This is a genomic window from Mucilaginibacter sp. NFR10 (assembly GCF_900100445.1).
Lineage (GTDB): Bacteria > Bacteroidota > Bacteroidia > Sphingobacteriales > Sphingobacteriaceae > Mucilaginibacter > Mucilaginibacter rubeus.
This window is the reverse complement of record NZ_FMTV01000004.1, coordinates 115,343-346,028: the sequence shown is the minus strand read 5'-3', so window position 1 is coordinate 346,028 and position 230,686 is coordinate 115,343. Positions and strand designations below refer to the sequence as shown.

General features: G+C 42.5%; 218 protein-coding genes and 1 tRNA gene (2 of these 219 cut by a window edge). 100 read left to right on the top strand and 119 right to left on the bottom strand.

Going from position 1 to position 230,686, the window contains the following annotated elements:
- Nucleotides 1-105, top strand: the final stretch of a protein-coding gene (locus BLP33_RS15950; protein ID WP_090530569.1) for an SDR family oxidoreductase. The gene continues 792 nt to the left of window position 1, outside the view; 105 of the gene's 897 nt are visible here — the last part of the coding sequence; the start codon falls outside the window, past its left edge; it ends in the stop codon at nucleotides 103-105.
- Nucleotides 106-279: 174 nt separating this feature from the next.
- On the opposite strand, the gene BLP33_RS27180 is transcribed toward BLP33_RS15950, so the two are convergent.
- The 3 genes from BLP33_RS27180 to BLP33_RS15940 form a co-directional block, all read right to left on the bottom strand.
- On the bottom strand, nucleotides 280-438 hold the full coding sequence (locus tag BLP33_RS27180; RefSeq protein WP_139160006.1) for a hypothetical protein: 159 nt from the start codon (nucleotides 436-438) through the stop codon (nucleotides 280-282).
- Between the two features lie 364 nt (nucleotides 439-802).
- Nucleotides 803-1,309 carry an anti-sigma factor gene (locus BLP33_RS15945; RefSeq protein WP_090530565.1) on the bottom strand — a complete coding sequence of 169 codons (507 nt, stop codon included), beginning with the start codon at nucleotides 1,307-1,309 and terminating at the stop codon, nucleotides 803-805.
- Nucleotides 1,306-1,887, bottom strand: coding sequence for an RNA polymerase sigma factor (locus BLP33_RS15940; RefSeq protein ID WP_090530560.1), 582 nt, complete (start codon nucleotides 1,885-1,887; stop codon nucleotides 1,306-1,308). Before BLP33_RS15940 ends, BLP33_RS15945 begins: the two co-directional genes overlap by 4 nt.
- Before the next feature lie 554 nt (nucleotides 1,888-2,441).
- Between BLP33_RS15940 and BLP33_RS15935 the strand changes: the two genes are divergently transcribed.
- From BLP33_RS15935 to BLP33_RS15925, 3 genes are all read left to right on the top strand, one after another.
- Nucleotides 2,442-3,404 (top strand): hypothetical protein, encoded by a 963-nt coding sequence (locus BLP33_RS15935; protein WP_090530557.1) that lies wholly within the window; start codon nucleotides 2,442-2,444, stop codon nucleotides 3,402-3,404.
- Between the two features lie 3 nt (nucleotides 3,405-3,407).
- On the top strand, nucleotides 3,408-4,229 hold the full coding sequence (locus BLP33_RS15930) for a TerC family protein (protein WP_090530554.1): 822 nt from the start codon (nucleotides 3,408-3,410) through the stop codon (nucleotides 4,227-4,229).
- A 184-nt stretch (nucleotides 4,230-4,413) separates the two neighbouring features.
- Nucleotides 4,414-4,881 carry a phosphatidylglycerophosphatase A family protein gene (locus tag BLP33_RS15925; protein ID WP_090530552.1) on the top strand — a complete coding sequence of 156 codons (468 nt, stop codon included), beginning with the start codon at nucleotides 4,414-4,416 and terminating at the stop codon, nucleotides 4,879-4,881.
- 144 nt (nucleotides 4,882-5,025) lie between these two features.
- On the opposite strand, the gene BLP33_RS15920 is transcribed toward BLP33_RS15925, so the two are convergent.
- The 3 genes from BLP33_RS15920 to BLP33_RS15910 all read right to left on the bottom strand — a co-directional run bounded on the left by BLP33_RS15920 (nucleotide 5,026) and on the right by BLP33_RS15910 (nucleotide 8,231).
- Nucleotides 5,026-5,718, bottom strand: coding sequence for a response regulator transcription factor (locus BLP33_RS15920; protein ID WP_090531325.1), 693 nt, complete (start codon nucleotides 5,716-5,718; stop codon nucleotides 5,026-5,028).
- Between the two features lie 110 nt (nucleotides 5,719-5,828).
- Nucleotides 5,829-7,640 (bottom strand): sensor histidine kinase, encoded by a 1,812-nt coding sequence (locus BLP33_RS15915; protein ID WP_090530549.1) that lies wholly within the window; start codon nucleotides 7,638-7,640, stop codon nucleotides 5,829-5,831.
- Nucleotides 7,641-7,862: 222 nt separating this feature from the next.
- On the bottom strand, nucleotides 7,863-8,231 hold the full coding sequence (locus BLP33_RS15910) for a DUF3127 domain-containing protein (RefSeq protein WP_090530546.1): 369 nt from the start codon (nucleotides 8,229-8,231) through the stop codon (nucleotides 7,863-7,865).
- 87 nt (nucleotides 8,232-8,318) lie between these two features.
- Between BLP33_RS15910 and BLP33_RS15905 the strand changes: the two genes are divergently transcribed.
- The 5 genes from BLP33_RS15905 to BLP33_RS15885 all read left to right on the top strand — a co-directional run bounded on the left by BLP33_RS15905 (nucleotide 8,319) and on the right by BLP33_RS15885 (nucleotide 12,530).
- Nucleotides 8,319-9,494 carry a THUMP domain-containing class I SAM-dependent RNA methyltransferase gene (locus tag BLP33_RS15905; protein WP_090530542.1) on the top strand — a complete coding sequence of 392 codons (1,176 nt, stop codon included), beginning with the start codon at nucleotides 8,319-8,321 and terminating at the stop codon, nucleotides 9,492-9,494.
- The gene (locus BLP33_RS15900) at nucleotides 9,495-9,992 is read left to right on the top strand and encodes a hypothetical protein (RefSeq protein ID WP_090530539.1); all 498 of its coding nucleotides are present in this window, start codon (nucleotides 9,495-9,497) and stop codon (nucleotides 9,990-9,992) included.
- A 250-nt stretch (nucleotides 9,993-10,242) separates the two neighbouring features.
- On the top strand, nucleotides 10,243-10,482 hold the full coding sequence (locus tag BLP33_RS15895) for a helix-turn-helix domain-containing protein (protein ID WP_090530535.1): 240 nt from the start codon (nucleotides 10,243-10,245) through the stop codon (nucleotides 10,480-10,482).
- A gap of 53 nt (nucleotides 10,483-10,535) precedes the next feature.
- Entirely contained in the window at nucleotides 10,536-11,186 is a 651-nt protein-coding gene (locus tag BLP33_RS15890; RefSeq protein WP_090530533.1) for an HD domain-containing protein, read from the top strand.
- A gap of 36 nt (nucleotides 11,187-11,222) precedes the next feature.
- Nucleotides 11,223-12,530, top strand: a complete 1,308-nt coding sequence (locus BLP33_RS15885; protein WP_090530530.1) for a carbohydrate porin — start codon at nucleotides 11,223-11,225, stop codon at nucleotides 12,528-12,530.
- A gap of 110 nt (nucleotides 12,531-12,640) precedes the next feature.
- Here the strand turns inward: BLP33_RS15885 and BLP33_RS15880 are convergent, their stop codons facing one another.
- The 3 genes from BLP33_RS15880 to BLP33_RS15870 form a co-directional block, all read right to left on the bottom strand.
- Complete coding sequence (locus tag BLP33_RS15880; protein ID WP_090530527.1) at nucleotides 12,641-13,033, bottom strand: HIT family protein; 393 nt, start codon at nucleotides 13,031-13,033, stop codon at nucleotides 12,641-12,643.
- A 138-nt stretch (nucleotides 13,034-13,171) separates the two neighbouring features.
- Entirely contained in the window at nucleotides 13,172-13,645 is a 474-nt protein-coding gene (greA, locus tag BLP33_RS15875; protein ID WP_090530524.1) for a transcription elongation factor GreA, read from the bottom strand.
- Nucleotides 13,646-13,994: 349 nt separating this feature from the next.
- Nucleotides 13,995-15,530, bottom strand: a complete 1,536-nt coding sequence (locus tag BLP33_RS15870) for a carboxylesterase/lipase family protein (protein WP_090530521.1) — start codon at nucleotides 15,528-15,530, stop codon at nucleotides 13,995-13,997.
- A 224-nt stretch (nucleotides 15,531-15,754) separates the two neighbouring features.
- On the opposite strand from BLP33_RS15870, the gene pafA reads away from it, so the two are divergent.
- Both pafA and BLP33_RS15860 read left to right on the top strand, forming a co-directional pair.
- On the top strand, nucleotides 15,755-17,437 hold the full coding sequence (pafA, locus tag BLP33_RS15865) for an alkaline phosphatase PafA (protein ID WP_090530518.1): 1,683 nt from the start codon (nucleotides 15,755-15,757) through the stop codon (nucleotides 17,435-17,437).
- Nucleotides 17,438-17,546: 109 nt separating this feature from the next.
- Nucleotides 17,547-18,173 carry a thiamine phosphate synthase gene (locus tag BLP33_RS15860; protein WP_090530515.1) on the top strand — a complete coding sequence of 209 codons (627 nt, stop codon included), beginning with the start codon at nucleotides 17,547-17,549 and terminating at the stop codon, nucleotides 18,171-18,173.
- 74 nt (nucleotides 18,174-18,247) lie between these two features.
- Here the strand turns inward: BLP33_RS15860 and BLP33_RS15855 are convergent, their stop codons facing one another.
- Entirely contained in the window at nucleotides 18,248-19,132 is an 885-nt protein-coding gene (locus BLP33_RS15855) for an IS110 family transposase (RefSeq protein WP_090530512.1), read from the bottom strand.
- Between the two features lie 302 nt (nucleotides 19,133-19,434).
- On the opposite strand from BLP33_RS15855, the gene BLP33_RS15850 reads away from it, so the two are divergent.
- The 6 genes from BLP33_RS15850 (at nucleotide 19,435) to BLP33_RS15820 (ending at nucleotide 25,692) form a co-directional block, all read left to right on the top strand.
- Nucleotides 19,435-20,007, top strand: a complete 573-nt coding sequence (locus BLP33_RS15850) for a hypothetical protein (protein ID WP_090530509.1) — start codon at nucleotides 19,435-19,437, stop codon at nucleotides 20,005-20,007.
- 150 nt (nucleotides 20,008-20,157) lie between these two features.
- The gene (locus tag BLP33_RS27470; RefSeq protein WP_175490031.1) at nucleotides 20,158-21,276 is read left to right on the top strand and encodes a DUF6515 family protein; all 1,119 of its coding nucleotides are present in this window, start codon (nucleotides 20,158-20,160) and stop codon (nucleotides 21,274-21,276) included.
- 154 nt (nucleotides 21,277-21,430) lie between these two features.
- Complete coding sequence (locus BLP33_RS15835; protein WP_090530499.1) at nucleotides 21,431-21,775, top strand: four-helix bundle copper-binding protein; 345 nt, start codon at nucleotides 21,431-21,433, stop codon at nucleotides 21,773-21,775.
- Nucleotides 21,776-22,023: 248 nt separating this feature from the next.
- Complete coding sequence (locus tag BLP33_RS15830; RefSeq protein WP_090530496.1) at nucleotides 22,024-23,304, top strand: replication-associated recombination protein A; 1,281 nt, start codon at nucleotides 22,024-22,026, stop codon at nucleotides 23,302-23,304.
- A gap of 193 nt (nucleotides 23,305-23,497) precedes the next feature.
- The gene (locus BLP33_RS15825; protein ID WP_090530492.1) at nucleotides 23,498-24,973 is read left to right on the top strand and encodes a DUF5687 family protein; all 1,476 of its coding nucleotides are present in this window, start codon (nucleotides 23,498-23,500) and stop codon (nucleotides 24,971-24,973) included.
- Nucleotides 24,974-24,975: 2 nt separating this feature from the next.
- Complete coding sequence (locus BLP33_RS15820; protein WP_090530489.1) at nucleotides 24,976-25,692, top strand: ABC transporter ATP-binding protein; 717 nt, start codon at nucleotides 24,976-24,978, stop codon at nucleotides 25,690-25,692.
- 119 nt (nucleotides 25,693-25,811) lie between these two features.
- On the opposite strand, the gene BLP33_RS15815 is transcribed toward BLP33_RS15820, so the two are convergent.
- Nucleotides 25,812-27,053, bottom strand: a complete 1,242-nt coding sequence (locus BLP33_RS15815; RefSeq protein WP_090530486.1) for a peroxiredoxin family protein — start codon at nucleotides 27,051-27,053, stop codon at nucleotides 25,812-25,814.
- A 57-nt stretch (nucleotides 27,054-27,110) separates the two neighbouring features.
- Nucleotides 27,111-28,250, bottom strand: coding sequence for an acyl-CoA dehydrogenase (locus BLP33_RS15810; protein WP_090530484.1), 1,140 nt, complete (start codon nucleotides 28,248-28,250; stop codon nucleotides 27,111-27,113).
- A gap of 407 nt (nucleotides 28,251-28,657) precedes the next feature.
- Between BLP33_RS15810 and BLP33_RS15805 the strand changes: the two genes are divergently transcribed.
- Nucleotides 28,658-28,897, top strand: coding sequence for a helix-turn-helix domain-containing protein (locus BLP33_RS15805; protein ID WP_090530481.1), 240 nt, complete (start codon nucleotides 28,658-28,660; stop codon nucleotides 28,895-28,897).
- A gap of 88 nt (nucleotides 28,898-28,985) precedes the next feature.
- On the top strand, nucleotides 28,986-31,040 hold the full coding sequence (locus tag BLP33_RS15800) for a M13 family metallopeptidase (protein WP_090530478.1): 2,055 nt from the start codon (nucleotides 28,986-28,988) through the stop codon (nucleotides 31,038-31,040).
- A gap of 219 nt (nucleotides 31,041-31,259) precedes the next feature.
- Here BLP33_RS15800 and BLP33_RS15795 read toward each other — a convergent pair whose 3' ends face one another.
- From BLP33_RS15795 to BLP33_RS15765, 7 genes are all read right to left on the bottom strand, one after another.
- Entirely contained in the window at nucleotides 31,260-32,885 is a 1,626-nt protein-coding gene (locus BLP33_RS15795; RefSeq protein WP_090530475.1) for an NADP-dependent glyceraldehyde-3-phosphate dehydrogenase, read from the bottom strand.
- Between the two features lie 177 nt (nucleotides 32,886-33,062).
- On the bottom strand, nucleotides 33,063-33,854 hold the full coding sequence (locus tag BLP33_RS15790; protein WP_090530472.1) for a mechanosensitive ion channel family protein: 792 nt from the start codon (nucleotides 33,852-33,854) through the stop codon (nucleotides 33,063-33,065).
- Between the two features lie 363 nt (nucleotides 33,855-34,217).
- A complete protein-coding gene (gene groL, locus BLP33_RS15785) occupies nucleotides 34,218-35,849 on the bottom strand; it encodes a chaperonin GroEL (RefSeq protein ID WP_090530469.1) in 1,632 nt (543 codons plus the stop codon).
- Between the two features lie 150 nt (nucleotides 35,850-35,999).
- Nucleotides 36,000-36,275 (bottom strand): co-chaperone GroES, encoded by a 276-nt coding sequence (groES, locus tag BLP33_RS15780; protein ID WP_090530466.1) that lies wholly within the window; start codon nucleotides 36,273-36,275, stop codon nucleotides 36,000-36,002.
- Between the two features lie 424 nt (nucleotides 36,276-36,699).
- The gene (locus BLP33_RS15775; RefSeq protein ID WP_090530463.1) at nucleotides 36,700-36,912 is read right to left on the bottom strand and encodes a hypothetical protein; all 213 of its coding nucleotides are present in this window, start codon (nucleotides 36,910-36,912) and stop codon (nucleotides 36,700-36,702) included.
- Between the two features lie 145 nt (nucleotides 36,913-37,057).
- On the bottom strand, nucleotides 37,058-37,462 hold the full coding sequence (locus tag BLP33_RS15770) for a hypothetical protein (RefSeq protein WP_090530460.1): 405 nt from the start codon (nucleotides 37,460-37,462) through the stop codon (nucleotides 37,058-37,060).
- Nucleotides 37,463-37,636: 174 nt separating this feature from the next.
- On the bottom strand, nucleotides 37,637-40,375 hold the full coding sequence (locus tag BLP33_RS15765; RefSeq protein WP_090530457.1) for a DNA gyrase/topoisomerase IV subunit A: 2,739 nt from the start codon (nucleotides 40,373-40,375) through the stop codon (nucleotides 37,637-37,639).
- 296 nt (nucleotides 40,376-40,671) lie between these two features.
- Between BLP33_RS15765 and BLP33_RS15760 the strand changes: the two genes are divergently transcribed.
- Nucleotides 40,672-41,376, top strand: a complete 705-nt coding sequence (locus tag BLP33_RS15760) for a hypothetical protein (protein WP_090530455.1) — start codon at nucleotides 40,672-40,674, stop codon at nucleotides 41,374-41,376.
- A gap of 272 nt (nucleotides 41,377-41,648) precedes the next feature.
- Nucleotides 41,649-43,547 carry a DNA topoisomerase IV subunit B gene (locus BLP33_RS15755; RefSeq protein ID WP_090530453.1) on the top strand — a complete coding sequence of 633 codons (1,899 nt, stop codon included), beginning with the start codon at nucleotides 41,649-41,651 and terminating at the stop codon, nucleotides 43,545-43,547.
- Nucleotides 43,548-43,763: 216 nt separating this feature from the next.
- On the opposite strand, the gene BLP33_RS15750 is transcribed toward BLP33_RS15755, so the two are convergent.
- Nucleotides 43,764-44,225: a DUF4019 domain-containing protein gene (locus tag BLP33_RS15750; protein ID WP_090530450.1), complete on the bottom strand. Its 462-nt coding sequence runs from the start codon at nucleotides 44,223-44,225 to the stop codon at nucleotides 43,764-43,766.
- A gap of 116 nt (nucleotides 44,226-44,341) precedes the next feature.
- On the opposite strand from BLP33_RS15750, the gene BLP33_RS15745 reads away from it, so the two are divergent.
- Both BLP33_RS15745 and BLP33_RS15740 read left to right on the top strand, forming a co-directional pair.
- Entirely contained in the window at nucleotides 44,342-44,833 is a 492-nt protein-coding gene (locus tag BLP33_RS15745) for a cytidine deaminase (RefSeq protein WP_090530447.1), read from the top strand.
- The gene (locus BLP33_RS15740) at nucleotides 44,833-45,492 is read left to right on the top strand and encodes a GDSL-type esterase/lipase family protein (RefSeq protein WP_090530444.1); all 660 of its coding nucleotides are present in this window, start codon (nucleotides 44,833-44,835) and stop codon (nucleotides 45,490-45,492) included. Before BLP33_RS15745 ends, BLP33_RS15740 begins: the two co-directional genes overlap by 1 nt.
- Nucleotides 45,493-45,560: 68 nt before the next feature.
- Here BLP33_RS15740 and BLP33_RS15735 read toward each other — a convergent pair whose 3' ends face one another.
- The gene (locus BLP33_RS15735; protein ID WP_175490030.1) at nucleotides 45,561-45,989 is read right to left on the bottom strand and encodes a nuclear transport factor 2 family protein; all 429 of its coding nucleotides are present in this window, start codon (nucleotides 45,987-45,989) and stop codon (nucleotides 45,561-45,563) included.
- A 173-nt stretch (nucleotides 45,990-46,162) separates the two neighbouring features.
- Here BLP33_RS15735 and BLP33_RS15730 point away from each other — a divergent pair, with 173 nt between their 5' ends.
- The 4 genes from BLP33_RS15730 (at nucleotide 46,163) to BLP33_RS15715 (ending at nucleotide 48,395) form a co-directional block, all read left to right on the top strand.
- Nucleotides 46,163-46,675, top strand: coding sequence for a YdeI/OmpD-associated family protein (locus BLP33_RS15730; protein WP_090530439.1), 513 nt, complete (start codon nucleotides 46,163-46,165; stop codon nucleotides 46,673-46,675).
- 48 nt (nucleotides 46,676-46,723) lie between these two features.
- Entirely contained in the window at nucleotides 46,724-47,059 is a 336-nt protein-coding gene (locus BLP33_RS15725; protein ID WP_090530436.1) for a winged helix-turn-helix domain-containing protein, read from the top strand.
- 170 nt (nucleotides 47,060-47,229) lie between these two features.
- Nucleotides 47,230-47,724 (top strand): molybdopterin-dependent oxidoreductase, encoded by a 495-nt coding sequence (locus tag BLP33_RS15720; RefSeq protein WP_090530433.1) that lies wholly within the window; start codon nucleotides 47,230-47,232, stop codon nucleotides 47,722-47,724.
- Between the two features lie 221 nt (nucleotides 47,725-47,945).
- Nucleotides 47,946-48,395: a hypothetical protein gene (locus tag BLP33_RS15715; protein ID WP_090530430.1), complete on the top strand. Its 450-nt coding sequence runs from the start codon at nucleotides 47,946-47,948 to the stop codon at nucleotides 48,393-48,395.
- Between the two features lie 178 nt (nucleotides 48,396-48,573).
- Here the strand turns inward: BLP33_RS15715 and BLP33_RS15710 are convergent, their stop codons facing one another.
- Together BLP33_RS15710 and BLP33_RS15705 are read right to left on the bottom strand one after the other, a co-directional pair.
- On the bottom strand, nucleotides 48,574-48,876 hold the full coding sequence (locus BLP33_RS15710; RefSeq protein ID WP_090530427.1) for a DUF4286 family protein: 303 nt from the start codon (nucleotides 48,874-48,876) through the stop codon (nucleotides 48,574-48,576).
- A gap of 122 nt (nucleotides 48,877-48,998) precedes the next feature.
- Entirely contained in the window at nucleotides 48,999-50,807 is a 1,809-nt protein-coding gene (locus BLP33_RS15705) for a tetratricopeptide repeat protein (RefSeq protein ID WP_090530424.1), read from the bottom strand.
- Nucleotides 50,808-50,991: 184 nt separating this feature from the next.
- On the opposite strand from BLP33_RS15705, the gene BLP33_RS15700 reads away from it, so the two are divergent.
- From BLP33_RS15700 to BLP33_RS15690, 3 genes are read left to right on the top strand one after another with little or no spacing between them, the layout of a single operon-like run.
- Nucleotides 50,992-52,854 (top strand): S9 family peptidase, encoded by a 1,863-nt coding sequence (locus tag BLP33_RS15700; RefSeq protein ID WP_175490029.1) that lies wholly within the window; start codon nucleotides 50,992-50,994, stop codon nucleotides 52,852-52,854.
- A gap of 6 nt (nucleotides 52,855-52,860) precedes the next feature.
- A complete protein-coding gene (locus BLP33_RS15695) occupies nucleotides 52,861-54,507 on the top strand; it encodes a sensor histidine kinase (RefSeq protein WP_090530419.1) in 1,647 nt (548 codons plus the stop codon).
- Between the two features lie 3 nt (nucleotides 54,508-54,510).
- On the top strand, nucleotides 54,511-55,203 hold the full coding sequence (locus tag BLP33_RS15690; protein ID WP_090530416.1) for a response regulator transcription factor: 693 nt from the start codon (nucleotides 54,511-54,513) through the stop codon (nucleotides 55,201-55,203).
- Nucleotides 55,204-55,383: 180 nt separating this feature from the next.
- On the opposite strand, the gene BLP33_RS15685 is transcribed toward BLP33_RS15690, so the two are convergent.
- The 6 genes from BLP33_RS15685 to BLP33_RS15660 form a co-directional block, all read right to left on the bottom strand.
- Nucleotides 55,384-56,007: a class I SAM-dependent methyltransferase gene (locus BLP33_RS15685; protein WP_090530413.1), complete on the bottom strand. Its 624-nt coding sequence runs from the start codon at nucleotides 56,005-56,007 to the stop codon at nucleotides 55,384-55,386.
- A gap of 3 nt (nucleotides 56,008-56,010) precedes the next feature.
- Entirely contained in the window at nucleotides 56,011-56,901 is an 891-nt protein-coding gene (locus BLP33_RS15680; protein ID WP_229701758.1) for a UbiA prenyltransferase family protein, read from the bottom strand.
- Nucleotides 56,902-56,934: 33 nt separating this feature from the next.
- Complete coding sequence (locus BLP33_RS15675; RefSeq protein WP_254780162.1) at nucleotides 56,935-58,203, bottom strand: metallophosphoesterase; 1,269 nt, start codon at nucleotides 58,201-58,203, stop codon at nucleotides 56,935-56,937.
- 39 nt (nucleotides 58,204-58,242) lie between these two features.
- On the bottom strand, nucleotides 58,243-59,748 hold the full coding sequence (locus tag BLP33_RS15670; RefSeq protein WP_090530404.1) for a sigma 54-interacting transcriptional regulator: 1,506 nt from the start codon (nucleotides 59,746-59,748) through the stop codon (nucleotides 58,243-58,245).
- 117 nt (nucleotides 59,749-59,865) lie between these two features.
- Nucleotides 59,866-60,963, bottom strand: a complete 1,098-nt coding sequence (locus BLP33_RS15665; RefSeq protein WP_090531322.1) for a vWA domain-containing protein — start codon at nucleotides 60,961-60,963, stop codon at nucleotides 59,866-59,868.
- Nucleotides 60,964-61,151: 188 nt separating this feature from the next.
- Complete coding sequence (locus BLP33_RS15660) at nucleotides 61,152-62,030, bottom strand: carbohydrate kinase family protein (RefSeq protein WP_090530401.1); 879 nt, start codon at nucleotides 62,028-62,030, stop codon at nucleotides 61,152-61,154.
- Between the two features lie 163 nt (nucleotides 62,031-62,193).
- Between BLP33_RS15660 and BLP33_RS15655 the strand changes: the two genes are divergently transcribed.
- Both BLP33_RS15655 and BLP33_RS15650 read left to right on the top strand, forming a co-directional pair.
- On the top strand, nucleotides 62,194-62,613 hold the full coding sequence (locus BLP33_RS15655; RefSeq protein WP_090530398.1) for a YybH family protein: 420 nt from the start codon (nucleotides 62,194-62,196) through the stop codon (nucleotides 62,611-62,613).
- 124 nt (nucleotides 62,614-62,737) lie between these two features.
- Nucleotides 62,738-63,220, top strand: a complete 483-nt coding sequence (locus tag BLP33_RS15650; RefSeq protein WP_090530395.1) for an adenylyltransferase/cytidyltransferase family protein — start codon at nucleotides 62,738-62,740, stop codon at nucleotides 63,218-63,220.
- A gap of 39 nt (nucleotides 63,221-63,259) precedes the next feature.
- On the opposite strand, the gene BLP33_RS15645 is transcribed toward BLP33_RS15650, so the two are convergent.
- The gene (locus BLP33_RS15645; protein ID WP_090530392.1) at nucleotides 63,260-64,111 is read right to left on the bottom strand and encodes a helix-turn-helix domain-containing protein; all 852 of its coding nucleotides are present in this window, start codon (nucleotides 64,109-64,111) and stop codon (nucleotides 63,260-63,262) included.
- 124 nt (nucleotides 64,112-64,235) lie between these two features.
- On the opposite strand from BLP33_RS15645, the gene BLP33_RS15640 reads away from it, so the two are divergent.
- Nucleotides 64,236-65,213, top strand: a complete 978-nt coding sequence (locus tag BLP33_RS15640; RefSeq protein ID WP_223266092.1) for a phytanoyl-CoA dioxygenase family protein — start codon at nucleotides 64,236-64,238, stop codon at nucleotides 65,211-65,213.
- A 148-nt stretch (nucleotides 65,214-65,361) separates the two neighbouring features.
- On the opposite strand, the gene BLP33_RS15635 is transcribed toward BLP33_RS15640, so the two are convergent.
- The 5 genes from BLP33_RS15635 to BLP33_RS15615 form a co-directional block, all read right to left on the bottom strand.
- Nucleotides 65,362-66,243 (bottom strand): cupin-like domain-containing protein, encoded by an 882-nt coding sequence (locus BLP33_RS15635; protein WP_090530386.1) that lies wholly within the window; start codon nucleotides 66,241-66,243, stop codon nucleotides 65,362-65,364.
- Nucleotides 66,244-66,368: 125 nt separating this feature from the next.
- A complete protein-coding gene (locus tag BLP33_RS15630) occupies nucleotides 66,369-67,247 on the bottom strand; it encodes a cupin-like domain-containing protein (RefSeq protein WP_090530383.1) in 879 nt (292 codons plus the stop codon).
- A gap of 195 nt (nucleotides 67,248-67,442) precedes the next feature.
- A complete protein-coding gene (locus BLP33_RS15625) occupies nucleotides 67,443-67,988 on the bottom strand; it encodes a fasciclin domain-containing protein (protein WP_090530380.1) in 546 nt (181 codons plus the stop codon).
- Nucleotides 67,989-68,086: 98 nt separating this feature from the next.
- Entirely contained in the window at nucleotides 68,087-69,208 is a 1,122-nt protein-coding gene (hemW, locus tag BLP33_RS15620; protein WP_090530377.1) for a radical SAM family heme chaperone HemW, read from the bottom strand.
- A gap of 418 nt (nucleotides 69,209-69,626) precedes the next feature.
- Entirely contained in the window at nucleotides 69,627-71,504 is a 1,878-nt protein-coding gene (locus BLP33_RS15615) for a glycoside hydrolase family 97 protein (protein WP_090530374.1), read from the bottom strand.
- Between the two features lie 384 nt (nucleotides 71,505-71,888).
- Between BLP33_RS15615 and BLP33_RS15610 the strand changes: the two genes are divergently transcribed.
- The 7 genes from BLP33_RS15610 (at nucleotide 71,889) to BLP33_RS15580 (ending at nucleotide 79,433) form a co-directional block, all read left to right on the top strand.
- Nucleotides 71,889-72,875 carry a DUF4271 domain-containing protein gene (locus BLP33_RS15610; RefSeq protein ID WP_090530371.1) on the top strand — a complete coding sequence of 329 codons (987 nt, stop codon included), beginning with the start codon at nucleotides 71,889-71,891 and terminating at the stop codon, nucleotides 72,873-72,875.
- Between the two features lie 18 nt (nucleotides 72,876-72,893).
- Entirely contained in the window at nucleotides 72,894-73,652 is a 759-nt protein-coding gene (locus tag BLP33_RS15605) for a uroporphyrinogen-III synthase (RefSeq protein ID WP_090530369.1), read from the top strand.
- 252 nt (nucleotides 73,653-73,904) lie between these two features.
- Nucleotides 73,905-75,221, top strand: coding sequence for a T9SS ring complex lipoprotein PorK/GldK (locus tag BLP33_RS15600; RefSeq protein WP_090530366.1), 1,317 nt, complete (start codon nucleotides 73,905-73,907; stop codon nucleotides 75,219-75,221).
- Between the two features lie 59 nt (nucleotides 75,222-75,280).
- Nucleotides 75,281-76,081 (top strand): type IX secretion system motor protein PorL/GldL, encoded by an 801-nt coding sequence (gene gldL, locus BLP33_RS15595; RefSeq protein WP_090530363.1) that lies wholly within the window; start codon nucleotides 75,281-75,283, stop codon nucleotides 76,079-76,081.
- Nucleotides 76,082-76,121: 40 nt separating this feature from the next.
- Entirely contained in the window at nucleotides 76,122-77,642 is a 1,521-nt protein-coding gene (gldM, locus tag BLP33_RS15590; protein WP_090530358.1) for a type IX secretion system motor protein PorM/GldM, read from the top strand.
- A gap of 6 nt (nucleotides 77,643-77,648) precedes the next feature.
- On the top strand, nucleotides 77,649-78,626 hold the full coding sequence (gene gldN / locus BLP33_RS15585; RefSeq protein WP_090530356.1) for a type IX secretion system ring subunit PorN/GldN: 978 nt from the start codon (nucleotides 77,649-77,651) through the stop codon (nucleotides 78,624-78,626).
- Between the two features lie 411 nt (nucleotides 78,627-79,037).
- Entirely contained in the window at nucleotides 79,038-79,433 is a 396-nt protein-coding gene (locus BLP33_RS15580) for a hypothetical protein (protein WP_090530353.1), read from the top strand.
- 83 nt (nucleotides 79,434-79,516) lie between these two features.
- On the opposite strand, the gene uvrC is transcribed toward BLP33_RS15580, so the two are convergent.
- The 4 genes from uvrC to BLP33_RS15560 form a co-directional block, all read right to left on the bottom strand.
- Nucleotides 79,517-81,337, bottom strand: coding sequence for an excinuclease ABC subunit UvrC (uvrC, locus tag BLP33_RS15575; RefSeq protein ID WP_090530351.1), 1,821 nt, complete (start codon nucleotides 81,335-81,337; stop codon nucleotides 79,517-79,519).
- Nucleotides 81,338-81,406: 69 nt separating this feature from the next.
- A complete protein-coding gene (locus tag BLP33_RS15570; RefSeq protein WP_090530347.1) occupies nucleotides 81,407-81,790 on the bottom strand; it encodes a four helix bundle protein in 384 nt (127 codons plus the stop codon).
- 51 nt (nucleotides 81,791-81,841) lie between these two features.
- Nucleotides 81,842-84,106, bottom strand: a complete 2,265-nt coding sequence (locus BLP33_RS15565; protein ID WP_175490028.1) for a transglycosylase domain-containing protein — start codon at nucleotides 84,104-84,106, stop codon at nucleotides 81,842-81,844.
- A gap of 3 nt (nucleotides 84,107-84,109) precedes the next feature.
- Nucleotides 84,110-87,076, bottom strand: a complete 2,967-nt coding sequence (locus BLP33_RS15560) for a type IX secretion system periplasmic lipoprotein PorW/SprE (RefSeq protein ID WP_139160005.1) — start codon at nucleotides 87,074-87,076, stop codon at nucleotides 84,110-84,112.
- 70 nt (nucleotides 87,077-87,146) lie between these two features.
- Here BLP33_RS15560 and BLP33_RS15555 point away from each other — a divergent pair, with 70 nt between their 5' ends.
- The 10 genes from BLP33_RS15555 to BLP33_RS15510 all read left to right on the top strand — a co-directional run bounded on the left by BLP33_RS15555 (nucleotide 87,147) and on the right by BLP33_RS15510 (nucleotide 94,476).
- On the top strand, nucleotides 87,147-87,377 hold the full coding sequence (locus tag BLP33_RS15555; protein ID WP_090530342.1) for an AtpZ/AtpI family protein: 231 nt from the start codon (nucleotides 87,147-87,149) through the stop codon (nucleotides 87,375-87,377).
- Nucleotides 87,374-87,760 (top strand): hypothetical protein, encoded by a 387-nt coding sequence (locus tag BLP33_RS15550; protein ID WP_090530339.1) that lies wholly within the window; start codon nucleotides 87,374-87,376, stop codon nucleotides 87,758-87,760. The genes BLP33_RS15555 and BLP33_RS15550 overlap by 4 nt, the downstream gene beginning before the upstream one ends.
- A gap of 14 nt (nucleotides 87,761-87,774) precedes the next feature.
- A complete protein-coding gene (atpB, locus tag BLP33_RS15545) occupies nucleotides 87,775-88,854 on the top strand; it encodes a F0F1 ATP synthase subunit A (RefSeq protein WP_090530337.1) in 1,080 nt (359 codons plus the stop codon).
- Between the two features lie 47 nt (nucleotides 88,855-88,901).
- Entirely contained in the window at nucleotides 88,902-89,111 is a 210-nt protein-coding gene (atpE, locus tag BLP33_RS15540) for an ATP synthase F0 subunit C (protein ID WP_090530334.1), read from the top strand.
- A 112-nt stretch (nucleotides 89,112-89,223) separates the two neighbouring features.
- On the top strand, nucleotides 89,224-89,715 hold the full coding sequence (gene atpF, locus BLP33_RS15535; protein WP_090530331.1) for a F0F1 ATP synthase subunit B: 492 nt from the start codon (nucleotides 89,224-89,226) through the stop codon (nucleotides 89,713-89,715).
- A 118-nt stretch (nucleotides 89,716-89,833) separates the two neighbouring features.
- The gene (gene atpH / locus BLP33_RS15530) at nucleotides 89,834-90,376 is read left to right on the top strand and encodes an ATP synthase F1 subunit delta (RefSeq protein ID WP_090530328.1); all 543 of its coding nucleotides are present in this window, start codon (nucleotides 89,834-89,836) and stop codon (nucleotides 90,374-90,376) included.
- A 42-nt stretch (nucleotides 90,377-90,418) separates the two neighbouring features.
- Nucleotides 90,419-91,993 carry a F0F1 ATP synthase subunit alpha gene (gene atpA, locus BLP33_RS15525; RefSeq protein WP_090530323.1) on the top strand — a complete coding sequence of 525 codons (1,575 nt, stop codon included), beginning with the start codon at nucleotides 90,419-90,421 and terminating at the stop codon, nucleotides 91,991-91,993.
- Nucleotides 91,994-92,139: 146 nt separating this feature from the next.
- On the top strand, nucleotides 92,140-93,027 hold the full coding sequence (gene atpG, locus BLP33_RS15520) for an ATP synthase F1 subunit gamma (protein WP_090530320.1): 888 nt from the start codon (nucleotides 92,140-92,142) through the stop codon (nucleotides 93,025-93,027).
- A 299-nt stretch (nucleotides 93,028-93,326) separates the two neighbouring features.
- Nucleotides 93,327-94,217 (top strand): DUF4349 domain-containing protein, encoded by an 891-nt coding sequence (locus tag BLP33_RS15515; RefSeq protein ID WP_090530317.1) that lies wholly within the window; start codon nucleotides 93,327-93,329, stop codon nucleotides 94,215-94,217.
- 61 nt (nucleotides 94,218-94,278) lie between these two features.
- Entirely contained in the window at nucleotides 94,279-94,476 is a 198-nt protein-coding gene (locus BLP33_RS15510; RefSeq protein WP_090530314.1) for a hypothetical protein, read from the top strand.
- 67 nt (nucleotides 94,477-94,543) lie between these two features.
- Here the strand turns inward: BLP33_RS15510 and gldB are convergent, their stop codons facing one another.
- On the bottom strand, nucleotides 94,544-95,581 hold the full coding sequence (gene gldB, locus BLP33_RS15505; protein ID WP_090530312.1) for a gliding motility lipoprotein GldB: 1,038 nt from the start codon (nucleotides 95,579-95,581) through the stop codon (nucleotides 94,544-94,546).
- Nucleotides 95,582-95,726: 145 nt separating this feature from the next.
- Between gldB and BLP33_RS15500 the strand changes: the two genes are divergently transcribed.
- Together BLP33_RS15500 and BLP33_RS15495 are read left to right on the top strand one after the other, a co-directional pair.
- On the top strand, nucleotides 95,727-97,376 hold the full coding sequence (locus BLP33_RS15500) for an NAD+ synthase (RefSeq protein ID WP_090530308.1): 1,650 nt from the start codon (nucleotides 95,727-95,729) through the stop codon (nucleotides 97,374-97,376).
- Between the two features lie 109 nt (nucleotides 97,377-97,485).
- Nucleotides 97,486-101,226 carry a S8 family serine peptidase gene (locus BLP33_RS15495; protein WP_090530305.1) on the top strand — a complete coding sequence of 1,247 codons (3,741 nt, stop codon included), beginning with the start codon at nucleotides 97,486-97,488 and terminating at the stop codon, nucleotides 101,224-101,226.
- Between the two features lie 27 nt (nucleotides 101,227-101,253).
- Here the strand turns inward: BLP33_RS15495 and BLP33_RS15490 are convergent, their stop codons facing one another.
- A complete protein-coding gene (locus BLP33_RS15490; protein ID WP_090530302.1) occupies nucleotides 101,254-101,748 on the bottom strand; it encodes a hypothetical protein in 495 nt (164 codons plus the stop codon).
- Between the two features lie 244 nt (nucleotides 101,749-101,992).
- Here BLP33_RS15490 and ggt point away from each other — a divergent pair, with 244 nt between their 5' ends.
- The 4 genes from ggt (at nucleotide 101,993) to BLP33_RS15465 (ending at nucleotide 106,194) form a co-directional block, all read left to right on the top strand.
- Nucleotides 101,993-103,714 (top strand): gamma-glutamyltransferase, encoded by a 1,722-nt coding sequence (ggt, locus tag BLP33_RS15485; protein WP_090530299.1) that lies wholly within the window; start codon nucleotides 101,993-101,995, stop codon nucleotides 103,712-103,714.
- 216 nt (nucleotides 103,715-103,930) lie between these two features.
- Nucleotides 103,931-104,374: a MarR family winged helix-turn-helix transcriptional regulator gene (locus BLP33_RS15475; RefSeq protein WP_090530294.1), complete on the top strand. Its 444-nt coding sequence runs from the start codon at nucleotides 103,931-103,933 to the stop codon at nucleotides 104,372-104,374.
- A 318-nt stretch (nucleotides 104,375-104,692) separates the two neighbouring features.
- Entirely contained in the window at nucleotides 104,693-105,193 is a 501-nt protein-coding gene (locus tag BLP33_RS15470) for an FKBP-type peptidyl-prolyl cis-trans isomerase (protein ID WP_090531317.1), read from the top strand.
- 74 nt (nucleotides 105,194-105,267) lie between these two features.
- Nucleotides 105,268-106,194 (top strand): FKBP-type peptidyl-prolyl cis-trans isomerase, encoded by a 927-nt coding sequence (locus tag BLP33_RS15465; protein ID WP_090530291.1) that lies wholly within the window; start codon nucleotides 105,268-105,270, stop codon nucleotides 106,192-106,194.
- 5 nt (nucleotides 106,195-106,199) lie between these two features.
- Here BLP33_RS15465 and BLP33_RS15460 read toward each other — a convergent pair whose 3' ends face one another.
- From BLP33_RS15460 to trxA, 8 genes are all read right to left on the bottom strand, one after another.
- Nucleotides 106,200-107,513, bottom strand: a complete 1,314-nt coding sequence (locus BLP33_RS15460; RefSeq protein ID WP_090530288.1) for a cryptochrome/photolyase family protein — start codon at nucleotides 107,511-107,513, stop codon at nucleotides 106,200-106,202.
- The gene (locus BLP33_RS15455) at nucleotides 107,503-108,423 is read right to left on the bottom strand and encodes a TIGR01777 family oxidoreductase (RefSeq protein ID WP_254780160.1); all 921 of its coding nucleotides are present in this window, start codon (nucleotides 108,421-108,423) and stop codon (nucleotides 107,503-107,505) included. The genes BLP33_RS15460 and BLP33_RS15455 overlap by 11 nt, the downstream gene beginning before the upstream one ends.
- A gap of 32 nt (nucleotides 108,424-108,455) precedes the next feature.
- Nucleotides 108,456-109,922: an SDR family oxidoreductase gene (locus BLP33_RS15450; protein WP_090530285.1), complete on the bottom strand. Its 1,467-nt coding sequence runs from the start codon at nucleotides 109,920-109,922 to the stop codon at nucleotides 108,456-108,458.
- 79 nt (nucleotides 109,923-110,001) lie between these two features.
- Nucleotides 110,002-110,316: a Dabb family protein gene (locus BLP33_RS15445; RefSeq protein WP_090530282.1), complete on the bottom strand. Its 315-nt coding sequence runs from the start codon at nucleotides 110,314-110,316 to the stop codon at nucleotides 110,002-110,004.
- Between the two features lie 33 nt (nucleotides 110,317-110,349).
- The gene (locus BLP33_RS15440; RefSeq protein WP_090530280.1) at nucleotides 110,350-110,919 is read right to left on the bottom strand and encodes a hypothetical protein; all 570 of its coding nucleotides are present in this window, start codon (nucleotides 110,917-110,919) and stop codon (nucleotides 110,350-110,352) included.
- A 56-nt stretch (nucleotides 110,920-110,975) separates the two neighbouring features.
- Nucleotides 110,976-112,325: an ABC1 kinase family protein gene (locus tag BLP33_RS15435; RefSeq protein ID WP_090530277.1), complete on the bottom strand. Its 1,350-nt coding sequence runs from the start codon at nucleotides 112,323-112,325 to the stop codon at nucleotides 110,976-110,978.
- Nucleotides 112,315-112,983, bottom strand: coding sequence for a TetR family transcriptional regulator C-terminal domain-containing protein (locus tag BLP33_RS15430; RefSeq protein WP_090530274.1), 669 nt, complete (start codon nucleotides 112,981-112,983; stop codon nucleotides 112,315-112,317). Before BLP33_RS15430 ends, BLP33_RS15435 begins: the two co-directional genes overlap by 11 nt.
- A gap of 127 nt (nucleotides 112,984-113,110) precedes the next feature.
- Entirely contained in the window at nucleotides 113,111-113,407 is a 297-nt protein-coding gene (trxA, locus tag BLP33_RS15425; protein WP_090530271.1) for a thioredoxin, read from the bottom strand.
- Nucleotides 113,408-113,605: 198 nt separating this feature from the next.
- Here trxA and BLP33_RS15420 point away from each other — a divergent pair, with 198 nt between their 5' ends.
- Complete coding sequence (locus tag BLP33_RS15420; protein WP_090530268.1) at nucleotides 113,606-114,487, top strand: alpha/beta hydrolase; 882 nt, start codon at nucleotides 113,606-113,608, stop codon at nucleotides 114,485-114,487.
- A gap of 169 nt (nucleotides 114,488-114,656) precedes the next feature.
- Here BLP33_RS15420 and BLP33_RS15415 read toward each other — a convergent pair whose 3' ends face one another.
- From BLP33_RS15415 to BLP33_RS15395, 3 genes are all read right to left on the bottom strand, one after another.
- Entirely contained in the window at nucleotides 114,657-115,487 is an 831-nt protein-coding gene (locus BLP33_RS15415; protein ID WP_090530265.1) for a DUF6263 family protein, read from the bottom strand.
- A gap of 496 nt (nucleotides 115,488-115,983) precedes the next feature.
- Nucleotides 115,984-116,853 carry a hypothetical protein gene (locus BLP33_RS15405; protein WP_090530263.1) on the bottom strand — a complete coding sequence of 290 codons (870 nt, stop codon included), beginning with the start codon at nucleotides 116,851-116,853 and terminating at the stop codon, nucleotides 115,984-115,986.
- A gap of 422 nt (nucleotides 116,854-117,275) precedes the next feature.
- The gene (locus BLP33_RS15395; protein WP_090530260.1) at nucleotides 117,276-118,520 is read right to left on the bottom strand and encodes an alkaline phosphatase family protein; all 1,245 of its coding nucleotides are present in this window, start codon (nucleotides 118,518-118,520) and stop codon (nucleotides 117,276-117,278) included.
- Nucleotides 118,521-118,671: 151 nt separating this feature from the next.
- On the opposite strand from BLP33_RS15395, the gene BLP33_RS15390 reads away from it, so the two are divergent.
- A complete protein-coding gene (locus tag BLP33_RS15390; protein ID WP_090530258.1) occupies nucleotides 118,672-119,904 on the top strand; it encodes a serpin family protein in 1,233 nt (410 codons plus the stop codon).
- A 171-nt stretch (nucleotides 119,905-120,075) separates the two neighbouring features.
- On the opposite strand, the gene BLP33_RS15385 is transcribed toward BLP33_RS15390, so the two are convergent.
- The 8 genes from BLP33_RS15385 to rpsL form a co-directional block, all read right to left on the bottom strand.
- On the bottom strand, nucleotides 120,076-121,302 hold the full coding sequence (locus BLP33_RS15385; protein WP_090530255.1) for an RNA polymerase sigma factor: 1,227 nt from the start codon (nucleotides 121,300-121,302) through the stop codon (nucleotides 120,076-120,078).
- Nucleotides 121,303-121,465: 163 nt separating this feature from the next.
- The gene (locus tag BLP33_RS15380) at nucleotides 121,466-121,819 is read right to left on the bottom strand and encodes a YciI family protein (RefSeq protein ID WP_090530252.1); all 354 of its coding nucleotides are present in this window, start codon (nucleotides 121,817-121,819) and stop codon (nucleotides 121,466-121,468) included.
- Nucleotides 121,820-122,178: 359 nt separating this feature from the next.
- Nucleotides 122,179-122,406, bottom strand: a complete 228-nt coding sequence (locus tag BLP33_RS15375; RefSeq protein WP_090530249.1) for a hypothetical protein — start codon at nucleotides 122,404-122,406, stop codon at nucleotides 122,179-122,181.
- On the bottom strand, nucleotides 122,403-122,612 hold the full coding sequence (locus tag BLP33_RS15370) for a DUF2683 family protein (RefSeq protein ID WP_090530246.1): 210 nt from the start codon (nucleotides 122,610-122,612) through the stop codon (nucleotides 122,403-122,405). Before BLP33_RS15370 ends, BLP33_RS15375 begins: the two co-directional genes overlap by 4 nt.
- Before the next feature lie 107 nt (nucleotides 122,613-122,719).
- A complete protein-coding gene (rpsJ, locus tag BLP33_RS15365) occupies nucleotides 122,720-123,025 on the bottom strand; it encodes a 30S ribosomal protein S10 (protein ID WP_022830652.1) in 306 nt (101 codons plus the stop codon).
- A gap of 176 nt (nucleotides 123,026-123,201) precedes the next feature.
- A complete protein-coding gene (gene fusA / locus BLP33_RS15360; protein ID WP_090530243.1) occupies nucleotides 123,202-125,313 on the bottom strand; it encodes an elongation factor G in 2,112 nt (703 codons plus the stop codon).
- Between the two features lie 190 nt (nucleotides 125,314-125,503).
- On the bottom strand, nucleotides 125,504-125,971 hold the full coding sequence (gene rpsG / locus BLP33_RS15355; RefSeq protein WP_022830654.1) for a 30S ribosomal protein S7: 468 nt from the start codon (nucleotides 125,969-125,971) through the stop codon (nucleotides 125,504-125,506).
- A gap of 19 nt (nucleotides 125,972-125,990) precedes the next feature.
- Nucleotides 125,991-126,404 (bottom strand): 30S ribosomal protein S12, encoded by a 414-nt coding sequence (rpsL, locus tag BLP33_RS15350; RefSeq protein WP_073405808.1) that lies wholly within the window; start codon nucleotides 126,402-126,404, stop codon nucleotides 125,991-125,993.
- 180 nt (nucleotides 126,405-126,584) lie between these two features.
- Between rpsL and BLP33_RS15345 the strand changes: the two genes are divergently transcribed.
- Nucleotides 126,585-126,854 carry a DUF6881 domain-containing protein gene (locus BLP33_RS15345; protein ID WP_090530240.1) on the top strand — a complete coding sequence of 90 codons (270 nt, stop codon included), beginning with the start codon at nucleotides 126,585-126,587 and terminating at the stop codon, nucleotides 126,852-126,854.
- Nucleotides 126,855-127,092: 238 nt separating this feature from the next.
- Here the strand turns inward: BLP33_RS15345 and BLP33_RS15340 are convergent, their stop codons facing one another.
- The 11 genes from BLP33_RS15340 to BLP33_RS15290 all read right to left on the bottom strand — a co-directional run bounded on the left by BLP33_RS15340 (nucleotide 127,093) and on the right by BLP33_RS15290 (nucleotide 137,007).
- Entirely contained in the window at nucleotides 127,093-127,782 is a 690-nt protein-coding gene (locus BLP33_RS15340) for a hypothetical protein (RefSeq protein WP_090530237.1), read from the bottom strand.
- 249 nt (nucleotides 127,783-128,031) lie between these two features.
- Nucleotides 128,032-128,214: a hypothetical protein gene (locus BLP33_RS15335; RefSeq protein ID WP_090530234.1), complete on the bottom strand. Its 183-nt coding sequence runs from the start codon at nucleotides 128,212-128,214 to the stop codon at nucleotides 128,032-128,034.
- Nucleotides 128,215-128,347: 133 nt separating this feature from the next.
- Nucleotides 128,348-128,554 (bottom strand): cysteine-rich CWC family protein, encoded by a 207-nt coding sequence (locus BLP33_RS15330; RefSeq protein ID WP_090530231.1) that lies wholly within the window; start codon nucleotides 128,552-128,554, stop codon nucleotides 128,348-128,350.
- Between the two features lie 164 nt (nucleotides 128,555-128,718).
- On the bottom strand, nucleotides 128,719-131,091 hold the full coding sequence (locus BLP33_RS15325) for a ribonucleoside-diphosphate reductase subunit alpha (protein WP_090530228.1): 2,373 nt from the start codon (nucleotides 131,089-131,091) through the stop codon (nucleotides 128,719-128,721).
- A 151-nt stretch (nucleotides 131,092-131,242) separates the two neighbouring features.
- Nucleotides 131,243-132,217, bottom strand: a complete 975-nt coding sequence (locus BLP33_RS15320) for a ribonucleoside-diphosphate reductase small subunit (protein WP_090530224.1) — start codon at nucleotides 132,215-132,217, stop codon at nucleotides 131,243-131,245.
- A 560-nt stretch (nucleotides 132,218-132,777) separates the two neighbouring features.
- Nucleotides 132,778-133,149 carry a methionine-R-sulfoxide reductase gene (locus tag BLP33_RS15315; RefSeq protein ID WP_090531310.1) on the bottom strand — a complete coding sequence of 124 codons (372 nt, stop codon included), beginning with the start codon at nucleotides 133,147-133,149 and terminating at the stop codon, nucleotides 132,778-132,780.
- Between the two features lie 210 nt (nucleotides 133,150-133,359).
- Nucleotides 133,360-133,902 carry an RBBP9/YdeN family alpha/beta hydrolase gene (locus tag BLP33_RS15310; RefSeq protein WP_090530221.1) on the bottom strand — a complete coding sequence of 181 codons (543 nt, stop codon included), beginning with the start codon at nucleotides 133,900-133,902 and terminating at the stop codon, nucleotides 133,360-133,362.
- A gap of 85 nt (nucleotides 133,903-133,987) precedes the next feature.
- Nucleotides 133,988-134,464 carry an SRPBCC family protein gene (locus BLP33_RS15305; RefSeq protein WP_090530217.1) on the bottom strand — a complete coding sequence of 159 codons (477 nt, stop codon included), beginning with the start codon at nucleotides 134,462-134,464 and terminating at the stop codon, nucleotides 133,988-133,990.
- Between the two features lie 163 nt (nucleotides 134,465-134,627).
- A complete protein-coding gene (asnS, locus tag BLP33_RS15300) occupies nucleotides 134,628-136,064 on the bottom strand; it encodes an asparagine--tRNA ligase (RefSeq protein ID WP_090530214.1) in 1,437 nt (478 codons plus the stop codon).
- A gap of 182 nt (nucleotides 136,065-136,246) precedes the next feature.
- Complete coding sequence (locus BLP33_RS15295) at nucleotides 136,247-136,456, bottom strand: hypothetical protein (RefSeq protein ID WP_090530211.1); 210 nt, start codon at nucleotides 136,454-136,456, stop codon at nucleotides 136,247-136,249.
- A gap of 59 nt (nucleotides 136,457-136,515) precedes the next feature.
- Nucleotides 136,516-137,007: a DUF6252 family protein gene (locus BLP33_RS15290; protein WP_090530207.1), complete on the bottom strand. Its 492-nt coding sequence runs from the start codon at nucleotides 137,005-137,007 to the stop codon at nucleotides 136,516-136,518.
- 112 nt (nucleotides 137,008-137,119) lie between these two features.
- On the opposite strand from BLP33_RS15290, the gene BLP33_RS15285 reads away from it, so the two are divergent.
- From BLP33_RS15285 to BLP33_RS15270, 4 genes are all read left to right on the top strand, one after another.
- Nucleotides 137,120-137,989, top strand: a complete 870-nt coding sequence (locus BLP33_RS15285) for a DMT family transporter (RefSeq protein ID WP_090530204.1) — start codon at nucleotides 137,120-137,122, stop codon at nucleotides 137,987-137,989.
- A 371-nt stretch (nucleotides 137,990-138,360) separates the two neighbouring features.
- Nucleotides 138,361-140,304: a DNA primase gene (gene dnaG / locus BLP33_RS15280; RefSeq protein WP_090530201.1), complete on the top strand. Its 1,944-nt coding sequence runs from the start codon at nucleotides 138,361-138,363 to the stop codon at nucleotides 140,302-140,304.
- Complete coding sequence (locus tag BLP33_RS15275; RefSeq protein ID WP_090530198.1) at nucleotides 140,304-140,672, top strand: YraN family protein; 369 nt, start codon at nucleotides 140,304-140,306, stop codon at nucleotides 140,670-140,672. The genes dnaG and BLP33_RS15275 overlap by 1 nt, the downstream gene beginning before the upstream one ends.
- A 5-nt stretch (nucleotides 140,673-140,677) precedes the next feature.
- Nucleotides 140,678-141,754 carry a glutaminyl-peptide cyclotransferase gene (locus BLP33_RS15270; protein ID WP_090530196.1) on the top strand — a complete coding sequence of 359 codons (1,077 nt, stop codon included), beginning with the start codon at nucleotides 140,678-140,680 and terminating at the stop codon, nucleotides 141,752-141,754.
- A gap of 234 nt (nucleotides 141,755-141,988) precedes the next feature.
- On the opposite strand, the gene pgi is transcribed toward BLP33_RS15270, so the two are convergent.
- Nucleotides 141,989-143,635 (bottom strand): glucose-6-phosphate isomerase, encoded by a 1,647-nt coding sequence (gene pgi / locus BLP33_RS15265; protein ID WP_090530193.1) that lies wholly within the window; start codon nucleotides 143,633-143,635, stop codon nucleotides 141,989-141,991.
- Nucleotides 143,636-143,888: 253 nt separating this feature from the next.
- On the opposite strand from pgi, the gene BLP33_RS15260 reads away from it, so the two are divergent.
- From BLP33_RS15260 to BLP33_RS15245, 4 genes are all read left to right on the top strand, one after another.
- Nucleotides 143,889-144,326: a hypothetical protein gene (locus BLP33_RS15260; RefSeq protein ID WP_139160004.1), complete on the top strand. Its 438-nt coding sequence runs from the start codon at nucleotides 143,889-143,891 to the stop codon at nucleotides 144,324-144,326.
- Nucleotides 144,327-144,426: 100 nt separating this feature from the next.
- Nucleotides 144,427-145,519 (top strand): peptide chain release factor 2 gene (gene prfB / locus BLP33_RS15255; RefSeq protein ID WP_139160003.1). Its coding sequence is split into 2 segments (ribosomal slippage): nucleotides 144,427-144,486 and nucleotides 144,488-145,519, totalling 1,092 coding nucleotides; the frame shifts between segments, so codons are not numbered across the junction.
- Between the two features lie 179 nt (nucleotides 145,520-145,698).
- Entirely contained in the window at nucleotides 145,699-146,613 is a 915-nt protein-coding gene (locus tag BLP33_RS15250) for an alpha/beta hydrolase (protein WP_090530185.1), read from the top strand.
- Between the two features lie 105 nt (nucleotides 146,614-146,718).
- A complete protein-coding gene (locus BLP33_RS15245) occupies nucleotides 146,719-147,147 on the top strand; it encodes a hypothetical protein (RefSeq protein ID WP_139160002.1) in 429 nt (142 codons plus the stop codon).
- A gap of 37 nt (nucleotides 147,148-147,184) precedes the next feature.
- On the opposite strand, the gene BLP33_RS15240 is transcribed toward BLP33_RS15245, so the two are convergent.
- The 5 genes from BLP33_RS15240 to BLP33_RS15220 all read right to left on the bottom strand — a co-directional run bounded on the left by BLP33_RS15240 (nucleotide 147,185) and on the right by BLP33_RS15220 (nucleotide 151,279).
- Nucleotides 147,185-147,586: a hypothetical protein gene (locus tag BLP33_RS15240; protein WP_090530179.1), complete on the bottom strand. Its 402-nt coding sequence runs from the start codon at nucleotides 147,584-147,586 to the stop codon at nucleotides 147,185-147,187.
- A gap of 18 nt (nucleotides 147,587-147,604) precedes the next feature.
- A complete protein-coding gene (locus BLP33_RS15235) occupies nucleotides 147,605-147,982 on the bottom strand; it encodes a nuclear transport factor 2 family protein (RefSeq protein WP_090530178.1) in 378 nt (125 codons plus the stop codon).
- A 47-nt stretch (nucleotides 147,983-148,029) separates the two neighbouring features.
- A complete protein-coding gene (locus BLP33_RS15230; RefSeq protein WP_223266289.1) occupies nucleotides 148,030-148,707 on the bottom strand; it encodes a LytR/AlgR family response regulator transcription factor in 678 nt (225 codons plus the stop codon).
- A 3-nt stretch (nucleotides 148,708-148,710) separates the two neighbouring features.
- On the bottom strand, nucleotides 148,711-150,246 hold the full coding sequence (locus BLP33_RS15225) for a sensor histidine kinase (RefSeq protein WP_217633167.1): 1,536 nt from the start codon (nucleotides 150,244-150,246) through the stop codon (nucleotides 148,711-148,713).
- Between the two features lie 160 nt (nucleotides 150,247-150,406).
- Entirely contained in the window at nucleotides 150,407-151,279 is an 873-nt protein-coding gene (locus BLP33_RS15220) for a transglutaminase family protein (RefSeq protein ID WP_090530176.1), read from the bottom strand.
- A gap of 44 nt (nucleotides 151,280-151,323) precedes the next feature.
- Here BLP33_RS15220 and BLP33_RS15215 point away from each other — a divergent pair, with 44 nt between their 5' ends.
- Nucleotides 151,324-151,923, top strand: coding sequence for a hypothetical protein (locus tag BLP33_RS15215; protein ID WP_090530173.1), 600 nt, complete (start codon nucleotides 151,324-151,326; stop codon nucleotides 151,921-151,923).
- 115 nt (nucleotides 151,924-152,038) lie between these two features.
- Here BLP33_RS15215 and BLP33_RS15210 read toward each other — a convergent pair whose 3' ends face one another.
- Complete coding sequence (locus tag BLP33_RS15210; RefSeq protein ID WP_090530171.1) at nucleotides 152,039-153,166, bottom strand: BamA/TamA family outer membrane protein; 1,128 nt, start codon at nucleotides 153,164-153,166, stop codon at nucleotides 152,039-152,041.
- A 207-nt stretch (nucleotides 153,167-153,373) separates the two neighbouring features.
- Between BLP33_RS15210 and BLP33_RS15205 the strand changes: the two genes are divergently transcribed.
- The 25 genes from BLP33_RS15205 to ftcD all read left to right on the top strand — a co-directional run bounded on the left by BLP33_RS15205 (nucleotide 153,374) and on the right by ftcD (nucleotide 180,247).
- Nucleotides 153,374-154,354 (top strand): deoxyhypusine synthase family protein, encoded by a 981-nt coding sequence (locus BLP33_RS15205; protein WP_090530168.1) that lies wholly within the window; start codon nucleotides 153,374-153,376, stop codon nucleotides 154,352-154,354.
- 252 nt (nucleotides 154,355-154,606) lie between these two features.
- On the top strand, nucleotides 154,607-155,887 hold the full coding sequence (locus BLP33_RS15200) for a c-type cytochrome (protein ID WP_090530166.1): 1,281 nt from the start codon (nucleotides 154,607-154,609) through the stop codon (nucleotides 155,885-155,887).
- Between the two features lie 36 nt (nucleotides 155,888-155,923).
- A complete protein-coding gene (locus tag BLP33_RS15195) occupies nucleotides 155,924-158,986 on the top strand; it encodes a TAT-variant-translocated molybdopterin oxidoreductase (protein ID WP_090530163.1) in 3,063 nt (1,020 codons plus the stop codon).
- Between the two features lie 26 nt (nucleotides 158,987-159,012).
- The gene (nrfD, locus tag BLP33_RS15190; protein WP_090530160.1) at nucleotides 159,013-160,485 is read left to right on the top strand and encodes an NrfD/PsrC family molybdoenzyme membrane anchor subunit; all 1,473 of its coding nucleotides are present in this window, start codon (nucleotides 159,013-159,015) and stop codon (nucleotides 160,483-160,485) included.
- A 5-nt stretch (nucleotides 160,486-160,490) separates the two neighbouring features.
- Complete coding sequence (locus tag BLP33_RS15185) at nucleotides 160,491-161,027, top strand: DUF3341 domain-containing protein (protein WP_090530157.1); 537 nt, start codon at nucleotides 160,491-160,493, stop codon at nucleotides 161,025-161,027.
- Nucleotides 161,011-161,595, top strand: a complete 585-nt coding sequence (locus BLP33_RS15180; protein ID WP_090530154.1) for a c-type cytochrome — start codon at nucleotides 161,011-161,013, stop codon at nucleotides 161,593-161,595. Before BLP33_RS15185 ends, BLP33_RS15180 begins: the two co-directional genes overlap by 17 nt.
- Before the next feature lie 13 nt (nucleotides 161,596-161,608).
- On the top strand, nucleotides 161,609-162,877 hold the full coding sequence (locus BLP33_RS15175; protein WP_090530151.1) for a quinol:cytochrome C oxidoreductase: 1,269 nt from the start codon (nucleotides 161,609-161,611) through the stop codon (nucleotides 162,875-162,877).
- A gap of 48 nt (nucleotides 162,878-162,925) precedes the next feature.
- On the top strand, nucleotides 162,926-164,113 hold the full coding sequence (locus tag BLP33_RS15170) for a cytochrome c oxidase subunit II (RefSeq protein ID WP_090530148.1): 1,188 nt from the start codon (nucleotides 162,926-162,928) through the stop codon (nucleotides 164,111-164,113).
- 20 nt (nucleotides 164,114-164,133) lie between these two features.
- Complete coding sequence (locus tag BLP33_RS15165; protein WP_175490027.1) at nucleotides 164,134-166,023, top strand: cytochrome c oxidase subunit I; 1,890 nt, start codon at nucleotides 164,134-164,136, stop codon at nucleotides 166,021-166,023.
- 145 nt (nucleotides 166,024-166,168) lie between these two features.
- On the top strand, nucleotides 166,169-167,227 hold the full coding sequence (locus tag BLP33_RS15160; protein WP_090530141.1) for a COX15/CtaA family protein: 1,059 nt from the start codon (nucleotides 166,169-166,171) through the stop codon (nucleotides 167,225-167,227).
- Nucleotides 167,224-168,090 (top strand): heme o synthase, encoded by an 867-nt coding sequence (cyoE, locus tag BLP33_RS15155; protein WP_090530138.1) that lies wholly within the window; start codon nucleotides 167,224-167,226, stop codon nucleotides 168,088-168,090. The genes BLP33_RS15160 and cyoE overlap by 4 nt, the downstream gene beginning before the upstream one ends.
- Before the next feature lie 13 nt (nucleotides 168,091-168,103).
- Complete coding sequence (locus BLP33_RS15150; protein WP_254780158.1) at nucleotides 168,104-168,676, top strand: cytochrome c oxidase subunit 3; 573 nt, start codon at nucleotides 168,104-168,106, stop codon at nucleotides 168,674-168,676.
- Between the two features lie 21 nt (nucleotides 168,677-168,697).
- Nucleotides 168,698-169,417 (top strand): cytochrome c oxidase subunit 3, encoded by a 720-nt coding sequence (locus tag BLP33_RS15145; RefSeq protein WP_090530134.1) that lies wholly within the window; start codon nucleotides 168,698-168,700, stop codon nucleotides 169,415-169,417.
- 13 nt (nucleotides 169,418-169,430) lie between these two features.
- Nucleotides 169,431-169,769 carry a cytochrome C oxidase subunit IV family protein gene (locus BLP33_RS15140; protein WP_090530131.1) on the top strand — a complete coding sequence of 113 codons (339 nt, stop codon included), beginning with the start codon at nucleotides 169,431-169,433 and terminating at the stop codon, nucleotides 169,767-169,769.
- The gene (locus BLP33_RS15135; RefSeq protein ID WP_090530128.1) at nucleotides 169,769-170,467 is read left to right on the top strand and encodes an SCO family protein; all 699 of its coding nucleotides are present in this window, start codon (nucleotides 169,769-169,771) and stop codon (nucleotides 170,465-170,467) included. Before BLP33_RS15140 ends, BLP33_RS15135 begins: the two co-directional genes overlap by 1 nt.
- A gap of 6 nt (nucleotides 170,468-170,473) precedes the next feature.
- Nucleotides 170,474-171,049: a DUF420 domain-containing protein gene (locus BLP33_RS15130; RefSeq protein WP_090530126.1), complete on the top strand. Its 576-nt coding sequence runs from the start codon at nucleotides 170,474-170,476 to the stop codon at nucleotides 171,047-171,049.
- A gap of 25 nt (nucleotides 171,050-171,074) precedes the next feature.
- Nucleotides 171,075-171,353 (top strand): hypothetical protein, encoded by a 279-nt coding sequence (locus BLP33_RS15125; protein WP_090530123.1) that lies wholly within the window; start codon nucleotides 171,075-171,077, stop codon nucleotides 171,351-171,353.
- 53 nt (nucleotides 171,354-171,406) lie between these two features.
- The gene (locus BLP33_RS15120) at nucleotides 171,407-171,811 is read left to right on the top strand and encodes a DUF983 domain-containing protein (RefSeq protein WP_175490026.1); all 405 of its coding nucleotides are present in this window, start codon (nucleotides 171,407-171,409) and stop codon (nucleotides 171,809-171,811) included.
- Nucleotides 171,789-172,451, top strand: a complete 663-nt coding sequence (locus tag BLP33_RS15115) for a DUF2461 domain-containing protein (protein ID WP_090530120.1) — start codon at nucleotides 171,789-171,791, stop codon at nucleotides 172,449-172,451. Before BLP33_RS15120 ends, BLP33_RS15115 begins: the two co-directional genes overlap by 23 nt.
- A 23-nt stretch (nucleotides 172,452-172,474) precedes the next feature.
- Nucleotides 172,475-173,302: an OmpA family protein gene (locus BLP33_RS15110; RefSeq protein WP_254780156.1), complete on the top strand. Its 828-nt coding sequence runs from the start codon at nucleotides 172,475-172,477 to the stop codon at nucleotides 173,300-173,302.
- A gap of 162 nt (nucleotides 173,303-173,464) precedes the next feature.
- Nucleotides 173,465-173,974: a MarR family winged helix-turn-helix transcriptional regulator gene (locus BLP33_RS15105; RefSeq protein ID WP_090530113.1), complete on the top strand. Its 510-nt coding sequence runs from the start codon at nucleotides 173,465-173,467 to the stop codon at nucleotides 173,972-173,974.
- A complete protein-coding gene (gene hutH / locus BLP33_RS15100; RefSeq protein ID WP_090530110.1) occupies nucleotides 173,967-175,526 on the top strand; it encodes a histidine ammonia-lyase in 1,560 nt (519 codons plus the stop codon). Before BLP33_RS15105 ends, hutH begins: the two co-directional genes overlap by 8 nt.
- On the top strand, nucleotides 175,504-177,174 hold the full coding sequence (hutU, locus tag BLP33_RS15095) for a urocanate hydratase (RefSeq protein ID WP_090530107.1): 1,671 nt from the start codon (nucleotides 175,504-175,506) through the stop codon (nucleotides 177,172-177,174). The genes hutH and hutU overlap by 23 nt, the downstream gene beginning before the upstream one ends.
- Before the next feature lie 102 nt (nucleotides 177,175-177,276).
- Complete coding sequence (hutI, locus tag BLP33_RS15090; RefSeq protein WP_090530104.1) at nucleotides 177,277-178,503, top strand: imidazolonepropionase; 1,227 nt, start codon at nucleotides 177,277-177,279, stop codon at nucleotides 178,501-178,503.
- Between the two features lie 52 nt (nucleotides 178,504-178,555).
- Nucleotides 178,556-180,247, top strand: coding sequence for a glutamate formimidoyltransferase (gene ftcD / locus BLP33_RS15085; RefSeq protein ID WP_090530101.1), 1,692 nt, complete (start codon nucleotides 178,556-178,558; stop codon nucleotides 180,245-180,247).
- A 102-nt stretch (nucleotides 180,248-180,349) separates the two neighbouring features.
- Here the strand turns inward: ftcD and ilvA are convergent, their stop codons facing one another.
- From ilvA to ilvD, 12 genes are all read right to left on the bottom strand, one after another.
- The gene (ilvA, locus tag BLP33_RS15080) at nucleotides 180,350-181,600 is read right to left on the bottom strand and encodes a threonine ammonia-lyase IlvA (protein ID WP_090530098.1); all 1,251 of its coding nucleotides are present in this window, start codon (nucleotides 181,598-181,600) and stop codon (nucleotides 180,350-180,352) included.
- 2 nt (nucleotides 181,601-181,602) lie between these two features.
- The gene (locus tag BLP33_RS15075) at nucleotides 181,603-182,769 is read right to left on the bottom strand and encodes a 2-isopropylmalate synthase (RefSeq protein ID WP_090530095.1); all 1,167 of its coding nucleotides are present in this window, start codon (nucleotides 182,767-182,769) and stop codon (nucleotides 181,603-181,605) included.
- Nucleotides 182,770-183,081: 312 nt separating this feature from the next.
- A complete protein-coding gene (locus tag BLP33_RS15070) occupies nucleotides 183,082-183,837 on the bottom strand; it encodes a methyltransferase domain-containing protein (RefSeq protein ID WP_090530092.1) in 756 nt (251 codons plus the stop codon).
- A 109-nt stretch (nucleotides 183,838-183,946) separates the two neighbouring features.
- Entirely contained in the window at nucleotides 183,947-185,017 is a 1,071-nt protein-coding gene (leuB, locus tag BLP33_RS15065) for a 3-isopropylmalate dehydrogenase (RefSeq protein ID WP_090531295.1), read from the bottom strand.
- A 56-nt stretch (nucleotides 185,018-185,073) separates the two neighbouring features.
- Nucleotides 185,074-185,913, bottom strand: coding sequence for a methyltransferase domain-containing protein (locus tag BLP33_RS15060; RefSeq protein ID WP_254780154.1), 840 nt, complete (start codon nucleotides 185,911-185,913; stop codon nucleotides 185,074-185,076).
- 45 nt (nucleotides 185,914-185,958) lie between these two features.
- Nucleotides 185,959-186,549: a 3-isopropylmalate dehydratase small subunit gene (gene leuD / locus BLP33_RS15055; RefSeq protein WP_090530089.1), complete on the bottom strand. Its 591-nt coding sequence runs from the start codon at nucleotides 186,547-186,549 to the stop codon at nucleotides 185,959-185,961.
- 87 nt (nucleotides 186,550-186,636) lie between these two features.
- Complete coding sequence (locus BLP33_RS15050; RefSeq protein ID WP_090530086.1) at nucleotides 186,637-187,023, bottom strand: GxxExxY protein; 387 nt, start codon at nucleotides 187,021-187,023, stop codon at nucleotides 186,637-186,639.
- Between the two features lie 41 nt (nucleotides 187,024-187,064).
- Complete coding sequence (gene leuC, locus BLP33_RS15045; protein ID WP_090531290.1) at nucleotides 187,065-188,492, bottom strand: 3-isopropylmalate dehydratase large subunit; 1,428 nt, start codon at nucleotides 188,490-188,492, stop codon at nucleotides 187,065-187,067.
- Nucleotides 188,493-188,653: 161 nt separating this feature from the next.
- Complete coding sequence (gene ilvC / locus BLP33_RS15040; protein ID WP_090531289.1) at nucleotides 188,654-189,712, bottom strand: ketol-acid reductoisomerase; 1,059 nt, start codon at nucleotides 189,710-189,712, stop codon at nucleotides 188,654-188,656.
- A gap of 249 nt (nucleotides 189,713-189,961) precedes the next feature.
- Nucleotides 189,962-190,564 carry an acetolactate synthase small subunit gene (ilvN, locus tag BLP33_RS15035; RefSeq protein WP_090530083.1) on the bottom strand — a complete coding sequence of 201 codons (603 nt, stop codon included), beginning with the start codon at nucleotides 190,562-190,564 and terminating at the stop codon, nucleotides 189,962-189,964.
- Between the two features lie 20 nt (nucleotides 190,565-190,584).
- Nucleotides 190,585-192,321: a biosynthetic-type acetolactate synthase large subunit gene (gene ilvB / locus BLP33_RS15030; RefSeq protein WP_090530081.1), complete on the bottom strand. Its 1,737-nt coding sequence runs from the start codon at nucleotides 192,319-192,321 to the stop codon at nucleotides 190,585-190,587.
- 137 nt (nucleotides 192,322-192,458) lie between these two features.
- A complete protein-coding gene (gene ilvD, locus BLP33_RS15025; RefSeq protein ID WP_175490025.1) occupies nucleotides 192,459-194,165 on the bottom strand; it encodes a dihydroxy-acid dehydratase in 1,707 nt (568 codons plus the stop codon).
- Nucleotides 194,166-194,554: 389 nt separating this feature from the next.
- Here ilvD and BLP33_RS15020 point away from each other — a divergent pair, with 389 nt between their 5' ends.
- The 3 genes from BLP33_RS15020 to BLP33_RS15010 all read left to right on the top strand — a co-directional run bounded on the left by BLP33_RS15020 (nucleotide 194,555) and on the right by BLP33_RS15010 (nucleotide 197,255).
- Nucleotides 194,555-195,262 (top strand): ankyrin repeat domain-containing protein, encoded by a 708-nt coding sequence (locus BLP33_RS15020; protein WP_090530078.1) that lies wholly within the window; start codon nucleotides 194,555-194,557, stop codon nucleotides 195,260-195,262.
- Nucleotides 195,216-195,605, top strand: coding sequence for a Fic family protein (locus BLP33_RS15015; protein ID WP_229701751.1), 390 nt, complete (start codon nucleotides 195,216-195,218; stop codon nucleotides 195,603-195,605). The genes BLP33_RS15020 and BLP33_RS15015 overlap by 47 nt, the downstream gene beginning before the upstream one ends.
- Before the next feature lie 144 nt (nucleotides 195,606-195,749).
- Entirely contained in the window at nucleotides 195,750-197,255 is a 1,506-nt protein-coding gene (locus BLP33_RS15010) for a TlpA family protein disulfide reductase (RefSeq protein ID WP_090530075.1), read from the top strand.
- 222 nt (nucleotides 197,256-197,477) lie between these two features.
- Here the strand turns inward: BLP33_RS15010 and atpC are convergent, their stop codons facing one another.
- The 4 genes from atpC to BLP33_RS14990 all read right to left on the bottom strand — a co-directional run bounded on the left by atpC (nucleotide 197,478) and on the right by BLP33_RS14990 (nucleotide 203,064).
- On the bottom strand, nucleotides 197,478-197,729 hold the full coding sequence (gene atpC / locus BLP33_RS15005; RefSeq protein ID WP_090530072.1) for an ATP synthase F1 subunit epsilon: 252 nt from the start codon (nucleotides 197,727-197,729) through the stop codon (nucleotides 197,478-197,480).
- A gap of 82 nt (nucleotides 197,730-197,811) precedes the next feature.
- Nucleotides 197,812-199,317: a F0F1 ATP synthase subunit beta gene (gene atpD, locus BLP33_RS15000; protein WP_090530069.1), complete on the bottom strand. Its 1,506-nt coding sequence runs from the start codon at nucleotides 199,315-199,317 to the stop codon at nucleotides 197,812-197,814.
- A 174-nt stretch (nucleotides 199,318-199,491) separates the two neighbouring features.
- On the bottom strand, nucleotides 199,492-200,478 hold the full coding sequence (locus BLP33_RS14995) for an NAD(P)H-quinone oxidoreductase (RefSeq protein ID WP_090530066.1): 987 nt from the start codon (nucleotides 200,476-200,478) through the stop codon (nucleotides 199,492-199,494).
- A gap of 183 nt (nucleotides 200,479-200,661) precedes the next feature.
- The gene (locus tag BLP33_RS14990) at nucleotides 200,662-203,064 is read right to left on the bottom strand and encodes an ABC transporter permease (protein ID WP_090530062.1); all 2,403 of its coding nucleotides are present in this window, start codon (nucleotides 203,062-203,064) and stop codon (nucleotides 200,662-200,664) included.
- Nucleotides 203,065-203,257: 193 nt separating this feature from the next.
- Between BLP33_RS14990 and BLP33_RS14985 the strand changes: the two genes are divergently transcribed.
- The 4 genes from BLP33_RS14985 (at nucleotide 203,258) to obgE (ending at nucleotide 205,649) form a co-directional block, all read left to right on the top strand.
- Nucleotides 203,258-203,719: a redoxin domain-containing protein gene (locus BLP33_RS14985; protein WP_090530060.1), complete on the top strand. Its 462-nt coding sequence runs from the start codon at nucleotides 203,258-203,260 to the stop codon at nucleotides 203,717-203,719.
- A gap of 59 nt (nucleotides 203,720-203,778) precedes the next feature.
- Nucleotides 203,779-203,852, top strand: a tRNA-Arg gene (locus tag BLP33_RS14980).
- A gap of 98 nt (nucleotides 203,853-203,950) precedes the next feature.
- Nucleotides 203,951-204,529, top strand: coding sequence for an adenylate kinase (locus BLP33_RS14975; RefSeq protein ID WP_090530057.1), 579 nt, complete (start codon nucleotides 203,951-203,953; stop codon nucleotides 204,527-204,529).
- Between the two features lie 112 nt (nucleotides 204,530-204,641).
- Nucleotides 204,642-205,649, top strand: a complete 1,008-nt coding sequence (gene obgE / locus BLP33_RS14970; protein ID WP_090530054.1) for a GTPase ObgE — start codon at nucleotides 204,642-204,644, stop codon at nucleotides 205,647-205,649.
- On the opposite strand, the gene BLP33_RS14965 is transcribed toward obgE, so the two are convergent.
- From BLP33_RS14965 to BLP33_RS14845, 25 genes are all read right to left on the bottom strand, one after another.
- Nucleotides 205,642-207,213, bottom strand: a complete 1,572-nt coding sequence (locus BLP33_RS14965; protein ID WP_090530051.1) for a hypothetical protein — start codon at nucleotides 207,211-207,213, stop codon at nucleotides 205,642-205,644. The genes obgE and BLP33_RS14965 overlap by 8 nt on opposite strands.
- Before the next feature lie 31 nt (nucleotides 207,214-207,244).
- Complete coding sequence (locus BLP33_RS14960) at nucleotides 207,245-207,817, bottom strand: putative colanic acid biosynthesis acetyltransferase (RefSeq protein ID WP_229701750.1); 573 nt, start codon at nucleotides 207,815-207,817, stop codon at nucleotides 207,245-207,247.
- A complete protein-coding gene (gene xrtY, locus BLP33_RS14955) occupies nucleotides 207,783-208,349 on the bottom strand; it encodes an exosortase Y (protein ID WP_090530045.1) in 567 nt (188 codons plus the stop codon). Before xrtY ends, BLP33_RS14960 begins: the two co-directional genes overlap by 35 nt.
- Entirely contained in the window at nucleotides 208,346-209,209 is an 864-nt protein-coding gene (locus BLP33_RS14950) for a glycosyltransferase family 2 protein (RefSeq protein ID WP_090530042.1), read from the bottom strand. Before BLP33_RS14950 ends, xrtY begins: the two co-directional genes overlap by 4 nt.
- Complete coding sequence (locus tag BLP33_RS14945; protein WP_090530039.1) at nucleotides 209,206-209,829, bottom strand: class I SAM-dependent methyltransferase; 624 nt, start codon at nucleotides 209,827-209,829, stop codon at nucleotides 209,206-209,208. The genes BLP33_RS14950 and BLP33_RS14945 overlap by 4 nt, the downstream gene beginning before the upstream one ends.
- Nucleotides 209,830-209,910: 81 nt before the next feature.
- Nucleotides 209,911-211,320: an exosortase Y-associated Wzy-like protein gene (locus BLP33_RS14940; RefSeq protein ID WP_090530036.1), complete on the bottom strand. Its 1,410-nt coding sequence runs from the start codon at nucleotides 211,318-211,320 to the stop codon at nucleotides 209,911-209,913.
- A 104-nt stretch (nucleotides 211,321-211,424) separates the two neighbouring features.
- A complete protein-coding gene (locus BLP33_RS14935; protein ID WP_090530033.1) occupies nucleotides 211,425-212,582 on the bottom strand; it encodes a glycosyltransferase family 4 protein in 1,158 nt (385 codons plus the stop codon).
- The gene (locus BLP33_RS14930; RefSeq protein WP_090530030.1) at nucleotides 212,583-213,473 is read right to left on the bottom strand and encodes an FkbM family methyltransferase; all 891 of its coding nucleotides are present in this window, start codon (nucleotides 213,471-213,473) and stop codon (nucleotides 212,583-212,585) included.
- Complete coding sequence (locus BLP33_RS14925; protein WP_254780152.1) at nucleotides 213,460-214,743, bottom strand: glycosyltransferase; 1,284 nt, start codon at nucleotides 214,741-214,743, stop codon at nucleotides 213,460-213,462. The genes BLP33_RS14930 and BLP33_RS14925 overlap by 14 nt, the downstream gene beginning before the upstream one ends.
- Nucleotides 214,744-214,746: 3 nt before the next feature.
- On the bottom strand, nucleotides 214,747-215,964 hold the full coding sequence (locus BLP33_RS14920; protein WP_090530027.1) for a glycosyltransferase family protein: 1,218 nt from the start codon (nucleotides 215,962-215,964) through the stop codon (nucleotides 214,747-214,749).
- Nucleotides 215,961-216,989 (bottom strand): glycosyltransferase family 4 protein, encoded by a 1,029-nt coding sequence (locus BLP33_RS14915; RefSeq protein WP_090530024.1) that lies wholly within the window; start codon nucleotides 216,987-216,989, stop codon nucleotides 215,961-215,963. The genes BLP33_RS14920 and BLP33_RS14915 overlap by 4 nt, the downstream gene beginning before the upstream one ends.
- Nucleotides 216,986-217,984, bottom strand: a complete 999-nt coding sequence (locus BLP33_RS14910; protein WP_090530021.1) for a glycosyltransferase — start codon at nucleotides 217,982-217,984, stop codon at nucleotides 216,986-216,988. The genes BLP33_RS14915 and BLP33_RS14910 overlap by 4 nt, the downstream gene beginning before the upstream one ends.
- Entirely contained in the window at nucleotides 217,984-218,913 is a 930-nt protein-coding gene (locus BLP33_RS14905; protein WP_090530017.1) for a glycosyltransferase family 2 protein, read from the bottom strand. The genes BLP33_RS14910 and BLP33_RS14905 overlap by 1 nt, the downstream gene beginning before the upstream one ends.
- A gap of 11 nt (nucleotides 218,914-218,924) precedes the next feature.
- Nucleotides 218,925-219,740 (bottom strand): hypothetical protein, encoded by an 816-nt coding sequence (locus BLP33_RS14900; protein ID WP_139160001.1) that lies wholly within the window; start codon nucleotides 219,738-219,740, stop codon nucleotides 218,925-218,927.
- A 120-nt stretch (nucleotides 219,741-219,860) separates the two neighbouring features.
- Nucleotides 219,861-220,685 carry a glycosyltransferase family 2 protein gene (locus tag BLP33_RS14895; RefSeq protein ID WP_139160000.1) on the bottom strand — a complete coding sequence of 275 codons (825 nt, stop codon included), beginning with the start codon at nucleotides 220,683-220,685 and terminating at the stop codon, nucleotides 219,861-219,863.
- Nucleotides 220,686-220,787: 102 nt separating this feature from the next.
- Nucleotides 220,788-221,642 carry a hypothetical protein gene (locus tag BLP33_RS14890; RefSeq protein ID WP_090530008.1) on the bottom strand — a complete coding sequence of 285 codons (855 nt, stop codon included), beginning with the start codon at nucleotides 221,640-221,642 and terminating at the stop codon, nucleotides 220,788-220,790.
- Nucleotides 221,632-222,558, bottom strand: coding sequence for a glycosyltransferase (locus tag BLP33_RS14885; RefSeq protein WP_090530005.1), 927 nt, complete (start codon nucleotides 222,556-222,558; stop codon nucleotides 221,632-221,634). The genes BLP33_RS14890 and BLP33_RS14885 overlap by 11 nt, the downstream gene beginning before the upstream one ends.
- Nucleotides 222,551-223,492, bottom strand: a complete 942-nt coding sequence (locus BLP33_RS14880) for a glycosyltransferase family 9 protein (RefSeq protein WP_090530003.1) — start codon at nucleotides 223,490-223,492, stop codon at nucleotides 222,551-222,553. Before BLP33_RS14880 ends, BLP33_RS14885 begins: the two co-directional genes overlap by 8 nt.
- 30 nt (nucleotides 223,493-223,522) lie before the next feature.
- Nucleotides 223,523-224,359: a glycosyltransferase family 2 protein gene (locus BLP33_RS14875; RefSeq protein WP_090530000.1), complete on the bottom strand. Its 837-nt coding sequence runs from the start codon at nucleotides 224,357-224,359 to the stop codon at nucleotides 223,523-223,525.
- Nucleotides 224,360-224,379: 20 nt separating this feature from the next.
- Entirely contained in the window at nucleotides 224,380-225,489 is a 1,110-nt protein-coding gene (locus tag BLP33_RS14870) for an alginate O-acetyltransferase AlgX-related protein (protein ID WP_090529997.1), read from the bottom strand.
- Nucleotides 225,489-226,877, bottom strand: a complete 1,389-nt coding sequence (locus BLP33_RS14865) for an MBOAT family O-acyltransferase (RefSeq protein ID WP_090529994.1) — start codon at nucleotides 226,875-226,877, stop codon at nucleotides 225,489-225,491. Before BLP33_RS14865 ends, BLP33_RS14870 begins: the two co-directional genes overlap by 1 nt.
- Before the next feature lie 55 nt (nucleotides 226,878-226,932).
- Nucleotides 226,933-228,084, bottom strand: a complete 1,152-nt coding sequence (locus BLP33_RS14860; protein WP_090529991.1) for a glycosyltransferase family 9 protein — start codon at nucleotides 228,082-228,084, stop codon at nucleotides 226,933-226,935.
- Nucleotides 228,081-229,013 carry a glycosyltransferase family 2 protein gene (locus BLP33_RS14855; protein WP_090529988.1) on the bottom strand — a complete coding sequence of 311 codons (933 nt, stop codon included), beginning with the start codon at nucleotides 229,011-229,013 and terminating at the stop codon, nucleotides 228,081-228,083. The genes BLP33_RS14860 and BLP33_RS14855 overlap by 4 nt, the downstream gene beginning before the upstream one ends.
- Before the next feature lie 9 nt (nucleotides 229,014-229,022).
- Nucleotides 229,023-230,168 carry a glycosyltransferase gene (locus BLP33_RS14850; RefSeq protein ID WP_090529985.1) on the bottom strand — a complete coding sequence of 382 codons (1,146 nt, stop codon included), beginning with the start codon at nucleotides 230,166-230,168 and terminating at the stop codon, nucleotides 229,023-229,025.
- Nucleotides 230,147-230,686 carry the 3' portion of an NAD-dependent epimerase/dehydratase family protein gene (locus tag BLP33_RS14845; protein ID WP_090529981.1) on the bottom strand. The gene runs 360 nt beyond the window's last position, so the window shows 540 of its 900 coding nt (coding positions 361-900); the start codon falls outside the window, past its right edge; the stop codon is at nucleotides 230,147-230,149. Before BLP33_RS14845 ends, BLP33_RS14850 begins: the two co-directional genes overlap by 22 nt.

Genomic DNA, 230,686 nt, shown 5'->3' with positions numbered 1-230,686 from the left:
GGGTGTCCCTCATCCAGCGAAAAAACACGCGCTGCCCTAAATTGGCAGCCTAAAGCTGTCGGGTTAATTGCTGATATGGGAGCTGCCGGTTATTTCCAGCAATAACATTGACCAAAACTTTAAGTTTACTCAAAGAACAAAAGCCGTCGTATACTTTTGCGATGGCTTCTGTTCTTCGGTTATTGGGTGATGAGTAAAAAACAAGCTTAGGTAACCAAACCAAGGATAACTTCATAGTAAGCACCGCTCACCGACAATTCAATACCTGCTAATTGCACTTTACGATTTTGGAAGGATTTTTTTACCTACCAGAACAATATACCTGTGGTGAATGAGCTGAAATTTTGCAGAAGGCAGCTTTTTCAATACCTCTTTTAATGGCATTAGCGTAAGTATGGGCTTGTCATTGGTTGAATGGGTCCGGATATAATTTTCCATGTTTTCATATACCCGATGGCGCTCAAATCAATTTTTACAACCCGGTATTCCTATTCGGGGAAATTTTAAATGGAATTTGTTATTGGTTTAAGGGAAGGATCGCCTTTAAAAAATAAAAGCCTCCCAACCTTGCGTCGGGAGACTTTCAACCTAAACCTTATCACAATTAAACCGGTAAGTTTACCAGTTCGCTGTTGTTATTACAATCACTGTGCCAAAACCCGAAACTTTTTAAATTTTTTGTTAATGTATCCTTGTTGATACATTAACAATAGGTTAAAAGGGAATTTACTTTACAAAAAGTGTGTAACTAAGTGTCAAAAAGACACCGTGATTTTTATTGGCATACAGAAAAGTGAACACTTTATGCCTCTTTTGCAGCTTTTTTTCTACGCAGATAACTGTCAGTTAAAAATAGCGCCAAAATTACATCAAACACGAAAAAACTTTTCATGAAAGCGCTATTGAAAATGGCGTTGGCTGCAGGCAATTTTAAATCTGCAGGTAGTTTAATGTTTACAACACTGAACGGATTTCCTGAAATTTGGACATTTGAAAGGGTGATTGCCAGCAGGGCCAATATGCTTAGCACAAAAAAGGCCGCAATACTCAGTATAATCTTTTTATTTATAGTTGATTTTAGAGGTGCCAGTGCCTGATCTGCCCTGATAGCCTCCATTACATTATAGGTAAAGGCCATTGATGGTTCATCAAGTTCCAGGCCGGCAAACTCCTGGTTTAGCACAAGCAGCTCTGTGTACTTTTGTTTGTACAACTCGTCTTCCTCAATAAGCCGGGAAATGGCTTCCTGCTCAGCCGGTGTGCAGGTACCATCAATATAGTTCCAAAGTTTTTCTTCGATGGTGTTCATATCAGTTCTTTCACCTCGTGTTTTAAATTGCGCTCCAGCTTCTCTTTCAAACGCTGGCGTGCCCTAAATAGTTTAACTTTAACGGTATTTGTTTCAATACCCATTGTTTGGGCAATTTCTTCTAACGATTGCTCCCCCTTATAAAAAAGGGTAATAATAGTGATATCATCGGGCAGTAATTGCTCAATTGCCTGGTTCAGGTAATATGACCGCGATTTGTTTTCTGCGTTGTTGGTATCATATGCCGATTCATGGTTCTCAACCTGCACAAACGTACTCTCATCATCAATCGAATCAGTATCCACCCGTTTCTTTCTTAAAAATGTCATGGCTGTAGTATAAACTATACTATACAGCCAGGTACTGAATTTTGACTGCCCCTGGAACGAAGCCAGCGAGCGGTACGCTTTCACAAAACAATCCTGCGCAATCTCTTCAGCATCTTCCCGGCCCTTTGCAAAACGCAGGGCCAGCGTAAAAACAAAACGCTGGTGCCGCTTAACCAAATCAGCGTACGCGAACTGGTTACCAGCCAGGGTTTGCTCAATAAGTTCGATATCTGAAAGCTTGCTCTGCATTATATAACCCCTGTGACCACACTTTTACAGATCAGGTTACACCTTTATGTAAATATAATTTATTTTGATGGGAATAGATTGGTATCAGGGATTGTGTGTGTGGCACGTTAGGGATTGCAGTGGAAAGCCCGCAGCGCGTATTAGGATTGCGGGTAGGAAAGGTGAGGACTTGCAACGAAAAGCCCGGGCCGTAGGCAACGCCATTGTCTGAATCAGAATTTACAGAATTTGATAATTGATCGAATGCTAAACCAATAAAAAATCCTTAGTTCATTTAGCTCAGGTATGATATTAAAAGAAATCCGAATTCGAAAACCCCAACTCCGAAATCAATCATAGCGTTGCCTGCGGCCGGGCTTTACGCTCATACGCCTGCAGGCATTACGCTCCAGGCCTGTATCCGCTTCAATCCCTAACGCAAATTGGGGTTCAATTTAGATTCTGTTGTTTAAACTCAATAATCCCAATATGCTCCCTTTATTCGTAACATACGCCCCAACATTCAATCTCATAATTTTGTATTTTTACATTTATAAAAGGGATATTGTACGTTGATGGATGAAAACAGGCTAAATATTTTAAATAGCTCAAACAGGATGCTCAGCAAGCTTCAACTGCTGTCGGTATTTTTTGAAGACGAGCTCATTTACAAGATCTATCTGCGCACACAGGTTATCCACAAGCTTTTTGAAACCAATCCCGAAATCGATATCAACAAGCTGGAACTTTTTCATGTGCAATTTACCACCAGTCTGGTCGACCTGCTCCGCAAGATCAAGAAGAACAATGAGAACAATGTAAGCCTTGTGCTCGACGAGATCCAGCTTACCCGGGAGATGATTGATAAGATGGACGACAATGTGCTCACCGAGCAGGATTTTAAGATTGACAGGCAAAGGCAGGCGCTGAAAGTAAACCTTTCGTTGCGGAAGCTTTACCAGGTACTTTCAGATAACTCAACCGATTATCCTTTCTCCAAAAATATCAATGCCTTCAGCCTGCGCTATGGTTCCGATTTTTTTTATAACATAACTCCCGAGCTGTATAATGAACTTGTGCAACATAACTATAATGATACCTATCATAATAACTACGCTACTATTCAGCGTAAGCTGATGGGAGTATTGTTAAAACGCGAGTTCCGTACAGAGTTTTACTGTGGGTTAAAAGCCGGTAACCTGATACTGGAAGTGTATAAATTTATGGATGAAGACAGGCACTTTTTATTTTCGCCTGCCAATAATTTATTCCTATTTTGCGATGTTACAAAGCTTTCGGGCATCGAGCATAATAACAATCTGTCAAAAAGGGAAAAACTGATGCATGAGCTGCAGGACAAAATTGATAAGCTGCAAAGCGATGTAGTTACCATGAAAGCTTACATGCCGCCCGAAATAAAAAGCCTGTTAGCCGAAAACTACAAAAAAATAGCCGACATCAACTTTTTACAAAGCCTGAGCGATGTGGACGTGCAGGCCAATATTTTAAAAGCAATGCTTAATACCGATATTATATAATTTATGGAGTTTTTACATTACCTGCTTGGCCCCGACCTTAAGGCCGGCCTATTGATTGTCCTAAACCTGATTGTTATTGAGAGCCTCCTCTCCGTTGATAATGCCGCCGTACTGGCTACCATGGTACTTGACCTGCCCCCGCATCAGCGTAAAAAAGCACTACGTTATGGTATTATAGGTGCATATGTTTTACGGGGTGTTTGTTTGTTTTTAGCGGCATGGCTGGTATCTGTTTGGTGGCTGAAACCACTTGGAGGCCTTTATTTGATATACCTGAGCTTCAATTATTTTAAAGGCAAACTGAAAAAGGCCGATGGCGATGCTGAAGAGGAAACGGTTGATAAAAACAAAAACTGGCTTTACCGCTCAACCGTTGGTTTGATAGGTAATTTGTGGGCAACCATAGCTTTAGTGGAGCTAATGGACCTTGCCTTCTCTATTGATAACGTTTTTGCGGCTGTTGCTTTTACCGACCATAAGATGTTAATTTATATTGGCGTGTTTATCGGGATCCTGGCTATGCGATTTGTTGCCCAGGCTTTTGTAAGGCTGATGGAAAAATTCACTTTCCTGGAAACTGTAGCTTTTATCGTGATTGGCGTACTGGGGATTAAACTGGCCTCATCGTTATTTGTCCACCTTTATCCTGAAGCGGGATTTTCAAAATTGATGGAAGGAGAAAGCGCTGATATTTTCACTTCGGTGTTTACTGTGGCCCTATTTATTATCCCGGTATTAACGTCACTGCTGTTCAACTTCCCTAAAAGGCACACCACTGAACCAAAAGTAGCTGAGGCAGCGGAGGATGTGCTGGATAAACAGTAGTTCAGTTGGCAGTGGCAGTTAGCAGCAGGCAGCAGTAAAAAACGCCTTTGGGAGGGTGTAGGGAGGGGTTTCCTGAACTGTGTATGATTTTGCAAAGCGGATAAACCCCTCCCTGCCACAATACCGCCAGCCGCAGCCTCCCCGGGGAGGGAAGAAAACATTAATGACTTGATATATAAATTAAATGTTCTTAAATAAAACAATAGCGTCCATTTTCGGCATCGGCTTTTTAAAAGGTGGGGGTACTTACGCCGCTATAGTTACCTGTGGCTTTATCTGGCTGCTGTGGCAAAGTCCGGCTTTGCAAAATCCCTGGTACCTGTTGGCTATTACCATATTTGTTACCGCACTTGGTGTATTTGTAGGCAATAAGGTTGAATCCGACTGGGGCGAAGACAGCTCGCGTGTGGTAATTGATGAGGTTGCCGGAATGCTGATAGCTATGCTTTTTATCCCCGCTAACTTATATTTCCTTTTAGCCGGCCTGGTACTGTTTCGTTTTTTTGATATTGTGAAACCGCTTGGCGTACGCAAAATGGAAGATCTTGGCGGTGGTTTGGGTGTAATGATGGATGATGTGCTGGCTGGCGTTTACTCCAACATCCTGCTTTGGATAGGATATTTTGTATGGATGAAATTTGGAGCATATTAGTGAAAGGAGCGAATTTGTTCGGTTTCCTCTTCCGGGTTTAAATTAACCTATCAAATCAAATATGTGGCATAGCTAACTTTGGTTAAACTCCCCTTGAGGCTTATATCACACAAATATTCTTTCAAAATAAAATTAACCCTGAGATCAGTTGATCAGCAGCTTATACCCCCGCCCGTGTACGTTGATGATCTCCACATTAGGGTCATCTTTCAGATACTTACGGATCTTGCTCAAAAATACATCCATACTCCGACCGTTAAAGTAATTGTCATCATGCCAGATGTTCAGCAGGGCTTCTTCGCGGGTAAGCACTTCGTTTTTATGCACACACAACAGGCGCAGTAGTTCAGCCTCCTTGGTAGATAGCTTTTGCTGGTTGTCTGCTGTCATGATCATCTGGGTTGTATAATCAAACGTATATTTCCCAATTTTAAAGGAGGTTTGTTTTTCCTCTTCCTTTTTGCCGATATTATCCGTACGTTTTAACAGCGCATTTATACGAAGCAGTAATTCCTCAATGCGGAAAGGCTTGGTGATATAATCATCCCCCCCCAAATTGAAGGCCTGGGTTTTATCTTCAATCATGCCTTTGGCCGTCGCAAAAATAATAGGCACCTGGGCATTGATCTTACGGATATCCTTACCAAGTGTAAAACCGTCCTTTTTAGGCATCATCACATCCAGTATCAGCAAGTCATATGTTTGTTTGGTAAAGGCGCGTAGGCCTTCTTCGCCATCCTTACATAAAACCACGTCAAACTTACCTTTCAATTGCAGGTAGTCTTGCAGTAACAGGCCCAAATTGGCATCATCCTCAACCAGTAGTATTTTCTTCATATGTTTTTTAGTCCGGAAGTCCGAGGTCGGAAAGTCCGGAAGTTCTTTAATCATGTCGGAAGATAGGCTGAGCTTATCTTACGGACTTTCGGACATCCCGACTCGTAGATCTACGCCACCGCAAACTTCAGCTCAAACTCCGAGCCCTTCTCTTTTTCTGATTTCACGCTTATGGTGCCGTTCAGGCGTTTTACTATGGTATTAACATAGCTTAAGCCCAGGCCAAAACCTTTAACGTTGTGCACGTTGCCGGTAGGGATGCGATAAAACTGTTCAAATATTTTTGATTGCTGGTCGCGGCTCATGCCTATACCTTTATCAGCTACTTTAATAACAATTTGTCCGTTTTTAACAAAAGTACTTATAGTTATATCAGGCGCTTCATTGCTGTATTTAATGGCGTTATCAACCAGGTTGTATAATACGTTCGAAAAATGCAGCTCATCGGCAATGATATAGGCTTTTTCGGCATCAAGGTGCAGTGTGGTTTTAGCATTGCATTTTTGCAATTTGAGCGCCATGCTATCAAGCACTATGCTCACCATCTCGTTCACATCAACCGGCTTTTTCTCCAGTTTAAAGTCATTGCGTTCAATACGGGCAATGTTTAATACGCGCTCGATATGGCTGCCTAAACGGGCATTTTCTTCAAAAATGATGTTCGCTAAACGGGCTACCCGGCTTTTATCTTCGGCAATTTCATTATCCCTTAAAGCTTCACTGGCAATCATGATGGTTGACACCGGGGTTTTAAACTCGTGGGTCATGTTGTTGATGAAATCGATCTTCATTTCCGAGATCTTTTTCTGCCTCAATATCGAAAATATGGTATAACCGAAGCAAAGGATCAGCACCATGGTAAGGCCGCCGGTTGTAGCCATAGTAGCGGTCATATTACTTAATATCAATGAGTTTTTTTGCGGAAACGAAAGCCTGATCTTTCCGGGGTCGTTGATCACCTCTTTGGTAAAAATGGGGGTTTGATAAGTATTTGCCGCTACAAACACAGGCAGCTTTTCGCCCTGGCTGTCGCTGGCATTTGAAAATATGAGCGAGTCGCTGTTGGCGGTTGTAACTTCGTAGCTGAAAGGCAGAAAAATGCCTTTATTATGAAGCTCAAAACGCAGTAACGAATCTATCCAGAAAGGGTTGATCCGTTTATTCAACGGTTCGCCCGATTTACGGTATTCTTCGGCCAGGTTCTCAATAACGGTGGGCTTATTGCTCAAACTGTTAGCCTTTTCAAGCGAATCGGTCTCCAGCATTTTTTTTATTTGTTGAACCTGCCGTTCCTTTTGCTTACGGGTTTGTTCCTGTACCCACAACGGATTGATACGCGGTACCGAGATCATTTGTTTACCAAACTGAGGGTCGACGTAGACATACCTCAGGGTATCATACTTATGAAGTTTTTTAGGATGACCTACCCTGCGGGTAATACGGGTATGCACTATCTCGGGTGTAAGTTGCTCATGTACTACACCAAACTCGTCTGTATATTCTTCAACACGTACTTTAAAATCAACCGTACCTTCTGTTTGTAGTAAGCCGTTAAGCTCATCATCCATTTTTTTACGCTGGATCATGCGCTGCAAACTATCGCGCAGTAAAGCAATCCGTTTTTCGCGGGCAGATGAGTGTTTTTTTGTTTTTGGTATTCCCGCTACTTTTATTGTGCTGATGTCCTGTTCTTCATTATCGGTGCTAATGGTAGCTTGCTGGGTTTTGGTTTTCAAAAAGTTATTCGCATCCTGACGGGTAACCTTATCTACCACATTGTTCATAGCCTCCCTCACCTGGCGGTCGAACGAATCGGACTGCATCTGGTAAGATTGCCTCAGAAAATAAAATTGCATAGCCATAACGCCCAGCAACGCAAAGCTCATTAAGCCAATAATTAAACCTATGCTCCTTTTCTTCATTTATTAACAAACAAAATTATCCTAAATCCGCACACAAAAATTGCATTTAACAAAATTTAACAAATGTGCATTCAATTTAAAACTCTGCTGCTTAATATTTTATTGTATCAATTAGTGAGATGTCTGTTTAAGGCTATGGGTTATAACGGGAAGCCTATAAACAACAAAAGGCCCTGTTAAAGGGCCTTTTGAAATATTTTACTCAAGCTTTTCTCTATTTTATTAGAATGGCAGATCGTCATCATCGGCCGATGAGCTGATATCAGCTGACGGTGCTGCGTATTGCGGAGCAGCTGTTGCATTGTTAGCAGCAGCAAGCGGAGTAATTCTCCATAACTGCAATGAGTTAAAATAGGTTTTTTTGCCCATTTTATCTGTCCACGGGCGACCTTTAAGATTAAAAGAAACCTCTACATCATCCCCAATCTTCACGTTATCCAGTAAATTGCAACGATCCTGTATAGCTTCAAACTTTAAATATTCAGGGTATTGAGGGTTCTCAATATATTCAAGTATAAGTTCGCGTTTTTTAAGTGAATCGGTTACTTGCTGAGTGGCCGACACTTCATGTACCTTACCTTTAACTTCCATAATTAGTCTTCAAATAATTTAAAATGTAAAGTTAATAGTAAGAAATTAAAATAGGGGCTTTTTAATTCTTAATTTTGCCGAATTAATATGCAAGTTTTCCACACCGAAAGTAAAATCATAATTACATGTAACAAAAGGCTTTCGCCTTACCTGCAAAGGGAGGTTGAAGCTTTAGGCTATGAGCCGGTCCGCGTTTTCCCTACCGGGGTTGAACTAAAAGGTACCGTTACAGATACCATTCCGCTTAATTTGAACCTGCGCTGCGCAAGCCAGGTACTGTATTCGTTAAAAACTTTTACCGCCCGCGATCCGAAAGAACTTTACGAAGAGCTGGTAACCATTGAGTGGGAAAAGCTGATTGATTTTACCGGTTACTTTTCGGTATCATCAAACGTAAATAACGAACACATCCTTACACCGCTGTTTGCCAACGTAAAGGTAAAGGATGCTATTGCCGACAGGATCAAATCCATTAAAGGTATCAGGCCCGACTCTGGCCCGGAGGTTAATAAAACGCTGGTACATCTTTACTGGCAGGATGACCGCGCCGAAATTTTCCTGGATACATCGGGCGAAACACTGGCCAAGCACAGTTACCGTAAAATACCGGGTAAAGCACCAATGCTCGAAGCTTTGGCAGCATCAACCATTATGGCTACCAAATGGGATATGAAAAGCACATTCATTAACCCTATGTGCGGCTCGGGTACCCTGGCTATTGAAGCAGCATTGCTGGCTACAGATAAGTCGCCGGGTTTGTTTAGGATGAATTATGCTTTTATGCATATTTTAGGATATGACGAAACGGTATTTTTTGCAGAGCGGCGAGCATTGAAAGATAAATCCAAAAAAGAAACCGGCTTTAAAATCATCGCTACGGATATTTCTGAAGACGCGGTTGACATCGCCCGCAAAAATGCCAGGACAGCCGGCGTAGAACATTTGATCGATTTTGCCGTTTGTGATTTTGAAGATACCGAGGTTCCGGCAGAAACTGGTGTTGTAATGTTTAATCCCGAATACGGTGAGCGTTTGGGCGTACACACTAAGCTGGAGATCACCTATAAACGTATGGGCGATTTTATGAAAAAGAAATGCCTTGGGTATAATGGTTACGTTTTTACGGGCAATCCCGACCTGGCCAAAAAGATAGGCCTGAAGGCAGCCCGAAAAATTGAATTTTATAATGGTAAGCTTGATTGCCGCTTGTTTGAGTATGAATTATACCAGGGCAGCAAACGCGAACCGAAAGAAGAAAATTAAATGAAAAAGATCCTGTTATTTATAACATTTATTTTATCATCAGTACTGGTTAAGGCACAAGCACAATTAGCATTTCCGTTTCAGGGCGGTAGTCCTATTATGAACCGCTTTTTTAAAGACAGTCTTGTTGTATCACCCGAAATTATTAAAAAGAAAGCAAGCGGAACAGCGGTGTTTAAATTTACCGCTGATGAAAAAGGTTTGATCAAAAAAATAATTGTTTACTATGCGGATGATGCCATACTGGTAGTACCCATCATTGAAGCGCTAAAAAAATCAAATCATAAATGGGTCATCCCCGATCATGAAAAACTGCATGATTTTATTTTGCCGTTTTCCATTAACTTTAATGCGCCGGCAAATACAAGCAATGCTACTGTAAAAGCGGCATTTGATTATTACAGCAAACGCAAGCCAATCATATCTTATAACCAGGTACCGCTTGAAACGGCTACTTTATTGCCCACGGTAATTGTTAGTTACAATTTAAGCGAGTAGTTTTTTTAATAAAAAGGAAGTTGAAAGCGACAGACTTTGCGGCCTGTCGCTTTTTTTGTTTTTATTATTAATTAATATGGTTGTTAAAACCTATGTATTTATACCGGCTCTTATAAAGGGCTATTAATTTTTAATTAAAAAAGTATAAAATATCAGCTTTTCAATTGGTTAGCCATTAAAAAAATTAAAAATTTTGAAATCCATAACCCCATTATTTTCGTTATTTATAAACGAATTAATATGTAAATGGATGAAAGATATGCTAAATTTAAAGATCAAGGCCATAGCTGCTAACATAAGGCATACCAGGGAAGGACTAAATTACACCCAGGAATACCTTGCAGCCAAGCTGGGTATATCGCAAAACGCGTATAGCAAAATAGAGTTGGGCTATACAAAAATAACCGTGGAAAGGCTTTTTCAGATCGCCGCTATTTTGGAGATTGAAGTTGTCGAACTCATCGATACAGAAAAAATAGCCGCTGCTTAACGTTTTATACACAACCCCATTGTTCTGTCTTTTGCTTAGTATCTTTGCAAAAGATGGAACATAATAAACTCATTGAAGCCACTGCAAATTTTGTGCGCAATACGCTCAGGGACGCCGAAGGTGGTCACGACTGGTGGCATATTCACCGCGTTTGGACAAACGCGAAACTCATCAACCAAACAGAAAAAACCGATCAGCTGGTAGTTGAACTTGCTGCCCTGCTGCATGATATTGCCGATAGTAAGTTTCATAACGGCGATGAAGAGATTGGCCCGCGTACTGCTGGCAATTACCTGCAAAGCATGAATGTTGATACCGGGGTTATTGAGCATGTGCAGCAGATCATCAGGCATATGTCGTTCAAAGCCAGCTTTGATAAACAGTCCTTTCATTCGCCCGAACTGGCTGTAGTACAGGATGCCGACAGGCTGGATGCCATTGGAGCCATCGGCATTGCGCGTGCCTTTACCTATGGAGGTTTTAAAGGCCGGGAATTGTATAATCCCGAGATCTCGCCAAACCTTAACATGACCAGGGAAGAATATAAAAACACTACCGCACCAACTATTAATCACTTTTACGAAAAGCTATTATTACTTAAGGATAAAATGAATACGCCTGCCGGCAAAGCGCTCGCCGCGCAAAGGCACGCTTTTATGGAAGATTATTTAAAACAGTTTTTTGATGAATGTGGTTCAAGTTAACGCGAAAGCTTACTTTTGCGCCAAAATTGACAGCCCATGAAAAAACTTATACTTACTATAATACCCGTATTAATTACCGCCGCCGCTTTGGCGCAGGATACAGTTAAACGTCAGCGGTTCAACTTCCATTTCCAGCAAACGGTAATTACTCAATACAAACCATCGTTTCATGCCGATTATAATGGCGATAACAGTTTACTTACCAAAGAAGAAACACAAAGCTCAATTACCACTACGCTTTTTGGCGGTGCAAGGCTCTGGAAAGGCGCCGAAGCCTATTTTAACCCCGAGCTTTCGGGTGGATCGGGCCTGAGCAAAACGCTGGGTGCGGCAGGTTTCCCTAATGGCGAAACTTTTCGTGTAGGCGGCGCAGAGCCGAAGATCTACATCGCCCGGTTATATTTTACCCAAAACTTTGAATGGGGCAAGGATAAAGACACCATTAGCGATGATGCCAACCAGTTAGCCGGTTTAAAAAGCAAGCGTTACTTTTCGGTTACCGTAGGTAAATTTGGTATGGCCGATTTTTATGACGGCAATGAATTTAGTCATGATCCGCGTACGCAGTTCATGAACTGGAGCTTAATGGATAACGGCGCATGGGATTATCCCGCCAATACCCGCGGGTATGTTATGGGGATCCATACCGAATTAGGGCAACCTAACTGGACTTTGCGTTTCGCCTTTACCATGTCAACCACTACCGCCAACGGCGCCATTTGGGATCAAAAAATTGGTAAAGCAAACACCCAGACCTTAGAATACGAAAAACGCTATACACTTAACGGCCAAAAAGGTACCTTCAGGATCTTAGGTTTCCGTAATAATGGCAAAATGGGAGATTATCGCCTGGCAATCGCGCAAAGCCCTGTTGCCCCCAATGTTGATACCACACAAGCTTATGGCAGGCACAAATATGGCTTCGGCATCAGCGCCGACCAGTATCTGACCAAAGATTTTGGGGTATTTGCCAAAGTGAGTTATAATGATGGTAAAACCCAAACATGGTATTTTACCGAGATTGACCGTTCATTGAGTTTTGGCGGCGTACTTAAAGGAAGTTCATGGAACCGCGGCGATGACGAACTGGGCCTGGCTTTTGTAGCCAACGGCATCTCAAACGCCCATCGTGATTATCTTGCAGCCGGCGGCTACGGTTTCATCATAGGCGATGGCAAGCTTAATTACGGCACCGAATTTATTGCCGAACTTGATTATAAAATAAACGCATATCAAAAAAAGTTCTGGCTTACACCCGGTTACCAGTTTTTGCTAAACCCTGCCTACAATAAGGACAGGGGACCGGTAAATGTCTTTTCGTTAAGGGCACATGTAGAGTTTTAAACATAAAAAGGCCTCGTCACATATATTATGATGGGGCCTTTTTGTTTATATAAGCTAAAAGCAGCATGAGCAAGACTTATAGCTAATAGCTTGATTAATGTTCCCAATTGTTAACCGATTGCCTGTCTGATCTTCTCGGCGGTAGTGTTAAATTGTTCGGGGGTGAATTTTTGTTTGGGGAGCGAAAAGTTAATGCTGCTCATATCATTCATGGGTATAAGATGGATATGCGCATGGGGCACATCAAGGCCCATAACTGCTACTCCAACCCGTGGGCAGGGAACAGCCTTTTTTAAACCGAGGGCTACTTTTTTGGCAAATACCTGTAAGCCTATATAAGTATCATCGTCCAAATCAAAAAGATAATCAACCTCCTTCTTTGGGATCACCAGCAGGTGACCTTCCGTAAGCGGAAAAATATCTAAAAAAGCCAGAAATTCATCGTTCTCGGCCACTTTATAAGCGGGGATCTCGCCTGCAACTATTTTTGAAAAGATGGTCATGGTTGGTGAACGGTTGATTATGTTGATTGGGTGAGTAGTTTGTTATGGTATTAATTAAAAGGGTGAGTAGTTAATAATTGATTACGATATCCGGAAAAACCATTCTCTTAATCAACTATTCACTGCTCACCCAATAAATTACCTGCTTATTTCCAGGATCTCGAATTCAATTTTACCTGCAGGTACGGTGATCTCGGTTTTTTCACCAACCTTTTTGCCAAGCAGGCCTTTAGCTATCGGCGACGCTACCGAGATTTTACCGGTTTTAAGATCGGCTTCACTCTCTGATACCAGCTGATAACTCATGGTAGCTCCGTTTTTCAGGTTCTTGATCTTTACTATCGACAATGCAAGCACCTTCGAAACGTCAAGTTTTGATTCATCAAGCAGGCGCGCATTGGCCAGTGTTTCCTGCATCTGGGCTATTTTGGCCTCATGTAAGCCCTGCGCTTCTTTAGCTGCATCGTATTCGGCATTTTCCGACAGATCGCCTTTGTCACGTGCCTCAGCAATAGCTTTTGATATATCGGCACGGCCGGTTGTTTTTAATCTCTGTAGTTCTTCTTTTAATTTCTCTAAACCATCTTTGGTATAGTATGATACCTCTGCCATAACGCAAAAATTAATTAATATTATTACTGTTAATCAACCAAAAAAAACCGCCCTTCCCTGTTTTAAGAAAGGACGCAATGCTTATAAAAGCAAACAAGACTATGTAAGCCCTCTGCTTACATAGTCTTGCGTTTTGGTAATTAACGAAGATAAGTGATTTAAGTTTTATTATCCAAATTTTTAAGAGGGGAATTTTTTTACATTATTCCGGGTTTATACCTTTTTGTTTTATGGTATCCGCTAACATTTCAAGCCTGGCTGTCTCATCAGTTTCTTAAGCGGGGTGTTTAAGACTTCCCTACCTAAATGTATCTGGCAGCGTTTATTATCCCGGGGTTTTACCTATGCATTACTTTCCGTTGGCCTTCTTCACCATAAAATCCAAAGCGGCTTTATCCGGCAAAGGTTTTGCGCCCGGCTTCTCACCCAATATCATTATTTTATGATCACTTGTTGTATAAGCCGGCCATGCAGGTACGCCTTTCCCGTTCGGGTTACCGGTTTTAACAAAATTAGCCCAGTAAGTGCTCATGGTATTGGCCAGTTGCTGATCGACAGGTTCCCATGGCCGGTTCAGGAATTTGAGGTTGTCATAGGCATAAGCAACCTCGCCGGTATGGAAAGCGCCGTATTTAACAAAATCGGCAGTGGCTGGCAGGCGGCGGGTAAAACGGTAAACATAAATTTTAGATTTCCCTTTTTCATTTTGCACATTGGCCCAGGTATAATTCTGCATCCCGAAGATCTGATCGCGGTTTATCCGTGTTTGGGAGGTCGCGGCTTCCTGGTCTGAACCCGCCGGATATAGTTTTAAAAATGCATCAGCATCGGCACCATATTGGCTTTTTATCATCTTTTTATACTCTTCAGCAGTTTTTGGCGGACCTACAAAAGCGTCGTCTTCGTTCCAGCCGGTAAGTACAGGCACATCGTTTTGTTTATGCTCATTAAAAATATCAGCGATGGTTGCGGGTAAAACATAGCCGTCGATAACCGGGCGGCTTTGGCCTTTGCCAACCAGTTCGGCAGCGGGTTTGCTCCTTAGTTCGGCAATGGTGCTTGCACCCAAGGCAGTCGCTGTTTTTACACCAGCTGCCTCTGCTTCCCGCAACCCGCCTGATCCTTGCTGACTGATAAAACTGGCCCCGCTTTCGGCAATTGCACCACTGAAAAGCCCTTTACTTAAGGGCGATGCCACCAAACAATTTACACTCATGGAACCTGCCGATTGCCCCGCTATGGTAACCTTATGCGGGTCTCCACCAAAAGCCGCGATATTCTTTTTCACCCATATTAATGCAGCCAGCTGATCCATCAAACCATAATTCCCTGATGCATTATGCGGGGACTCCCTGGTTAATTCAGGATGGGCGAAGAAACCAAAAATCCCGACGCGGTAATTAATAACCACAAATATGATCCCCTTTTTAGCCATCGCCTCGCCATCATAAATTGGTACGCCTGCTCCGCCACTTACAAATCCACCGCCATAAATATAAACCAGCACAGGGCGTTTTTCTGACGGTGTTTTTGCGGCAGTCCATACATTAAGGTACAGGCAATCTTCGCTGATGGGCTCATAGGGGATGAGGAACTCGCGCGTGTAAACACCAAAGGGGTTTGGTTTACTCTGCATTGGGCTGGCCGCAAAATCGGTGCATTTTTTAACATCCTCCCAGGGCTTTACCGGTTGCGGTTCCTTCCAGCGTAAATCACCAACCGGTGGCGCTGCAAAGGGAATACCTTTATAAATACGCACATCGCCCGCCTGGTTGGTTAAGCCTGATACTTTACCTGCATCAGTAGCAACAACATCAAGATTTTTATTTTGAGCGATGACAGAACAGCACAGCAGCAAAAGCGGCAATAAAAGGATGCGTTTCATTGATTATAGGTTTAATGATTGGTTTGCTAAACTTACAAAGTTTTGGGCATTTTGTAAACACAGCCCCACCCAAACCCTCCCCGGAAGGGAGGGCTTTAAAGTCTCCCCTTCCGGGGGAGATTTAGAGGGGGCTTCTGTAACAATCCCCTATAATTAACAAAAGCATCACATTGCATTTTAAATGCTTTGTTGATATTTGGCGAAATCAAAAATCTTTTTTCGCGATGAAGTTTAAACATCTGCTGCTTATTTCCCTCTCCTTCGCTACCGTTTCGGTATCGGCACAAAAAAAGAAAACTACGACAGCACCCGCTGCGTCTGCATCAATTCCTCGCCCAAAACTGGTTGTGGGTTTAGTAGTTGACCAAATGCGCTGGGATTACCTGTACCGCTACTATGACCGTTATCAAACCGGTGGCTTTAAGCGCATGCTTAATGAAGGCTTCACCTGCGAAAACACCAATATCGACTATATCCCAACGGTAACCGCTGCCGGCCATACTTGTATCTATACCGGATCTATCCCCGCCATACATGGTATAGTGGGTAATGATTTTATTATCCAGGCCACAGGCAAATCCATGTATTGTACCGACGACAGCACGGTTGTAGCTGTTGGCAGCACTTCAAAAGCAGGGCAAATGTCGCCCCGCAACTTGCTGGTTAGCACAATTACCGATGAATTGAGGCTGGCAACCAATTTTCGCTCAAAAGTTATCGGCATAGCATTAAAAGACCGCGGCGGGATCCTGCCAGCGGGTCACTCGGCTAACGCTGCTTACTGGTTTGATGATGCCAGCGGTAACTGGATCACCAGTACTTATTACATGAATGACCTGCCCGCCTGGGTTAAAACCTTCAACAATCAAAAAATTGCTGAAAAATACCTGAAGCAGGACTGGAACCCGTTATATCCTATTAATACGTATGTACAAAGCGCACCCGATAACAGCGATCGTTATGAAGGTAAATTTGCCGGTGCCGCTACACCAACCTTACCGGTCAAAACATCCGAACTTTATAAGGGCCATATTGGCATGATCCGTTCTACTCCGTTCGGCAACACCATGACGCTCGACCTGGCTAAAGCTGCTATTGAGGGCGAAAAATTGGGCGAAAATACCGTAACCGACTTTTTAGCCGTGAGCCTTTCATCAACAGATTATGTTGGTCATCAGTTTGGCCCTAACTCGGTTGAGGTTGAAGACACTTATTTAAGGCTTGATCAGGACCTGGCCGCGTTTTTTAATTATTTAGATGCAACTGTAGGTAAAGGCAATTATTCGGTTTTCCTGAGTGCTGACCATGGCGCTGCCCACAACCCTAACTTCTTGAAAGATCATAACATCCCGGCAGGTGTTTGGGATGAGGGAAAAGCTGCAAAAGAAATGAACACGATGATCAGCGATAAATACAAAGTGGATAACCTGATCATCAGTATGGATAATTATCAGGTTAATTTTAACAACGCGGCCCTTGCAAAAGCAGGCATTAACGAAGAGGCTATAAAGTTAGACTGTATCGAATACCTGAAGAAACAACCAGGCATTGCCTATGCAATTGACCTGCAAAAAATACAGGAAGCCAATATCCCCGATGAGCTGCGCAGTATGATCATTAACGGTTATAATGCCGAGCATAGCGGTGTTATCCAGATCATACTGAAACCGGCATGGTATACCGGTCATGGCACTAATGATCGCGGCCCAACCGGTACTACACACGGTACCTGGAACCCTTACGATTCGCATATCCCATTGGTATTTATGGGCTGGGGCATTAAGCACGGCAGTTTGACCCGTCAAACACATATGACAGATATTTCGGCTACTGTAGCATCGCTACTGCATATCCAGGCTCCTGATGGCTGTGTAGGTAAAGCTATCGGCGAAGCACTGAAAAACTAAGTCTGAAGTCAGGAAAGTCCGAAAGTTTACAACACAAAACTTTCGGACTTTTCGGTTAATAATTAAAAACTTTCCGATTTTAGGGCTTGACCGAATTCGGACTTATAAAATGAAAAAATACATTTCTAAATTTCATTATCTTACACATGACCTGCCTGATTTTAGCCACGTACAACAAGTGCAGATAGCTTGCGGCGCGGGTGCAAACTGGATACAATACCGTTGCCTTACCAAACCCGAAGATGAACTGATTGATGAGATAAACGAAATAGCCGAAATTTGCGACGAATGGGGCGCGACCCTTATCATCGCTAATCATTACGACTTGCTTGACCGGGTTGATGCGCAGGGTGTGCATATAGATGATAGTGATGCCGATCTGGCTAGTATCCGCAAGATTATCGGCCCGGATAAAACTCTTGGGGTATCAGCAGCAGGTGCTGATGAATTATTGAAAATACAAAGTACCGGAGTGGTTGATTATTATGTTTACGGGCCATTTGCAGCCACTAATACAGAGGAGCCTGTTGGGCATCACCCGCTTGGTTTTAACGGATATCGCCAACTGGAGAAACTGGGCATCAGTATCCCGGTGATAGCAGCAGGTGGCATCCAGCCGGATGATGTTGAGCCCTTGCTTCAAACAGGCATCGACGGTATTGCGATATCATCGGCCATAAATCTTGTAGCTGACCCGGCTGAAAGGGTTAAGGAGTTTTATAAAAGGGTATATTGATAATCACTGGTTCTAAATAAACCTTGTCATTTTTAAATGAGGAGTGAGGAGAAATCTCCTATGATGAAAATCTGCTACAGAAAGGCAAAAAGTCCTAAAAAGCGTGGTAATAGATTATATAAAGTTATAATATATAAATGACTAAGCAAACCGTGAGCATGTTTTCTTAATTTTCCTTTGCAGATCAGAAGAGGAAACAGGCTCTGCTGGGGAGCAACCTGCCAGCAATATGATCTAATCTCGCCCACGCCGGGAATTGTCCTGATCAGGGCTATTCTTTCCTTATAACGCGCCTGCCTGGACAAAATACGCACCTGCCTGGTGGCGGCCAATACCATGCTCCTGGCCTGTAGGTAACCCTGAAGTTTAAGGTCAAGGGCTGTCCTTGCCGAAGGACTCAATGACAGATTTTTAAGCCAGTTGGTAAAATTATTTGACCAATAACGGCCCTCTGATTCACCGAACGTTATCCCCTGGAAGTGAAGCCAACCCTGGATCCTGTTTTTATATCTCGTCTGATCTTTTACCGTTTGATTGTATGTGCGAATAATATCCCGGTCATCCTGTTGTTCAATACAGGGAATAAAAATACCGGTAAGGTCTCCTTTACTTAGTGACTGACTTAATTTCCGGCAATCAACGGTGTCTGATTTACGCTGTTTTTCCTTACCTGTCGTGGGTACATCGGCCGGGTTTACAACGATGCAGTTAATCCCTGCATTACTAAATTCCCGCTGATGACTGAAACCGCAAAATCCGGCTTCATAAACTACGTGGTAGTCCGCTGATGGGTAATTACGCTTAAGATAAGTACTTAATTCTCCCGCCGATGGGTTCTGCGAAAACGTCCTGAGTTCCATTTGTTCACTACGGATGCTTACCTTCCAGGATTTCTTATGGACATCTATCCCCGCAAAAATCTTTTGCCCGCTAAAATCTAATTGTGTAACTTGTTGCATGAGTTCTTGATTTAAAGTGTTTGTTCTTAGTTGTTTACTTTAATCTACAACCTTTTTTTCAAGAACTCTTCTTTAACTGTTTCATGCATACGATCTTATACGACTTGGCGTGCAGTTGTGCATGACGCAGAAGATTTCTCTTTCGCCCCGGCACGCTATCTGTTCTTCCCGCTTTATCGGGATGACATCAGTTCTAAAAATATTATTCTACCGTCATAAAACTTTGATTTGGTTTCAGCAATCAATAAAAACCCCATCTTTATATTTTCATTTAATATTCATCTGTTCCATCTACATTAGCAATGTCATCACATCATATAGTTCGCGAAAAACAGGAACCAGCTTTATTAGTTTTAAGCATGGATACTTTTGATGAGGAAATGCTGGGGCAGTTGCTGGAGTGGAGCCCGACCGTGATCTGCTCTACCGGTACCGCCGAAAAGTTGGATGCATCAGGGATTAAAATCGACTGGATAATAAGTGATGGTGATTCGGGTGATTTACAGTCGGACGTGAAGGTGATGCCTTCGGGAGGTGACAATGCGGCAGGTGCAGCTTTAAAATACCTGATAACGCATAATTACCCGGCGGTTAATGTAATTACCGATGTGCTGGACCTGAAAGATTTTTTGTTTTATGCTGATAAAATAAACCTGGTGATTTTTAGGGAACGGCAAAAGATCTACCCGGTTAATTCGGGCTTCAGTAAGTGGAAACCTGCAGGTGAGTTCATTGAAGTACTTTCGCATCCGTCGGGCTTACAAATAAGCGGGCTTGAAGCCACAAGCACTAATAGGTATAAAACCACCCACGATGGTTTTTTTACCCTGCAGTTTGAGCAACCTTTTTTGTTTATTGCCGAGGATATAGCGTAGCGAAAACAATAACCGGTACGTATAGCTGGTATTGGTTCGCTTTTTGAGTGAAAAATAATTAAAAACGCGTTAAACCGTTTAAACATTTAATAGTCTATATATTTATATCAGCAAAAAATACCATGCTGATCTGTTAAAAAATCTTTCATCATGAAAAGGACATATAAAAATCTATTAACAATTGCATTGGGGGGCTTATTGAGCTTATCCCTGGCATTCAATGCTGATGCACAACGTGGCGGCGGTTCTCGTGGCGGCGGTGGCGGAGGAGGCGGTGGTTCAAGACCGTCAGGCGGTGGTGGCGGAGGCGGTAGTTTTTCCCGTCCTTCCGGTGGTAGTTTTTCCCGCCCCTCAACTTCATTTAATGGTAGCACACGCGGCGCTATCGCGGCTCCACAACGGAGCTATGGAACTGACTCTCGCGGCAGCATAGGTGCTCCTCAACAACGCAGTTATGGTGGTCGTGATTACGCAATAAGGCCAAATGGCACATCCGTAGCACCCCAGCGTAGCTATGGTAGCACCGGTCGTACCGTATACAATGGTAACCGCAGCTATACTACTGTAGACAGGCGCGTTTATAATGGCGGTCGCGGTACTTATTACAGAGGTGGTTCATATGCATACGGTGGTCGCAGGGTTTATCCCGGTACTTACCATTACGGTGGCCGCGGGGGGTATTTTGGCAGTCACTACTATTATCCATACCGTAACTACTATAATTCATTCTATTATCCGCGGTTAGGTTTTAGCATAGGTTTCTTGCCATATGGTTACTATCCTTTCTGGTGGGGCGATTACCAATATTTTTACAGCGATGGCTTGTACTACCGTCAATACAATGACCAGTATACCGTTGTTGAACCACCGATAGGGGCCGAGATTAAAACCCTGCCTTCAGGTGCCGAATCTATCATGATCAATGGCGAACAGTACTATGAGTTAAACGGTGTTTACTACCAGCCATATACCAAAGATGACGGCTCAACTGTTTACGTTATTGCAGGTAAAGATGGCCAATTAAATACCGATCAGGGCAACGGCGATGGCAGCAGTGTTGACCAGGGCCCGCAAATTGGCGACATTGTAACTCAATTGCCACCGGATTGCCGCAAGATCAAGATCAATGGTGAAAAGCTGTTTGTATCCCCTGATGGTTATTACTACCAGGAAACTCAGGATGACGGCAATAAAGCTTACAAAATTGTAGGCACCCCATCTGATGATCCTGAAAATAACGACAGCGATCAAAACCCTAACCAACAGTAATTAATAAAAATTCAATATATATATTAGGGCCGCTTCCATTTTGGAAGCGGCCTTTTTTGATTCTTGCGGAATCTGAACCGAATAATTCAAATTAATTCAAACTTTTTTTAATTACAAAGGGTAGTATATTAAGTAATAATTAAAATCTGCCATTATGCAAAATCATGATCACCGCGTTATAATTCAAAAATTATTGGATTGCGCTTTAGCTTGCGAACATTGTGCTACTGCATGCCTGCACGAAGAGGATGTTAAAATGATGGCCGGCTGCATTAGTCTTGACCGGGACTGCGCTGACATATGTGTCCAGGGAGCCCGCTTATTGCAAAGAGATTCAGTTATTGCTCATCAATACCTGGTTTTATGCGAGGAGATCTGTCGCCTTTGCGCCGCTGAGTGCGGTAAACATCAGCACGACCATTGCCAGGAATGTGCCAAAGCTTGTATTGATTGCGCGGAGGCCTGCCACGCACATCATGAACCTATTACGCAGGATTGAGGTAATTACATTTAGTTCCCGTTTGAGAATAGTCGTCAAAAAGCGGGAGGGTCGTGCGATTCCCCCTCGAGAGGGGGGAGGGGTGTGTCTCTGCGTTAGAGTTAGTCGAAGAAACACACCCCTGCTATCGCTCTGTCCTTCACGCCCCCTCTCAAGAGGGGATTTAAAAATCTCTTTATTATCCGCAATGCTCACTATTTTACTAATTTTTTTAGGATTTAGCGTTTTCTTTTCTGAATTTTACTTTTATGAATAACCTCCCGCCATTAGCCGAACGTATGCGCCCCAAATCGCTTGATGATTATGTTGGGCAAAAACATCTTGTTGGGCCGGGAGCGGTATTACGCAAAGCCATAGAGTCGGGTTCATTGCCGTCGATGATATTTTGGGGCCCGCCGGGAGTAGGTAAAACTACATTGGCTTATATTATTTCGCAGTCATTGTTTCGTCCGTTTTTTGCTTTGAGTGCGATTAACTCGGGCGTAAAAGACGTAAGGGAGGTGATAGAAAAAGCGTCGTTGTTAAAGAAACAAGGCGAGGTGCTACCGATATTATTTATCGATGAGATCCACCGCTTTTCCAAATCGCAGCAAGATTCATTGTTAGGCGCTGTAGAGCGGGGCACTGTTACGTTAATAGGCGCAACGACTGAAAACCCATCTTTCGAAGTGATCTCGGCTTTGCTGTCGCGTTGCCAGGTGTATATTTTACAGCCGCTATCCGAGACTGATCTCATCGATCTGTTGAACAAAGCCATGAAAGAGGATGTGGTTTTGCAGGGTAAAAACATCACCATCAAAGATCATGAGGCTTTGCTGCGCCTTTCGGGAGGCGATGCCCGGAAGCTGCTCAATATTTTCGAGTTGCTGGTAAACGCTTTTGACACGCCTGAGATAGTACTGACCGATGAAGTTGTACTGGAGCATGTACAGCAAAACATGGCCCTCTATGATAAAACCGGCGAACAGCACTATGATATCATTTCGGCCTTTATCAAATCCATGCGGGGCTCTGATCCTAACGGTGCTGTTTACTGGCTGGCGCGCATGATAGTTGGCGGCGAAGACCCGCTTTTCATAGCCCGGCGCATGCTGATCCTGGCGTCCGAAGATATTGGCAACGCCAACCCAAATGCATTACTACTTGCGCAAAGCTGCTTTGAGGCTGTAAATAAAATAGGCATGCCCGAATCGCAACTGATATTATCGCAGACGGCTATTTACCTGGCAACATCGCCCAAAAGTAATTCGGCTACAACAGCTATTGGTGCGGCTATAGCATTGGTGCGCCAAACCGGCGATTTACCGGTGCCGCTGCACTTACGTAACGCACCAACCAAATTCATGAAAAACATAGGCTACGGCAAGGATTACAAATACGCCCATAGCTACGAAGGTAATTTTACCGACCTTGATTTTCTGCCGGATGCTATCCGCGGAACAAAAATTTACGACCCCGGTAACAATGCGCGTGAAAACGAATCAAAAGAAAAGTTAAGAAAACTTTGGGGCGACAGGTATAAATACTAACTTAAGCTTCGCTTTATAAAGCGTGTTAATTAATATCATATAACAAATTGACCAATATTAATTAATTTATAACTTTAGGCTTTGCGCACCGTACCTATAGCTTTTATATAGAACATTTATAGCTTTGGACTTTGTGCAGTCTGCTTTTAGCTTTATATAAAACCTATACCTTAACCTTTAACTGTCTATACTTATGATCACTACCTTTCTCGGGCACGAACTTAAAGCTTTCTGGCGGTCAAAAAACACAGGTAAAAGTATTGCTATCCGTGTGGTGATGGGCTTACTTATCCTTTATCTTTTTGGATGTATTTTGCTTGCCGGTTTGTTTTTGAATGAAATTTTGGGCCAGGTTTTTCCGCATGATGACATAGTGGTTTCTTTTTGCGGTATCATCCTGCTTTATTTTTTGTTTGACCTAATGATGCGCATGCAATTGCAGGAACTGCCAACGTTACGGGTGCAACCATATCTTCATTTACCTATAAAAAGGAATACGGTGGTCGGCTATCTGGCCTTTACGGCCATGCTCTCGGTTTTTAACCTGTGGCCCATTATACTTTTTGTACCTTTTATTTTAAAAGTGATCCTTACCGATTCGGGTGTTTTGCCTGCGCTGGTTTTTATATTGGCTATTATCGGTTTCATGCTTTTCAATAACTACATGGCCTTGTTTATTAAACGCAAAGCCAATCTTAACGGCTGGGTTTTCCTGGTGTTCGCAGCGGCTCTCATCCTTATTATTACCGGCGATTTCAGATTTCACCTGTATTCGGTACGTAATATTTCCTATCTGTATTTTGGCCATTTGCTTAATAAACCGGCGTTGGTATTGCTGCCTGTTGTGCTTGCTGCAACCATGTATTACATCAATTTTGCTTACTTAAAACAAAACCTGTACCTCGAAGAGCTGAGTTCACGCAAGGCATCGGCTTATAAAAGCAGTACGGAGTTTCCGCTGTTAAACAGGTTTGGTAAAGTTGGCGACCTTGTCGCAAACGAGTTGAAGCTGATATTCCGTAATAAACGGCCCCGATCGGCATTGGTTATGGGGTTGTTCTTTATGTTTTACGGGCTCATATTTTATACCAACAGCCATTACGGACAAACCTGGTACATTTTTGTGGGCATGTTCATGACTGGTATTTTTATTATCAGTTATGGGCAGTTCATGTATAGCTGGCAGGGCGCTCATTTTGATGGCCTGTTAGTGAGCAAAATTAATTTCCGCGATTTTTTAAAGGCAAAATACCTGCTGTTTACCATGGTATCAACCGTGGCTTTTATATTGACTACGCCTTATGCTTATTTTGGCTGGCGCATTGTTTTGGTACATTTTGTAATGTACCTGTGGAATATCGGTATCAACACAACCATTGTGCTGTTTTTTGCTAACCGCAATGCCAAACGGATAGATCTGTCAAAAGGCGCGTCGTTTAATTGGGAAGGGGTGGGGGCAACGCAAATGCTTATTTCGTTTCCCTTGATGATCACGCCGTATATTATTTATCTTCCGTTCTCACTGTTCAAACACGCGGACATCGGCCTGGCCATGCTGGCCGGTACCGGGATCATATTTATTTTAACCCGCGATTTTTGGGTTAAAAAACTTGAGGAGGATTTTATACAAAAACGTTATACCGTTGCCGAAGGCTTCAGAAACAAATAACCATGATTGAAGTAAGAAATTTGAAAAAAGTTTATAACGGGATTACCGTTGTGGATGTACCTGCCCTGCAAATTAACAAAGGCGAAAGCGTAGGCCTTGTAGGTAATAACGGCGCAGGCAAAACTACGTTGTTCCGGATGGTGCTCGACCTCATTCGCGCCGAAAGTGGCGAAATCCTTTCAAACGGAGAAATTGTAGCCGGTCATGAGAAGTGGAAAGATTACACCGCTGCTTATCTTGATGAAGGTTTCCTGATAGACTACCTTACACCCGAAGAATATTTTTATTTTATAGGAGGGCTGCATGGTCATAACCGCACATATGTTGATGAGGTGTTAGTTAGCCTGACCGATTTTTTTAATGGCGAGATACTGAAGAAAGGGAAGTACATCCGCGACCTGTCAAAAGGTAACCAATGCAAAGTTGGTGTAGCGGCCTGCCTGTTGCAGGAACCTCAATTGCTCATGCTGGACGAGCCCTTTGCCAATATTGACCCAAGTACCCAGTTCAGGCTTAAAAACCTGCTGAAAGATCTGAACAGGAATAAGGGTGTAACTACCATAGTATCCAGCCATGATCTTAACCACATCACTGATGTGTGCGACCGCATCCTGCTGATGGAAAAAGGTGTGATCATTAAAGATATTGCAACCAGCTCATCAACGTTAAATGAGTTGGAAGCGTATTTTGGCGTTGAGGTCGCCCCTTCCGCCCGTTAAAAGGGTGACTACCTTCAAGCTCCCTTTTTAAGCATAAACAAAAAACGCATTGCCGGCAGCAATGCGTTTTTTGTTTAAAATCTTCTTTTGACAAGCGCGTGTGCATACAAGCACTCGCTTTAGGGGGCGGGTGGGGCCTGGATTAGCTCATCCGTCAATTTCTCAAACTCGTTGATAAACTCGGTATAATGCTCCCCCGTACCGGGGCCGCTAAAACCTGTATGGATCTTTTGTACGTCGCCGTTTTTATCAATAATGATGGTGGTAGGGAAGCCAACCACTTTTGATAACATAGGCAGGCTTTGGGCGGTTTGTTTTTTATCGCTGGTATAGCCGGTCACCAACAATGGATAAGGTACTTTAAACCTGTCTTTTACCTGCTGCAGCGCTTTCTTTGATTTTTCAAAATCGGTGGTGCGTTCATAAGCCAGACCAATTACTTCAACACCTTTATTGTGATATTTGTTATAGTAGTTAACCATATAAGCAGTTTCGTCCATACAGTTAGGGCACCATGAGCCCAATATCTGTACAATTACCACTTTGTTTCTGAACCTGGCATCATCAAGCGAGATAGTTTTGCCATCAAGGTCCTTAAAGCTGAAAGTTATTTTTTTATACCCCGGTTTTAATGAAGTGAGTGAATATGCATCGGGAAGTTTGGCGTTTTCATCCTTTACAGCAGTCCATGCCTGCACAGATGAATAGCCGGCGAAAAATTTACCGTCGGTTAAGGTCTTATCATCGCTAATGGTAGCAGTAAAAGTATAGGCATGACCACCGTCGAAAGTAGAGAGGTAAAGTTTATTACCACTTACCGAGCCTTCTAAATAACGGTAATCACCGGTGGTGGTTAAGAAAGTGCCTGTAAGTTTATTGCCCTCCTGCTTAAACTCGCCAACGGTGGTATCGCGGTCCTCGCCCTCACCAAACACCGCCGACCAGCGGCCTCCGATATTAAATGCCGGGTTTTCAGTATTCTTAAAAAAGCGCCATGAAGTGTTAGGTCGGGCGCTGAATGGAACAAGAAGATCATTATCGGCCAGGTGCCTTACCCAGTTGCCGTTAAGGCTATCTCCGTTAAGTTTCAGCTTAAATTCTGAATTGAACAGCGGCATATGGATAAAAACAGAATCGCCTTTGGTAGCAACATCTGTTACTTTAAAATGCTCGGCACCGTTAATGATAGCTAATTGTTGTTTGCTCCCGCTATTGCTGAACTCGAAATTAAAAGGGATTTCGGTGCCTGATTTAGTTTTAAGCGCACCGCGCCACACACCTGTTTTTAGTTTGGTTTGAGCAAAGCCGGTTTGCAGAAATAGTAATCCGCAAATACCGGCTATAATATTTTTGAAAGTCATACTTAAATATATAGTCTACTTAATCTATATACTTTCAAAGGTATAAAAACAGCGCCGTTATTTCAACAATCCGCGCGAAATGACAATTCTTTGAATTTCAGATGTTCCTTCATAAATCTGGGTTATTTTGGCATCCCGCATCAGGCGTTCAACGTGATACTCTTTCACGTAACCGTACCCGCCATGAATTTGCACCGCTTCTGTGGTGGTGCGCATAGCTACTTCAGATGCATAAAGTTTTGCCATTGATGATGCCTGGGCATAGGGTTTTCCATGATCTTTAAACCATGCCGCTTTAAGGCACATCAAACGTGCTGCCTCAATTTCAGTAGCCATATCGGCCAGCTTAAATTGGATAGCCTGATGGTCGGCAAGCGATTTACCAAAAGTTTTGCGCTCCTTAGTATATTGCTTGGCCAGTTCATAAGCGCCGGATGCAATACCCAAAGCCTGCGACGCAATACCTATACGGCCGCCATCCAGTACGTTCATGGCAAACTTAAACCCAAAGCCGTCTTCGCCAATGCGGTTCTCTTTAGGCACTTTAACGTCGGCAAACATCAGCGAGTGGGTATCCGACCCGCGTATGCCCATCTTGTTCTCTTTAGGACCAACAGTAAAGCCCGGCATTCCTTTTTCAACAATAAAAGCGTTGATACCATGGTGTTTTTTTTCGGCATCAGTTTGTGCAATTACGATATAGGTAGATGCGCTGCCTCCGCTGGTGATCCAGTTCTTAGTACCATTAAGCAGGTAATGATCGACCATATCAATGGCTGTAGTGCTTTGTGATGTAGCATCAGAGCCGGCTTCCGGCTCCGAAAGACAGAACGCGCCAATGCATTCGCCTTTTGCCAGCGGTACCAGATATTTTTGCTTCTGTTCTTCGCTGCCATATTTCTCCAATCCATAGCATACCAGCGAATTATTCACTGAAACAATTACTGATGTGGATGCGTCAATCTTTGAAAGTTCCTCCATCACCAGCACATATGATATGGCATCCATGCCAGCGCCGCCATATTGCGGAGATACCATCATGCCCAGGAAACCCAGTTCACCAAGTTTCTTAACCTGAGCGGCAGGGAATTTTTGCTGTTCGTCGCGTTCAATAACACCTGGCTTCAATTCTGTTTGCGCAAAATCACGCGCAGCCTGGCGAATCATTTTTTGTTCTTCGGTCAGTTCAAAATACATGGCATAATTAAAAGCATAAATATATAAAAATTACTATGCATGCATAGTAATTTTTATAAACAAAAAAAGAGAGCTTTTTTTGAAGCTCCCTTTCCCCTAATTAATTTAAACTATTGATTAAACCCAAAACAAAGAACAAAAAATCTCAACTTGGGCGTCTGAGAATTCAATTTAATTTTTCACAGGTAGATGTTACTAAATCTTTTATTTTTTCACAGATGATACAGGGCGAATATCTATATACAAATCCTTTGCCATAATTATAAAATTGTGGCATTAATATTTCATGTTTAAACGTTAGTTGCTCATTTTTATAAAAGAATAATATCTGTATATAAAATGTAATGGTGTTATTTTATATTTAGCTTGCACAAAAAATACAATGTATCATATTAGCCGATCCAGTCATGCTTTTAACTGATTTTGAATACCTTAACGACACTAATAGCGCATTTAAACGCAAAGTTGCCTTGCAGATTAAAACTTTACGCAAGCAAAATCAGGTTACCCAGGAGAAGTTTTTTAACGAAACGCACATAAATATTGCCCGGCTCGAATCTGGTATTATTGATATCAGGTTGGAAACACTTCGTAAAATTTGTTATTATTTTAACGTTTCCTTAGCAGGTTTTTTCCAGGAGATATAATAAATTATCATATTTTAAAAAATAAGCTGTCCTAAATTCTATTTTACCATACAGTTGTTGTATTTTAATTCATACACACACCTAAAAAATGAACAGAAAAACCCAATCCTTATCCATAGTTGCCGCCGCGCTTGGCACCTTACTTAGTGCCTGTAGCCAAACCGACAAAACAAAAGCTTACGAAGCCGGCGACCCAGTGATCCATAATATGGATACCACCGTAAAACCGGGCGATGACTTCTTTAAATATGCCAACGGAACCTGGCTCCGCAAAAATCCTATTCCAGCGGCGTACGCTGCCTGGGGCATCGGCAATGTTGTGCAGGAAGAGTTGCGTGACAAGATGAAAAAGATCAACGAGGATGCGCTTAAGGCTAATGCTCCTAAAGGCAGCAACACCCAAAAAATAGGTGATTTTTATTTCAGCGAGATGGATACCGTTAATATCGAAAAACAGGGGCTTGCACCACTGAAAGATGAACTGGATAAAATTGACCGGATAACGGATATCAAAAGCCTGGTTGAGGAGTTCGCACACTTACAAAGGATTGGCGTTACCCAGCCTATCGGCGCTTATGTTGGGCAGGATGCTAAGAACAGTGCAAAGATGGCTTTAGGTTTATACCAATCGGGCATTGGTATGCCTAACCGCGATTACTACTTTAATAAAGATGCGCATAGCGTAGCCATCCGTACCGACTATCAAAATAATTACCTGCCCGCCATATTTAAACTGGCAGGCCTGCCTGCTGATAGGGCAACTGCGGCCGCTGAGAAAACTTATTCGCTGGAAACTTTCCTGGCTGATAGCAGCCGGAAACTGGAAGACCTGCGCGATCCTTATCATAACTATAACAAAATGCCACTTGCCGCGCTGAGCAAGCTGGCCCCGGATATTGACTGGAAACCCACTTTTGAAAAGATGGACTACAAAAATGCCGATACCGTAATTGTAGGACAGCCTGAGTATTACAGAGCGCTTAATAAAGCACTAAAAACTTTTACTATAGATGACTGGAAAAATTACCTGCACAAGAACCTGGTCACTGCTTTTGGACCATACCTGAGCAAACCGTTTGATCAGGAGGTATTTCGGTTTTATGATAAGGTGATTTATGGCAGTACGGCCCAACTCCCACGCTGGAAAAGGGTGCTGGATACTGAAAACGGTTTGATGGGCGAGGTATTAGGGCAAATCTTCGTAAAAGAATATTTCCCCGAAAAGACAAAAGAACGCTATGTAAAACTGGTTGAAGAAATGCGCACCAGCTTTAAAGAGCATATTGAAAAGCTGGATTGGATGAGCCCCGAAACCAAGGAGAAAGCTTACTACAAATTATCAAAAGTTGTCCCTAAAGTTGGTTATCCGGATAAATGGAAGGATTTTTCAACTTTGGAAATTAACCGGGGCCCTTACGCCCTCAACGTATTACGGGCAAACGAATGGTGGCATAATTTCAGTGCAGCTAAATTAGGCAAACCTGTCGACCGTACTGAATGGGATATAACGCCTCAAACCTATAATGCTTACTATAACCCGTCAAACAACGAGATTGTATTGCCTGCCGGCATTTTTACCATTCCCGGCTACAAGGATGAAAATATTGATGATGCCGTCATTTACGGCTATGCTGCTGCCTCAACTATTGGCCACGAAATGACCCACGGTTTTGATGACCAGGGCCGCCAGTTTGATGCTGCCGGAAACCTTAAAGCCTGGTGGAAACCGCAGGATTCGGTAAAATTTAGTCAACGTGCCAAAATGCTTATCGACCAGTTTAATGGTTACAGCATTTATGGTTTGCATGTAAATGGCAAAGCCACTCAGGGTGAGAATATTGCTGACCTCGGCGGCATTGTAATAGGCCTTGACGCGTTCAAAAAAACACAGCAATATAAAGAGGGTAAACTCATTAACGGGCTAACACCCTTACAGCGCTATTTTTTAGGATACTCATTAGGCTGGCTTACGCAGGACAGGAAAGAATCACTTTCGAGCCAGATCCTAACCAATGAACATGCACCCGGTTTTATGCGCGTTAACGGGCCGTTTACCGATGTGCCTGAATTTTACGAAGCTTTTCATATTAAGAAAGGTGATAAGATGTGGATAGATCCGGATAAACGAGTGAAGATATGGTAGCGGTAATGATGTAACTGGCCGTTACATGATCACAATGATTGCGTTTAAAACAGACACGAAGCAACTCCAAACCATACAGGGCGACTGTAAATCGGGATTGCTTCGTGTCTTATAGTTGTAGTTGTATAACTGTAAGTTGTTAATTGTCATTCGTAATATGTATTGTAGCCCTTTTTCAGGATTGTCCAGGGCTACTTCTCATGACGTCCTAACGGTTCCCTACAATATAAACTTCGTGCTTAGGAAATTGGAATCATTGTCATTCACAATTTCATTGATGATGTTTTTGTTGGTTTCGGTCATTTTAGTGGTAACTAATGAGCGGATTGAGAACGACCTTAAGGCATCATGTACCGAAAGTGTACCCTCGGCACTGTCCTTACGCCCGGTGAACGGAAATACATCCGGACCGCGCTGACACTGACTGTTAATGTTTACGCGGCTTACTAAATTCACAAAGGGATCGATCAGTGACGAAATTTCCCTGGCATCATTACTGAAAATACTCACCTGCATACCATGTGGCGAGTCTATCTGGTAAGCGATAGGCTCCTCAATATCTTCAAATGGAATTACTGGGATCACCGGTCCAAATTGCTCTTCGCGGTACAGTTTCATGTTTTCATTAACCGGGTAAACTATGGCCGGGAAAAAGAACGAAGCCGATGTTTCACCTCCGTTTTCGTTAATCACTTTTGCGCCGCTAGCTAAGGCGTCATTTACAATATCGGTAAGGTAAGCCGGTTTATGAGGTTCGGGGAGCGGGGTAAGTTTTACATCCTTTTCCCAGGGCAGTCCGAACTTAAGTTTGGCAACCGCCTCGCTTAATAGTTTTAAAAACTCATCAGCAACGGCTTTATGTACAAATATCACTTTAATAGCAGTACAACGCTGGCCGTTAAATGACAGCGAGCCTAAAATACACTCGCTCACAGCCTGCTGCAGGTCGGCATGTTTGGTGACTATGGCTGCGTTCTTGGCGTCCAGACTTAAAACAGCTCTTAAGCGATTAATTTTAGGGTGACGCTTTTTCAAATCATTTGCTACTTTGCTTGAGCCAATGAAAGCCAGCACATTCACCTTGCCCGATGACATCAGCCCGGGTGTTACCACTGCGCCCCTGCCATAAATGGTGTTCACCACTCCTTTAGGGAATGATTCCTGGAAGGCTTTCAGCAATGGATAATGCAGCAGTGTACCGTGTTTAGGCGGTTTAAATAAAATAGTGTTCCCCATGATCAGAGCGGGGATCAGCGTAGTGAAAGTTTCGTTTAACGGGTAATTAAACGGCCCCATGCAAAGCACTACTCCCAGGGGCGAACGACGGATCTGGGCCACCAGCCCCTCGGCCATTTCAAAGCGTGACGACTGGCGGTCAATATCTTTTAACGCGTCGATGGTGGCATTGATGTATTCAATAGTACGGTCAAATTCTTTAGCCGAATCAGCGTATGATTTGCCTATTTCCCACATCAGCAGTTTTACCACCAGCGTACGTTGTTCGCTCATTTTGTAAATAAAGCGCTCCATACATTTAATACGGTCGGCAATGCTCATGGTGGGCCATTCGCCGCGGCCATTGTCATAGGCTTCAAGGGCGGCATCCAGAGCTTCAAAAGCTTCTTTTTCGGTGCAAACCGGGTAGGTACCTATGAGCTTACGGGTAAAAGTACCGTCTTCCGCCCAAAAACCAACAGGTGAGTAAACTTCACTTACTTCGCCGTTCCATAGTTTCATTTCGCCACCGCTCAGGTATTCGCGCTGGTGTACTTCTTCAATTTGGAATTCGGGGGGAATATTATTTTCATCAATAAAAATTGAACTGAGCTGGGTTTTAAAACTCATATTTTTTCAAGGGTTTGATTTCCCTAAGATAAAAAAAGCCTGCTTTAACAAGCAAGCTTTATGTGTTATAATGTTTACTGATTTTTAATAGCCGAAGGCATTATTGATGATCCGATCCGCCTTCGTGGAAGAATTACCCTTTTGAAACGCCTTTGATTCCCGGTTTCCTGCTTCTTATCAAAATCCTGGTTTAGGGAAGTTAACGCCACCCGCGGCAAGCTCTTTAAGCATTTGTTCCTGAAGGTTTATTTTAGCATTGAGGAAATCGGCAGGATCAACCCAAACATTAATGGTAAACCTTACACAATCGTTATCCAGGCTGATAACGCCCACCCGCGCGGCCGGGTCATGAAGGATATCTTTATTGGCATTTACTACGCCTGTCATGATGGCCTTCGCCTTTTCTATATCATTGTTATAACCTACCCGCAATTCAAAATCAAGACGGCGGCGGCCTTCGCGCGTTATGTTTACAATAACTTCATTAAACAGCTTTCCGTTAGGGATAATGACGGTTTTGTTATCGGCAGTAATAAGTACAGTATAAAACATCTGTATAGATACCACCCTGCCATCCTGACCCTGGGCAACAATACTGTCGTCTATTTCAAAAGGTTTTAACAATAGTATCAGTACGCCACCTGCAAAGTTTTGAAAGGTACCCGATAGGGCCAAACCGGCCGCTACTGAAAATGCACCGATGATGGTAGTGAAGATACTCATCTCCAGCCCTATGATGTTCATTACCCAAATAATGAGTAAAACATATAAAGCTGTAATGGTTAGGCTTAAGAAAAATGGCTGTAGTGATGAATGAATGCCACGCTTCATCATACGCATGCGCAGCCTTGCACGCAAAAACTTAATAAACCATAAACCAATAAAAAATATGATTAGTCCACCTACATAATTAGGGCCGCGGTTAATAAGCCAATGGTGGAACTCAGTGTAAAATTCGTCCAGTTTCATAACTGGGCGCAAAGTTAATAATTATCTATTACTGTACAGGGAAACGAAGAGCTCGGGGCCCTTAAACAACACCCACTCAACCAGTGTGCTTTGTATTTGTTTTGTTTTTTGAGATAGACGTTTCATGACCTGCATTATTCAAATCCTGTGCCTGATTAGTGCTGTATCAGATTTGTTATGCAAAACTACGTATTACGACGCCCCGCGAAGTTGAAAATTAATCAAATGATTAATTAATGACCATTGAATTACCTTAGGATGACTATAAAGCCTCTTTTAAAGCACAAAACCCTGTATGCTTTTGCATACAGGGTTTTGAAAGTATATAAGTTTCTATACACCCCTTCAGGGGCTTGGCGACTCTTACATCATGCCGCCCATGCCGCCGCCCATTGGTGGAGCGCCTGCTTTTTCATCTTCAGGATCATCAGCCAATACAACTTCGGTAGTTAATAACATGGAAGCGATTGAAGCTGCATTTTCTAAAGCAACGCGGCTTACTTTAGTTGGGTCGATAACGCCTGCAGCAATCAGGTTTTCGTATTTATCAGTACGTGCGTTGTAACCAAAGTCGGCAGTGCCTTCTTTAACTTTTTGCACAATGATTGAACCTTCGATACCAGCGTTTTCGCAGATCTGACGTAAAGGCTCTTCGATAGCGCGACGGATGATCTGGATACCAGTGTTTTCATCTTCGTTATCACCTTTAAGATCGGCTAAAGCAGCAACAGCACGGATGAAAGCAACACCACCACCAGCTACGATACCTTCTTCAACAGCGGCACGTGTAGCGTGTAAAGCGTCGTCAACACGGTCTTTTTTCTCTTTCATTTCAACTTCGGTAGCAGCACCTACGTAAAGTACAGCAACACCGCCAGATAATTTAGCTAAGCGCTCTTGTAATTTTTCACGGTCGTAATCAGAAGTTGTTGATTCGATCTGAGATTTGATCTGGCTTACGCGGCCTTTGATCTCTTCTGCAGAACCTGAACCATTGATGATAGTAGTATTATCTTTGTCGATAACGATTTTCTCAGCAGTACCTAAGTAGCTAAGGTCAGCGTTTTCTAATTTGTAACCTCTTTCTTCAGAGATCAAAGTACCACCGGTAAGGATAGCGATATCCTCTAACATAGCCTTACGACGGTCGCCGAAGCCCGGAGCTTTAACAGCAGCAACTTTCAGTGAACCACGAATTTTGTTAACTACCAAAGTAGCTAAAGCTTCGCCGTCAAGATCTTCAGCAATGATCAGTAATGGTTTGCCAGTTTGTACTTGTTTTTCAAGGATGGGAAGCAATTCTTTCATTGAAGAGATCTTTTTGTCGTAGATCAGGATGAAAGGGTTTTCTAATTCAGCTTCCATTTTGTCAGCGTTGGTTACGAAGTAAGGAGAAAGGTAACCACGGTCAAACTGCATACCTTCTACAGTTTTAACTTCAGTTTCAGTACCTTTTGCTTCTTCAACAGTGATTACACCATCTTTACCAACTTTTTCCATTGCTTCAGCAATTAATGAACCGATAACCTCGTCGTTATTTGCAGAGATAGAAGCAACTTGTTTGATTTTGTTATTGTCTTCGCCAACAGTTTGTGACTGTGATTTCAGATTTTCAACAACGGAGGCAACAGCTTTGTCGATACCGCGTTTCAAATCCATTGGGTTTGCACCGGCAGCTACGTTTTTAATACCTGCAGTTACGATAGCCTGAGCTAATACAGTAGCGGTAGTAGTACCATCACCTGCAATATCGGCAGTTTTTGAAGCAACTTCTTTTACCATTTGTGCGCCCATGTTTTCAAGGGCGTCTTTTAATTCAATTTCTTTAGCAACAGTAACACCGTCTTTGGTGATGGCCGGTGAGCCAAATTTTTTGTCGATGATTACGTTACGGCCTTTAGGGCCTAAGGTTACTTTTACTGCGTTAGCAAGGATATCAACACCGCGTTTCAGGGCGTCGCGTGCTTCAACATTGTATTTAACTTGTTTTGCCATGATGTTTTAATTATTGAATTATTGAATTAGCGAATGAGTGATTTGATTTCGCTTTCAATAATCTATTTTTTTTAATTTCTTTGATTTTAAACCAGCGGTTTGAATAGGAATAAATTCACTAATTCAATAACTCACTAATTCACTAATTGGTTAAAGAACTGCGTATATGTCTGATTCACGCATAATTAAGTACTCTTTACCTTCATAGGTAATTTCAGTACCTGCATATTTACCATATAAAACCTGGTCACCAACTTGTACGGTTAAAGGCTCATCAACTTTTCCCTGTCCAACAGCAACGATGGTTCCACGTTGAGGTTTTTCTTTGGCAGTATCAGGAATGAAGATACCTGAAGCGGTTTTCTCTTCGGCTGCTGCAGCTTCCACTACAACCCTATCGCCGATCGGTTTAATGTTTAATGACATAGTTATAACTGTTTATTTTATTTAAGTTTTTCAGCCCGATGTGCAACATCAATTATGCCAAGCGGGTATTATGGCAAGTATTGACAGGCTAAACTGTTTTAATGTCAGCAAAAGGTTATTTGCGTTTTGCAGCTTAACAATTTTTTAACCCGATGGTGTCAGGTTGTCAGTATGACTTAGGGATGACGATAGGGGGATGATGCTTTTAAAAAAAATGTCATTTCCTTTAGAGCAGGGGGGAGGGGTGTGCGGTAGGGCGAAAGAGAAATCTTTTACGCTTTGCAGAGCGATAATGTATGATTTATACAGCGCGAATAAGATTTCTCCTCACTCCCAAGCGTATTCCCTCACTTGTTCGTCGAAATGACAATCAGTTTTTATTGGTCGGGAGCGATTAAGAAAGAATGTTGTATCTGAACGAGTCTTACGCCGTTTTCCTCACCGCTGATAACTTCTTTACTTCATCCTTAGCTTTTGCAAACCATACTTTATTGCTTTTTCGCTCAACAGGGCTTAACTGCGATTGCTCGTTGAGCATATCCGTGAAAATTTGCCAGGCATCGTCATCGCGGCCGGCACGGGTAAGGAACATGCCGTATTCATAGCGGGGCTCAAAATAGGAGTAACGCCCTTTCATCAGTTTAAATTCATTTTCGGCCAACTCTTCCTGGTAAGTAAGCTCAAGCGATTTGGCATACAGGATGTGCGCTTTTGAGCGGGCAAATTGTGGTAGCTTATAAAGCTTTTTAGCAATCGGGATAACCTCATTGTACTGGCCTTTTTCAAAATAAGCTACAATGAGCTTGTGCCATCACATGTTCATTTTCGGCAAAGGCGCCCGTGAGGCTGTTTTGATATATTTCGAGTGCTTTATCGGTAAGCCCGGCTTCCAGATAGGCATCTGCCAATTTAACACGGTTGGCAAAGGTATCAGTAAACCTTACTTCATCTTCAAAGCGTTTGATTTTGGCCCCGGGGTTTATAACAGCCTCAACATTTATTTTAGGTGCACGGATGCTGCGATTGGACAGAATTTCACTGTATATATAATACAAACATCCGAATAATGGTATTACTATAAGAATCCAAAGCCACTTTTGCTGGGTGCCGCGCCGCAGGCTATGAATGATACAAAATGCCTCTAATATCAATATAATATAATAATAATTGCCACCGCCGAAGTACATGCCTGTTTATGATATAAGATTTAGTAATAATCAAAAATAATGAAAATGTACCTGTAAACAAGGGTATTTATAGCTGTAAAATGATTTTTTGCTAATTGTTTGAGTATTCATTAAACGGGATTGATCGGCAGGTAAATAAAAAAGCCACCGGTTATTGTTGCCGGTGGCTGTATGTTAAAATAGCCCTAATTGCCCCTGGTCATCCATGTCGATATCGTCGGGGTTAGTGATCTCAAAATCGATCTTTTTAGGTGGCTTTGGCGACTCTTCAGATTGATTGGCTGGTGTTGCCGGCCCGTCTTCCTGAGAAACTACAGGCTCATCTTGATTTGTATCTGTTGATGCAAGAGTAGCTACTTCGTTAATGTCGGTTTCGGTAGTTTCAGTTGCCCGGTTAATGCCATCACTTATCAGCTCAACTGATTTTACCGGATGTTGTGAAAGGCGGTTGCCCATGGCTTTCATTCCTTTTACATCAATAACATCTGCTAAATTCAGTTCGAGGGTTTCAGGTGTTTGATCTTTGCCTTTCAGGTGCGTCATGCTGATTACCGGCGCGGTGTGACCGATCAATACCATTTTTGATCCGGCTTCTTCACTGATCAGGCTTACCTGCTTACCAACGGCTATGTTTTCAAAAGAGAAACGCTTAACGAGATAGTTTTTGGATTTACCCTCGATGTGCACGATCGAGAATACCGCCTGCGGCTCATACTTTTCGATAAGAATCATCTTATCATCAAAGTGGTTGTTAAGATCAAAGCTGCTTAATTCATAAACGCCATTGCTAAGCACGGTGAGAATGCGGTCGTCACCATCAAATTCGCCCAGGTATTTGCCGCGGCCATCTGCGTTCAGGCGCTTCAGGATATCATCATACCAAATCTTACGTCCGGCCAGCGTTGACACACCCTTGCTTTTTAGTATGATTTTTTTAACCGGGTATTTGGTAATGATATTACCCATCGAACCGCGGCCTTTGATAGCTATAGATGCGAAATCCTCATCAAACTGTAGTTTTTTAAGTTTGGAATGAGGTTTAAGCTGTACGTTCACCACTTCGGCCTCGCCGTTAGGGTTGGCGGTAAAGTACAATACTTTTGAGCCTTTGGTGCCTTTGGTAAGGTCGTATTCCTTATCGCGGGTTACACCCACTACCGAGAATCGTTTGATATAACTGATGCCGCTCTCGCCGTCTTTATATATCATATTATAAACGGTGCGTTCGTCATTCTTTTTAAATACGGCAACGTGAATGATGTCCTTACCTACAAAAACCTTGTCCTGCACTTTGGTAATCATACAGCGCCCATCGCCCCTAAAAACAATGATCTCGTCAATGTCTGAGCAATCGCCAACGTATTCAACCGAGTCATCTTTCTTCAGGCCAGATCCAATAAAGCCGTCGGCCCTGTTAACATATAGCTTGATATTAGCCAATGCTACCTGTGCAGCTTCAACCTTATCAAAGGTGCGCAGTTCGGTTTTGCGCTCTCTGTCCTTACCATATTTATCCTTCAGTTTTTCGAACCAGGCAATGGTATACTCGGTAAGGTGTTTCAGGTGATGTTTTACCTGTTTTATCTCATTTTCGAGCGCCTTCATTTGCTCATCCGCTTTTTTAACATCAAAGCGGGTGATGCTGCTCATAGGTTTATCTATCAGCTTTTTATAATCTTCGGGCTGTATGGTGCGGTAAAACTGCGGAAAGAAAGGCTCAAACAAGCGGTTCAACACTTCCAATACCACTTCAAAATTGCCCGAGTTTTCGTACTCAGGATTTTTATACATCCCTTCCTGGATAAAGATCTTGAGTAATGAACTGAAGAAGATCTTCTCCATTAAATCCTTCAGCCTGATCTCCAACTCCTGTTTTAGCAGATCTTTGGTGAAGAATGTGCTTTCGGTAAGCATATCGTTCACGCTCATGAAGCGCGGCTTATCATCCTGGATTACGCAGGTGTTTGGTGATATGGATACCTCGCAATCGGTAAAGGCATAAAGAGCGTCGATGGTTACATCGGGCGAGATGCCCGGAGCTAAGTGAATAATGATCTCTACATCCCTGGCGGTATTATCCTCAATTTTTTTGATCTTGATCTTACCTTTATCGTTGGCCGAGATCACGCTGTCAATTAAACTGCCGGTAGTAGTGGTAAAAGGTATTTCGGTAATGGCAAGCGTTTTTTTATCGCGCTCAACAATTTTAGCCCTTACCCTCACTTTACCTCCACGCTGACCTTCATTATATAGTGAAGCATCGGCCATGCCCCCTGTCGGAAAATCAGGCATGAGGTTAGGGCGTTCACCTTTTAATACGGCTATGGAAGCATCAATTAACTCAATAAAGTTATGAGGTAAGATTTTGGTAGCCAAACCTACCGCAATACCTTCGGCTCCCTGTGCAAGCAGCAAGGGGAACTTTACCGGCAGAGTAATAGGCTCTTTGTTACGGCCGTCATAGCTGGCCTGCCAAACGGTGGTATCCGGGTTAAAAACAACATCAAGTGCAAATTTTGATAAGCGCGCTTCAATATAACGGGGGGCCGCTGCCGAGTCGCCGGTTACCGGGTCGCCCCAGTTTCCCTGGCAATCAATCAACAGGTTTTTCTGACCAATCTGCACCATCGCGTCACCAATAGAAGCATCACCATGAGGGTGATATTTCATGGTGTTACCTATAACATTGGCGGCTTTGTTAAAACGCCCGTCGTCCATTTCCTTCAACGAATGCAGGATGCGGCGTTGTACGGGTTTTAAACCATCGTTGATATGGGGAACAGCCCGGTCGAGAATTACATAGGATGCATAATCAAGAAACCAATTTTCATATAACCCATCGAGTGAGGCAACGGTGTGGAGTTTTTCTTCATTAGGGTTTGGTGTATCGTTTTGATGCAGATCTTCACTCATTATTCAATAAAAACTTTTGGATTGGTAAAGATACGGATTATGTGCTGATGTGCAGATGAAGTGAGCTACATTTTAATGTCTTGTTAATATTGGTTTATAACAAAATTGTTACGTTTGGGTAGGTTTGCAACAATTACCAATTGCGTGCGTAAAAATTATTAATGTAACAAATAATTGATTGATATTGTCGTTAAAGCATAGCGGTTATTTGAATGCGTGAGGGTGTTGATTAATTAATTTGTTTATATATTTACCTATGGTGCTTTAACCAGGTTTTTTTCCTGGCTGCCCCTTAAATGAAAACTATTTTGAAGTTAACCCGGCCCTTATTGCTTATGGCTTTGTTGTTGCTGTGCTTTACAAAAAGCATAGCTCAGATAAGTCTAAGGCCGTTATATGCCCAAAATAATAAGAAACATACAACAGCGAAGGTTAAGCCTGGCTACTCAAAGCTCAAAACAGCAGGTACAGATCAGTTTAAAGAATTTACCAAGCTTTTGGCTCAGGCCAATGTAATTTATACCCCACCCAGGGGGTTTAAAGAGATTCCCGCTCCCAATGATGAGGATTTTTCATTTGATTATGCGTTGCAGTTGCCGGGGCAGGATTTTGAAGTATGGTTCCAGGTAAAATCCCAGAAACAGAATTATACCAGTTATGAGCAGGGGCAATATGATATTGACCGGGAAACCGAAAATCCCGATTCGATATATATAAACATGAGCAGGGCGCACGCCATAGCCTTTACCGGCGAAAGGGATAACTTTATGCGGAGCATACCGGTTAACGTTTTAAAGAGATATAAAGCTGATGCCGGTAAGTCATACTTGTTAAACCTGCTCGATTTACCCGCTACCAAGCATTATAAATACGCACTGCTTATCGCATTACAGCGTAACCATACAGGCACCATTATGGCTGTTTGTTTTACTAATGATAAAGGCCCCGAGTTTTTTAAAAATGTGGACAGGGCAAGTAATTGCTTGAAGTTTAAGCCGTAGTCCTCGGTGTCATACTAAGCAAAGTTCCTCTCTTGAGAGGGGGCGGGATGGAAACGAGTAATGGCAGGGGTGTGTATTCGATTAGTTTATCAAAATAGAAACACACCCCTCCGCCCCTCTCAAGAGGGGATTCGCACAGCCCTCCCTTTTTTAAGGGTTCCCAATCCCCCAATGTTAATAAGTTGATATTTGCTCTCCGTTAATTCAGGCGGGAAGTTTTATTTTTGCAGTTAGGCGTATTTTTACGCTGTTTAATTTTCTACTTTATATACATGGCAGAACCAGTTAATTATAGTGAAGATAGTATCCGCTCCCTTGATTGGAAGGAGCACATCCGTTTACGCCCCGGTATGTATATTGGTAAGCTGGGCGATGGCTCTGCTTATGACGATGGTGTATACGTACTGCTTAAAGAGATCATTGATAACTCGATAGACGAGTTTGTAATGGGATCGGGCCGTACCATTGAGGTGAACATGAGCGACCATAAGGTATCGGTGCGCGATTATGGCCGCGGTATCCCCTTGGGTAAAGTGATCGACTGTGTATCCAAAATAAATACAGGCGGTAAATACGATAGCAAGGCCTTTCAAAAATCGGTAGGTTTAAATGGGGTGGGTACCAAAGCGGTTAACGCGCTTTCCAACTCATTTACAGTGCAATCATATCGTGACGGCCGCACCAAACTGGCCGAGTTTGCCAAAGGTGAACTGATTCGTGATGAGAGTGAAAAAGATACCACCCAGCGGAATGGTACTGCTATCAATTTTATACCCGATGATACCATTTTCAGACATTACCGGTTTATCCCGGAGTTTGTAGAAAGTATGATCTGGAACTACGTGTTCCTGAACGCGGGCCTTACTATCAATTTTAACAATCAAAAGTATTTTTCGGAACGCGGCCTATATGATTTGCTTACCCGTAATACGGATGCTGAAACTTTACGGTATCCAATTATCCACCTTAAGGGCGAAGACATTGAGATAGCCATGACCCACGGTCAGCAATACGGCGAGGAATATTACTCATTTGTTAACGGTCAAAATACTACCCAGGGCGGTACGCACCAGGCCGCCTTCCGCGAGGCGGTAGTAAGAACCGTACGCGAGTTTTATAAAAAAGAGTTTGATGCTTCGGATATCAGGGCTTCAATTGTTGCGGCTATTGCCATAAAAGTTCAGGAGCCGGTTTTTGAATCGCAAACCAAAACCAAGCTGGGCTCACAAAACGTTGGTCCGGATGGTCCGTCTGTGCGTGGCTTTATTAACGATTTTGTTAAAAAAGAGCTTGATAATTATCTGCATAAAAACACAGAAGCTGCTGATGGCTTGCTAAAAAGGATCCTGCAATCAGAACGGGAGCGTAAGGATATTGCAGGTATTAAAAAACTGGCCAACGAGCGTGCAAAAAAAGCATCATTGCATAACCGTAAACTGCGCGATTGCAAAGTGCATTTTGACGATACGCACGAACGTAAACAAGATACAACGTTGTTCATTACCGAAGGTGACTCTGCCAGTGGTTCGATTACTAAATCGCGCGACGTGATGACCCAGGCTGTGTTCAGCTTAAAAGGTAAACCCCTTAACTGCTTTGGCCTAACCAAAAAGGTAGTTTACGAAAACGAAGAATTTAACCTGCTGCAGCACGCGCTGAATATTGAGGACGGCCTTGATGCTTTGCGTTACAATAACATTGTGATAGCTACCGATGCCGATGTGGACGGCATGCACATCCGCCTGTTGTTGATGACCTTTTTCCTGCAGTTTTTTCCTGATCTGGTAAAGGCCGGTCACGTTTCCATATTGCAAACACCGTTATTCCGCGTACGAAATAAAAAGGAAACCATTTATTGTTACAGCGATGAGGAACGCCGCAATGCCATAGCTAAATTGGGTAATAAACCCGAGATCACCCGCTTTAAAGGTTTAGGTGAAATTTCGCCCGAAGAATTTGGTTTGTTTATTGGTAAAGACATGCGGCTTGACCCTGTAATATTAAGGGATGCCAATGTAAAGGCGCTCCTCGAATATTTTATGGGCAAAAATACTCCAGCCCGCCAAATGCATATCGTTAATAACCTGCGGGTTGAAAAGGATGATGAAACCATCAACCCAACAATAGCTAAAGAAACTGAAGCTGAGGAAGAGTTGCCAGTGGCTGTATAAACCTTGATTTGCCTGATTAGGGGATTTTCCTGAGTTGTGTAACTTAAGAAAATCCCCTAATTTATTTCAAGCCAGTGGTCAGTGTTTTCACCATACCGCACGATGTGGGGCACGATTGCAATAATTGAAATAGCCGTAAAAGTGGTGCGGTGATAACATATACCACGAGCCCAATTTTTTGCAACGCCCTAATTTTTTGTTTTGATTAGGTGCTTTTTATTTAAAGAAGCCGTCGGAGTTGATATTATAGGCGAGGATTTTAATCGAACCATCTTTTTCTTTTACAAGCCTGATCGATTCAACCGCTTTATATTTGCTGTGTTTGGTGTTGTATGCAAAAACATATTCTGCAGATGGGTTAGTCCCCACAACCCTGCGTGTTTCCCATTTGTTTACCGTTGTTGAGTCAAGGTCGCCAAGTTTGTTTTCTGTTGCGGTGTATAACTCAAGTAATTTATCCTTTGTTGTAACCGCCCAAAACTGATTACTGTAAAGCTTAAAAGTGTCGTTGTACTTTTTAGCTTTTATAAGCGCAAAAAGTTCATTCGTTACTTTTTCACCGTCCTTTTTATCTTCTTCCCTGTTTATATAAGTATTGTTAAAGCTGCATCCATTTAAAGTAATGACAGTTGTAAATAAAATTAAGTAGCGAAATTTAAGGGATTTAACAAATTGCATGAGCGTGAGTGAGTTTAGATAATGGAATAAATGTAAATAAATCTTTTCAAAATTTTAATCCTGTTAAAATTTCCTTATCTTGTTTCCCCCGATTTTTTAACAAGGGTTGATAATATATGATAAGTCACGAAATTAAAATAGCCTTTGACGAATATGAGTCACTGGCCGATCTCCATAAAGCCGACAGGCAGCTTTGCCTTGAAGCACAAAAAGCGTTAAAAAATTCCCATTCTCCATATTCCAAATTCCGTGTTGGCGCGGCACTTCGTTTGCAAAGCGGTAGAATTATTTATGGCAGTAACCAGGAAAATGTAGCCTATCCATCGGGTTTATGTGCCGAACGGGTGGCATTGTTTAACTGGGGCGCCAATCACCCCGACGATCCTATTGAGGCTATGGCGGTAACCGCACATTCGGATGATTTCCCTATTGTAAAACCAATTACCTCTTGCGGATCATGTTTACAGGTATTAGCCGAATGCGAAAAGCAGCAAAATCAATCAATAAAAATTATATTGCATGCCGAAGATGGACCGGTTTGGATCATCAAAGGCATTGAAAACCAATTGCCGTTTTTATTTTTTGAAGAACGTATAGCTACTCCATAATGAAACTGAAGTTTTTTTTACTCTTCATCGGTATTGCATTCAGCGCCGGTGTATCGGCGCAACAGGGCTTCCCGTTTGATAATGAGATCAGGGCCTTTAAACATCAGGATAGCCTGAGTTTTCCAAAGCCAGGTGGTATTTTATTTATCGGCAGTTCATCTATCCGTATGTGGACTGATCTGGAGCAACGTTTTGCTGGTAAGCCAATCATCAGAAGAGGGGTAGGCGGTTGTGAATTATGGCAGATAGCTGATTATTACACGCCGTATATCCTGTTTCCTTACAAGCCGCGCAAAATTTTTGTTTATGCAGGTGAAAACGATATTTCAGCCGGTAAATCGGCACAGGCTGTAGTAGCTTCATTTGCAAAACTCTGGGAGCTAATCCATCAGAGACTACCGAATGCTGAGGTGTATTTTATGTCGATTAAACCGAGCCCGGTGCGCGCTAAATATTATGATGTGGTTTATGCCGCGAATGAGCTGGTGAAAAGCTATCTGAAAGGTAAACCAAAAAGTTATTATGTCGACCTGGTTCCGGCTATTTACAAGTCGGGTACTACAGCCCCTGATTCAAGTTTGTTTAATAACGATTACCTGCACCTTAATAGCAAAGGTTATGATAAATGGCAAAAGGTACTTGATCCGCTGGTGAAATAAAATAAAAAAGGCCCCGCACCAACGGGGCCTTTACCTACTTACATATTAAACACTAAACTAAAACTTACTTATTTAAAAACGCTGTACACGTTTGTGATTTTCCAGCCGCTGCCGGTGTTGGTAACGGTTACATAGTTGCTACGGGTAAAAGTGCTGTATTTCATATCAACTTTTACTACGGCCAGGTCGTTGTTGCTTTCAACAATTGAGGTGCTGGTAACGCAGTCCTGCTCAGTATTTTTATTGGCTTTTAATAAGTCAACTACTTCGTTTTTGGTAAAACTTAATACTTTAGTACCGCGTAACATGCTGAATTTTGCCGATTGATCTACCACTTCGTTAAAGCCTTGTATTTTGCCGCGGGTCATGGCATCTATATAAGTGTTGATGGCGTAGTTTTTGGTTAAATTATCGCCTTCAATTTTATTTGTTGCTTTTGCTGCAGTGCCTATTACTAATAAGGCTAAGCCAAGCATGATTGATTTTAAGGTTTTCATATTGTTGTTGTTTTTTAGGTTTTTAACTTTTAAATTGTTTTTATACTCATAAGACATCGCTACTATGCATTACGTTACAGCCTCTACAACTAAATATGACGATTTAACAAACATTTAACATTTTCGCATATTTTTTAATGATGATGATAACAATATGCTATTAAATAATACTTATGGTTGATTTTAATACCATTATTTTACAATTTGCCGAACAGGGCGAGAAAACCGGGTGGACCTATATCGAAATCCCAGCCGATGTGGCGCAGGAAATGAAGCCCGGCAATAAAAAATCATTTCGTGTAAAAGGTAAACTGGATGAGTATGAGGTGCGCGGCATGGCCCTAATGCCTATGGGCGAAGGGATTTTTATTATGGCTTTACGCCGCGAGATCTGTAAAGCCATCCACAAGCATCGCGGGGCCATGCTCCGGGTGCGTCTTGAACCCGATAATGATTTCAAATACATCGTTCCGGGTGACTTGCTGGAGTGCTTTGAATATGAACCTGAAGGCGGCGAGTTTTTCAATAGCTTGACCGGAAGCCACCGGGGATATTTTATAAAATGGATTGAGAGTGCCAAAACCGAAGTTACCCGCGCTAACCGTATAGCACAAACCGTTAACGCCATGGTGCGCCGTATGGATTACGGGCAAATGCTGCGGGCCCAAAAAAAAGCAAGGGAGTAACATGTGTAATGTATCAGTTGTAATAAATTTGATGATTAATAATTATTAATGGAAATCCCTTCATTTAAACTTAACGGTCGCATCTGGATAGAAATGGACGAGGAAAAAGTACTTGGCCATGGCCGGGTTGAGTTACTTGAGCGGATCCATGCCTCCGGCTCCATCAGGCAGGCCGCGTTACAAATGAAAATGTCATACAAGCAGGCCTGGGATTTGGTGAACCACATGAACGATGGTTTTAAGCAGCCGCTGGTAATTTCAAAAAGAGGAGGAAAGGGTGGTGGAGTAGCCTTGCTTACACCATTTGGGCTGGAAATTATCGGGGAGTTTAAAGATCTGCAGAAAAAATTCTCTCAATTTTTAGAAAGGAATAGCAAAAAGTAAAAGTTTTTTCTGGGTTTCGTATTGAAAATTAAAAAACGGTATTCGTGGTGGATTGATTTGTCGATCCTATTCTGCATTTTTGCGTTGTGTTTTTTAAAATATAACGAAATCGCTATATGATATAAGCGTTTTGCAGATCTACAGCAATCAACAAATAACTAACATCAGCCATGAAAAAATATACCCTTGTATTGTTTTTACTGATTGCCGGTTTAGCAACCCATGCCCAAACCGAAACTAAAGAGTCAGTAGTAAAAGTAACCGGAGAAGTAACAAATCCACTAACCATTGGCCCTGCCGAGTTGCAGCAATACAAGCAAACCACAGTTACCCGTAAGGACAGGGACGGAAAAGTCCACATCTATTCGGGCGTAATTGTATCCGAAATACTGACTAAAGCAGGTGTTACCCTGGGCGCCGACTTACATGGTAAAAACCTGGCTAAATATCTTTTAGTTGAAGCCAGTGACGGTTACCAGGTACTTTTTGCTCTTGCCGAGCTGGATAAAGCTTTTACCGATCGCATGATCATTCTTGCTGATAAAGTTGATGGACAGCCCTTGGCCCCGGCCGATGGGCCATTCCGAATCATTGTTCAGGATGAAAAGAAACCTGCGCGTTGCATAAAGCAGGTAACGGCGATGAAGGTTATGTTTGCGAAGTAAATCTTGCTTTGTTAATTCATTCTGTTTAGATGGAACATAGGCAGCGTTCAAGTATCGTGAACAAAAATGAATTGGCGCAAATTGTATTCAATCGCAAAACTAAACAGCTTGCAATAGCTAACGGTGAAAGTATTGAAATAGCCTATAATAATTATGCAGGAATGTTACAGATAAATTGCTGCTGAATGCTATCTTAGTTCGTTAATTAATTTAAACCTTTCATGATTCCATATAGCCAGGCTGTAGAGCAACTCGAAGAAGAGAAACCTAAAATATATACCCTTAACTCAATCAGGGTAGCAACATTTATATTCGGGCCATTAGCCGCGGGGTATTTGGTATCTCAGAACTACAAAGCGTTTAACCAGAAAGATAAATCAACCACAACCTGGATAATTGCCGTTGTCGCATTGATCGCAATTATTGGCCTGGCTGTTATTACTTCAAATACAGAGCGGTTTCCAAGATTTATATTTCCATTGGCTTATGCCTGGGGGACTTTCCTGCTTGTACAAAAGTTTCAGGGCGAACAAATGAAGGAACATTTTGCCACTGGAGGTAAAACCTTTACTATTTGGCGTGCTTTGCTTGCCGGGCTAATTTGTTTAGTTGTTACACTGGTAGTAATATTTTTGATCCTTTTAATGATACCCGGCGCTCTTGACGAATAGGAGCATGAGAGTTTCTTAATAGATCATGAACTATCAAACTATATCATAGGATATATATAATCTCTGAACAGCGAGCCAGCACCAGAGGTGCTAAGGGTTTGTAGAAAATGAAATGAACAGATTTTCAGCGTGCCAGAGATACGCGACCTCAACGCCACGCATCGCTGGCACAATTAGTTTATTCCACCTCTTCCATCAGGGTATTGAACATCACAAATTTTTCGTTAAATTTTTCCTGGTGGGTAGCCTGGAATTTATGCAGGTGGTTCATGTAAAACTGCTGAAAATGCTCAATGCTATCAGCATTGTATTGAATACAGTAGGTAACCCCTTCGTTTGGCGAATCAATAACAGTCAGGATGCGGTACGAGCTGAAATGTCCGGTAGCCATGATAGCCGGGATATGGATGGTTTTGATATAGTTAAGCCATTCGTCATGAATGGTTTCGTCAATTATTATGGTATCGTTGTATACAATCATTTTCAAAAATAATCATTTTTGATTAGTCACTAAGTCATTTGGTCATTATGTCATTGGTCAGGCATAAAAGTAAAGTCCGTTTGCTAAGTAATAACCTAATGACGCAATGAAACAATGACCTATCAGGACGCATCCGGTTTATCGCCCCTTAATACTCTGAAACGTTTGCGGGCTTCGTTGATCCAGAGGCTGCCGGGATAATCAGTTATGATTTTTTGGTAGTAGTTCCTGGCAGTGGTTTTATCGTTCAACCTGTTTTCATAAATGTCGCCTAACATAAATACGGCATCATCGGCCCAAAGATCGGCGGGGTGCTCTTCAACAATTTTCTTTAATAAAGGTACCGCTCCGGCATAATCCTTCTGCTGGATCAGAATGCGAGATTTTGACATCATGATATCATCATCTAAAGCATTATTCGGGAACTTTTTGCCAATACTGTCTAATATCATTACTGCCTTTTCGGGATTTTGGGCAAAAATCTGCAAATCGGCTCGGGCGTACACTTTAAGCGCCGACCCGCTGCTATCGGCAGCAAGATTATCTTGGATCAGCAGCAATAGGTTAAGTGCATCATTTGCTATTAATTGCGATGTAGCAACTTTCAGCACATCCAACTGTCCCTTTGCCCAGGTGAAATCTCCGGTATAATAAGCCATTTTCGCGTTTCTGAATAAAGCATCCTGCCCAATGGCAGTAGCCGGGAAATCTTTCTCAACCTGGCTGTAAAGCAGCGTGGCTTCCCAGGGTTGGTTGTTAAGCAGGTAAATATCGCCTAAATCAAGCTTGCAATCGGCTAACAGGTTTGGCCTGATATCATTTAGCCTGGTAGCTTCTTCCAGCAGTTTTTGGGCGTCCTTAAGTTTGTGAAGCTTAAAGGCTTGCAGGTTGGCCAGTTTTTGCATGGCAAAAGCGGTGCTGCTGTTACGTCCAAACTCGGTGAGCAGGTCGTTATAATCCTTTTCAAGTCCAAGCAAATCTTCGGGCAGGTATTTGCCCGATGTTACTTTCAGGTTTTTGGTGTTGATCAGTTCAATTTTTGAGGGGATGTACAATGGCGTTGTTTTCCCTTTGCTGATGATGTATTCATATCCCCGGATAGCTTCGTCATAAGCCTCATTGGCAATGAAGGTACGGCAGAGATCATAGATGCTGTTACCATCGTCATTTTGCCGGCGACTTAAGGCAAGTGCCTGGTTAAGGGCCAGATCAAATTCTTTTTGCTGCAGGTATTGCCAGGTAAGCAGATCAGCATAAATGGTTTGCTGCGGATCTTTTTGGATGCGCCTCAGCAAAGCTGTTTTAAGCATATCATAATCGGCGCTACCTTCGTATACATTTGAAAAAGCATTTTCGGCCTGGTTTATAAAATTGGGGTTTTGAGGTAAAAAGTTCAGGTATTCGTCGGTGAGGGATATTTTGTCGCGTTTAAAACGGTAAAGGTTAATAAGCTCATAAGTAAACATGTTATCATTTTTAAGCAGTTTCCGTCCTTGCTGAAAAATTTTGATTGCATAATCAATATTAGCGCTTTGGTAAAATTGGGATGCCAGGGCGGCTATTTCACCCTGGTCGGCCGGGAGGCTTTTGATCAGGTCGTCATAAATAGCGTCAGCTTTGGCCATATTGCCTTCCTGCGTGTAAATGTTACCCAGCATTATAGCATACTGGTGATCATCAGGATGGCGGCGGATCAGTTTTTTGGTGATGCTTTCGGCTTCATCAAATTTTTTAAGGTTGAGCAGTGTATTTACGTATACGCTATAGTAATTCTCGTTGTTTTGCTTGTATAACTTTTGATAAATTTCGAGTGCTTTTTGCGGTTCGCCGTTAGCATTGTATTGCCTGGCCAGCAGCAGTTCATTGTCCTGTGCAAGCAGCCTGCCGCTAAAGCAAAAAGCAAGAATAATAACAATATATAAAGCCCTCATCTGTTCAAAAATAATCAATTAATAGGATTGCTTAAGCCGGTTTGCCATATTATTTATATAACGGTATATAAGGGTAAAATTGTAGTGACATCTTGATAACATCGAACTTATTTATCTAATTTGAGTACGTGAATAAAATGGGGTATTTGTAGCTATGTTGAGCCGGGTCAGATTTTTTCTTATTGTGAGTTGCATTGTCGTCTTCTTTTCCTGCAACAGGAGTAAAGTAAGGCAAATACCTATTATTGACTTTTTTAAAACACCCGAAAGGAGCTTTTACCGAATTTCGCCCGATGGTAAATATGTATCATACCTTAAGCCATTTAAAGATAAGCAAAACATATTTATACAGTCATTAGCCGATGGTAAGGAACGAATGGTTACTCAATTTGAGGACTATTCAATCAGAGGTGATTATTTCTGGACATACAATAACCAGCTTGTTTTTTCGCAGGATCTTATCGCTACCGATTCGGTTAAGATGTATGCTTTTGATGTGGCTACCAATAAAAGCCGGATTATATTATCGTTCGGTAATGTGAGGATTGGCCTGGTTAACCGTAACCGCCAGCAGCCAGATATCATCACTATTAAAACTAATGAGCGTGATCCGGGTAACTTTGATGTTTACCGCCTCAACGTAAAAACCGGCGAAATGAAGACTTACCTGCTTAACCCGGGTAATATTACTGAGTGGTTTGCAGATGCCGACGGCAGGATCAGGCTTGAAAGGGCATCAGACGGGGTTAACGAAACCATCTTATTCCGCCCCGATGAGGATAAGCCATTTAAGCCTATAATCGAAAATAATTTTAAGAATGCAGTAAGGCCTATAGCTTTTACAGGTATAAAAAATTATTTCTATGCGCTATCAAACGTAAACCGCGATAAGACGGCCCTGGTTGAGATCAATGCGGAGAATGGCAAGGAAGAAAGGACAATTTTTAGCTGCAGCAAAGCGGATATCACCAGTTTTGAATATTCAAAAAATAAACACCGGATAGAGTTTACCGGCTGGGACGAATCAATGCCGCGTAAGCATTTTCTGGCACCTGATGTTGAGCAGATGTATCAAACCATTCAGCAACAGCTTAAGGGTAATGAGATCAGGGTGGTTGACCGCGACAGCTCTGAGAATAAATTTATCCTCAACACTTACACCGACCGTAATCCCGGTTCATACTATCTTTTTGAAAAAAACAATGGCAGGTTAACCAAGCTAAGCGATATTAACTCAAGCCTTGTACCTGCCGAATTATGCGCCATGAAACCTATATCATACCATGCGCGCGATGGCTTGCTGATTAATGGTTATTTAACCCTGCCAAGGGGCGATAAAAATGAAAACTACCCTGTAGTAGTTATGCCGCACGATGGCCCATGGGGACGCGATACCTGGGGATATGATGACCAGGTGCAGTTTTTAGCCAATCGTGGGTATGCCGTGTTCCAGGTTAATTACCGTGGATCAACAGGCTATGGCAAGGCCTTCCGAAGTGCGGGATATAAACAGGTAGGCGGCAAAATTCAGGATGATATTACCGATGGGGTACACTGGCTTATTGATACTAAAGTTGCAAACCCTAAAAAGATTGCCATTTTTGGCGGGCGTTTTGGCGGCTTTTCAGCGCTTTATGGTGTGTCTTTTCATCCCGAGTTATATAGTTGTGCGGTGGTACAATACGGCCTTATTAACTTTTTTACCTATATCAAGGATGCACCGCCGTTTGTTAAGCCTTATTTAAAAATGACTTACGAAATGGTTGGCAACCCCGAAACTGACGCAGATCAGTTGAGGGCGATATCGCCGGTTTTTCATACCGATAAAATTAAGGTTCCTCTAATTATATTCCAGGGTGCCAAAGATCAGCGGGCTAATATCAGCGAGCTTAACCAGTTTGTACGCGAGCTGCGTAAACGTAACGTTGATGTGAAATATTTTTTAAAACCCAATGAACGTGCATATTTCAGGAGCGAACATAACCGTATGGAAATGTATGCCGAAATAGAGAAGTTTTTGGATAAGAATATGCGGGTTAAACCATAAGCCGACATGGCATTACAGAAAAACGCTTACCGGCAAAACTTTACGCTGATCACCATTTTCCTGGTGTTCATTTCCATAACTTTTGTGGTAGCCCTGTTTATATCTTATAATCTCACCGCCAAGTATGTTGAAAATGAGTTTTCCTCAAAAAAGGTTGAGGTACTGGAACAAACCATTAAGCCGTATTATGAGTTTTTTCAGAATAAGATCCCTGAAATAACCTCCTACCAGGGTTTTCTTGATTCGGCATCGGCAGGTAAATATGCGGCCTCTGTTTTTCATGATTATAATTTTGTGCGCCGGGTTATCTTTTATGATGCCCTCATTGGCGGCAAAACTACGATGACCGTACGCAAAAATAATTTGAACATAGCTGCTAAGGCGGTTTATCAGTATTGGCACGTTAATGACAAGGTGTACGGGGCTGAGCAGCGGAGAACAGTCAATGAAGATGATTTCAGAGAGATGGCTATTAAATTAAGTAATTATATAGCCTTTTCAGATACATCACGCGTATCAAGTCAGGATGAACTTTTTAAAGCTTTTTGGGATGTGAAACCCGACAAGATCAGTTATACCAATGTTCTCAGGCGCGAGGATGTACGTATCTATCGTGACATGCAAATGTTGGGTAACAGCAAAGGGGCTTCATACAAGCAAAACATGATGACCTTTTACCTCGACCCGTACCTGATCAAGGTGAAAAATACGCATCCCGAGCTGTACGAAAATGTATCTATTCAACCCGTAGTATATGACCCTATTGACAGCGAGGGAGATAAACTGATAACCGAGGTGTCATTACCAGTGGCTTTTTCTGATTATAAGCTCTTCTTTAGTTCGGCACAGGGTTATTTAACTGCCGAAATTAACCGCCGCTTTATGCCTATCGGAGCTATCGTATTATTAATGACCCTGTTTTTAATGCTAATAGGCTGGCTTATATACCGTAACCTGAACGTGAATATGAAACTGTTCAAACTTCAGTATGATTTTATCAACAACTTTACCCACGAGTTTAAAACACCGGTAAGTGTAATTAAAATAGCAGGGTCAAATTTACGTGGCGATGGCGAACTTACCGAAAGGCAACGCCGCCATTACGGTAAGATACTGGACGAGGAAGCCGATAAGCTGAATGAGTTGATGAACAAGCTGCTTTCCTTTACGCAGATTGAAAATAAATCCATTACGCTAAAAGAGGAAGAAATTGATATAGAGAACTTTATTAGCCGGTATATTGATACCTTTAAAATAAAGTACGCTGATTTTAATATTAAATTTAAAATCAACAGGGTTGAAACTTTTTATACTGATCCTGTATTATTAGGGAGTGTTTTTCAAAACCTTATTGAAAATGCATACAAGTATTCGCACCCTCAGCAAAAGGAGTTGTTCATCAATATTTCACAGGAAAAACGGAATATTGTGTTTTCGTTTGCTGATAAGGGGATAGGGATACCGAAAAATGAACTGAATAACGTTTTTAAGAAGTTTTACAGAATAGAAAACCAATACAATCAAAACGGGAGCGTTGGCCTGGGTTTGGCATTTTGTAAAGAACTGGTTAATTTTATGAACGGTGATATAACTGTTTACAGTAAGGTTAACGAAGGTTCGGAATTTATAGTTACGCTTCCATACGAAAATTAAGATATGAACAAAGAAATTAAAATTGCGCTGGTTGAAGATGACGAGAACCTGCGTTTCCTGGTTTCAGAACGTTTGCAATCAGAGGGGTACAAGGTACTGGAAGCCGGTAATGGCAATGAAGCTGAAACCATGATATTGGCCGAGCAGCCTGATATTGTATTGTTAGACTGGATGCTCCCCGGCAAACCGGGCTCGGAAGTTTGCGGCAATATCCGCGAAAAAGGGTTCGATAAACTCATCATTATGATGACCGCTAAAGCCCAGGATGTTGACAAGATAGAAGCCTATAACTTTGGGGTATCTGACTATATCACCAAACCCTATAATATGGATGTATTGGTGGCGTTGATTGAAAACAAGATCAAGTTTTCTCTTAACAGCGAAAAGCCCGAATCGTACCGTTTTGCCAACATGGAGCACCTGCCTAACACGCACCTGCTTATCCGGGATGGCCGTAAGATAGAGCTAACTATCCTCGAAAACAGGATCCTGCTTTATTTTCTCAAAAACAAAAACAAGGTTATCAACCGCGAGGAGCTGATGATGGAAGTTTGGGGCTACAACGCTGATGTAAATACCCGTACCCTTGATATGCACATCGTTCGCTTGCGTAAAAAAATAGAAACCAATGCCGATTCGCCGCAATACCTGCAAACTGTAAGGGGGATAGGATATAAGTTTGTTTATAATCAGTAGTTTTCAGTTTGCGGTTTCAAGTAAGCTGTTTGCAGTTTTGTAAATAGGCTTTTTTGAAAATATGTCATTGCCAGCGAAGCGCGGCAATCTCGTATCTAATGCATGTCCGACCTGCATAGCTACGAGATTGCCGCGTCGCCCTTGACACTTTAGCCCATGCTGCTCCTCGCAATAACATATTCAAGATAATTGCCGATATACCCTTGCTACAATAAAATTACCAAAAAAGGTTTTATCCTCAATAACGCCATATTCAGCATTATTAAAGCGCTTTTCAATGGCTGGCAACCTGCTGGCTTCTATCCCGCAAAGCAGCCTGAAAAAAACAAACATGCTTTTGAGCAGCACGTTTTGCCACCAGCGGCCGGTAAGCTGAAAATCGGCGTTGAGCCAGAGGCCACCGGGTTTGAGCAGGTTGTGCAAATGGTTAAAAACATTGTCAACCGTTTCTTCCACAAAATTATCGAACAAAAAAGGGGTGATTACGATATCGAAGTCGGCGGCGAGTTTCACATGTTCAACTGCATCATTAATAAAGATCACCTCGTTTTGCCCGGTTTGTCTTTTTTGCGAGAGTGCAATCATATTGGCCGAAATTTCAACGTAAGTGATGTTTAACCGTGCCGGGTATATTTTGGCAAGTTCTTCAAGGATCCAGCCGGTGCCGCCGCCTGCTATCAGTATTTTACTTTTTGGTGGAATAAAGCCTAATAAATAAACCTGCGCGTTTATCAAAGCTTTGCCGTAAACTATTCTTGAAAGCCGATCATAAAACCATGCCGAGTTGTTATAATTGGCAGCCATGTTTTAATGGAGAAAATATTTAACAGCATTGAATACTACTACAATTACGTACTGTAAGATCAGTACCCCATCCATATAAAAAAAGTAATAATACTCGTTTTTTTCCCAGGCCGATCTGAAGATGAGCCAGCCGGTAAGGAACATAGTAAATGTGAGTGCAAAGAAATCAAGGCTAAAGCCATTTTGCCTGAACAGGAACATGAGTACAATGTAGCCGGTGAGCAATACCTGGCAAAACAGATAAGCATTTTTTTCGCCCCAAACTACCGGGATGGTCTTAAGGCCTACTTTACGGTCGTCGAAAAGGTCCCGGATATCAAAAGGTATTGTCAGCGCTCCTATAAATAAAAAGCGTTTGGCTATGAGTATAGTAGTATCGCGCATGCTGATATCGGTTAGATGATTATGCATTGATTCCAATACCGGGAACAGTACACAGCTCATTGTCCATACCAGGGTTATTAAAAACGGTTTTAAACCGGGGATATTTCTTAAACCAAATTTATGATCGCCTACACTGAACAATGGTAAACCATAACCAAACGATAAAACGCTCAGAAATATGAGCAGGATCTTTGATTCGGTAGTGATGATAAAGAACAGCGGGATCAGAGACAGCAGCGAAACTATAGTAAAGGTCACCATCAGCCTATAGTGTGCAAAAAACCATCGCACCCTTTTGTAAGGCGACCGTTGTGGTTTAGTTGGACGGGTGATGAGGATACAAAAATTATAGATACCCAGTGTTGAAGTAAATAACAAGCCCAAAACAGGGAACACTGGTTTTGATCCTATTAAGTGAAAGGTTAACAAGGCCTGTGCTACAGCACAAAGCGACATGAAAATATTACTGAAGAGCAGAAAATCTAATACAGACTGTAGTAATTTCTTCATCGGTAAAAGGATAGCAGCTTCTGCCTGGATCTTTTAGGAAATTGGTAATGAGGGATCGCGGCCTGCTTTTAATGTAAATATCGTAATCTCCGGCAATATTCCAACCCTGCCGGTTAAACCAACAAAACCAAAACCTACATTTACATATAATTGTTGTTTGTTTTCCTGGTAATGACCGGCCCATTCATTATAAACATATTTTATAGGGCTATATTGAAAATGCGGGGTACGTACGCCAAATTGCATGCCATGGGTATGCCCGGCAAACATGGCATCAATTTGCGGGTATTTAGGTAAAACCTCGGCCCGCCAATGTGATGGATCATGCGAGAGCAGGAGCTTTACCGGCAGGTCATCGGTGTTTTTTACTGCAAGGTCCATGCGCCCGTATTTGGGGAAGCGGCTGTATTCGCTCCAGTTTTCAATACCTAAGATCCCTATTTCTTCTCCGTTGATTTTTAGACGGCGATTTTCGTTCCTGAGCAGGTTCCAGCCCATGTTTTTATGGGTGGTTATCAGGTCATCATGATTTTTCTTTTTATCCGCCGGGGAGTTCCAGTCGCCATAGTCGCCATAATCATGGTTACCCAGTGTTGAAAAAACACCAAGGGGGGCTTTTACTTTAGTGAAAATGTCCTGGTAGCTGGTCATTTCCGATGCTTCATCGTTAACCAGATCGCCGGTAAAAAATATCAGGTCGGGTTTTTCTTTCAACAGCATTTCAACACCACCGAGCACCGCTTTTTTATTATAAAAGCTGCCTGAATGAATATCCGAGATCTGTCCGATCCTTAAGCCATCAAAGGCCTTTGGCAGATTAGGCAGATACATGGCCTGATAGAGTACATGATAATCATACGAACCTTTGGGCATGGCCCTTTTAATAGCAGCCAGGGGAATGGTTGCGGCGAGCAAGCCTGCTTTTAAAAGAAACTCGGAACGGGGAATGGCATCATCAATATTAGTAGCAGCGGCAGGTGCAGTTGGGAGAGGAATAGAGGTGTCAGTTTTTTTCCTTTTCAACGCAATTTTTCGCCTGATATCATCGGCAAAAATGAATGGTGTAAAAGTAAATTTACAGATGAGCAGGATAAATGTTACCAGCAAACAGGCTGCGCGTACACCCGTACCTGCTATGGTAATATAACCGGCAGTTAAAAGCGCGGCCATACACAAGGCCGAAAAGCCCCAATAAAAAATGGCGAATGCTTTTGATTGAAGCAATCGCCATTTTTTGAACGCGCCTCGGATACCGTATAAAACATACCGGTCGGCAAGCAGCTCAATTATGATCCAGAACAATATACTTAGCGCTTTAAAAATCATATAGCGCCATATATTTTAGTACCGGTCGTCGTCAATATCAAGGTCATCGTCATCGGGCTGCAAGTTAAATAAACTGTTAAACATATCCGAAAATGCGAAGCCATTATCCAGGAAACCTTTGTTCAATTGTGAAAATTCCGACAGGCCGTGAAGTACAAATTCCATCAGCAGCAATTGCTGGCTTTCGCCCAAACGCGGGTGGATCTTTTTTACAAGGTCTTTCAACCCCACAACTTCTTCCAGCGCTTTTTTGTATTCCTGCATGGGCATATCATCAACCAAAGCTACATTGTTGCCATCGCCAAACCAGTTAATGATAGCTGCATATGGGTTAGGGGCTTTGGCTTTCTTAGCCTTTTCCGGGTCAGGGAAAAACGATAGCAGTAAGCTTTTGATGGCTTTACCTATCAGGATATTGGCCACTTTGCCTGGTCCCTCCAGTTCACCCTCATAAACCAGCTCAATTTTACCGGTGATGGCAGGGATCACACCTAAAAAGTCGGTAATACGTACAAAGGTAGTTTTTTCGTGGTTGATGATCATCCGGCGTTCGGCATTACTGATCAGGTTTTCATAGGCCGAAATGGTTAAACGCGCTGATACACCCGATTTTTTGTCGATATACTCAGAGTTACGGGCTTCAAAAGCAATCTGTTCCACCAGGTTTTTAACCAAACCATCAGCCTCAATAGCGATACGCTGATCATCGGTAAGGGACGCTTCCTGTTGCGTGATCTTGCGTGAAATCTCAACCGAACGCGGGTAATGTGTTAAAATCTGGCTCTCAATGCGGTCTTTAAGCGGTGTTACTATCGAACCACGGTTGGTATAATCTTCAGGGTTGGCGGTAAACACAAACTGGATATCCAGTGGTAAGCGTAATTTAAAACCACGGATCTGGATATCTTTTTCCTGTAGTATGTTGAACAGCGATACCTGGATCCGGGCCTGCAAGTCGGGCAGCTCATTGATCACAAAAATGCCGCGGTGCGCACGTGGGATCAAGCCGAAGTGGATCACACGCTCATCCGAATAGGTTAATTTTAAAGTAGCGGCTTTGATTGGGTCAACGTCACCAATTAAATCGGCTACGGTAACGTCAGGGGTGGCCAATTTTTCGGTATAACGCTCAGAGCGGTGGATCCAGCCAATAGGGGTGTCATCGCCTTTTTCGGTTATGATGCTATGACCATACCACGATATGGGGTTGTAAGGGTCATCAAATAACTCTGATCCTTCAATATATGGAATATACTCATCAAGCAGGTTAACCAGCAAACGGGCAATACGGGTTTTTGCCTGGCCGCGTAAGCCTAGCAGTAAAATATTGTGACGTGACAGGATAGCAGTTTGCAGATCGGGGATCACAGTATCTTCAAATCCGATGATGCCCTCAAAGCCGCCTTCGCGTTTTTTAAGCTGTTCAATAAGGTTAGCACGTAATTCGTCTTTAACCGAACGGCTTTTATAGCCTGTTTGCTTTAACTGGCCGAGGGTTTTTATATCTAATAATTTACTCATTCTGTTTTTGTAGTCCGGAAGTCGGAAAGTCCGCAAGTCCGAATGTTTATTTTTAATTTAAGGGACAGTTGTTATTCGTATTTCAGACTTCCAGACGTCGGACTTCCGACTAAAGACTTACCTCACAGTCCTTCTTCTGTTTCTGATATAATCCTCAAAAATGTACTCACCAAGACCGTTCAGGGAACTGTAAAAGGCTTTGCCTCCGTTTGTTTCTGTGAATTTACGAACAAACTGCTGCAAATAAGGGTCTTTAGCTATCATAAATGTAGTAATAGGTATTTTTAACCGCTTACATTGGGCAGCCATGTTAAGGGTTTTGTTAACCACTTTCCTGTCCAAACCAATGCTGTTTTTATAATACCTGGTGCCTTCCTTTAAGCAGGTTGGCTTACCATCCGTAATCATGAAAATCTGCTTATTGTGCGTTTTACGGCGTCGGAGCAGATCGGTAGCCAGCTCCAAACCTGCATAGGTATTGGTATGGTAGGGGCCAACCTGCAAGTAAGGTAAATCCTGCAAGGTTATTGGCCATGCATCGTTCCCAAAAACAACAATATCCAGCGTGTCCTTAGGATATTTGGTGCGGATCAGTTCGGCAAGGGCCATAGCTACTTTTTTGGCCGGAGTGATCCTGTCTTCGCCATAAAGGATCATGGAGTGCGAAATATCGATCATGAGCACAGTTGAAGTAAGGGTTTTGTAGTCCATTTCCTCTACCTCAAGATCGCGTTCGGTCATCATGAAATCGCCTATACCGTGATTAACCTGGGCGTTGTGGATAGACTGGGTCATGTCTATCTGATCAAGGCTGTCGCCAAACTCAAACTCGCGGCGTTCGGCATTTTTTTCATCGCCCTGGCCTGATTGCGGCGAGCGGTGGTTGCCTTTGCCTGATTTTTTTAGCTTGCCGAAGATCTCCTCCAGAGCAGATTGCCTGATGCTTTGCTCAGTTTTTGCCGTAATCCGGAACTCGCCATTCTCATTATTTTCGTCGAGATAACCCTTTTGCTTTAGTTCATCGATGAAATCGCCCATGCCATAATCATCGTTAGTAAGGTTATATTGTTTATCGAGTTCGTTAAGCCAGGCTAAAGCTTCGCCTGCATCGCCCGATGTATAGTTGAGCAACTCGAGGAATAATTTTAACAATTCGTCAAATCCGCCTTTAGGGATTTGGTTGGGCTTAAATTTGGAAAATCCAAAACCACGCATATTTTGTCCTTTCTGTACATAAAGGAACGGAATATTTTTAGGAAAAGTTTCGCTGCGGAAGTGATAAAATAAATTGTTAGTTAAGTATGACAATTAGATTTTTGATTTCGGAATTGGGATTTCGGATTAAAAAGTCATTTTCTATCTCCAAAAATAAATCCGAAATCGAACATTCGAAATCCGAATTCCTAAATGTAAGCCAAGCTATTCAGGAGCTCAGGCGGGTACACCGGGTTGGCGCCTCGCTGGCTGGCTACGTATGAGCCAACGGAGCACGCTTTATCTACCACCTGCTGCATGGGTTTTCCCGAAAGGAGGCCGGATACAAATGTTGCCAGGAAGGCATCGCCGGCGCCTACCGTGTCTGCAACTTTTACCGGACACCCGGGACTGTCATAAAATTCATGGTCGTGCCATACCAGTGCGCCATGCTCGCCGCGGGTTACGCAAATGGTTTGGCTATGGTATTTGGAACGGAACTCGCCAATTTGATCGCGCAGGGAAGCACTACTTCCACCGATGAGCAGGTTGGCTTCTTCCTCGTTCATTTTTACTACGTCGGCCCGGGCTACCAATGTTTCAATAGTTGACAGGGTGTAATGCGGCGGGCGAAGATTTACATCAAATATTTTTAGCGTCGGGGTTTCATCAAGCAGGTTTAATAAGGTTTCGCGGGTAGTAGCGGTACGGCAAGCCAAACTGCCAAACACAATGGCCCTGGCTGCCTGGGCTGCTTTAGTGAGTGCAGCCGATGGTTGTATGTTATCCCATGAAACGGGTTGGGGAATAATATAAGTAGCGGTGTTGGTTTCATCAAGCTGTACTGTAACTTCACAGGTTGGAAATTCATCGTCCTGCTGAATCAGGTCCGAATACAGGTCATTGCTTTTTAAAAAGCCTATCAGTGCATCGCCCGAGTTATCCATACCCACAGAGCTCGCAAACGCTGTTTTTACGCCTTGTTGTACCAAATGCCTGGCTACATTCATAGGGGCGCCGCCCGCTTTTTTTCCATCACCAAAAGCATCCCATAAAACTTCGCCAAAACTTAATACCTGATTTCCCATAGTTAAGTTGTTTTTAGTGTCGATGAAATCCAAATATACTGTATTGTCTGAACCGGAATTAATCGAATTGAAGAATTAATTGAATTTTCTCTTTTTAATTCTGTTAATTCGGGCAATTCTTAAAATTCAGGTTCAGACAAAAACAAAAAGCTATCTTTATTATATGAGAAAAATATTACTGAGTTTAGCGTTGATGCTTGTCGCCGTGTATTGCTTTGCACAGGACAGGCAGGCCATCCTGAAAGTAATGCATACACAGGAAGAAGCCTGGAACCGCGGCGATATTGAAAGCTTTATGACGACCTACTGGAAATCAGATTCGTTGGTTTTTGTGGGGAAAACAGCCCCCGCCTATGGCTGGCAAACAACACTTGAACATTACAAACAAACTTATCCTGATAAGGCTGCCATGGGGCAGCTTAGCTTTGAGATCATACAGCTAAAGGTATTGGATGCAACCAATGCTTTTGTTTTGGGAGGATGGAAACTAACCCGTGAAAAAGATACACCAGGCGGCTATTTTACGCTATGGTTTAGGAAAATTAAGGGTGAGTGGAAGATAGTTTGTGACCACACCTCGTAAGGAGATTAGGGGTGGAGATAAAAGGTTAAGTGGATAAATACGGGGATTTGGAAGCGTGGGAATTAGCGATTCCTCTCTTAAGAGCGGAATTTATAAAGATACCGGATCGCAAAAATACTACTGCATGAAAAGAGGTTTAGTAATTGGGAAGTTTTTGCCGCTCCATATTGGGCATATGGCTTTGATTGGTTACGCGCTTGACCATTGTGATGAGCTTGTAGTGGTTATTGGTGCCAGTGATGATGAGCCCATTGATGGAAATATCAGGCTTGACTGGCTCGAAAAAACTTACGCAGGTAATGACAAGGTTAAACCTGTATTATTAAGCTATGATGAAGCTATGCTGCCGGGTGCGGGCGACTCGATAGAAAATATGTCGAGACTTTGGGCCAGCTATCTTAAAAAGAAGCTGCCGCCTATTGATGTGATATTTGCTTCAGAGGCCTATGGCGCTTATATGGGGCGGTTCCTGGATTGTGAAAGCGTTATTTATGAAGAACCCTGTAAAATTGTACCGGTGCCAGCGGCAAACATCAGGGAAGAGCCTGACTTATACCTGCATCTTTTACCCGATGTGGTTAAGGATTACTATAAAAAATCAGGCTGAATAATTCTGGCGGCAATATTTTACAGGCGTTATTCCCGATCAATCCTTAGCAAACCAGTTCCGCTTAAAATCGGAGGGATTCTTTCCAACTATCTTATTAAAGAGTTTATTAAAATATGATAAGCTTTCAAATCCCACGGCGTAACAGGTTTCAGTAACGTTTTTATCCTGCATGAGCAGGTTTTTGGCTACATCAACACGGTATTGGTTCACGAAATCGGTGAAGGTCATTTTAGTTTGTTTTTTAAAATAGCGGCAAAAAGCCGCTGTAGTAAAGTTCACTTTAGCCGCCACTACATTTACATCGGGTTTAAGATTGTAATTACTGCCGATATATTCATAAATAGCCCCCATCCTGATCTTATCTTTTAAAAAAAACTGCAGGTTCGGCTCGTCGTTGTTTAAAATCGTAAATTCTTTTGAACCAGCCAGTATGTTAAAGATCTCCATTAACCCCATTAACTGCTGAAAAGAATCCATCCCCGGTAAAAGTTTCAGTTTTCGCACTGCTGTAGTCCTGGTATCTCCATAAAAAGCAATACCGTTGGCGGCTTTTTTGAAAAGCTGCCCGATGGTCGAAAATTCGGGAGTGATGCCTATTGCCGTTCCCATGAAATCTTCTTTTAGCTGCACCACTATCTGATGGTATTCGCTCCGCAGCCGGTAATCAAAGTTGAGGTGGGGGAGGTTACTGCCAATAAGCACCAGGTCATGCTGGGTGTAGCCGGAAATGTGTGAACCTACGTGCCTTATCCCTGCATCTGCCTCAACATAAACCAATTCGTATTCGGGGTGATAATGCCACAGAAAAGTGTTGCGAAGCCGGGGTGAAAAGAGTTTGAACGATTTGCCAGGTTCAAAATTAATCTTCTCTAACTGGATCTTATCCATGCTATATTGAGCATTAAGTTTTAGTAAAGGTAAACAAATGATCAATATAGAGCAAATTTTGGTCATTGTACAGGATAATCCATCTTCCATGCCAACCTAAATTTGAGTTATAAATCAAAAAAAAATGATGAAGACCGAAAACGCAACCATGACCATGGCAACCACGCCGGCGAATGCACATAAAGAGATCCCTGGTAATCCGTCAACCGCTAAATCAAGCCAGATCCGCCTGAATGAACGTAAAAACAATGCACCGCTGAAAGTGCTTAGCGAGGCCGATTGGCAATTTTGGATAGAGAATGGTTATGTGATCATCAAAAATGCAGTACCTAAAGAGCAGGTGAAAAAGCTGGCTGATTATCTGTGGCAATATGAAGATAAGGATGCCAATGATATCACTACCTGGTATAAAAAGCCCAATGCCCAAATGCAAATGAGCGAGTTGAACAATACGGGCATGGTTGAAATTTATAATCAGCAGTTTATGTGGGATAACCGGCAATATCCTAAAGTACATGCGGCTTTTACAGATATCTGGGGTACCGAAAAGCTATGGGTAACTATTGACCGGGCCAATCTGAATTTTCCGCTAAGGCCTGGCTTTGAATATAAAGGTTTTATTCATTGGGATTATGACCCGGAAACCAAACCTCAAAATGTGCAGGGCGTACTGGCCCTTGCCGATCAGACTGATGAAAACATGGGTGGTTTTCAATGTATCCCGGAACTATACCGTACATACGATACCTGGAAATTAACCCAACCCGAAGATAGGGATCATTATAAACCTGATACCACCGGTTTTGAGACTGTGAAAGTGAAACTGGAAGCAGGTGATCTGCTGATATTTAACAGTTTGCAGCCGCATGGCATAAGACCTAATACCAGTGCAGATAAAGTGCGTATAGCGCAGTATATATCCATGATGCCCGCCCAGGAAGACAATGAAGAGCTAAGACAATGGCGCATTAACAGTTGGCAAAGCCGCGAAGCCATGCAGGGCTACGCTTTTCCGGGCGATCCGCTGGAACGGGAAAAGCAAAATCCGGTAGCTGAGCTTAGCGATCTGGGTAAAAAACTTTTGGGCTTGGAGCGTTGGTAGATTGTATCTCATATACACGTTTTCGGGAGCATTTGATAAACAAGCTAGTTGTGAAGACACGGTCGTGGGTATAAAACAAAATAGCGATGGACAAATCCATCGCTACTCAATATCATGCCTTAAGACTAAAAACGTAAGACTTTCGACTTTAAAAAGGTTTCCCTGCGGCAAGCTCTCTATTAGCCCATTTAACGGCCAGTCCTTCGCGGTATTTAGCATATTTGCCTTTGAACATCATTTTTAGAGCGCTGTCAACACCACCTTTAACGGCCAGGTTATACAAGCTTGCCGCTTTACGGCTTATACTGGCATCCCATGCGCGAAGGCTCAGGGAGTATGAACCATCAACATATTTCATCCAGTGCCAGTAGCCGGTAGGCATAAACAAGGTATCGCCATGTTCAAGGAAAACCTCAATGCCTTCCACGCCGTCGAGCGCCGGGAATTTTTTGACGTCAGGATTTAGTACATCATAATCCTCCAGTGCATACGTGGCATTGGGGATACAGTACAGGCGGCGCTTCCACTTGTTTTCAAATAGGATCACATGCTTACGCCCTCCAAAATGGGTATGGAAAATATGCGGAAGATCAATATCGTAATGTAAAAAAGTAACCGAGTTTGAACCGCCGAAAAACATGGCGGGCATGCTTTCCAAAAAGCCCCCCATCAGGTCTTTAGGTAATATGATATCATCCAAAAGTTGTGGCGCTTGCTTAAATATGTTAAAGAAAAAAATCCTTAACTCGGTTGGTTTACTGCGGATAAGGTCGATATATTCATCAAAGGGCATTTCAGTTGCCGATGAATTGATGGGTTTTGAAGGATCGGCCTTTGAATTATCGTACAATGGCACTACTTTATTGCCAACAACCTGCTTTAAATATTCGGGTGTCCATTTTTCGCGGGCAGGCCAGCTTTTGGTAAGCCCTTTGATAACCAACGGGCGACGAGGGTCTAAATAATTCTTCTTGAAGTCTTCGGGAGAAATATTTTCAACCGTATCGATCGGGTTAAGAATGAAGCACATAATAGTTTATTACTTTAGGGGGATTACGCTTATTTTAAAATAAAGTTACAATATTGTTTCTTACTCGTTTAAAAGCATTCAAAATAACGAAATAAACCCCAAAGTAGTATAAATATATCTTAATATTATGGCCTGCCTGATACAAGGGCGTTGTTAGCGCGTTTGATAGCCAGGCTCTCCTTCCAGTCCATATAATCCTTTTTAAAGCGAGCTTTCATCAGGTTGTCAAACTTGCGCTGCACTGTTAAGTTATACAAGCTTTTGGCTTTAATGGCCCATGATTTATCCCAGGCGCGTAACGATATCGAAAATGAACCGGTGAGGTATTTCATCCAATGCCAGTAACCGGTTGGCATAAACAGGGTATCGCCATGCTCTAAAATGGCCTCTTGTCCTTCAATGCCGTCAAGGGCCGGAAATTTGGCAAAATCGGGGTTTTCGATATCATAATCTTCCAGGGCGTAGGTAGCAAAGGGGATGCAGTACAGACGTTCGGTCCATTTCTGATCGAACAGCATTACATGTTTGCGGCCATTAAAATGTGTATGGAAAATGTGCGCAAGATCGATGTCGTAATGTAAAAATGTTACAGAACCGGCGCCGCCGAAAAACATATTGGGGTATTTATCCAGGAAACCACCCATTAAATCAGATGGCGAACGATAATCTTCCAGCAGTTTTGGGGCATGTTTAATTGGGTCGAAGAGGAAAATTCTTAAATCAGTAGGCTGTTTTTGAATAAGATCGATATAATCGCCAAACTTCATTTCAGTTGCAGATGCATTGATAGCTTTGGAAGGATCGGCCTTTGAACTGTTATAAATCGGAACGGTTTTGTCTCCAACTACCTCTTTCAAGTATTCGAAAGTCCATTTTTGCAGGGCAGACCAGCTTTCGGTAGCTTTGCGGATAATAAGCGGTTTACGCGGATTTAAGTAATTGTTAACAAAATCCTCTTTGCTTATATTGTCTACACTATCAATAGGTGTAAGCGTTATACTCATTTTCACAAATTAATTAACGAGCAAAATTAATTCTTTGTAAATAATATGTAAACGATTTGTACCGATTTTGAAATTGTGCTGACAGTTGTATTTTAGTGGCAGTACGGAGCCGCAGCGGCAGTAGGAATTTGATCAGTGTACCACTTGCATAACTGCTACTGCCACCTGCTACTGCGACTACAAACTGCAACTAACTTAATTAGGTTTCAAAACCGAATTAACTACCTGGATAACGCCGTTGCTTTGGGCAACATCAGCTATGGTGATGAATGATTTGCCTCCTTTTTCGTCAACAAGGTAAAGTTTTGCCCCCTGCGACATCACTATAAGTGTACCGCCGCTCAATGTATTAAGCTCCAACTTGCCTTTGCCCTCTTTTACTTTGGTTAACAGGTCGGCCGAGGTTAATTTGCCGGGCACCACATGATAAGTAAGCAGTTTAATAAGATTGGCCTTGCTTGCAGGTTTCATCAGGTTGTCAACCGTGCCTGCAGGAAGCTGGGCAAAAGCTTCATTAGTAGGTGCAAAAACAGTATACGGACCGGTCGCTGATAGGGTAGGCGCCAAGCCGGCAGATTTAATAGCGTTTACGAGCGTAGTATGGTCTTTTGAGCCGGATGCGTTTTGTACGATATTTTTAGCGGGCGACATGACGGTACCGCCCACAGTTTTTTGGGCGAAAGCTTTTGGGGCTATGGTAATAGCTATAAACGATAGAGCGATAATGAGTACTTTTTTCATACTTGCAGGTATATAAAACATTGCGATTTGATAAATATAAACAGTTTAAAACCATTTTGCTTTGTAACAAAGTACTGACTGTAAAAAACCTCAAAGGTTTAGAAAAATAATCCGGCTGCAATATGATCAGCATACAGTTTACCTGTTGCGCTAAGATAAATAACATTATCTTTTTGTATGATCAATTCCCTATCGAAATATTCGGCGGCAGCTTTGAGTAATTCGGCTGATGCTCCTTTGGCTATCTGGTTGAGCTTAGTTAGTTCAAGCCCCCACATGGTACGTAGCGACGTCATGATATATTCATTCAGACGGTTCGCTTCAGTAAGTTCCTCTGTTTCGGTCGATAGTTTCCCGCTTTCGAGCGCCTGGATGTATTTGGCATTATTAGCTATGTTCCACTGCCGGGTATCGCCATTATAAGAATGCGCCGAAGGACCGATCCCTAAATATTTTACACCCTTCCAATAGTTGGAGTTATGGCGTGAATATTGGCCAGGCTTGCAAAAGTTAGATATCTCGTAATGTTCAAACCCCTGTGCATTCATCGCATCCATTAATACCATAAACTGTTCGGCGCTTTGATGCTCGTTCATGGGTGGCTGCTTCTTTTTATTGATGAAAGCTGCCAGGGCAGTTTGCGGTTCAACCGTCATGGAATAGGTAGATATGTGCGGAACGTTAAGTTCAAATACCTTATCGAGGTTTTGCTTCCATTTGGTATCGCTGAGCATAGGATAACCGTAAATGAGGTCGACCGTAATATTTTCAAAACCGGCGTCCTGGGCGCGTTTTACGGATGATTCGGCTTCCTGGCCGCGGTGTATACGGTTCATCCAAACCAGGTCCTCGTCAAAAAACGACTGGATCCCTATGCTGAAGCGGTTAACCGGTGTTTGTTTAAGGGCTTTGAGTTTGTCGGGTTTCAGATCATCGGGGTTGGCCTCCAGGGTTATTTCTGCCGCGGACGACACGGTGTGGAGTTCGGTTAGCGTGTTGATGATCCTGCTGATTTCATCGCCATCCAAAACAGAGGGGGTGCCGCCACCGAAATAAATAGTTTCGATGGTTTCACCGTTGAGGTAACCTTTTTGCAGTTTGATCTCACTGATCAAAGCATGCAGCATTTCATCTTTGTACTTTAACGATGTACTAAAATGGAAATCGCAATAATGGCAAGCTTGCTTGCAAAAGGGGATATGTATGTAAATGCCGGCCATTTTTTGAGTGTAAGTGATAGCGATAAATTAAACCTATCTGTATTAAATGTTTTATATAGATAGGTTGGTTTTGATTTTGCAACCGAAACCTGGTTACTCACGTGTTACTTTTTTGGATATTGCGGGTGACAAATAAAATTATGCTAACAATTAGAAATAAAAAGCTCATGTAACGGCAAATTTAGTGCTTATCTTGACACATTAGTAAAATGCCGTATAAAGCAAAGGTAAACACAATTATGAGTTCCTAAAGATTTATGCCAGTAAGATCATTCTGTAGGGAATCGGGATTGCTCAAGAAAGCGGAGACTCCTAATTGACTGTGCTTTTGAGCTCATTCCGCCTTCTTTTATAAAACGAATCCTTAATATGGCTGGCATGTTGCTCTGCGCATGCAACATGCTATACGATCTTGCTCTTAATGTAGCATAGCTACAAAGCCACCACCCGGCGATAATTTTATAGTAAGCGTGTCTTTGGGATTGACTAATCTTTCTTCACGGTGGATAGATGCATTGGTATCTGCTCCGTCATATATCAATGTCCCTTTTGTTGAGTGTTGCAGAAAGTTTAACGGAACCTTGATTTCGCGTGCATCGGCACCATTCATTACGCCAACCCACCAGGTGTTTCCTTTTCGGCGTGCATAAGCAACAATTTCACCCATTTGGGTACAGCTTAAAACTTTTGTCTCGTCCCAGGTTGTAGGTACCTGTTGAAATAAATCAAACATCGGGCTTTCCAGGTAAAATTTATATTCGTCCGCGAAATGCGTAATAGGAGAAAGATATACGATGGATTGAGCAAACTCATGGGCCCAGGTGAATTTTTGCGATGTAAGTTGCTTTGGGTTCAGTATTACCGGAGTAAAATCTGCAGCACCGGCGGTAAAACGCGTAAACGGTACAGATACGTCATGGTCTAACGGTGCCACTCTTTTATACCGGGTCATGTGATATTCGTTACCCCTAATGGCTTCTCTTGTAATATCCATGGGATAGGTTCTTGTCAATCCGGTTGGTTTTACACTTCCGTGAAAATTAAGCATTAGTTTGAGGTCTGCACAATCTTGCATGGTACCCATGTACCATTGCATAATAGATGACGTTGCAGGGGGGATGAAATCTATTTTAATGCCCGCTGCTCCCAGATCTTTGATTCGCTTTAGATAAGAATAGCGTGCCGCCGCCGATCGCATTTCTTTAGAGTCAACCCAAACAATTGATTTTACGCCAATGCCTTTTCCGTACGCTATCACATCTCCCAAAAGCTGCCACTGATCTTTACCCTGCTCGCTCCAATTTCGCCATCCATCATCTACTAAATAATATTCCCATTTTAATTTAGCTGCCGCATCATACCAATTTTTTTGATCGGCAAACCGGGGAGCCCCAACGCTCCACCATTGCCATAAACAACGGCCTGGCATTACCCAACTAAAGTCATTGCCTTTTTGTGGTGCCGGGCACAGATTCGTGAGCAGGTCTGAGTTTACTAATTCAGTTAAATTTTTGGCTATGATAATTGTTCGCCAGGGAGATACTTTTTGGTTTTCATAAGCACCTTTAAGTACAGCATGTTCAGTATCGCTATCCGGTTGTACATCCCAGCCGTTAGGGGCAAAGGGGAAATTTGCTTTAAAAGAATTTTCATGGTGTATAAAAGACATGTCTGAAAAGTCTTCGCAATCAGCTTCGGAAACCGAGGCAAAAATCCCGTTTACATTAAAAGTTAAGGGCCCCATTATTGGTGTATTTTGTGGAACTGATGGTAATGGAGTTACATGGCTTAGGCCCTCATAACCTTCATTATAATCCGACCAGGCAACCTGCGTTACTTTTCCGGAGAATTCCCAGGAGGTTGAGTCAGCATTGATGTGTTTTGTATTATAAGGTAATGTGTAACGTACAGCTATACCATCATTGTAAGCGCGCACAATTAAGTTGAATTTCTTCTCTGCTGTTAGCAAAGGAATTGTAGTTTCATTCGCTTCGTTACGTGCCGTTTTGTGAGCGCCGTTGATAGTATAGGTTTCTTTTATCTTTTTATTTGAAGGGGCACCTGCAAATTTGGTTTCAACTCCAAGATCGATACCATCAACAGTTAAACCCAGGCGCGATGGTGCTATCAACATCGTATTGTTAACTGCCGCGTTGTATGATAATTTGCCTTTGGCGATGAATATGTGGACATTAATTTGTCTGTCGGGGCTGCTAATGGTGATGGTTTTTTGCTGGGCATATCCATTGTAATACAAACACAGCATAAGTAGTAATAAGCAGGTATTTATTTTCATAATTAGCGCTTTTGTCATTTAAATAAACAGTACAAAGAATTTAAATATTCCAGATCGGTATTTAGGTTAATTGTTAATTATCGGTTTAATGTCGGCGTTGGGTCGTTTAACTAACGGTTTGGCAAATAATTTACATGACTGCTTAATATTAGCTGAATTTCAGCCATCCCTTAAATAGTTAACCACCCCGGCTTATCCTGCAACAAATATATTTTACCAGCTTTTACCCAGATTGTATTAATTAGACTTTTCTTTATAGGAATCCGACTTTTTAATGAATAGCAAGTGATTAAGGTCAAATAAATTCAAAAAAATATTAATTGATAAAATTCTGGTTCAGATAATTACCCTACTTTTGCAAAAAATAATAGCCCTTTTTAAGCTTTGAGGATCTGTTTGGTTATTTGGTGCTGCCTGCTGTTTTTATTGAATTGTACTGCTGCTTTTGCGCAACAGGATTCAATAGTGGCTGATACGCCTTTAAAATCACCAACACGCGCTTTTCGTCCCGGTAATTCGGTGCTTGATTCGGTAGCTTATGCCATGCAAAACAGAGATAAATTTATTGCAGACTCTATTGCTATGCGTTACCTCAGGGTGCCTGACGCGGCCATGCGTGCCCAATATACCGATAGCGTTTTTGCCCACGAATTATATCATGGCTACGGCTTTCTTGATCTCCATTCCAGGTCAAAGAGCAGGGTAATGGAGGGGCATAATCGCCCTTCGCGTGATCCCTGGGTTATTGTGCTCATTATTGCCATGCTGTTGTATACAGCTATTCTTAACCTTGCCCTGGGCAAAGATGTAAGCAATGTATTTGCCTCTTTTTACAGCAAACGCGTACTTTCGATAGCCGGTAAAGAAGAGAGTCCGGTTAGTTCGTGGGCTTTCCTGGGCTTGTTTTTGTTATTTTGTGCTACGTTCGGTTTGTTCTTATATCAACTGGCTGCGTACAAAGGCGTTTATTATAAAATAGCGGGAAGCGGCCTGTTTACTTTTCTTACCATAGTCATTATTGTATTATTTTCGCTCAAGTTTCTAATACTCAAGTTTTTAGGGTTTGTGTTTGATATTAATAAGCTGGTGAGCGAATACCTTAATATTCTGCATCTTACCTATTTTAATATCGCGTTTGTTTTTTTGCCGGTGGTTATTTGTTTCAGCCTTCTTGGTGCACAATATATTCCTGTATTACTTACGGTTACGCTTATTATCATCATTATAATTTTTATATGGCAATACATCAGGAGCAGCGTAAATATAATTTCTACCTTTCGATTTCATAAGTTTTATTTATTTACGTATCTTTGTGCCCTCGAAATTTGCCCTGTTTTGATTTTAATAAAGGCATTGAATATTAAAATTTAGGTTATTAAAAGCACTGAATTGGAAGATAGAAAGAAAAAGGTTAAAAGCATACTGGTTACTTTGCCTAAGCCCGAAAATGATAAAAATCCTTACGCCGAGCTGGCTAAAAAGCTTAACCTGAAAATTGATTTCAGATCATTTATTCATGTTGAGGGTGTGCCCGCAAAGGATTTCAGAAAAGAGAAGATCAATTTAGCTGATTTTAGCGCTGTGATCTTTACCAGTCGTAATTCGGCCGATCATTTTTTTCGCATATGCGAGGAGATGCGCTTTGAGGTGCCTGTTGAAATGAAATACTTTTGCCTTTCGGAAACCATAGCGCTTTACCTTCAAAAGTACATTCAGTACCGTAAACGTAAGATCTTTTTTGGCAAGCAAACCGCTGCTGACCTGGCAGAAGTTTTGAAAAAGCATTCGTCGGAAAAATTCCTTTACCCATGCTCGGATGTAGCTGCCGAAGAAACGCAGCGTTTTTTGCTGGAGAACGGTTATAACTTTACCCCAGCGGTGCTTTTCCGCACGGTTTGCAGCGATCTTTCTGACCTCGCCGATGTGTTTTATGATGTTATAGCATTTTTTAGCCCGTCAAGTATACAATCGCTGTATAAAAACTTTCCCGATTTTAAGCAAAACAATACGCGCATCGCCGCTTTTGGGGCGACTACTCATAAGGCAGTGCTTGAGGCTGGCTTGATTTTGGATATACCAGCTCCAACCCCCGGCGCGCCGTCAATGACAATGGCTATTGAGCAATATGTTAAGCTTGTAAACAAATAAATTGGAAATTTATTTAACCAGGCTGCAACTTTTTACCATATTTACCCGTATAACCGCTAACTAATTGTCATGTTAACAATTGGTTAGCGGTTTGTTAATTATATAGCGTTTTGTACGGTATTGGGAAGATAAGTACACAGTTTATCGATTCAAGAAGCCAAATTATCGTTTTTTATAGCTTACATTGAGTAAAATGTAATATATTCGGACGTTGCATTGTGTTATAGTTATATAACTGATTTTGATTGTAAAATGAAGCAGATCTACTTTTTAATAATTGTTTTAGCAGGTGGTGTATTAAGTGGTTGTGGCCGCGGAGGCGGTGACCGGGGGGAAGTTGTAGGGGTTCCTGCAAGATCATTCAGGGCCGAGGTGCCTTACGGAATGGTTTATATTCCTGGTGGCAGTTTCCTTATGGGGCAAACTGATCAGGACGTAACCTTTGCCCAGATAGCCCAAACTAAACAGGTTACTGTTTCTCCGTTTTTTATGGATCAAACCGAAACCAGCAACAGTCAGTACAAAATGTTTGTGAACTGGGTGCGCGATTCGATAGCCATTACCAATTATATCAACGATAATAAGTATTTCATTCAGCCCAAAGCTGGCGCCGGTAATAATAATGGCGGTAAAAAATTCATCAACTGGGAGTTTGTGAAGAAAAATCCTATCTGGAGCAGCAAAGGCAACCAGGCAAACAATGCTCAAAAATTGCAGGGTATGTACTACCAGGGTGATGACCGTGTGTTTGACCGTAATGAGGTTGACGTGCGCTTACTTAAATATAACTACGCTTTGTTTACCCTGCGCGATGCTGCAGATCATCATAACGATAAAACAAAACATCGTTCCGACTTCATTGTTCGTGATACCGTAGCGGTATACCCTGATACGCTTGTTTGGTTAAGCGATTTTTCATATGCCGCCAACGAGCCTATGGTTGAAAGTTATTTTTCACATCCTGCATTCCGTAATTACCCTGTTGTAGGGGTAACCTGGAGGCAGGCCAGAGCTTACAGTGTATGGCGTACGCGCTATAATGACGCTTATAAAGATAAGCGCCATTTACCGCACCGTGCACCTTACAGTTTGCCTACGGAAGCCGAGTTTGAGTACGCGGCACGTGGCGGCAGGATAGGTACCGATTATCCATGGGGAGGGCCTTACATTAAAAATGCAAAAGGTTGCTTATTGGCTAACTTTAAGCCAGGGCGTGGTAATTATACCGATGATGGCGGCGCGTATACTGTGCCGGTACGTTCATATTTCCCTAATGATTATGGTTTATACAATATGGCGGGTAACGTAGCCGAATGGACATTATCTGCTTTTGACGAATCAGCGTCAACATTTGTACATGACCTCGCACCAACATTCAATTACGAAGCTAAGTCTACCGACCCCGAAATATTGAAACGTAAAGTTGTACGCGGGGGCTCATGGAAAGATATCGGATATTTTCTTCAAAACTCAACCCGGACCTACGAATACCAGGACACTGCTAAATCATATATCGGTTTCCGCTGCGTCACCAAATATTTAGGGCGCGACATTACAGATAAACGCTAATCGAGAGTTAGTTAAACGCAAGCAAATCAAATTAAAAAATAAAAGTTTACTTCTGAATTATGGCTGGAAAGAAAAAACCTTACGGAATAGGCAACATCGTATCATGGGGTGCTACTGTGGTGATTATAGGGTTAATGTTTAAGATTTTGCATTGGCCCGGTGCCACATACTGGATAGCAGGGGGACTTATAACTGAGGCTATACTGTTTTTTATATTAGGATTTCAGAGAGAAGATAAAGAAATTAACTGGGCACGTGTGTATCCTGAATTAAATGAAGACTTTCAGGGAGAACTTCCAAAAGCAACTGTAAGGAGCGTCGGTAATACAGGCCCTTCAACAACTGCTGCGCTGGATAAAATGATGGAAGATGCAAAAATTGGCCCTGAGCTGGTACGCAGTCTTGGTGATGGTTTACGTACATTTGGCGATAAGGTAGCCGCTATATCACGTGTTACCGATGCGGGAGAAGCTACTATTGCTTTTACAAGCAAAGTTAAAGATGCAACCGCAAGTTATGAAAAACTAAGTGTTTCTTTTGAAAAGGCGTCGGCTAATTTAACTGAAATGGCTAACTCAAATGTTGATTCAAAAGCTTACCATGACCAGGTTACCCAATTAGCTAAAAACCTGTCGGCGCTTAATGCGGTTTACGAGCTGGAATTACAGGATTCAAGCGCGCACTTAAAATCAATGAATAAATTTTACCAGAACCTTTCGCTTACCATGAACAACTTTAATGAATCAATGGATGATTCAAAACAGTTTAAGGAAGAGGTAGGTCGATTGGCTAAGAACCTGGCATCATTAAACGCCATTTATGGTAACATGCTTACAGCTATGAATCAGCCGCGTGTTTAATATAATTAATTAATTGATTACCAGAAAAGATTTATAATAGATGGCCGGAGGTAAGGAAACCCCAAGACAGCGAATGATAGGTATACTATACCTGGTACTATTGGGCCTCATTGCCCTTAACGTACCGGATAGCCTGTTGGACGCGTTTAAGAATATTACGAATAGTTTGGATGCATCAACCAGGAATGTTAATACTGGTTTGCAAAACACATACAGCGCTTTTGAGGCTACAAAATTGAAAGAACAGGCTGAACGGGCGAAACCAATTTATGATAAGGCTAAACAGGCAAGTGCTATAGCTGCAGAATTAAATACCTACGTTGAACAGCTGAAAGCAAAGCTGATTCAGGAAGGCGGCGGCATTAACCCGGAGATTGATGACGTTGACGCACGGGATAACCTCGATATATCGCCCCGTATCATGATCAATCAAAAAAATGGGGAGAAACTGAAAGCTAAAATTGATGAAACCCGCCAAAGGTTAATGGTAGCTTTAGGTAAGGACAGTGTAGGCGTACAGTTTTCACTAAATACCGTAGCGCCTAAACCGCATGGGGATGTTAGAAAATCATGGCAGGAAGCTAACTTTGGGGATGGCATACCTTTAGGCGCGGCCCTCACTACTTTAGCCAAAATTGAAGCTGATAGCAAAAATGCCGAAAACGAAGTAGTTAAGAAATTATTAGGTAAAATTGACCAGGCTCAGGTTACGCTCGATAAGTTTAGCGCAGTAGTGGTAGCTCCAAGCAGCTATGTGATAGCAGGACAGCCATATACTGCCCAGATCTTTTTGACAGCATACGATTCAAAATCAAACCCTGATATCACTGTTAACGGTAGCAGGGTTCCTGTAACAGATGGTAAAGGTAATTATACCATTACTGCAAGCGGTGAAGGAAAGCATTCTATAGAAGGGGTTATTATGGTTAAAAATAATACAACCGGTAAAAATGATCCCTATCCTTTCAAGCAGGAATATACAGTTGCAAGGCCTTCGGCAGTTATTTCTCCTGATAAAATGAATGTACTTTATATCGGTGTACCGAATCCTATTTCGGTATCTGCGCCTGGCGTAGCAGCCAGCGACTTAAACGTGCATTTTAGTGGTGCCGGTTCTCTTAGTGGTTCGGGCGGGCATTACACAGCAATTGTAAACAGCATAGGCAAAGCTACAATTTCTGTTAGTGGTGCAAAAGGAGCGGTATTGGGTTCAACACAGTTCCGTATCAAAAGGATCCCTGACCCTAAGCCACAGTTTGCAGGTAAAAGTGGAGGTAACACCAGTTCGGCTAATATCAGAGCACAGGACAGGCTTTTTGCTCAGCTGGATAACTTTGACTTTGATGCTAAATTTAACGTAACGCACTTTACTATGCTGGTTGTAAAACCGCGCCAGGATGCCATTATTTTATCAGGCTCAGGCGGGGAATTAACCGGCGCTATGCGTAGTGCTTTAAATACAGTTACACCAGGAACTACTGTTATATTTAAGGATATCGTTGCGGTAGGTCCTGACCATTCACCGAGGTCACTTGACCCGATTGTATTATCCGCAAATTAAACGCGTATGAAAAAGAGAATTTTAGTTGTTATCCTGTGCCTGGCTTGTGTAAGCGGTTATGCGCAAAAAAAGCGCACCAAGAGGCCGCCGGCAAAAAAGACCACCACCGCCAGGCAAACAACTCAGAAACCTGTACAGGTTCAGCCGGATAATGTTACCAGCCAGCAGCCCCTTGATACTGCGAGTAAAATTGCTGCAAAACCTTTTGACAGGCCGCTTGATGGCTATTACAAAAAGAACAATATTTTAAACGCCAAGGTTACACCGTATCCTAATTTGCGTGAAAATGATGTGGCATTTGCCAAACGCGTTTGGCGCGAAATTGATGTACGCGAAAAGATGAACCAGTACCTGGCTTCACCCAAGGGCCGTTTAATTGATGTATTGCTTGATGCCATAGCCAAAGGCGAGCTTACCGCATATGACCCGACCCCGGGTAAAAAGGATGATCCCAATGGCGATGGTTTTACTACTCCTTTAACAGGTGCACAGGCCCGTGGCCGGTTAGCATCTGACAGCAGCGTAGTTGAAAAGCGCGATAAGGATAATAACGTTATATCATCTACGCTTGTTGCAGGTGAGTTTAACCCTGATAGCGTGCTTAAATTCCGCATTAAAGAAGATTGGATCTTTGATAAACAGCGCTCGGTATTTGAGCCCCGGATTATAGGTATTGCTCCTTTGGTTAAACCTAAAGGTACAGGTACACTCGACATCGATTTTCAGCCCGCTTTTTGGATTTATTTTCCTGAAGCACGCGCGGTACTTGCAACCAAAGAAGTGGTTAGCCGTAACAGTGATGCCACCGGCTTAAGCTTTGACGACGTGTTTATAAAACGCATCTTTACCAGTTATATCGTAAAAGAAAGTAACGACAAAGATGAGCGTATAAAAGATTATGCTCAGGGTATTGATAAGCTTTACGAATCAGAAAGGGTTAAAAAGTCCCTTCTTGACTGGGAGCTTAATCTTTGGCAGTACTAATACATTAAGATTAACAAGATTATAAAACAGGCGATGAATTTTCATCGCCTGTTTTGTTTTAAGATCTGTTTTATCGGGAAGGCGGCTAAGATTTTTCATCGCACCTGCTGCCGTGCTTATTTAGCCGGTAAACATTTAACAGGATAACAATTGCTTATCTCTTTTCATATGCGATTTTCACCCCACGCATGACCAATCGCTTACTCCTTTCTACCAACTCCCCCAAAATTCCGACCAACGCCTGAAATAATAGTAAACAAGGGCTTTTTAGGGTTTGCCGAGTGTTTTTGAGGCTTTGTCTATTTATATCTACAGCTGGTATAACACTTTTTAGCGATCAAAATATATGTTGTTCATTTGATCATTGAAAACAACAACACAACATATTTAAAACATTAAAACCTTACGATCATGAAAACCTCAATAAAATTATCAGCCTTATTTGTATTATTAACTGCAGGTGTATTTGCTACTACAGCAGCCAAAGCCGACGAAGACAAAATCGATGTTACCCCTAAAGCCAAAGAAGTTGTAAGCTTTAAAGCCCTTGATCATGATCGCGGTTTAAAAGTGAACTTTGCAAAATCTGAAAGCGGAAGATCAATGGTAAAAGTTTACAATAATGACAATGAACTTTTGTTGAAAGATATTGTGCCAAGCAAAACTGATGTAAGCAAAGGTTATGTGTTAACCGGTTTGGAAGATGGTGAATACACTATGGAAATCACTACCGACAAACAGGTAGTTAAAAAATCAATCCATGTTTATCAGGATGGCGATCAAAAATCATTTTACATCGCTCAGTAATAAAAATCACAAACATCAATATATAAAGAAGGCCTGGTTGATTGAACCAGGCCTTTGTTATTTTAGGCGTAGTAATCTGGGAGCTATCCTTGCTTAATTTCTGCTCCTGTATTAAAATACGTCAATATGGCTTTGGCCTGTTTAAGATTTACTACTTCGAGCAGCATTTCCTCGTTAGCTTCGCGAATCTTCTTTACCGATTTAAAGTATTTAAGCAGCTTTTCGGCTGTGGTTTTGCCTATGCCCTCTATCAGCTCAAGTTCTGTTACCAATGTGCCCTTATCGCGCTTTTTACGGTGGAAAGTGATCCCAAAACGATGGGCCTCATCACGCAGGTGCTGGATCACTTTAAGGGTTTCCGATTTTTTATCGAGATACATCGGGTATTGATCATTGGGATAGTAAAGCTCCTCCAGTCGTTTGGCAATGCCTATCACGGTTACCTTTTTATCTATACCCAATAACTTAAGGCTATGCATGGCCGATGATAACTGACCCTTACCTCCATCAATCACGATCAGCTGCGGTAATTCTGTTCCTTCATCCAGCATGCGGCGGTAACGGCGGTGTACAGCTTCTTCCATTGTGGCAAAGTCGTTAGGGCCTTCAACGGTTTTAACGTTAAAATGCCGGTAATCTTTTTTGGAGGGCTTTCCATCCTTGAACACTACAATGGCCGATACCGGGTATTTGCCCTGGAAGTTGGAGTTATCAAAACATTCAATATGGCGCGGTAGCTGGTTCATGCGCAGATCTTTCATCATCTGCGTAAGCAACCGTTCGGTGCGGATCTCGGGGTTCAATTTCTCGTACTGGTCAATCTTTTCCTTTTTAAAGAACTGTACATTCTTTTGCGAAAGGTCAAGCAATTTGCGTTTTTCGCCCAGTTTAGGCACCGTGAATTTGATGTTTGGATGGTCCTCAAGATCGATATCAAACGGTACGATGATTTCCTTGCTGTCGCTGTTATAGCGGCTCCTGAACTCGGATATGGCCAGTGTAAGCAACTCTTCGTCACTTTCATCCAGTCGCTTTTTTAGTTCGATGGTTTGTGTTTGGATGATGGTACCATTCATCACCTTCAGGAAGTTTACGAATGCCAGTTTTTCCTCTGACGCAATGCTGAACACATCCACGTCGGTTATAGATGAGTTAACAACGGTTGATTTGCTTTGGTAGTTTTCAAGGAGTTCAAACTTACGTTTAAGCCGGTGGGCCAGCTCAAAATTCATTTCCATAGCAGCCGCTTCCATCTCATTTTTTAAGCGACGAAGAACTGCACCAATCTTCCCGTTCAGAATATCCTTAATTTCTTCGATGCTGTTATCATAGTCTTCTTCGGTTTGATAGTTTTGGCAGGGGCCTTTGCAATTACCCAATTGGTATTCCAAACAAACTTTAAACTTGCCCTTATCAATATTTTCGCGGGTAAGCTGCAGGTTGCAGGTACGTAGAGGATAAGTTTCCCTAATAAGTCCTAAAATGTTATGCATCATGCTTATCGATGCATAAGGGCCAAGGTATTTGGAGCCGTCTTTGATTATACGGCGGGTCCAGAAGATGCGTGGGTAATTTTCGTTTTTAATGATGATCCATGGATAGGTCTTATCATCCTTAAGCATGACATTGTAGCGAGGCTGATGCTTCTTGATCATGCTGTTTTCCAGCAACCAGGCATCTACCTCGGTATCAACAATGGTAAATGTTATAGCACGGATCTTGGATACCAGCACCCTTGTTTTGGCATTGATATGGATATCCTGATTAAAATACGACCCAACGCGGTTGCGCAGGTCCTTGGCCTTGCCGATATATATCAGTTCCTGCTCACTATCCCAGTATTGGTAAACCCCGGGTTTGTGAGGGATGTTTTTTAAAGCTGCTCTATAATCAAATTGGTTCATTGGTTCACTGGTTCATTAGTTCATTGGTCTGCTTGGCGGTTGTTTTACCAATGAAACATAGCTTATCGTTTATTGGTCTCCTTTATTGCCCTCGCGTTTGCCAATAAACTTTAGGTATGCATTTAATTTGATATGGATGACCTGTAATTTTTCAAACAGATTATTGAATTGCTCATCAGTTATCAGGTTTCTTTTCTTTGATTTCTGAAGCCAGCCTTTGGTTTCCAAAATTGAACCCCGACTAAAATAACAGAAATTGCGGTTTTCCTTGTAATGGTATCTTCCATAACCTTCTGCAATATTCGCGCTAATTGAATCTGCAGAACGTACTATTTGTTTACCAACGGTATCCTTGGCAAAATAGTCCCACTCACTTACTATAAACCAAATTTCATCGCTGAAAGTATCAGCCAATCTGTATACCTCTAGATCTTCGAGCGAGTGATGGCTCATGCTATTAAACTATTTACCAATGAACTAATGAACAAGTGAACGAATGAACTATCAGAATCCCAATTTCTTATCCACGTCGGTAGTCCCCTGTTGCTGCTGGTTATAGGCTCCGCAATCCAATATGATGCTAACTCCATTTGCAGGGGCATCAAAATCAACATTCTTTTTAATGCCTAAAGCTGCATTGGCATATACCTTTTTCATGTACATGGCAAATATCGGCAGGGCACTATTGGCGCCTTCGCCCAGACGGGTGCTCTGGAAGGCAATGTCACGATCTTCGCAACCTGTCCATAAGCCGGTAACCAGTTGTGGGGTTATACCTATAAACCAACCATCTGAGTTGTTTTGGGTTGTACCGGTTTTACCACCGATAGGGTTACGTAAGCCGTATTTGTAGGTTAATCTTGAACCGGTACCATCTTCAATAACACCTTTAAGCATATAGGTCATCACATAAGCCGTTTGCGGGTTCATGGCTTGCACCACGCGCGGAGTATGGGTATACAATACGTTGCCGTTTTTATCTTCAATGCGTAAAATATAAGTAGGCTCTGTCCACAGGCCGTGGTTGGCAAAAGCGGAGTAAGCGGCGGTCATCTCAAACACAGAAGCATCAAACGTACCCAGGCAAATTGAAGGATAAGGCGGAACATTGGTTGTAATACCCATCTTTTTGATCAGATCAACAACAGGTTCTGGTTTAACCTCGCCCATAACGTGGGCCGTAACCCAGTTTTGTGAGTGCGCCAGTGCCTGCCTTAAAGTAATAAAGCCCGGCAAAGTTTCGGATGGCGACGAGCGCGGGCACCACGGCGCGCCATAACCACGGATAGTATCAGGCACGTTATTGATTTTCATACATGGAGAGTAGCCGTTGTCGATAGCCACAGCATAAGTAAATGGTTTGGCTGTTGAACCTACCTGGCGGGTGCCATTCTTTACCTGGTCGTATTTAAAATGTTCAAAGTTGGTGCCGCCAACCCATGCCTTAACATAGCCGGTTGTGGGATCCATACTCATGAGAGCATTACGCAAAAGCATTTTACAGTAGATAATACTGTCAATTGGCCTCATCATGGTATCGATATTGCCGTGCCAGGTAAACAGGTTAAGCATGGTTTTGGTCTTGAAGTTTTCTTCAATTTCCTCGTCAGATTTTTCCTGTTGTTTCAGTTGTTTGTACCTGTCAGATTTTTGCATGCCCTGGTCAAGCAAAAATTTGAAGTTGTGGATGCTTTTGTAAAGGTTACGGCCGCGCCAGTGGTCATTGAACTGTGCCTGCAAATCTTTCATATAATCACGCTGCGCATCCTCCGCATATTGCTGCATGGTGGCATCAATGGTGGTATATATTTTTAAGCCGTCGCGGTCAAGATCGTAAGGGGTGCCATCAGGGCGGTTAATATTCTGTTCTTTAAAGATCTTTTGAAGCTCTTTTTTCAATACCGAACGGAAGTAAGGAGCAAGGCCGTCAAAGTGATTGTTTTGGTGAAAATCAAGGCCAAGTGGCTTGCGTTTATATTCTTCAACCTGGCCTTCGCTTAGGTAATTTTGTTCGGCCATACGGTTTAGCACCAGGTTACGCCTTTTAAGCGCGTTATCCGGGTGACGGATAGGCGAATAAATGCCGGGGCCGTTAACCATGCCTATTAAGAGGGCAGCCTGATCGGGTGTTAGTTTATCAGGCGTAGTGTTAAAATAAGTGCGCGCGGCCGATTTGATGCCATAAGTGTTATAAGCACCAAAGTCGACCGTGTTAAGGTACATGGTGAGGATCTCTTCTTTGGTGTAATGGCGTTCAAGCTTAACAGCTGTAACCCATTCTTGGAGTTTTTGGATGATCCGCTTAAATGGATTGGCAGATCGTTCCGAAAAAAGATTAAGTGCCAACTGTTGTGTTATGGTACTGCCACCCTGCTTTTGCCCGATGAGCAAATGCGCGAAAATGGTAAAGCTTCGGCCAAAGTCAATGCCTGAATGGTCATAAAAGCGTTTATCTTCGGTAGCAACCAAAGCGTTAATTACATTTGGTGACAGTTCGCGGTAAGTAACGTTGGAACGGTTTTGGATATAGTAAGTCCCCAATACCTGTTTGTCGGACGAGATGATCTCTGTAGCCTGGTTGCTCTTGGGGTTTTCCAGGTCGCGGAACGAAGGCAGCTGACCGAACACATCAAAAATAGTGAGTGTTATCATCATAACAACAAAAGCAAAAAGGCCAAGCACAATTCGCCATATGTACCAGTTGTATCTTCTTATATCTGCAGGCTGGAGTTGATTTTTCGAGTTAAACCTTGTGTTAGTGGTTCTCATTTTCTAATAAAATTTCTGATAGTAGTCAAAATAACTATCCAATATACTTTGGGTTGCTAATTTATCCAGATTTTCTTTGGTAATGATAAAAATGCTGTATTTATCCTTTGGAACCTTCATAATATCGGGTAGCAGAGGTACAATGGTACGTGCATAATCTTTAGCATCGGCAAGGCTGTAAAAACGGCCAACGTATATCAGCTGGTTATTTTCGCCAACGCTTTTAACGTGGTGGATTACTTCGCTGCGGGTGTATCGTGTACGGTTAAACTGCCCTACTCCAAAACGTGTAGAAGCCAGATTAGTTGTACCACTGGATACATTTATCACAAAGTAATAGTTGCTGCTGTCGCGCTTGCTGAATATGTAGTTTACCGCTGGTGTATTGTTAATGGCGGCCGGGTGAACCGTAGCCACAGTATCTTTTTGTTTAGGTGCCGGCTGCGTGGCTATATCCCTTGAAGTATCCGGCATTTGGTGTTGCGGTAAAGGGATCTGGCCTACGGCAAGTTGTTTTGGTTGTTGAATTGCAGCCTGCTGAATTTGTGGTGCCGATGTTTTAGCCCCGGCTATTATATGCGTGTCCCGTTCGGGCAGGCGCTCCTGGGGAGTTACATTTTGTGCCGATGGGGTATATGGCGGACGGTATTCTGTTTGTTTTTGATATGCTACCGGTGGGGTAAAAGGGACCTCGTTAGGATCATCATTAAATAATACCACCGGACGCGCAGCTATTTCGGCCTTGTTCGAATCGATATAGGCCAGGTGTTGGTTTACCAGTGGGGCGATGAGCTTATCCTGCGGATATTTTGCGGCGATTAACTGCAGATCGGCCTGAAATGGCGGCAACTTTTCCATATGCCCGGCAGCAATAGCTTTCAGATAGTATAACTGCGCTGCATACCGGTTGTCAGGATATTTGTTAAGCAAATCATTTGCTTTCTCAATCACTTTTGCGTATTGCTTTTGAGCATACTGATCGTACACTTCGTTATAAAAGCCGTTAAATACAGCATCTACATCTGCCAGCTTGCGTGCATAATCCGGATCGAGAATTACTTTAGCAAATACACTTTCCGGATACTCTTTAAGCAGCCTGTTCTTGTAATCGTTTGATTTTGTCGCATCGATATCGGCATAAAGTCTGTAAAGGTTATAATAGATAGAAGGTTTATCGCTGCTTTGAGGAAAGCGGCTAAGCAAAGTTTCGTAAGTGGCAATGGCTTCCTTTTTATCTTCCAATACATCACGATAAAAATTGGCCATTTCAAAATAAGCGTTGTAGATCTTGAAATTGGATTGCTGCAAAAGGGCAGGGGTGAGAGGCAGGTTTTTAACCAAGTCCTGCCTGAAAGTACCGGCCGATACATTTGTGCTATTGTACGCTACGCTACCAACCGGAGCATCCGGATCATTAACCTGTGAGCCAATGCCGGTATTGGCTGTAGGAATACCAGTATTTGAACGCCGGCTGCGGCGCCAGTTATCTTCAAGCTTTCGGTTGCCCCATAAACGCTTAAAGTCGTTATAGCCCTGGCTTACGGCGCTGTTGTTGTAAAAGTAAAATGTACTACCGCTGTTTTTATTGGAGGAAGGTGAATTACTGTTCCTGTCGAAGGTATTTGGCATAGTGCCGTTATTGACATTGGCAGCGGCACCGGTGGCTTCCAAAGCGGCCTGTTGCTGCTGACGTGTTTTGCGGGCTACCATTTCATCTATACGGGCATCGCGGGTTTTATCATCCAAAGCGGCAAGCATTTGCAGGGTATCCTCGCGCGAGATGGTTTCAAGCAGGCGGGTAAGGATCTGCAGGTTATCGGCCTTTTTGCGGATGATCCGGTATCCCGGGTAATTTATCGACAGGTTATTGAGCGTACTGTCATAATAAAGCCTGGCACTTACGTAATCGGCCTTGTTTTTAAAGTTGATATCGGCAATACGTAAATACGAAAGCCCTTTTTGGTTTTGATTTTTGGTGCTAACCCGCACCGATTTCTTGTAACTTTTCAGGGCGTTGTCGATTTCGCCGGCTTTAAACTGCTGTTCACCAATCTGGTAATAGATCTGGTCGTAAAAATCAGTATTGTCTTCATTCTTAAGCAGGGCACGTAATAGGTCGATCTTACTGGCCTTAACACCGTTTTGATTGTCGCGGATGCGGATCCGGTTAAGGTTGGCATTAAATGCCATTTCAAAACTGGCGTTGCTTTTAACTATGCGGGTGTAGCTTTCGTAGGCATCGGCCGGCTTGAGGTTAAGCTCCTGTAACTGGCCCAGGATAAATATCCAGCGGAGTTTGAGATTGCTGACATAACTGTATTTAATGGCCAGTTTAGCCATCTCTTCGGCTTCGGCATAGTTTTGGGTTAGAATATCATATTGCAGCTTGGTGGCGTAAACATCGGCAGTAATATTCTTTTTAGGATTGATATCCTGAACTGCGGAATCAATAACCAGTTTTGCCAAAGGTAACTGATTCAAATACATGAGCCCGCGTGATTTCCAAACCAAGGCTTCCTGTTTCAGGTTGGCTTGTTTGCCAAATGAGCGGGTTACATAATTAAAATACTCAATGGCATCAAAATAATTAGCTTCTAAATATCTTGCTTTACCCAGCACTAAATAAGCATCGCCCAAATAGTGGCTTTGTTCTTTGATGCTGATGATCTTATTGGCTTTTACAATAGCTTCCTCCAAATCCTTATCGGGCGTGCCGGTTTGTGCGGTGGTATCGGGATACACGTTCAAAATTTCGCTATAAGCATCCGGAAAAGTTGTGACGTAGCTTTCCTGCTTGAGCCTTAAAATTTCGTTAGCATTAAATAATATGTTATAGTGAGCAGTGAGGTTTTGCATGGTGCGGTTAAAGCCGCTTTGTTTTTCAAGCGAGCAACCGGCCGCTATCAATATAACTGCAAACAGAAAAAAAATGCTGGTGTTTGGTTTATAGGATGATGATAATCGCCTCAATGCTATATGGTAGTTAAAAAAGCATTGCTAAAATACTAAAGATTATGCAATAGGTTTAATAAATTTGCGCATGTCCGAAAATGAACAAAATAACGAAGATGAGGTAGGCAAGCCTTTAAGCGCTTATGCTAAATACAGCAGCATCGGTTTTCAGATGGTGGTTATCATTGGCATTTTTACATTTGCCGGTTATAAAATTGATGAAGCCGGCAAACATGATGTAAAATGGGCTACTGCCATACTTGCCCTTATCGGGGTATTCATTGCTTTGTTTATCGTCATCAGATCTGTTAAAAATTGAAACTGCACACTGTTATTTTATCGTTCCTGCTGTTTGCAGTTATCATAGCTGTGCCGCCATTTCTGTTAAGCAAATCAACACATGCCGCCTGGCTCGATCCTCATTTCTGGATGATATATGCTTTTGTAACCGGGCTCACATTTATCACCATTGTTTCCATATTGATGGTAACCAAAATTAACAAGGAAATATATGCTCAAACCTTCCTTGGGGCAACCATGATCAAGCTTTTGACCTGCATGTTTTTTTGCCTGTTTTTTTTAGTTAAAATCAAAGTAAACGGGGTGATATTTGTTGCTAATTTTTTTTACGTATATTTCTTTAACCTCGCCTTTGAAATTTACGGTTTGTTACGTACCTTGCGCAACCAAAAATTAAAGTAAAAATCTCTCTGCTAATGGATTTTAGCCATATTTTGAACTCAAAAAAAATTACCTTAAGCATCATTTTAGGCGTTTTTTCGCTATTTGTAACGTTAAATGCTAACGCTGTACAAGAAAAAAATGAGTCATCAACAACTGTTGAAAGTAAAGAAAAGGAAAAATTTGACCCTAATGAAGCCATTCTTGAACACATTGCCGATTCGCACTATTTTCACATAGGTGGTAAGGTTGCTATTGGTTTGCCTGTTATACTTTATACAGACGGCGGACTGGAAGTATTTTCGGCTTCTGAATTCGAGCATGGTGAGAAAGCCCACCAGGGTAAATACCACAATTATGCTTTAATTAAAGACAAAATTAAAGTTGTTGGCGCCGATGGTACAACCGTTGATGAAACCGCAAAGATTTTTGATTTGTCAATTACCCGCAACGTGTTTTCCATGTGGATGTCGGTAATATTGCTGATCATTATATTTGTTAGCGTAGCCGGCTCATACAAAAAGCGCGTAGGTAAAGCGCCTAAAGGTTTGCAATCATTATTGGAGCCGCTTATCCTGTTTATTCGTGACGAAGTAGCGCTGCCGAACATCGGTTACAAATACGCGCGCTTTATGCCGCTGCTGTTAACCATGTTTTTCTTTATCCTGATCAATAACCTGATTGGTATGGTGCCGTTTTTCCCCGGAGGTTCAAATCTTACAGGTAATATCGCAGTAACCATGGTGCTTGCTGTTATTACCCTTATCGTGGTTAACTTTAATGGTAACAAATACTACTGGAAACACATTTTTGCTCCTGACGTTCCGTTTTGGCTATATCCCATTATGTGGGTGGTTGAGCTTGCCGGTATCATTTCAAAGCCTTTCGCGTTAATGGTGCGTTTGTTCGCAAACATCATGGCGGGCCACGTTATCGTATTGGCATTGATTTCATTAATCTTTATATTCCAGACACTTTGGGTATCGCCGGTATCAATAGCTTTCGCTTTGTTTATCGACGTGCTTGAGTTGCTGGTAGCTTTCTTACAGGCCTTCATCTTTACAATGCTTACCGCGTTGTTTATTGGCAGTGCTGTTGAAGAGCATCATCATTAATAATTTGTAATTAATAATAACACTATATTCATTTAAATTTAAAAACAATGGTTGGAAGTATTGCTGCATTAGGTGCAGGTTTAGCAGTTATCGGTGCTGGTATTGGTATCGGTCAAATCGGTGGTAAAGCGATGGAAGGTATTTCTCGTCAGCCGGAAGCTGCTTCAAAAATTCAGACTGCCATGATCATCGCTGCGGCACTTGTTGAAGGTGTTGCTCTTTTCGGTGTGATCGTTGCACTTTTGGGTAACCACTAATTATTACCCGCAAAAAATAAGAACCGGGCCGTGTAACGGTTGGTTGCACACCGGTTTTTAATTGAATGAATGAGTTAATTTGGAACTATAGTCACACAGTTATATATAAAAAATGGAATTAGTAATGCCTGATTGGGGTTTGGTTGTATGGACATCCGTAACCTTTTTATTCTTACTTATTTTACTGAGGGCATTTGCCTGGAAACCGATCATGGCCGCCATTGGCGATCGTGAGCGTTCAATTGAAGATGCATTATTGAAAGCAGAAGCTGCCAAAGAGGAAATGAGCCGTTTAACCAATGAAAACGAATCATTGATTAAACAAGCCCGTGCCGAGCGCGACCTGATCCTGTCTGAAGCGCGCAAAGCTAAAGAGCAAATCGTATCTGATGCTAAAGAAGCTGCACATAAAGAAGGTGCACGTATGATTGAGCTTGCCCGTGTTGAAATCAACAACCAAAAAGCTATTGCTTTGGCCGATGTAAAAAACCAGGTAGCTACTTTATCTTTAGAGATTGCTGAGAAGATCCTTCGCAAGCAATTTGAAGATCAGCAGCAACAAGACGAATTGGTTAGCCAATTATTGAAAGAAGTGAAGTTATAAAATTTCGGATTTGGGACGTGGGATTTCGGATTTATTCCCGTACTCGCTGACCAATTAAAAACCGAAATTCAAATTGAAAATTCCGAAATCGAAAATTCGAAATCCGAAATAAAAAAACATGTCAGAAATCACGGTAGCAACCAGGTACGCCAAATCGATCATTGATCTTGCACAGGAACAAGGAATTGTTGCAGAGGTCAAAGCCGATATGGACCTTTTCTTAAAAACCCTGAAGGGCAGCCCCGAACTGGTGGCAGTATTGGCTAATCCTATTATATCTCACTCAAAAAAGATCAAGATCCTTGACGAGATATTTTTAAATAAGGTTAGCAAAACTACTATCGCTTTCTTTAAGCTGATGGTTAACAAAGGCCGCGGCGAAGTATTATATTTTACCGCCGGCGAGTACATTAACCTGTACAATGTTAAAAACCATATCACCAAAGCTAAGGTAACATCAGCTACTGCGCTTTCTGAAGCTAATAAGAAAACATTGGTTGCCGAATTGCAACAATCAGTTGGCGGTACAGTAGTGCTGGAAACTAAAGTTGACCCGGCTTTGATAGGCGGTTTTGTGTTAACTATAGGTGACAGGCAGGTTGATACCAGTATTGCCGCAAGCCTGAGGAAAATGAAAAAAGAATTTGCTGTAAAGGCATAATAAGTAAGTATTAAAAGTAAAACTCTAAATAAATTTTAAACAATGGTAGAGGTAAGACCAGACGAAGTATCAGCAATTTTGCGTCAGCAGTTGGCCGGCTTCAAGTCAGAATCTGAATTAGAAGAAGTGGGTACTGTACTCCAGGTGGGTGACGGTATCGCACGCGTTTATGGATTAACTAAAGTACAGTCGGGCGAGTTGGTTGAATTTGGCACTGGATTGCAAGGCATCGTACTTAACCTTGAAGAAGATAACGTAGGTGTGGTATTGTTAGGCAAATCTGATGATATCAAGGAAGGTGATACCGTTAAACGTACCAACAGGATCGCGTCAATTAACGTAGGCGAAGGCATGCTTGGCCGTGTTGTTGATACCTTGGGTGCTCCTATTGATGGTAAAGGCCCAATCACCGGCGAAACTTACGAAATGCCGCTTGAGCGTAAAGCGCCAGGTGTAATCTATCGTCAGCCGGTAACCGAGCCATTACAAACCGGTATCAAAGCTATCGATGCGATGATCCCTATCGGTCGTGGCCAGCGTGAGTTGGTTATCGGTGACCGTCAAACAGGTAAAACTGCGGTTTGTATAGATACCATCATCAACCAAAAAGAATTTTATGATGCAGGTAAACCTGTAATCTGTATATATGTAGCTTGCGGACAAAAAGCATCAACTGTTGCTAATATCGTTCGTACGCTTGAAGAGAACGGCGCTATGCCTTACTCAATCGTAGTTGCTGCTAACGCTTCAGACTCTGCTACCATGCAGTTCTTTGCTCCGTTTGCAGGTGCAGCTATCGGCGAGTACTTCCGTGATACAGGCCGTCCGGCTTTGATCATCTATGATGACTTGTCAAAACAAGCTGTTGCTTACCGTGAGGTTTCATTGTTGTTACGTCGTCCACCGGGCCGTGAGGCTTATCCGGGTGACGTATTTTACCTGCACAGCCGTTTATTAGAGCGTGCCGCTAAAATCAACTCAAATGATTCTATCGCTCAGCAAATGAACGACCTTCCTGAGTCTATCAAAGGCATCGTTAAAGGTGGTGGTTCATTAACAGCTCTTCCAATCATTGAAACACAAGCTGGTGACGTATCTGCATACATCCCAACCAACGTAATCTCTATCACCGACGGTCAGATCTTCCTTGAATCTAACTTGTTCAACGCAGGTGTTCGTCCGGCTATCAACGTAGGTATCTCTGTATCACGTGTAGGTGGTAACGCGCAGATCAAATCAATGAAGAAAGTTGCCGGTACTTTGAAACTTGACCAGGCTCAGTTCCGTGAGCTTGAGGCTTTCTCAAAATTCGGATCTGACCTTGATGCTTCAACCAAAAACGTGTTGGATAAAGGTATCCGTAACGTAGAGATACTGAAACAAGGTCAGTACTCTCCGGTAACTGTAGAAAAACAAGTTGCTATCATTTACCTTGGTACTAAAAACTTAATGCGTAACGTACCGGTAAATAAAGTAAGGGAGTTCGAAACCGAATTTACCGATCAGTTAGAAGTTCGTCACCCTGAAGTTTTAGCGGCCCTTAAAGCAGGTAAATTTGACGACCAGCTTACCGGCGTACTGGAAACAGTAGCTAAAGAACTCTCAGCAAGGTATTAATTTTTAGATTGGAGATGTTAGATGTGAGATATGAGACTGGTCTCTTCCACATCTGCCATCTTTATATAAATTAGATAAACAGATTGAAAGTGCAGATGTGAGGCTATCTCAAATCTCATATCTCAAATCTCACATCTCAATAAAGAATGGCTAATTTAAAAGAAGTAAGAAACAGGATCAAATCTGTATCATCAACCCAGCAGATCACCAAGGCTATGAAAATGGTTTCGGCTGCTAAGTTGAAACGTGCTACCAACGCTATTATTCAGCTGCGTCCTTACGCAAGTAAGTTGAAGGACCTGCTGGCTAACTTATCTGCAAGTTTGGAGGATAACACTTCTCCTTACCTTCAGGAGCGTGAGCCGGTACGTGTATTGGTAGTTGTGGTATCATCAAACCGTGGTTTGGCCGGTGCTTTCAATACTAACGTTATTAAAACTGCCAATAACCTTATTGCCGAAAAATATCCTAAGCAACTTGCCGCCGGTAACGTATCTATCGTTGCTATCGGTAAAAAAGCACAGGAGTTTTACCAAAGGCGTAAGTACAACGTAATTGGCAACAACAACGACCTGTACTCGGACCTTAACTTCGAGAACGCTTCAAAAATTACCGAAGCTATTATGCAGGGCTTTGTTAACGGTGATTATGATCGTGTGGAATTGGTGTATAACCACTTCCGTAACGCTGCAGTACAATACCTGATCACCGAGCAGTTATTGCCTGTGCCAAAGGCAGAGAAGAAAGAGGAAGTAAAAGCAGCTAACGTTGATTATATCCTTGAGCCATCACAACAGGAAATTGTTGAGCAACTGATCCCTAAAAACATCAAGATTCAACTTTACCGCGCTGTATTGGATTCAAACGCATCTGAACATGGTGCCCGTATGACAGCGATGGACAAAGCAACCGAAAATGCCGGCGAGCTTTTGAAATCATTGAAACTTTCATACAACCAGGCCCGTCAGGCAGCCATTACTACCGAGCTTACCGAGATAGTAAGTGGCGCGGCAGCCCTTTCAGGCGGGAACTAAGTTTAAGAGTACTTTTATATAGAAGAGGCTTTCCGAGAGGAGAGCCTTTTTTTTGAACCATGATTTTTGGGATTGGAGGATTGCCCTGATACCCCGTTACCCAAACGCTGATTAAAGTTACGCTATCGCTAAACTCAGCCAGTACTTGCAAAAAAGCAAATCCCCAAATCAGTTTAATCCAAAAAATCCTGGTTCAGACAAAATCAGCGAAATCACCATAATCATAACAAAAATCAACGGTCAGGGTTACCTCTTGCCACTCTTCGGTATCAATGTATACCAAAGAAAATTAAACAGTTATGAAAACAAAGTTATTCCTGGCGTTACTGGCGGGCGTGTTGCTGCTGGGCGCTTGTAAAGGCTCAAACTATGAAGCCATCCGCGATGAAAAGGCATCATCCAGTGCCGACACTGTAGCGGTTAGTGCAGATAGTACTAAGGTAGAAACAACATCTGCCAAGCTGGTAAAAACTGCCGACATGCGTTTTAAAGTAAAAAATGTTCAGCAAACGGGCGATGCTATTGCTGCGCTTACGACAAGTAGCGGCGGTATGGTGATGCGCCATCAAATGCAGGCGAATGTAGAAAGCTCGCAGGACATCCGTGTAAGCGACGATTCGGTTAAGCGCGTATCTGCGCTGAGTACAAGCGCCGACATGACGGTCAAAGTTCCATCCGACAAGCTGGAAGCCTACATGACCGAAATTGCCCACATGTGTATGTACGTTACCCTGCGCAAAATGGATATTGAAGACCGGACACTCGATTACCTTTCCGAAAAATTAAAACTCAAAAACCGGCAGGATCTGGTAGATCAGCAAAAGAAAGGAAAAGTAGTTATCAAAAATCCGGTAAATGTGATGTTATTGAAGGACGATATGGTTGATCAGCAAATTGGCAATATGCGCACAGATGAAGCGGTAAAATACAGCATTGTTACCCTTAGCTTTTATCAAAGCAATTTTATCAACCAGGAAATGATAGCCAACGACGATCCTTCTGCCTATCAGTTGCCATTTTTTAACAGGCTGATGATAGCTTTGAGCAATGGCTGGCACTTGTTTGTTGAATTGCTGTTAGGCTTGGCAAACATTTGGGTATTTATAGTGCTGTCGGCAGTTTTATGGGTGCTGTACCGCTATTACAAGCGTAAACACCCTGCATGGTTTGCCGGCGGCATAAAATCATAAAAACTTTGTCGCTTTTTCGGTAAACATTTCTATTTTTGCGCAAACATTAAAAATCGGTACCATGGAATCAATGGAAAATGCTAACGCAGAAGGTCATTACAAATTATTAACTGTAGCTATTGTTATCGGTATAGTAGGCGTGTTCCTGCGTTTTGCCGGCGATGCCAACACAGGCTTCATGTTTACTTCTATATCAAATATTATTTTGATCATTGGTATCCTGATCGCTTTGAAATGCGTTTTCGCAATTATGAAGTAATAAACCTGTAACAGGGAAATGATATAAAAAAAGCGCCTTCATTTTGAAGACGCTTTTTTTGTGCCTTTTATTTAGGGTGATATCCCGATTCGTTCAGGAGCTTTTGGGCATCTTTATCGGCCATCAGCTGCGGTAGCGTTACATCAGGGTGCTTATCCATATATTTCCTTACTATCTGCCAGCCCGTCCACACAGCAAGTTTCGGTGCCGATTCATTCTTTTCGCCAAGGCCGGGAGTGAAGGGGGCTTCTGTAAGATATTTTTGGATTTTTTGATAATCAGTTTCGTACAGCAGGTTTTGTTCTAAAAAGTATCCCCAGATTTTACTTTCAAATTCATGGCACCATTTTAGTTGTTCGGTAGTGTACCGGATCTTGGTGCTATCAGCCACATCGGGCAGTATCTTGTCCATAAAGTACATGATCTTGCCGTTATAGATCATTTTATTCAAGAGTGGTTTGTCATTGTCATCTTCTGGAAACATGTCCTCACGTGCTATACCTTCAACAACGCGGGGCGTAATATTATCAGGCGTAAACCACCTGGAAAGATAATGCGGAAAAGCATTGGTGAGCGAAGGATAAAAACGTGAATCCGCACCCAGAAACAAATCTATTCCGACGCCGAAGTAGCCATCGCCAATGGTAGTTTGTGCCTGAAAGCCAGAAATGTAGGCATATACCCGCGGGAGCGGTTTTTGCGGATAATAATATTTGATGTATTTAAAAGCCTCGGTAAGGCTGGCGTTCTGCTGGTCCATATTAGGGAAGGCGGCATCGGCATCGTGCTTGAGGTCGTTATAGGCTTTGCCCGCAAACACCTGGCGGAGGGCTTTAAAATAGGTGGTATCCTGAGTACTGCCAACCTGTAAAATGCGTTCGATAAAATCAGGGTAAAAACTGCCGTATTGTTTTTGCAGGTAGGAAGCTTGCAAGACCATCGGTTTATTGTGCATGGCATCAAAATCATGGTCGAACCGTTCAATTTTGACATTAACGTTAATATTGCTTACATCAATTTTTTTGTTGCGGGTACAACTGCTTGATATCAGGCCGATGGAAAAAATTAAGTAAATTTGCTTTGCTATATACCGGGTAGGGTTCATCTTTATCCTTTAAGGCAAAAGTAAATTTATTTGCATTAATGTTGTTACTATTGTTAAGTCAATAGTCGGTAGTCCTAAATCGAAAGTCTTATTTTTTGACTTTATACTAAAGACTTGCGACTTAAGACTAAAATATACATATACTATGAAAATCGCGTTAGCCCAGCTCAACTATCACGTAGGTAATTTTGAATCGAACACTAATAAGATCATTGATCATATTATCAAGGCGAAAAATAACGGGGCCGACCTGGTTGTATTTGCCGAGCTATGTGTTTGCGGTTATCCTTCGCGCGATTTTTTAGAGTTTGACGAATTTATAGGCCTGTGCGATGAAGCTGCTAAAAAGATAGCTGAAGTATGTGTTGATATAGCCTGCATCATAGGCTTACCAACACCCAACCATAAAACAGAGGGTAAAGATCTGAGCAATTCTGCTTATTTTATTGAGAATGGCGAGGTGAAAGCAGTGGTAAACAAAGCCTTGCTGCCTAATTACGATGTATTTGACGAATACCGTTACTTTGAGCCCTCAACCGAGTTTAATTGTATTGAGTTTAAAGGCAAGCGAATAGCGCTTACTATTTGCGAGGATCTCTGGAATACCATCGAAAACCCGCTATACGTTACCCGACCGATGGATACCCTCATTCATCAAAACCCGCACCTAATGATCAATATAGCTGCGTCACCGTTCGCTTATAATCACGATGAGGAGCGTATTGAGATATTGAGTGATAACGCCAGCCGGTATAAGTTGCCATTGTTGTATGTTAATCACGTTGGCGCCCAAACGGAACTGATATTTGACGGAGGTTCGTTGGTGTTTGATAATACAGGTAAGCTAATTGATGAGATGCCTTATTTTGAGGAAAGCATGGCTTATTATACCTTAACTGAAGATAACACGCTAAGCTTTGATCATCCAACAACGATAAAAACCGAGCGTCCGGGCGATATCGAGCAGATCCATCAGGCCGTTATACTTGGCATCCGCGATTATTTTTATAAATCGGGCTTTAAACAAGCAATTTTAGGTTTGTCGGGCGGTATTGATTCGGCCGTGGTATGCGCTTTGGCGGCAGAGGCGCTGGGGCCTCAAAATGTGATGGCTGTATTACTGCCTTCACGCTTTTCAACGGACCATTCATTGAAAGATGCTCAGGATTTGGTTGATAACCTTGGTTGCAAGCACGAAATAGTGCCCATTAAAAACATTACAGAAGCGTTTGAAACAGCGTTAAATCCGCAGTTCGATGGCTTGCCTTTTAATATCGCGGAGGAAAATATCCAATCGCGCAGTAGGGCTGTTTTATTAATGGCGATGTGCAATAAATTCGGGTACATATTGTTGAACACCAGTAACAAGAGCGAGGCCGCTGTAGGCTATGGCACTTTATATGGTGATATGTGCGGCGGTATCTCTGTTATTGGCGATGTTTACAAAACCCAGGTGTTTGAGCTTGCCCGATACATTAATCGCGATAAGGAGATCATACCGATCAATTCCATCGTTAAACCGCCATCGGCCGAACTAAGGCCCGATCAAAAAGATACCGATTCGCTGCCCGAATACGATGTACTTGACAAGATCCTGGCCGAGTATATAGAAAACCGCTGCTCATCGGCCGAGATTATCAGGATGGGGTATGACGAGGCAACCGTTCGCCGGGTTATCAAGCTTACTAATTCGGCCGAGCATAAGCGTTATCAAACGCCACCTATTTTAAGGGTATCGCCAAAAGCATTTGGTATGGGCCGCAGGATGCCTATTGTGGGTAAATACCTGTCGTAACAGCTAAAATTTCACTCTTTAATTGTCAAGTTTACGAATATTGTAAAGCGTTGGTTGTTTTGTTTTAGTTGAGGTTGATTTTTCTTAAAATTGCCTATCTTTCAAACCAATGATCAAACTTTACACAATTGCTTCCTTTTGCTTTTTGCTGTTGTTTGCAGTAAGCGACGCTATGGCTCAACAGCCATTGATCAGCGAAAAGAACAGGCTTCAGCTTAACGATATTTCACAGCAATCGCTCACAAGCTATAAAGCATCTCACGACAAGGCAGTGTCATTAGCGTCCACGCATGGATGGACATTATCCCGCCGTACAAAAAACGGCAACCTGGTTACCTTACAGGGAGTTAATAAATTAGGGTTCCCTATATATCTTATTACGCATAACAATACAACCGCGGCAGCCACCACAGGTACCAATGCCCTGCAGCCCGGCGGTTCGTTGGGCTTAAATTTATCCGGCTCATCAGACTTTTTAACCAATAAACTGGCCATATGGGATGGCGGCGCGGTTTACAAAGCCCACCAGGAATTTGCAGGCAAAACCATCACACTAAAAACAACCGAACCGGTAAATGACCATTCATCACACGTGGCAGGTACCATGATTGCCAAAGGTATTTATGCACCGGCTAAGGGCATGTCGTTTGGAGCAACTACGCTTCAGTCATACGATTTTAATAATGATGAAACCACCATGAGTGCCGCTGCTGCCAATCTTCTACTTTCCAATCACTCATACGGGGTAGTAACGGGATGGGATTATAATGATTCGGCCGGCCGCTGGGAATGGAATGGTTTACCAGGCGACACGGTAGATTATAACTTTGGTTTCTACGACTCAAAAACAGCCAACTGGGATAAGATAGCTTATACTGCCCCATATTACCTCATTGTTGAGTCGGCGGGTAATGAGCGTTCAAGTAATGGCCCTGCGGTAGGCGAAACCTACTATGGTTACAAAAGTAAAACCGATCAAACTTTTGTGAACAAAGGCGCCCGCCCTGCCGGGATCAGCAATAATGATAGTTATGATATTATCAGCACCAGCGGCAATGCCAAAAACATACTTACTGTAGGTGCAGTTTACCCGCTGTTGTATGGGCCAAAAAACCGGAGTGATGTAGCCATAGCGCCATTCAGTAGCTGGGGCCCAACGGACGACGGCCGTATCAAACCCGATATTGTGGGCGATGGTGTTAACGTACTTTCGGTAGGCGTTGATAACACTACCTCATATACCACTTTATCAGGCACCTCAATGGCTGCCCCTAATGTTACGGGCTCGCTTTATTTGCTGCAGGAATACTATGCTAAACAAAATGGAGGAACATTTATGCGGTCGGCCACATTGAAAGGGTTGGTTTGCCATACGGCTTTTGATGCCGGTAATGTGGGGCCTGACTATATTTATGGCTGGGGATTGCTTAACATGACCGAGGCTGCACAAGCCATAACCAATAATGGTGGTAAAAGCATAGTAAGCGAAAAAACGCTTAAACAGGGACAAACACAAACCTATAACGTAATAGCATCCGGTAACCGCTTACTGGCCGCAACCATATCATGGACCGATCTGCAAGGTACGCCAACTGCCGAAGGCGTAATCAACAGCCGAACTCCTAAATTGGTGAATGACCTCGATATCAGGGTGAGCGACGGTACAACAACTTTTACCCCCTGGGTGCTTGACCCTAATAAGCCTGGATTTGCTGCAACTAAAGGGGACAATATCAGGGATAATATTGAACAGGTATATATCCCTAACTCGGTTCCCGGCAGGGCTTATACTATTACGGTATCGCATAAAGGAAGCTTGTCATCCGGGTCGCAGGCATACTCGCTTATTGTTACCGGGGTTGGGGGAACTGCTTACTGCGCTTCGGTTCCGCTCTCAAATGCCGACTCAAAGGTTGATAATTTAAAACTCGCTAATATTGATAATACCACGGCTGCAGGCTGCGCAGGCTATTCGGACTATACCAACCTTACCGTACAGCTTGAGCAGGCTAAAACGTATCCTTTGAGCATCACCCTTGGTACTTGCGGCAACAATTTTAATAAAGCTGCAAAAGTGTTTATAGACTGGAATGCTAACGGTGTGTTTGAAGATAATGAACTGGCAGCAACAACCGGGATCATTAATGGAACCGGTACCTATAATACCAACATTACCGTGCCGGGAACAGTAACTGCCGGGGCTTATAGCCTGATGCGGGTTGTGCTTACTGAAACCGGCGATGCATCAAGCATTAAAGCTTGCGGCAGCTATACCAAAGGCGAAACCCAGGATTACCGGGTGCAATTTCTGCAAACCAGTATTGACGCAGGCGTTATTTCCATTGTTAGCCCTGGCAGCAGTGGTTCGTGCTCGGCGAGTACACCTGTTACGGTGAGGCTTAAAAATTTTGGCAACGCGGCCATAAACAATATCCCGGTAACAGTTACCATTACCAATGCCAATAATGTTACAACTACTTACAACGAGATCTACAAGGCATCATTGCCCGCATTGGCCGAGGATAACTTTACCTTTAGCCAGGAGTTTAATGCGGTTGCAGGGGCATCCTATACTATTACCGCTACCAGTAAACTCACCGGCGATCCGGTTAGTAGCAATAATTCGGTTACAGCCAATATCACCATTAATTCGCCGGCAACTATTGGCGATCTGAGTGCTTATTATTGTACCACTACCAATCAATACGAGTTATTTGGCACCGGTGACGGTACTGTACTATGGTATCAGAATGCAACTGATGAATTGCCCATAGCCGCCGGAAGCGAAGCGTTAACAACTCAGGCACCGGTTAATAATACTTACTATGCAGGCGTTAATGATTTTAGCGGAACAATCGGTCCGGCTACTAAAAGTGTGTTTACGGCTGGTGGTTATAATCAGTTTACCCCTTATATAACCGTAAACACTAAGGTGCCGGTATTAATTAAGAGCGCGCGTCTTTACATCGGTAATTCGGGTAAAATAACATTTAATGTATCTAATGCTAACGGGCAAATTGTATCGTCGGTTACCATAAATGCTGTTGCAACCCGTACCACCCCCCTGGCAGGCGCACAGCCCGATGACCCTAACGATCAGGGACAGGTGTATGATTTAAACCTGTCGTTACCAGGTGCCGGCAATTACCAGATTTCGGTTGATTTTGCTGATCAGGCTACAATATATCGTAATAACGGAGGGGTAACAGGTTATCCGTTTAAGATCGGTAATATATTTAGCATTACCGGTAACAGCGCCACTGCAACCAATGGCGATACTACCGCCTACAAAGGGTACTACTATTATTTTTACGATATGAAGGTGCAAAGCCTGGGCTGCGCATCGGCCGCACGTAAGGCGGTAACGTTGAGCAAGCCGCTTATTAGCCAAACCAATAACACGCTTAACTCAAACTTTACCGATGGTAACCAGTGGCTGTTAAATGGCAATGTAATAAGCGGGGCCACCGCTGCAACTTACAACCCTGTACAAAGTGGAAAATACCAGGTGCAGGTTACACTGGCCAATGGCTGCCTGGCGCAATCAGATAATTATGTTTACGCACGCGAAGGCAGGGCCGGAAATAAAAATGAAATTGGGTTGAGCGTGTTCCCGGTACCGGTAAGCACTGATTTAAATGTGGTATTTGCGGCCAAAGAAGCCACCACCATGAAATTATCCCTCATTAATGCTTTAGGTGAAGCGGTTTACCAGGGTGGGCAGCAAAATATTGATCAGGGTAATTACAGCACTATTTTGAATGTGAGCAGGCAAACGCCTGGGGTATATGTGCTTAGGGTATTGCTTGGACAGAAGGTCTATTCGCAAAAAGTTATCATCACCCGTTAGGCAGGTGATGATAATCTCTTTTATTTTTTAGAAGGTATACTTCAATCCCAGTCCGGGTGCGATATCGAAAAATGGCCCTCTTGCCAGTTCAAGTCGCGGATTAAGGTCAAGGCTGATCGCAATTGGCGCCGAAGGGATAACATATTCCAAACCGATAACAGCATCGGCACCTATCAGGATGTGTTTGCCGTTGTAGTATTCGTCGTCGCCGCCAAAACGTTTGTAGTAGCCATTGCCTACCGAACCAAGGTGACCGCCGAAGCCATAATAAAAGCTCAGTTTATCAACATTAAAAGCTTGTTGGTTTAATTCATACAAGCCGGTTAATACTACGCCGTGATCGCGGATACCCAGGATGCCTTCAAGCGCGGTGCCTTTATCCATAAAGTATTTAACAGAGGGGCCAACCTCGTATGCGCCAAATTTTAAACCTACTGCTGTTTTATAGTCTTGGGCCTGTGAGTTTTTGCTGATCAATAAAAAGGATACGGAAAATAATAAAAGGTACGTTAGTTTTTTCATGCAGATGAATTTAATGATTGACAATAATGTAGCTGTAACAAAAAAGTGACCAGCTTGTTTAGCTCAATTTTGAGCTTTTTTATTTCATGCAAATAAACGTCAGAATTGCTTTTTTATGCTATTGGTGCTTAAAAAACATCGTGCTTTGATTGGTATTGAATTGGTTTTCAATAGAAAAGAATGGCTCCGAATTGTTAAATTAAGTATCCAAATGAGTTATTTTAGTGAAAATTAAATTGCTGTAATGACTATAAATCGCCTTAAAATAAATAATCCGAAATGCCAGATCCTGTTTTTATCTGTAATATTTTTTGTTTTGTCGGGATGTGCACCGGGGCAGCTCGGGCTCAATAACAGCGGTCAGTACCGTAACGGAATGGTAGTTTGCGCATATCCCGATGCCGCACAGGTGGGGCTTGATATATTGAAGCGAGGAGGTAATGCAGTTGATGCCGCGGTAGCGGTGCAATTTGCGTTGACAGTCACTTTGCCCGAAGCCGGGAACATAGGTGGTGGCGGTTTCATGGTTTACCGTGCCGGTAACGGTAAAACAAGCACCCTCGATTTTAGGGAAAAAGGCCCGGGTGCAGCTAATGTTAATATGTATCTTGATTCGGCCGGTAATGTAATCCCCAATATGAGCTTATATACCCACAAAGCATCGGGCGTGCCGGGATCAGTTGATGGAATGATTGAGGCCCATCATAAATACGGCAAACTGAAATGGGCCGATTTGATTGAACCCGCCATTAAACTTGCCCGCAACGGTTTTAAAATAACCAAACATTTGGCCAGCGACCTTAACCGTACCGCCCAACAATTTAGAAAATTAAACCCGGGTAAAAATTATTTGGTAAAGGAAGGGGAATGGAAGGAAGGCGATTTATTGATACAGGAAGATCTGGCCAAAACATTTGAACAGATCCGGGATAAAGGCCGTGACGGTTTTTATGACGGGCCTGTTGCGGATTTGATTGTTGATGAAATGAAACTGGGTAATGGCCTCATCACGAAAGCCGATCTCAAAAACTATCATGCTGTTTGGCGTGATGCAATCGTTGGTAAATACAAGGGTTACAAGATTATTACCATGCCGCCGCCTTCAAGCGGGGGGATTGCTTTATTGCAATTGCTGAAATCGGTTGAGCCTTATCCGCTGAAAAGATGGGGCTACAATCAGGATTCTACCATCAGGCTTATTGTGGAAGCCGAGCGCCGGGTATACGCAGACCGTTCCAAATATCTTGGCGACCCGGACTTTTATAAAGTACCGGTTGATAGCCTGCTCCAGGCGGCTTATATTACATCGCGCATGAAAAGCTTTAACTGGGGCGCTGCTACGCCAAGTGCCAGTATTCAACCAGGCTCATTTGTTGGTTATGAAAGCGACCAAACCACGCATTATTCCATTGTGGACAGAGAGGGCAACGCGGTATCTGTTACCACCACATTGAATGATAGTTTTGGCTCAAAGATCTTTGTTGGAGGGGCAGGCTTTTTGCTGAATAATGAAATGGATGATTTTAGTTCCAAGCCCGGTGTGCCAAACATGTACGGGTTGGTTGGCGGCAAGGCTAACAGCATCCAGCCTGGCAAGCGGATGTTATCATCCATGACACCCACCATTGTTGAAAAGGGCGGTAAACTGTTTATGGTAGTAGGAACCCCCGGCGGTTCAACTATTATTACTTCTGTTTTCCAAACCATACTCAATGTAATTGAATTTAATCAGAGCATGCAGCAGGCCGTTGCTTCAAAACGTTTCCACAGCCAGTGGCTGCCCGACGAAGTAACTATTGAAAAGGACGGTGTTGACAGTACTACAGTTGGTAAGCTACAAAGCAAAGGATATAAGATTGTAACCGCCAAATCCATTGGCCGTGTTGATGCTATCCTCAAAACCAAATGGGGCTACTACGAAGGCGGGGCCGACCCGAGAGGGGATGATACCAAGATGGGTTTTTAGTAGCAATAGCAGTTTTTAGTGGCAGGTATAATAGGCAGCAGCAGCAATTTTTAGTTGAAGGATAAATATCCAAAAGCATAATCGAAGCCTATAGTAAGAAGTCTCAACTATTACTGTCACTGCAACTATTAGTGACGCTGCAACTATCGCTGCTACTGCCAGTGCTACTGCAACTAAATTTGCGTAATCAATAAGCATTTCTTACGTTTGGTATGCATGCATAATAATGTAAAACACCAGGAAACTATTGACTATTTTATAAAGATAGTGTGGCAAACCATGGCTAACCGTTATAACCAGTTGGTTACGGAGTTTGGCTTTACACAATCAATAGGTTACCTGCTCATTAATATCGACGAAAAGGAAGGTACTACCGTATCGCAGGCTGCTGCCTTGCTGGGGCTTAAATCAACCAGCTTGTCGCGCATGCTTAGTCAGTTGGAAACTACCGGGCTGATATATCGCGAAAGCAACGAGGGCGATAAGCGCTCAGTTAAAATTTACCTTACTGCATTAGGTAAAGAAAAACGACACCAGGCCCGTGTAATAGTACGCCAGTTCAATAATTATCTTGATGCTAACATCAGCGAAGCCGATAAACAACACCTCATCGAAACGCTTAAAAAGCTGAACAAGCTTACTGTTAACTATAAACCCTGATTGGTAATTTTGCTCCGTGTCATTGCGCTGCGCTGTCATTTACTCCGTGTCATTGCACTGTGTAGTCATTAAGTCATTTACTTCGCGTTATTGGGGGATTTGCCTTATGTTATGGGGCGAGCAACAATGACTTAATGACATTAAATAAATGACTGTGCAGCAAAATGACATTAATACACTTTTACTTAAAATTGAACGTTTTACCTTCGGAATATCCTTTATGGGGTGTTTTAAACGGCGCCTGCTTTTTATTAATTGTTAAAAAGTGTTAAGCTGCCGTTTTTCTCTTTTAAAAGAATAAATTTGCCTTTTGAATTGATGAACAGGATACTGATAGTTTTATTGCTTTTAGGCGTTATTGCAGGTGGTTGCGTAAAATCATCCGTCAGTCCCTTAGTTCAATACAACAAGCAAAAGGAAATTGACGATAAGATCATAAGCGATTATGTGGCTGCCAATACATCGTTAAATGCGAAGCGGGTGGATACAACAGGTGTTTATTACATAGTAAACGATGGAGAAGGGGGAACAGGTAATGTGCTTTATACCAGTTCGACACAGGTTACAGTTGGTTATACCGGCAAAATACTAACATCGGGCGTTGTATTTGCCCAAACGGATAAGTTTCATCCCACCTATGTATTGGGGAGTGTAATAAAAGGCTGGCAATTAGGCATCCCGCAGATCAAACCGGGAGGTAAAGTTCGGTTGCTGATCCCATCGCGTTATGCCTATGGGCCATATGCGCAGGATTCGATACATTTGCCGGCTAATTCAGTGCTTGATTTTCAAATTCAGCTGTATAATGTAACCAATTAATAAAGCCAGATAAAAGGACAATATAGGCCGGCGAGCAAAAGCTTTAGGCGGTTAAAAAAGACAAATTATAATAAATGAAACAAACTATTTTTACGCTCTTAGTACTTATCTCTATAGGCCTTATATCATGCCGGAAAGACAGGAACGATCCGGACATTAAGCAATATGACGAAACCCAAATCAAGAATTATATAGCGGCAAACAGCATCACAGGCATGTTACGTGATACCACCGACGGTGATACAACCGGTATTTACTACAAGATCCTTTCACAAGGCCGCGGTACACCGATGGATTACTCAGATCAGATCTCATTTGTATTTACCGTCCGCACGCTCGATGGTAAGTTTGTATCTGTTGACTCGCTTAACACGAACCATTTTTACGGTTATTTGGGACATGTTAGCAACTCACTGCCCAAAGGTTTACAGACAGCTATCCACAACCTGATAAAATATAAAGGTACGGCTGCAAGGGTGATCATCCCATCGCATTTGGCTTATGGCGTTAATGGTTACGGATCGGGCAGCTCAAGTAATGCAAATACTCATATCGGTGGTAACCAAAGTTTGGATTATTATATTAATGTGGTTTCAAACCAGGAGCTGTATGATGATGCTATCATTAAAAATTATATCAAAACTAAAGGGCTTACCGGGTTTACCAAAACGGCTGACGGAGTATATATAAAAGTAGCTACACCTGGTACCGGTTCTGATTTAATAGACCTCGATTCATACATAACTTGCACCTATTCGGGCAAATATTTAAATGATACAGTGTTTGACAGTACCTCCCTGCAAGGGACAACCTCTTCATCTTTTACAGTTAGCGGTTTGGTTAAAGGTGCCCAGGAGGGTTTAACCGGGCAAACAGCCGGGTCTGCAGTATCTATTATAATACCTTCGAGATTTGGTTACGGCAACACTGGCAGTGGTTCATCAATAGCTGCAAATGTGGTGTTGTATTTTGACTTTACGGTAGCCACGGTTACTAATTGATGTAATTATTTAGCCAGCGCCTTTTTAAACGCTGCTAAACAACGGTCACGGGCTTTGCCATGATCAACAATGGGTTTTGGATATTTGCTGAAGTCGGCATATTCCGGAACCCATTTTTTTATATATTGAAGCTCCGGGTCGAATTTTTTGGTTTGGGCATCGGGGTTAAAGATCCTGAAGTACGGTGCCGCATCGGTACCTGAACCTGTAGCCCATTGCCAGCCGCCTACATTGCTTGCCATTTCATAATCCAACAATTTGCGGGCAAAATACCGCTCGCCCCATCGCCAGTCAATCAGCAGGTCTTTGCTTAAAAAGCTGGCTGTTATCATGCGCACGCGATTGTGCATAAAGCCGGTTGTATTCAGTTCGCGCATCCCTGCATCAATGATTGGGAAACCGGTTTCGCCTTTGCACCATGCATCAAACTGTTTTTCATCGTTTATCCAATGGATGCGGTCATATTCCGGCCTGAAAGCCTGGTCCATAGTATGAGGGAAATGATGTAATATCATCATATAAAATTCGCGCCAAATGAGCTCATTAAGCCAGGTTTTATCATCATGACTATAGGCCGTAGCCGCCAACTCCCGGATGCTTACCGTACCAAAGCGCAAGTGCATGCCGATATGTGAGGTGCCTTTAACGGCGGGGAAATCGCGTTTATCTTTATAGTTTTTAATTACGCTTTCGTAATTTTTATCCGGCAGGGGGATGTCGCTTTTTTCAAAGCCCAGTTCGCTTAGTGCGGGAATGGGTAATGCTTCTGTTTTATATAGGTTTTTAAGATACTTTTTTGTTGGGTAGGCTTTTAAATAGAACGGCTTCAATGTGCTATACCATTTGCGCTGATAAGGGGTGTAAACAGTATAGGGTTTGCCGTCGTCCTTCAGCACTTCGTCTTTTTCAAATATAACCTGGTCTTTGCAGGTTTTGAAGGGGATGCCGCGCTCTTCAAGTTTTGCGCGTACCTCATCATCGCGTTTAGTGGCATAAGGCTCGTAGTCATGGTTGGTATAAACTCCGGCAATATTATATGTTTTGATGAGCTTGTCCCAGGCATCTACGGCTTTGTGGTGCAATACCATCAGGCTGCTGCCGTGTTTATGCAGTTCGGCACTTAAGCTTGCTATGGTTTGATGAATGAACGTAACACGTGCGTCGTCTTTGTCTTCAAGTTTTTCTAATATTTCTTTATCGAAAATAAAAACGGGCAAAACCGGGTTCCCGCTTTTGAGGGCATGATAAAATCCCGCATTATCATCAAGCCGCAAATCGCGGCGGAACCAAAATAAAGTTACCGGTATTTTATGACCCATATATCGCGCTTAAAGCAGCCTCCAGGTTAGTAAATTTAAATTTGAACCCGGCGTCCTCAATTTTTTGTGCCGATACTTTGGTGCTTCCTAATACAATACTGCTCATCTCGCCCAATAAAAGTTTGAGCACAAAGCCCGGCACATTTGGCGCCCACAATGGTTTATGTAATTGTTTGGCAACGGCCTGGGTTAATTGCTTATTGGTGACAGGATTTGGTGCAACCATATTGTAAACGCCGCTAAGGTTCTTATTTTCGATCCCTAAAAGGTACATATTCACAACATCCTGCCAATGGATCCAGGGCACCCATTGTTTACCGCTGCCAATTGGCGAGCCAATATATAGTTTTATAGGTTTTGCAAGGGTTGGTAGTGCACCGCCATCTTTATCCAGTACTACACCGGTACGGAATTTCAAAATTCGAACCCCAAACTTTTGGCCCTCATCAACGGCAGCTTCCCATAGTACACAACATTGGGATATAAAATCCCTGGCCGGAGCGCTTGTTTCATACATCAGTTCATCCCCACGGTCACTGTAATAACCAATGCCTGATGCGGAGATAACTGAAGTAACCTGATGCTGTTTGCGTTTTAGCAGATCATACACCAGCTCAATTGATTTTACGCGACTATCGATCAGGTCTTTTTTACGGGCATCGGTCCAGTGCTTTTCAGCAATGCCCGAGCCGGCCAGATGCACGATGGTATCGATCCCGTCGATACAATGCTCATCAATGATACCTTTGTTGATATCCCATACAAATGTCTTTACCTGCGGATTGTTATCGGCGTTTCTGCTTAAATGACTTACGGTATACCCCTTAGCCAATAATGCTTTAGTGAGATGTGTTCCCAGTAATCCCGATCCGCCGGTTAATAGTATACTTTTGCCCATAATTTTGTCCATACTGTTTTTACCTGATACGCTATTGCTATGGACTATGGTCTATCGACTATGGTCTCGGCTTTTTCTTTATAATTAACAATCTCCCTTGCCATACCGTTAAATATAAACAGGTGAAAAGGCCACATGGCATACCAGTACAAGCGGCCCCACAGGCCGTTGGGCCTAAAGGTAGCTACCTGACTTAAACTTTGCTTACCATGGCGTTCAATTATTTTAAATTCAAGCCATGCTTCGCCCGGCAATTTCATTTCAGCGTACAGGAGGAGGCGTTTGTTTTCGCGGTCGGCCAGCAAAACCCGCCAAAAATCAATTACATCACCAGGGCTTATATCAATATTGCTTGTGCGCCCGCGGCGCGAGCCAACACCACCAAAGATCTTATCCAGGAAACCGCGGATGTTCCAGATCCAGTCCCAATAATACCAGCCGCGGTTGCCGCCTATAGACAGCACATTGGTAAACACTTCGTTGGCCGGGCGTTCAAAAGGCATTTTTACTTTATACTCCTGCGTGCCGTTTTGGGGTACTTTGATCTGGTCCATAAATCCCGGACTAAGGTAGCCCTGGTTAAAAGCATCTTTCCAGCTGGAAACAATAGAGTTTTGCTCTATCTTCACAAAAGCGAGCTCCAGGCATTCTTCATAAGTCAGGCATTTTCGTGGCACTATATCATCAATGCTATGATCGTGCATTATCGTTTCGTTCTTCATGCTGTTCACCAGGTTTTGGGCAAGGGTATAGCTTGTTGAAGTAACAAAATAAAGCCAGTATGATGATAGTTTGGGCGACAGGAAAGGTATGGTGATCATGTACCTTTTCAACTTACGTACTTTGGCATAGGTAAGCATCATTTGTTTAAAAGAAAGAATATCAGGCCCGCCAATATCGAAAGTGCGGTTAAACGATTTTTCGTTCAGCATTACACCTTCCAGGTAACCCAGTACATCGCGAATGCCAATCGGCTGGCATTTGGTGTTCACCCAGCGCGGAACGGTCATAACAGGAAGCTTTTCGGTAAGATCACGAATGATCTCGAATGAGGCGCTGCCCGAACCAATGATAATTGCAGCTCGCAAAACAGTTAATGCGGCTTTGCCTTCTTTCAGCACATCCTCTACGTGCCGGCGGGATTCAAGATGGCGCGAAAGATTTTCGTCGTTGGTAATCCCGCTTAAAAAAATAACATGTCTACAATTGGTTTTATCGAGTGCCTGTACAAAGTTATGCGCCGAGAGGGCCTCGAGCGCTGCAAAATCCTGTGTTTGCGCCATGGAATGCACCAGGTAATAAGCTGCATCGAGATCTTCAGGAAAAGCTTCGATATTTGATTCTTTAAGCAGATCGCCGGTAATGAGGGTAACCTGCCCGCTGAAATCGCTGTGCTCATGAAAACGACGTTTATCACGTACCAGGCAAACTACGTCGTGACCGTTCTCCAGTAAAACCGGGATAAGCCGTGTACCTATATAGCCGTTAGCACCAGCAAGTAATACCTTCATGCATAGTGAAACAACAAAAAAGGCAGGCGGTTTTAAACAACAGTGCCTGCCTTATAATATGTTACCAATTAGTTAGAGCCTATATGTTTACGCTGTCGACAACCACTACTTTGCTGCATAGCGGTTTTGCATATTCTTCGGCAAAGATGATATGGGTAGGGTCAACCTGGTAAGCTTCCTGGGCCTCGGGCGAATCAAATAAGATCAATAGTGATAAATCATATGAACGGTCGATCACATCGCGGTTGGTATTGGCCGGTACGCCGATATGTATATCGCGGATGTGCGGAATAGGAAGGAGGATGTTAAGCCCTTCAATCAGTTTATCTTTATCGGCTTTGTTGTTAAGCCAAAAATGTACGTGGTGGACGAATGTGTTTTGAAGTATTGGCATGGAGAAATAATGTGTTAAGTTGTAAAATTATTTTTAATGCATGCAGCCGGCGTAAACTCTTCCTTTAAAAACAAAGGCTGTTTTAAGCTTATTAATAACTTGTAAAGCGCTGTCGGCGCTGTTTTTGCTTTCGTAAATCCCGGCTACCAGAGCAATAGTTTTCGGACTTGTGTTATATTGGTAGGTATCAAGATATTCAAAGCTTAATGTTTTGGACGGAAATCTTCGAGGATAATACTCGCCGGCATAAATTTCGTCTTCGTCTTTATCCGATAGCGCAATGAGGTCTTTAGCTTTATTGTATCCCCGTTCCATCGTATCAATAGGAATGTCGGATGATTTATTCAAGTCAAACATTATATCTCTGAGCGTATAATAATTGATACCGGTATCGGCAACTAAAATATAATAATTTGCATAAGCAGCCTCGTTATCGGTATTAGATGTATCAATAACCGTTGCTTTAATCTTAGTTGCACTTTTATAGGATGCCGGCAAAACTTTAAGTTTTTTGATTTTAGAAGAATCGATATCTGGTTTTGTATGCTTTGACTTGCAGGCAACTAATAAACACGCTATTAAAAGCAGGTATTGCACTTTCATAAATGGTGACAGGTTTATCCAAATATAGCTAATTATAAACTGGTTCCACTGCAAACTCAGAACTGCCAACTGTTTAATACCAACACCACATGCGGCTTAAAAGTATCCGTTTTTACTTTAGCTTTCAGCTCATGCAAGATATTATATAATCCAAAGTTTGTACGGTTTACATAAATAAAGTGCTTTACGCCGCGGGCCTGTTTAAACTCGGGCATTTTTGATATACGCTCGCCAAAACCATACAACTGATCAAAAAACGTAGTTTGGCCAAAATCGAATGTATCGGTAATATATGGCTGCGCGAACAGGCTAATCATCTCTTTATACTGGGTATAATAAAATTCGATCTGCGCCGGGGTATCTCCTTTATGGATCATATCCAGCTGGCGGAATGCCTTGATGGTTTCTTCCTTGTTATCCAGTAAATTGGTTGATGTAAGGGAAAAGAACGGATAATAAAAATCCTCGGGCATTTCCTTAATGCAGCCAAAGTCAATGACCCCAAGTTTGCCTTCTGGCGTGATCATAAAATTACCGGGATGCGGGTCGGCATGTACGGCGCGGAGCTCATGTTGCTGGAAGTTATAAAAATCCCACAAAGCCTGACCTATCTGGTTGCGAAGATCCTGCGATGGATTGGTGGCCAAAAACTCTTTCAGGTGTTTGCCTTCCAGCCAGTCCATGGTGATAATTCGCTTACTGCTTAGCTCGGGGTAATAATTAGGGAATACCACATTTTCAAGATTGGCACAGGCTTTAGAAAACTCAACAGAACGGCGTACTTCCAATTCGTAATCAGTTTCCTCGAGCAGGCGTTCTTCAACCTCTTTCATGTAAACATCCAGTTCTTTTTCGCTCATGCCCAGCATCCTGAAAGCAAAAGGCTTAACCAGTTTCAGGTCAGACGAGATAGAATCGCCTACACCAGGGTACTGGATCTTAACTGCAAGCTTTTTGCCATTTAGCTCCGCCTGGTGAACCTGGCCTATCGAAGCTGCATTGGTTGAGCGGATATTGAATTTATCAAAGATTTGATCGGGGTTTTTACCGAAATATTTCCTGAATGTTTGCACAATAAGGGGCCCCGAAAGCGGCGGCGCATTGTATTGCGATTGAGTAAACTTATCAACATAAGCCTGCGGCAGCAGGTTTTTATCCATGCTGAGCATTTGTGCTACCTTGAGCGCGCTGCCTTTAAGCTCGCTTAATGATTGATAGATATCAGCAGCATTATCCTCGTTCAACTCCGATTTATCCAGGTCAGGGTTGAATAGCTTTTTGGAATAATGCTTAATATAATTGCCGCCAATTTTAATGCCTGTTTTTACAAATTTGGCCGACCGCTGTACTTTGGTAGTGGGTATGCTATTTTGTTCGGGAGTGGCTCCCGGAGTTTCATCTGCCATAATTTAAAAATCCCATCTTATCCTTTATCCCGCCGTTTTGCACCAAAAACTTACCATATTCAAGAAGGTTGTCGATAGGCGAGCGCTGGAAAAGATCAAACGTTACATTTATTCCTTTTTCAATAGCCTCATCGGTTTTCTCAAAGCCGGCCGAATTATCGTTAATCCAGAAGTTAAGTACGAAAACGAACTGGATCCATAAGGCGTCTTTATACTTTTTGGAGAAGTATTTACGATCGCTTAGTTCGGTGCTTTCAATTCCTTCCTTCAAAATCTCATCTGCAAAGCCCTCAAAAATGTCTTTCAGCGGACTGAATACCCTGGGCGTAGTAAAACCTTTGGGCTGCTTTTTAATGCTGTAAACCGCGAAGCTGCGGCTGCTTTTCAACAACTCAAAAAAACCGTAAAAAAATGATAAAGCTTTTTCACGTGCTGTATAGCCTTCCCAAACTTCCTGTGCACGGATCTCGGCTAATGTTTTGGTTGCAAAGCCTGCCCAGATTCCCTGCTCAACCGCTTCAAATGAACCGTAGAACTGGTAAAATTCGGCTTCGCTCATTTCATTTTGCTTTGCGAAGATATAAACCGATTTAGGCTGTTCGCCTTCGGTTAACACATAATCGGTATACGCGGTCTGGATGCTTTCGATAGTTGCCATGTTGATTGGGATTTAAGCCTCACCTAAATCCTCTCCAAAGGAGGGGACTTTTGAGCTGATATGTTAAAATTGTAAAATCTCATAAATTATATAACTCCCTATCCATTTGAGGAGGGCTGGGGTGAAGTTATAAAAACTGCTCCACCACCTGTTGCAGCTGCCTGGCCTGTACCACACCGCTTTGGCGCCATTTGCTTTGCCCTTTTTGAAAGATCATAAGCGTAGGCACACTTTGAATACGGTACGCGCTGGCTGCCGCAGGATTTTTGTCGATATCTATTTTGATGATCTTTACCTTATCACCTAACGCTGTTTTAACATCGTGCAGTATAGGTGGCATCATTTTACAAGGCCCGCACCACTCGGCCGAAAAATCGACCAGTACCGGTGTTTCTGATGCTATTATTTCCTGGAAATTTGCCATAAGTATTTTATTAGTTCATGGGTCATGGTTCATAGATCATAGAACGAATCGCTTTATAGATGACAGGATATCAAATTATTACCTGTCAATCCATGAACTATTATCTATGAACCACGAACTATTCAAATTTAACCATTAACTCGTGTAAAAGTTTAGTGTATTAACCATGAACCCTCATCTATAAGTTATATTTACTTTATGCAAACAAAACTAAGCACTTACCTATTCCTGGTGTCCATTGTACTGCCTTTTGCGGGGGGCGCTCAGAACGCTGTTATACCGCTTTGGCAAAACGGAGCGCCGGGCTTCGAAAACCGCCGCAACGAGCCAGAGCAGGCTAAGGACTATTGGGTTAAAAATATCCATAATCCATCACTTACTGTTTTCCTGCCGCCGAAGGATAAAGCTAATGGCGCCGCGGTGGTGATATGCCCCGGCGGCGGCCATCGTTTGCTGGTATACACTGCCGAAGGCGTTGATCCTGCAAAATACCTTAGTACTTTGGGTGTTACCGTTTTTGTACTGAAATATCGTTTGGGCAGGGATACACTATCGCCATACAAAATTGATGTACATGCCAAACAGGACGGCTACCGGGCGATGCGGCTGGTACGCAGCAAAGCAGCTGAATATGGTTTGGATACAAACCGCATCGGGATGATGGGTTTTTCGGCAGGAGGCGAGGTAGTTGATATGGTTGCTTATGGCGAGAGTAAAGGTGACCCTGGAGCTGCTGATCCGGTCGACAGGTTAAATGCCCGTCCCTCGTTTTTGATTCAGATTTATCCGGGACCCCTTTATATTCCCGATAAACTACCTTATGACGCCCCGCCGGCGTTTTTGTTAGCTGCTAATGATGATGTTTGCTGCTCTCCATCGGTAGTAAAATTACTGCAGCGTTACCGGGAAGCAAAAATACCGGTTGAAGTACATATTTATACCCAGGGCGATCATGGCTTTAATATGGGTTACCGATCAAAGCTGCAAAGCATCAGCACCTGGCCCCAGCGCATGGCCGACTGGTTGAGCGATAATAATTACCTGCACCCGGCAACAGCCAAAAGGATGAAACTTCATTAAGTACAGTAAAAAAATAGGATTATAAAAAGAGAGGCATATGCATAACTTAACAGCATAGCCTCTTCTTTTAACAATAGCCCTTATTGTACCCCTACGTTCAGGACTAATGTATCTTGTACCAGCTTTCGGTAAAAGCTGTGCATTTTGTAATGAATCTCCCCGGTTCGTATTAATTCATTTTTATACAATTTTCCACTACTTCGGTACGCCGGCCAAATGAATAAGTGACGTCATTAACAAATTTGTAACTCAGCGTAGCTGTTTTTACTGAAGAAACCAATATCACGTCTGAAGCGTTATCAACCACAAGTACACCATTTGTATTACTGTTTTGTTCAGGTGCTGATGATGTACTGGTAAGCATCAGGTTAGTATACTTGTCAGGCTGTGTTGATTGGCTTACTGTATAAGTAGTATTTATCCTCTCATTACCCGAAGATATATCGCTCACCCAGCTTGCACCCGTTTTTAATGCTTCCGAGTTATCGGCAACCAGGTTTAAGCGTGTGCCGGTTATAAACTGATCCTGTTTAAAACCTGCGAATAATAACAGCGTATCGGTGGCGTATCGCTCATCAGGATCATTTACATCGGTTATGATCCCATTTTTATCAATGCTGAGCGTTACCGATTTGCCTATAAGACTTTGCAATGCCATCTGGATGTATGAGCTGGTATCGGCAGGCCTGTCTGAGCTGTATTCCATTTTTTTACCAAAGGCATCCATTGTATCGTTGATGTGACTTGTGGTAACGGTTAAAACAAACCCGCTACGGGTAATACCGGTAACCTTATAGGTTTTTGATATTGATGATGTTGTATTGATATTGAATGTTTGCTTCCCCCGCTGCAATATACTTGCCGCACTTATGTAGGTTGTTTTATTGTACTCATCGCCTTGCTTAAACGTAAGTTCGCGGCGTTGGGCTTTGCTGACGCAGGCTGTGAACAGCAATAAAGCCATTAATGCCGTTTTTATATTGAAGAGGTGTGTTTTCATTTTTTTAATCGATTTATATTATCCCTGTCGCTTTGAAAAACTAAATCTAAATCACTGTTTATTAATGGTTTGGCATATGGGTCGGTGGCGGCATGTGCGTAGGCGGTGGCATATGCGTTGGGGGTGGCATATGAGTAGGCGGCGGCATATGAGTTGGTGGTGGCATATGGGTTGGCGGTGGCATATGTGGCCCCGGTCCCGGTGGCGGCGGAGTGGGCGGAATGTTAGGTGGTTTAATCGGTGGCACTGGTATTACCGGTTTATACGGCGGTGGAGGTAGTGGCGGCACTGTGGGTGGCGGAATTACCGGTGGCGGTGGCGTATAAGGAGGTATCGGTGGTGGTACATTCCAATCCGATTGGTTGTTTCTGCTTTGGGCAGAAGTCCTCTTAGTGCTTATAATTAAAGTTGCGGACACGACTAATGCTGCTATGATTATCTTTTTCATAGATTTTATATGTTTTAATGAAATAATTAATTTTTTGCTGAGAAAGAATTATCGTCGGCTTAGGGAGAGCGGATAACCAATGGAAAACACCATATTGGCCTTATCATTGGTATACCGGGTAAGGTTTGCAACCCCCACAGCTAAACTCAAAGGCACGGGGAATGGCCTGATGCCTGCCGAAATACCAAGGTTCATGCCGGTCCATTCGGCATTTACGTTTACATGCTGGATAAGCTCATAGGATATACTGCCAAATACAGCGGTGCCGTGTTTCCCTCTTCCTGTAGCTATATCTTTCGGGCTTTTTTCATAAAACCTGCCGCTGCCAATACCAATTGTATAACTGAGCCTTGAGCAGCCTGGCGTTAATGATTTAATAGTTTGTACAGCGTGGCTTACAGCCATATAAAAGGTCGAACCTGATGCGTCTGATTGCCTTACGTTGGCAAACATCTGCAAAGCCCCGGCGGAAATGCTTGTACCTGCAAATAATTTACGGCTTACAATGAAGTTACCTGAGAAATCCCTGAACCGGTGCACATCAGTTATATTTAAACTGGCGGCAAAGTTTATTGCTTTTACAGGGTTGCCAACACATGCACCCACCGAGGCAATCAGGTCGGCTTTGTTGTCCCTGTACACTTCAGGGTAGGTAGCGCCAAGGCCTCCAAACAGGTAGGTGCCGTATCCCCCAAAGCCCGATGGAATTAATATGCCGCCGGGGGCATCGCTTGGGTAAAGCTCATTTTGTGTTGACATTGTTTGCTGGTTGGTTTGAGGGACAGGTGCCAGAAAGTTGTCTATTTTTTGCGTGAGTTCTTTTTCAAACTGGTTTTGGCTATAAGCAGCTTGTGTACTCAAACAAAATGCACCGGTAACACAGCAAATAATTGCCCATATTTTGGTTTTACAGATCATTTTAGTAAACGGATTAGGTGTGTTTTGATGATTGTGATGAACAGATCAACGCCAACAGGCAATGATCTAATGTATGCAATTTACCTGCAAAAAAGCAACTGGTAATTTTCTGTTTTTGGGATAGAACGGCTGGTTTATTAACGGAGCTGCGGGGCTTGTCATAATAAAATTTAACGTGCTGCTGGCAGCAGGCGTTACACCAGAGGCACCTGATTGTGGCTTTTTCATTGTGATTTGGATTGTTTTTATATCACAAGTTTACGGAGCCCTGGGAGGGTACACAATACAAAGTAGTTTGTATTTTGAGCTGATTGGGATGGGAAAGCTTAACCGCGATGTTTTTACAAGAGATACAAAGCAATAACGCCTCCTTGCAGTTAGTGCAGGGAGGCGTTATGAAAATTTCTAAATAATGAGCCAGGTTACTTCTTTTCATCAAGTACAACCCATCTGTTCGCTGTATTATTCAATCCTTCAATAACAACCTTATAAAATTTAGAGGGCATATTTTTAACATCAACCAGCACATGCTCATTAGTAACCGGTACAGTAGTTAACAGCTTATAATCATCGGCCTTACCTTCTTTAAAAGTATTATCGGCTGCTACCCAAACCTTAACACTGCCTTTGGGGTCAAGTGCTTTCCAGGTGATATCCAATGAGCCCTGCACATAATTAGCGGCAGGCTCTGCCACTGATAGCGGACCGATAAGCGAGATCCCATCCATCTCACGTTGTTGTGCTTCGGGTACTTTTACATTTAAAAAACTATTGATAGAGGGTGTTATATCAACAATACCCGGGGTATAGAATTTAGCATAGTTATTAAGCGGGCGGTAGCTGGTAACCATCCAGGTTGAGCGCTGGCGGGTGCTTTGACCACCGTGATTTTTACCGGTTGCTTCGTCGCGGCCATGATCTGTTGTGATAAAAATCAGCCAGTCTTCTTTAAAATGTTGCTTCCTGTATTGTATTGCAGTCCAGATCTTGCCTACCTGTGCATCCATTTTTTCAATAGCATCATAATATTGCGGGCTATCGCCGTATTTATGCCCCATATCGTCGGTATATTCCAGGTATATCCATGAAAGGTCAGGAGCTTTATCTTTAATACAATCCACTGCCGCTGCTGCTACCTGCTCATCTATCAGGTGCATATAGTTCCCGGCTTTATCATGCGGAAATTTAACGGTATCCAGTTCATAACCATCATAAGCAAAATCAGGATGGATGTTACCTGCTGCGGATAACCGGTCCCCAATTAGCTTGGTGCGGTTATCTGTCCAACTGCTAAATATGGCTGTCTTTTTGTTGGGATAAGCATTTTTAAACATCCGGAATATATTCCAGTAATTATAGTTTGGTGCCTTGATGTCGTTGCCCCAAACGTTGTGTTTGTTAACCCAGGTAGCGGTAAGTAAGCTGTTGTAGCCATTGGCCGATATGGTTGGCGTTTGCGAATAACCACCTTTTTCGCCGCCAACATGCGCACGAAGGTAGGTGCCCTGCTTAGCTATCAGTTTCAGGTTAGGGGTATTCAATTTTTCAATAACATCTGCTGGGATGCCATCAGCAATAATAAAGACTGCTTTGCGGGTTTGGGCGGTGGTATTTAGCCCGGCCGATATCAGGAGGAAAAAAGCTGCGGTTTTAAGTAGATTTCGCATCGATATAAGTAAGTGTTTTTAAAGGGCTAAATTACGGTGTTTTAAAAGTACAGGCGTTAAAAAATTGTTATGCTTTTTGGGCTGTTATATTTTTAACATGCTGTAGCGTAAATGATTTACAAGGCGTAATATAATTATAAACCTATCAGCCATGATGCGCAAACTAACCTTACTTTGTTTTGGGATTTTAGCTATAACCGCCTGTAAAAAGGGAGGTATCAGCCCAGTTAGTAAAGATCCGGGTAAAGATCTGGTGCTTTCCGCAACCGAACAGCAACAGATTGGGCCTGGTAATGCTTTTACCTTAAAGCTTTTCAGCACGAGTGCTAATAGCCTTGACGCGGATAAAAATGTCATCATTTCGCCATTAAGCGTAAGCTTTGCCATAGGTATGACCAGTAATGGCGCCAGCGGGCAAACCCTTACAGATATCCGCAAAACCATGGAGTTTAGCAGTTTTACCGAAGAACAGGTTAACAATTACTATCATAACCTCATCACAAACCTTCCCGATCTCGATCCAAATACTACGCTTAAAATAGCCAATTCCATTTGGTACGCTAATAATTTTACGGTGCTGCCGGCATTCCTGAAAACCAATACCGATTTTTATAATGCCGAAGTGAAAGCCCTCGATTTTAGCAATGAATCAGCATCTCTGACTACTATTAATGGTTGGGTAAGCCAGCAAACTAACAGCAAGATTCCAAAGATCATCGATAAAATTTCGGATGGGGCCCGTATGTACCTCATCAATGCCATTTATTTTAAAAGCATATGGAAAACCCGTTTTGATACAAAGGCAACCTTCAAGGCGCCATTTAGTTTGTTAAATGGCGGCACTGTACAAGCTGATTTTATGACCAATAGCCATACCGAACTTAAAAGCGCGTATTATAACGGTACCAATGTGGTTGAACTGCCTTATAGCAACAGTAAATACAGCATGATATTGATGATGCCTGATGGAGATATAAAAAGCTTTGCACAGGGCCTCGATTCAAGTAAATGGAATTTACTGATGGGTAAACTCACCGCCGGCAAATCGGACATTACCATGCCCAGGTTTAAATTTAGCTATGATATTACGCTGAATGATATTTTAAAATCATTGGGGATGAGCATTGCCTTTAGCGATATGGCTGATTTTAGTCGCATTAACGCGGGTGGTGGCCTTAGTATATCCGAGGTGAAACACAAAGCTTATATTGATGTGAATGAAGACGGTACCGAAGCCGCGGCAGTAACATCTGTTGGCATAGTGACCACGGCAGCCCCACCAACTCATGTTTTTAATAAACCTTTCATTTTTGCAATACGGGAAATGAAAACCGGGCTGATACTATTTGCAGGGATAGTGAGGAACCCGGCGCTGAGTGAATAAAATGCTCTCCGGGTTTACCCAAAATAGTTTTAATCGCTTCAACATACGTATGATACCAGCTTTAAGTATCCGGTGTTATTTTTAAGCATGGGAATGCTTTGCTTATAAGTCATGTAATTAATGCTTTTTTGTTGTTGTTTATCAGGCGTTTTTTGCTGACCTGGGCTAATGTTAATTTTGAAGTTTATCTATTTTGCCTTGAATAATGGCGTTATCAGCAGGTGTTTTTATCAGCATTAGTGCTTTCTCAAAGTTTAGTTTTGCCTGTTCATTGTCAATGCCGGTGTATAATTCGCCAAGCAAGGTATAGTAAAACTGGTTTCCGGTGAGTTTCAATTTTTCAGCCTCAATAATGGCTTCTTCGGGGCTGTTGGCTTTGGCAAGCGCAAAGGTGCGGTTAAGCGCCGCTATAGGGGAGTATGCTATTTGCAGCAGGCGATTATAAAGCTGCAATATGTTTTCCCATTTTTGTTTGGAATCGTTTTTTTGAGTATGCCAGTAGGCTATACTGGCTTCAATGTGATATTTTGATAATTGAGTACCGGTAGTGGCAAGGTTTAAATAAAAGGCACCTTTGGCTACAAGGTCATAGTTCCAAAGGTTGGTGTCTTGATCTTCATATAAAATTAGTCGGCCGTTTTGATCTGTGCGGGCTTCAAACCTCGAGGCATGAAAATACATGAGCGAAAGCAATGCGTTAACCGGCGGTTTGTTGGTGCCTTCGTTTTCAATAAGCATATGGCAAAGGCGCATGGCCTCAAAGCAAAGATCTTTACGCAAAACCTGGTTATCACTAACAGAATAATAACCCTCGCTAAACAACAGATAAATAGTAGTGAGCACGTTTTCGAGCCGGTTATCAATTTCAGCCGGACCAGGCATTTCGATTCCTATTTTTTCATTGCGGATCTTTTCCTTAGCCCTGAACAGGCGTTTGTTAATGGTTTCTTTATTGGTTAGGAAAGCTTCAGCCACTTCATCAATTCCGAAACCGCAAAGGATGCGTAACGAAAGCCCGATCTGTGCCTCGGGAGGGATGGCAGGGTGACAGATTGCAAACATCATTTGCAACTGGCTGTCGGTGATGTTTTGGAGCGAAAGATCGATTTCAGGGTCATAGGTCTTCAAGGTTTGGATTTCCGGGGATACTTTGTTTTCAAAAATGCTATTACGTTGCAAATGATTTTTCGCCTTGTTTTTGGCTACGCTATAAAGCCAGGCGGTTGGGTTAGGCGGGATGCCTTTATAACTCCAGGCCTGGGCTGCGGTAAGGAAGGTATCGCTGGCGATGTCCTCGGCAGTTTCCATCTGATCGAATCCAAAGCGGCGGCACAGCACCGATATTATTTTGCGATACTCGGTGCGGAATAGATGGGGAATGATTTTGGGGTTTTGCACGGTGCAAATGGAAAAATGTCATTGCGAGCGATAGCGCGGCAATCTCGTAGCTGTGCTTTGCCGCTTTGTATATCTCGCAGGCATAACGACGGGATTGCAACGTCGCGCTGGATACTCTTTTGCCCGGGCTGCTCCTCGCAATGACATGATTTATAAAATTATTTTAATGCACCCCATCATTCTTGGCAACCTTCCGCACTTCAACGGTATTGCCATCGCCCTGCAAAACAGGACAGCCTTTGGCAAATTCCACAGCTTCTTCAACCGATTCGGCTTTTACAGTGATGAAACCGCCTATCGTTTCTTTGATCTCGCCGAAAGGGCCATTGGTAACTACGCCGCCGTGTCCTACAATTTTGGCGTCGGCAAAAGGCAAGCCGGTGCCACTCACAAATTTGTTTTGAGCAGCTATGCCGCCAATCCAGTCCATAGTTTGTTTCATCCAGATTTGGATCTGTTCGGGAGAAGCCACTTTGGTGCCATCCTCGTGCCTGAAAATTAAAACGAATTCGTCCATCTTTTTAAATTTTAAAGGTTAATAAATATATGAATTACACCTCTATATCAAATGGGAATGGCTGAATAGGACAGGGCGGGTAACATTTATTTTGAATTTGAAATGTTCAATTTCGGAATTTTTCTGAACCGGGTAATTTTTTGAATTACGGAATTCATACAATTAAGATGAAAAATTCAATAATGTCTTTCCATCGATTTAATCAGGAAGGCTGTTTTAAGAACGGAAGCGGATACCTGCCCTATGGTTAAGGCCCGTGCAGTATGAACGCACAGCCTGGACTGCAGGCAATGCTATGGGGTAGAAAAGCGGCTCTTGCCTATTATCCCAAAAGAAGAGAATATCGATCTGATCTTTCTTTATTTGGTAAAATACAGAACAATTTTTATGAATAAAGCCCTTCTTATTTGAGCTGAGTTTTTTAGCCCTTGAAATATGAGTGGTGATATACTAATTATATCAATTACTTTAAGTGTTCGTTTTTCAAAGTCTTTGACTACTTTAGAACCCCATTGTTCTTGTAATTGCGATTTTATAGCATCAAATGATTCAAGTGCACTTGAAGAAAAAACTATATTATAGCTCATTCAGATATCGTGAGCCGTTTTTTAAATTCTTCCAAACTTATACTGCGTCCAGCCTCAATATCTGCCTGCCCTTTAGCAATACCTTCGATTACATGAGGTGGTAATGTTTCTTCTTCTTTTTTTTCGAAAGGAATATTTAGCGCCTCAAAAAATGCCTTAATAACTTTTTCCTGGGCTTTTGAGGGGTATACAACGTATGCTTCCATATTTAAAGTTATCGCAAAATATCGTCAAAACCAAAAAAGGCCATCCGCTTAAGCAGATGGCCTTTTTTATTTTTTGATCCCACACCTTTCAGTGGGCCGGTCGTCTATCAAACTTTGATCTCAACCTCAACACCGCTTGGCAATTCAAGCTTCATCAGGGCATCTACAGTTTTTGAGTTAGAGCTGTAAATGTCTAATAAGCGCTTGTATGAGCAAAGTTGGAATTGCTCACGTGCTTTTTTGTTTACGTGTGGTGAACGTAATACGGTGAAAATTTTCTTTTCGGTTGGTAACGGAAGTGGTCCGCTAACTACAGCGCCTGTTGGCTTTACTGTTTTTACGATTTTCTCGGCAGATTTGTCTACCAGGTTGTAATCGTAAGATTTCAATTTGATCCTGATTCTTTGGCTCATTGTTAATTAATTTTTGGCGATTTCACTGATTAGAATGATTTCACCGATTTGATTTTGACCAACCATAAGAGCTATTTATTATGGCTGATCGGGTTATTATTATTTGAAAATTTGAAGATGAGGCAATTTGATAATGTAATTTTCAAATTATCAAATCGCCCAATCTTCAAATTAAATTAGTCGATAGCAACTTGTTTGCGGCCTTTTGATTTGGCAACAACTTCGTCCTGTACGTTACGAGGTGCATCAGCGTAGTGGTCAAACTCCATAGTTGAAGTTGCACGGCCCGAAGTGATAGTACGTAATTGAGTTACATAACCAAACATTTCAGAAAGTGGTACCATAGCTTTGATTACCTGTGAGCCGTTACGGGTGTCCATACCTTGCAGCTGGCCACGACGACGGTTCATGTCACCGATAACGTCACCCATGTTTTCTTCAGGGGTTAAGATCTCGATTTTCATGATTGGCTCAAGCAATACCGGTTTACATTTTGGCAATGCTTCGCGGTAAGCAGAACGTGCAGCGATCTCGAATGATAACGCGTCCGAATCGACTGCGTGGAATGAACCATCAATCAAACGAACTTTTAAGCTTGTAAGCGGGTAACCTGCAAGTACACCATTGTCCATAGCGGCTTTGAAACCTTTCTCAACAGATGGGATAAACTCACGTGGGATTGAACCACCAACAATCTCGTTAACAAACTGCAAGCCTTCTTTGTTATCGTCGGCTGGAGAGATAACAACCTGGATATCCGCGAATTTACCACGACCACCAGTTTGTTTCTTGTAAGTTTCGCGGTGTTGGATAGTACCGGTGATAGCTTCTTTGTAAGCTACCTGAGGAGCACCCTGGTTAACTTCCACTTTAAACTCGCGTTTTAAACGATCCATCAAAATATCCAGGTGTAACTCACCCATACCAGAGATAACTGTTTGACCAGTATCTTGATCTGTTTGTACCCGGAAAGTTGGATCCTCTTCTGCCAGTTTACCTAAAGCGATACCTAGTTTATCAACATCGGCCTGAGTTTTAGGCTCAATTGCCAAACCGATAACCGGCTCAGGGAATACCATCGACTCAAGAACCAACTGATGTTTCTCGTCGCAAAGGGTATCACCTGTTTTGATATCTTTAAAGCCTACTACCGCAGCAATATCACCTGCACCCACGTTAGGGATAGGGTTTTGCTTGTTAGCGTGCATCTGGAAGATACGGCTGATACGCTCTTTGCTTTCTGAACGCATGTTGTACACGTATGAACCAGCATCAAGGTTACCAGAGTAAACACGGATGAAGCATAAACGGCCTACAAACGGGTCGGTAGCAATTTTAAATGCTAATGCTGCAAATGGTTCTTTTACATCTGGTTTAACCAAAATTTCGGCACCGGTGTCAGGATTAGTACCAACAACACCTTTTGAATCAAGAGGTGAAGGCATTAACTCCATTACATAGTCGAGCATGGTTTGTACACCTTTGTTTTTGAAAGATGAACCGCAAGTCATCGGAACGATTTTACCGGCCAAAGTAGCCTGACGTAAAGCGTCTAATACTTCGCGCTCAGTGATGGTTGTAGGATCTTCAAAGAATTTCTCCATTAAAGAGTCATCAAACTCAGCAACTGCTTCCAATAATTTCTCTCTCCACTCAGTAGCTTCGTCAAGCATATCGGCAGGGATTGGAACTTCGGTAAAGGTCATGCCTTTATCATGTTCATTCCAAACAATACCACGGAAGTTGATCAAATCAACCACACCTTTAAACTGGTCTTCGGCACCGATAGGTAACTGCAATGGGATAGCAACGCTGCCCAACATTTCTTTAACCTGTTTTACCACATTAAGGAAATCGGCACCAGAGCGGTCCATTTTGTTAACAAAACCAATACGCGGAACGTTGTAGTTGTTAGCCAAACGCCAGTTAGTTTCTGACTGAGGCTCAACACCGTCAACCGCGCTGAATAAGAACACCAAACCATCAAGTACACGTAATGAACGGTTTACCTCCACGGTAAAGTCCACGTGACCCGGGGTATCAATAATGTTCATGTGATAGTTGTGGTTGCGATATTTCCAGTTCACGGTTGTTGCAGCCGAAGTGATGGTGATACCACGTTCCTGCTCCTGGGCCATCCAGTCCATGGTAGCGGCACCTTCGTGTACCTCACCAATTTTGTGGCTTACACCAGCATAGTAAAGGATACGCTCGGTAGTGGTAGTTTTACCAGCATCAATGTGAGCGGCAATACCAATGTTTCTTGTATATTTTAGATCTCTTGACATGTCAATTATTGAATTATTGAATTAGTGAATTAGCAATTGAATAAAAACATGCGGATCAGGTCCTATTGTATCTTCAATTATTAATTCAATCCTTTTATTTGTTTTTTATGGGATGAATTGCCGAAATAATGAATTATTGATTAGTAAAATGTTACCAAATCAATAATTCACTAATTCAGTCATTCACTAATTAGAATCTGAAGTGTGAGAACGCTTTGTTAGCCTCAGCCATTTTGTGCGTATCTTCTTTCTTCTTAACAGCGGCACCTTCGCCTTTTGCAGCAGAGATGATTTCGCCTGCTAATTTCTCCATCATGGTTTTTTCACCACGACGACGGGCATAGCTGATTAACCATTTCATACCCAAAGCTATTTTACGCTCAGGACGAACCTCTGTAGGTACCTGGAAGTTAGCACCACCTACACGGCGGCTTTTTACTTCAACAGCAGGCATTACATTGTTTAAAGCTTTTTTCCAGGTTTCTAAGCCGTTTTCGCTTGTTTTTTTCTCAACAATTTCAACAGCGTTGTAAAAAATAGAGTATGCGGTTGATTTTTTACCATCATACATCATGTTGTTTACAAACCTTGTTACCAAAGTATCATTGAACTTTGGATCAGGAAGGATAATTCTCTTTTTTGGTTTTGACTTTCTCATTGCTTTCTATCCTCCTTAATTATTTCTTTTTACCTTTTGTTGGCGCTGCTGCTACCTGACCTGGTTTAGGACGTTTGGTACCATATTTTGAACGACGTTGGTTACGGCCGGCTACACCTGATGTATCCAGTGCACCACGGATGATGTGGTAACGTACACCTGGTAAGTCTTTAACACGACCACCGCGGATCAAAACGATAGAGTGCTCCTGTAAGTTGTGACCTTCACCCGGGATGTAAGCATTTACTTCTTTTCCGTTGGTTAAGCGCACACGGGCAACTTTACGCATTGCTGAGTTTGGTTTTTTAGGGGTAGTGGTATACACGCGTGTGCATACGCCTCTTCGCTGTGGACAGCTGTCCAACGCTGGTGACTTACTCTTGTCAACCAGAGCTACTCTACCTTTTCTAACTAATTGCTGAATAGTAGGCATTTCTTGCTTTTTTGTCTAATTATTTTATCCCGCATTTCGGGACTGCAAAAGTACGAACATTATTTTTGATTTTCAAGTAGTTGTGTGAAAGTTTTTTTGAGGGGAAGAAGTTGAGGGTGTGGCCCACATAACTCATTTGTTTTGCTGATAAATGCGATATTAGAATGAATTAGTAAGACGATGAAATATTACAAACGAAATTGGGACGAACCGAGAGGTGATGAATTTGATTTCTGGGGTACCTCATTATGGTACTTTGAATGTGGTGAAGATGATTATGCCTTGAGGCAGATAGAGGTATACGGTGATGGGACTGTTTTAAAATATGATGAAAATCACCCCGAGGATCAATACGGTAAATTATCCGAAGCACCTTTTGAGGCAGACGAATTTGCGGAGTTTGAGATTACTAAAGAGGAGTTTGAAAATATATGGCTAAATGAACAGTGAAATAGTAAAATTTCTTAAGTCTTTTTTAGTTGTCTGAACTCGGATTAAACGAATTAAAGAATTTATAGAATTCGCTTGCATTTTGTTAATTCTTTAATCACTGTTCAGAAAAATAATCAGCGAAATCAACGTAATCATAAATATCAACGGTAAAAAAAGGGCCGGTTACCGATGTAACCAGGTTTAGGTGACAGCGGGCCGGCCCGTAATACTTTATATATTGAATTAATAAGGGAGCTTATTCTTTTACCTTATTCCAGGTGTCGCGGTTAAAAGCCAATACTTTGGTTGGATTGCCGCTCGCGTCTTTAGTGAACTTTAAGGGAAAGCCAAAGGCTTGATTTAAAAATAACACTTCAGATAATGGTTTAAAATTGATTTCCTTGCCATCCCATGATTGTTTGAGCGTTAATCCGTCGGGTATCGCGGTTATAGTCAGAAAAAGATCAGCCCTTTCATCCGATTGATATTTGCCCGCCAAAACTTTTATTTGTTCGGGTGTCAGTTGTACCTCTTTAGGTGGGGTATAGCTGTTTATCTTTGCCCATATTTGCCTGCCACCTAAAGTGATCTGGTTTATTTCACCGGCTTCATTCTTTGAAAACACAACAGGGATTTTTTCATCGCCGTCATCATCTAAAAATTCAAATTCAAGATCTGATTTACGGGTTAAAGTTAGCTTTTGATCTCCGCCAAGTTGTTGGGCAATTAGTTTATCACCATCTGCTGTTATTTTATATACTCTATACTCGTTATCCTTTTGCTGATAAATGCCTTCAAAAGCTTTGAGATGGGTATCGGCAATAATTATTGTTGGTGACTTTGCAATTTTTGCGATAACCGGTGCAACGCCCGGGCCGGTTAAAGCAACTGCAGCTACAAATGCGAACCTGCATATATAGCCCGTTGTAGTTTTAATGCTGATCATTTTTGATAGGTTTATAATGTTGAACCAAATCTACAAAAAATGATTTTGAAAAATCAAATTTTACGGAATTAAATTTTGATTATATTTATTTTAATTATTGTAAATTCTGATTTTGATCTATTTTCCATTTAAACCCATAATAAAATTCTGTGCCGAATAAATCAGATGGGCATAAAAAGAGCGCCGGTAAAACCAGCGCCTTCTTTCATCACTCACTAAACTACTTATGGAAAACTTAAATTAAAAACATTAATAACCGCGGTCGTGATAATGACCGTGATCGTCACCGTCATGGTAACCATTATTATATCCGTTGTTATAGCCGTTGCGGTACCTGTGATGGTGACCATAATCTTCACGAACAACGCAACCTGAGGTTACAGATACTACTGCTGATATTAATAGTGCCAAAGCAACAAATTTCCTTTTCATGGTGTAAAATCTTTAATCATCATCTATATTGAAGATGTACGCATATATGACTGATGGAAATGGAAAAGGATTAATCAGGGATTAATTTGGAAAGAAGAGAACTATTTGTTGTCAATGATGCTGGTTATAATTATCAAACCAAGCCCATGCTTTCTCTATACTCTTGCTGAATAATGAGCAGGCAATTGGCGCACAAACACCCGTCATACAGCTCGCTCACATATTGCACCTCGCTAATAGTAAGCTGAACGGTACTGCACTGGCACTTGGTGAATGAATTGGCTTTACATTCAAAAGGTGTTTGGCAACGTTCGCAACGGATGATCTCGTGTTTGGGCATTTTGTTTGGTCGATGGTTAATAGTCCATAGTCCATGGAAAAAGTTTACTAAGTTACCTAACCGCGGGATAGCTTGTAAAATATGAATGTCATTAAAATAAAAAGTCCATGAACTATAGCTTTTTGGCTATGGTCCATGGACTATCGTCTATCGACTAAAAAAACTTACGCCGAGCAAGTCACGCAGCCTTCTTCCATTGAGCAGGTTGGGCCTGCCGGAATTTCGTCGGCAACGGCGTCAACAACGGCCGGGATAACCGGATCCATGTTTTTACCGCCCTGGTTTTCAACTGTAAATTTAACAGCTTGCGATGCTGCTTGTGTACGCAGGTAGTACATACCTGTTTTCAAGCCTTTTTTCCATGCGTAGAAGTGCATTGAAGTTAACTTCGAAGCATTTGGTGAGTTGATGAACAGGTTCAATGATTGCGACTGGCAAATGTACGCGCCCCTGTCGGCAGCCATATCAATAATGCTGCGCATTTTGATCTCCCAAACAGTTTTGTACAATGCTTTGATATCAGCAGGGATCTCAGGAATTTCCTGGATTGAACCGTTTGCGCTGATGATCTTATCTTTCATGCTGGTGCTCCACAAGCCAAGGTTAACCAAATCACGCAGCAGGTATTTGTTCACTACAATGAACTCACCGCTCAATACACGGCGGGTGTAAATGTTTGAAGTATAGGGTTCAAAGCATTCGTTGTTACCTAAAATCTGTGATGTTGAAGCAGTTGGCATCGGTGCAACTAATAATGAGTTGCGTACGCCGTGGTTCATTACATCTAAACGCAGGTTTTCCCAATCCCACCTGCCGCTTTCTGGTTTTACACCCCACAGATCGAACTGGAATTTACCTTGTGACAATGGTGAGCCTTTGAATGTTTCATAAGCGCCATCTTTTATAGCCATATCTTTTGAAGCTGTCATTGCTGCAAAGTAGATGGTTTCGAAGATCTCGATGTTTAGTTTTTTAGCTTCATCACTTTCAAACGGCATACGCAGTTGAATGAAAGTATCAGCCAAGCCCTGTACACCTAAACCAATAGGACGGTGACGCAGGTTTGAGTATTCAGCTTCTTTAACCGGGTAATAATTACCATCAATGATCCTGTTAAGATTGATAGTTGCCTGGTAAGTTACTTCGTACAGTTTATCATGATCAAAAGCGCCGTTGTTGATATAACGAGGCAGTGCCAATGACGCCAGGTTACAAACAGCCACTTCGTTCGCATCGGTATACTCGATGATCTCGGTGCAAAGGTTTGAGCTTTTAATGGTACCCAGGTTTTGCTGGTTTGATTTACCGTTGGCCGCATCTTTATATAATAAGTATGGCGTACCGGTTTCAACCTGTGCATCAAGCACTGCAAACCAAAGTTCCTGTGCTTTTACTGTACGACGCTGACGGCCTTCTTTTTCGTATTTAACGTACAGCTCTTCAAATTCTTTGCCCCAGCAATCGGCTAAGCCCGGTGCTTCGTGCGGGCAAAATAAGCTCCAATCCTCATTGGCTTCAACGCGTTGCATGAACAGGTCAGATACCCAAAGGGCATAGAACAAATCGCGGGCACGCATTTCTTCTTTACCGTGGTTTTTACGCAGGTCCAAAAATTCAAAAATATCGGCATGCCATGGCTCTAAGTACACAGCGAAAGCGCCTTTACGTTTACCACCGCCCTGATCTACGTAACGTGCGGTATCATTAAATACACGCAGCATTGGGATAATACCATTGCTGGTACCGTTAGTACCGCTAATGTACGAGCCTGTAGCCCTTACATTGTGGATGCTTAAACCAATACCACCTGCACTTTGTGAAATTTTGGCAGTTTGTTTTAATGTATCATAGATACCCTCAATGCTGTCATCTTTCATGGTTAACAGGAAACATGATGACATTTGAGGTTTTGGTGTACCTGCATTAAACAAAGTTGGCGTAGCATGTGTAAACCAACGCTCGCTCATTAAATGGTAGGTTTTGATGGCGCTTTCAATATCATCTTTGTGGATCCCTACCGATACACGCATAAACAGGTGTTGAGGGCGCTCGGCAATTTTACCGTCGATTTTTAGCAGGTATGATTTCTCCAGGGTTTTGAAACCGAAATAATCAAAGCCAAAGTCGCGGTCATAAATGATGGTGCTGTCAAGCAGTTCCGCGTTTTCTTTAATCACTTCATAAACGTCGTCAGCGATAAGCGAGGCATCTTTACCTGTTTTCTTGTCAACATACTCATGCAGGAGGCGCATGGTTTCTGAAAACGACTTAATGGTGTTTTTGTGCAGGTTTGATACCGCGATACGCGAAGCCAGCAAAGCATAATCAGGGTGCTTGGTGGTTAATGAAGCGGCGGTTTCGGCAGCCAGGTTATCCAGCTCGGAGGTGGTTACGCCATCAAATAAACCTTCAATTACCTTTTTAGCCACATCAATGGGGTCAACTAATTGAAACCCATAGCACAGTTTTTCAATACGTGCGGTGATCTTGTCAAATTTTACGGATTCTCTTCTTCCGTCTCTTTTTACTACGAACATTTTGCCCCTCCTTTTGCCCCGTTAAAAGCGAAGCTTTTTTAGTTAATATTATTGTGATTTGATTATTTTCTGAACCTTGATTTTTCTTGATTTTGGGATTGATTGGCCTGAGACTACCTAACCTCTAATCACCAATCTCTAACCTCTTCAATTAGAAATCATCATCAAGCGAAAAGCTTTTGCTTTCGGCCGACGCATTCAGTACACCACTTTTTTGATAATCGCCTACACGCTTTTCAAAAAAGTTGGTTTTGCCCTGTAACGAGATCATTTCCATGAAATCGAACGGATTGGTTGCGTTATAGAATTTATCGTAACCAAGTTCGCTTAGCCACCTGTCGGCCACAAACTCAATGTACTGGCTCATTAGCTTGGCATTCATTCCTATCAGGTTAACCGGTAACGCCTCGGTTATAAATTCTTTTTCTATCTCTACCGCATCGGTAATGATCTTGGTAACCTGTTCCTGCGGTAGTTTGTTTTCAAGCATGCCATATAATAAGCAGGCAAACTCGCAGTGTGAACCTTCATCGCGCGAGATCAGCTCATTGCTGAAAGTTAAACCCGGCATCAGGCCGCGTTTTTTAAGCCAGAATATGGAGCAAAAGCTGCCTGAAAAGAAGATTCCTTCAACCGCCGCGAATGCAACCAAACGCTCGGCAAAGTTGCCGTTGTTGATCCATTTCAATGCCCACTCAGCTTTCTTACCAACACATGGTACGGTTTCAATAGCATGGAAAAGGCGATCTTTCTCGGTGGGATCTTTTACGTAGGTGTCTATCAGCAGGGCATAGGTTTCAGAGTGGATGTTTTCCATCATGATCTGGAAACCGTAAAAGCAGCGTGCTTCGGGCAATTGTACTTCGCTCATGAAGTTTACCGCCAGGTTCTCGTTCACGATACCATCGCTTGCGGCAAAAAAAGCGAGTACATGCGAGATAAAATGTTTCTCGCCCGAATTAAGACTTTCCCAATGTTTGATATCGTCCGACAGGTCGATTTCCTCGGCGGTCCAGAAGCTGGCTTCCGCTTTTTTATACATCTCCCAAATTGCGGGATACTTGATGGGAAGGATAACAAACCGGTCCTTGTTTTCCCGTAGTAATAATTCGTTTTCCAAACTCATTGGTGTCTACTTTATTAGTTTCTTTCTTCAATCAGGTATTCAGACACGAAAGCAAGCCCTACTTTTCAATAAAGCTTTAAATTTTGATGCCTTCGGATTTATTCCTTAGCAACTGTATTGTGTAACTTTCTGACAGCCAGTTATTTAATTAGAAGTTGACGAATGCTTCTGGCTGCCGGCTGAATGCCTTTTTTATTACCTTGCTGAGCAAAGTTAATGTTTGAGTTGTGTAGTTGTGAATGATAGTTTTTCACAAACCCCCGAGTTATCCACACTTTATCGGCACTTGTTATATTGATGAAAAATTAATGGACTTGAAAACAGCCGATTAAAAATTTGATTGAAATTTGCATGCCTTTATACTTGCGGATTACGATAATTTAACATTATAAATTACTTGACTTAACACCGACAATTATTGCCAATAATGAAATGCTTTTGCTTGCAGCCGGTATCAATATTTAAATGCGAAATTAAAAGGTCTCTGCAGGTCGGTATGTGGAAAACAATTACGCCCGTTAATCATGAACCAACGGGCGTATTCCTGAAAGTTTTACGAATTATTTTGCGTCCTCAACCGGAACAAATTTCATCGATACTGAATTTACACAATGGCGGGTGTTTTTAGCGGTCATGTACTCGCCCTCAAACACGTGGCCCAGGTGAGCGCCGCAATTTGCACACAGGATCTCTACCCTGCGGCCATCAGCGTCTACTTCGCGGCGAACAGCTCCTTCAATCTCATCGTCAAAACTCGGCCAGCCGCAAAACGACTCAAACTTATCTTCCGATCTATACAGCGGCGCATCACAGCGTTTGCAAACGTATAAACCTTGCGCCTTATTGTTCAGTAACGAGCCGGTGAACGGCCTTTCGGTACCTTTGTATAATATTACCCTTTCTTCTTCGGGCGTTAATTGATTGTACTCCATATTTTTTGTTGGGATTACACAGATTTTTGATGATTTCACCGATTCGATATTATTTACTCGGCTTTTCGATCTATATAAAGATACGACAAATCGGATCGATATAATGTTTTAACGGTTGATGTTTACACTGGTTTGACGAGGGAATGGCAGATGTGTTGATATGCAGATTTCAGATGTGCAGATTGCTAAAAACAGACAGCTGCCGCGGGTTTAATATTCCGCATCCAGCTTTTTTAACAGGTCCAGCCCTTTATCCCATTTGCCGTAACCCGCTGATACATTGATATGGCCTGCATCACCTATATTAACTATCTCACTTCCCCAGCTTTTTGCAAATAACAGGGCTCGTTCCGGGCCTACGTAGAAATCATTGTTACTAACCACCGTTATTGATTTGAATGGCAGTCTGCCTAATGGCATCGGCGTAAAGCCACTTGTGCCGGTTGGATAACTATCTGCTTCGGTATCGCTCGGCGCAACCAGTAACGCACCCTTTATTGCAATGGCATATCGCTTTGCCCACAAGGCTATGGCAGCACAAGCCAGGCTGTGACCAACTAAGATTACGTTTTCCGGGTCATAGCGGTTTACATAATCATTTATAGTTTTTATCCAATCGCTGCAAACCGGGGTTTCCCAATCCTGTTGTTCAATACGGGTAAAATTGAACTGTTTTTCCCAAATGCTTTGCCAATGTTGCGGCCCCGAATTACCCAATCCCGGGTGTATAAGAATATCTGCGTTGAATGTCATAGTTTTAATAAGATGTTAAATATCCTAATAATTGACGGTTCAATATATGGATTTTTGAACAATTGCCTGTAGGCGGCTAAAGTAGTTAAGCTCCCCCTTTAGGGGGCTGGGGGGCTTCAGCCACCTGTTTAATCACTTCATTCCTCTTTACCAACAATTGTGTCATGTAGTTTGAGAGGAACAGAAAGTTTACTGCATCTCCCAATATTCCGCCCGGCGATTCGAACGTGAAAATATCCCGCATCATGGTTTGGTTAAGGATAGGATAAAAATAATGCTCATGCGTAAAGCTTTTGAAAGCACCCTCAACCTGGATATCGGTAAAGTAGTTTGGATAGTCTATTTCGGTGATCTTTGAGGTAAGATTTTGCCATATGCCGAAATGCTTTGCCCGCCAGGTAACAGTTTCGCCGAGCTCAATCAAGCCGCTTGTACGCCCCGCAATAGCTCGTTCGCCAGTATGTTTTGTTGACTCTACATGTACATCAATGTTACGGGCAATGTCAAATACTTTTTCAACAGGGGCGTTAATATGGGTAGCGAGTAAGATCTGTGAAGGCATATGGTAATAAAAAATGTCATTGCGAGGAGGAACGACGAAGCAATCTCGTAGCCAGGCATATTCGCAACGCATTTGCTACGAGATTGCCGCGCTATCGCTCGCAATGACATAAATTTAAACAATTACATCAGCGTAATCATCAAAATCAAAAAACAATCAACGGTTAAAACTCCGCGTTTTTAGGAAACCTTGGGAAGGGGATCACATCGCGGATATTGCCCATGCCGGTAACAAACAGCACCAACCGCTCAAAACCCAAACCAAAGCCGGCATGCGGACAAGAACCGAAACGGCGGGTATCCAAATACCACCAAAGTTCTTCGGTAGGGATGCCCATTTCGTTCATCCGCTGCTCAAGCTTGTCTAAACGTTCTTCACGTTGTGACCCACCTACAATTTCGCCAATGCCCGGGAACAGGATGTCCATGGCGCGCACAGTTTTGCCATCGTCGTTCTGACGCATGTAAAACGCTTTGATCTCCTTTGGATAATCGGTCAGGATCACCGGCTTTTTAAAGTGTTTTTCGACCAGGTAACGCTCATGCTCGCTCTGCAGGTCGGTACCCCAGCCTTCAACAGGATAAACAAACTTTTTCTTTTTGTTTGGGGTAGATTCTTTCAGGATGTCAATCGCCTCGGTATAGGTTAGGCGCTCGAAATCGTTATTTAAGCAAAACTGCAGTTTTTCAAGCAGCGTCATTTCTGAGCGCTCGTTTTGCGGTTTGGTTTTTTCCTCTTCAGTTAAGCGCTGGGTTAAAAATTCAATGTCATCGGCATTTTTATCCAACGCGTATTTGATCACATATTTCAGCATGTCCTCGGCAAGGTCCATGTTGTCAACCAGATCGTTAAAGGCTACTTCCGGCTCAATCATCCAAAACTCGGCCAGGTGGCGTGTGGTGTTTGAATTTTCGGCACGGAAAGTTGGGCCGAAGGTATAAATATCGCTCAGGGCCATAGCGCCAAGCTCCCCTTCCAACTGACCGGATACGGTTAAGTTAGTGGCACGACCAAAAAAATCCTGTTTGAAATCAATCTCGCCGGTATCAGTTTTCGGAATGTTATCCAGGTCGAAGTTGGTAACGTGAAAAGTTTCGCCCGCGCCTTCAGCATCTGAAGCCGTAATTACAGGGGTATGCAGGTAAACAAAACCACGTTCCTGGAAAAACTGGTGCACCGCGAATGCCAAGCTGTTACGCACCCTGAAAATAGCGCCAAACGTACTGGTACGGAAACGCAGGTGGGCGTTTTCCCTCAAAAACTCAAGGCTGTGCTTTTTAGGCTGGATAGGATATTTTTCAGGATCGCTATCACCTAAAATTTCAATTTCAGTAGCTACAACCTCAACTGTTTGGCCTTTACCTAAAGATGCGATCAGTTTACCCTGAATACTAAGTGCTGCACCAACGGTAATACGTTTAAGTAAAGCCGGATCGGTGTTTTCAAAATCGACAACTACCTGGATGTTATTATTAGTTGAGCCATCATTCAAAGCAATAAAACGATTTGAACGGAATGCACGCACCCATCCTTTAACTGTTACATCAATTTCGGTTTGCTGGCTTTGCAGCAATGCTTTGATCTTAGTTCGCTGACTCATATCATGTATAATTTTTAGAGTCGCAAAAATACAATTAATTATGAAAGCGCACTTTGAAACATGAGCTAAAAAACATTAGCATGTTAACACGGAAAGATATATCAGGAGAAAGGGGGAAAGGAAACCAGCGACTAAAAATGTAGCCGGGAACATGAAGTATCCCGGCTATTTCTTTTTGACGCTTACTTGTTTGTAACCATGATTGTGTCACGGAGTAACGTGTTTGTCGTCGCGCCGCCTACCATAATAGTGTCTTTGCTTTTATTCAATGACTGGTTGGTAATGCTTTTTTTTGCACTAACACTGTCTTGTTTTGGAGCTACGCCATTTTTTTGGCAGCCAGCAAATAACAGAAGTGATACTGAGGCGGTTAATAATAGAGCTTTTTTCATAAAACAAATTTACAACTAATACGAATGATAATTAAGCTTAGTTACAATTAATATAAAAGTTAATATTTGAGCTTAGCTTTAAACTTACCCTCGCTAAAAGTAACCTTGTCCGGATGACTTTCGGTTTGGCTATCAATTACTTTCAGAAAACGTAATTCGAACAATCCCTGCAGTATTTTATCGGCCTGGTTGTACGAAATTATAGTTACCGAACTAAGATGGGTAGGGTCAGGTTTGTATCCGGCTAACGGGGAGCCGTTTTTTGTAATGTGGTAATAGTTTTCGTTTGCTTTGAGGGTATAATACCCAACACCATCAAACACAATTTTAAAACCTACCTGCTCTTCTTCACCTCCAATGGTGCTTTTTGCTGATATGGTAATGGTATCACCCATTATATTCGAACCGGAAGGATTAGCCTCCCATTTGATGTTGTTTTTTTGCGCAAGCATAAAATCGGGTATGACCGGAAAATTACAACAGTCCTTTTTTTTGCAGGCTGAAAAAAGCAGGGCCACGGCTATGGCTAATATCAAACAGGGATATTTCATTGCTTTACTGATGACAGGTTAATAAATTGTACAGGAAATATAAAGATATTTAAAAGTAAAGCATATTATACGTGGTTTCAGTAAGTTTGCCGCTCATTTTGTTTTATCGCCCATGAATCCCAAATTGAGCCTCGTTATTGGCATTCTATGCATTTCTTTTTCGCCGATATTTGTAAAGCTTGCCGGGGTATCACCAATTGGTTCGGCATTTTACCGGGTGTTTATAGCCTGGATTTGTCTTGCCCCATTTTGTGTATTTAGGCAAAAACTTAAAATAGATAAAAAGCAATTGCTTATTTCCATAGCTGCGGGCATGGTTTTCGCCCTTGATATTGCGGTATGGAATATTTCGCTGTTAAAGATCAGCGCCACTGTATCAACCCTTATTGCCAACCTGGCCCCGGTTTGGGTGGGCCTGATGAGCTTCCTGTTTTTAAGAAAAGGATCAGGTCGGCTATTTTGGATAGGTACGCTTATTGCCATCGCCGGTATGGTTGTTTTGGTAGGTTATGAACATATTTTGCACATGGAACTTAATGCCGGCATACTGCTGGCTATACTTGCCAGCTTTTTTTATGCCACCTACATCATGATCACCAAAAATATTATGGCCGGAATTGATGTATTTAGCTTTATGTTTTACAGTATGCTGAGCGCCAGCATTTTTTTATTGGTGATAAATGGATATATGCATAATGATCTTATTCACCTGTCGTTAAAAGTGTGGCTTTGCTTTGTTGGTATGGGGCTGATTTGCCAGTTAGCAGGATGGCTTACCATTAATTACTCTTTACGTTACCTTGAATCAACCAGGGTTTCCATTGCGTTATTGAGCCAAACGGTTTTTGCCGGGCTGCTTGCCGCTTTTTTACTTAACGAGCGCCTGGGCTTTAATGAGATTGTGGGTAGCATAATTGTATTGGCCGGGATAGCGGTAACATTTTTAAAACCCCGGAGTAAAAAAGCTGATACTTTGGCTTAAGCAATCTGTAAATGAAGCCATTCCATCTCATGAATTTAATATCGCCGGTCTGTTTCAATCATAATGATCGAAGTATGATCATATAGTTTTATTACACTTCTACTATTTTAATGGTAACCCCTGTGTTCTGCTAAATAGTTGATTATAAGTATTTTTGCGTCGGTATTATTGAATTTATGTTAACCCTGTCAACCCCCCTTGTCGTGGTAATGAAACCGGCATATAGCGCGGGATTTTACCTAAAGCGTTAACGGTAAACTTTTCACAAAGGGAGATTAAATTTTAAAACCCTCTTTATCAAACAAAACCGTATTTTAACGTTTTCGAATTACGGGCAACGATCTATCTTCCCTACATTTGCATTTTAACTCATGATTCAAAAATCCACTATCGACCGTATTATGGAAGCCACCGACATTGTGGAGGTGATAGGGGAATTTGTGCAGTTAAAAAAACGCGGGGCTAACTACGTAGGCCTTTCGCCTTTCGCGAATGAGCGTACCCCTTCGTTCACGGTTTCCCCGGCAAAAGGTATTTTTAAAGATTTCTCGACAGGAAAAGGTGGTTCGGCTGTTACGTTTTTAATGGAGCTGGAAAAGTTCAGTTATCCTGAAGCCTTGAAATGGCTTGCTAAAAAGTACGGCATCGAGGTTGAAGAAACTGTTGAAGCTCCCGAAAACCGTGAAGAGGAGCTACGCCGGGAAAGCCTCATGATCGTATCGGCATTTGCCGCTAAGTTTTTTCATGAAACCATGCTTGATACGGAGGAAGGTCAAAGCATCGGTCTCAGTTATTTTAAAGAACGCGGCTTTAATGCCGAAACCATCAAAAAGTTTGAATTGGGTTACTCGCCCGATCAATGGGAAGCTTTTACAGGCGCCGCCATCAGAAATGGTTATAAAGAGCAGTTTCTTGTTGAAAGCGGTCTGTCGGTAAAGCGGGATAACGGGGCCTTGTTCGACAGGTACCGCGGTCGGGTAATGTTCCCGATCCATAGTTTTACTGGCAGGGTAATAGGCTTTGGTGGTCGTACGCTAAAAAAAGATAAGAACGTAGCCAAGTATGTTAACTCGCCCGAGTCTGAAATCTACCATAAATCAAATGTACTTTACGGCCTCTACTTCGCTAAAAAGGCTATTCGTGAGCAGGATAACTGTTACCTGGTAGAGGGTTATGCCGATGTGCTTTCGGTACACCAGGCGGGGGTTGAAAACGTAGTGGCTTCATCAGGCACATCGCTCACTACTGAGCAGATTAAGCTCATTGCCCGTTTTACTAAAAACATCACCATATTATATGATGGCGACGCAGCCGGGATCAAAGCTTCACTGCGTGGTTTGGATATGATCCTGGAGGAAGGGCTTAATGTAAAAGTAGTGCTGTTTCCGGATGGACATGATCCTGATTCATTTGTACAATCGAAAGGATCAAGCGCTTTTAAAAAGCATATTGAGGAAAATAAGAAGGACTTTATCCTGTATAAAACCCAGATCCTGCTTAAAGAAGTTGGAAACGACCCGATCAGGAAAGCCGACGTAATCCGTGAAGTGGTTGAAAGTATCGCCAAGATCCCGGATAGCATCAAGGCATCGGTATTTATAAAAGAGTGTAGCAGCTTATTGCAGATAGATGAGCGCGCCCTTTTATCCGAGCTCAATAAAATGCGCACGGCTAAGGCAAAAAAGGAAGAGCAACAGCGTCAGCAGCAAAACAACAGGTTTGCCGAAATGCCCGACGAACCCCACTTTTTTGATGAGCCTGTTGAACTTGAGCCACAAGTTGCTAAAGACGATGCTTTTCAGGAAAAGGAAATTGTGCGTTTATTGCTGCATTATGGAAGCCGTATGATTGACTGGGACGGTATAGCCAATACCTATATAGGCCCTTTCATTATAGCCGAGTTGAGTGATGTTACTTTTGATCATCCGGTTTGTAAGCAGATTACCGAAATTTACCGTCGCGAAGTAGAAAACGGTGTACTGCCGGATGAGGCTTATTTTATTCACCATAAGGACAAAGCTATAGTTGATTTAACTATTAACATGTTAGCCAGTAAATATTCGCTTAGTGAAAACTGGTACGAAATGCATAAGATCACGGTGAACGATGAGCAGGTTAATATGAAAGCAACTATTCTCGGTGCTATCTTTCACCTTAAAAAGCATAAGGTTGGCAAGATGCTGGAAGACCTGCGCACCCAGCTTCAAAAAGCCGATACTGAGGCCGACCAGGAAATACTGCTTAACCAGTACATGCGCATGAAAAAGGTAGAAAAATCAATATCTGACTTTTTGGGCTCCGTAATCATAAAATAATGGCCCAACACCTCGAACTTGGTCGTACCGGCGAAGCGTTAGCCAAAGCCCATCTCGAAAATGCAGGCTACGAGATCCTCGATGAAAACTGGACTTTCGGAAAAGCCGAGATAGATATTATTGCTTATAAAGACAAGGTTATTATATTTACCGAAGTAAAAACCCGCACGGGCAATGGTTTCGGTGAACCGGAAGATTTTGTTGACAATCGTAAGCAGAAATTATTGGCCGAAGCTGCCGATGAATACATTTACCTCATGAACCACCAGGGCGAAGTGCGGTTTGATATCATCGCCATATTGTTTGACCGCAGTGGAAATTATATACTAAACCATATAGAAGATGCGTTTTGGCCTTCGGCCACATAACACTTATGAATAACAAAGTAAAACTATTTTTTGCCGCCTTTGCCTTAACGGCTTTGGGGTACTACGGCTGTAAACACAAACCTGATAGCTCGGCTACAGACTATACCATAACACCCGACGCCGGCGCAAACTACAAAGCCGGCGACAAGATCGACATTAAAGTAGGCTATCCCACAGGTAGTAAAGTTGATTCGGTAGTGTACCTGCTCGATTCGGTAAAGTTCGCATCCAGTAAGGATACTGCAGGTATCAGTCTTAAAACGGATACCATTGGCCTGGGCATCAGGATAATCACGGCTAAAGTTTACGAGGGCAGTAAAAGCAATGAGGTATCAACCAATGTCCTGTTATTAGCAGCAAAAGCCCCTGCCAGGTACACTTATAAAGTTGAAAAAGTTTTCCCTCATGATACTGCTGCCTATACTGAAGGTTTGCAGTATGTTGACGGCGTTTTATACGAAAGTACCGGAGACTATAAACATTCATCCATCCGTAAGGTTGATTTGAATACCGGAAAAATTTTGAATCAAACCAAACTTGATGAGAAATATTTTGGTGAAGGCCTGTCAGTTATTGGTGATAAGGTAGTACAGCTTACCTGGAAAGAAAAAGTAGGCTTTGTATATGATAAAAATACATTGAAGCTACTTAACAATTTTACCAATAATGTTGGCCCCGAAGGTTGGGGGATGTGCTATGACGGAACAAAATTATACATGGATGATAGCACCAACCGGATCTGGTTCCTTGACAAGAATGATTATCACCAGATAGGCCACATTGATGTGTGTGACGATAAACAACAGATAGATTCGATAAACGAACTGGAATACATCAACGGTAAGATCTATGCCAACGTTTATCAAACCGATAACATATTGGTGATTAATCCTAAAACCGGTGCGGTGGAGCAGGTAATTGATATGAAAGAGATTTACCCGGTAGCAAGCCGTCCGCAGGACAGGGACTGGAATAATAACGTGCTAAACGGAATTGCCTGGGATGCCAAAGGTCAGCGCTTGTTTGTTACCGGTAAAAAATGGCCGCATTTGTACCAGGTAAAGTTTGTGCCGGTTCCGTAGGTCTCGTCCCCTGACCTCCTGAAGGGGGAACCATAGTTTGAAAGAATTTTTTTATAATGCAAAATGCCCGAAAAAACCGGGCATTTTGCATTACAGTAGTATACTGCCGCGAGTTTAGCGGTAGCGTAACTCGTGGTTGGCATTATGTAAGCTTTCAGCTTACATAATGCCAACCACGGGCTACAAGCCCGCGGCAGTTATTATAAAACTTCCCCCCTTAGGAGGTTGGGGAGATTACCTCCAGGCTTTATATTGATTGATCAGGCCATTAGTTGATGAATCATGGCTGTTGATCTCTGCATTATCTTTCAGTTCAGGAAGGATTTTGCCGGCAAGTTGTTTACCAAGCTCAACACCCCATTGGTCAAAGCTATAAATGTTCCAGATGATACCCTGGGTGAAGATCTTGTGCTCATACATGGCAATCAGCGCGCCTAAAGTGTATGGTGTGATCTTTTTAATCAGGAACGAGTTTGTTGGACGGTTGCCTTCAAATACCTTGAACGGAGCTATTTTAGCTATTTCCTCGTCAGATTTTCCGGCAGCTTTTAGTTCTTCAATAACTACCTCTTCGGTTTTACCGTTCATTAAAGCTTCGGTTTGAGCAAAGAAGTTTGACAGCAGCATGTTGTGATGTTCGCCCAGTGGATTGTGCGATTGTGCCGGGGCGATGAAATCGGCAGGGATCAGTTTAGTGCCCTGGTGAATTAACTGATAAAAAGCATGCTGACCGTTTGTGCCTGGCTCACCCCAAATGATCGGGCCGGTTGAGTAGTCAACATCTTTACCATTACGGTCAACATGTTTACCATTACTTTCCATATCGCCCTGTTGGAAATAGGCCGAGAAGCGGTGCAGGTACTGGTCGTAAGGCAAAATTACATTTGTTTCGGCTTCAAAGAAGTTATTATACCAAATACCGATCAAACCCATAATAACAGGGATATTTTGATCAAACTCGGCAGTTTTAAAATGATTGTCAGTCGCGTGGGCACCGGCAAGCAAATCGGCAAAGTTTTCAAAGCCAATGCTCAGGGCAATTGACAAACCGATAGCGCTCCATAAAGAGTAACGGCCACCAACCCAATCCCAAAATTCAAACATGTTTTTGGTATCGATCCCAAATTTTTCAACAGCTGCTGCATTGGTTGAAAGAGCGGCGAAATGTTTAGCTACATCGGCCTCAGTAGCACCGCTGGCCAGGAACCAGTCGCGGGCGCTGTGGGCGTTGCCCATGGTTTCCTGGGTAGTGAAGGTTTTTGAAGCTACCAGGAACAATGTAGTTTCAGGATTAACTGCTTTCAGAGTTTCAACTATGTGTGTGCCGTCTACGTTACTTACAAAGTGGAGGTTTAAATGATTTTTGTATGCTTTTAAAGCTTCGGTAACCATTACCGGGCCAAGGTCTGAGCCGCCGATACCGATATTTACCACATCGGTAATAGCTTTGCCGGTGTAACCTTTCCACTCGCCGGAGATAATAGCTTCGCTGAAAGATTTCATCTGGTCAAGCACTTTATTTACATCGGGCATAACATCTTTACCATCAACATAAATAGGAGTGTTGCTGCGGTTACGTAATGCGATGTGTAATACCGGACGGCCTTCCGTAACGTTAATTTTTTCGCCGGAATACATGGCGTCTATCGCCTCTTTTAATGAACATTCTTTGGCCAGTTGGATCAATAAAGCAATGGTTTCATCATCGATACGGTTCTTTGAATAATCAAGCAGGATATCCTCAAACTGGATAGAGAACTTATTAAAACGCTGGTCGTCAGCATTAAACATTTCCTTCAGGTCTTTTGATACAATATCAATGTAATGATCTGTAAGATATTTGTAAGCCTGGGTTGTTGTAAAATCAGTAGTTGGCAGCATAATTGTGTTGTTTTTCAACAAAAGTAAAAAGTTAATTGTTAGATAGTCATTAAATAAATTATTAGCCTGTCTTAGTGTTGTTTAAACACGGCCGGCATAGTGTTGATTTTACACTTGAAAATTATGAGAATTACAAAAGAATTACAAATATATTTTGAAGTTTAAAATTTTTATTTAATATATTTGTGTCGATGGTAATCAAATGAGGTATTTATCATCAATTTGTAAATTTACTTTAAAAACACGTATTACTATGTTCGAAAAACTGTTTTTGCTTGTAAAAGATAACGCCGGGACGGCTGTTATCAACAACCCGGTGATTCCTGCTAAATATCATGAAGCAGTGATCAATGAAGCTTCAAGTTCAATCATTGAAGTTTTAAAAGGCCAGCTTGAAAGCGGCAAGGTGAAGGAACTTATTAAATACTTCCAGTTCTCGGGTAGTTACAACAATTCATTGGTATCGAGCATAACCAACCGCTTTGCAAATAAGCTTAATACTTTTTACAATATCGATCCGGAACATGCTTTGGCTACTGCAAAAGCTTTGATCCCGGCCGTAATGAATGAGCTGGTTAAGGAAACTAAAAGTGGTGAGGCCAAAGAATTTGCTTTGGGTACTATGTTAACTAAACTAAACGGTAACCGTACCGATCTGAACCCGCTTGTGAACAACCTGATGGTTGCCTAACATACTATTACATCTGCCTAATGAACAGGCCTGCCGATTGTTAAACAATTTGCAGGCCTTTTTATTTATGGCAATTTTTCAAATTATATATATTTGCCGCATGACTAAAGAACAAGTTCAGGATTTAAGGGATAGAGTAACTTCCCTGAGGAGGCATCTTTGACATTGATAAGAAGCTGGAACTATTAAAAGAGGAACAGGAAATAACCGTTGGTCCACATTTTTGGGATCACCCCAAAGAGGCCGAAAAGGTACTGGCATCCATCAAAGTTAAAAAAGTATGGACGGATGCTTTTCAGAAGGTAGTATCGGTTGTTGATGACGCCGGCGTACTTTTTGAATTTTACCAGGGCGGTGATGCTACCGAGGCCGAAATGCAGGAACAATATAATGCGGCTTTAAAAGCCGTTGAAGAGCTTGAGTTTAAAAACATGCTCTCGGCCGAAGAAGATCAACTAAACGCTGTGCTTCAGATTACAGCGGGTGCCGGTGGCACCGAAAGCTGCGACTGGGCCGGCATGCTCATGCGTATGTACATTATGTGGGGCGAAAAGAACGGTTATAAAGTAACCGAGCAGGATTACCAGGAAGGTGACGTGGCCGGCGTAAAAACCGTGACCCTGCAGTTGGAAGGCGAGTTTGCCTATGGCTATTTAAAGGGTGAAAATGGCGTACACCGTTTGGTGCGCGTATCGCCTTTTGACGCTAATGCCAAACGTCACACCTCATTTGCCTCTGTATATGTTTATCCCCTGGTTGATGATACCATTGAGATTGAAGTAAATCCGGCCGATATCGAATTTGAAACCTTCCGCTCGGGTGGTGCCGGTGGTCAGAACGTGAATAAGGTAGAAACTGCCGTGCGTTTATATCACAAGCCATCGGGCATCATCATCAAAAACCAGGAATCGCGTTCGCAATTGCAAAATAAGGATAATGCCATCCGCTTGCTGAAATCACAGTTATACGAAATTGAGATGCGCAAACGTATGGAACTAACCAATGCTATTGAGGGCAACAAAAAGAAGATAGAGTGGGGCTCACAGATCCGTAACTATGTTTTACACCCCTATAAATTGGTGAAAGACCTGCGTACCGATCATGAAACTTCAAACGCGGCAGCAGTGCTTGATGGCGATCTGGATGATTTCCTGAAAGCCTACCTCATGGAGTTTGGCGGGCCAAAGACGTAAAAAAATAGATAAAAAAGGCGTCATTGCGCGGTACGAAGCAATCCCCGATTAGCAGGCCCGCCCTGTATAGTTAACGTTGTTTTAGAAATTATAAAAGCGGAGTATCATTTCTGATGCTCCGCTTTTGTTTTCGGGAGATTAATTGTATTTTGGACACATCCAATTTTCCTTAAATAAGTATGAAAACCATTTTATCAGCCTTTGTATTGACCGCTATTACTTTTGTATCCCTTGCACAGGAAAAACCCATGCCACTTTATCCCAAAGGGGTGCCAAATTCTAAAAAGGCGCCTGCTACCTATACAGAAAAAACTAATAACGGAAGCTGGATCACCATGGTTACAGAACCAACGCTAACGCCGTATCTTCCGGAAAAAGGGAAAGCCAACGGTGCCGCGATAGTTGTTTGCCCCGGCGGTGCATATGCCGGACTTGCATCGGATCATGAAGGAAAGGCCGTAGCACAGGCTTTTGCCAATATTGGTGTTACTGCGTTTTTGCTAAAATACCGCTTGCCAAGCGATGATATTATGACAGATAAATCTATCGGTCCGTTACAGGATGCACAAATGGCCATATATACCGTACGCAAAAATGCTGCCGATTGGAATATTAACCCTTCAAAGATAGGAATTATCGGTTTTTCGGCAGGCGGGCACCTGGTTTCAACAGAAGGTACGCATTTTGATAAACCGGTTATTGAAGATAAAGAAAACATCAGCGTACGCCCTGATTTTATGATGCTGATCTATCCTGTAATTTCTTTTGGTGAATATGCCCATGTTGGTTCAAGGGAAAACCTGATAGGTAAGAGCCCATCGACAGAGCAGTTGGATCTGTATTCGAACGAAAAACAGGTTACTGCCAATACCCCGCCAACATTTTTAGTGCATGCTGAAGATGATAACGTAGTGCCTGTGCAAAACAGTCTGTTGTTTTACGATGCACTTTTAAAAAATAAAGTAAAGGCAGAGCTGCACCTGTTCCAGGAAGGTGGCCATGGCTTTGGAATGTATAACTCTAAAAATAAAGGCAAATGGTTTGAATGGGCTGCCGCGTGGCTGGAGGAGAATGGGTTTTTGAGCGGGAAGTGATCCGGCACAACTAATTTCTTCTTCTGTAAAACAGTAGGCTAATTTTATTGTTGAGGTAAACAGTCTTTTTTTGAAAGCTTGAAGTTCGACCTTAATGATGATTTTATGTTGAAAAGAATACTGTTAGCAGGGGTGTTTGTTGTCGGCGCCTGCTTTAATGTTATCGCCCAATCAATCAAATATAAAAGCGTATCTAATCAGGACCTTACATATGTTTTAAATAACCTGCAAAAACGTTATGTATATACTGATCACAAAACGCTGAATATTGCGGTGTACCTTGTAGTCGATCAGCAGGGTGACGTTGATGCCCCTGCAGACTGTAAAACACCGGGTTCTATTTATATAGCGGTGTCAGAAGTTAAGCCTCAGCCTCAACAGTATGTTTATAAACTGAACCCAGTTTGTGATCCCAAGTTTGTTAATTGGATCAAATCAAAAAAAATGTATAAGATAGCATTCAGCTACGGGGCGTCGACTAAAAGGAAAACAGCTACTATTGGAATTACGTTGAAGAAGCTGATGGTGGAATAAATTTGTTGACGACAATACAAAAATGCTTAACAGTTTCTTAAACTACATGATAGAACCAAAAATCCGTCGCTGAAAAACCACTTTTGTTTATAATATAAGATACAACACTATCTACTTCCGGGTCTTCGTCTAAAACGAGTTCCTCTGTTTCCAAATCTGTAACCATAATGTACTCGATATAAGCTTGCCCCTTTAAAGCTATTTGTACATCATCCGACCGATCTGTGGGGATAAAAATCAATGGATATCTTCTCCATATATATCCAATGATTTTGCTAGACAGTGATATTGAAGTTACTTTTTCATCATCATCTTCGCAATATGATACTTCATATCCTTTGCTGCCCAAATGTTCGAGGCAGTAAAAGAACTCATATATGCTCCAAAGAACATCATCCTTGCTTATGGCTTTCTTAATGATGTTTGTTATGTTTTGCATTATGTCGAACACGTGAATTTAACTAATATCTATTATCCCAACAATTTTATCTACGTCAAAAGTGAAAATTGAATGCCCTTTCAGATTTAACTCATCACCTTTCTTTAATCCATTTGGCAGGTCGGCGGCTAAAATTGCGTTATAGTCAATAGCTATTTCGGTTTTGTTGCCGGTGTGTTTAAAAGACCGGATAATTTGCTCGCGGCGTTCAAAAAGCTCAGTTGCCTGTTCGGCCTGACTCCTGAACGCTTCTATACCATCAAGCTCCATATCCACATCACCGTTTGATATGTTTTGAAATTTAACGGATGGTGCGAGGTTTTTAAGCATGTCTTCAACATCAAAGTTGTTATAGGCCTTTACATAATTGCTGATGATAAGTTCACGTTGCTGCATAAGCTAAAGATAATGATTATGCCAACGTATAAACGATCTGTAAAGGATTATTTAATCATTCCCAAATTCGGCACATAAGCGCCGCCTACAGGCAGCAAAAATCCATTTACTGTTACCTGATGGCGTTCTATCTTATCAATTTTATTTACAGCGGCAATAAACGACCGATGGATCCTGACAAACTTCTCAGCCGGCAGTAGCGCCTCAACTTCAGTGATGGTCATGCGGGTAAGCACTTTGCTATCCTTTAATATAAAATTTACATAATTACCTGTGGCTTCTAAATGATAAATGTCATCGAAGTTAACGCGCACCTGCTCATAGCCGGTTTTCAGGAATATGTAATCCTTAACCTCGGCAGTGTTCCTAAAACTGTAAAGTTCATAAGCTTTGTTGCAGGCTTTTATGAACCGGGTAAGCGCAAAGGGTTTCAATAAATAGTCTACCGCGTCCAGTTCAAAGCTGGTAACAGCGTGTTCGGTGTAGGCGGTGGTAAATATTACCAGCGGTTTTTTGTTGAGACAGGTTAACAGATCGATGCCCGAAATATCGGGCATCTTAATATCCAGGAACAATAGGTCCACAGGTTCGCGCTGCAGATAGTCCATTGCTTTAAAAGCATCGGTAAATTCGGCTTTGAGGTCAACAAAAGGCACTTTTGCAGCATGCGAGCGGATCACATCAAGTGCTATAGGTTCGTCATCAATGGCTATGGCAGTAATCAAAGCTTATTGCAATTGTATGGTTAAATGTATGAAAAAATCTTTCGCACTTTCGCGGATCACCAATTCGTGTTTGTTAGGGTATAAAAGTGCCAGTCGCTGTTTAACGTTCTCGAGGCCGATGCCATTGTTGTATCTTTCGGTGTCGTTAACCACTTTAGGATGGATACTGTTATGCACATCAAAGTAAAGTGTGTTTTCTTTGGTTTGCAGGCTGATGTTGATGTGTGACGGCTCGCGCAGGCTGATGCCGTGTTTAAATGCGTTCTCAATAAAAGGGATCAGTAACATTGGGGCTATCTGCAGGGCATTAACATGCTCTTCAATTTGCAGCACGATGCTGATGTCCGGCGAGGTTTGAGTGCGCAATTTTTGCAGGGCGATATAGTTATTAAGATAATCGATCTCGCGTACCAGCAGTATTTTTTCCTGCATGTTTTCTTGTAGCATAAAACGCATCATATCGCCCAGGCGTTGCACACCTTCGGCGGTACGTTCGGCATCTTCCTGTAAAGCTGTTCCGTAAAGTGTATTTAATGCGTTAAACAGGAAATGCGGGTTAATTTGTGAGCGAAGAAAATCCAGATCGGCAGTGGAGCGGCCGAGGGCCGTTTTGAGATGTACAATCTCCTGTTTTCCGGCAAGATTGCGCTTATAAATCATCCAGCTTATAGGAGCAACCAATAATATCTGGATGCCACAGTTAAAGGCACCTATGATAAACACAGGTTCTATATTTACCTTGTTAAAAATAACTGCTGTTAAAAATCCTATCGGCACACTGATCACCAGCATTATGCCTGTAACCTTAAACAGGTAGTTAAAGAAACCCCTATTTTTGGCAAATGTTGCTGGTATAAGGCTATAGAACGAAAAACTAACATTCCCAATGCCTGTCAGCGCTATAATCACAAACGTAACTATCAATTCATACTGGGCTTCGGAAAGCGCCAGCAAGAATGTTGTGATCATACAAATAACCAGGGCTATAACACAGCCACGGGTAATTACCTGGTATTTGGCGTTTATTTTATCAACGTTACTCAATAAAAACCGGGTAGCAAATTTGATCATGCTATAAAAAGTAAGCATCATTATTACCCACAAAGCGTATAATACATTTGTTTTAAAAACGATGTTATACACATAATCGGCCGATTTATGGTAAAATAGATATCCCTTAAGCCAGGTATCGGTAATGCCGAATAGGCCCCAAAGGGCAACAAGCAAGGCCAAACCCAAAATGATATGCCATGCTACCCGCCTTTTTTGTGCTAAGGCCGGTACTATAATAAAATTCCAGAGCAGGTAGGCGCCGTAATAACCAGTGTACCTAAACACCTGCGGGAAAAAGAAATATTTAGAGTAGGAGTAGTGCAGGTGGTAATTGTTGAACATGTACCGGTATGGGGTCCATATTTCATTATCGACACTGTTAGACACTTTGGCTAACAGAAGGAGCAGGCCAAAAACATAAATAGTGGTTGCGGCCCAAAATTCAATTTTGCCAAGGTTAAGGTTTTTTTTCAGGAGATCGTTCATCGTGTTTTGAATTATGCCCGCAAGGTATAATTCACAATACTACTGAATAAATAAATGGGATGAAACACAGTATCGGTGTGATGAAGGGCCCCCTAACCCCCTAAAGGGGGAACAAATAGCAGATGAAAAGATGAAATCCTGCAAATCAAAAGCACCCCCTTTAGGGGGCGGGGGGGGCTTCCATGATATTTAGCAGCTCATTCAACTCCCTAACCTTTTCGGCCGAACCCAGATTTTCGTAGGCACTGATGAGGTTGCGAAGCACACGCTTAATAATATCTGTATTAGAGCATGGCTCGTAAAACTGTTTGTCAAATTTGAGGTTAAGTTGTTTCAGGAACATGTCTACATCGCGTCTGCCAAACAGAAAGCCTTTGTTAAAGGCGTTGATATAAAACAGGATCCCGCTTTCAAACTCGCTTTGCATGCTCTCGTCAAGATAGGCGAGGATAAAATGCTGGGGAAGGTTTACACCGTAAACAGGGATATCCAGTTTTTGTGCGATGATAGAGTAGATGATCGCCAATGAGATCTGGTTGCCTTTTTTAGTTTCCAGCACCTGGCTCAGATAGCTGTTTTGCGGATCGAGGTGATTGGCAGTATTACCGCTGAAACCGTAGATATTGTAGAATACATGGTTAATAAGCTTAACCTGCTCTTTCGGGCTGGCCTCGTTCATCATCTGGATCCAGATGTCGCGTTTAATGGCCTCTATTTGGTTAATTACCTTTTGTTCATCAAGGTCGGGGTATTGATAACGATTAATAATCAGGATGCCTTGCAGCAAATCGAATGCGCCGCTTTGATTCCAAAGTTTTAGGTCGGTTTTAAGATTGTTGAACTGAATTTCATGTACCAGGTTGGCTATACGTTCCTGTTGAATTGGGTCAAAAGCCTGTTCAAAGGCCGACTCGAGATAAGTAATAGCCTCTGCTCCATATGAAAACAATTTATTATACACATGCTCAAAGATTTCGCTGTCCGGATCATCCAGCAGGCGGATCAATGAATTTACTTCGGTTGGATTTATCATACGCTGTAATGCTAAAATACTAAACCTTTTCTATTTTTACAGCGATGTATAATATAAGGTATGGGCTTAATTACCTGCGGCACCGTTTTAGGGCTAACACCAGGCACGGCATACACTCTCCATTTGTTTACAAGCTGATCGATACGGTTATTTACGATTATCGCGACCAAAAAGTGTACCGTGATATTAAAGAAATCGTCAAAAAACAACATTCTGACAAGGGTGTGATAAAAACACTGCCATTAAAATTTTACCGTTTACTTTATCGGTTTGGTGTTTACTTTAAGCCCCAAACGGTATTGTTAGCTGATGCGGAGGATTACATTGCCGAATTTGTTATTAAACAATCTAACCCCGAGGTTCAAAGTGTTTCATCAACAACATCAGGCATTCGCCAGGTTGACATGATACTGGCAGATGCCTTAAAACAAAGACCTGTCAGTTATCTTGAAAAGATTATTCCATCTATCCATGATGACAGCGTTATCATATTTACAAACATCTATCGCAATGCATCCACCAGGCAATCATGGGAGCAGCTTAAACTAAACCAGCAGGTTAGGGTAACTATTGATCTCTTTTATATCGGCCTGATATTTTTTAAGCCAGGAATGAGTAAGGAAGATTTTAAGGTGAGATATTAACCGTTGGTTAGTTCATGGTTAATAGATCATAGTTCATGGCCGAAGTGTGGTTGTATTAAACCACTCAATCCATTTACGATAATTTGCTATGAACCATCAACTATGAACTTAAAGATCAAAACGACTGTCCCAATGCAATATAAAAACCGGTTAATCTTTTTTCGTTAGGAATCTTCTGACCTACACCATAATCAACACGTACGGCAAGCCCTTTTTCCACATCGAAAAAGTAACGGATGCCGCCGCCATAGTTGGGTTTCAGTTCGGATGTGCTAAAGCTGCTTTTAAAAACTTCGCCTCCGCCAACAAAACCGGCAAATCCAATGCGGTCGCTTAGGCGGTAACGTAGTTCGGCCTGGCCGGCAAGCATGTTACGATCGCGGAAACGGCCATTGTAATATCCCCGCATCAACTCATCGCTTCCCAGGTCGGGCAATAAATAAAATGGGGAAGTACTGCCGGTAAGGCTTTGCTCCTGTACATCAAGACCAAGCACCCATTTAGGCGCCAATAAAAAAAACTGGGAATATTCGATGTTGAAGAAGCCTCCTTTGTAATCGTTATTACCAAACATACCATGTATAGCCTGGAAATAAGTGTTTACGATGAGTCCTTTGGTGGTATAAGTATTATTGTTCCGGTTATCGAATACAATGGTAGGACCTAAATAGACACTTGGTCCGCCGCCGCGGTTTTCCACGCGCGGATCGGTGTAAAATATGCCTGTTTTATCATCGTCTCTGAATTTGTAATCCCAGGCACCACCGATTATGCCGGCGTACAGGTTATTGGAGATCTTTTTTTCGGCAGTAAAATTTACCTTGAAACGTTTTTGACCAAGCCTATCAGAGTTAGCCTTTAAAGTATTGTTGCCAATACCGTAAAAGTCAAAAGGGAAATTAATGTAGCTGATGCCTGCGGTAAGATGGTAATTGTTTCCGGGAGTCCAATAACTGGTGGTAAGGCTTAAATGGCTTTGGCCTTTGGTAGTTATAGAAGCATAACCAAAAACGTTAGACACGCGCGTATTAAACTTGGACGTATCGGTATAAAAAGATAGTAAACCGGCGCCGCCAACTTCAAGGCCGGTTTCCGGGGCAGAGCTTAATACAGGCAAAATAACAAAACTACTTTTGCGGGTGGTATCTTTATCAAAATACATTCGCTTTACAATGCGGGAGATTTGTGAAAAGGCACTGGTTGAAAAAGCGCAGACCAGTATTAAGGTAACAAGTTTTTTCATGGATGTTTGTCGTGGCTAATATAACCCATTTTGTTTTATAAGGTTCGGCGAACGGGCATTTTTAAAATTAGGATGACAATACGCTGAGGGGGTAGGGGACAGGATGCTAATTTTAGGTATGAAATGGTTATAAAAAGATAAAGGTTCATTTAAAATTCAATTTAACTAAAATGTCTACTTTTGCGGCTGAAATTTTATTGAAATATTATGAGCACTACAAGAGGACCTATTTCGCAGTTTATTGAAAGAAATTATCTGCACTTTAACGCCGCGGCATTAATGGATGCAGCTAAAGGCTATGAAACACACCTTGAAGAAGGCGGTAAAATGATGGTAACTTTAGCCGGTGCCATGAGTACAGCTGAGCTGGGTATTTCACTGGCCGAGATGATCCGCCAGGATAAAATTGCTATCATTTCATGTACAGGGGCCAACCTTGAAGAGGATATCATGAACCTTGTGGCGCATTCGCACTATAAAAGGGTACCTAACTATCGCGACCTGAGCCCTCAGGAAGAGTGGGACCTGCTCGAAAACCACTATAACCGCGTTACCGATACCTGCATCCCGGAAGAAGAAGCTTTCCGCCGTTTGCAAAAACACATTCATAAAATTTGGAAAGATGCTGATGACAGTGGCGAGCGCTATTTCCCACATGAATATATGTACAAGATCTTATTGAGCGGCGAGCTGGAGCAATACTATGAAATTGATCCTAAAAACTCATGGATGCTGGCTGCTGCCGAAAAGAACCTGCCTATTGTAGTACCGGGATGGGAAGACTCAACCATGGGCAATATCTTCGCTTCATACGTAATTAAAGGCGAGCTTAAGGCGTCAACCATGAAAAGCGGTATCGAATACATGGCATGGCTGGCCGACTGGTATACTAAAAACTCATCTGGCAAAGGCATAGGCTTTTTCCAGATAGGCGGTGGTATAGCGGGCGACTTCCCGATATGTGTTGTGCCGATGCTTTACCAGGATATGGAAATGCACGATGTACCTTTCTGGAGCTACTTCTGCCAGATCTCCGATTCAACTACTTCATATGGTTCATATTCGGGCGCAGTTCCAAACGAAAAAATAACCTGGGGCAAGCTTGACATTCACACACCTAAGTTTATTGTAGAGAGCGATGCTACGATTGTTGCACCACTTATTTTTGCCTGGTTATTAAAACAATAGATAAAATTTTATAATTAAAGTTGGATAATAATTATTCCCTAAAAATGTCAAATGACATTAATATGCATTTAGCAGCGTTTAAACGCAGTTTTTTGTCTATTTAGAACGATTATAAATTATAGGTTGGTGTCATTTATGTGTCACCGATAGTGTATAAAATTATACTTTTGTGCCTGTAATTATCCGATGAAACATACATCTTACAACAGTTTCAATCATTAATATAAAAATTATTTAGCATAAATACACTGTATGAGAAGTTTCTCATTGATTCTTAAACAATTCTCAAGGTCGGTTTTACTGATTGCCGGGTTTGCTTTTTGGAGTTTATCTACTGCGTACGCGCAAACTGACGCTGCTAAAGGCGAGGCCATTTTCAAATCAAAATGTACTACCTGTCACAAAATCGACACCCGTTTAATTGGTCCGGCATTAGGCCCGCAGCTTACTGAAGAAACTGATGATAAATACCTTATCCAGTGGATCCAGAACAACCAGGCGCTGATTGCTGCTAAAAACCCTAAGGCACTCAAAATTTATAATGAGTATAACCAGTCGGGCATGACCGTATTTGCTGACCTTAGCGATGCTGATGTAGGCAATATCTTAACCTATGTACGTACTACATGGAAAGATATGAAAGCTGCGCCGGCTGCAGGTGCTGCTGCTCCGGGCACAAAAGTTGAAAGCGGCCCGAGCGATATGGTTGTTTACGGTTTGATCGGTATAATCGTTATCGCCTTCATTGTTATCCTGGTATTAAACAGGGTAGTAGGTTCTTTAGAGCGCATTTTGCTTAAAAACAAAGATCTTATTATTGAGGACGAGGTTGTTACTCCGGAAGGTGCTGTAGCGGTTGATGCTAAAAAGGAATTTATCGCTAAGATCCTTAAAAACAAAAAACTGGTATTCTTTATATTGGTTGCCGGTACTGTTGCAATGTGCAGCTGGGGTTGGGTTACTTTATGGAACACCAACGTTCACCAGGGTTACCAGCCGGTGCAACCTATTAAATACTCGCACGAGTTACACGCCGGTATCATGAAAATTGATTGCCAGTACTGTCACTCAGGTGCATACAAGTCAAAAAATGCTTCTATCCCTTCATTAAACGTGTGTATGAACTGCCACAAGGTTGTTAAAACCGAATCGGAAGAGATTCACAAGATTTATGACGCTTTGGGTTACGATCCAAAAACACAGAAGTATGACAGCACCGCGGCTAAACCAATTCAGTGGGTACGTATCCACAACCTGCCCGACCTGGCTTACTTTAACCACTCACAACACGTAAAAGTTGGCGGGATTAAATGTCAGCAGTGCCACGGCCCGGTACAGGAAATGAAAGAGGTTTACCAATACTCTCCGCTTACCATGAAATGGTGTATCCAATGCCACAAACGTACCGAAGTTAACGGTAAAGGCAATGCTTACTATGACAGCATCCTGGCTGCACACGATAAGATCAAGAAAGGTGAGAAAGTTACAGCCGCCGTATTGGGTGGTATCGAGTGCGGTAAGTGTCACTATTAATAAAAAGAATTTAGCATTACAGTTTATACAGCTTAAATGGACAGCAATAAAAAATACTGGAAAGGTTTAGAAGAACTAAACAGAACACCAGAATTTGTTGAGAAAAATAAGAACGAATTTGCAGAGCCAATTCCTATCGAGGAAGTGCTTAGCGGATCTGGTTTATCAGCTAAAACTCCCCGCCGCGACTTTTTAAAAGCGCTTGGCTTTGGTGTTGGTGCGGTTACATTGGCAGCTTGTCAGAAAGTGCCGGTGCATAAATCAATTCCGTACCTGATCAAACCTGAAGAGGTTACCCCGGGTGTGGCTAACTATTACTCTTCAAGCTACGAAGGTCAGGCTATTTTGGTTAAAACCCGCGAAGGTCGCCCTATCAAAGTAGAAGGTAACCCTAACGACGTGTTTTCAAAAGGTGGTTTAAGCGCCCAGGCCCAGGCTTCGGTACTTGACCTGTATGATGTTAACCGTTTAAAAGACCCTAAGTTAAAAGGTGTCGAAGCAGGTTGGGCCGAGGTTGATGCTTATGTAATGAAAGAGCTTGCAGCTGTTGCTGCATCAGGCAAAGGTATCCGTTTGGTTACTTCAACTGTATACAGCCCTTCAACCTTAGCAGTTATTGCCGAGTTCATCGCTAAATACCCTACTACAAAACATATCAATTATGATGCGGTTTCCTACACCGGTATCATTCAGGCTAATCAAAACAGTTTTGGTAAAGCAGTATTGCCTCACTATAATTTTGATAAAGCCGATGTAATTGTAAGCTTTGGTGCTGATTTCTTAGGTACATGGATCTCTGGCGAAGAATTTACCCGCCAGTACGTTTCAAACCGTAACAGCAAATCGCTGGCCAACAAAAAAATGTCTCGTCACATTCAGTTTGAAACTGGTATGAGCATGACCGGTACTAACGCCGATGCCCGTATCACTACCAAACCATCTGAAATTGGCGTAGCATTAATAAACCTTTACAATGCAATCTCTGGTACTACTTTACCTGGTTCAAAAGCAACCGGTAACAAAAAGGTTGATACCGCTATCCAGTTAGCCGCTAAAGAATTAGTAGCAGCTAAAGGAAAAGCATTGGTTGTTTCAGGTTCAAACGATGTTGCTACACAAGTATTGGTAAACGCTATCAACTCATTGTTAGGTAGCTACGGTACTACTATCGATTTGGATAACCCATCAAAACAATACGCTGGTAACGATGCTGCATTTGTTGAGTTTGTAAGCGAAGTAAAACGTGGTGATGTTGGTGCAGTATTATTTTTGAATGCTAACCCTGCTTACGATTACTACAAAAATGATGAGTTTAAAGCAGCGTTGAAAAACGTTCGTTTAACAGTATCATTTGCTGATCATGACGACGAGACAGCTTTATTAGCTACCGTTAACGCTCCAAACCACCATTATTTAGAGACATGGGGCGATGCTAACGCTGTTGAAGGTTACTACACAGTAGTTCAGCCAACAATTAATCCGGTTTACAACACCCGCCAGGCAGAGCACAGCTTACTGGTTTGGATGGAAAACCCTATAAAAGATTACTACACTTACGTGCGCAAAACCTGGGATTCGGGTTTGTTGGCAAAAGGCGGCTTGTCTGGTCAAAAAGGATGGGAAACCTTGTTGCAAACAGGTATGATTATAGCTGCTCCAGCAACAGCAGGCGCTTACAGCTTTAGCCTTGACCTTGCCGGTGTAACCCAAAAAATATTAACCCAAAGCAAAGCTGTTGCCGCTGATGGTGACAAATTTGAATTACAGCTTTATGTAAGCCAGGCTATAGGTGATGGTAAACGTGCCAACAACCCATGGTTGCAGGAACTTCCTGATCCGGTTTCAAAAGTTACCTGGGATAACTTTGCTGCCATGTCAATTTCTGATATGAAGAAATTGAAACTGGAAGAAGGTGATGTGATCAAAATCGAAGCTAACGGTTACTCAGTTGAGTTACCGGTATTAGCCCAGCCTGGTCAAACTCAGGGAACTTTATCTGTTGCTGTAGGCTATGGCCGTACAAATGCTGGCCCGGTTGGTAACAACGTTGGTAAAAATGCTTTCCCGTTCTTTAGCTTAAGTAATGGTACTTTCCAAACAGCTGCTGTAGCGTCATTCAAATCGGCCGGTTACAAATCGCCGCTTGCACAAACACAAACCCACCACTCGTACGAGGGCAGGAGCGTGATCCGCGAGGCTACTTTTGTTGAATACAAAAAGAACCCTGCTGCAGGAAGCGGTAATGAGCACGGTCGTAAAGATTACAACGCCGAATCGCTTTGGGATAACCATGATCGCCCTGTTTATGACTGGGTAATGGCTATCGACCTTAACGCTTGTACCGGTTGCGGTGCTTGTGTGGTTGCATGTTCTGCAGAAAATAACATCCCGGTTGTAGGTAAAGATGAGGTTTCACGTCGTCGTGAAATGCACTGGATTCGCATCGACCGCTACTATAGCTACAATGACCATGGCAACAGCGAAGAAGCAGTTACCAAAGAAAAGGAAATTGATAAGCTTGAGAACTTTGACAATGTATCGGTTGTTCACCAGCCAATGCTTTGTCAGCACTGTGATCACGCACCTTGCGAAACTGTGTGCCCGGTATTAGCTACCGTTCACTCGTCTGAAGGTTTAAACCACATGGCTTACAACCGTTGCGTAGGTACACGTTATTGCGCTAACAACTGTCCGTTCAAAGTACGTCGCTTTAACTGGTTCAACTACTGGAACGATGCACGTTTTGATAACTACCTGCAAGGTGAGCATACACAATTAGTACTTAACCCGGATGTGGTTACACGTTTCCGTGGTGTTATGGAAAAATGCTCAATGTGTATCCAACGTATCCAAGCTGGTAAACTGAAAGCTAAAATTGAAAAACGCCCGCTTAAAGATGGCGAAATCAAAATGGCTTGTCAGCAAACATGTTCTGCCAACGCTATCGTATTCGGTAACAGGAATGATCCTAACTCTGAAGTTTCAAAAGCACTTGCAAGCGAAAGAACTTACTACGTGCTTGAAGAACTTAACGTACAGCCAGGTATTGGTTACCAGACAAAAGTTAGAAATATAATAGAAACTGAAGCTCAGGCATAAATTTTTATATACAGAGATTAAGATATATGGCATCTCATAGTGAATCAATAATAAGGGAACCGTTAATTACGGGTAAGGACATCACGTATGCAAAAATTACGAATGATGTATTACGCCCTGTAGAAAATATGCCGGGTAAAGCCTGGTGGATCGGCTTTAGTGTAGCCTCGCTTGGCGCCTCGCTTTGGGTTTTCGCAATCAGCTGGACCTTCTGGTTCGGTTTGGGCGAATGGGGCCTGAACAAAACAGTAGGATGGGCCTGGGACATTACCGGTTTCGTATGGTGGGTAGGTATCGGTCACGCCGGTACACTGATCTCGGCGGTATTGTTATTGTTCCGTCAAAATTGGCGTAACTCTATCAACCGCTCGGCCGAAGCGATGACAATCTTCGCGGTAATTTGTGCGGCTACTTATATCGCCGCTCACATGGGCCGCCCATGGATGGCCGTTTATTCATTACCGTTGCCAAACCAGTACGGTTCATTGTGGGTAAACTGGAACTCACCTCTTATCTGGGACGTATTTGCGATCTCAACATACTTCTCGGTTTCATTGGTATTCTGGTACACAGGTTTATTGCCTGATATCGCTACCATCCGTGACCGTGCTCAAGGCTTACGCCGCCGTATCTATTCGGTACTTTCATTCGGCTGGACAGGGTCAGTAAAAACCTGGCAGCGTTTTGAAACAGTATCGTTGATCCTGGCAGGTGTTTCAACCCCACTGGTACTTTCGGTACACACCATCGTATCAATGGACTTTGCAACTTCATTGGAACCGGGATGGCACACTACCATCTTCCCTCCATACTTCGTTGCGGGTGCGATCTTCTCGGGTTTCGCCATGGTACAAACCCTATTGCTTATTGCACGTAAGGTTTTAGGTCTGGAAAACTACATCACCATGTTCCACATCGAATCGATGAACAAGATCATCATGTTAACCGGTTCGATAGTAGGTGTGGCTTACTTAACAGAGTTGTTCATCGCCTTCTACTCTCAAAACGAGTATGAGCAATATGCTTTCGCAAACCGTATCGCCGGTCCGTACTGGTGGGCTTACTGGAGCATGATGACCTGTAACGTAATTACCCCGCAGCTGTTCTGGTTCAAAAAGATCCGTACCAATATTCCGCTATCATGGGTATTATCAATCGTGGTTAACATCGGTATGTGGTTTGAGCGTTTCGTAATTATCGTTACCTCACTGCACCGCGACTTTATACCATCAAGCTGGGCTATGTTCTATCCAACCTGGGTTGACGTGAGCGTGTTCATCGGTTCAATTGGTGTATTCTTTACCATGTTCCTGTTGTTCATCAGGGTATTACCTTCTGTGGCTATGGCCGAGGTGAAATTACTTTTGAAAAGCTCAAGCGAGCAGGCTAAGAAGAAACTTATGGCCGAAGGCCATGTTGTACCGGCCGAAGCAGAATTTTACATCGCTTCGCTGGAGAAATTTGATAGTGTTGAACAGTCTGAATACTTAAAAGCATAATACTAATGAGTAGCACTAAATATATATTAGGCGTTTTTGATGATCCCGATGAAATGATGCATGGGATTGATAAGCTGCAAAAGAACAGCGTACCTATTTATGACGTTTATACGCCTATGCCTATCCACGGTATTGAGGCTAAATTGAACATTAAGGATTCGCGTTTAGGTTATGCAGCATTTATGTTCGGTTGTTTGGGCGGTACCATTATGTTCAGCATGGTTTATTATATGCTTGTTCATGATTGGCCTATCAATATCGGTGGTAAAAACTTCTTTGCTATCCCGGATTTTATCCCGGTTACATTTGAGTGGACGGTATTATGGACCTCATTTGGTATGACCTTTACTTTCTTCTTCGCAAGTCACCTTTTCCCGGGCCGTGCGCCAAGGGTAATGGACCTACGTGCAACTGATGATAAGTTTGTAATAGCGATCAATGCTAAAGGAAACATTTCTCACGATGATATAACTAATTTACTAAAAGAAGCGGGCGCTACAGAAGTTAAGCATAACGACAGAAAATATGTTAGCTATGAATAAAATTAAAATATTAGGAACAATTGTTACTATTATCGCTGCTTCGATAGTTTTTACATCGTGCAAGGATAAAAGGAGTACCGGCTGGGAGTATGCACCTAATATGTACGAGCATTTGGCATACGATCCGGATCAGAAAAATAATAATTTTAAAGATGGTAAAACCGCTCAGTTACCACCTGCCGGAACTATCCCGGTTGGCTTTACCAAATTTGATTATCCAAATACCAAAGAAGGTTATGAATTAGCCAGTGTTGAGGTTAAATCTGTACTGGCACAAACTCAGGCTAATTACGCCGAAGGTAAGATTTTGTTTGAGCACTTTTGCTCACCTTGCCATGGTGTTAACGGTCAGGGTGACGGTTTAGTGGTACAGCACGGTTATCCGGCCCCTCCATCATATTCAAAAGGCCAGTCATCACGCGGTGGTAACATGAAAGACCTTACAGACGGTAAAATTTATCATACCATTACTTACGGTGTAAATGCTATGGGTTCATACGCTTCTCAGCTTGCTCCCGAAGAACGCTGGAAAGTGATCATGTATGTTCACCATTTACAAACCTTATAAGAAAAAGATATTAATGAAGACTCATAATAATTTTGACGGGCAATACGAATTTGTCGGCAAAGCCAAAACATGGAGCTTAATATGCATCGTGATTGGTTTGGTTGCCATACTTGGTGGCTTTGCGCTTGGCTACGCTGAGCGTACCTTTGCCAACCTGTTGCTAATGACCTATTACTTTGCAGCGGTTTGTATGTGCGGTATTTTCTTTTGCGCCGTGCAATATGCAGCACAAGCTGGTTGGTCTGCATCAATGATCAGGATTCCACAAGCTTTTGGTAAAGTTTTGCCGATAGCAGCAATTACTCTTATTGTGGTAGTTATCGCAGGGTTTTCATTAACACATACGGTAACCAACGAAGAAGGTAAGCAGGTTGTAGCTCCTTACCTGTACAAAATTTGGGCTGCTGCCGGTGTTACTGATCCTCATAACGAAAATTACAACGCCATTATAGCTGGTAAAGCAGGTTACATGAATAAAGTTGGATTTATAATCCGTTTAATTTGCTTCCTTGGTTCATATTGCATATTTGGTCGTTTATTGGCTAAATATTCAGAAGCGGAAGATGATTTGGGCGGCATGTTCTACTACAAAAAGAGCTTTAACATGTCATGCTTATTCCTGGTGATCTTTGGTTTTACTACACCAATATACGCTTTCGATACCATCATGTCATTAGAAGCAGAATGGTTCTCAACTATGTTTGGTTGGTATAACTTCGCAGCAATGTGGGTTAGCGGTTTATCTGTTATTACACTTACATTAATCAGGTTAAAACGTATTGGTTACTTTGAATGGGTTTCAGAAGATCATATGCATAGCTTAACCAAGTTTATCTTCGGTTTCTCTATCTTCTGGACTTACGTATGGTTTGCTCAGTTCTTGTTGATTTACTATGCTAACATGCCTGAGGAAACAGTTTACTTCTTTAAACGCTGGGAGCCTGAGTTTAAACCTTGGTTCTGGATCAACATCGTAGTAAATTTCCTTACTCCTTTATTAGTGTTGATGTCACGTGACTCTAAACGTATCTATCGTACTGTTGAGATTATGTGTATTATCCTGATTGTTGGTCACTGGTTAGATTACTTTATGATGATCATGCCTGGCACAGTTGGCCCAACTTCATCGTGGTTAACTGAGATTGGCCCGATTGAGATAGGCGTGTTCTTAGGTTTCGGAGGTTTATTTACCTTCACTGCGATGACAGCTTTAACCAAGTTCAAATCGTTAGTTCCTAAAAAACACCCGTTCTTACAGGAAAGCCTTCATCATCACATATAATAATTATTACATTTGCACCATATACAGAATACCAAACAGCTTACTAAAATGGGATTCAGAAAACTAATAAATTCTAAAAAACTACTATCGTTCTTCGCTGCGTTTATGCTCCTGGGCACAAACCTGCTGATGGCGCAAACTGCGGCAGGTGCTGCTCCGGGCCAGGAAGAGGCCCCTAAGGTTGACTGGACCGGGATTGCGTATTATGTGCTTATATTTTTCCTGATCTGCTTAGGCGTTGCCATTGTTGGTAAAATCCTCAAGATCTACGATCTTACTTTAAAGATGCAAGGCAAAAAAGGCATTAAGTGGAATACCGTGATGGCTGTAATTTGTATTGTTTTCCTTTTTGTAGGTTTATACGGTGCTTACTGGTCATTTACCGAACAGGGCAGTATGACATTACCTGAAGCCGCTTCGGCCCATGGCGTTAAAATAGATGAGATGTTTACAGTCACTACTGTTTTAACAATGATAGTATTTTTTGTTACCCAGATCCTGCTGTTTACATTCCTGTTCCAATACCGTCATTCTGATAAACGTCGTGCACACTTCCTGCCTCACAATAATACCATTGAGAAAGTTTGGACAATTGCACCAGCCATCGTTCTGACTATCCTGGTTGTGTTTGGTTTCTTTACCTGGCAGAAGATCATGAACAGCGAAAATCTTAAAGATGATATCAATATCGATGTAACCGGTCACCAGTTTGCCTGGGAATTGCGTTACCCTGGTAAAGATGGTGTATTAGGCCCCAAAGATTTCCGTTTGGTTACAGGCGCTAACTTGTTAGGTGTTAACTTTAAAAAGAAAAGCAGTTTTGATGACTTGAAGGTTGATACTATGTATCTGCCGGTTAACAAATCAATCAGGCTGAATATCCTTGCACAGGACGTGATCCATAGCGTTTATATGCCCCACTTCAGGGTTCAGTTGAACGCGGTACCTGGTTTACCAACCTTCTTTAAATTTACCCCGACTATTACTACCGCAGAAATGCGTACCAAATTAGACGACCCTAAATTTGAATATACCCTTTACTGCAACAAAATATGCGGTGGAAGCCATTACAACATGCAAAAAGTTGTACGTGTTGTTTCTGAAGCCGAATATCAGTCATGGCTGTCAAGGCAAAAGCCTTACCTCAATGATGCTTTAAGAAAAGAGCTTCATTTTGCAGCAGCAAACAACGAGCAAAGCGGTGCTTCAACAAATAGGTTAGCGTTAAATAATTAATAAAGATAAGAAATAGAGATATGTCAACATTAGCAGTTCACGACCACGCAGGAGCCCACCACGACGAACACGGTCACGAACACCATCATGACCAATCATTCCTGTCTAAATATGTATTTAGCATGGACCACAAGATGATTGCCAAGCAATTCCTGATTACAGGTATTACGATGGCGGTTATCGCAATGATTTTGTCAATCCTGTTTAGGATCCAGCTTGCTTACCCTGATAAAACATTCCCGCTGTTAACAACTTTGTTGGGTCGTTTTGCACCTAACGGTCGTATCAGCCCCGATTTTTACCTTGCTTTGGTTACCATACACGGTACTATCATGGTATTCTTCGTACTAACTGCCGGGTTGAGCGGTACTTTTGCCAACTTATTAATTCCATTGCAGGTAGGTGCACGTGATATGGCTTCGCCTTTCATGAACATGCTTTCATACTGGTTCTTCTTTTTAGCCAGCGTTATCATGTTGTCATCTTTCTTTGTACAAAAAGGCCCTGCCAGCGGTGGCTGGACAATCTATCCGCCATTATCTGCATTGCCAAAAGCAATGCCGGGTTCAGGCGAGGGTATGACCCTTTGGCTGATCAGTATGGTACTGTTCGTTGCATCATCATTAATGGGTGGTATCAACTACGTAAGTACTGTATTAAACATGCGTACAAAAGGCATGGACCTTTGGAAAATGCCATTAACTATCTGGGCTTTATTCCTTACTGCTATATTAGGTATCCTTGCATTCCCGGTTTTAGTTGCTGGTGTAGTATTGTTGATATTTGACCGCAGTGTTGGTACAAGCTTCTATTTATCTGATATCGTATTAAACGGCGTACAGCAACCATTTGAAGGTGGTAGCCCGATCCTGTTCCAGCACTTGTTCTGGTTCCTTGGTCACCCGGAAGTATATATCGTTATTATGCCTGCGATGGGTATCTCATCTGAGGTAATGTCGGTAAACTCACGTAAACCAATCTTTGGTTACCACGCGATGGTTTACTCTCTAATCGGTATCACGGTATTATCGTTTATCGTATGGGGCCACCACATGTTTGTTACAGGTATGAATCCATTCCTGGGTGGTGTGTTCATGATCACTACGTTGATCATTGCGGTTCCGTCGGCAGTAAAGACATTTAACTGGTTAGCTACGCTTTGGCGCGGTAACATCAGGTTTACACCTGCTATGCTGTTCGCTATCGGTATGGTATCGTTCTTCATCTCTGGTGGTTTAACAGGTATCTTCCTGGGTAACGCTACTTTGGATATCAACTTACATGATACTTACTTTGTGGTTGCCCACTTCCACCTGGTAATGGGTTCGGCTGCTATATTTGGTATGCTTGCGGGTGTTTACCATTGGTTCCCTAAAATGTTCGGCCGTATGATGGACGAGAAATTAGGCTACCTGCACTTCTGGTTGACATTTATCTGTGCTTACCTGGTATTCTTCCCAATGCACTTTATGGGTCTTGACGGTGTGCCACGTAGGTATTATGCCTTCACCGAATTTGCTTCAATGCAAAAATGGTTAACCATCAATACATTTGTAACCTGGGCTGCTATTATCGCCGCACTTACCCAATTTGGTTTCCTTTATAACTTCTTTGTATCTATCTTCAAAGGACAAAAAGCAACTCAAAACCCATGGGAGTCAAATACACTTGAATGGACTACTCCTGTTGAGCACTTACACGGCAACTGGCCGGGCGAAATTCCAACCGTTTATCGTTGGCCATATGATTACAGCAAACCAGGTGCAGAAGAGGATTATATCCCTCAAACTGTTCCTTACTCGCAAACTATGAGCTCAAACCTTCCGCACGATTTTGAAGATAATCCTGCAGGTTTGGAAGAACTTAATAAGTTTACAAGTACGCTGAAAGCAAACGAACAAGTAAAATAATTAATACTTATCTGATCTTTTAGGGTACCATCCTAATTTGAAGATTTGAAAATGTGGAAAAATTTGAAAATCGATATTTTCAAATCAATAAATTTTCAAATCTTCAAATTCAGAATAGGTACCCTAAATTTTTAGAACTATTTAGATGAGCACAGCCGGAAAAAATAGGTTTCAAAAGATCAATATTACAACCATTGTTCTGCTCTTTGTTTTGATTCTTGCCGGTGGTGTTGTGCGTAGCTCAGGTTCAGGCATGGGATGTCCAGACTGGCCAAAATGCTTCGGAAGGTATATTCCGCCTACTGATATAAGTGATCTGCCTAAAGATTATAAACAGAAATACGTAGCCAAACGGGTTGAAAAGAACCAGCGTTTTGCAAAAACACTTGATGTATTTGGTTACAGTGATCTGGCAAAACGAATCCGCGAAGATCGTTCTATCCTTGTGCCTGAGGAGTTTAATGCAGGCAAAACATGGACTGAGTATATCAACCGCCTTATTGGTGCTTTATCTGGCTTTTTTCTTTTGCTTTCGGTTGTTTTTTCATTCAGCTACTGGAAAACGGATAAGAGGATAGCCATCCTGAGTATTTTTAATTTGGTGCTTGTGGGGTTTCAGGCGTGGTTAGGCTCAATCGTGGTATCTACCAATTTGATTGCCTGGATTGTTACCGTACACATGCTTTTAGCGCTGGCTATCTTAGCTATTTGTATTTACACTTATCACGTAGCGCAGATTTCGGGTAAAAGTACTTTAGGATCGTCACCTTTGGTTTACGTTATAACGCTTGCTGCACTGTTTGTAAGTATTCTGCAAATTGCTTTCGGAACCGAGGTACGTGAGAAAATAGATGCGGTTGCCAATCATTTTCAGGGAGGTTACCGTAAAGATTGGATCACTAATGCCGGCGAGATATTTCAACATCACAGGGATATAGCCATTTTGGTGTTGATATTGAACGTTGCTTTGTTTGCTTTGATCCGTAAAGGCTTTAACAGGCATTCTATTCAGCAGCAGCTGATGAGTTTTACATTTTTAATGATCACGTTGCAGATAGTTACCGGGATCTTGTTATCATATCTCGCATTGCCGCCTGTTGCCCAGGCTGCACATATTGTATTGGCGAGTTTAATATTTGGGGCACAGTTTTATTTGCTTTTGAATTTATTTCAGGGTGTTAAGGGTAGGGAGGTAAGCAGATGAAATGGGCTGATTTTTCAAAATTGATCAAAACAAGACTTACTACCTTGGTGGTATTTTCGGCGTCGATATCATTTTTAATCGGATGTCGCGCAAATGGCCATATTGTTTGGATTGATTGGGTAAAGCTTATTATAGGTGGTTTCCTGGTTACATCGGCAGCCAATGCCTTTAACGAAATCATCGAAAAAGATTTGGATAGGCTGATGAAGCGTACTATGGACAGGCCAATCCCTTCAGGCAAAATGACCACGGGGCAGGCATTAGTATTAGGTTTAGGCATGGGCATGGCCGGCACTTACTTGTTAGGCAGCTTAAACCTGTTAACCGGCTTACTATCTGTATTTTCGATTTTATTGTATGCATTTGCGTATACGCCTTTGAAACGCAAATCGGGTATTGCAGCAGTTTTTGTTGGCGCTATCCCCGGAGCATTGCCGCCGCTTATAGGCTATGTAGCTGCGCAGGTTCACGGTAGGATAGACGAAATAGCTTTAATCTTATTCTCTATCCAGTTTATCTGGCAGTTTGTTCATTTCTGGGCTATTGCCTGGGTTTTGGATGATGATTACAAGCTCGCAGGTTTTCGCTTGTTGCCGTCAGGTAAAAGAGATTTAACAAGTGCGGTAATTACGTTTATATTTGCCATCGTTTTAGTACCCGTAAGTTTATTCCCAACCTTTTACGGTTATGGTGGTTACTGGGTAGGCGGTGTATCGCTGATATGCAGCTTAATATTTTTATATCAGTCATTTATGCTGTTACGTACCCGGCAAATACCCGAGGCTCGTAAATTAATGTTCGGCTCGTTTTTTTACCTGCCGGTAGTTCAGATAATGTTTTTAGTAGATTTTATAGTTAAGTGAGATGATGGCAAGGATGGAACAAGATAACGACAGGCTGAACCTTGGTGCCAAAAAGTTTAATATGTGGATCTTCATATTCACATCATTTATGCTTTTTGCAGCTTTTACCAGCGGCTTTATCGTTTATTCGGGAGGCAGCGGGCACGGTTTAAATGTGATCATGCCGCAGTCGTTTTTGTATAGCACTATTGTTATAGTGTTAAGCAGCGGCTCGTTGTTTTTAGCGTCAAAGGCTGCCAAGGCGTTGCAGTTTGACAAACAGAAGCTGTATTTATGGATCACATTGGGCTTAGGGCTGGCTTTTTTTGCCTTACAGATCTATGCCTGCTATGTGTTAACCTTCAAAATGCAGATCTATTTTGTTGATCCTAATGCTTCACGCTCCTTTGTTTATGTTTTTGTTGGCGCGCATTTGGTACACATTTTTGCGGCGCTGTTATTGCTAATAAATACACTTATAGGTACATACCGTAATATCCCCCAGGTAAGGAATATGTTTAAGATGGAATTAACTTCCATTTTCTGGCATTTTCTCGATATTATATGGATTTATCTCTATGTTTTTTTACTTTTGAATCATAATTAATACACCCATAGATTAGTACAGATGAGTACAACAGTTTCACAAATTGACGAAGTAAAAACTTCGCCCTGGTCGGGAGGAAGATCCCCGTTCAACGTGGAGTACGGAAAAATAATGATGTGGTTTTTCCTCCTTTCGGATGCATTTACCTTTTCATCGTTATTGATAGCTTACGGTTCATTGCGTTTCAGCGCAAGCGTATGGCCAGGTGCGGATAAGGTTTTTCAATCAGTACCCGGATTAGTTGATCACGGTGCACCATTGGTGTTTGTGGGTTTAATGACCTTCATCCTCATTGCAAGTTCTGTTACTATGGTATTGGCTGTAGAGGCGGGCCATCGTAATGCTAAAAAAGAGGTAGTAGGTTGGATGATAGCTACAGTGATAGGCGGTTTCATGTTCCTTGGTTGCCAGGCTTTGGAATGGGGACATTTACACCATGAAGGTTTCTGGTGGGGAAGTGTTCCGCCTGCCGAAGAACTTAAAAAGTTATTTACCGGCGGCACCGAAGCTGTGCAACATATGACTTCGCAGGAGTTTGCTAACTTGTTCTTTACTATCACAGGTTTCCACGGTTTCCACGTATTTACAGGTGTTATTATCAACATTATTATTACAGTAAACGTGTTAATGGGCACATACGAAAAACGAGGCAGTTATTTAATGGTTGAAAAGGTTGGTTTGTACTGGCACTTTGTAGACCTTGTTTGGGTATTCGTATTTACATTCTTTTACTTAGTTTAAAAATATTTATCATATGTCAGCAGAATCGCACGAAATTCATCACGATGGTGATCATGAAACCATGAGCAGAAAGCGGATATGGCAGGTTGCAGGTATCTTAACTGTTATTACCTGTATCGAATTCTTTATCGCGCTTGTATGTGTGCCTAAAGGAATTCTTCCGATACAGTATGCCAATCCTGTATATATCGTTTTAACCTTGCTTAAAGCATTTTATATAGTTGCATATTTCATGCACTTGAAGTTTGAGAAAATGGGTCTCATATTGTCAATAGCAATTCCGGTAATATTTATAATCGGTTTAATCCTGGTACTTACAAACGAAAGCCACCACTGGGTTGACCTGAGGTAATGAACAAGGCTTCTATATTAAAAAAGATCCTGATCCTGGTACTCATATTAGCGGTACCGGGATTTTTATATTATTTACTTACCGCTAAAGGTAAAAACAGGTATAAGCCCCTCGCTGTTTTTGGGCCAAAGGTGGTTGCCAAAACAGGGCATAAATTTCACGGCAAGTACATTCCTGATACCATTTACCACACCATTCCTGATTTTAAACTTACCGATCAGGAAGGAAAGCCGGTTACACTGAACACACTGAAAGGAAAGATTTTTGTAGTTAATTTCTTTTACGCTAACTGCCCTACGGTTTGTCAAACCATCAACAAAAACATGAGCTGGCTGGTGGGTACGTATTACAAAAACAAGATGGTTTACTTTTTAACCATCACAGTTGATCCGGAACATGATACTCAGGAAGTATTAAACAAATACCTGCAAACATTTAAGCCCGAATCAAACCGCTGGCTGATGTGCAGTGGCGATACTTCATCGGTTTACAACTTTGCCCGTAATGGGCTGTTTGTAAATGCTGCAAAAGCCGGTAGCGACTTTGTTTACAGCGATGATTTTGTACTGGTTGATCAGGAACACCGGATTCGTGGATATTACAAAGCAGCGGTAACACCAGAGGTAAACCGCCTTAACGATGAGATAAAAGTGTTGATAGCCGAAGAGCTTCGTAAAGTTGATAAGCCGTTATATTAATTTGCCATGAGTGATAAATTTATAATCCGCTTTGTTGCGGGTGTTACCATATTTGTAATTGCAGTAGTTGTTTTGTTAAACAGGCACCTGATCCCGGGCCCGGCTGTGGCTCCTGCTTTTACACCTTACCTGCCGATGCTTAATGCTGTACTTAACGGCACTTGTACCTTATTGCTTCTTTTGTCGTTATATCAAATTAAACAAGGGAATATAACACTGCATAAAAAACTTAACATTATTACGTTCTGTTTATCATCGTTATTCCTTGTATCGTATATCCTGTTTCATTACCTGATGCGTAACGAGATCGTTTACGGAGATCTTAACGGCGATGGGCAGTTGTCAGCAGCAGAAAGGACATCTGCAGGTTCTTTAAGGACAATATACTTAACCATTCTGACGCCCCATATTATACTTGCAGCAGCTGTTTTACCGTTAATATTATTGAGCTTTTACCGCGGGCTGCAAATGCAGGTTGAAAAGCACCGTAAGCTGGTGCGCTGGGCATTCCCGATATGGCTGTACGTTACTGCGAGCGGTGTGGTGGTTTACTTAATGATCCGCCCGTTTTATCATTTTTAATTTATAATTGGTTAAATTTGTTCTTATGAAACAAGGTTTTAAAGTTATCCTTTTTGTACTGGCCCTTGGCCTTATGCTAATTGCCCGTGAACCTGTAAAAGCTCAGTGCGCACAATGCGCTGCTACTGTCGAAACCAACGCTCAAAGCGGTAGTTCAAAAACAAGGGGTTTAAATAACGGGATCCTGTTTTTATTGGGCGCTCCTTATTTTGCTGCTGCATTAGGTGGCTACATCTGGTATAAAAAATACCGCCGTAAAGATGTTAAGCTTGAGATGCGCGGCGAAAAACTTAATCTGAATTAATAAGCAACTGCGGGTATTATTTGCCGCTTTTGTAACCTTATAAGATACTTATCGTGTCGCAAACACCAAAGTCATGGGCTATGCTTAAATGTAAATGTCCGCGCTGCAGGCGCGGCGATATGTTTAAGGGTAGCCCTTACAGTTTCTCCAATAAAATAAATCTTAACTGCCCTCATTGTGGTCTTTTCTTTGAGATTGAGCCCGGTTATTTTTATGCCGCCATGTACGTTAGCTATGCACTAAATGTGGGCGAGGCCCTCGGCATTGCCTGGCTTACTTATTTGGTTACCCATAACCAGGATTCGCCATGGTTATATCTTGGCGCTATAATTTTAGGCTGTTTTGTACTTGCTCCTGTAAATTTCAGATATTCGCGTGTGTTTTTGTTGTATTGGTTATCACCCAAGATACATTACCAAAGCTATTTAGATACCGATGATATACCAGGAAAGTATTGATTTTTTAAAAGATCTCGCCGAAAATAATAACCGCGAATGGTTTGCCGCCAATAAAAAGCGTTACGATAAAGCCCGCGAAAATGTAATTGATTTTACAACGAAGGTGCTTGACAGCGTTCGTAAGATTGAGGCATGCATGGACGAGAACCTTGATGCCAAAAAATGTGTGATGCGCATTTACCGCGACATCCGCTTCAGTAAAAATAAAGCACCTTACAAAAATAACTTTGGGGTAAGTATGCCAATCTCGGGCTTAAAAGGTGGCGGTGTGGAATATTATCTGCATATCCAACCGGGTAATTCATTTATCGGCGGCGGATACTGGATGCCCGAAGCGCCGCATCTGAAAGCCATTCGCCAGGAAATAGATTATAACGCTGACGATCTGAAAAAGATCATCGATGATAAGGCGTTTGTTAAGCTATTCGGCGATTTCAGGAAGCAGGAGCAACTTAAGTCGGTACCCAAAGGATATGAACCCGACAATGAAAATATCGACCTGCTGAAGCTTAAAAGCTTTGTAGCCTGGCATAAGCTGGAAGATAAAGAGCTAACGGCTCCTGGTGCGGAAAAGTTGGTTGCTGATGTATGCAGCATGATCCATCCGCTTAATGTATTTTTGAAGAACGCCCTTTCTTAATTCGATATAACCCCTTAATAACTATGAAAATTAGATATGCATTTTTAGCCGCTGCTGTATGTTTCACAATGTACTCATGCAAGGTAATGTCTCCAAAAGCATACAAAAGCCTTGTTGCCGAACGTGACTCTTTAGCTAACCGCACAACAAACCTTGAAGGAGAGCTTGCACAACTGCAGGCAGATACAGCCCGCCTGCACAACCAGCTTGCCGATCTGCGCAAAAACAACAGTGTATTAAACAGCAACCTGGATGCAACATCATCAAAAGCTAACGAATTGGCCGCCCAAACCTCAAGACTGGCCGCTGATTTGAAAAAACGTGAAGCTCGTTTAAAGGAAGTAGAAGATATTTTAAAGAAACGCGATGAGGCTACTAATGCATTGAAAGATAAATTGCAGAAGGCATTATTAGGCTTTCAGCAAAGCGGTTTAACAGTAGATATCAGAAATGGCAAGGTTTATGTATCATTAGCTGATAAGTTATTGTTCCCTTCGGGCAGTATCATTATTGATGAGAAGGGTAAGGCTGCGTTGAAGCAATTAGCGGTGGTAGTAAACAAGGAACCAGATATCAATATGGCGGTTGAAGGTCATACGGATGATAAGAAAGTAAAAAACCTTGGCCAGATCAAAGATAACTGGGATTTGAGCGTTTTACGCGCTACCTCGGTAACCCGCTACCTTACCGAAACTGAAGGTGTTGACCCGCACAGGCTTACCGCGACAGGTAAGAGTGAGTTCCAGCCGGTAGATGCCTCCGGCACCGACGAAGCCCGCGCAAAGAACAGGCGAATAGAGATCGTGCTTACCCCTAAGCTCGATGAGTTATATAACCTGATCACTAAGTAATAATGAAAGGCTCCCGGATAACCACCGGGAGCTTTTTTGTTATTTGTTTGAGCTGTTTTGTTGTAGAGACGCATGTGATGCGCCTCTACAGTCAAAAAAATAACATTTACACAAGTCCAAAATAAAATTTGCAATTATATAAGCACTTATATAAATTGCATTATGAATTTATATCAAAGCCTCGGGCATCTGGTTTTGGGCAGCCGTTTGAGGCGGCTGAGTGAAGCTTTTTTGGCCGAAATTAATCGTGCTTATCAAACCGCGGGTATCGATTTTGATGCCAGCTGGTTTCCCGTGTTTTATTTACTGTCAAGGAATGATGCTTTATCTATCAAAGAATTAAGCGAACAGATAGAGGTTTCACATCCTGCTGCCAGTCAGCTGATCACTAACCTGAAAAAAAGAGGACTTGTAAGTACTGATACCTGTAGCGACGATGGCAGGCGACAACTGGTTACCCTTACAGCCGAAGGGCGTGAGTTACTAAAGCAGGTAGTACCGGTTTGGGATGCTATCAGTCTGTCGATGGTCGAACTTGTTGCTAAAGACGAAGCGGCGAAACAATTACTGCCTGCCATAAGCGCGCTTGAAAATACTTTCCGCCAAACTAAACTGGCCGATAACATCGTTGAAAAACTGAATACCAATTTAAAACCCGCCGGCAATGACTGATAAATTTAATTACGGCACCGACCATCTTACAATAGGTATTTGTCTTGATATAGCAGCGGGCAAAACCAAAGGCATCATTAACAAAGAAGCCGCCGACATGATCAAATCTTCATGGCGCGAGGTGGAAAAAATTGTGCATAGCCATCATCCGGTTTACGGCATTAATACCGGCTTTGGCCCGCTTTGCGATACCCGGATTTCGGAGGAAGACACCAGTTTGCTGCAAAGCAATATCCTTAAAAGTCATAGCGTGGGTGTGGGCACGCCTATCCCGCAGGAAATAGCCAAACTCATGATGATTACCAAAGTGCAGGCTTTGGCGCAGGGCTATTCAGGCATTGCGCTTGCAACGCTTGAACGGATCATCTGGCATATCGATAATGATATTATCCCGGTAGTTCCCGAAAAAGGTTCGGTTGGGGCTTCCGGTGACCTGGCACCCTTATCGCACCTGTTTTTACCATTAATTGGTTTGGGAGAAGTATTTGAGAATGGCGGGAGGATACCGGCCGGAGAACTTTTAAAGAAGCACGGTTTACAGCCGTTATCCCTTGGCCCTAAAGAAGGCCTTGCCCTTATCAATGGCACACAGTTTATCCTGGCTTTTGCAGCCAAGGCTGTACAACGCCTGGATGATGTTCTGAACCGTGCCGACCTCATCGGTGCCATGTCATTAGAGGGATTGATGGGCTCTATCCGTCCTTTTGATGAGCGGCTGCACCAGATCAGGCCTTTTAAAGGTACAAGGATGGTAGCCCATCGCCTGTTTACTTTGCTTGACGGATCGGAAATCAATTCGTCGCACATCAATTGTGATAGGGTACAGGATCCATATTCGTTGCGTTGTATGCCGCAGGTACATGGTGCATCGCGCAATGCATGGCTGCACCTGAAAGAGCTTACGGAAATCGAACTCAATTCGGTTACCGATAACCCGGTTATTTTTAACGCCGATGATACGATTAGCGGGGGCAATTTTCATGGGCAGCCCCTTGCTTTGCCGCTTGATTATGCAACCACCGCAGCGGCTGAAATTGGTAACATAGCCGACAGGCGTTGCTACCTGATGAGCGAGGGTCGTTACGGTTTGCCCAAACTGCTTACGCATGATGCCGGACTTAATTCGGGCTTAATGATCCCACAGTATACTACTGCTGCCCTCGTTACCGAAAATAAAACCTTGTGTTTCCCCGCCAGTGCCGATAGCGTGCCTACCTCCTTAGGACAGGAAGATCATGTATCCATGGGCTCCATCAGCGGGCGTAAGCTGCACCAGGTAATAGATAACATTGAATACATTCAGGCTATTGAATTGCTTTACGCAGCCCAGGCCATGGATTTCCGCAGGCCGTTAAAATCGACTCCTGTTATTGAAGCTTGCCATCAATTAGTAAGGCGACACGTTGCTTTTATACAGGATGACCGTGTTTTTGCCGATGATATTAACAGCCTCCACAAACTGATTACGGATGGCTCCCTGCTGAAAACTGCAGGTGAAGCTGCTATCGCTCACCAAATAGATTTAAGTCATGACGAGTTCGGAATTTATTAAAACCTATGCTAATCACCCGGTGTATAAAGCGCCGCGTGGTATGCAGCTTCATGCCAAAAGCTGGCAAACCGAGGCCCCGCTCAGGATGCTGCTTAACAACCTTGATGGCCAGGTAGCCGAAAATCCTGATGAATTGGTTGTTTATGGTGGCATTGGCCAGGCCGCCCGCAATCCTGATGCACTTCGTAAAATTATTGAGTTGCTGCTGGAACTTGACGAATATCATTCGTTGCTTATCCAGTCGGGCAAGCCGGTTGGGATTATCCGCAGTCACCCGGAAGCGCCAAGGGTTTTGATAGCCAACAGTAACCTGGTGCCTGCATGGGCCAACTGGGAACATTTTAATGAGCTGCGCGAAAAAGGGCTGATGATGTACGGACAGATGACTGCCGGCAGCTGGATTTATATAGGTACACAGGGCATTTTGCAGGGCACTTATGAAACCTTTGTGGAATGTGGTAACCAACATTTCAAGGGCGACCTGGCCGGAAAACTCATTGTAAGCGCCGGTTTAGGTGGCATGGGCGGTGCTCAGCCATTGGCTGCAACCATGGCGGGCGCTGTATTTTTAGGTGCCGATGTGGATGCATCCCGGATCCAAAAACGGGTTGATACGAAATATATCGACCGGATGACGGATTCATATGATGAAGCTATCGCCTGGGTAAAAGAAGCCATCGCTAAAAAGGAGCCGCTTTCGGTGGGATTAGTAAGCGATGCCGGTGATTTGCTCGAAAAACTATTGAAAGATAATATCATCCTTGATATGCTTACCGACCAAACTTCGGCACATGATCCGTTAAATGGCTATATTCCCAATGGTTTGTCATTAGATGCTGCCGCTGCTTTGAGGAAAAGCGATGCGGTTGAATATAAACGACTTTCGCTAAAAAGTATGGCAAGGCATGTGAGCTTGATGCTGGAACTACAAAAAAGAGGTGCCATAACATTTGATTATGGCAACAACTTGCGCGAGTTTGCGCGGCAGGGTGGCGAAGCTGATGCTTTTAACTTTCCGGGTTTTACGCCGGCTTATATCCGTCCGCTGTTTTGCGAGGGTAAAGGTCCGTTCAGGTGGGTAGCGTTATCCGGCGATCCGGAGGATATTTATGCTACCGATCAGGCGCTGATCGAAGCTTTTCCCGAAAATAAACCTTTGATTACCTGGCTTAAAAAAGCTCGGGAGAAAATTGCTTTTCAGGGCCTGCCTGCCCGCATCTGCTGGCTTGGGATGGGCGAACGTGAAAAAGCCGGACTGATATTTAACGAACTGGTGGCATCCGGCAAAGTAAAAGGCCCGATAGTAATTGGTCGCGACCACCTGGACTGTGGTTCAGTAGCATCGCCCAACCGGGAAACGGAAGCCATGTTAGATGGCTCGGACGCGGTATCCGACTGGCCGTTGCTTAACCTGATGGCCAATGCATCAGGCGGCGCAACCTGGATCTCGTTCCATCATGGCGGCGGGGTAGGCATGGGCTATTCTCAGCACGCCGGCATGGTGGTACTGGCCGACGGCAGCCATCGCGCAGCAACTTGCCTGAAACGGGTATTACATAACGACCCGGCTATGGGTATTTTTAGGCATACTGATGCCGGATATGATAAAGCTGCCGAATGGGCGGATAAGTTTGGGTTGAGAGCTTAAAGCAAAAGTCAAAGACTCAAAGCTTTTATCGAAATATTGTTTATGTCTTCATTTGGTTAAGGAAGCTTTATGCTTTCAGCCTTTTGCATTCAGCTTAAAAAGATGAAAAAACTAATAGGTCCATTCACTCAAATACTGCCTTTAACAGGCTTGCCGCTTAAAGGCGCGCTGAAGGATGAGCAATTGCAGATTGTTACCAACGGCGGCGTATTGGTTGAAGATTGCCTTATATTAGCTGTTGATGATTTTGAAAAGCTCCGTAAAAACCACCCGTCGGTGCAAATAGAAGAAATAACCGGCGATCAGATCTTGCTGCCTGGCTTTGTGGATTGCCATACGCATATCTGTTTTGCAGGTAGCCGGGCTAAGGATTATGCCATGCGCAATGCCGGTAAAAGCTATCTGGAAATTGCAGCCTCGGGCGGCGGGATCTGGGATTCAGTTACACAAACCAGCGCAGCTACCGAAACTGAATTAAGCAGTTTAATGACGAAACGGATAGCCCGTCATTTGGCAGAGGGGGTAACAACTATTGAAATCAAAAGCGGTTACGGATTGTCGCCCACTGAAGAACTCAAACAGCTAAAGGCTATTCGTCAGGCTGGTAATAAAACTCATGCTCATATTGTGCCAACCTGTCTCGCCGCGCACATTAAACCTAAAGATTTTGATGGTGACGGAAATGAATATCTGAAATATTTGCTGAATGAGCTGTTGCCGAAGATAAAGCAACAGGATTTGGCCAACCGGGTGGATGTTTTTATTGAGCAAAGCGCTTTCAATACCAGCGATGCCCTATTTTATTTAAGCAGGGCCAAGCAGATGGGATTTGAGGCTACCGTTCATGCCGATCAGTTTACAACCGGAGGTAGCGAAGTTGCAGTTAAAGCAAGGGCAGCCTCAGCGGATCATCTGGAAGCGAGCGGCGATTATGAGATAAAATTATTAGCCAATTCAGATACTGTTGCTGTAACTTTACCCGGCGCCTCGTTAGGCTTGGGAATGGGATATGCCCCTGCCCGGAAACTGCTTGATGCCGCAGCCTGCCTCGCCATTGCCAGCGACTGGAACCCCGGTTCGGCTCCAATGGGCGATCTGCTGATGCAGGCGTCGGTAATGGCGGCGGCTGAGAAATTAAACACGGCCGAAGTTTTCGCGGGTTTAACTTATCGCGCGGCACAGGCATTAAAACTAAATGATCGCGGTGTATTAACCAAAGGTAAGCTTGCCGATATGCAGGCCTATCCATGTAATGATTACCGTGAGATCTTATACCAACAGGGAAAACTAAAACCAGCCCAAGTTTGGACGGCAGAGAATAACGATTAAGCAAGTTTTGCAACTTGCTTAGTTACCAATGAACCATTGAACTAATGAACCAATGACCAAATTAATAGAATGCGTACCCAATTTTAGCGAAGGTGTTAACCTCGATATCATTAAACAGATAACAGATGCAGTTGAATCTGTTGAGGGGGTAAGATTACTCAATGTTGATCCGGGAAAGGCCACTAACCGAACCGTGGTAACTTTTGTGGGCGAACCGGAAAAAGTGATTGAAGCCGCCTATCGTGCCATAAAAAAAGCAGGCGAACTGATTGATATGAGCAGGCAAAAAGGCGAACACCCAAGGATGGGCGCAACAGATGTTTGCCCGCTGATACCGATCAGTAATATTACGATGGAGGAAACTGCGGAATATGCTAAGCAATTGGCCAAACGTGTAGGTGATGAATTGCAGATCCCGGTTTATTTGTATGAGGCTGCGCAGCCTAACAAAAGCCGGAGTAACCTCTCGGTGATCCGCGCAGGGGAGTATGAGGGTTTTTTCAAGAAGATCAAACAACCCGAGTGGGCACCCGATTTCGGTCCGGCGGAGAACGATGTTAAGCGCGGGGCAACTGTAATTGGGGCACGTGATTTTTTAGTTGCTTATAACGTTAACCTGAATACTACTTCTGTCCGCCGGGCAAATTCTATCGCCTTTGATGTACGTGAAGCCGGCCGTACCCTGCGCGAGGGGGATCCGATCAACGGTAAAATAGTATATGATGAAAACGGCAAAGCCAAAACTATTCCGGGTTCATTGAAAGCGGTAAAGGCCATTGGCTGGTACATTGAGGAATATGGTATTGCCCAGATCTCGATGAATCTAACCAATATCAATATTACCCCGGTACATAAAGCCTTTGATGAAGTGTGTGACAAAGCTGCCGCGCGCGGTATCAGGGTAACAGGCAGCGAGCTTGTAGGCCTGATCCCCTTGAAGGCGATGCTTGATGCGGGCAAATATTTTTTAGAGAAGCAGCAGCGTTCTGTAGGTGTAAGCGAAAAAGAACTGATCAGGATAGCTATTAAATCGATGGGGCTTGATGAGCTTTCACCCTTTAAACCCGAAGAACGGATCATTGAATATTTGCTGAAAGATAAAGCCGGCAGCAAGCTCATTAATATGAGCCTTACCGATCTGGCCGATGAAACCGCGAGCGAAAGCCCGGCGCCGGGTGGTGGTTCAATATCAGCAGCTGTTGGCGCTTTGGGAGCTTCGTTGGCTACTATGGTGGCTAACCTGAGCTCGCATAAAAAAGGTTGGGACAGCCGCTGGCAGGAGTTTAGCGACTGGGCACAAAAAGGTCAGCAGTTTAAGAATGAACTGTTAGCATTGGTCGATCAGGATACTACAGCCTTTAATCAGATCATGGAGTCGTTTGCTCTTCCAAAATCAAACGACGAGGAAAGGGCAATCCGTGATAAAGCTATTCAGGATGCTACCCGCTATGCTATTGAAATTCCTTTTAAGGTTATGGAAGCCGCTTTGGACAGCATGGAAGTAATAAAAGCAATGACACTAAGCGGTAACCCCAACTCAATAACCGATGCCGGTGTGGCCGCTCTTTGTGCCCGTACCGCGGTATTAGGCGCATTCATGAATGTAAAGATCAACGCTTCGGGCTATAAGGATAAGAGCTATGTAGTTGACGTTATTTACCGCGGTAATGAAATTGAGCGGAAAGCGATTGCGCTGGAAGCGGAGATTATTGAGTTAGTGAATGAGAAAATAGGGTTGGAGTAGTCGAAGCTGCTTCCAAAACGTCATTTTAAGACAGACTTACGAAGTTTTTAAAACCTCGTAAGTCTTATAGAGAACTTAATGGTAGGTTTGAGATTTAGTGTATTACACCAAATACTCAAACAAGGTCTGGTCTTTATTCAGTTCAATAACATTGAAACGGTGCGCGTGCATGCGTTGCAGCAAAGCAGGATAGTCTTCGGCATTTTTTAGCTCGATACCAACCAGTGCAGGACCGTTTTCTTTCTCATTCTTTTTGATGAATTCGAAACGGGTAATATCATCGCCAGGGCCTAATACACTATTCACAAATAACTTTAAAGCACCCGGACGCTGCGGGAAACGAACAATGAAGTAATGTTTCAAACCTTCGTACAGGAGTGATTTTTCTTTGATCTCCTGCATACGGGCAATATCGTTGTTACCGCCACTGATGATACAAACTACCTTTTTACCTTTAATCTGCTCTTTGCATGCGTCGAGCGCAGCAACAGATAGCGCGCCTGCGGGTTCAACCACTATGGCATCCTCGTTGTATAGTTTGAGTATGGTGGTGCAGATTTTACCTTCGGGCACCAGTAGCATATCGTCCAGGATATCTTTGCAGATATTGTAAGTTAACGTGCCAACACGTTTAACGGCAGCACCGTCAACAAAGCGGTCTATCTCGTCTAACGTAATTGGCTTACCATGATTTATGGCACCCAACATAGATGGGGCGCCTTCGGGTTCAACGCCTATCAGGCGGATATCAGGATTGTTATTCTTAAGATAGGTGCCTGTTCCCGACGCAAAGCCGCCACCCCCGATGGGCATAATCGCCACTTCGACATCGGGCAGGTCCTGCAGTATTTCAACGCCTACGGTTCCCTGGCCTTCAATAACGCGGTAGTCATCAAAAGGAGGGATGAAGGTCATTTTATTTTTTTCTGTATAGATCAGCGCCTCGGCCAGGCAATCGTCAAACGTATCGCCGGTGAGCACAATTTCTATATTACCGTTGCCAAACATGGCTGTTTGTTTAACCTTTTGTTTGGGGGTAATTTCGGGCATAAAGATTACACCCTTGATATTCCTTTTATTGCATGAAAAGGCTACGCCCTGGGCATGGTTACCCGCACTGGCGCAAACCACGCCGCGGCTCAATTCATCGTCATTTAACTGACTGATCATGTTGTATGCGCCGCGCAACTTATATGAGCGAACAACCTGCAGGTCTTCGCGTTTTAAATAAACTTCACACTCGTATTTGGCCGAAAGTCCGGCGTTGTATTCCAGCGGTGTACGTTTCACAACGTCTTTTATCCGCTGATATGCCGCTTCAAAATCAAGCTGGCTTTTTGTATCAGTTTCCATTGTTAGTTTTTTACCAGTCGGTGCGCCATAAGGCCTTGCAAATCCTGGTCATTTATGTCAAGCTTACTATCGGCAAGCGTTAAAAAGTTATTGTAAACAAAAGCAAGTTCTTCCTTATCCAGCGTATATCCTAAACGCTCCAGATGGAATTTCAGAGCATGCCTGCCGCTGCGCGCGGTTAGCACTATTGTGGCGCTCGGAAAGCCTACATCTTCAGGGCGAATGATCTCATAGTTTTCACGCATCTTCAGGAAACCGTCCTGGTGAATGCCAGAGCTGTGTGCAAAGGCATTTGCACCTACAATAGCTTTATTAGGCTGTACCGGCATCCGCATTTGTGTGCGGATCATCTGGCTCAATTCATAGAACCGTTTAGAGTCGATGTTGGTATGCAAGCCTAAGGTATGGTGCGTTTTCAGGATCATCACCACCTCTTCTATAGAGGTATTACCTGCACGCTCGCCGATACCATTGATGGTACCTTCAATCTGGCGGGCACCGTTTTGTAAACCGGCGATGGAATTGGCGGTAGCCAAACCAAGATCATTGTGGCAATGTACCGAAATGATAGCCTTATCAATATTTTTAACGTTCTCTTTCAAAAACTTGATCTTAGCACCATACTGATCGGGCAGGCAATAACCATTGGTATCAGGAATATTTACTACGGTAGCACCTGCGGCGATAACAGCTTCAACCATTTGGGCCAGGTAAACCACATCGGCCCTGCCGGCATCTTCGGCGTAAAACTCAATGTCTTCAACTGATTTTTTTGCGTATTTAACGGCTTCAACAGCGCGCTCCAAAATCTCTTCGCGAGTGCTGTTGAATTTATGTTTGATATGCATGTCAGACGAACCGATACCCGTGTGGATCCTCGGACGTTTGGCATATTGCAGAGATGCTACAGCAGCGTCAATATCACCTTTGTTGGCACGCGTAAGCGCACAAACGGTAGGCTCTTTAACGGCTTTTGAAATTTCAACAACGCTTTGGAAGTCGCCCGGACTTGAAACCGGGAAACCTGCTTCAATAATATCCACGCCCAGTAGTTCCAGTTCCTTAGCTATCTCAATCTTTTCGGGGGTTGTTAACTGGCAACCCGGTACCTGCTCGCCATCGCGGAGCGTGGTATCAAAAACATAAACGCGGTTGGGATCGTGTAACATATCTTTTATTTTGATTTGAGATGTTAGATATGAGATTTGAGACCCATTACCTTACATCAGTTTTTTAATTAGATTTGAGATGTTAGATATGAGATTTGAGACTCATTACCTTACATCAGTTTTTTAATTAGATTTGAGATGTTAGATATGAGATTTGAGGCCCTTATCTTATCCATCTTTTATTTATATTTTATTTCGCTTGAGATTTACAATCTGTTAGAGGAAACTAAAATTTAAGTTAAGCAAAAAGTCTCATATCTCAAATCTCACGTTTCACATCTGCTTTCAGATCCCACGTCTCATATCTAAGTCCTATTTTTTAATGGCAATAAACCTTAACCTTTTGTAATCGGCGTACCATTGGCCGTTTTCATTGTAAAAAGGTTCAAGCTTTTTGGTGATCTCGGTCAGAATCTGCTCTTTCTCATCATCTGGAATGCCTTCTAAAAACTGTGCGCCAAACATGGTAATCCATTTGGCTACGCCCTGATCGCCATCCTGCAGCGGGGTTTTACGGTCATAATGAATCACGTAGGTAACCCTGAAGCCATGCTCTTCCAGTTTGGTGGCATATTCGCCAACCGAAGGGAAATACCATACTTTGGTATCAGCTTTTTCATTGTAACCATGATTATGCAGTACCAGTTTGGTAGCCTCGATCAAACGTTCAACATTGCCCTGGCCGCCCATTTCGGCAACAAACCTGCCGCCCTGTTTAAGGCTTTTGGCTACGCTGTGGATAGCACCATTGGCGTCAAGCACCCAATGCAGCGCTGCGTTTGAAAATACAGCATCGTACTTTTCTTCGGCGTGAAAATCAGCCGCGTTCTCTACCGCGAAGTCCACGTCAGGGTAAAGCTGTTTAGCCTGAGCTATCATTTCGGGCGAATAATCAGTGCCTTTTACAATAGCGCCTTTATCCTGTATTTGTTTAGTTAAATGGCCTGTACCACAACCCAGATCGAGGATGCGCTCACCAGGTTTCACATCCAGCAACTCAAGTACATCCTCTCCGTATTTAAATACGAAGGCATGCTTTTGGTCGTATAAATCAGCGTTCCATTTCATTGTTTTATATGATTACACCGATGTTTTTGATTACACCGATTTTGTTTTTTGGGATTTTACCGATTGATTAATGATTTCACCGGTTCCCTGCCTGATCTCTAATCTCAGCCTACAAATACTCCAGTACTTTTTGACCCATTGCCGTAGTGCCTAAAATTTTGGCTTTATCGGTATTAGCATCAGCAATATCGCCGGTGCGGTAGCCGTCTTTCAGTGTTTTATCAATAGCGTCGGTTATCTTTTTCGCTTCCTCTTTTAAGCCGAAACTAATTTCAAGCATTAAAGCTACTGATAATATTGATGCCAGCGGATTTGCTTTATCCTGACCGGCAATGTCATGTGCCGAACCATGGATAGGCTCGAAAAATCCTGTGCCGTCACCTACCGAAGCCGAAGCCAGCATACCCATCGAACCTGCAATTTGCGACGCTTCGTCGGTAAGGATATCACCAAAAAGGTTGGCAGTTAATACCACATCAAACTTTTTAGGATTTTTTACCAGTTGCATAGCTGCGTTATCGATAAACATGTACTCGGTTTCAACATCAGGGTATTGTTTGGCAATTTCCTGTACAACCTCGCGCCACAGGCGTGAAGCCTCCAGTACATTTGCTTTATCAACAGAGCATAACCTTTTACCACGTACTCGGGCTGCCTCATATGCTTTAATAGCAATGCGCTCAACTTCGTAACGTGAGTAAATCATCAGGTCGGAAGCTGTATTGCGGTCTTCACTACGTTTTTTCTCGCCGAAATAAACGTCGCCGGTTAATTCGCGGAAGAAAAGGATATCGGTACCTTTTAATATCTCGGGCTTAAGGCTTGATGCATCCAGAAGCTCATCAAACAGCATAATAGGACGCAGGTTGGCATATAAGCCAAGCTCCTTACGGATTTTTAATAATCCCTGCTCCGGACGCACTTTGGCCGACGGATCATTATCATATTTGATGTGACCGATAGCACCAAACAGGATAGCATCGCTTGCTTTAGCTTTAGCCAGTGTTTCATCAGGCAGTGGATTACCGGTTGCCTCGATACCCGCATGACCCATCAGGGCTTCGTCGAACGTAAATTCGTGGCCAAAATCCTGACCGATTTTTTCTAAAACTGCTTTACCCCAGGTGGTAACCTCCGGGCCTATCCCGTCGCCGGGTATTACTAATATATGTTTTTTAATTCCCATAACCCTAATCTCTGCCTGTGGCAGCGGTTTTTGTTTTTATAGATTTTATTTCATTCGGGTTTTACACCGCGTACTTCTTTTAGTTTCATCACCATTTGCTCGGCCTCGTTTTCTACCCAGTGGGTATACTCGTCAATGGCCTGCAAGCGCGATTCATCGTCGATGTAGCCTTCCTCAACCATTTGCTTTGATTGAGCTACTTTTGCCCAAATGCCTGCTTTGCCTTCAAAGTTATATTCGCCTTTTTGGTAAACCTCATCGGCATTAAATACTTCGATATTGGTAAACCCAGCTTCCTGCAAATATTCGGGCAGGTCTTCGGCAATATGATTGTTCATACCTGCATCGCCCCGCCACCTTAAAAAAGTAGCATAAAAACGCTGCATACTTGCCGGTGGCTGCGGCTGCCATTGCAAAGCCTCGTGGTTATAATCCAAAATGGATACTGTGCCACCAGGTTTTAACAACGAATACATTTTCCTCAAAGCCTCAACTGGGTTGTTCAACCATTGCAAAACACGAGCCGATACAATCAGGTCATACTTTTCTCCGGGTTCAAAACTGAACAGATCGGTATAAATGAGCTCCATATTTTGAACCGAAGCATAAGTTTCCTTACCGCTCTGGATAAAATATTCGGTATTATCAATGCCCGTAACATGACCGCTTTCACCAACCAACGCGGCAATATCCTTAGAAATAGCGCCGGTACCACAACCAACGTCCAGTACCTTCAGGCCAGGCCTAAGCAGGGGGGCAAGGGTTGCATAATCATTCGCTAAACTCCGTTCGTCGAATAACTTGGCGGTACCTTTACCTTCTCGTTGGATATGTTTTTGTTGGTTCATTAGTTCATTAGTTTGGTCCATAGTCGATGGTCCATAGTCCATAGCCATTTAGTTTTAATCTATGGTCCATGGACTATAAACTATCGTCTATCTTGCTAACTCAAATTCCTCAATTTTTCCTTTTTGGCTTAAGATGTAGTCGATATCATCGTAACCGTTTATCAGGCAGGCCTTTTTGTATGGGTTGATCTCGAAACTTTCTTTTTCGCCGGTTGATGAGATGGTAATGGTCTGGCTTTCCAGGTCGATCTCTACTTCAGCTTTGTGATCGGCATAAACGGCATCGAAGATCTTTTTCAGAAAATCGTCACTTACCTGTACCGGTAATAAGCCATTGTTAAGGGCATTGCCTTTAAAGATATCAGCAAAAAAGCTGCTCACTACTGCATCGAAACCATAATCAGATATGGCCCATGCAGCGTGCTCACGGCTACTGCCGCAACCAAAGTTTTTGCCTGCTACCAAGACTTTACCGCTGAAGGTTGGGTGATTAAGCACGAAATCAGCTTTAGGATTATCGTTCTCATCAAAACGCCAATCGCGGAATAAATTATTGCCAAAACCATCTCGGGTTGTGGCCTTCAAAAACCTTGCAGGGATGATCTGGTCGGTATCGATATTCTCGATAGGCAAAGGCACTACGCTGGTTTGAATGTGTTTAAATATTTTAGTTGCCATCTGAATCAGAATTTACAGAATTTTAGAATTTACAGAATGCTTGTGTTATTTGCAAAATGCTAATCTTAAACTCAGTTTCTATGTTATTCAATTTAGTTTAATGTTATATTTTGGATTGAAGATCAATTTATATTGGAGACTTTGGCTACCAAAGTTTATCAGCAAACCTATCGGGAAATCATAAGTAACGGTATAGTTTTTTGCTTGTGCTAAATGTACGTCATCCAAATTAATGATAGCTTTTAACTCGACCGATAGCTTCCCCTCAACTACAAAATCCGCTCTTCTTATTCCAACCCCAATCCCTTCATAAAATATCGTATGTTCTAACTCTCTTGCAAAGCTTATTCCTGCTTTTTCAAATTCGATAGCTAAACAACGTTGATAAATTACTTCCTGAAATCCGTTGCCCAATGTATTATGAACGCGCATCGCACAACCAATAATTTTGTACGTGAGCGTATCTTTTTCCATCTGGTTAATCAGAGTTTACAGCTATGCTTTTTTAAATTCTGTTAATTCTCCAATTCTGCAAATTCTGATTCAGACAGCATCGACCTGATATCCGTAACCACACCCGTAATTGCACTCGCAGCCGCTGTTAACGGACTGGCAAGGAAAGTACGGCTGTTTGGCCCTTGTCTTCCTTCAAAGTTGCGGTTTGAGGTTGATACGCAATATTTACCTGCCGGGATTTTATCCTCGTTCATACCAAGGCATGCGCTGCAGCCTGGTTCGCGAAGTGGGAAACCGGCTTCGTTAAATATTTTATCGAGGCCTTCGGCTATGGCTTGCTGCTGTACTTGTTTTGAGCCGGGAACTACCCATACGGTAACATTATCAGCTTTGTGTTTGCCTTTTACAAACTCGGCAACCTGACGAAGGTCTTCAATGCGCGAGTTGGTGCAGCTGCCGATGAAGACGTAATCAATTGGTTTACCCAATAGTGTTTCATCATCGTGCAGGCCCATGTAATCAAGGGCTTTTTTATATGATCCCTGCTCTTTGGCTTCAAATGAAGCTGTTTCAGGAACGTGTTGTGTAACACCGATGCCCATACCCGGATTGGTTCCGTAGGTGATCATCGGCTCAATATCTTCGGCTTTAAAGGATAATACTTCGTCAAAAGATGCATCAGCATCCGAGTATAAAGTTTTCCAGTAAGCAACTGCTTTGTCCCACTCTTCGCCTTTAGGAGCAAATTCACGGCCTTTTACGTAGTTGATGGTGGTTTCGTCGGGAGCAATCAGTCCGCAACGTGCACCCATCTCAATACTCATGTTGCAGATGGTCATGCGGCCTTCCATGCTCAGTGAGCGGATGGTATCGCCTGCATACTCAACAGCATAACCGGTACCTCCGGCAGCCGAGATCTGCGATATGATGTAAAGGATAATATCTTTGGCACCAACGCCTTTTTGCAATTTTCCGTTCACTTCAATTTTCATGCGTTTTGGGCGCGATTGAAGTAAACATTGGGTAGCCAACACCTGCTCAACCTGAGATGTACCTATACCAAAGGCAATAGCACCAAAAGCGCCGTGGGTTGAAGTATGGCTGTCGCCACAAACATAAGTACCACCCGGACGGGTGATGCCCAGCTCGGGGCCTATAACGTGAACGATACCCTGGTACGGGTGGCCTAAGCCATATAGCTCAACACCAAACTCTTTACAGTTTTTGGTGAGCATATCTACCTGGTAGCGTGAAAGTTCTTCTTTAATGGGTAAGTGCTGATCAATGGTTGGAACGTTGTGATCTGCAGTGGCCACAGTTTGTTTTGGCCTGAAAACGGGCAAGCCTCTTTGACGCAAGCCATCAAATGCCTGCGGACTGGTTACCTCGTGAATGAAATGTGTATCGATATACAAAATATCCGGGAACCCCTCGCTGCTGCTGACGACGTGCGCATCCCAGATCTTATCAAATAATGTTTGTCCCATTTTATTATTTTTCTTTAGTAACGTCATTGCGAGGTACGGAGCAATCCCCGATTAGCAGATCCGATCTGTAAAGTTTGGGATTGCTTCGTGCCTCGCAATGACGTGTTGGTGAGTTTATTTTAAGGCTTTCGCCTTTTACCTTTCGGCTTTCACCTAATTTATTAAGCTTCTACAACCTGGTTTTCAGGGCGTAAGCTGCGTACGGTTTTGCCTGCTTGCCATAATTCGCTTTCGCGTAATTCTTTCAGTTCGGCATCCAGTTTTTCACGGTAATCTGGCTGGCTGTTTGAGTCAATAGAACGTTGAGATTCTTTACCTGTAGCAACGCTTTCGTAAAGCTCTTCAAATACTGGTTTAGTAGCGTCACGGAATTTTTTCCACCAGTCAAGGGCACCACGTTGAGCAGTAGTTGAGCAGTTAGCATACATCCAGTCCATACCGTTTTCAGCAACAAGCGGCATTAATGATTGGGTAAGCTCTTCAACAGTTTCGTTAAATGCTTCAGATGGAGAGTGACCATGGCTACGCAATACATCGTACTGAGCAGCGAAGATACCTTGAACACAACCCATCAAAGTGCCACGCTCGCCGGTTAAATCGCTGTATACTTCTTTTTTGAAGTTAGTTTCGAATAAGTAACCGCTACCTACAGCGATACCTAAAGCGATAACACGATCAAATGCTTTACCGGTAGCATCCTGGAAGATAGCGTAGCTTGAGTTTAAGCCACGGCCTTGCAGGAACATACGGCGTAATGAAGTACCTGAACCTTTAGGAGCAACCAGGAACACATCAACATCAGCAGGAGGTACGATGCCAGTTTGCTCGTTGAAAGTGATACCAAAGCCATGAGAGAAATATAAAGCTTTGCCTGGGGTTAAGTGTTTTTTAACAGTTGGCCATAACGCAATCTGGGCTGCATCGCTCAATAAGTAGCAAATCACAGTTCCCCTTTGCAAGGCTTCTTCAATTTCAAAAAGTGTTTCGCCGGGTACAAAACCATCGCTGATAGCTTTATCCCAAGTTTTAGTGCCTTTACGCTGACCAACAATTACGTTGATACCATTGTCTTTTTGGTTCAGGGCCTGGCCCGGACCTTGTACACCGTAGCCAATTACCGCTACTACTTCATCTTTTAATACTTCCTGAGCTTTTGATAAAGGGAACTCTTCGCGGGTTACTACGTTTTCTTCAGTGCCGCCGAAATTTAGTTTTGCCATTGTTTTTTTGATTTTTGTGATTTCACCGATTAGTGGTGATTTCACCGATTTTATTTGTATTGAGTAATTTATTTTCTTTTGGGATTTCACCGATTATTGGATGATTACACCGATTTTGACCGTTGATGGGTTTTGATTACGTTGATTTCACTGATTAAGACTTCCGGCTATGAACCATGATTTATCAACCATGAACCAACTCAACTAATCTCTATTCTCCAATCACTAATCTCTCCGCCTTCGGCGGGTTTACATCGTAAACACCTTCTCACCCTGGTTAAGGTATTCATTTTCGATTACCTCTTCACCTGGTTCAAGCCTTTCAAATTCGCGCAGTTTGCTGTTAAAGCCTTCACTGTCTTTAATGATAGCAACACGGGCGCTGCGTACAAACTCAATCAGGCCGTAAGGTTGTAATATGTTGATCAGGTTATCGGTTTCCTCGCGGTGACCGGTGGTTTCAAACACGGTGTAGTCCTTACGGATCACTACCGCGCGAGCACCGTTTTCGCGTAGTAAACGCTCAACGCTAACCTTTTCGGCAATTACATCGGTTGATACCTTATATAACGCTAATTCCTGCCAAATCACATCTTCGTTGGTGTGATAATATGCTTTTAACACCTCAACCTGTTTTTCTATCTGGCGGGTAAGTTTACGTACTACCTCTTCATATTCGTTAATTACAATATTGAAACGGTGAATACTTTCAATCTCCGACGGAGAAGTATTCAGGCTGTCGATATTGATTTTACGGCGTGTAAATATAATAGCTATCCTGCTTAATAAACCAATTTGGTTTTCGGTATATATGGTGATGTTAAATTCCTGTTTTTTTTCTGCTTCGCTCATGATTCTGTTTTTTAGAGGGCTTACTTTAACCTGATCTCGCTTACGCTGCATCCTTGTGGTACCATCGGGAATACGTTGTTCTCTTTGGTAACCATTATTTCTAAAAGGAATGATCCCGGTGCGCTTAGCATTTCATTTAATGCTGCAGTCAAATCTGCACGGTCATCAACTAATTTGCCCTGGATGCGGTATGCTGCGGCTAATGCCACAAAATCCGGACTTTGAATATCAACAAATGAGTAACGGCGCTGATTAAATAATTCCTGCCATTGTCTTACCATGCCCAGGAAGCGGTTATTAAGGATGATAATTTTTACATCGATACCGCTTTGCATAATAGTACCCAATTCCTGGCAGGTCATCTGGAAACCTCCATCGCCAATAATAGCTACTACAGTACGATCCTGAGCGCCAAATTTAGCACCTATAGCAGCAGGCAATGCAAAACCCATGGTTCCTAAACCACCGCTGGTTACGTTGCTGCGGGTATTGTTAAACTTAGCGTAGCGACATGCTACCATTTGGTGCTGACCTACGTCGGTAACGATAACTGCCTCGCCTTTGGTAATCTCGTTAAGCTGTTTGATTACCTCGCCCATAGTCATTTCAGGCGTAGTTGGATTAAGTTCGTTATGGATAACGGCCTCAACTTCCTGGCGGGTGTAATCATTGAATTTAGCTAACCATTCTGTATGTTCTTTCTTTTCGATGGCCTTGGTCAGCAATGGAAGTGTTTCCTTGCAATCGCCCCAAACCGGTACGGTTGATTTTACGTTTTTGTCGATCTCGGCAGGGTCAATATCTAAGTGAACAACTTTTGCTTGTTTAGCATATTTATCCAGGCGACCGGTTACACGGTCGTCAAAACGCATACCTATCGCGATCAATACATCGCACTCATTGGTTAACACGTTAGGGCCGTAGTTGCCGTGCATACCTAACATACCAACATTTAACGGGTGATCGGAAGGGATAGCACCGGCACCAAGCACTGTCCATGCTGCAGGGATACCGCTTTTTTCAACAAAGGCTTTAAACTCCTGCTCGGCACCGCCCAAAATAACACCCTGACCAAACAGGATGAAAGGTTTCTGAGCGCTGTTGATTAGGGCAGCAGCCTGCTCAATATATTGCGGACGAACGATTGGTTTCGGCCTGTAGCTACGGATATGATCGCATGGTTTGTAACCTGCGAAATCAAACAACTGGATCTGCGCGTTTTTGGTAATGTCTATCAATACCGGACCTGGCCTGCCGCTACGGGCAATGTAAAATGCCTTGGCAATAACTTCCGGGATTTCGGTGGCATCAGTTACCTGGTAGTTCCATTTGGTAACCGGGGTGGTGATGTTGATTACGTCAGTTTCCTGGAAGGCATCGGTACCTAAAAGGTGCGCGAATACCTGTCCGGTGATACAAACCAATGGGGTACTATCGATCTGGGCATCGGCCAAGCCTGTTACCAGGTTGGTAGCGCCCGGGCCGCTGGTGGCAAATACCACACCCACTTTGCCCGATGTACGTGCATAACCCTGGCCGGCGTGAATACCGCCCTGTTCGTGGCGTACCAGTATATGGTTCAGTTTATCATTATAATCAAACAAAGCATCATAAATGGGCATGATAGCGCCTCCTGGGTAACCAAAAATGGTATCGGTACCTTCGGCTATCAATGCTTCCAATAATGCTACCGATCCTGAAACGTTTACGGTTTCGGTGGCGGCTGGCGCGGTTAAGGTTTCTTGTGCAGTTTCCATACCTGTATTTTTTATATTCACAGCACTTTTTGGTGCTAAACTGATTTATTCTATCTGTCTCTAATTTGCTAAAATGAACGGGCTTAGTTTGTGTTCATTTTATTCATGGCTTTTTTATGAGCCATTTTGTTCATTAATTATTCGTCGGTAACGCAGCCTTCGGCAGCGGTAGTTACGTTTTTAGCGTAACGGTATAACACACCCTTGGTAACCTTCAGCGCCGGTTTTTGCCATGCGGCACGGCGTGCGGCTATTTCTTCTTGCGGTAGCGAAACGTTTATAGTATTGGCAACAGCATCAATATTAATGATATCATCGTCTTTTACCATCGCTATAAACCCGCCATCGTAAGCCTCGGGTGTGATGTGACCGACGACGAAGCCATGCGTACCGCCGCTAAAGCGTCCATCTGTAATTAATGCAACTGAACTACCCAAACCGGCACCGAATATGGCCGAGGTTGGTTTTAGCATTTCCGGCATGCCTGGCGCGCCTTTAGGGCCTACGTTGCGGATCACCACAACATCGCCCTTTTTAACACGGCCGCTCTGGATACCTGCAATCAGTTCAAACTCGCCGTCAAATACACGGGCAGGGCCGGTGAAACGTTCACCTTCTTTACCGGTGATTTTGGCAACGCTACCACCTTCGGCAAGGTTTCCGTACAAAATTTGCAGGTGACCGGTAGCTTTAATAGGGTTTTCTTTCGGTTTGATGATCTTTTGAGTCTCAAACTCCAGGGCCGGGATCTCAGCAAGGTTTTCGGCAATGGTTTTACCGGTAACAGTAAGGCAATCACCATGTAACCAGCCCTGCTCTAAACAGTATTTCATTACAGCCGGAACACCGCCAATGTTGTGCAGATCTTCCATCATGTATTTACCGCTTGGTTTCATATCGGCCAATACCGGGATCCGGTTACTTACAGCCTGGAAATCATCCTGGGTTAATTTAACGTCAACGCTTTTTGCCATCGCAATCAGGTGCAATACAGCGTTGGTTGAGCCGCCCAATACCATGATCACAACAATTGCATTTTCAAATGCCTCACGGGTCATGATATCTGATGGTTTAATATCCTTTTCTAACAATACCTTGATAGCTTTACCGGCGGCAAGGCATTCTGCTTTTTTCTCAGCGCTTAGGGCAGGGTTTGATGATGAATACGGTAAACTCATACCCAATGCTTCGATAGCGGCAGCCATGGTATTCGCTGTATAGATACCGCCACAGGCGCCGGCGCTTGGGCAGGCATTTTTAATAACGCCCATAAAATCAACATCATCTATCTGGCCGGCAATCTTTTTGCCCAAAGCCTCAAATGCAGATACAATGTTCAAGTCTTCACCTTTCCAGTGGCCTGGTTTGATAGTACCACCGTAAACCATGATTGAAGGACGATTTAAACGGCCCATAGCCATGATGGAACCTGGCATGTTTTTATCACAACCCGGTAGTGTAATTAAGCCATCATAATACTGAGCGCCGGTTACAGCCTCAATTGAGTCGGCAATGATATCGCGGCTCACCAATGAGTAACGCATACCTTCGGTACCATTGCTCATGCCATCACTTACACCTATAGTGTGGAAAATGAGGCCTACCATGTCTTCATCCCAGATACCTTGTTTAACCAGCTTAGCCAGGTCATTGAGGTGCATGTTGCAAGTGTTACCATCGTAACCCATGCTGGCCACGCCGACCTGTGCTTTGCGCATATCATCGTCGGTTAAGCCAATCCCGTAAAGCATGGCCTGTGCAGCAGGCTGGGTTGGGTCCTGGGTAAAGGTTTTGCTATACTTGTTCAATTCTATAGCGTTGGTGGTATCTGATGATGAACTCATTTTGTTAGATATGTAGACAGTTTTAGTATTTAATTTTGTTGATGATACTGGTTTACTTGGTATCGAAAATCAATATATGTAAGGTAGCCATAGCATCAGGCAATAGCAATAGTAGGCACTGATTTTTTGAAATAAGTAGTTTATTTTAATTTTTTTTATTTTATAAAATTTAATTCTGTTTTATTTTAAAATAAAGATATAAAATTTTTAATGAAATATACCAAAGTTCAAAACGGTATTCGGTATGTTTTTTATGCATGCATAGTAAGTTGTCGATTTTCTGCCTGAAATGGGAGGAATGGTAATTTAACTTTAGAAAAAAAGTATCCGGCTGTGCTAATGGAAGTTGATAAATGATTAGTTTCAGGCATTAATATCATATACTTACAATGAACAAAATCCTAATCCTGACATTACTGCTATTTAGCGTAACAAAAAGTTTCTCGCAAGATGCATTTACCGCCATCGAAAACAAAAATTACGATCAGCTTTCCGAATTATTGAAATCACCAAAGAATATAAACATAAGAGGTAAAAATGATATGACACCCTTGCTTAAAGCAGTAGGGCAAAACGATCTTAAAGCTGTAAAGATGTTGGTGGAAGCGGGAGCTGATTTAAGCTTTGTTCCAAAATCAAATTGGACACCCCTGATGGTGGCTTGCCAAAGCGGCAGTACCGAAATGGCCGCCTACCTGATTGAAAAAGGTGCAGATATTAATGCTAAAGACGAGCACAATTGGAACCCCATCATTATAGCATCAAGAAACGGACAGGCAACAACGGTTGCCTTGCTGTTAACCAAAGGAGTTGATGTAAATTGTAAAGCGGCAGATAAATCTACCCCGTTATTAATAGCCTCTTATAAGGGGCACTATGATGTGATAAAGTTACTGCTTGAAAAAGGTGCCGATCCAAACCCGGTAAATCGGGATAGCGAAACGGCTTTGTTTTTAGCTGCTAAACAGGGCCTGGCCGAAATAGTTAAATTATTGCTACAGCATCATGCCGATAAAACCTTTATTAATAAGGATGGGGTGAGTATTTGCGATGCTGCTAAAAGCAACGGTTACAAAGAAATCTGTGATTTGCTTTAGCGAGGCTTCGTCTGATTTGGTCGAACAAAAACTGGAGTCGCTTTTTAATGATATCGAGCTGTTATTGCAAGCTAAGTTGGCCGTTCCGGAAGCATTCTTTTCTGCCTCAATGATCCACTTGATGTTTGTGAAGATCCATCCTTTTGAAGATGGCAATGGACGTACTGCACGCCTGTTTGAAAAATGGTTCATATCCGAAAGCTCGGTCCTAAAGCCTGGTTCCTGCAAGCGGAAAAATATCACTATGACCATCAATAACATCAGGCTGCTGGGACTGGAATATGAGTTGCTGGATTATTCTGCGGCTCTGCCTTTTTTGCTGATGTTGCCTCAATCTCTTTAAATAGTTCAGTACCCATTATTCTGCACATTTGCACCCCGTAAAATGGTAAGTATGAATCCTAAGTTGTAGAATTAAAAATAAGAGTTGATTTATTCGAATAGTTTATTTCTTTATATTTGAAATAATCTAACCCTGTCACCCTGAATGAAAAACCTAACCTGTATAATTCTACTGCTCTTAGTAGCAACGGCAAATGCCCAGATAAAAAAGAAACCTGTTAAAGCTGTTGCTGAAAATAAGCCGCTAATTGTCTCAACTCCAAAAGCCACGGCTGTAATTAAAGGGAACGTCAAAAACTTTACTGATAAATATTGGGAGATGGCTGTAACCGGCGATTTAACTAACTACTCATTAACAATACCGGTTGATAAGGACGGCAATTTCAATACAGCTATAAATATTGACGGAGATACCGAAGATATCTATCTGTACCTCAATGATGATGCTATCACCGTTTGCGCCCAAAGGAACGATACCCTGGTACTTAGTTGGGATAATAAGGACTTTAAAAGCACATTCCGCATCACCTCTCCTTTCCAGCATACAAACGAGCGGTTGCAAACCATGATGCTGATGTATAATCTCTACCGTAAAGAGTCGATGGATTTGGGACAATCCTTATATGATAATAAACTCACCGATTCCGCAAAGTTTGAGAAGATCAATAAGTTATATAATAAAGTGATGATGACAGCTGCGGTGCATCTTGATCATCCCGAAAGTCAGAAGTTAATTACCGATGTTTATTATCAGTATGTTGGTTTTTTGAATAGTCATCACTTGTTATCTAAATATGAGTTGCATATAAACGACACCTCTGCTACAGGAAAAGCGCTCAATCAGCAATTTCCTGCCGGAGCATATCACGCCCAATCAGAGTTTTCTTTTAAAAACAGCAATAGCTACAAAGAATTTATTTTTAACTACGTCCGATTTTATAAGGGATTGAATAATACAACGATAATAGGATCGGATTGGGATAAGAAAATGACGCCTTTTGCTCCTGCGTGGGATGAATATTATCTGGGCCTGGCCAATCTTCATTTAATTGAGCTTCGTGATTGGTTTGTAACGAAAGCCATAGAGATGGATTTTGGTTACTATTCGTTTGACGATGCTGAGAACATCTACAAGGATTTTAAAACTAAGGTTAAAACGCCAAGATATGCAGATACTCTTGCGCAATTTTATGCAACTGTACGGCAATTAAAACCCGGTAATCTGGCGCCTGAATTTAGTTTGAAGAATGATAAGGGTGAGGTGGTGTCCTTGAAAAGCTCCCGGGGAAAAGTAGTGTATATCGATTTTTGGGGCGTAGGATGCGGCCCTTGCGTTTACGAAATAAAGAACACGACTGCAGCTTTGCATGAGCGGTATAAAGATAAGAATGTAGTGTTCCTCAACATCTGTGTTGATTCGGACGAGAAAGCGTGGAAAAGTAGTTTGGCCTCATTAAATGTAAGTGGTGTCAACCTCATTGCAGAGGGCTGGACAAGAAACCCGGTATGTCAAAAATATAACGTAACAGGTATCCCTCATTATATTACAATCGGAACCGATGGCAAGATTGTAAATAATAACAGCGAAAGGCCATCATCCGGGTATACACTTACAGCAGAGCTTGACAAGGCTTTGAAACAAGCGCATTAACGAGAAAGGTTATGATTGATAAAAATATAGGTCATTATTGATTGTAAGGTATGAAGCAATCCCCAGGGCAATTACAGGGTAGTTTGTTTGCATGGGCCGCTCTGCTAATAGGAGATTGCTTCGTACTTTGCAAAAATGGCGTTTACGTATCCTCCCCAAAAAAGGGTACAAAAAAGCCCGGATAAAAGCTTATCCGGGCTTTATAAATTTATAAAGTAGCGCCTATTTGTGCTGAATGCCTTCGGCCAAAACAGTTACTTTATTGTTCAATGCTTCAACAACACCACCTTTAATAAAAAACACTTCTTCTTTAGCTGCACCACCGCGTACGGTAAGTTTGCCATCGTGAAGGGTGGAAATAATAGGGGCGTGGTTGTTCAGTATTTCAAATAATCCCAAAGCACCAGGTAAGGTTACCGAGGAGGCCTCGCCTTCGTAAACTTTTTTATCGGGAGTAAGAATTTCTAATGTCATGCTTTTTGAGATTCAAGATTTAAGAATCAAGAGCCAGGCTTTTCCTGTTCTTGATTCTTGAGTCTTATTTTCTTGCTTCTTATTAAGAGTTAGCTTCAGCCAACAGCTTTTTGCCTTTTTCAATAGCATCTTCAATGCTGCCAACTAAGTTGAAAGCTGCTTCAGGGTACTCATCAACTTCACCGTCCATGATCATGTTGAAACCTTTGATGGTATCTTTGATGTCAACCAGTACACCTTTTAAGCCGGTGAACTGCTCAGCAACGTGGAATGGCTGTGACAAGAAACGCTGAACACGGCGTGCGCGTGATACAACTAGCTTATCTTCCTCAGAAAGCTCGTCCATACCTAAGATGGCGATGATATCCTGAAGCTCTTTGTAACGTTGTAAAGTTTCTTTAACACGTTGAGCTGTATTGTAGTGCTCATCACCTAAAACAGCTGGGCTAAGGATACGCGAGGTTGAATCCAATGGATCCACCGCAGGATAAATACCAAGCTCGGCAATTTTACGTGAAAGTACAGTAGTAGCATCTAAGTGGGCGAAGGTTGTAGCCGGCGCCGGGTCGGTCAAGTCATCCGCAGGTACGTAAACGGCCTGTACCGAAGTGATTGAACCGCGTTTGGTTGAAGTGATACGCTCCTGCATGGTACCCATCTCGGTTGCAAGTGTTGGCTGGTAACCTACTGCTGATGGCATACGACCTAATAGTGCTGATACTTCTGAACCTGCCTGTGTAAAGCGGAAGATGTTGTCGATAAAGAAAAGGATATCACGACCTTTACCATCTTCATCACCGTCACGGAAGTACTCGGCAATAGTTAAGCCTGAAAGGGCCACACGTGCACGTGCACCCGGCGGCTCGTTCATTTGACCGAATACGAACGTTGCTTTTGAATCTTTCATGGCTTCGGTATCAACTTTAGTTAAGTCCCAACCGCCTTCTTCCATTGAATGCATGAAAGCGTCGCCATATTTTATAATGCCTGATTCAAGCATCTCACGTAAAAGGTCATTACCTTCACGTGTACGCTCACCAACACCGGCAAATACAGATAAACCTGCATAAGCTTTTGCGATGTTGTTGATCAGTTCCTGGATTAATACAGTTTTACCTACACCGGCACCACCAAACAAACCAATTTTACCACCTTTTGCATAAGGCTCTAAAAGGTCGATAACTTTAATACCTGTAAAAAGTACTTCAGTTTCGGTAGATAGGTCTTCAAACCTTGGAGGGGTTGCGTGAATAGGGCGACCATTTACTTTGTCAAGATTCGGGATACCGTCGATAGCATCACCTACCACGTTAAATACACGACCTTTGATATTATCACCTACCGGCATTTTGATAGCAGCTTCGGTATCCAATACCTTCATACCGCGTAACAAGCCGTCGGTCGAGTCCATCGCGATAGCACGTACACGGTCTTCGCCTAAGTGCTGCTGAACCTCTAAAATAACTTTTTGGCCATTGTCTTTCGTGATCTCTAATGCGTCATAAATTTTAGGAAGATGAGCGTCATCAGCGAAACTTACGTCGACTACCGGACCAATGATCCTTGAAATTTTTCCAATGTTTGGCATATATAACCTGGTGTTTTTTAAAAAATGCTTTTACTGAACAGCAACATACATCATTTGTAACAGGAATGTATAAGATGCTATTTCAGAGGCGCAAAGTTAAGATTTCTATCCAATTATTTACATAGTGTTTTAAGATTTTTGGAGGATAATTTCAACATTGCTAATTGTTTGCTTTTATTGCACGAAAGTCAATACAATTTTGCCTGTATGAGTACTGCTTTCCATAAGCTTATGAGCTTCGGCGGCCTCGCCGGCATCAAAAGTTTTGTACACTATGGGCCTGATTTTTCCTGACGATAACAATGGCCATGTTTTTTGTTCAAGGTTTTGGGCGATGGCTGCTTTGAAAGCTGTGTCCCTACTGCGTAGCATCGAGCCGGTAATGATCAGTCTTTTTGCCATTACTTTGCCCAAATCAAGCTGTACTTCGCGGCCATTCATTGCGTTGATCATGACCAGCCGCCCCTCAACAGCCAGCGAATCAATATTGCCTGGCATATAGTTGCCGCCAATCATATCCAGGATCACATTAACGCCTGTACCATCGGTAAGCGAATTGATCGCGTCTTTAAAATCAGTCGTTTTATAGTTGATGGCTTTATCCGCGCCAAGCTGCTCACAGAAACTGCATTTTTCATCAGATCCGGCTGTTACATAAACGGAGCTGCCTAAAGCTTTGGCCATTTGAATAGCCGTAACACCAATGCCGCTCGATCCGCCATGTACCAGCAATGATTCGCCGGGTTGAAGGCTGCCTCGATCAAATACATTGCTCCAAACGGCGAAAAATGTTTCGGGGAGAGAAGCTGCTTCGGGAAAGCTTAAATTGGCAGGAACAGGCAGGCACTGGCCCTTGGGCGCTTTACAATATTCGGCATAACCGCCGCCGGTAACCAAAGCGCAAACTCTGTCACCGGGTTTCCAACGGGTAACTTTTTTACCGACTTCAGTAATGATACCGGCCACTTCCAGGCCGGGGATATCCGCCGGCGCACCTGCCGGCGGCGGATAATTGCCCTTGCGCTGAAAAATATCGGGACGGTTGATGCCCGCGGCCATTACTTTTATCAGCACTTCGTCGTTGGCAATAACCGGCTTAGGCCTTTCAGCAAGCTGCAAAACTTCGGGCCCGCCGGGTTGGGTGATCACTATTGCTTTCATAGATTGTGTAGTTGAAAGCTAAGTTAGCGCTAAAATGTTTGTCCGGAAAGTTTTCGTTCTTCGACGATACAAGCAGAAATGACACATGTATCCATTGCCCTCTTCCCGCCCCTCATACTTGCGCCAGTCGATATTTCTGACCTTTATCCTTTTACCTTTCGCCTTTAACCTAATAAAACAAAACTAATCCCCATCCCTCAAACTCTCAACCGGGTTGGCCGCCGCTGCCCTGAACGATTGCAGGCTGATGGTAGCAAAGGCAATAAGTACAGCCCCCGAGCCGGCCAATATCACCACCCACCATTGGATATTTTGGCGATAGGCAAAGCCCTGAAGCCATTTATTCATGGTGAGCCAGGCTAAAGGGGCGGCTATTGCAAATGATATGATTACCAGTTTAACAAAATCTTTCGACAACATGGTTACAATGGTGGTGATACTTGCGCCAAGCACTTTCCTAATGCCGATCTCCCGGTTGCGCTGCTCTGCGGCATAAGCCGCCAGACTGAACAAACCGAGACAGGCAATGATCACAGCGAGGGCTGTAAAAATTAAAAACAACTTGCCGGTGCGCTGTTCGGTACGATACGCGGCATCAAAATCCTGGTCCATAAATGAGTATGAAAAATGCTGGTTAGGAGCAAACTGGTTCCATATCTTTTGTACCTGCGTAATAAAGGCAGCCGTGTTTTTCGACTCCATTTTTATACTCAACGCCCCCTGGTCGTCATTAAAAAACATCACTACAGGTGTAATATTATCCCTTAATGAACTGAAGTTAAAATCTTTCACAACGCCAATAACATGATATTCTTTGATGGGTTGATTAGCTGAATTTGTTGCCCGGTATACCGTTTTATTAAGCGGGTCATTAGCAAAACCCAGCATCCTGGCAGCAGTTTCGTTAATAATAACGCCCAATGAATCGGTTGCATACTGGTGCGAAAAATTGCGGCCCTTTGCCAGTCCCATGCCCATAGTGGGCAGATAATCGTCATCAATAGGCCAAACTTCGGTAAACAGGGCGCTTTTAGGATTTACAGATCTGTTTCTGAATACTTCATCCGGTGCGCGGACAACTCCGGTAGGTAAAAAGCCGCTCAATGAAGCGTTTTTAACTACTGCAAGGTGTTTAATTTCCTGTTTAAACATTTTGGCATTCTCCATTACACCAACATCTTTTATTACCATAACCTGGTTACGGTTGAAACCTAAATTTTTGTGCCTGATATAGTTAAGCTGATTGTAGATGACCAGCGTGCCGATAATTAAAAATATGGAGATGGAGAACTGAAACACAACCAGGAAATTACGTAATCTGCCACCTTTAAAGCCTGTAGCCACCTTGCCTTTTAATACGTTAACAGGCTGAAATGCCGATAGGTAAAACGCCGGATAGGAGCCGGCAAGTAAACCTACCAATAAAATGATCAGGAGCATAATGGGTATAAACCATGAAAATACCTGCAATGTTACAGAAAGGTGTTTACCCGATACTTCATTAAATAAAGGCAATAAAACCCATGCCACCACCACCGATACTATTGCTGCGCAAAACGTTATGAGTAACGATTCGGAAAGAAATTGAACTATCAGGAACCCTCGTGATGAACCCAGGACTTTACGAACGCCAACTTCCCTGGCCCGGTTGGCCGAGCGGGCGGTAGACATGTTCATGAAATTAATGCAGGCTATTAACAGCACAAACAGCGCTATTGCCGAAAATATGTATACGTAACTTGCGCTGCTATTGGCACCAAGTTCGTACTGTCTGTTCGATTTTAAATGAATATCAGTTAGCGGCGAAATATTGAGGTGAAAATAGTTGCCGCTTTGTTCAAGCTGCGCATAGTTTTCGCCAAGCTGCTTTTTCATTAAAGCAGGTAATTTGGCTTCGAAAGCTTTGGGATCAGTACCGGCTTTTAGCAACACATAGGTTGTATAGCTAAAGTTATTCCAGTCGGCAAGTTTGGCATCGGCACGTTGTGCTATCGAGAAAAAGAAATCAAAATTAAAGTGCGATTGAGAGGGGATATCTTTCATTACCCCGGTTATTTTGTAATTGGTATTATCACTTAAATTTATCACCCTGCCCAATACATGAGTATCGTTAAAATATCGTTTCGCGGTACTTTCGGTAATTACCAGGGTATTTGGTTCGGTAAGCGCGGTTTTTGGGTCACCCGCTATCAGTGGCAGGGTGAACACGTCAAATAGCTCCGAATCGGCGTAAACAACCTTTTCTTCCTGAACATATTCGCCTTCTTTTTTAACGCGCACACCCTGGTCGTGGATAAGCCGGGCGCTCCGTTCAACTTCGGGATAATTGTTTTTTAGTGTTGCCGCCAATGGGGGAGGAGTAATGGCGTATGAAGCCACATTGCCGCCATATTTCATATCCATATTAATCCGGTATATGTGGTTGGCATTAAGGTTAAACCTGTCATAACTCAATTCATCAAATACATAAAAAACAATTAGCAGGCAGGTTGCAAGCCCAACTGCTAAACCCAGGATGTTAATAATGGTAAAAGCTTTGTTTTTTAACAGCCCGCGAAAGGCTATGCGGATAAAGTTTTTCAACATGACGGATTGGTTTACAGGTGATGTCAGGATAGCTAAGGTAGGTAACCAATTGTAAAACTGGTTGTTAAATAAAGTTAAAAAGCAGTGTTATATAACTGAACTGGTGGAAGCAATTAAATTGACATTATAATTATAGGTGTAATTAGCAAATGAAGCTTAATTATGATTTATTTGTACTACAAAACAAATATGTATGTCATTACAGATTGGCCAGCCGGCTCCTCAGTTCATTTTAATTTCATCGGCCTTAAAAAGCGTTTCATTAGCCGATTTTAAAGGCCGTAAAGTGGTTATTCACTTTTTTCCTTTAGCTTTTACAGGCGTTTGTACCACGCAGCTTTGCACCATGCGCGATAGCTTTGGATACTATGATGGTTTAAACGCTACTATATTAGGCATTTCTGTTGATTCGCCTTTTACTTTAGCTAAGTTTAAAGAAGAGAACAATTACCAGTTCGACCTGCTTTCTGATTTTAATAAAGAAGTATCAACGGTTTACGGTGCTATTTATGATCAGTTTGTGATGGGCTTAAAAGGTGTATCAAAACGCGCGGCCTTTGTAATTGACGAAGAGCAGAATATCATTTATGCGGAGGTGCTTGAAGATGCCGGTCAACTGCCAAATTTTGAGGCTATTGCCGAAATTGTAAAATAATTTGAATAAAAGTTTGCAGCGAAAGTTTAAAAATCTATCTTTGCATTCCATTTCGGAAAGCACTCGTAGCTCAATTGGATAGAGCATCTGACTACGGATCAGAAGGTTAGGGGTTCGACTCCCTTCGAGTGCACAACAAAGCACTGCAGTCCGGAATTTTTCCACCGCTGGTGCAAATTAACTGTAAGCCTTTCTGTTGTATTACCGAAAGGCTTTTAATTTATCAAGAGCATGCTAAATCTGGTTTTGTTTGGCCCTCCCGGAGCCGGGAAAGGTACTCAGTCGAAAAAACTTATTGAAAAATACGATTTGATCCATCTTTCAACCGGAGATTTGTTACGTGGCGAGATTACACAAGGTACAGCGTTGGGCTTAGAAGCTAAAAAACTGATGGATGAAGGGAAGCTTGTTCCGGATGCCGTGGTTATTGGCATGATCAGCAATAAGCTTGATGCTAATAAAGACGCCAAAGGTTTTATTTTTGATGGTTTCCCGCGTACAGTTGCTCAGGCAGAAGCTTTGGATGAGTTACTGGAATCAAAGCAATCGGCAATTTCGGGTATGATTGCCCTTGAAGTTGGCGATGATGAGTTGGAGCGTCGCTTGTTAGAGCGTGGTAAGGAATCTGGAAGACCAGATGATGCCAATCCCGAGGTGATCCGCAAGCGTATTAAAGAGTATAATGATAAAACTGCTCCTGTAGCTGGTTTTTATCAAAATCAAAATAAATTTAAAAGCATTAACGGCGTAGGTTCGGTGGATGAAATCTTCGATGCTATTGTTAATGTAATTGAAGAGTATAAAAAATAGTCGTTCGGAAGTCTTTAGTCCGGAAGTCAGTAAAGTCCGCAGGTTAGGAAGATTAAAATTCTTAACTTTCGGACTTTATTGACTTTCGGACTTTCCGGCTAAATCAAAAATTATGTCGCAGGGTTCAAATTTTGTTGATTATGTGAAGATCTGTTGCCGTTCAGGCCACGGAGGTGCTGGTTCTGCCCATTTGCATCGTGATATATTAACTTCAAAAGGCGGTCCCGATGGTGGCGACGGCGGCAGGGGAGGCCATGTTATTGTAAAAGGTAACGCCCAACTGTGGACAATGCTACACCTTAAATACCGTAAACATGTAATTGCTGGTGATGGCGATTCGGGCGGCAGCTCATTGCGTACGGGTAAAACCGGTCGCGACGAAATATTAGAAGTGCCCCTTGGTACAACCGTGAAAAATGCTGAAACCGGTGAGGTACTTTTTGAAATAACCAAAGATGGTGAAACCAAGATCCTTACTCCCGGTGGCCGCGGTGGTTTGGGTAACTGGCATTTTAAAACATCAACCCAACAAACCCCCCGCTTTGCCCAACCCGGCGAAGATGGCCGTGAGGACTGGAATATCCTCGAACTAAAAGTGCTGGCTGATGTTGGTTTGGTAGGTTTCCCTAACGCAGGTAAATCCACCCTGCTTTCGGTGGTATCGGCCGCCAAGCCCGAAATTGCCGATTACGCATTTACCACACTGGTACCTAACCTGGGTATTGTATCATACCGTGGCGGCCGTTCATTTGTAATGGCCGATATTCCGGGCATTATCGAAGGAGCATCACAGGGCAAAGGTTTAGGATTTAGGTTTTTGAGACATATTGAACGCAATTCAGTATTGCTGTTTATGGTGCCTGCCGATACATCGCGCAGTATAAAAGAAGAATACAGCATCCTGCTGCATGAGCTGGAAGAATATAATCCCGAACTGATGCACAAGCCTCGTGTGTTAGCCATAACCAAAACCGACATGCTCGACGATGAGCTGCAGGCAGAAATGAAAAAGGAGATCCCTGATGGGATCCCCTCTATATTTATATCATCTGTGGCACAGAAAAATATCGATCAGCTAAAAGACCTGCTTTGGAAAGAGATCAACGCCAGCGTTATTTAGCCTCCCACAAAATGTAGTCATTACTAAGCATCGTCATTTTAAAGCCGGTATAGCCAGGAAAACATTTGCGCATGATAGTTGACTTTGGACCGATGTAATCGGCGGGCAAAACTATGTACAGTGGTCCGGCGTGCCCATTATATACGTAGTCATCGTAATCGATAGCCACTTCAGCGCCAATGGTTTCAACGGTTATGGTGCGGTTGCGTTCAATTTCCAGGCTCAGATCAGGGCTGTTAAATACAAAAATGGCGTTGTTGTTTTGCTTATCCAGGTTGCGGATATAGTTTAGCGATGGCTGATCGATAAATAACTGTGCTATCCCCGAATATCCCCTTGCGCCGATATTTTTATTTTGAAAGTAGCTTGGCACAAAGTATTTGTAGCTGGAGTAAGCTATTACAAAACATATAAAATAAAACAGGTATTTATAACCAGTTTGCAATCTGCTTACCAGGTAAATGATGCCGGGTGCAGCAATGAGCCCGATGAGTCTCAAATGCCTTGCTTCATATGAAATATTGGCTTGTCTCAAAAATGATTGTCCGAAAAACAACACCGATACCACATAAAAAACCACCAGTAGCAGCGCATAATTTTTGTGAGGCGCCTTTTTTACAATAAACCAAATTAATAAAATGCTTAATACTGCACAGATCAGCACGATGATCACCCCCCAAAAGTAAGTAAACATGGGAGGGTCATCATGAAACAAAAGGCCGTTTGTAAGGTCATCTACCGAAAAAGCGGTTAATATTGGCGAGGCCAAAGGAAAGCCAAAAGTTTCCCAAACCAGCTTTATGCCCCCGGTTATCGATGAGGGGTTAGCACCTTTTGAAAGATAAAAATGATAGATCATAAATAAGGATAATACCGCAGGGACTCCTATCCTTATGCCATTTTTTATCCAGCGAATGATGTCTTTTGTTCCCATTGAAAACCTAAGCCATAAAAAAAGGCAAGTGGCAGCATACATCCATAAAAATGACGATTTGCAAATGAAGCCTAATATTCCACCTATAAAGAGGAATACGGCCAGTTTCCAGTTAGTTTTTTCAATGGCTATGCACCCGTATAAAAACCAGCCGGTGTAACCAAAAAGTAGTACTTCGCCTCCGTTATAAAATACATAGGGCGTAAAAAAGGATAACTGAATTACGATGAACAGTACGCTTAAAGCCGAGATCATTGGCGTAAAGCCCGCTTTTTTAAAGAAGTAATAAAAGCCGAAAATGCCCGATAACGAAAATAGCAGGGTTACTATTGAAGAAGCGCGACCGGTGTTGACGCTGAAAATAAGTTTAAAGAAATAGGGCACCAGGTATTGCCCCGGCGACCACCAGGCGAGGAATTCTGACGCGTTTTTGCTGATATCGTTCTGATCGGGTTTAACCATGACATTAAATGCCGAACCCAGTTCCATTGAGCGCATTACCTGGAAGCCCTTGCTGGGGTCGGGGTAAATGGCGGCTGGGGCTATGATCAGCATAATGCCCATAATGAAAACAATCCCGTTAATAACCAATAAAATGATTTGGTGGGTTTGTAGTTTCTGTTTCAGCATATAATTATTTTAAGCAGATGATGTTTAAGTTTTAACTGATTTCCCGTTCCCTGATCTTTACCGCCGGGTTGCCCTGATAGATGCCGTACGCGTCCATGTTTTTTGTAGCGATAGAACCGCTGGTCAATACCGCGTGCGATGCTACCGTCACGCCCGGATTTACCATAGCCCCGGCGCAGATCCACACGCCGTCTTCCAAAATTATGCCTTTGGTTATCAAATCAAAGGATGTTTTTTGGTAATTGTGGCTGCCCGTTAACAGCACAGCCCCCTGCGACAGGCAAACATGCGCGCCGATATGGATGGGCACTAAACTATCTATCCATACATTTTCACCTATCCAGCTTTCATCGCCGATATGCAGATTCCATGGATATTTGATGTTTACACAGGGCTTAACAGTTACATTTTTACCGATCCTGGCACTAAATAGCTTCAGTAAAAATACTTTGAACGCGCTTGAGGGTATAATGCTTGTTTTAAAGAATATGGCATTACAGTAGTACCACAAAATGCGTTTTAAAACATTGCCGCCCGGATGATAAGGATAATTATTATAAGTTGAAAGGTCAGTTCTGAACATCAGCGCCGGTAAGCTTATCATTACGTTTAATCCAAATATACAGGCTAAACGCTATAATAATGTAAAGAAGTATATTAAAAATGGTATGGTGATCAACTATCCGGTTTGCCTTTTTCGACCAGAAGATGGCCAGTAAAACAAAACGAATCACGTTTAAAAATTCGATAACAAAGATCCCAGAAAACAGGAACACCAATTTTGAGTGCAACGGAGATGGATAGGCCAGTACAAAGGCGGAAAAAAAGCTGATCAATCCTAAACCCAGGCAGCTGTAAACTATGGCCAGTGTCCCTTTACCTGCAACCAGTAACTCGGAATTGTTATCAATAGCTGCATAGCCCAACCACTTTAATATCATTACACTGCAATCTAATAAAACCTGCCTCAAAGCTGCAATATAGTTCAGATGTTCGGCTAAGAAAGCGTTATAATTCCCGCCGGGATTAGTAATACCGAAAAAGAAAATGTTAAAGCTATAAAATATGGCAAACAGCAATATAAACAACATCATGAACCGTATTGCCGGGTTATTTAAAAAAGCAGGTTGTTTCATTGTTTTTTGCTCTCCTTTCGTAACTCATAAATTTTGGCATCAATCAAAAACCTGAACCAAAAACCTTGTAAAAAATGAAATACCAGTCCGGTTTTTCCATCTAAAAACCCCAATTTTATAAAGTATCTTATGGTAAAGTAAATTACAGGCCTTACGAATAAAGGAAACGACTCATATCGTTTTTTCATATACCGGCGGCGCTCCATCGGGTTACCAAATAACCGTGGATGTACCAGCTTACCATTATCGTCAATAACCGGGACGTTTTGCTGCTCAACAAGGTATTGCGCCTCCAGCGTTGCCCAATGATTATGCCGGGCAATGAAACTTGTAAGCGAATCGGTTATTACATCGATGATATCAGTTTTAAGTACCTGCGTTTTACCGGTAACTTTAAAATGCTGATCATACAATTTTTCTTCGCAATGCCCGAAGCCGCGCCTGAACAGGTTGGCGTGGTATGTTGGATAGTGGCCGCCATGTTTGATCCATTTGCCCATAAATAGAGTACGCCTGCTGATCAGGAAGCCATTTGTTTCAGCATCTATGGACTTGGAGAAAATATCGTTAAGCTGGGCGGCAAGCTCTGGTGTTACCCGGTGATCAGCATCCAGGTTAAGTATCCAGGTACCTGTTAAAGGCAGGTTATTCAAAGCCCAGTTACGCTGGGTTGCATAATTTTCAAACGGATGGCTGAAGACGTTTTGCGTGTACCTTTGGCAAATAGCCAGTGTGGTATCCGTTGAACCTGAATCAACAATATAGATATTGGCTTTTAGCACCGTCGCGCTTTGCAGGCAGTCGCCAATGTTCTTTTCCTCGTTAAAAGTTAAGATAATAATATCCAGGCTCTCGCTCACTTGAGTTTGGCTTTAATGATCATGCTCATCCAAAAATAGGGAAACCTGCCACAGCCCCTGAATGCAGTTACCTCAAACCCATGTTCGTTGAGGATTTGTGTCAGCGTTTTAACCGACCAAAATTTGATATGCCCGCCCTGCCACAAAGGGCTGATATGATTATCCCATTTATTTAAAATACTCAAAAACAGGTTTTTTAAATAGCCATGATAAGGTGTTGAGATGATGAGCTCACCTTTTGATTCGCCTAAAACATCCCGGCAAAGGCGTATAAACGCGTAGGGGTCGTACAAGTGCTCAATAACCTCAGTTGATATAATGGTATTAAACTGCATACCTCTTAATGGCTGCGGTAACCCTTCAACCGAAAGATCATGAACGAAAAACCTGCCGGGATTTATTTTATCTGCAATAGCAATGCCTGGTTTGGATGCATCGATACCATAAGCGTTAAATCCCCTTGCCAATAAATAATTTACCAGGTGACCGTTGCCGCAGCCAAGGTCGAGAATGCTGGTGTTGTTATCCTCATTTAATAACGACATAAGTGGTTTCTCGAGCTCCTTAAATACATGGCAGGGGCTTGCATCGGGATAATCGTAATCTTTATAAGCGCTCATGCGGTGGTTATTGTGGATCCATATTTTTATATTTTTTCATTAAGGCAGCTCTTTCAAAATCATATCGATCGTTTGCGTAATTCAAATCTCTTTTAAAATTTTAGAATTTAACAATGCCTTATGAATGAGCAGCATGCTGATATAGCTCCAGAAGATGGTATTGAACAAGAATTCAAAACTGATGCCGCGCCACATGATCTGAAACAGGCCCGAAAATATAAGTGCTGTGCCTAATATATATCCCCCAAAAAGTTTTTCGGCTTTAACGGCTATTAGTTGTGCAAGGGCGCCGTAAGCGAAAAGGAAAATAAAGATCCCCCAATCACCTCCTGAAAGATACGCATCAACGATGTAGGCAGGTTTGGCTGATACGGAAGAGTTACGGTTAACCACCCCGGCATCATAAACGCGCTGCATGATCATGGCTTCGGTAATTGGTTTAGAGGGCCAGAAAATCCGCGGCACCAACGCAATAGCCGATTGTTTAACAATATCCAATCCATAAAAATCCACATTTTTAGGTGTCGACTGCACAAAACGGGTAAACATATCGATTTCACTTAAGCGATATACTAAAAAATCCCAGTTAGTTTCGTCAACATCGCTGTTATCGCTATTTAGCGCTGCGTCAAGAGCCAGTTGTGAGGCTTCTCCGCTATCGGCATCTCCATTCCATGCATTGGCCCGGAAAATATGGTTATATGTTGGTAAAACCGTAAATAATAAAACAATGATAGGGACAAAGGCGATGGTTACTAATTTTTTATAGGTAGGATACAGGAAGATCCCTAAAACCAGTACGCTGATAATAATAGGTTCTTTAAACCCCGATGTAAGCGCCTGGTAAAAATTAAAGGCATATAGTAAAAGGCAGATGAGCGTATTGGCCCCTTTTTTTAGTGGTATGGCAAAGGCCAGCGCCAATGTACCGGCAATAAAGCTCAATGAGCTAAACTGGTAATAAAATTGGGAAAGGCCTGGTATCTTAAGAAATAACAGCGAAAGCGGAAAACTGATAATTGCCGACATCATGAGCAGATTTGCCAGCCTTTCGGTTTCGATATAGTATTTTTTAGTTACGGGATAGTTCATGAAAATAAGTATACCCATCACAAATGAAGCATGCCCAAGGCAGTAATAACGCTGGCATTGGGCAATTAAGCCCAGGGCATCTTTATCATTTAACGTATGAATAAATACATGCTTGAAATTTTCATAGCCGAGGGTATTCATAAAATAAAAGATGGATGTGCTGCACATGTACCCCGCAAAAATTATCTGGATGATAAATAAGGGCCTCATCAACTGTTCGGCCATGGGGCGGTCGTTGGGGATTGGACGTACCCAGCCGGTAAGTGTTATGATGAATATAAAAAATGAGCCACCCCATGCAATAAAATAGGATAACACACTATCACTTTTACACGCCAGTGCCAGCAGCCATGGTATAAACAACACAATATATCGTTCTATCGATTTGCTTTGCTGCATTTATTAATTATTTTATTGATAAAATGCCTTTTAGCCATTAGTCCGAAGTAATAAGTTATAAGTAAAAAAGGTCAGAAACCAAACTTGTGAGTTAAGATTTAATACTATTGACTTAACACCAATTGTTCTATCGCTTCAACCTGTTTGACAAAGCTCCAACCTTCAATAATTTCCCTGGACTGTTGCCCCATCGTAAATAAAGCGGTTTTATCATAGAGTAGCAATGTTTTTAGCTTGCTTTTTAGATCAATCCCGTCGGTCGCGTTAAAGATCAGTCCGTTTTCATAATCCTTGACCAAATCGGTGCCCGCGCCTACTTTGTTTGATATCAATATGGCCTTGCCACAGGCCATAGCCTCGTTTATGGCCAGCCCCCAGGTTTCACCGGGCCCTTTTGAAGGGAGGCAAAAAATGTCACATGCCTGATAAACCACTGGCATATAACGCTGGTTTTGGAAATTAATAAAGTGGATGTTTTTATGCCAGCTTGCTTTATTTTTCAGTTCTATCTCCAAAATACCATTTCCTGCAAATAGCAGATGGGTGCCCGGCTGTGTTATGTCAATAAATGCTTCAAGCAGCGACAGCGGGTTTTTCTTATGCTCAAACTTGCCTGCAAAAAGCAGGAGTTTTTCATCATCAGCTATTCCTAACTGTTTGCGAAGGGTAAGGGCTTCATTGGTCCTGTCTTCGGCAAAGCGATCATTATCTACAGTATGCGGTGCAAAAAATAACTGCGTCTCTTTTAAACCGCATTTTTTAAAATAAGCCTTATTGTTTGACCCGGCATATAGTGCATAATCAATATGGCGGTAAATCCGCTTTAAAAACTGGCTTCGCAATACGGATTTGATACCGCCTTTATCATCAAGTAAAGTTGAATCGCCCCGGAAAATAACAGGTACCCTACCTTTAAAATATTTGAGGATTTTGAGATGGCTTTTGTAAAACCAGCCGTACACCATAATAACATCGGGCTGCCAGTTATTTATTTGACTGATAAGGTCAGGATTATCAATCCCTTTTGAATGGTGCGAGCCGGGATCGGCCGAAATGTTTTTTACCCACTCATAAGGATAACCCTCAAGGAGCGGAAGGTTCCAAGTGATAGTTTTACCAAAGCCTGGATCAAATTTTTGCAAACCGCCTTCGCCCCAGGTATAAAATACCATGACGTTTATTTTTTGCCTTTCATACAGGAGCTTAAATACCGGTGTATAATACTGTATGGGGTGAGTGATAACTATGGCCAAATTTTTCATTCAGATAGTCTCGCCCATTATATTAAAACTTTTTGCATTTTGAAGGCGATGGTTTATCAATTCAATGTCTCTGCAGTAAATAGTATTGTATGCACCAAAGGTATCTAACCCGGTTAAAACGCGTTTAAAAGGATCATAGGCAACAGCCCTAAAACCTTTTGACAGTAACAACTTGTGAATATCCTGATCGCTAAAACCGTACCTGCCGCCGCTACCGTTAAGCTCAATGATGATGGCCTTCAGCAGGGGCGAATCAAGGGTAGATCCCATGCCTTTAAGCACTTCGGTCTCAAACCCTTCCACGTCTATCTTGATAAGAGTGGGTTTGTATGTTTCCAATAATGAATCAATAGTGATTATAGGTACGATAATAGTGTTTTTGCCTTTCTCATATTTAGTAATAACATGGTTCCCGGTATCTTCATCAGCCGAAAATCTGATCTCGCCCGCTGTTGCGCCGGCGCCGGCATTAATGAGCTTTACTTCGTCCTGCAAATAATTAAGCTCGATATTGCTGTTTAAAATATCAAAAGTTGCTTTAACAGGTTCAAGTGTAACACTATTAGCTTTGGCTATGCCGGAAGCCAACAGCGTATATGAACCTACATTCGCGCCAATGTCAAAAAAGATATCGTCAGGCTTTAAAAAATGAAGCAGAAAGGCCATATCATTAAATTCATGTAACCCCGTGTATATATTACCGGTAATACCGCTCAGCCCCTTGGTTGCATAAAACTTAACATCACCAACAAAAGGTTTTATAATGAACTTCGACCTTGAAAGCCTTGACTGTACCTGCCACCAGGCAAACCGCCATAAGGCTTTTGCCGGATGTTTTTTTCCCAAAGGATGTTTTAAAATAAAGCCGACAGTTCGTTTAATGGCGTTCATAAATAATTCTATCAAATAACCGGCACTGCGCCAGTGTCATTTCATGTGCCGAATATTTTTCGATGGCTTCAGCATTATATTCAACAGTCTGGAAATTACCCTTAATTAATTGCTCAAAAAATATAAATAGGTTTTCGGAGGTAACGTCATCATAGTTGTAAACATGTTCTACACCATACTGCTGCATAATAGGTATAGCAGAGCTTGCGGCATTAAATACGGCCAAAACAGGCCTTTTTGTGAGCAGGTATGGAAATATTTTTGAAGCTGTGTATTTAGGATCATCTGACCCAGGGATAAAAAGCGCGTCGGCCTGCTGCAGTGTGAGCAAAGCTTGATAGTAGCTGATACGGTCGGTAATTTCAACAATACGTTCTTCCACATTATATTGTTTTGCCAGGGGAAGTATAGTGGTTATCCCCTGTCCGGCAGGGGCATAACTGGTACCTATGAAGTAGAGTTTGATTTTTTCAAACTGCTCTTTATTGGTATTCAAACCGGTCCTTAATGCATCGAACACCGGGCTAATGGCCTTGTGAAGATCCTTCCCGCCGCGGCCGATATATACCACATTGATAAAGCCATCGTCAAGCAACCCTGCAAAAAGCTTTTGGTTAGTTTTAGCTATTTGCAGGTCGGGTTCAAATGCTCCGAAGGTTATAATAGCGGCAGGAAGCTTTTGAATTACCGGATAACGTAATTTGAGCTCATCAATGTTACCGGCAGATACACTGATAAGCCCGGACGCATTTTTTATGGCGATGGGCTCCAGGTATTTATTTAAATGGTAAACGAACCAATATTTTGGCGGCCGCTCGCTTTTAGGTTTGTTGATATAATAATCGGAATGCCAGGGATCCTGCATATCAATGACGTAGGGAACCCCAAATCGCTTTTTCCAGTATGCACCCAACGTACAAACCGGGAACTGTGTGGTTGAGAAATAAATAAGATCAAATTTGTTGTCCTTCAGCAGGCGGTTAACCGTTTTGCAGTAATGCCATAACGAGCGGATGGCAATACTGCCCAAACCAACTTTTGAAGTGAGTGCCTTGCGGAATGCTTTCACTTTGTGAACTTTAATCTCCGGAGGGAGACTTTGCAACAACAATTCGTCTTTTGCCAGGTCGGCATACTGGTCATCGATGGTTACCACTTCGGCATCCCAGCCGCAGGCTGCAAAATAAGGGAGGCTCATCCTCACACGCTGCATATCCGCGGCATTTACCGGCGGGAAGTATGGCGAAATAATGAGCAGCTTTTTATTCAAGTGTTATACTTTTTGAACAAGGTTTAAAAAGGTACGGCTTTCGGTTTCCCAGTTTAATGTTGTTTGGCCAAGCTGGTAGTTTTGTAAACGGGTTTGGTATAAAATATCCGGGTTTTGAAGGTAAAAGCTGATACAATCCGTTAGTGATTGCAGGTTGCTTTTTTGGTACAGTTTTCCGGTATCCGGATATTGCTCCATAAATAAGGCTTGCGCCTGCGTATCGCTCACTATCATTGCCAGTCCACATTGTATGTAGGTAAAAACTTTATTGGTAAGGCAGATATCCCTGTTTAAAGGAATGCCTGTTTCGGTGGCTATGCCAATATCAAACTGGCTCGCGAAATCGAAAATCTCGCCTGCACCAATGGGCTCATGAAACCAAAGCTGATCATCACTTAATTTAAATTCTTTGGCAAGGTTCAACAATGCAGATCTGTAAGTTTCATTGCTGCTGCCTAACAAGTGTAACTGAACATGGCCGTTGGTAGCAGCTATCGCTTTAATTACATCTTCCAATCCTCGTTCGGGGCCTACCGTTTGCGAAAACCAAAACAGTTTTAATGGTTCGTGAGCTTTATAATTAGGGCTGATTTGCGGCGCTGTTTTAGGAAACACGTTGTTTATTACAACAGGTTTTAAATAGCGGTATTCGCGTTGATAAAATTCTGCAATGAGCGGGCTGGCGGCAGTAAAATAATCAACATGGGGAAAGTATTTTTCTTCAATGTATTTATTGAGCTTGTAACCTTCATTGTGAGTTGATGCAAACTGTCCCGAATGCAAATCTTCCGCATCGTAACCAACTTTTACGTTGTAATGTTTTGCTGCCTGTATGGCTGTGGGCAAGGCGCCGAGGTTATGGGCGATATAAAGATCTGTTTTTATTTTTTTAGCTATAGACAACGCTTCGGTATGTGTGCGGCTGATAGCGTTTTCAGGTATATCGAAATGCCGGGTATATTTAAACAGCAGCGTACTTAACTTTTGGCGAATACGGGTTTTAAGGTAAGTTGCTTTTTGTATCACCGGATCGCCTCCGCAATAAATGTACATACCGGGATATTTGCCTGTTAAAGCTTCATCGGTTTTTTGGGCCCATTGCTGGTAAAAACAGCAGATCACTTTAACATTATAACCAAGCTTGTGCAAAGTTTCGGCTTCCTTCACGAGGCGAGGGTTAGTAGTTGGCTGGCCGGTAGTTATAAAAGTAACGTTTTTCAATCTTTACGCGTTGCCAGCTGGTATAATTCCTCGTATTGTTTGGCCAGTACACCGGCACTAAATTTTTGTTCCGCTACCTTCCGGCAGTTGGCCCTGCTGATTGAGTCAATGCTGTTAATCGCCGTTATCATGTCGGCTTCTGTGGCGCATACAAAGCCATTTGACCCGTTAATGACTATCTCCGGTATTGCGCCGCGATTAAAACCGATAACGGGTGTACCACAGGCCAGTGCTTCGGCCATTACAATACCAAAGGGCTCATCCCAGGTTACCGGCATCAGGAAAGCTTTTGAGTTACGAAGCAAGTCATTTTTCTGAAGGTTATTGACCGGGCCTATGTACTTGATCTGCTCGCCATCAATATAGGGTTTTACCTGTTCATTAAAATATTGCTGGTGTATTGGCTCATTGGGTACATTGCCTGCTATTACCAGTTTTTGATTTGTTTTTTTTGCCGTGTGTATAGCAATAGCTGTCCCTTTTTCATGCTGGATCCGGCCTAAAAAAGCGAGGGGGGCATCATTGGGAACACCTGCATTAAAATCGTAGTCGTTTAAATCCACCCCGTTATAAATAGTAGTTACATCAGCAAACGCATTGATTTGATTGGCTATGTAATTGCTGCAAGCGGTAAATTTCAATGTGTTTTTATGAGCAATACTTACTGCCTTTTTTACCTGCGATACGGTAGGGGGCAACTGATAGGATACGATTTTTGGGATTCGGCTTAACATTAGCAACGCAATATTGCTCATGCGACCGAAGGTATGTACAATATCAAAATGCTGAAAAGCAATTTTTGATGTAAGCCGGTTAATTTTCACCAGATCTTTAACGCCATAATTTGCCGATTCATGGTAGCTAATGAGTTTACAGCCCGGCTGCGAATGTTCATTGGCATACAGGGTAATATCGTGGCCTTTTTTTTTAAGTTCCTGGATCAGCATAAAAGCAATGCGTTCGATGCCGCCGTATTGCTCGGGAGGCACCGGGATCAGCGGGTTTACTATAATGGCTATTTTCAATTTTGTGCGTGTTGCTCAGCTTCCCGGTATCTTAACCCGGTTTGTCTGAGGAGGAACTGGTAAGTGTCCGAGTGCAATGCAATGTATTGTTTGATGTAATTTAATTGACGGCCGTTGCCAAGTAGCCATTTTCCAAACAGCAGCCAGTCGGCAATGGTAAAGTATTTGTATATTCGATTGTCCTTCAGGATAAAGATATTGGCAAGGAAAAATGTAGCCGTAGGGACTGGTCTTTGCAGCCGGTGGTATGCAAGACTTTCCTTCATGGTTTTCGTTTTGTCTGGAGATGCCGTAATGAAGCTTGCCAACAGCATGACCTGTGTAGCTATCCAGCTATACCGATCGTTATCGCGCGCCGTAGCCAGAGTAACAGCAAAATTGGCTAATGGTTTACCATGAAGGTAAATCGGATGCTCAAAAGAACGCTCCCTGATCAGTTCGACTGCATTAAATAGTATAGACTGCGGCACTAAGTATGCTGATGCATGCTCCCCGCGGTACAACATAGCTCCGTTCGAGTGTAAAGCACTTATGGCCTGCCTGTGTTGTGGCCACCAAAAGTATTGAGATTGCCCGTCAGGCCAGATAGTTTTATGTGTATTTGTCCAAAGGTTACCCGGTTCTTCATGCCAAAGTACCATGTTGCACCATGAAACTTTTATGTTAGCATCGTTATCCATAACCGCCGTCATCTCTTTCAAAAAGTCGGGCTCCCACCAGTTGTCGTCTTCCAGGATACTGACGTATGGCTCATCGCAACCGGCAAAAGCGAGGTTAAAGCTAGCGACAGCTCCAAGGTTCTTAGCGTGGTTTTTCATGATAAACCGATGGTCATTTAATGACGAAATAAACGCCGCAGGGAAAGGATCCTCGGGGCAATCATTGTGTACTTCGCAGACCCAACCGGTAACAGTTTGGTTAAGCAGGCTTTTTACAGCGCGCGTCAACAGGTGGTTCCTTTTATAAGTAAATAAGTAAATGCGGCAACGCGTCATTATTGGGGTGCGTCTGATAGCAGCAATTTTAATTTTTTCACGATTTTCCAGCCGATAATTTTTTGAAGTAAGCGGGTGTAACCGCCTGCCGGAAATGTTGAAGTTGTGCCGCCAAGGTCTTTTATCTTGTGTTCCGCCCCTTTAATAAGTGTTTTATGGAAGGGGTAAAAAGAGTATATAAAGTTTTGAAAACAGGAAGCGCATGCCTTTTTAACGCGGGTGCTGGGTTCAAAAGCCAGCATGTGTGAAGTACCCATATTGATGGAATCATAGGCGGATTGGGCGCCTTTTGTCGATTTTAATGACGACAAGGAGCTTTGCAGCCCGCTTCTATAATAGAGCAGCGAATTTTCGGCGAAACGAATTTCGCTGGCATTGAGCAATACCCTGATGATAAATTCAAAATCATTGATCAGGCTCAGGCGCTCATCCCACAATCCTGATTTTTCAAGCACAGCTCTCGGAATTAACCACAGAGCGCATTGCATCATGGCCTGTTTGCCATCCATGGACGATACCAGCCAGTCAATGGGTTTACAATCCTCCCTGATGAGGTCTTCATTTACTTTAAAGGAACTAATATCATCGTGATAAAAACGGCCCCAGGCGGCTGAGGCTACTACATCATCGTTATCTCCAATCCGTTTAACCTGTTCGGCAATATAACCGGGCGAGATAATATCATCGGCATCCATAAATTTAATAAGCCGGCCGCTTGAAAGACCAAAGGCCTTGTTTGCTGCAACGCACTGCCCGCTGTTTTCCTGCTGATGAACGCTGATGCGTGGATCGGTAAACTGATCAAGTACAGCGGCTGTATCATCAGTAGAGCCATCGTTAACAATGATCAGCTCCCAGTTGGTATACGATTGGTTGAGCACCGAACCAACGGCTTCTGCAATATATTTGCCTGCATTATAGGCGGGCATGCAAACGGAAACTATCGGATTACTTGTCTCCACTCGGTAGTAAAATAAGGCAGTTTAGCCTTGAAGATATAATGACGAACAATATCAGACGAATTTGTTTTTTCGTTTTTATCGGCGTAAAGTATCCGGTACGGCTGGTTTAAAGGCTTCCCCTCCAGCCAGGATATAATTATTGCGTTTAATGTTTGCTCAAACATGGGGGGGTGAACATTCTGTACATTTTTCATAAGGTATGCACAGGTACGTTCAACAAAATGCCAATCTATTTTTGATGAATTGTAGGCAAGAATGCCACTGTTGATCTTTTTGCACATGGAAATGTTCAGGTCCTTGCTGATAACATCCTCTGGTAAAACATAATAAGAAGCAGGTATGGTATCCTGCATAAAGTAGTTTTCATTATTTCTGTAAGCGTCGATCAGTTCTTTCGGCTCATTAAAAAACAGCATATCGCTATCCAACTGTATGATATAACGATTGTTGGTGCGCATATCTACCAGTTTCCTGAAAAATGCATTCTCTTTGCGTAAGGCCCTTAGCAGCGGAAAATCCTTTTCAGGCAATACTTCGTCAATTTGTGTGCTCAGGTCTTTAGTGCTAATGATATTGACATTAGGGAGCGCCTTGATGATAAATCCGCTTAGTTCCGGGCTTAAAGTGCCGTCTGAATAAACATTGATGCGTACATGGCCTTTCAATAACCTGGCAAGGGAATAGGCGCAAAAAATAGTTTGGTGCCAGTATTTAGCACCTGTAAGATAACTTACCTCCAATTTATAATCCGAAGATAATGTTACCGGGGATAACTTCAGCGCTGCTTTTTTCATTTGCCGCTCGCCCCGCCGCATGCTCAGCCAACCTTTCAGCCCAAAATGACTGATATGATACCTTATAGAAAAGGTTGGTTTAAAAAAATACTTGTATGCTATTTTACCTAATGACACGGGCTATAAAAAATGTTTCCAGGCTTGTTTAAAATAACCTTCTTTTGAAAGGTCGACATAGTGATGAAGAATGCCTGTTTTGTTTTTTATCTGATCCGGGCCGGGGTTAACAATATAATCTCCGGCTTTTAAAACAGCAGCATCAGTGTCGGCTATCATCATGGCCGATAACGCCTGCTCTAAATAATAAGAAGCTCCTTCCTGCTCCTCCAGTGTTTTAACCCAGTTTTCCAGCTTGTCCCAATCAATAGCTTCGCTTTTTAAACCGATAGCCCCCACATTAAGCAACGGTTTTACAGGTGCTCCGGTCAGTTGTTCCATTAATTGCTGAGAATATCCATAAGCTTCTGTACAATCAATCATGTGCAAAGGTTGTTGCGGGGCGTAAAGCCAGGTAATTATCTCCTTGGGTTCGTGCCAAAAAAGCATGTCCGAATCCAGTACCAGTTTCCAGTCATCGCCTGGGATGGTGTGCACATCGGTTAGTTTTTTAATGTGAGGATATACTGCTCTTTTTTTATGCAGGTACGGATAACGTGCTTCGGGCAATGTGTTTTGCAGGTTTTCACTGATTTGCTTCACTGTAATTACCTGTGCGCCGGGCAGCTGTTTTGCTACCCTCTCCACCAGTTCAGCATTAAAGCTGCCGTCATCAACCAATATGAATTTAAATTGCGCAGCAGTTGACTTAATTAACGATTGGATGCAATAAAGCGTTTGGTACAGGTAGTTTTTACCTGTTAAAAAGTAAATCGGCAACCCATTAGTATGTGAAACTACCGGGGGCAACTCAAGCGAACGCTGTTCCATCTCCCTACGCCCGTTCATTATGTTTCGGTAATTGAAATAGCCACCAAAACGCCTGAATTTTTGTAATTGTGAACGCGGATTGCGGTATAAAAAATTAATGACTTGTTGTAACAAGGAAAGCTATAAATTAAACAACGAGTCGCGCCAGAATAAATGTCGGACGTTTGCAGTATAATGCCTGCCCACGATGCCTTTTTTTTTCATAGGCTTAATCTGTTGGCTATCCTGGTGATCGTTTTTTATAATCTTTGTTGTCCAGGGTATTCCAATTGATGAACTTGCTATATGAGCAAAAATAGTTTGTTCGGTAAAATAATGCACATAGTTACTTACGTGAAACAATAATTCCTCCAGCCGAAAGTCTTCGCAAATTCTGGGCCCATAAATAATTAATAAGCCCGAACTGAAGGTATAAGTATCATAGAGGTTATTACCGTAGAAATTCAAAACGCGGTCATCATAAGTTGAGTGTCCCTCCTGGCTTCCGCCGCAAACAAACCCGTTATGTTGGGGAATATATTTTTTAAAATCCTTGTAAAAAAGTATGTCACTGTCTATCCATATTACAGGTTGGATCTCGGCCTGGTGAAGTATCACAGCCAATTTTTTGCCAAGCACATGGCTCTCGGCATAGTTTAAAAGATTGATCCTGTTTTTGCCCTGATGATATACCGCGCTTTGTTGCCAGTGCTTAACAATAAGCTCACCCGGCCAAAACTTAAATTTACTTTTGATTTCTTCCGGAGATAACGATCCGTCGGATGCGATGATCAGTTTGGGAATCTCTTCCCAATATTTTGCAATAGAATATACGGCCAGGCGCGTCATATCTATGATGCTTTTGCCTGTCATCATAAGTACAGTATAAGCCGATGATGCTTTGGGCTGCCCTACAACAAGGGGCTTATATTTAAGTAAGCTCCTGTAAAGTACTGGTAAGCGATAAGCCAGTGAATTGCTTATTTTATTGAGCATGGTTGTTCTTTATAAGGCCGTCATACATACCACATGCGCCCTGCCATTTTATATATGCCGCAGCATTTTTCCATGCTTTGTAGGTAAACCAGGCTTTAGCTTTCCGTAATGTAGCCCCCGATTTTGTAATTTGTTGCCATGGGTTTATACCGTGGCTTTGCAGTAGCTGCACCCATGATTTATTGGTATTGTTAAGCAAACGTGCAAGGTAACCTGCGTGCATACGTTGAGCAGGAATAATATGTTGTAGTATGAGCTGAGGGAAATAACCAACCTGCCAGCCGCCTTTAAGGATCTCGAGCACAATATCGTTATCGCCGCCGGAGCTTAAGGAGTTACCCAACCTATCGCTGATGTTGTTTTTGCCCTGTGTTATTTTTTCCAAATAGGATGATAGCGCTTCGCGTTTTATAGCCATCCCTGCGCCTATGGGTGCAGCTGTTGGATATTGATTATTCCATGCCGCTGTTAAGGGGGTATCGCCAAGGTCACGCAGGGCCAGGCTTCCGTAAAATTCCCACAGCCATTCGGGAGGGTTAGTTTCAAACAATGGGATTGATTTACCACCTATAGCGCCCACTTTGGGATTTTGGCCAAATATACTAAGGGCTTTTTCAAGATAGCCGCCTTCAATCATATTATCATCATCAACCATTACTATAATATCGCCCGTTGATTCATTGAAACCCTTAAGCCGGGCATAGGTTAAACCTTGCTTTGTTTCATCTATAATTTGAACGGCAGGGTGCCAGCTTAAATTAAGCTGCTGCCGGAAATTGTTAGATGAATTATTGTCGATAATTATTAACTCCCATTGGTTGGCAGGCAGTGATTGGCTTTTTAAGGCCGAAAGCGTTTGCTGTAATCTTGCTGCATCCGGATTATAAGTTGGGATAATTACGCTTAACTCAGTCATTATATAAGATATCGGCAGGTAAAGGTTCGTTAATTAAAGCCAGTTGTTCTATTACAGCCGCCTCAACTGTGCCGGGCAAAATCATTTGCATGCACTTTTTATCATAATGGCAGGTATTATGTAACCAGCATGGTGAGCATTCAACCGCAGAATATATGTTTTTAAAACTATGATATCCCGATTGGTCTGGTTTTTCGCGTCCACCATATATGATTACCGACCGGCAGTCGACTGAGCGTGCCAAATGCATCATAAACCCTACATGTGATACCAAAAGGGCCGCATTACTTAATATGGCTGCTGTTTGCCGGATAGTAGTTTTCCCGCGCAGGTCGATAACGTTTTTCAGCGGCGCATCTGTTTGAGAGCCTAACTGGATGAATTTGTGGGTTTGACAAAGCAAATCAACAACCTGTTGATGTTTTTTAACGTCCCATTCTTTATTACCCATCGGGAACAATGCTGCTGAGCCGGATGTTGTTATTACGATATGGTTTTTTGCCCACTGCGCTGCTTCCAGCTCATTAGCAGTTAAAATTAAAACGGGCTTAAGATCTATTTTACCTTTAAGCTGTAAATCATCGGCCATTTTTAAAATGATATGCTTTTCGGGTATTTCGTCGCCGTCGGTTTCGGGGTGATAAACGGTGTATTTGGGAAAAACAGTTTTTACTTTGAAGACTTTAAGAAGCAAACCGGATAGTAATGCACCAAAAGGTAAAATAAGTTTGATATCCGGATTATACTCAAAGAGTTGTTGTTGGTTACTTTTTACCCAGATATTTTTATGTCTGCGCCCGTAGAGCTCCCGGCTTAATACAGTGAGCAGCAGGTTATCGCCCAGTGATTCGCCGAAAGCAATGATATAGGATGGTATACCGTATTTATAAAAGTAAAACAGTGTTGATTTTATGGTTTTAATTCGGTTTTTCAAAATATTGCTTTGAGGCTTCCAATTATCACCTCACTTTTTCAGGCTCCAGTACATCATTCTTAAAAAAGTTTTAAACCTGAATGAGATGCTTAGTCCGTTTAAGCCGGTTATATAGTATAAAATGTTGAACCAGGCAAAAGCTATACTTTGTTTTTCCTTCGCCAGCCACAGGCAGCAGTAAATTGATTGCTGCAAACATGTAGCTTTATCATTGATTTTGCCGAGGGCCTTATGGGTTGACAGAAACTTATAATGATAACTGAAAAAACGATAATCATAAGTTGATGAGCTTAAACCAGCCTCGCCAAAACGTGCGATATCCAGATCGATATATTTGGTTTTAAATACGGGGTTACAAAATACTTTCAACGTTAAATGGTAGTCAGCAGCCACCTTAAACTTTATGTTGTATTTACCGGTGTAATTAAATATCCCGCGTTTATAGAAAATGCCCTGGTGATGGATGCCGCGTGATAATACTTTATCAATAGTATCATCCGCATATTTTGTTTTTGATGTAGCACCTACCACATTACCATATATAAGATCGGCAGGTTCATTTTGAATGGCCTGATGAACCTGACCCAACACCGTGGAGTTGCTGAAAGTATCATCGCCCCCTATAAAGTAAAGCCATTGACCGCTCGCCATATCAATTCCTTTATTCATGGCATCATAAATGCCCTTGTCGGGTTCAGAGATAAACAGCATATTATGATTGTCTACTTTTTTTAAATTGCTGATAATATACTGTGTATTATCATTTGAGCCACCATCAACCAAAATCAGTTCGTAGTTTTTAAAGGTCTGGCGGGTGATGCTATCTAATGCCTGCTGTAGCGTGCCTTCACAATTATATAGCGGCATGACGATGGAAAAAAATGGCTTCAATTGAGGTTTGATGTTAATACCTTGTCCGCTTCATTTACCCAGGTATCCAAGCCCTGCGGGTTCCAGTGCGTGTCACTGCGGTAGAAGAGATTGCGCTTCTCGGCTTTGAAAGTTTTATATAATGGTATTACAGGAAGATCAGTTTTTTGCTCAACTCTTTCTAACAGATGATTATAAGGCATCCGTTTATCGTCATAGATTGAAACCGCATTTGGGATCACTGAAAGGAAAACCTTTTTAAAGCCAATAGCCCGATAATAATCGCGTGCAATATCCAGATTGCGGACTATAGAATCTAAAGCGGCCCCGGTTTTAGGCTTGAATGCTGACTGTAAACTGGCGGTATCGACGGTAATATTATAAAAAAGTCTTTTTTTATCAGTACTCTCCGTTACCTCTTTGGCTACGCGATTAAAAAGTTTATAGTTGAGTGATGCTTTGATCTCTTTGAAAGAGGTCGCCAGTTTATTATCAAAAAGAATTAGTTCGAGATTGCGGCTTAGATCCTTGTTAAAGATGACATTGCCTACCCGTTCAAAAATAGATGCTGCCGGCGGTTGGTTACCCAACCGGGGGGCATTACTAAAATTTAGGCCATTTTTAATTTCATTATTTGTCCACCTTGTTTCATCTGTTTTGCTGATATCATAGCTGACCAGGTTACGCTCGGCAAATTCCATTATGAGATAGTTTTGTTTGGTACTATCCAGTTTAATTGGACCGAAGGCAAAACGACGATCAAGGAAAATTACATTATCAAATGCATCAAAAGCGCCGTAAAGTATTTTATCTGCCAAAAAGCTGTCGCCTATAATATATAATACCCTATTGGTGTTTTGCCTGCCGGGTTTGGGGTTGTAGTGTTTAAAAAGTTCGAGTTCAAATTTGTATTGAGGCAGATTTGACATGCCGTAAAGATCGCCATAGCGCCACTTGTCCGAATAGGAAAAAAAGGCTTTATACCAGTTGGTTTCCTTTGTTGTTTTGGAATAAATGTGGCTGAAATATTTGTCAAAATATAATTTATTGATGAATGACCGGTTCATGGAACTAAGCAGCAACGCAACACTAATGAGCAATATGAATAAACTGGTAACCTTACGCATTAAAACTGGAAATAAATAAACTGAGCTTCGTTAAAGATCCCTAAAAAGTAACAGGCAAGGATAAGCCCGCCTATAATGACCGCCTTTGTTGTGTTTGAATAATCTTTCGCTTTTCGCAAATAACGTTCGCCTAAAAGCAGGATAATGATGATAAAGGCACAATACCAAAGTTCAGGGACAGACATCAAATTACCGGCCGAATAGGTAAATCCTTTACCGGCCAATATTTTACTTAAAATATAAAAAGCATCGGATACTGTAGCTGCCCTGAAAAACACCCAGGCAAGAGAAACCAGGTTAAAAGTGAAAAGCCATTTCAGGAAGGTAAAGCCTTTGATCCCGATACCGTACTTGTTGAATAACTGGTAAGCAACGAGCAGCAAACCATGAATCAGGCCCCAAACAAGATATTTCCAGTTGGCGCCATGCCACAGACCGCTTATCATAAATACAATAAGCAGGTTAATGCAGGTTACCCGGAAATTAATCTTGCTGCCCCCCAACGGGATATACAAATAATCACGAAACCAGGTGGAAAGTGAGATATGCCAGCGTTTCCAAAAATCAGAAACATTGGAGGCAAGATAGGGCAAGTTAAAATTCTGCATTAGCTCGATACCCAAAACGAGGGCCGTGCCAACGGCGATATCCGAATACCCGCTAAAGTCGCAATAGATCTGGAATGCAAAAAAATAGGTTGCTACGAGCAGTTCAAGTGCCGAATGACCATGCGGATTATTGAAAACAGGGTCGACGTAAAGGCCCAGTCTATCGGCAATCACCACTTTTTTAAACAGGCCCATCGCCATAAAAAATAAACCAGTTATCAAGTTACTGCTTCGGAAATTGTTCACCCGGTGTAACTGGGGCAAAATATGCTGGGGCCGTTCAATTGGGCCTGCTACCATTTGCGGGTAAAACATTACATACAAGGCATAAAGGCCAAAGTGACGCTCGGCGGGTTGATTGCCCCGGTAAACCTCAATGGTGTAGCTCATAGCCTGGAATGTATGGAACGATAAGCCAATAGGCAATATAAAATCAAGCAATGGTAATTGCGGGCCATGGAATGTGTCAGATAGCAAATTCAGGTTCGCGGCCAAAAAGTTGAAATATTTATAAAAGGCCAGTACACCAATATTGGTGATCAGGCTTAAAATGAGATAAAACCTGCGGGTTTTGCCTGTGGCTTTTTCTATCAGGATACCGGCACAATAATCAACAATAATGGTAAACAGAATGATGAGGATGTATACCGGCTTAAAGTACATGTAAAAATAGCTGCTTGCGGCTAAAAGCCACATCCATCTTAATTTATGTGGCAGCAGGTAATATGTAATGGTTACAATTACAAAAAATACAAGGAACAACAGGGAGTTAAAAAGCATTTAAAAAAGCAGATATATAATTTAGTTTACAATAATTTTGACGTCAGCGCCTGGTTTAGCTTGCATTATTAAGAATTGATATTGCCTTATTACTGATAATTATAGGATCGACATTGTTGATATTGAGGTTGGAGCCGCGCTTGTATAAATCGTTGAGTAACGCATAATTATCTTTATTGTTAAACTCTTCAGAAGGATAAAACGTGTATATATTGTTTGCAATGGTTAAGGGATAGGGGACAAAACGACCGAAATGGTTGCCATTAGAGATACAAATTGCGGTAGTTTGTGTACCTGCAGCTATATGTATAGCACTGGTATCATTTGAAATTAGTAAATCTGCATTGTTGATAAGTTCAATTAATTCGACAAGATTAGTTTTACCGGTTTTATCCTCAATTTTTTCTTTGTTTTTTGATTGTGATATTATTTCCGTAGCCAGGCATGAATCTGCAGATGAGCCCGCAATTGTAACCGTAACTTTAAATGTTGAATTTGCCATTATGGAATCAATTGCTGTTGCAAATAAGTTTGTTCCCCACCTTCTATACTCCTGGCCCGCACCGGGAAATATTACCAATTGCAAGGCCCTTTTTTTGGTTGACTTACTTTCGGTTGGCAAATTTAATAAGGTATCAATTCTCTGACCTGTAAGGGTTTCAATAAATTTGCGATTTCTCAGGTATTCAAAATAATCAGTTCCGGGCACATCTATAATACTGTCATAAAATTTATAAGAGCGTTTTAATTCTTCTAATGATTCCATATTAGTATAATCGCCGCTGCTGCAAATCTTTTGTTTGGCTCCAAGTTGGGATATAAACTCGTCGGTGTGCAATACTCTTGAATGAACCGGATTGATTAAGATATCAAATGCCTTTTTTTTAATGGCTAATGATAACCTTATTTTTTTGTTTATATCATAAATTATTGATGGCGTTATCCAGATAAATTCATCGATGACATTTTTATCATATGCCTCGGCTATATCTTTAAATCCTATATTCCCAAGGAGCGTCAGTTTATAGCCTTTAAATTTTGGTGCGTGTTTGATACATCTTATATAGTTTCTGAAAAGAATGTAATCGCCAAGAGCATCAAGTCTTACAATTAAAATCCGGTTACTTTTAAAAGGAAGGGACGTTTCGTTAAAGAAACGGAATAAGATCCTCAGGATTTTGTTTGTACTTCTTTTTAGTAACATCATGAGTAATATCCAAATACCTTATATAATTTGATCCTGATCCTGTTAAAAAAAACAATTTTCTTCCATTCATGAACAGTGCCGTGAGCATCTGCTCCCCATATTTTCTGATGATCGGCCTCCCATTGCGCCTTCATTTTTGGCGAATGAGTTTTGGCCTGGTCATGCACGTTGGCAACGGAAAGTGGCTCTTTGATTAATGCCCTGCTGTGTCCTTTTACCAGCCTGAGCCATAATTCAAAATCAAGGGAGCAATGAAGCTCCTCCCAAACGGGTTCATGAATGGAGGCGCTCCAAAAAGTGGAGGGCTGCACAAGGCTCGGAATCTTGATAAAATAATCAATAAAAGGCAATACCCGCGTCGTGGTTGTTTTGCCGGACACAACATTGTAGTCGTTCCCGTAACCGTATATAAAATCTGCATTGGTGCTCATGAATTTATTTAACACCTTATGGAAAACGCCTTTAAGATAGTAATCATCACTATTGATCCAGGCGTGGTACCGGCCCGATGAAAGACTGAACCCCTGATTAATGGCATTGCTTTGGCCATTATCTTTTTCGCTTTGATAATAGCTAAGCCATGGGGCGTATTTTTCAATAATCTGTTTGGATTGATCGGTACTGCCACCATCGATGATGATGTACTCCAGGTTGGGATAATTTTGCAAAAGCACAGCCCTGATGGTTTGCTCCAGAAAACCGGCCTGGTTATATGATGGGGTTACGATGGTAAGCTTAGGCCAGTTTATTTTATTATCATAAACCGTTTGTGCAACCTGCTCATCCCAGGGCCAGCCGGCTTTGCCGAACGGAGGTGGGGGCAACTGGTGCAATAGTCCGTTTTCGGTACCGGCTACTATGGGCAGGGGCAATTGAACGCCTTTATTGATAAAGTTTGAACGGTAAGACTGAAGATCCGGAAGGTTCATGTTTTTTGTTCAGTCAATGATCTGCAGAAATGTTCGGCCAAATTTTTTAACGCTTTCATGATAAGTGTTACTTTCAAAGAGCGGGGGAGGGGTTTGATGTTCACTGAACTGCTGAAGCAGTTGCGCTAACTGGTTAACATTATGCGGATTAAAAAAGCATGCCGAGCTGTTAACCAGTTGCTCCCTATGGATCTCAATATCTGAAACCAGTAAAAATTTATTCATTAGCTTAGCATCCTCCACAACAGTGCTCCAGCCTTCAAACAACGAAGGCTGTATAATGGCAATGGCATTATTCATTAACTGAAGCTGATCACGTCTGTCAATAAAACCCAGGAACTTAATGTTGTTGCCGATGTTATTGTCTTCGACAAACGCTTTCATCTCCGTAAAATAATGAGGGTTCCGGTAGTCGTTGGTATTACCGGTAAAAGCTACGGTAATTTCAATGCCTTTCGTTTTTAGTTCTTTAACTGCTTTCAAAACTGCCAGCTGATTTTTGTGTTTCCAGAATTGGTTGGGGCAGATAAAATAACGGGCGAGCAACTGATATTTTTCAAGCAGTAATTTGATGTTGATATCCTGATACGGAGGATGCGCTACTGCGAAAGGCAGAACGTTTATCTTAACCGTATGCTGAGGGAAAATGGATTTGAAATGTCCGAGCGCAGTATTGCTGCTCACAATTAAATGCCCGGTAGAGGCTTGAATTTCCTGCTGGTTTTTCAGGCGCGAGGCAATATCGTCTTTACTGAAAAATTCAGGGGCAAAATGTTCCTGGAAATCAGCTACCCAATATATTTTCTTTTTAGCAGCCGATTGTTGCTCACTTTTATAATAAGGAAAAACAGCATCAAGGGCTTTAATTTTCTGGCTAAACAAACGAATGTTAAACAGCCGGTTTGTTATCCTGTTCAGCAATTGGAAACCCTTATTTGCTTCGCCCGAACCAAGCTGAAAGCTGATATAAGGATAGTTGAATTTTTGCTGCGCCGTCCTGAAGCTTTCGTAACTATCGGTAAGCAAAACAATATGCGGCTTTTCCTCATCATTAAGGGCGTTTAACGCATTTACCAGGTTTTCGATGTAGTAAGTGCCGCCGATCCAGTTTTCGTTGTAGGTGTAGCTTAGTCCTATTCTTTTCCTTTTAGCCATTTACAATAGATATTAATACCATCCTCAAAATTTACTTTTTGTTGGTAGCCCAGGCTAATTAGCCGGCTGTTATCGGCTTGCCAGTATAACGGATCGCCAACGCGGTTGGTGCCTGTAAATGATAAACCGCCGCTAAAGCCTATATATTTCAAAAAAGTTTTGGCTGCTGTTGTTATAGTGATGGTATTATTATTAGCAATATTTGTAATGCTGAACCCGGGCCTATCGGCATTGACAAATAGGTTCATGGCATTTACAATATCGGTAACATGAATAAATTCGCGTGTTTCGTTACCGGTACCGAACAATGTGATATTTGTTTGAGTCTGCGATTTTTTGTAAAGGTCCCAAAACAGCTGCTTTTTCAAACCGGCTCCATATGCCGAAAATACACGGAAGATATGAACATTTAAGCTAAAATGAGTATGATATAGCTGGCAGAGCTCTTCGGCTTGTTTTTTATGCACACCATAGGGTGAGAGCGGATTAAGCGTATGGGACTCTGTAATAGGTAGCAT

What these genes read in the sequence shown, in the direction of transcription:
- atpE (WP_090530334.1), top strand. Translation starts at nt 88,902, where the DNA reads ATGGTTGGAAGTATTGCTGCATTAGGTGCAGGTTTAGCAGTTATCGGT.
- BLP33_RS15915 (WP_090530549.1), bottom strand. Translation starts at nt 7,640, where the DNA reads ATGAAGAAAAGGAGCATAGGTTTAATTATTGGCTTAATGAGCTTTGCG.
- BLP33_RS15145 (WP_090530134.1), top strand. Translation starts at nt 168,698, where the DNA reads ATGAGTACAACAGTTTCACAAATTGACGAAGTAAAAACTTCGCCCTGG.
- BLP33_RS15665 (WP_090531322.1), bottom strand. Translation starts at nt 60,963, where the DNA reads ATGCGTGGTTTTGGATTTTCCAAATTTAAGCCCAACCAAATCCCTAAA.
- atpD (WP_090530069.1), bottom strand. Translation starts at nt 199,317, where the DNA reads ATGCCAAACATTGGAAAAATTTCAAGGATCATTGGTCCGGTAGTCGAC.
- ilvC (WP_090531289.1), bottom strand. Translation starts at nt 189,712, where the DNA reads ATGGCAAAACTAAATTTCGGCGGCACTGAAGAAAACGTAGTAACCCGC.
- BLP33_RS15185 (WP_090530157.1), top strand. Translation starts at nt 160,491, where the DNA reads ATGAGTAGCACTAAATATATATTAGGCGTTTTTGATGATCCCGATGAA.
- atpG (WP_090530320.1), top strand. Translation starts at nt 92,140, where the DNA reads ATGGCTAATTTAAAAGAAGTAAGAAACAGGATCAAATCTGTATCATCA.
- BLP33_RS15325 (WP_090530228.1), bottom strand. Translation starts at nt 131,091, where the DNA reads ATGTTCGTAGTAAAAAGAGACGGAAGAAGAGAATCCGTAAAATTTGAC.
- BLP33_RS15810 (WP_090530484.1), bottom strand. Translation starts at nt 28,250, where the DNA reads ATGTATTTTGAACTGACCGAAGAACAAAAAATGATTCGCCAGGCTGCG.
- BLP33_RS15755 (WP_090530453.1), top strand. Translation starts at nt 41,649, where the DNA reads ATGGCAGAACCAGTTAATTATAGTGAAGATAGTATCCGCTCCCTTGAT.
- BLP33_RS15910 (WP_090530546.1), bottom strand. Translation starts at nt 8,231, where the DNA reads ATGGAAGTTAAAGGTAAGGTACATGAAGTGTCGGCCACTCAGCAAGTA.
- obgE (WP_090530054.1), top strand. Translation starts at nt 204,642, where the DNA reads ATGTCGCAGGGTTCAAATTTTGTTGATTATGTGAAGATCTGTTGCCGT.
- BLP33_RS15160 (WP_090530141.1), top strand. Translation starts at nt 166,169, where the DNA reads ATGAGCACAGCCGGAAAAAATAGGTTTCAAAAGATCAATATTACAACC.
- BLP33_RS15395 (WP_090530260.1), bottom strand. Translation starts at nt 118,520, where the DNA reads ATGCGAAATCTACTTAAAACCGCAGCTTTTTTCCTCCTGATATCGGCC.
- BLP33_RS14945 (WP_090530039.1), bottom strand. Translation starts at nt 209,829, where the DNA reads ATGAGCGCTTATAAAGATTACGATTATCCCGATGCAAGCCCCTGCCAT.
- BLP33_RS15860 (WP_090530515.1), top strand. Translation starts at nt 17,547, where the DNA reads ATGAAAAAATACATTTCTAAATTTCATTATCTTACACATGACCTGCCT.
- BLP33_RS15600 (WP_090530366.1), top strand. Translation starts at nt 73,905, where the DNA reads ATGAAGCAGATCTACTTTTTAATAATTGTTTTAGCAGGTGGTGTATTA.
- BLP33_RS14875 (WP_090530000.1), bottom strand. Translation starts at nt 224,359, where the DNA reads ATGCCGCTATATAATTGTGAAGGCACGCTACAGCAGGCATTAGATAGC.
- BLP33_RS15275 (WP_090530198.1), top strand. Translation starts at nt 140,304, where the DNA reads ATGGCCCAACACCTCGAACTTGGTCGTACCGGCGAAGCGTTAGCCAAA.
- groES (WP_090530466.1), bottom strand. Translation starts at nt 36,275, where the DNA reads ATGTCATTAAACATTAAACCGATCGGCGATAGGGTTGTAGTGGAAGCT.
- BLP33_RS15340 (WP_090530237.1), bottom strand. Translation starts at nt 127,782, where the DNA reads ATGATCAGCATTAAAACTACAACGGGCTATATATGCAGGTTCGCATTT.
- BLP33_RS15125 (WP_090530123.1), top strand. Translation starts at nt 171,075, where the DNA reads ATGAAACAAGGTTTTAAAGTTATCCTTTTTGTACTGGCCCTTGGCCTT.
- BLP33_RS15730 (WP_090530439.1), top strand. Translation starts at nt 46,163, where the DNA reads ATGGTTGATTTTAATACCATTATTTTACAATTTGCCGAACAGGGCGAG.
- BLP33_RS15695 (WP_090530419.1), top strand. Translation starts at nt 52,861, where the DNA reads ATGGCATTACAGAAAAACGCTTACCGGCAAAACTTTACGCTGATCACC.
- BLP33_RS15705 (WP_090530424.1), bottom strand. Translation starts at nt 50,807, where the DNA reads ATGAGGGCTTTATATATTGTTATTATTCTTGCTTTTTGCTTTAGCGGC.
- BLP33_RS15070 (WP_090530092.1), bottom strand. Translation starts at nt 183,837, where the DNA reads ATGAAATGGAACGCTGATTTATACGACCAAAAGCATGCCTTCGTATTT.
- ilvA (WP_090530098.1), bottom strand. Translation starts at nt 181,600, where the DNA reads ATGGAAACTGATACAAAAAGCCAGCTTGATTTTGAAGCGGCATATCAG.
- BLP33_RS15345 (WP_090530240.1), top strand. Translation starts at nt 126,585, where the DNA reads ATGAAATATTACAAACGAAATTGGGACGAACCGAGAGGTGATGAATTT.
- BLP33_RS15415 (WP_090530265.1), bottom strand. Translation starts at nt 115,487, where the DNA reads ATGAAAACACACCTCTTCAATATAAAAACGGCATTAATGGCTTTATTG.
- ilvD (WP_175490025.1), bottom strand. Translation starts at nt 194,165, where the DNA reads ATGAGTTCATCATCAGATACCACCAACGCTATAGAATTGAACAAGTAT.
- gldB (WP_090530312.1), bottom strand. Translation starts at nt 95,581, where the DNA reads ATGAACCCTACCCGGTATATAGCAAAGCAAATTTACTTAATTTTTTCC.
- BLP33_RS14870 (WP_090529997.1), bottom strand. Translation starts at nt 225,489, where the DNA reads ATGCGTAAGGTTACCAGTTTATTCATATTGCTCATTAGTGTTGCGTTG.
- BLP33_RS15510 (WP_090530314.1), top strand. Translation starts at nt 94,279, where the DNA reads ATGGAATCAATGGAAAATGCTAACGCAGAAGGTCATTACAAATTATTA.
- BLP33_RS14965 (WP_090530051.1), bottom strand. Translation starts at nt 207,213, where the DNA reads ATGCTGAAACAGAAACTACAAACCCACCAAATCATTTTATTGGTTATT.
- BLP33_RS15885 (WP_090530530.1), top strand. Translation starts at nt 11,223, where the DNA reads ATGAAAAAACTTATACTTACTATAATACCCGTATTAATTACCGCCGCC.
- gldL (WP_090530363.1), top strand. Translation starts at nt 75,281, where the DNA reads ATGGCTGGAAAGAAAAAACCTTACGGAATAGGCAACATCGTATCATGG.
- BLP33_RS14930 (WP_090530030.1), bottom strand. Translation starts at nt 213,473, where the DNA reads ATGAACGCCATTAAACGAACTGTCGGCTTTATTTTAAAACATCCTTTG.
- atpH (WP_090530328.1), top strand. Translation starts at nt 89,834, where the DNA reads ATGTCAGAAATCACGGTAGCAACCAGGTACGCCAAATCGATCATTGAT.
- BLP33_RS15740 (WP_090530444.1), top strand. Translation starts at nt 44,833, where the DNA reads ATGAAACTGAAGTTTTTTTTACTCTTCATCGGTATTGCATTCAGCGCC.
- BLP33_RS14860 (WP_090529991.1), bottom strand. Translation starts at nt 228,084, where the DNA reads ATGATGTTACTAAAAAGAAGTACAAACAAAATCCTGAGGATCTTATTC.
- BLP33_RS15745 (WP_090530447.1), top strand. Translation starts at nt 44,342, where the DNA reads ATGATAAGTCACGAAATTAAAATAGCCTTTGACGAATATGAGTCACTG.
- BLP33_RS15285 (WP_090530204.1), top strand. Translation starts at nt 137,120, where the DNA reads ATGAATCCCAAATTGAGCCTCGTTATTGGCATTCTATGCATTTCTTTT.
- BLP33_RS15440 (WP_090530280.1), bottom strand. Translation starts at nt 110,919, where the DNA reads ATGAAAGTGCAATACCTGCTTTTAATAGCGTGTTTATTAGTTGCCTGC.
- BLP33_RS15945 (WP_090530565.1), bottom strand. Translation starts at nt 1,309, where the DNA reads ATGAACACCATCGAAGAAAAACTTTGGAACTATATTGATGGTACCTGC.
- BLP33_RS15880 (WP_090530527.1), bottom strand. Translation starts at nt 13,033, where the DNA reads ATGACCATCTTTTCAAAAATAGTTGCAGGCGAGATCCCCGCTTATAAA.
- BLP33_RS15175 (WP_090530151.1), top strand. Translation starts at nt 161,609, where the DNA reads ATGAAGACTCATAATAATTTTGACGGGCAATACGAATTTGTCGGCAAA.
- BLP33_RS15460 (WP_090530288.1), bottom strand. Translation starts at nt 107,513, where the DNA reads ATGGGTCATAAAATACCGGTAACTTTATTTTGGTTCCGCCGCGATTTG.
- BLP33_RS27470 (WP_175490031.1), top strand. Translation starts at nt 20,158, where the DNA reads ATGAAAAGGACATATAAAAATCTATTAACAATTGCATTGGGGGGCTTA.
- BLP33_RS15020 (WP_090530078.1), top strand. Translation starts at nt 194,555, where the DNA reads ATGAACAAAATCCTAATCCTGACATTACTGCTATTTAGCGTAACAAAA.
- BLP33_RS15390 (WP_090530258.1), top strand. Translation starts at nt 118,672, where the DNA reads ATGATGCGCAAACTAACCTTACTTTGTTTTGGGATTTTAGCTATAACC.
- BLP33_RS15830 (WP_090530496.1), top strand. Translation starts at nt 22,024, where the DNA reads ATGAATAACCTCCCGCCATTAGCCGAACGTATGCGCCCCAAATCGCTT.
- BLP33_RS14990 (WP_090530062.1), bottom strand. Translation starts at nt 203,064, where the DNA reads ATGTTGAAAAACTTTATCCGCATAGCCTTTCGCGGGCTGTTAAAAAAC.
- BLP33_RS15820 (WP_090530489.1), top strand. Translation starts at nt 24,976, where the DNA reads ATGATTGAAGTAAGAAATTTGAAAAAAGTTTATAACGGGATTACCGTT.
- leuC (WP_090531290.1), bottom strand. Translation starts at nt 188,492, where the DNA reads ATGGGACAAACATTATTTGATAAGATCTGGGATGCGCACGTCGTCAGC.
- BLP33_RS15220 (WP_090530176.1), bottom strand. Translation starts at nt 151,279, where the DNA reads ATGATAAATCCAACCGAAGTAAATTCATTGATCCGCCTGCTGGATGAT.
- BLP33_RS15710 (WP_090530427.1), bottom strand. Translation starts at nt 48,876, where the DNA reads ATGATTGTATACAACGATACCATAATAATTGACGAAACCATTCATGAC.
- BLP33_RS15670 (WP_090530404.1), bottom strand. Translation starts at nt 59,748, where the DNA reads ATGAGTAAATTATTAGATATAAAAACCCTCGGCCAGTTAAAGCAAACA.
- BLP33_RS15430 (WP_090530274.1), bottom strand. Translation starts at nt 112,983, where the DNA reads ATGGCAACTATCGAAAGCATCCAGACCGCGTATACCGATTATGTGTTA.
- BLP33_RS15165 (WP_175490027.1), top strand. Translation starts at nt 164,134, where the DNA reads ATGTCAACATTAGCAGTTCACGACCACGCAGGAGCCCACCACGACGAA.
- BLP33_RS15470 (WP_090531317.1), top strand. Translation starts at nt 104,693, where the DNA reads ATGAACAGGATACTGATAGTTTTATTGCTTTTAGGCGTTATTGCAGGT.
- BLP33_RS15260 (WP_139160004.1), top strand. Translation starts at nt 143,889, where the DNA reads ATGTTCGAAAAACTGTTTTTGCTTGTAAAAGATAACGCCGGGACGGCT.
- BLP33_RS15660 (WP_090530401.1), bottom strand. Translation starts at nt 62,030, where the DNA reads ATGGGAAATCAGGTATTAAGTTTTGGCGAAGTTTTATGGGATGCTTTT.
- BLP33_RS15235 (WP_090530178.1), bottom strand. Translation starts at nt 147,982, where the DNA reads ATGCAGCAACGTGAACTTATCATCAGCAATTATGTAAAGGCCTATAAC.
- hutH (WP_090530110.1), top strand. Translation starts at nt 173,967, where the DNA reads ATGACTGATAAATTTAATTACGGCACCGACCATCTTACAATAGGTATT.
- BLP33_RS15680 (WP_229701758.1), bottom strand. Translation starts at nt 56,901, where the DNA reads ATGAAGAAATTACTACAGTCTGTATTAGATTTTCTGCTCTTCAGTAAT.
- xrtY (WP_090530045.1), bottom strand. Translation starts at nt 208,349, where the DNA reads ATGAAACAACCTGCTTTTTTAAATAACCCGGCAATACGGTTCATGATG.
- BLP33_RS15015 (WP_229701751.1), top strand. Translation starts at nt 195,216, where the DNA reads ATGCTGCTAAAAGCAACGGTTACAAAGAAATCTGTGATTTGCTTTAGC.
- BLP33_RS15930 (WP_090530554.1), top strand. Translation starts at nt 3,408, where the DNA reads ATGGAGTTTTTACATTACCTGCTTGGCCCCGACCTTAAGGCCGGCCTA.
- BLP33_RS15210 (WP_090530171.1), bottom strand. Translation starts at nt 153,166, where the DNA reads ATGAAAAAACTTGTTACCTTAATACTGGTCTGCGCTTTTTCAACCAGT.
- BLP33_RS15500 (WP_090530308.1), top strand. Translation starts at nt 95,727, where the DNA reads ATGAAAATCGCGTTAGCCCAGCTCAACTATCACGTAGGTAATTTTGAA.
- BLP33_RS15800 (WP_090530478.1), top strand. Translation starts at nt 28,986, where the DNA reads ATGAACAGAAAAACCCAATCCTTATCCATAGTTGCCGCCGCGCTTGGC.
- pgi (WP_090530193.1), bottom strand. Translation starts at nt 143,635, where the DNA reads ATGCTGCCAACTACTGATTTTACAACAACCCAGGCTTACAAATATCTT.
- BLP33_RS15625 (WP_090530380.1), bottom strand. Translation starts at nt 67,988, where the DNA reads ATGAAAAAAGTACTCATTATCGCTCTATCGTTTATAGCTATTACCATA.
- BLP33_RS14995 (WP_090530066.1), bottom strand. Translation starts at nt 200,478, where the DNA reads ATGAAAGCAATAGTGATCACCCAACCCGGCGGGCCCGAAGTTTTGCAG.
- fusA (WP_090530243.1), bottom strand. Translation starts at nt 125,313, where the DNA reads ATGTCAAGAGATCTAAAATATACAAGAAACATTGGTATTGCCGCTCAC.
- BLP33_RS15075 (WP_090530095.1), bottom strand. Translation starts at nt 182,769, where the DNA reads ATGTTACACGATCCCAACCGCGTTTATGTTTTTGATACCACGCTCCGC.
- rpsL (WP_073405808.1), bottom strand. Translation starts at nt 126,404, where the DNA reads ATGCCTACTATTCAGCAATTAGTTAGAAAAGGTAGAGTAGCTCTGGTT.
- BLP33_RS15490 (WP_090530302.1), bottom strand. Translation starts at nt 101,748, where the DNA reads ATGAAAAAACTAACGTACCTTTTATTATTTTCCGTATCCTTTTTATTG.
- BLP33_RS15835 (WP_090530499.1), top strand. Translation starts at nt 21,431, where the DNA reads ATGCAAAATCATGATCACCGCGTTATAATTCAAAAATTATTGGATTGC.
- BLP33_RS15290 (WP_090530207.1), bottom strand. Translation starts at nt 137,007, where the DNA reads ATGAAATATCCCTGTTTGATATTAGCCATAGCCGTGGCCCTGCTTTTT.
- BLP33_RS15940 (WP_090530560.1), bottom strand. Translation starts at nt 1,887, where the DNA reads ATGCAGAGCAAGCTTTCAGATATCGAACTTATTGAGCAAACCCTGGCT.
- BLP33_RS14975 (WP_090530057.1), top strand. Translation starts at nt 203,951, where the DNA reads ATGCTAAATCTGGTTTTGTTTGGCCCTCCCGGAGCCGGGAAAGGTACT.
- BLP33_RS15405 (WP_090530263.1), bottom strand. Translation starts at nt 116,853, where the DNA reads ATGATCTGTAAAACCAAAATATGGGCAATTATTTGCTGTGTTACCGGT.
- BLP33_RS15205 (WP_090530168.1), top strand. Translation starts at nt 153,374, where the DNA reads ATGAGCACTACAAGAGGACCTATTTCGCAGTTTATTGAAAGAAATTAT.
- BLP33_RS15850 (WP_090530509.1), top strand. Translation starts at nt 19,435, where the DNA reads ATGTCATCACATCATATAGTTCGCGAAAAACAGGAACCAGCTTTATTA.
- BLP33_RS15925 (WP_090530552.1), top strand. Translation starts at nt 4,414, where the DNA reads ATGTTCTTAAATAAAACAATAGCGTCCATTTTCGGCATCGGCTTTTTA.
- atpA (WP_090530323.1), top strand. Translation starts at nt 90,419, where the DNA reads ATGGTAGAGGTAAGACCAGACGAAGTATCAGCAATTTTGCGTCAGCAG.
- BLP33_RS15720 (WP_090530433.1), top strand. Translation starts at nt 47,230, where the DNA reads ATGAAAAAATATACCCTTGTATTGTTTTTACTGATTGCCGGTTTAGCA.
- BLP33_RS15240 (WP_090530179.1), bottom strand. Translation starts at nt 147,586, where the DNA reads ATGCAAAACATAACAAACATCATTAAGAAAGCCATAAGCAAGGATGAT.
- hutI (WP_090530104.1), top strand. Translation starts at nt 177,277, where the DNA reads ATGAAAAAACTAATAGGTCCATTCACTCAAATACTGCCTTTAACAGGC.
- BLP33_RS15640 (WP_223266092.1), top strand. Translation starts at nt 64,236, where the DNA reads ATGATGAAGACCGAAAACGCAACCATGACCATGGCAACCACGCCGGCG.
- BLP33_RS14890 (WP_090530008.1), bottom strand. Translation starts at nt 221,642, where the DNA reads ATGCTCAATAAAATAAGCAATTCACTGGCTTATCGCTTACCAGTACTT.
- BLP33_RS15215 (WP_090530173.1), top strand. Translation starts at nt 151,324, where the DNA reads ATGTATAATATAAGGTATGGGCTTAATTACCTGCGGCACCGTTTTAGG.
- hemW (WP_090530377.1), bottom strand. Translation starts at nt 69,208, where the DNA reads ATGGCCGGCATTTACATACATATCCCCTTTTGCAAGCAAGCTTGCCAT.
- BLP33_RS15580 (WP_090530353.1), top strand. Translation starts at nt 79,038, where the DNA reads ATGAAAACCTCAATAAAATTATCAGCCTTATTTGTATTATTAACTGCA.
- BLP33_RS14960 (WP_229701750.1), bottom strand. Translation starts at nt 207,817, where the DNA reads ATGATAAGCTTACCGGCGCTGATGTTCAGAACTGACCTTTCAACTTAT.
- BLP33_RS15905 (WP_090530542.1), top strand. Translation starts at nt 8,319, where the DNA reads ATGCAAGTTTTCCACACCGAAAGTAAAATCATAATTACATGTAACAAA.
- BLP33_RS15250 (WP_090530185.1), top strand. Translation starts at nt 145,699, where the DNA reads ATGAAAACCATTTTATCAGCCTTTGTATTGACCGCTATTACTTTTGTA.
- BLP33_RS15935 (WP_090530557.1), top strand. Translation starts at nt 2,442, where the DNA reads ATGGATGAAAACAGGCTAAATATTTTAAATAGCTCAAACAGGATGCTC.
- BLP33_RS14885 (WP_090530005.1), bottom strand. Translation starts at nt 222,558, where the DNA reads ATGACTGAGTTAAGCGTAATTATCCCAACTTATAATCCGGATGCAGCA.
- BLP33_RS15180 (WP_090530154.1), top strand. Translation starts at nt 161,011, where the DNA reads ATGTTAGCTATGAATAAAATTAAAATATTAGGAACAATTGTTACTATT.
- BLP33_RS14895 (WP_139160000.1), bottom strand. Translation starts at nt 220,685, where the DNA reads ATGAACGGGCGTAGGGAGATGGAACAGCGTTCGCTTGAGTTGCCCCCG.
- rpsG (WP_022830654.1), bottom strand. Translation starts at nt 125,971, where the DNA reads ATGAGAAAGTCAAAACCAAAAAAGAGAATTATCCTTCCTGATCCAAAG.
- BLP33_RS15795 (WP_090530475.1), bottom strand. Translation starts at nt 32,885, where the DNA reads ATGAGTTTTAAAACCCAGCTCAGTTCAATTTTTATTGATGAAAATAAT.
- BLP33_RS15060 (WP_254780154.1), bottom strand. Translation starts at nt 185,913, where the DNA reads ATGGACTATGGACCATCGACTATGGACCAAACTAATGAACTAATGAAC.
- atpF (WP_090530331.1), top strand. Translation starts at nt 89,224, where the DNA reads ATGGAATTAGTAATGCCTGATTGGGGTTTGGTTGTATGGACATCCGTA.
- BLP33_RS15445 (WP_090530282.1), bottom strand. Translation starts at nt 110,316, where the DNA reads ATGCCAATACTTCAAAACACATTCGTCCACCACGTACATTTTTGGCTT.
- BLP33_RS15225 (WP_217633167.1), bottom strand. Translation starts at nt 150,246, where the DNA reads ATGAACGATCTCCTGAAAAAAAACCTTAACCTTGGCAAAATTGAATTT.
- BLP33_RS15790 (WP_090530472.1), bottom strand. Translation starts at nt 33,854, where the DNA reads ATGAAACTGGACGAATTTTACACTGAGTTCCACCATTGGCTTATTAAC.
- ilvB (WP_090530081.1), bottom strand. Translation starts at nt 192,321, where the DNA reads ATGGAAACTGCACAAGAAACCTTAACCGCGCCAGCCGCCACCGAAACC.
- BLP33_RS15920 (WP_090531325.1), bottom strand. Translation starts at nt 5,718, where the DNA reads ATGAAGAAAATACTACTGGTTGAGGATGATGCCAATTTGGGCCTGTTA.
- BLP33_RS15050 (WP_090530086.1), bottom strand. Translation starts at nt 187,023, where the DNA reads ATGGAAAAAGATACGCTCACGTACAAAATTATTGGTTGTGCGATGCGC.
- BLP33_RS15105 (WP_090530113.1), top strand. Translation starts at nt 173,465, where the DNA reads ATGAATTTATATCAAAGCCTCGGGCATCTGGTTTTGGGCAGCCGTTTG.
- BLP33_RS15735 (WP_175490030.1), bottom strand. Translation starts at nt 45,989, where the DNA reads ATGAAAACCTTAAAATCAATCATGCTTGGCTTAGCCTTATTAGTAATA.
- BLP33_RS15305 (WP_090530217.1), bottom strand. Translation starts at nt 134,464, where the DNA reads ATGCCTTCACAGATCTTACTCGCTACCCATATTAACGCCCCTGTTGAA.
- rpsJ (WP_022830652.1), bottom strand. Translation starts at nt 123,025, where the DNA reads ATGAGCCAAAGAATCAGGATCAAATTGAAATCTTACGATTACAACCTG.
- BLP33_RS15110 (WP_254780156.1), top strand. Translation starts at nt 172,475, where the DNA reads ATGAAAATTAGATATGCATTTTTAGCCGCTGCTGTATGTTTCACAATG.
- gldN (WP_090530356.1), top strand. Translation starts at nt 77,649, where the DNA reads ATGAAAAAGAGAATTTTAGTTGTTATCCTGTGCCTGGCTTGTGTAAGC.
- BLP33_RS15295 (WP_090530211.1), bottom strand. Translation starts at nt 136,456, where the DNA reads ATGAAAAAAGCTCTATTATTAACCGCCTCAGTATCACTTCTGTTATTT.
- BLP33_RS15170 (WP_090530148.1), top strand. Translation starts at nt 162,926, where the DNA reads ATGGGATTCAGAAAACTAATAAATTCTAAAAAACTACTATCGTTCTTC.
- BLP33_RS15320 (WP_090530224.1), bottom strand. Translation starts at nt 132,217, where the DNA reads ATGAGTTTGGAAAACGAATTATTACTACGGGAAAACAAGGACCGGTTT.
- hutU (WP_090530107.1), top strand. Translation starts at nt 175,504, where the DNA reads ATGACGAGTTCGGAATTTATTAAAACCTATGCTAATCACCCGGTGTAT.
- atpB (WP_090530337.1), top strand. Translation starts at nt 87,775, where the DNA reads ATGGATTTTAGCCATATTTTGAACTCAAAAAAAATTACCTTAAGCATC.
- BLP33_RS15760 (WP_090530455.1), top strand. Translation starts at nt 40,672, where the DNA reads ATGAAAACTATTTTGAAGTTAACCCGGCCCTTATTGCTTATGGCTTTG.
- BLP33_RS15370 (WP_090530246.1), bottom strand. Translation starts at nt 122,612, where the DNA reads ATGGAAGCATACGTTGTATACCCCTCAAAAGCCCAGGAAAAAGTTATT.
- BLP33_RS15770 (WP_090530460.1), bottom strand. Translation starts at nt 37,462, where the DNA reads ATGTACTTCGGCGGTGGCAATTATTATTATATTATATTGATATTAGAG.
- asnS (WP_090530214.1), bottom strand. Translation starts at nt 136,064, where the DNA reads ATGAGTCAGCGAACTAAGATCAAAGCATTGCTGCAAAGCCAGCAAACC.
- BLP33_RS15515 (WP_090530317.1), top strand. Translation starts at nt 93,327, where the DNA reads ATGAAAACAAAGTTATTCCTGGCGTTACTGGCGGGCGTGTTGCTGCTG.
- groL (WP_090530469.1), bottom strand. Translation starts at nt 35,849, where the DNA reads ATGGCAAAACAAGTTAAATACAATGTTGAAGCACGCGACGCCCTGAAA.
- BLP33_RS15010 (WP_090530075.1), top strand. Translation starts at nt 195,750, where the DNA reads ATGAAAAACCTAACCTGTATAATTCTACTGCTCTTAGTAGCAACGGCA.
- BLP33_RS14985 (WP_090530060.1), top strand. Translation starts at nt 203,258, where the DNA reads ATGTCATTACAGATTGGCCAGCCGGCTCCTCAGTTCATTTTAATTTCA.
- BLP33_RS15635 (WP_090530386.1), bottom strand. Translation starts at nt 66,243, where the DNA reads ATGTGCTTCATTCTTAACCCGATCGATACGGTTGAAAATATTTCTCCC.
- BLP33_RS15765 (WP_090530457.1), bottom strand. Translation starts at nt 40,375, where the DNA reads ATGAGTGAAGATCTGCATCAAAACGATACACCAAACCCTAATGAAGAA.
- BLP33_RS15475 (WP_090530294.1), top strand. Translation starts at nt 103,931, where the DNA reads ATGCATAATAATGTAAAACACCAGGAAACTATTGACTATTTTATAAAG.
- ftcD (WP_090530101.1), top strand. Translation starts at nt 178,556, where the DNA reads ATGACCAAATTAATAGAATGCGTACCCAATTTTAGCGAAGGTGTTAAC.
- ilvN (WP_090530083.1), bottom strand. Translation starts at nt 190,564, where the DNA reads ATGAGCGAAGCAGAAAAAAAACAGGAATTTAACATCACCATATATACC.
- BLP33_RS15435 (WP_090530277.1), bottom strand. Translation starts at nt 112,325, where the DNA reads ATGGCAGATGAAACTCCGGGAGCCACTCCCGAACAAAATAGCATACCC.
- BLP33_RS14910 (WP_090530021.1), bottom strand. Translation starts at nt 217,984, where the DNA reads ATGACGCGTTGCCGCATTTACTTATTTACTTATAAAAGGAACCACCTG.
- BLP33_RS15570 (WP_090530347.1), bottom strand. Translation starts at nt 81,790, where the DNA reads ATGAGCCATCACTCGCTCGAAGATCTAGAGGTATACAGATTGGCTGAT.
- BLP33_RS15895 (WP_090530535.1), top strand. Translation starts at nt 10,243, where the DNA reads ATGAAAGATATGCTAAATTTAAAGATCAAGGCCATAGCTGCTAACATA.
- BLP33_RS15855 (WP_090530512.1), bottom strand. Translation starts at nt 19,132, where the DNA reads ATGCAACAAGTTACACAATTAGATTTTAGCGGGCAAAAGATTTTTGCG.
- BLP33_RS15685 (WP_090530413.1), bottom strand. Translation starts at nt 56,007, where the DNA reads ATGGCTGCCAATTATAACAACTCGGCATGGTTTTATGATCGGCTTTCA.
- BLP33_RS15645 (WP_090530392.1), bottom strand. Translation starts at nt 64,111, where the DNA reads ATGGATAAGATCCAGTTAGAGAAGATTAATTTTGAACCTGGCAAATCG.
- BLP33_RS15420 (WP_090530268.1), top strand. Translation starts at nt 113,606, where the DNA reads ATGCAAACAAAACTAAGCACTTACCTATTCCTGGTGTCCATTGTACTG.
- BLP33_RS15375 (WP_090530249.1), bottom strand. Translation starts at nt 122,406, where the DNA reads ATGAGCTATAATATAGTTTTTTCTTCAAGTGCACTTGAATCATTTGAT.
- BLP33_RS15310 (WP_090530221.1), bottom strand. Translation starts at nt 133,902, where the DNA reads ATGACATTCAACGCAGATATTCTTATACACCCGGGATTGGGTAATTCG.
- BLP33_RS14850 (WP_090529985.1), bottom strand. Translation starts at nt 230,168, where the DNA reads ATGGCTAAAAGGAAAAGAATAGGACTAAGCTACACCTACAACGAAAAC.
- ggt (WP_090530299.1), top strand. Translation starts at nt 101,993, where the DNA reads ATGACTATAAATCGCCTTAAAATAAATAATCCGAAATGCCAGATCCTG.
- BLP33_RS15825 (WP_090530492.1), top strand. Translation starts at nt 23,498, where the DNA reads ATGATCACTACCTTTCTCGGGCACGAACTTAAAGCTTTCTGGCGGTCA.
- BLP33_RS15130 (WP_090530126.1), top strand. Translation starts at nt 170,474, where the DNA reads ATGAGTGATAAATTTATAATCCGCTTTGTTGCGGGTGTTACCATATTT.
- BLP33_RS15455 (WP_254780160.1), bottom strand. Translation starts at nt 108,423, where the DNA reads ATGGACAAAATTATGGGCAAAAGTATACTATTAACCGGCGGATCGGGA.
- BLP33_RS15245 (WP_139160002.1), top strand. Translation starts at nt 146,719, where the DNA reads ATGTTGAAAAGAATACTGTTAGCAGGGGTGTTTGTTGTCGGCGCCTGC.
- BLP33_RS27180 (WP_139160006.1), bottom strand. Translation starts at nt 438, where the DNA reads ATGGAAAATTATATCCGGACCCATTCAACCAATGACAAGCCCATACTT.
- BLP33_RS15335 (WP_090530234.1), bottom strand. Translation starts at nt 128,214, where the DNA reads ATGAAAAGGAAATTTGTTGCTTTGGCACTATTAATATCAGCAGTAGTA.
- BLP33_RS15615 (WP_090530374.1), bottom strand. Translation starts at nt 71,504, where the DNA reads ATGAAAATAAATACCTGCTTATTACTACTTATGCTGTGTTTGTATTAC.
- BLP33_RS15725 (WP_090530436.1), top strand. Translation starts at nt 46,724, where the DNA reads ATGGAAATCCCTTCATTTAAACTTAACGGTCGCATCTGGATAGAAATG.
- BLP33_RS14940 (WP_090530036.1), bottom strand. Translation starts at nt 211,320, where the DNA reads ATGCAGCAAAGCAAATCGATAGAACGATATATTGTGTTGTTTATACCA.
- BLP33_RS15690 (WP_090530416.1), top strand. Translation starts at nt 54,511, where the DNA reads ATGAACAAAGAAATTAAAATTGCGCTGGTTGAAGATGACGAGAACCTG.
- BLP33_RS15195 (WP_090530163.1), top strand. Translation starts at nt 155,924, where the DNA reads ATGGACAGCAATAAAAAATACTGGAAAGGTTTAGAAGAACTAAACAGA.
- BLP33_RS15465 (WP_090530291.1), top strand. Translation starts at nt 105,268, where the DNA reads ATGAAACAAACTATTTTTACGCTCTTAGTACTTATCTCTATAGGCCTT.
- BLP33_RS15555 (WP_090530342.1), top strand. Translation starts at nt 87,147, where the DNA reads ATGTCCGAAAATGAACAAAATAACGAAGATGAGGTAGGCAAGCCTTTA.
- BLP33_RS15630 (WP_090530383.1), bottom strand. Translation starts at nt 67,247, where the DNA reads ATGAGTATAACGCTTACACCTATTGATAGTGTAGACAATATAAGCAAA.
- BLP33_RS14935 (WP_090530033.1), bottom strand. Translation starts at nt 212,582, where the DNA reads ATGAAAAATTTGGCCATAGTTATCACTCACCCCATACAGTATTATACA.
- BLP33_RS15565 (WP_175490028.1), bottom strand. Translation starts at nt 84,106, where the DNA reads ATGAGAACCACTAACACAAGGTTTAACTCGAAAAATCAACTCCAGCCT.
- dnaG (WP_090530201.1), top strand. Translation starts at nt 138,361, where the DNA reads ATGATTCAAAAATCCACTATCGACCGTATTATGGAAGCCACCGACATT.
- BLP33_RS15380 (WP_090530252.1), bottom strand. Translation starts at nt 121,819, where the DNA reads ATGGACGAATTCGTTTTAATTTTCAGGCACGAGGATGGCACCAAAGTG.
- BLP33_RS15750 (WP_090530450.1), bottom strand. Translation starts at nt 44,225, where the DNA reads ATGCAATTTGTTAAATCCCTTAAATTTCGCTACTTAATTTTATTTACA.
- BLP33_RS15200 (WP_090530166.1), top strand. Translation starts at nt 154,607, where the DNA reads ATGAGAAGTTTCTCATTGATTCTTAAACAATTCTCAAGGTCGGTTTTA.
- BLP33_RS15135 (WP_090530128.1), top strand. Translation starts at nt 169,769, where the DNA reads ATGAACAAGGCTTCTATATTAAAAAAGATCCTGATCCTGGTACTCATA.
- BLP33_RS15330 (WP_090530231.1), bottom strand. Translation starts at nt 128,554, where the DNA reads ATGCCCAAACACGAGATCATCCGTTGCGAACGTTGCCAAACACCTTTT.
- atpC (WP_090530072.1), bottom strand. Translation starts at nt 197,729, where the DNA reads ATGACATTAGAAATTCTTACTCCCGATAAAAAAGTTTACGAAGGCGAG.
- greA (WP_090530524.1), bottom strand. Translation starts at nt 13,645, where the DNA reads ATGGCAGAGGTATCATACTATACCAAAGATGGTTTAGAGAAATTAAAA.
- trxA (WP_090530271.1), bottom strand. Translation starts at nt 113,407, where the DNA reads ATGGCAAATTTCCAGGAAATAATAGCATCAGAAACACCGGTACTGGTC.
- BLP33_RS15115 (WP_090530120.1), top strand. Translation starts at nt 171,789, where the DNA reads ATGATATACCAGGAAAGTATTGATTTTTTAAAAGATCTCGCCGAAAAT.
- BLP33_RS14900 (WP_139160001.1), bottom strand. Translation starts at nt 219,740, where the DNA reads ATGAAAAAAGCAGCGCTGAAGTTATCCCCGGTAACATTATCTTCGGAT.
- BLP33_RS15900 (WP_090530539.1), top strand. Translation starts at nt 9,495, where the DNA reads ATGAAAAAGATCCTGTTATTTATAACATTTATTTTATCATCAGTACTG.
- nrfD (WP_090530160.1), top strand. Translation starts at nt 159,013, where the DNA reads ATGGCATCTCATAGTGAATCAATAATAAGGGAACCGTTAATTACGGGT.
- BLP33_RS15870 (WP_090530521.1), bottom strand. Translation starts at nt 15,530, where the DNA reads ATGAAACGCATCCTTTTATTGCCGCTTTTGCTGCTGTGCTGTTCTGTC.
- BLP33_RS15815 (WP_090530486.1), bottom strand. Translation starts at nt 27,053, where the DNA reads ATGACTTTCAAAAATATTATAGCCGGTATTTGCGGATTACTATTTCTG.
- uvrC (WP_090530351.1), bottom strand. Translation starts at nt 81,337, where the DNA reads ATGAACCAATTTGATTATAGAGCAGCTTTAAAAAACATCCCTCACAAA.
- gldM (WP_090530358.1), top strand. Translation starts at nt 76,122, where the DNA reads ATGGCCGGAGGTAAGGAAACCCCAAGACAGCGAATGATAGGTATACTA.
- leuD (WP_090530089.1), bottom strand. Translation starts at nt 186,549, where the DNA reads ATGGCAACTAAAATATTTAAACACATTCAAACCAGCGTAGTGCCTTTG.
- BLP33_RS14855 (WP_090529988.1), bottom strand. Translation starts at nt 229,013, where the DNA reads ATGAACCTTCCGGATCTTCAGTCTTACCGTTCAAACTTTATCAATAAA.
- BLP33_RS15450 (WP_090530285.1), bottom strand. Translation starts at nt 109,922, where the DNA reads ATGAAGGTATTACTTGCTGGTGCTAACGGCTATATAGGTACACGGCTT.
- BLP33_RS15270 (WP_090530196.1), top strand. Translation starts at nt 140,678, where the DNA reads ATGAATAACAAAGTAAAACTATTTTTTGCCGCCTTTGCCTTAACGGCT.
- BLP33_RS14865 (WP_090529994.1), bottom strand. Translation starts at nt 226,877, where the DNA reads ATGCTTTTTAACTCCCTGTTGTTCCTTGTATTTTTTGTAATTGTAACC.
- cyoE (WP_090530138.1), top strand. Translation starts at nt 167,224, where the DNA reads ATGAAATGGGCTGATTTTTCAAAATTGATCAAAACAAGACTTACTACC.
- BLP33_RS14905 (WP_090530017.1), bottom strand. Translation starts at nt 218,913, where the DNA reads ATGCCCGCCTATAATGCAGGCAAATATATTGCAGAAGCCGTTGGTTCG.
- BLP33_RS15150 (WP_254780158.1), top strand. Translation starts at nt 168,104, where the DNA reads ATGGAACAAGATAACGACAGGCTGAACCTTGGTGCCAAAAAGTTTAAT.
- BLP33_RS15890 (WP_090530533.1), top strand. Translation starts at nt 10,536, where the DNA reads ATGGAACATAATAAACTCATTGAAGCCACTGCAAATTTTGTGCGCAAT.
- BLP33_RS15655 (WP_090530398.1), top strand. Translation starts at nt 62,194, where the DNA reads ATGAGAAAAATATTACTGAGTTTAGCGTTGATGCTTGTCGCCGTGTAT.
- BLP33_RS15650 (WP_090530395.1), top strand. Translation starts at nt 62,738, where the DNA reads ATGAAAAGAGGTTTAGTAATTGGGAAGTTTTTGCCGCTCCATATTGGG.
- BLP33_RS15315 (WP_090531310.1), bottom strand. Translation starts at nt 133,149, where the DNA reads ATGGAGTACAATCAATTAACGCCCGAAGAAGAAAGGGTAATATTATAC.
- BLP33_RS15805 (WP_090530481.1), top strand. Translation starts at nt 28,658, where the DNA reads ATGCTTTTAACTGATTTTGAATACCTTAACGACACTAATAGCGCATTT.
- pafA (WP_090530518.1), top strand. Translation starts at nt 15,755, where the DNA reads ATGAAGTTTAAACATCTGCTGCTTATTTCCCTCTCCTTCGCTACCGTT.
- BLP33_RS15715 (WP_090530430.1), top strand. Translation starts at nt 47,946, where the DNA reads ATGATTCCATATAGCCAGGCTGTAGAGCAACTCGAAGAAGAGAAACCT.
- BLP33_RS15775 (WP_090530463.1), bottom strand. Translation starts at nt 36,912, where the DNA reads ATGAAAGGGCGTTACTCCTATTTTGAGCCCCGCTATGAATACGGCATG.
- BLP33_RS15140 (WP_090530131.1), top strand. Translation starts at nt 169,431, where the DNA reads ATGTCAGCAGAATCGCACGAAATTCATCACGATGGTGATCATGAAACC.
- BLP33_RS15495 (WP_090530305.1), top strand. Translation starts at nt 97,486, where the DNA reads ATGATCAAACTTTACACAATTGCTTCCTTTTGCTTTTTGCTGTTGTTT.